Genomic DNA, 230,686 nt, shown 5'->3' on the forward strand with positions numbered 1-230,686 from the left:
GGAAGCTAAATTAGTTCCTTTTTCGAGATTTGCAGCTCCAATTCCGGGAACAGGAATTAAAGTCATTATCGCCCAATAACCTAATAGTAAAACAATTCCAGTTATGATTTGTGTTTTCTGAGTAGTTTTTAAATATAAAAGAGAAACAACAAAATAGACAATAGCAATTCGTTGTAAAACTCCCGGAAGACGGACATCCTTATAAGCTTCTATACCACTATAAGCCAAGAAGAGATAAATAACAAGAATGGAGAAAGCCAGAATATTTTTGACTTTAGAACTAAAATTACCCATTAAAGCATAACCAACAGCAATAGTAATAGCTAAACGGCCAACTAAAAGCGGTATTCCGTCAAGACCAAAAAGCTGTATTTTGCCAAAGAAATTAAAGAATATTCCCAGACACAACATTCGTAATGAGCGAACAAGTATTTTGTTGAAAGTGGTTTTGTCATAAATTTTATCCGGCATAGCCAAAGGAACGGCAACTCCCATAATAAAGATAAAAAATGGAAATACTAAATCGGTTGGTGTGCATCCGTGCCATTCGGCGTGTAAAAGTGGTGGAAAAACATGACCCCAATCTCCGGGGTTGTTTACAATGGTCATTAATAAAATGGTTAATCCTCTGAAGACATCTAATGAAATCAAGCGCTCTCTGGTCATAGTTTTTGGTAATAGGTTAATTTTTGTTTTTAAAAGTTACTATTTGGTTTAGAGAGGCAATAATTTCAGAAGAGGCGGTTATTTATTCTGATGATTATTACTTTATTGTTTTTTGCAACAAATTATGAATTTGTTGCCAACTTTTTAGATCGTTATAATATTAAAATTTGTTTCTAATGGTTTTAATTTTTGAATCAAAAGCGGAATCAATTGTTCGCCTTTTTCCAAATAAAATTCAGAAAAATTGGTTTGACGTTCCTGTAAACTTTGATTTGGAAAAAGTTCACATTGCAAATCAATTACACGTTGTAATTCGTTGTCCAGCTTTCGTTTTTGTGCTTTTAATAATCTTTTTTCAAGGTTTTCTAATCCTTTTTTCTGCTTAACTTCTTGCGCTTTTACAGCTCCGGTAAATGATTTATCGGTTTGTTGTGCAAGTTCATAAAGATATTCAAATTGTTTTTCTAATATTTCTTTTTGAGGAGTTAAATCAATTGGAAAAGCAGATAATTTGTGTGTAATTGCATTGACTAAATTAGCAGGTTTTGTAAATAAATCGGCCCAGCTTAAATCTAATTTGTCTGCTTTTTTAGCTTGTTTTTCAGTGTTTAGAAGCACTGAATTACGTACTAAAAGCATCGGAAAAGTAATGTTTACAGCATCAAAAAAAGATTTTAATTCTAACCAATACGCAATTTCTCCGCCTCCCCCAATGTAGCATAAATTTGGCAAAATAATTTCCTGATACAACGGACGCATGATTACATTTGGACTGAATTTCTCCGGATTGTTTTCTAATAATTTAAAAATTTCTTCTTTTGAAAATGAAATCTTAGTGTTGTTAACGGTGTATTTATTATTTTCAAAAATGATTCTTTCTCTTAAATCATCTTCAATATAAAACATATTGATTTCACGTGGATTTACCTGAACAGTATAATCACCAAATTTTGAAATGGTTTCCTGAACTGCTTTGAATGAAGTCTGTTTTTCCAGTTCTTCTTTTACAAAAGGAACAAAGGCACGTTTTAAATTGGCGTCATCAGCGTCTAAAATAACTAAGCCATAATTAGCAAATAAACTGTCAGCTAAAAAACGAGTTGCATCGGCCAGATTTTCATTTTTTAAATAAGCTTCTTCAAATAGCTTTTTAAGAAGATTGGCATTTGTACTTGAACCTAATTCAGCAGCATAAATTTCGAAAAATTCGGATAAACCTTCTGTTGAAAGTCTTCCAACAGGACCAGTACTTTCTTTGTTCCAACGGAATTTTTTTCCTTTAAAATTGAAATAATTAATTTCTTCAAAATCGTGGTCTTCTGTCGCCATCCAATAAATCGGGACAAAATTATGCGCTGGATATTTCGACTTTAATTCCCTGGTCAGATTAATTGTTGAAATAATTTTATATAAAAAATATAAAGGGCCACTAAATAAATTTAATTGGTGCCCTGTTGTAATTGTAAAAGTATTTTGATAGGCTAAAAGCTCAATATTTTGTTTGGTTGCATCTGAAATTTCGATATTTTGATATTGTTTTTTCAACGTTTCAACCAAAGGAATTCGGTTTGCGTTATCAAAATTTGCCTGTTTTTCAGTTATTTGTTTTTCAAAGTTTTCCAGTGTTGGAAAATGATTGTATAGAGAGTGTAATTCGGGTTTTTGATCTAAATAATCTTGTATCAATTTAGAGAAATATCCTGAGGTTTGGTAGCTGATACAGTCGGTGGGCATAATTTTAGATTTATTTTTGATAGCTGTAAATTTAATGAAAATATATACTTAAAAATGTTTTTAACGAATGCTTAAGATTTGATTTTTATTTTTCGCATTAAAATATTTATAATCAATGTTTTAAATTAAATATTGGGTTTGATTGAATAAGAATTCATTTGAAAAAGATTAAAGTAACAGATTTGATCTTTTTGTTAAAATTTTGAGAGTAATGTAAAACTGTTGTTTGTAAATGTGTGTTTTTAATAATGAAACTATATTTTTGCAGACAAATGTTTGTTGCGTTAAACGAGCCGATTCATTTTTGCAATATCATTTTTCAAAAAAAATCTATATCAACCACAATGAAAAATAACCCAAATCAGGAGAACTCTCTTCGACACGTTCTTTTTGGTTCGTTAATTGGAACCACAATTGAATTTTTTGATTTTTATATTTATGCCAATGCCGCAGTATTGGTTTTTCCACAACTATTTTTCCCTGGAGCAAGTAGTACAAATTCTACACTAGAATCTTTGGCTACATTTTCAATAGCATTTCTTGCCAGACCTTTAGGCTCTGCTGTTTTTGGACATTACGGAGATAAAATAGGACGTAAAGTCACTTTAGTAGTAGCCTTATTAACAATGGGATTATCGACAATTGCAATTGGTTTTTTGCCAGGATATGCCAGTATCGGGATCGCTGCACCAATTTTATTGATGTTGTGCCGATTTGGACAAGGAGTTGGTTTAGGAGGCGAATGGGGTGGAGCTGTTTTATTAGCAATCGAAAATGCACCGCCGCATAAACGTGCCTGGTACGGAATGTTTCCGCAATTGGGAGCGCCTATCGGATTATTACTTTCCGGAGGTACATTTTTAATTTTAACTGATAGCATGACCAGCGAAGCTTTTATGGATTATGGTTGGAGAATTCCATTCCTGGCCAGTTCCTTATTAGTAATTGTTGGATTTTATATTCGTTTAAAAATTAGTGAAACACCAGCTTTCGAAAATTCTAAATTGGAACAAAAAGAAGTTAGAATTCCATTTTTAACCTTATTGAAATCGTATAAAAATCAATTGATTTTCGGAACATTATCAGCTGTAACTACTTTTTTGGTTTTTTATTTAATGACCGTTTTTACATTGAGTTGGGCGACTTCTGACTTAGGTTTTACAAAAAGAGATGCATTGTTAATTCAGTTGCTTTCTGTATTGTTTTTTGCCTTTTTTATTCCAATCTCCGCTTTAGTAGCTGATAAAATTGGTCGTCGAAAAATATTAATTATTACTACCGCCGCTATTGCTGTTTTCGGATTTTTCTTTTCGTACTTCCTTAATTCAGGAAATCCGGTTTTAGTAGCCGCGTTTGTTTGTATGGGAATGTCTTTAATGGGTTTTACTTACGGACCATTGGGAACTTTTTTATCAGAGTTATTTCCGACCACTGTACGTTATTCAGGTGCGTCTTTGACATTTAATTTGGCCGGTATTTTAGGTGCTGCATTTGCTCCAATGATTGCAATTTGGCTGGCAAGTACTTATGGATTAAGTTATGTTGGTTTTTATTTGACTGCTGCTGCTTTTATTTCTTTGGTTTCATTTTTAGTGATTTCTAAGAAAGTACATCAGTTTTAAAATATATAATTCTAAAAAAGGAGTGGCTTTTATAAACCACTCCTTTTTTATTATCTCTTCAAACTAAAATGTCCTCGAAATTCTGTTCCGTTTAATCGCGTAACGGTAAACCAATAATCTGATGCGGGTTCATTACTGCCAATGTAAGTTCCATCCCATGCTCCGTTAACGTGAAGTTCTTTTATGAATTTCCCATAACGGTCAAATATTCGAATCCCTGTATTTGGAGCTAGATAAGCAAAATCGATTGTCCAGGTATCATTATAACCGTCATTGTTTGGCGTAAAGAATTTTGGATAAGGAAGTTCATCTACTAAATAAATACATTCGCGAGATGTTGCTTCAGATATATTTATAGTAACCGGTATTCTATTGCTTTCACAAGAATTTATGGTTTGAGAAGCATAATATGTTACCCCGTTTTCAAGTAGAGTTGTTTCAGGTAAATTTATATTTGAAGAAATACTTTGAAACCATTTGATATTTTGTCCTGTAATATCAATGTTGTTTATTGAAGCCTTTTTTTGTATGCAGAAAGTTTGTGGTGTATCAGCAATTGGGTTTTGAGTATCCTGAATTTTTACTGTAACGGCCAGTCGTTCGCTTTCGCAATTATTTAGTGTTTGTGTAGCGTAGTAAAGGCCAGTTTGCAATAAAGTTGTTTGAGGTAAAATATTTCCATTGGTTGCAGCATCATACCACTTAATATTTGTTCCGTTAATGCCAATAGAAGCAAGTGTTGCATTTTCATCAATGCAAAATTGTTTAGTCGTACTTCCCGTTGGCAATGCTGTGTTGTAAACTTGAACCAAAACGGGAGTTCTATCACTTTCGCATCCCACAGTTTGCGAAGCATAGTAAGTTTTATTGTTCTCTAATAAAGTGGTATTTGGTAAAACAGAAGCCGCAATATTAGTATCGTACCATTTTATGTTTTGTCCTGTAATTTGAAGGTTGTTTAGCGTCGCATTTTCACTTTTACAATACGCGCGACTATTAATTTCCACTGGAGCATTAGGAGTATTTCCTACCGAAACATTAATTGCTAATCTTTGACTTTCACAACCATTTATAGTTTGTGACGCGTAATAGGTTTTTCCGTTCTGTATATTGCTAGTAATTGGCAAAAGATTTCCATTTATAGAAGTATCATACCATTTTATTAAACTTCCCGTAATATCAATATTTGCTATTGTTGGATTTTGTCCTGAACAAAAAGATTGGTTTACATTTCCGGTTGGAGGCAATGTATTTTGAATATTTACTGCAATAGGAATTTTACTGCTTTCACAACCGTTAATAGTTTGTGATGCATAATACGTTATTCCGTTCTGAAGTATTGTAGTATTTGGCAGAATTGTTCCACCTGTTTGAGCGTTGTACCATTTTATATTTTGTCCTGTAATGCTAATATTATTTAAAACTGCATTTTGCTGGATACAAAAGGTTTGTGGACTATTCGCAGTTGGAAGAGGTTGATTTGCAATATTAATCGTTTGATTTTGATGCGAAATATTGCCATTTCCATCATCATAATTCCATATAACTGTATAAGTTCCGGGTAAATTATAAGATAATGGATTTGTAGTTGTTCCTGTAATTTGTCCTGCACAAGCATCCATAGCAGTTGGAATTGTATTTATTATTGTATTACAATCTCCAGTTATTGTTGGTAAAGTTACAATAGTAGGAACAGGAGCTTCTATATCTCCAATAAGAACATTGATTTTTTTAGTGTCATCGCAGCCGCCAGTTCCAGTTATTAAGCAGTTATATTCTCCGCTATTAGCAGTTGCTACATTTGGAATTGTTGGGTTTTGATCTGTTGATGTAAACCCGTTTGGACCTGTCCATAAATAATTAGTTCCTCCTGAAGCTTTTAGTTCTAAGGTTTTCCCAATACAGACAGGGGAATTACTGGTAGCTATCGGATTTGATAAACAGTCCTGAAATTTTGCCAAATAAACATTATATAATCCTCCTAGAGAATTTAAAGAATAGTGTTCTTGATGTGCTCCAGGGGTTGAAATACCTGACGAGCTATTTGTATTTCCAACCAGATAAATATTATTTAAATTATCTAAAGAAATTTTATTATTTACATCTGCTGCTGTGTTTGTACCTTCGCTGGCATTTCCACCATAATAAGTTCCCCATTCTCTTTGGCCATTCTCATCAAGTTTAATCATATAAGCATCGCCAGATCTAGGTACTGTCGAATAGGCATCAGGTGTTGCAATTCCATCTCTTACATCCGTACAACCTTCTATGATCACTTTATTTTTGGAGTTGACAGCAATATCCTGGATGATTTCTCCAAAATAAGTACCCCAAACTTGTTTTTGAGTAGTAAGATCTAATTTAATCACATAACTATTATAATTATATCCTAACCAAAAAGAGGAAGGTTGAAAAGTAGGGTTAAAAGTATTAGCACTTTTCAAGTTGGTATGTGAATCAGTTTTTCCAATTAGGTATAAAGAATTTTGCTTTATTGCTGATGTAGTTATGGTTGAAAATCTATCTCCATTGCAATAACTACCCCAAACCCTCATTCCGTCTAAAGTAAATTTGGCAAACATTGCAGAACTGTAGCCAATAAAAGTTGGTTCATATGAACCTGGGGTAGCTATGTCGCTGGTGCTGGTAGTATTTCCAGTTATATATAAAAAACCATCATCAGAAATATGACTTGAATTGATGTCATCATTTCCTGTTCCTCCAAAATAAGTCCCCCATATTCTTACTCCTTGAGTATTAAATTTTACAATATAGCCGTCACTATCCAAATTTCCCGCAGCATGTGTAGGCTTGTAGCTGCCAGCGGTCGAAATTTTGCTTAAACTTTGAGTGCTTCCTACCAAGTATATATTATTTGATCTGTCAAAGCACAAATCTTTGCCATAATCAAAATTACCAGCACCGTAATAAGTGCCCCATTCCCGAATTCCTGAAGAGTTTAATTTTACGAGATAAGCAGTGGAATAATAATTTATATCTTTTGTAGGTTGATGAGAATTGGTAGTTGTTACATTACTATCTTCCGTATTAGTAGATCCCGTAAAATATAAATTATTGTTTGCGTCTACTTTGATAGTGGAAGGAATTACAGAATAATAAGTTCCCCAGATTCGATTACCATTTTGATCAAACTTTGTCACATAACCAAATCCATTGTAATATGTACTATAAGTTGATTCCGGAAGTGTTCCTATTGTAGCAATATTTGTTGTACTTCGAGTATATCCTGAAAAATAAACATTATTATTGTTGTCATTACATACATCTGATGAATAATCGCCACCTGCTCCTCCATAATAAGTCCCCCAAAGTCTCGTTGGTACAGGATCAATAATTACAGTTTTATTTGAAGTTTCGTCTGAACTTGTAAACCCATAAAGATCTTTCTTAATCTTTCTATATTCAACAGAGATTTCTTTTTTACTTGATCCATCCTCAATCCAACTCGCCGGAAGTGTTTCTTCCATTTTTCCAAAACGAACATTCATCTGGATTTTATTATCAACTAAATCCGTTTCCGCGCCATTAAATTTTAATTGAATATCAGAAATTTTTCCATTCGGATGAATTACAAAATTATATTCAACCGTTTTTTGAGGGTCATTCGGAACTGAAAAGACAACATCAATATTTGGGTAAATATTTTTGTACGTAATTTGTTTATATTGATAAACACCGGTAATTCCTTCAGGTTTATTGGGAACATTATAATAATTATCAAAATCATTTGATTTTTGCTCTGTAATCAATTCGACTTTTGAATTAGAGTTTACAAAGTCAATATCAATTCTATGAAAAGTATATTCTAAACTAAAATTTTCTTGCTCTTCTTTTTTGTTATTTTGAAAGTGAGAAGAAAGTTCTCGTTCATTTCTCGGATCTTTTGATGGAGTCTTCTTTACTTCATAAACATCATACGAAAAACCATTTTTTTTAAGCTGTACATTTAATCCATTAGAATTTAATAGATATTTTACCGCTCTATTAGGCTTTCCTTTTTGATTGATAATCTGGTCTTTATTTTCTTTAAAACCAATGGTTTGATTTTTGTTTTGTGAAAATGTGTGATTGATAATGATTAAAAAAAATAAAAGTAATGTGTGCTTCATTTGAAAAAATTGGATTGCCGCAAATGTAATTAAATATCTATAAATCAAAACTAAAATCAACAATCGAATCTTTCCCTAAAAAGTCTCTAAATATCTCGTATTTTTGCAGAAAATATTTCTTTTGAAAACAAAGCTTTTTATAATCACACCACCTTTTACACAACTGAATACACCGTATCCGGCAACAGCTTATATAAAAGGATTTTTAAATACTAAAAATATCGAATCGGTTCAGGCTGATTTGGGTATTGATGTGATTTTGAAATTGTTTTCGAAGAAAGGATTGGTTAATTTGTTTCAAGTTTCAGGTTTCAAGTTTCAGGTTTCAGGTTTTGAAATCTCAGATAATTCTAAACGTATTTTTGCATTACAAGACGAATACATTAAAACAATCGATGCCGTAATTCAGTTTTTGCAGGGAAAAAATCCAACTTTGGCATTACAAATTTGTCAGGAAGATTTTCTACCTGAGGCTTCTCGTTTTGCACAGTTAGAAGAACTCGATTGGGCTTTTGGTACAATGGGAACGCAGGACAAAGCCAAGCATTTGGCGACTTTATATCTCGAAGATATTTCAGATTTTATTGTAGAATGTGTCGATGAAAATTTTGGTTTTAGCCGATATGCCGAGCGTTTAGGCCGAAGTGCGAATTCTTTTGATGAATTATACGGAGCTTTACAGCAACAACCAACTTATATCGATTCGATTTTAATTTCACTATTGAAAGCTAAAATTGAAGTCATAAAACCAACTTTATTTTTAATTTCTGTTCCCTTTCCAGGGAATTTATATAGCGCGTTTCGATGTGCACAATGGGTAAAACAAAATCATCCTGAAATTAAGGTTTCAATGGGTGGTGGTTTCCCGAATACCGAATTGCGTTCACTTTCAGACAAACGTGTTTTCGAGTTTTTCGATTTCATCACTTTGGATGATGGAGAAGTTCCAATTGAAGAATTAATTTTCAATCTTGAAAATCCAAATTACAATTCTTATAAAAGAACTTTTTTATTAGAAAATGAGGAAGTAGTTTATAAAAACAATTCTCTAAAACACGATTACAAACAAGCTCAAGTTGGAACTCCTGATTATTCTGATTTGCCTTTGGATAAATACATTTCGGTTATCGAAATCGTAAATCCGATGCACAGAATGTGGAGCGACGGCCGTTGGAACAAACTCACGATGGCGCACGGCTGTTATTGGGGAAAATGTACTTTTTGCGATATTTCTTTAGATTATATAAAGGTTTACGAACCTGTTGCAGCCAACTTGTTGTGTGACAGAATGGAAGAAATGATGCTGCAGACTGGTCAAAATGGTTTTCATTTTGTCGATGAAGCAGCGCCACCAGCTTTAATGCGTGCTTTGGCTTTAGAGATTTTACGCCGAAAATTAGCGGTAACCTGGTGGACAAACATTCGATTTGAAAAGAGTTTTTCTAAAGACTTATGTTTACTCTTAAAAGCTTCTGGCTGTATTGCCGTTTCTGGAGGTTTAGAAGTAGCTTCAGATCGATTATTGAAATTAATTGAAAAAGGAGTTACGGTTGAACAAGTGGCAAAAGTAACCCGAAATTTTACCGAAGCCGGAATCATGGTGCATGCTTATTTAATGTACGGATATCCAACACAGACCATTCAGGAAACAGTTGACAGTCTCGAAATGGTGCGTCAATTGTTTGAAGCCGGAATTCTGCAATCGGGTTTTTGGCATCAATTTGCGATGACAGCGCACAGTCCGGTTGGGTTGTATCCGGAGAAATTTGGCGTTACAAAAGCAACCGAAGCGATTGGGACTTTTGCCAATAACGATATCGATTATACAGATGCTACAGGAATCAACCACGATAAATTCAGTTTCGGATTGAAGAAATCGCTCTTTAATTTCATGCACGGAATTTGTTTCGACTACGAACTTCAAGATTGGTTCGATTTCAAAATTCCTAAAACTAAAATTGATCCCGATTTTATTTTCAATGCATTGGAAGAAGGAAATGATTTCAACACAAAACCAAATGCAAAAGTAGTTTGGCTTGGCGGAAAACCTTCAGTAGAACATTTTACAAAATCAAAAAAAGGAAATTCCTGGGAAATGATGAGTTTTACTTTTCACGATAAAAAGGAAAGTTTCAACCTTCAGACCAATAAAAATGAAGGCAAATGGTTGGTAGAAATTTTGAATAAAATTTCGATTTCAAATGCTAAGAATTATACTTTTCAGGAAGTGAAATCTGATTTTGAAACGCAATTGGATGATTTTGAATTGTTTTGGTATTCAAAGCCAGTTAACACTTTAAGAGAGTTTGGGTTGTTGGTTTTATAAATCAATACTCCACAAAAGTCCCATCAGCAGGAACCGCCGTTTTAGACAAAAGATCATTTTCAGATAAAGCATTTTTCAATTGCTCTCTCGTCGTAGGACAGTGGTTTAGAGCCTCCAAATGATTAGCGAAAACTTTTCCCGGTGCCAATGCCGTAAACTTCAAAATATCGTTCATTCGCATTAATAATGGCTGACCAATATCTAGTCTTGCAGTACCGCAGGCAACGGTTGCAATGTCTGGTTTGAATTCAACTAAAACTTTTTGCACGTGCTCTGTAAAAATGGTATCTGAACTGATGTAAATAGATTTTTCGTTGGCCAATTCAATAAAAAAGCCCATCACATTACCCATGAATTTAGAAATAAATCCATAACCATGAATGGCAGGAATTCCCGTTATTTTTCCATCCAGAAAAGGTTGAGGTTCCCAATAATTTAAGGTTTGAGTGATGTTTAAACCTCTTTTAGTTAATTCTTTTTCAATTTGTACACTGCAGATTACCGGAATGCTTTTTCTTCTTAAAAAAACCTCGCCAGCTTTATCAATATGATCCGGATGTAAATGTGTGATAAGACAATGTGTTACTTTGCTTAAAATTTCCCGACTGTTTTTTGGCAAAGAAACCAAAGGATTTCGATGAGGGTTATAACGAAAGATGGTAAAGGGCGGAATCGTTTTTCTTTTTCCTAGCATCGGGTCAACTAAAATCACATGTTGCTCCGTTTCAATAACTAAAGTCGCGTTACGTAAATGATGTAATTTCATATCGGAAAAATTAGAACTTAAAAATACAAAGATTTTTCAAATTTAATTTACAGATTTTTCTTTATTTTTAACAGAATTGTTATTATTCAAGATTGAAACTTTTACGACCTTCAAAATAATTAGGCAATAGAAAAGCGGAATCCAATTCCGTGTAGGTTTTCTATCGAAATTCCGTTTTCATTTGCCAGGATTTTACGCAAACGGGAAATAAAAACATCCAGACTTCTTCCCATAAAATAATCATCAGTTCCCCAAAGTGAAGTCAAAATCTGCTCTCTTTTTAAAACCGAATTTTTATTGTCGAGAAATAATTTCAGTAATTCGGCTTCGCGCTGTGTGAGACCAATTTTTTCATTTTCATTAAAAAGAATGAAGTTTTTGGTGTCAAACTGATATTTTCCAATTTCATAAACTGCTTTTTCAATCGGAATATTTTTCTGCGAACGCTTTAAAAAAATCTCAATTTTCAAAAGCAATTCTTCAATACTAAAAGGCTTAACCAAATAATCATCTGCACCCAAACGCAATCCTTTAATACGGTCTTCTTTTAAAGTTTTGGCAGAAAGAAAAATAATCGGAATATCAGTATTGGCTTTTCTGATTTCTGTTGCCAATTCAAAACCATCCATTTTTGGCATCATTATATCGAAAATACAAATGTCAAAATTTTCTTTTTTAAAGGTTTCCAGACCCAGTTTTCCATCGGGACAATGAATAACTTCGTAGTTATTTTGCTCCAGATTGTCCTTGGTTAAAAACGCTAAGGTTTCATCGTCTTCGGTATAAAGTATTCTGAATTGTTTCATTTTTTATAAGGAATTGACAAAGTTATAGTAATGCCTTTTTCTAAATTATTTTCGGCTTTTATTTTCCAGTTTTGAAGATTGCAAATTTCTTTGACGTAATATAATCCAAGTCCAAAACCATTTACTTCATTGCTTTTTTCGTTTTGAGCGCGATAAAACTTATCAAAGATAAGAGAAATGTTTTTAGGAGAAATTCCGATTCCGTTATCGATAAAAGCGAGTTTCAAAATTTGATTTTCTAATGAAATCCGAATCGTAATATCAGGTTTTTCATTGCAATATTTTACAGCATTGTCAAGCAAATTGTAAACTAAGTTGCTAAAATGAAAAACATCAGTTTCAACATAATATTCTGCTGAAGCACTGTCAATTCTAATTGTAGCTTCAGGATATTTCATCTGAATATTTTCGATCGTTTCTTCAAGAATCGGAACAATTAAAAGCGTTTCTTTTTTTAGTTCCAAAGGCGAATAATCTGCTTTCGAAATATTTAAAATCTGTTCAATATGATTGTTGAGTTTATTGCTCTGATTGATAATAATATCCGTGTAAGTATGTAGCTTTTTATCTTCCTTAATTGGATTTTGTTCAATCAAATATTTTGAAGCAATTAATATAGAAGACAAAGGTGTTTTGAATTCATGCGTCATATTATTAATGAAATCCCGTTGCAATTCAGAATATTTCTTTTGCTGTAAAAGCGTAAAAATCGAATAAACATAAATCAGCAAAATTAAAATCAGTGCAATCGAAAGGATAAACCAAAAGCGCATCGAACTGAATAAATAAGTCGTTTCATTAGGAAAACGAACCGCAAAATAATAAACCAAATCCTTATGTTTTGGGAAAGAAACTGCTTTCTTTTCTTTTCCTTTTTCAGAAGATGAAATGTATTTTCCGTAAACCATTTCGTCGCTTTGGCAATTGTAGACTGCATATTCAAAATCAGTTGTAATATGCATTTTCTTGAATTCAGATCTTAGATAAAATTCCAAAATATCAGGTTCAAAAGCATTTTCGATGTTTACGATATAATAATCGTTGGAGATTTTTCGAACAGGATTTTGACACGATGGTTCATGATCTTTTCCGTCGTATAATTTTCTGGCGACTTCAAGTAAAGCAATATTGGCTTTCTGACTAAGTTTTTTTTGTTCGAGTGTAAAAGCCTCTTTGGTCCAAAGCAGTTGCGCCACCAATATACTGATAATGGCGATCAATCCTAAAAGGATAATACTATTGAGTTTATTTATTTTCAAGAAAAGCGTGTTTTTTAGAATGTAATATTAATGAAAATTATAGTTAAAAACAGCGATTAACAAGTCGTTAACAAAGATTTGAAAGCGGTTAACAGCGATTTGATTTTGTCTGAAGTACTTTTGAAATACAAATTTCGAACTATAAACCATTAAATATAATAACTATGAAAATTATCAAAATCTCTATGTTGGCTTTGGCTTTAGGCCTAATGTCTTTTTCAGCAATTGTACCGGTAAAAGTAATTGCTTCTAAAATTGAGGTGACTGCTTCGACAATCGCTTGGAAAGCTGAAACAGTTGATGTTGGCGAAATTCCACAAGGAACACCAAAAGCAATTGTGTATGAGTTCAAAAACACAGGAAAAACAGCTGTAGTAATTACAAACGTGCAAGGATCTTGCGGTTGTACTGCAACAGATTATACTAAAGAACCAATTTTGCCTGGTAAAACAGCTAAAGTAACAGCTACATACAATGCAGCAAACAAAGGCGCTTTTACAAAAACAGTAACAGTTACAACAAGCGCTGAAACTACTCCAAAAATTCTTACCCTGAAAGGAACGGTAATCTAAATAAAGGTTGGTTATAAAAGCGAAAAACTCCAAATACGTCTTGTTTGGAGTTTTTTTTATGCCTTTTTTGAAGCCAAATTAAAATGAAATTTTACTTTGTAAAGGCAATATTATTTTTCTCGGAAAGCGCTTGTTTTCATTAAAACTTTTTTATTTTTATTAAAAATATTATTATGAAAATTTTCTATTCGCCTGTAGTTGTTGTTATTCTATTTTTAGTTTTTTCTTGTAATTCAAAATCAGAGAAAAAAGACGAAGACTTAAAAAAGACTTCAGAAAAAGTGATTCCGGAATTAAAACTTCATATTGACAGCGTTGCTGTTTCTAAATTTTACGAAACCTATCCAAAGTTGGTTACCTTTCAAAAGGAGGTTTTGGCTTTGTACAAAAAGAAAAATTCAACTCAATTGTGGCTGGACAATAAAGGTGTTGTTGAATTTGGAAATACGTTATTCAATAAATACAAAGGATTGGGAGAAGAAGGTTTGAAAGCCAATTTTCCGTATAACGAAAAGATCAGTCCTATTTTTGAAACTACTGCTGAAAATAAACTTTCGCAGGTTGATACCGATTTGATGATTTCAAACTTGTATTTTTATTATGCTGAGAAAGTGTATCGAGGCGTTGATGAAAAAACATCAACTTCATTAGAATGGCTTCTTCCACGTAAAAAATTAAATTATCAACTGTTTTCTGATTCTATTTATGAAAATCTGAAGGTAAATGACCGAAAAAGCAAAATGTTTAGTCAATATTACAAACTTCGTGATGCACTTCATCAATACAGAGAAATTGAGAAAAAAGGAGGCTGGAAAACGGTTGCAACTGACGAGGATTTTAAAAGTTTTAAACTGGGCGATTCCGTTGCTGCGATAGGTCAAATAAGAGAAAGACTTTTTATTACGAAAGATTTAAAAGAGAATTCTAAAAGTAATATTTGTGATACGACTTTGATAAAAGCAATTAAAAACTACGAACTGCATCACGGATTAACGCCAAAAAATATAATCTTACCAGAACATATTGCCGAGCTAAATGTTCCGGTTTCAGACCGAATCAAAACACTTATCGCTAATATGGAACGTTGCAGATGGATCGATCCTGAATTGGAAAAAGGAAAAGAATACATCGAAGTTAATATTCCTGAGTTTAGATTGTATTTGATTCGTGATCATGAAATTGCTTTTGTGTCGCCAGTTGTGGTTGGAAAAGCGATGACCAAAACCGTTATCTTCAGCGGAATGATGAATAATATTGTTTTTAGTCCGTATTGGAATGTTCCCACAAGTATTATCAACAAAGAGATCAAACCCGGAATGGCCAAAAACAAGAATTATTTGGCACAGAAAAATCTGGAATGGAACAATGGCGCCGTTCGTCAGTTGCCTGGAAAAAACAATTCGCTTGGTTTGGTGAAGTTTTTATTTCCGAATTCAAATAACATTTATCTACATGACACACCAGCAAAAAGTTTGTTCGAAAGAGAAAATAGAGCTTTTAGCCACGGATGTGTTCGTGTTGGAAAACCTAGAGAATTGGCGATTGAACTTTTAAAACAAGATCCAACGTGGACTCCGGCACGAATTGATAAAGCGATGCACGCCGGCAAAGAAAACTGGGTAAGTTTAAAAAAGAAAGTTCCTGTGTATATCGGTTATTTTACAGCCTGGGTTGATAGAAAAGGCGAACTTAATTTTTATAAAGACGTTTATCAAAGAGACGAAAGTCTGATCAAATTATTGACTGAAGAATAAAGATTAATTATTAATTTCTCACGCAGATTTGGCAGATTATGCAGATCTATTCATTATTATGGATAAGCAAAAAATCTGCATAATCTGCCAAATCTGCGTGAGAAAAAATTAAGCTGTTGTTAAAAAACTATTTACTCAAAACATCAATGCACTTATAAAAACGATTCGTGTAATGTTCTGTATCAAGAGAAGTAATCGTAACACTATTTACTTTTCCAGACGAAGCATGAATAAATTTCGATTGCATTCCGTTGGCTTCACAGATAATGCCGAGATGGCCAATCATTGTTTTGTCTTTGTATCCGTAAAAAACTAAAATATCTCCCACTTTAAAATCTTCCGGATTTAAAGCCTTGCCTAAATTTTTATAACTCCCGGAACTTCTTGGCAAGTCAACATCAAAATGATGGAAAACATAACTTATAAATCCCGAGCAGTCAAATCCTGTTTTCGGGTCATTTCCGGCATATAAATAGGGAGTTCCCAAATACTTTTTAGCGTAATTTATAATAGAATCCCGCTCAATATTAGTTTCCGTTTTTTGTAGTTGAGTTGTTTCTGTTTTATGTTCTTCTTTAGAAGTAAAGCAAGAACATAAAATGAATGTTGAGAATAGAGATATGTAAAAGAATGATTTCATTTTTTGAATGTTGTTTATATAAAGATAGCTTCTTTTTGATTAGCAAAGAAGCGTTTTAAGATGATTTGTAAGAATAAAGAATAAAAAATAGAAGTTTGATGTATTTATGTGGTGTTTTTTTATTGCATTTTGACGTTTTAGTATCTTTCTGTCTTCTTCATTTCAAATATATTTGTGAATACTATTTCTATTTAACCAATAAATTATGTTTATCAGAAAATTGCCGATTTTAATTTTGTTTTTGCTGATTTCGATCGTTTCGACTTCTCAAAACAAAATCAATACTTTTTTATATGCAGGCCGAATTGAAAAACTTCAAAATGACAATGTTGTTCTAATCGGAACGGCTTCTTCTGTTTCTTTTAATTTCACTGGAAATGAGTGTTCGATCAAACTTCAAAGTGTTGACTCTTATGAACATCATAATTACGTTGCTTTAGTTTTAGACGGACAATATCTTGGGAAAATTAAAATAGAAAAAGGCGATGTGCAATCTTTTCCAATAAAAGTTACTTCAAATAAAAAAGAACATCGTCTCGAAATTTATAAAAATACCGAAGCACGTACAGGAGGAATTTTATTTGCGGGAACAACAGCAAAACTGACTTCAATTTCCTCAAAAAAGAAAAAGAAAATTGAATTTATTGGTGATTCCATAACCTGTGCTGCAGCAAGTGATTCGGTTGATTGCGATAAAGGAGAATATATGGATCATCATAATGGTTATTATGCTTACGGGCCAGTACTTTCAAGAGCAATTGATGTGGATTATTTGACTAGTTCCGTTTCCGGAATTGGGATGTATCGAAACTGGAACGACGAGAATATAAATGAACCTATTATGCCTGAGGTTTATCAGAATTTATATTTGACGAAAGACAATTCAAAACCTAAATATGATTTTGCTTTTCAGCCGGATATTATAAGCATTGCTTTAGGAACTAATGATTTTTCTGTTGGAGATGGAAAGAAAGAACGCCTTCCTTTTAATGCCGAAAAATACGTTTCGAATTACATCAATTTTATAAAAATGCTCTACGAACACAACCCGAAAGCACAAATTGTGATTACAAATAGTCCAATGGTAAATGGAGAAAGAGCAATTGTTTTTGAAGATTGCCTGAATAAAGTAAAAAACGCTTTCGCGGAAGATGAAACACACAAACCGATTCAGATTTTCAAATTCAAACCAATGACACCAAAAGGTTGTTTAGGTCATCCTGATGTTGCGGATCAAAAAGTAATGGCTGAACAATATGCTCCGTTTTTAAAAAAGCTGTTAAATGAAAAATAATATATTTAAGTTTGTTTTCTTTCTGATGATCTCCACTACTATGATGGCAAACGTTTCCCTTCCGAATATTTTTGGCGACAATATGGTTTTGCAACGCAATTCTGAAGTGAAAATTTGGGGTTGGGCCAATCCAAAAGAAGAAATCAAATTGGTTTCAAGCTGGAATAATCAGGAATATAAAACGGTTGCCAATAATCAGGCGCAATGGGAACTTCATATTAAAACTCCAGAAGCGGGCGGACCTTTTACGGTTTCTATAAAAGGTTATAATGAAGTTATTCTAAAAAATATTTTAATTGGGGAAGTCTGGGTTTGCGCCGGACAATCCAACATGGAAATGTCTGTAAGCTGGGGAATTGACAACGGCGAAGAAGAAATGAAAAACGCAACGAATCCTAATATTCGTTTTTTTACTGTTCCAAAGTTAACTGCAACAACGCCACAAAATAATTTACTTGGAAACTGGGTCGAATCGACGCCAGAAACGATGAAATACTTCAGCGCGATTGGTTACTTTTTTGCCAAACGCTTGCGCGAAAATTTAAAAAATGTGCCAATCGGGTTAATTTCATCTAATTGGGGCGGAACTCCTGCAGAAATTTGGATGCCGGAAGAAGTAGTTAATAACGATGCAGTTTTATTAGAAAATGCCAAAAAACTAAACGAACAGGAATACGGACCAAGACAACCCGGACGCGCGTATAATGCGATGATTTATCCTTTTGTTGGATTTAAAATTGCCGGAACGCTTTGGTATCAGGGCGAATCGAATGTTGGTTCTTTGGTTTATAATAAAACTTTATCAGCTTTAATTTCCTCTTGGAGAAAGGCCTGGAATGATGAATTTCCTTTTTACTACGTTCAGATTGCACCTTATAAAACCGGAAGCAACAACTTCTCGAATGTTACGGTTAGAAATTCTCAAAGAAAAATATTAAATGAAGTTCCGAAAACCGGAATGGTTTTGACTTCAGATATTTCAGATACGATTGATATTCATCCGAAAAATAAAAAATCGGTTGGAATTCGTTTGGCTAATTTGGCTTTGGCTGAAACTTATAAAGTCAATTCAAGTTTAGTAAACGGACCACTTTTTAAAGACATTAAAATCGAGAAAAATAAAGTCACCGTTTCTTTTGATTATGCTGAGGGCTTGTATTTCAAAAACAAAATTTCGAATCAATTTGAATTGGCTGGAGCCGATGGAAATTTCTTTCCTGCTGAAGCTTCTATAAAAAATAATCAAGTGATTTTGATTTCTAAAAAAGTATCAAACCCTGCAAAAGTGAGATTTGCATGGGGAAATACAATTCAGTCGGATTTGTTTAATAAAGCGAATTTACCGGCTTCTTGTTTTATTACGGAGTAGGAGGAATTTTAGAGTTTAAGAAGAAAGAGTCAAGAAGAAAGATTTTAGATTTTAGTTTTTTGTCATTTCGACTGAAAGGAGAAATCACACTAGAAACTCCACAAAGAAGATTGACAATCTATGTCGAATTCCGAGTGTGATTTCTCCTTCGTCGAAATGACAAGACTATGGATATAACCGAAAACGTTCTCATGAAACTGTTCGCGTGAGGGATAGAAGTGGAAAGCCCACAGCCTGACGAAGGAAGTGCGAGGACTTGAAACGGATAGCCCGATTCGCCGCGGCGAACACGCCCAAAACAGAAAACTTAGAACCTTAGCACCTTTAAAAAACCTAACCATGAAAAATAAAAAAATAATAACTATTGGGGTTTTTGCCCTGTTGACTGTTGGAAATATGAATGCACAAAAAAAGCCGTATCTGGATAAAAACAAAACGATTGAGCAAAGAATTGACTTGCTTTTGCCTTTGATGACTTTGGAGGAAAAAGTAGGGCAGATGAACCAATATAACGGTTTTTGGGATGTTACGGGACCGGCTCCAAAAGGCGGAACTGCCGAATTAAAATATGAACATTTAAGAAAAGGATTAGTCGGTTCGATGCTGACAGTTCGCGGTGTGAAAGAAGTTCGTGCCGTACAGAAAATTGCGGTTGAAGAGACGCGTTTGGGAATTCCGTTAATTATTGGTTTTGATGTAATACATGGCTATAAAACGTTAAGTCCGATTCCGTTGGCAGAAGCAGCGAGTTGGGATTTGGAAGCGATTAAAAAGTCGGCGGCGATTGCGGCAGATGAAGCTTCAGCATCTGGGATTAATTGGACTTTTGGACCAAATGTTGATGTGGCAAACGATGCGCGTTGGGGACGTGTGATGGAAGGTGCCGGTGAAGATCCTTATTTGGGAAGCAAAGTGGGATACGCCAGAGTTAAAGGTTTTCAAGGAGAAACTGTTGCTGATTTGGCTAAAGTAAATACAATTGCAGCTTGTGCGAAACATTTTGCCGCTTATGGTTATGTTGAAGCGGGATTGGAATATAATATCGTTGATATTAGTAATTCTAAATTGTATAATTCGGTTTTGCCTCCTTTTGAAGCGACTGTAGAAGCCGGTGTTCGTACGTTTATGAATTCGTTTAATACTTTGAATGGCGTTCCGGCAACTGGAAATGCATTTTTGCAAAGAGATATTTTAAAAGGAAAATGGAAGTTTGATGGTTTTGTAATTTCGGATTATGCTTCGATTCGTGAAATGATTGCGCATGGATATGCAAAAGACGAAGCAGATGCAACGGCAAAAGCAGTAATTGCCGGTTCTGATATGGATATGGAATCGTATTTGTATGTCGCAAAATTGGTTGATCTGGTAAAATCAGGAAAAGTAAAAGAAGCTTTGGTTGATGATGCTGTTAGAAGAATTTTGCGCGTGAAATTTGAATTAGGATTATTTGACGATCCGTACAGATATTGTGATGAAAAACGCGAAAAGGAAGTTGTTGGAAGCAAAGCCAACAACGAAGGTGTTTTGGATATGGCGAAGAAATCTATCGTCTTATTGAAGAATGCTTGTCCGCCGGGGCGGAAAGAGAATTTGCTTCCGCTGAAAAAATCAGGGCAAAAAATCGCTTTGATTGGCGCTTTGGCAAATGATAAAAATAGTCCGCTTGGAAGTTGGAGAATTGCGGCGGATGATAATACAGCGGTTTCGGTTTTAGAAGGAATGCAGCAATACAAAGACAATCAATTGGTTTTTGAAAAAGGAGTTGATTTATTGAAACAAAAAGCAACTTTCTTAACAGAAACCGTTTTCAACACAACAGACAAAAGCGGATTTGAAGCAGCAAAAACAGCTGCGAAAAATGCTGATGTTGTAGTAATGGTTTTAGGTGAATACGGTTTCCAAAGCGGTGAGGGAAGAAGCAGAACGGATTTGAATTTGCCTGGTTTACAGCAAGAATTATTAGAGGAAATTTATAAGGTGAATCCAAATGTAGTTTTGGTTTTAAACAATGGACGTCCGTTGAGTATTCCGTGGGCTGCTGAAAATGTTCCGGCAATTGTAGAAGCTTGGCAATTAGGAACACAAACAGGAAATGCAGTTGCGCAGGTTCTTTATGGAGATTATAATCCGAGTGGAAAATTGCCAATGTCGTTTCCAAGAAATGTAGGTCAGGTGCCAATTTATTATAACAAATACAGCACAGGAAGACCAATTGACAGTGATAAAAACGTTTTCTGGTCGCATTATATGGACGTGGAAAAAACGCCTCAATTTCCTTTTGGTTTTGGATTGAGTTATACGACTTTCGATTATAAAAATCTGAAATTGAATAAAACATCTTTTGCAAAAGGAGAAAAAGTTCAGGTTAGCGTTGAGGTTACAAACTCAGGAAATTACGAAGGAAAAGAAGTGGTACAATTGTATATTCATGATGAATTCGCCAGTATTATTCGTCCGATAAAAGAATTGAAAGGTTTTGAATTGGTTAATCTTAAAAAAGGTGAAACTAAAACGGTAACTTTTACTTTAACGGATAAAGAACTTGGCTTTTATGATAACCAAGGAAAGTATTTAGTTGAACCGGGAACTTTTAAAATCATGGTTGGAGGAAGTTCTGATAAAGGTTTGCAAGACGGTTTTGAGATAAAAGAATAGAAGGCTTTGCCACGAAGGCACTAAGGCGCAAAGATTTTTAATTTATCTCCACGCTGAAATTATTAAAAAACTTTGTGACTTAGTGCCTTTGTGGCAAAACAAACGCGCAACTTAATTATTTTTTTTACCTTTAAAACCTATTAAACTTCCAACCTTAAACTAAAATAATGAAATATAACAGATGCGGAAAAAGCGGGTTATTATTGCCTGAAATTTCCTTGGGATTATGGCATAACTTCGGATCGGTAGATAATTTTGATAATGCCGAAAGTATTGCTGTTGAGGCTTTTGATAAAGGAATTACACACTTTGATTTAGCTAATAATTACGGACCTGTTCCGGGATCGGCAGAAACTAATTTTGGTAAAATTCTTTGGCATAATTTTCAGGGAAATCTTCGTGATGAAATTATTATTTCGACCAAAGCCGGTTATACAATGTGGGACGGACCTTATGGAGATTGGGGTTCAAGAAAATATTTGCTGTCAAGTTTAGATCAGAGTTTGAAGAGAATTAAAGTCGATTATGTCGATATTTTTTATTCGCATCGTCCGGATCCGGAAACACCGATTGAAGAAACGATGATGGCTTTGGATTACGCCGTTAGAAGTGGGAAAGCTCTTTATGTTGGAATCAGTAATTATTCGGCAGAGCAAACTCGTGTTGCGGTGGATGTTTTAAAACAATTGGGAACGCCTTGTTTAATTCATCAGGCAAAATATTCGATGTTACAGCGCTGGGTTGAAGATGGTTTGCTTGATGTTTTAGAAGAAAAAGGAGTGGGCTATATTGCGTTTTCACCTTTGGCACAAGGACTTTTGACAGATAAATATCTAAACGGAATTCCGGAAAACTCCAGAGCACACAATCCAAACGGACATTTGAAAGAAGATGAGGTGACGCAGGAAAGAATTCAGAAATTAATTCAGCTGAATGAAATTGCAAAGAATAGAAACCAGTCTTTGGCACAAATGGCTTTGGCCTGGTTGCAAAAAGACAAACGAATTACATCGGTTTTAATTGGAGCGAGTTCGGTAAAACAATTGTGTAATAATATTGATTGTCTGCAAAATACCGAGTTTACACATGATGAATTGAATGCGATTGAGAAGATATTATCTTAATTGTGAATTGTTAATTATAAATTGTGAATTGTAAAAACGAATAATCGTAGAGGCGCACAGCAGTGCGTCTACGTTACGCATAAGACGCACTGCTGTGCGCCTCTACGATAAAATGGCGTTATTTTTCCGACTGTATAATCATGGTCAATCCTCCACCGGATGCCAATCGATAAGTCAATTTCGTTGTCGAATCAACCCTAATAATTTCTCTTTTATAATCGACTGCAGCTTTATCAGCATTTAATCCGTCAGAGAAAATTTCCGCTTCAAATTTTTTGCCTTTTTCAAGGAAAGAAAAATCAATTGTAATTTCTCTTGAATCCCAGTTTGTGATTGCGCCTAAATACCAAGTATTTTCTTTTTTTCGCGCTATTGTTACAAACTTTCCAACTTCACTATTTAAAGCAACAGTTTCATCAAAAGTAGTTGGAATTTTAGCAATAAAACTAGTGCTTTCTTGTTCCTTCATATAAGCCGTCGGGCTGTCGGCCATCATTTGCAAAGGTGCTTCAAAAATCGTGTAAAGTGCTAATTGATGGCATCTTGTTCCCTGACTTACCGGATTAGAATGACTCGGTTTGAATTCGCTTTTCGTGGCATTTCGCATTGCGCCGGGCGTGTAATCCATTGGGCCGGCTATCATTCTGATAAACGGGATTGTACAATCATATAACGGAACATCATCATTTGGTGTCCATTTATTATTTTCCAAACCTTTAACGCCTTCAAAATTTAGGATATTTGGATAGGTTCTCTGAATTCCGGTTGGTTTATACATTCCATGAAAATCCAAAAGTAGTTTATGATTGCTAGCTTTTTGAGCAATATCATAAACGGAGTTTACCATTTTTGCATCGTCACGATCAATGAAATCAACTTTAAAACCTTTTATACCAAGTTTTGCATAATTTTCAAAAACGGCTTCTGTTTTATCGTTTATTGCCATCCAAGAAGCCCATAAAATTATGCCGACGTTTCGCTCCTTCGCGTAGGCGATTAAAGCTTCTAAATCGACATTTGGATTGTGTTTCATAATGTCGGTTTCGACACTCCAACCTTCATCTAAAACTACATATTCGACTTTGTTTTTGGATGCAAAATCAATGTAATATTTATAGGTTTGCGTGTTGATTCCGGCTTTGAAATCAACATTATAAATATTCCAGTCGTTCCACCAATCCCAAGCCACTTTTCCCGGTTTGATCCACGAAATGTCTTTTATTTTTGATGGTTCCGATAATTTCTGAACCATATCATTATTGGCTAAAGCCGAATCATTTTCAGAAATAACAATCGCTCTCCACGGAAAAGTTCTGGTTCCTTTTGTCTTTACTAAATAATCGGCTCTTTCGGTAATTAATTTGTTGAGGTAATTAAAGCCGCCGTTGGTTTCCTTTAAAGGATATTTTGAAAATCGAGATTCAAAACCCGTTTTCTGATTATTGTTCGTGACAAATAATCCAGGATAATTTTCCAAATTAGCTTCCAGGAAAACGGCTTTTTTATGGTTTTTATAATCAATTAAAAACGGTAAAAATGCTAGAGTATCTTTTGAAAATTCACTTATTTTCTTATTCTCATAATGCGATTCAAACGATGAAATAAATTGATCTTTCGGATTTCTTAAATCACGAACATAGGGCATTAAAGTATTATAATCGTGATCGAAATTCAAAGTGACTTCTTCTGATTTTACGGTAATGTCTTTTTTCTTTTTGGTGATAAATCGATACGCAACGCCGTCGTCAAAAGCACGATATTCAATGCTAAAATCATTTTTAAAATTTATAGTCAGCTGATTGTATTTGTTTTCGACTGATTTCTTTTTGTAAAACGGAGTTTCAAAGGAAGTAGCAACGCTTTCTTTTTTTGAATTTAAAACAACAGCATTTTTTCCTAGAATTTGATTTTCATCCAAAGTCATTGACATTGGAGAAGAAGCTAAAATCAAATCTTTTTCATGAAGAATCGTCCATGTAATTTTATCATTTACAGAAACCGTAATCTCGATTTTTCCATTTGGGGAATTGATGCTGAAATCCTGTTTCTTTTGAGCAAAGGAAAAATTTATACAAAGTATTACGCAAAAAAGGCAAAGTGATTTTTTCATTTTTTATTGTTTGAGCTGAAATTTGCTGGCAAAGTCGCAGAGTCGCAAAGTTTTTTCTAAAAGAGCTTTAAAAATTTGACTTTGCGACTCTGCGACTTTGCGAGATTAATTTTTAACGTTAACCATTTTCACAACCATCTTCTTATCTAAATTCAAGTCGGTTTTAGTTCCATTTTCTAATAAAATAGGAACTGCTGATTTATTGATTGGCGATCCGGTTCCCTTAAAATTAATAATTCTTACATCATTAAAATTATTGATTTCGATTCCGTTTGTAAAATACGGCATTCTAGGTTTTGTCCATGTCAATTTAAAATCTTCGATCGTAAGTCCGTCAACATATTGGCCGTAAATTCCGGGAATATCGCGCTGAAAAAGTTGTTGTTTTTCGTCCAAACATCCACGAAGATCAATATTTCCGCCAGCGACATCGTTTAGTTTGCTGTCGATAAAATCGAAAGTTACATTTTTGAAATTGATATTCTGTAAAACACTTTCTTCTGAACCGTAAACTAAAATTCCGTTTTCAGCTTTACAATTTATGTTGCTGAAAGTTACGTTTTTAATAACGCCCAAAGTTTCGGTTTCTGTACCTGCAACTTTTGCTTTTCCGCGAACTGCCGAAATATGAATTGGTTCTCCATTTCCCCACCAATCTCCTGTTCGAAGTTTAGTTTCAATATTGACATTCGATACATTTATGTTTTCCAATGAACCTTGATCTCTCAGAAAGATTCCAATTCCGCGTGTCGAATTCGTAATGTTACAATTTGAGATATTGATATTTCGAACTGAATTATGATCGAAATAACCAATTCTAATTGCACTCGAAGCGGACTGAAGATTACAATTCACAATATTGATATTTTCTGAAGAATGGCGTAAGTCTTTAAAGCCCGGAACTTCAAAATGCGAAGCATAACCCACAACAATAATGGCATCATCGCCCGCGCGAACATCGCAATTGCTGACCGTTATATTTCTTCCTGAAGTTATATCGATTCCGTCTGCATTTGGCGCCAGCATATTTGTCCAAAGACGAATTCCGTCAATTAAAACACTGTCGCAATCGGCTATTAAAATGGTCCAGAAAGTCGATTGTGTAATGAAAACATCCTTGATCGTAACTCTTTTGCAATTGCTAAAAATAATAGTTTGATACGGTCTTTCTTTCGGAACAATTGGTCCGTCGCCAATTCCGCCGTCAACTACTTTTCTGAAATTTTCTTTTTGACGCGTTCCCGAAGTTCCGCCCCATTCAATTTTTTTAGCTTTGGTTGTGTCGAAAAAGACATCGCCGTTTGCATCGATTGTTCCGCTTCCGGAAATGGTAATGTTTTCGGAATTTTCAGTAAAAAACATTCCGTAATGAACGCCGTTTACCGGAATATAATCGTTAATGTTTGCGCTTCCTTTTATAACGGCACCGCTTTCTAAATAAAGATTTACGTTGCTTTTTAAGTTTAATGTTCCCGTCATAAAAACGCCAGTTGGTACAAAAACAGTTCCTCCGCCATTTTTGAAACAAGCATCAATTGTGTTTTGAAGTGCTTTAGTATTTATCGTTTGTCCGTCACCAACTGCACCATATTTTGTAACGTCAAAAGTTTGGGCATTTGTTATTATAGAAAAGAGAATAAATAATATATAGATGTATTTTTTCATCAAATTTTGATTTGGTTATTCTGTAGAGGCGCACAGCAGTGCGTCTAACGTACAGTTTACATTCGGAATTTTCGTTGGGCATAAGGCGCACTGCTGTGCGCCTCTACGGAAATTAGGCATGAATAATTCTTATTTTCTTAATTGCAAATTGTATTTTTTCACAATATCCAAAGTCGATTTATCCGAAGAAAAAACAGAATTCAAACCTTGTGGTTCTTGTGGAGGATCTGTAGTTAACGGATCGCCGGGACTCCATTTCCCTGATTCATTTATGGCTTTTCCTTCGCCACCAAATCCCCAGAAATTAGCGCCTTGTAATGCTCCGTTGTTTTTAACGCTTTCAGCAACTCGGCCAAAAATATAATTGTAAAAAATATCTCTGTTTGCAACCGATGCCGTTGGCAATAAACTTTCATTTTCTCTTCCCAAACCAAATTCTTCAATAATAATTGGGCGTTTTAAATGGTTTGCCACGACCACATGTTTATCAATATATTTTCCAGCATTTTCCAGCGTTGGCGGTAAAGTTTTTTCAGCATTATCAGCTTTAAACCAACCCCAGTTTTTTGGCCAAATGTGCATGGTCAAATAATCAATATTCGGATTTTGATGTGTTCGCTCAAAAATTCCAATGTCATCATTCGAGCTGTTCAATCCTTCAGAACCCGTCGAAATCAAATGATTTTTGTCTAAACTGTCCATTAAATTGACAATATTATTTAGCCAAACTGTAAATTTTGTTTCATTTTCAACTGTAAAAAGTCGTGGTTCATTTCCAACCTGCCATGCCATAATGGTGTTGTCTTCGGTGTATTTTTTATGAGAATACGCATTCGTTCTTCCCATTATAAATTTCACGTGATTTTCTAAAGCCTGCATACAAGGCTCACAACTATGAAATTGCTCTGTATACGACATAAACTGAGGCCAAGTATTTGGAGCAATTCCCGGAACCGGAACCGGACCTTTGCCATTCCACTCTAAATATTGCGACATTCCGCCAGACCATTCCCAGTTGTTTGTTAGGTATAAAACGGCGTACATTTTACGTTTACGCATTTCATTCATAAGGAAATCCAATCCGTCCAATAAATCTTGGTCGTATTTACCTTGTTCATATTGTAACGCCGGACGAACAGTAAAATCGTATTTTCCACCGTCGCCTCCAACCAAAATTCGGAGATTATCAATACCGTTTTTCTGCATCAAATCAAGTTCGCGCAAAAGTCTTTTTCGGTCGCCGATTTTTTTTGATGCCAACAAACTTCCGTACCAATAATTGGTTCCAATGTATGCGTACGGTTTATTGCCTTTATAAAATTGCGTTCCTTTTACCGTAATTCGTTCCTGTGCTTGGCAAGCAATTGTGGTGAAAATTATGAAGAAAGAAAGGATTTTTAGAAATCTGTTTTTCATATGATATTTTTTAGGAGCTATTTCCTGCTATCCGTTTCAATCTTTTATTTTTTAAAGAAAAAAATAAAAGGATTTCCACTTCTATCAGGGCTAGGGTTTATGTTTCCATTAGATGTTTAAGTTTTTCCATTTTCCATGATCTTGTCATTTCGAGGAACGAGAAATCACACTCGTTGATCGACAAAGATTGCAGATATACTTAGCGGATTTCCGCGTGTGATTTCTCCTTCGTCGAAATGAAAAAAAAACGACTAATAATAACTAAATTATTTAGGCAATTCGTACATCTTAGGCAGAGAATTCACTAATGCCGATTTTGTTTTTAAACTATAATTTTTAAAATCGGTTGTGTTTGAAACAGAACCATTTGGGACATAATAACCGTCTTTATTGTTGTTCCAAAACATTACGTAACTTATTTGAATGTCATTTTTAGTTAACGCACTATACAATAAAGTTGAAAACCAATCAGTAATTGCAGGTGTTGTGCTTGTTACACGAAAACCAGTTTCGGTTAAAGCAGCTATTTTTACTTTGGTTTTAGCATAATCAGAAAAGATTTTCAGTTTACTGTTCGCTCTGTCAGCGCCAGTTTGTCCTTGATTATTAAAGTCACCGTAATTATCCATTCCGAGAATATCTACATAAGTATCGCCAGGATATCGGCTCAAATAATCGGCTTGTGTGGTGTATGAATTATCAGGAGAAAAAGCATATAAAATGTTGTGAACACCTTTCGTATTCTTCAAATAATCAACGGTGAATTGATATGCTTTTTTATATTCATCTGCAGTAGAAAAATTGGCTCCCCACCAAAACCAGTTTCCGTCAAATTCATGAAAAGGCCTAAAGATTATCGGAATCAATTCTCCGTTTGCACCTTTTAAGTTCGAAACAACGTTGGCAACTTTATCCAGTTTTTTCTTATACCATTCATTGTTTGCTCCGCCGGGTAAAATGCTTCTAAAAGCTGTGTTTTTTTGTTCCGATGTCATATCGGCAGAATAGAACGATTCTTCTTTATTAGGTTCTCTTAAATGCCAGCAGAAAGTATTGATCATGCCTTTCGCGTAAGCAGCTTTTGTGTCAGAAACAATTTTTTGTTCTTGCTGATAAAACCAATTGCTTGCTTGTCCGTCATTATTTTTATCAGTAATAAACATGAAATCAGAACCTAAAAGGGCAGGATCATAACCCGTGTTTTTTTTAATATCAGAATCTCCTCCTATATCTTGATAAAAACTATTAAAAGCATCTTGCTGGCCAATGGCAAATTTAGTTTTGGCCAGTCTTTTTAAATTATAAAATAAAGCTGCGGTTTCGTTGGTTGCATTGGCGTCGACCATAAAAGTTTTTACGTTTTGCGTGGTCAAAGGATCGCTTTGCGTTGGCGGATCAATGATTATTTCATCATCTGATTCTTTGTCTGAAGAACAACTTACAAATGCTAAAATCGATAAACTTATAAATGCTATTTTCAGAAATGTAGTTTTCATTTTTCAGGTTTTAATTCGGTTAATAAGTTCTAAACAAGCGCGGCTATTATGATAAGGACATTTCCAGAAACCGGCTTTGTCTTTTTCGATCAAAGAATAATCGCGGTAAATTCCCCAAAACCATTCTCCGTTTTGCTTATCTAAAATGTATTTTTTTGTAAAATCCCAGTTTTTTAAAACAATCTCTAAATACTTTTCATTACCGGTTAATTGGTAGACATTATAAAAACCAATTAAAGCTTCGGCCTGAACCCACCAATGCTTTTCGGAAATTAATTCGTTGTTTTTCGGATCGAGTTCGTACCATAAACCACCATCAGTATCCAAACCTTCCTGAGTAACTTCAGCCATTTGAATGGCATGTTTTTTATAATTGGCAATTAAAGTTTCATCTTCTGAAATTTCGGCACATCGTAGTAAAAGCCAGGCAGCTTCTATATCGTGTCCGTATGAAATTACGTCAGGTTTTTCAATCCATTCTTCGTTAAAAAACAATCTTAAATGCCCCGTTTCGGTATTAATGAAACGCTCTTCTATTGTGGCTAATAATTCAATAATCGCATTTTGAAGCTTTTTGTCTTCCCAAACCTTAAATAAATTTGCATAAGCTTCAACGATATGCAAATGGGTATTCATTGTTTTTTTTTCGTTGGCATCTTTTTCACTAAGACGCAAATCGGCAATAGGTTTCCACTCTCGGGTAAAAGCTTCTAAATAGCCTCCGTTTGATGAATCGTAACTGTGTCTTTCTATCTGTAAATATAAATTTATGGCTATCTCTAAAGCCTTTTCATCTTTAGAAATAATATAGTATTCTGATAGTCCATAAATCGCAAAGGCTAAAGCATAAATCTGATTTTTAGTATCTTTTGGCGTTTTATCAGGATTGATACTCCAAAATAAACCTCCAAATTCGGAGTCATAAAAATATTTTGAAAGAAACTCAAAAGCTCTAGTTGCTGTTTTTTTATGTTCTTCGTTTTTTGTAAACTGATAACTTGCTGAAAACGACCATAGAATTCGGGCATTTAAAACAGAACCTTTTTCTGCATTGGCGATAATATGATCGTTAAAATCAATCTGACCAATAAAACCTCCATTTTGATTGTCAATAGTATGTTTTGACCAATATTTTAAAATGGAATCAAGTTCAGTTGATAATTCAGATTTAAGTTGCTGTAGTTTTACTGACACGACGAATTATATTGCGTTATTTTTTTCGATTTGGCTGATGATTGTTTTTACGGAACCTGCAGAAATAAAAGTGTCTGCCGGTGTATTTGTAACATAGTCAACTAGTTTTGCAACTGATGAAACAGCAACATGCATTCTCGTATCTGATGAAGCATAATACACATAAACAGTTCCGTCAGCATCTTCAATCCATCCGTTTGAAAATAAAACATTCGATACATCACCAACTCTTTCAATACCTTCAGGCCCCATAAAATGCCCGGCAGGAACGTGTGTTACTTTTGCAATATCATTCAAATCGGTCATAAACATATAAAGGGTGTAACGCAAACCTGCGGCGGTGTTACGAACTCCGTGTGCCAGATGCAGCCAGCCTTTATCTGTTTTGATAGGAGCGGGGCCAAGGCCATTTTTCAATTCATAAATCGTATGGTATTGTTTGCCGAAAATAATTTTCTCTTCTTTAACAACTGGATTTGTCATGTCTTCAACATATCCTAAACCTATTCCGCCTCCAGCACCCACATCAATAAAACCATCTTGTGGACGTGTGTATAAAGCATATTTTCCGTTAACAAATTCGGGATGCAAAACGACATTTCGCTGTTGGCCTGTATTTGAAATTAAGTCAGGCAATCTTTCCCAGTTTACTAAATCCTTAGAGCGCACGATTCCTGCATTGGCTACAGCCGAACTCGTATCGCCTTTTGGCGCTTTTGGATCTTTTCTCTCGGTACAAAAAATACCGTAAACCCAACCGTCCTCGTGGTTGATTAAACGCATATCATAAACGTTAGTGTCTGGTTCTGCAGTTTGTGGAATCACGCATGGTTTCTCCCAAAACTTAAAATTATCCACACCGTTTGGACTTTCGGCAATAGCGAAAAAAGACTTTCTGTCAATTCCTTCAACACGAACAGCTAATACATATTTACCTTTCCATTTCATGGCACCTGCATTGAAAGCGGCGTTCATTCCAATTCTTTCCTGCAAAAAAGGATTTGTTTTTTCGTTTAAGTCAAAGCGCCAGTTCAATGGCACATGAGCCGCTGTAACGACAGGATTTTTATAGCGTTGGTATATGCCGTTTCCAGCATTTTCTTCAGGAGCATTTTTTTGCTCTATGAGTGTTTTATGTTCTTTCTCTAATGCTACTTTTCTATCCTGAAATGTAGTGGAAGTGGCTATTGTTGTCATATTAATCTGTTTCTGGTATCTGTATAATTTTAAATGGTCTGGTCTCTTTTTTCGTTTAAATCTTGTTCTATTATTTGCAATTTTTCTTCAGATAAAGGATAAAACAAAATAAAAGCGACTGATATAAAAGCTGCTATTGCAGGGAGTATGCTTAACATTAATTGAATTCCATTTTGAGCCACAGCAGTTTGTTCGACATTGGCCTGAAAGCCATAATATCCTAATAACCATCCGGCTCCGGCTCCACCAATTGTCCACCCAAATTTTTGCGACATTGAAGAAGCAGAGAAAACCAATCCAGTTGCTCTTCGGCCTTGTTTCCATTCTGAATAATCAGCGCTGTCAGCGTACATAGACCAGATTAACGGAAAGATACAGCCCGCGCAAATACTGATTAAAACCTGAAAACTTAAGATTAAGAAAATATCTTCTTTTCCAAAAAAATAGAAAATCAAACTCAAAATCGCTGCTAAAGCCATAGCACCAAAAAAGGTTTTCTTTTTTCCGATTTTATTAGCAATCGGCGTAGCGATAATAACTCCGATGATATTGGCAGCCTGACCCAAAACCAAATAGATAGAAGTTGGCGTCATGTGAAAATCGGTTCCGAAAAGTGAAAAATCAAAGTTTATACTGCTGCTGATGTAATATTTAAAATAATATACAGCGGCACCGTCACGAATAGAGTTGAAAACTAAGGCACCAATTCCGGCTCCTAGTAAAATCCACCAGGGTTTGTTTTTTAATAAATCTTTTAAATCTTCTTTTAAGTTGGATTGTTCATCAGAAATTGGTTTCACTCTTTCTTTAGTGAAGAAAAAACAAGCCCAGAAAAAAGCAGTTGTAATCACTCCAAAAACAGCAATTGTTGCCAACCAGCCTGATTTAGAGTTTAGGCTTCCGCCGAAATAATTTACAAGAGGTTCAATTAACCATAGTGCCAATAAACTTCCTCCAAAAGCAAAAACCATTCGGTAAGAAGACAAAGTATTTCTTTCTTTTCTGTCAGATGACATTACGCCAAGAAGTGAAGCATAGGGAACATTGATCAATGAATAAATCATCATCATTAAAGAATACGTAACGTAGGCATAAATTATTTTTCCTTTTGCATCAAAATCAGGCGTGTAAAAAGTTAAAACTCCAATTACGGCAAAAGGTATGGCAACCCAAAGTAAATAAGGCCTGAATTTTCCCCATTTGCTTTTGGTTCTGTCGGCAATGATTCCAACAATTGGATCAAAGCAGGAATCCCATATTCTGGTAATTAAAAACATGGTTCCTACGACGGCAGGTGCCAATCCGAAAACATCGGTATAGAAAAAGAGAAGGTACATACTGAAAATTTTCCAGAACATGGATGATGCGGCATCTCCAAGGCCGTAACCTACTTTTTCTTTTAAACTAATTTTGTCGTGCATTGGGTTCTTTTTAAAGGTTGTAGTTTGATTTGGGTTAATTATTTTAATGCTTTTTGGATGTCTTTTTCAAATAAAGTTTTGTCAAGCTTATAAAAATCAACAAAATCTTTTTCGCTTATTTGTCCCGTGTAAGGAACGTAATAGTGCATTTTTTTTTCTTTTTCCTGCCAGCCGTGGTTTCTCCATAGTAAAATATAAGATATTTTATAGTCACCAATGGCCTTTGATAAAGTTCCTGTCCACCATTTTGGATCGGGAATTGCTTCGTAACCGGCTTCCGCTACAGCGATTAATTTGTGTTTTTCGATGCCAATTTCATTTACCATTTTAAGCTGATTCTGAACTTCGTTAACGAATTTTGCACCTTCTTTATCGTCATTATTCTGATACGAATCAAAGCTCAAAACATCAGCATAATTATCGCCTGGATAATGCGCCAAAAAATCTTCTTTTGAATTGAAACTGCTGGTGTTGTAGACATAAATTAAATTATGAACGCCTTTTTTCTGAAGATATTCAAAAGTGAATTTCCATAAATTTTTAAATTCTTCGGGAGTACAATTTCCTTTTCCCCACCAAAACCAGCCTCCCGTAAGTTCATGATAAGGCCTGAAAAGAACAGGAATGTTTTTTCCTTTTTTATCTTTCAAGGATAAAAGATAATTGGCGGCTTTATCTAACCAAATGATGAATTTTTTATGGTTTTCTCCGCCTGGCAAAACTGTTTTAAGAGAGTTTGGAGTATTATCCCAGGCACTTTTTCCGGTTGCAGGATTATCAAAATGCCAGCTTATAGTTGTTATTCCGCCTCTTTCATGGCCTTCCTCTATATATTGTTTCATTTTTACAAATGGAATTCCGTCTATATTATCAGGACTGTCTTTTTCCAGACCGGCAAGATCCCAACCGTAAACTGCAGGATAATCTCCAACGACATCTTTTACATCACTTCGTCCATTTTCATATTTCCAATTTACGCCATAAGCAAGGTCATCCTGATGTCCAAAAAGATAACCTTTTTGGGCTAGTTGATTTAGTTTTTTGTAAAGAGAAACAGTTTCAGGTGTCGCTTTTTTATCTGAAAGTGACAAATTAGTATTACTAATAATAGCTTTAGAAGAGCATGAAGTTCCTATAAGTATTGTTATTATTAGCATTTGTATGTTTTTTTTCATTTGAAATGTAGTTGCGTTTCAGTTTATAAGTGTGAATGTAACAATTGATAAATGTATTATAATACTGTCACTTTTTCAATCTTTAAATCAATATTGTTTTTGAATTAAAATTATTAAAACTTTAAAAAGTTATTATATTAAAAATGATTAATGTTTATTATCAATATTCTTTTTGTAAAAATGATAATTCTATTTTTCAAAGATAATCGGATGTTAATCGTATAATTAATATTATTTTATCAATTATATATCATATTATTGCAAATAAAAAACCACATATTATTTACTATAATAGATTTAAAGATGAGTAGTACTAAAAATTTTTATAGAGAAATTGCTCCGCTTTCGGCGGGAGACAGTTTTTTAGTTTTTGACAGAGTTAAAGACAGTTTTGATTTTCCGGTACATTATCATCCGGAATTTGAAATTAATTTCATTTTAAATGGAAAAGGAGTGAAGCGTGTTGTTGGAGATAATATTGAAGAAATCGACAGTGTTGAATTGGTTTTGATTGGGCCGAATTTATATCATGGTTGGGAATTAAATAAATGTACGAGTAAAAAAATACACGAAATTACGATTCAGTTTCATAACGATTTATTTCATGAATCTTTATTGTCCAGGCGAATTATGAATCCGATTCGGGATATGTTCAATCGTTCGATTCACGGTATTTTATTTTCTAAAAAAGTAGCCGAAGAATTAACTCCAAGACTTGTAAGACTTTCTAAATTAGATGGTATGGACTATTTTTTAGAAATTACTTCTTTACTATATGATCTGGCGAATTCAAGAAATCAACGATTACTTTCTACTTATACAGTAGATTATGATACGTTTGATGATTATGATAAAATGAAACTGGTTTATGAATATGTGCAAAAACATTTTGCTGAAAAAATTACTTTAGAAGATGTTGCAAATGTTGCCAGTATGTCAATAATTTCGTTTAATAGATTTATTAAAAAGCGCACCGGAAAAACGTTTGTCAATTATATAAATGACATCCGAATTGGCTATGCTGCACGTTGGCTGGTTGAAAAAGATATGAGTGTTTCAGAAGTTGCTTTTAAGTCGGGCTTTAATAATATTGCGAACTTCAATCGTAGTTTTAAAGCGATTAAAAATTGTACTCCCAGTCAATACAGAGAAGATTTTTCTGGATTGAAGCGTATTTTATAGTGATACTTTTTTTACACAAACAAATATTATTTTTAACGAAATCGTTTGCTTTTTACCTTATTCGTTAATTTTTATTTATAATTTGTATTGATTTGAGGGATTGCTATTGCGAAAAACGCAATTTTTATTTGTTTTTATTTTCATATATGTTTTTTTAAGATGATATAGTAAAAATATTATCATTAAATGATATAATACTATCGATTTAATGTTTTGTTCTGTTATAGATTTGTTAAATAATTTAGAAAATAAATCACACCCTTTTTTTATTACTGAATTGTGAATAACAAATTTAAACTAACCAAACATTTATTATGAAAAAACTAATGACTAACTTTATTCATTGGAATGCGAACCACAGAGCAGTTCCTTTGATTTTATTCTTGTTACTGACTAGTAATTTTATTACTGCTCAGGTAAAAATATCAGGAGTAGTGTCTGACGATAAGGGAATGACCATCCCGGGTGCAAACATTACTGTTGTTGGATCTAAAGCTACAGCATCTTCTGATTTTGACGGTAAATATTCGATTGACGCTCCTGCAAATGGAACTTTAGTGGTATCATTTATTGGATTTGATTCTCAAAAAATAGCCATTGCAGGCAGAACAAAAATCAATATTTCTTTAAAACCAAGCGCTGAAGACTTAAAAGAAGTGGTTGTAATTGGATATGGAACTCAGAAAAAGAGAGACGTAAACGGAGCAATATCTTCAGTTAAATCAACAGATATAGAGAATTTAAAGCAAGTTTCTGTTGATCAAATGCTTCAGGGTAAAGCTGCCGGGGTTTCTGTAACTAATAATTCAGGGCAACCTGGTGGAGCGGCTTCTGTAAGAGTACGTGGAACAACTTCGATTACCGGAACAAATGAACCTTTATATGTAATTGATGGTGTGCCCATTTCCGGAGACGCAACAGGAAAAGCGACAAGTGGACAAACATTGGCAGGAAAAGATGGATTTTCGTCTTCAGGAGGAAGTGGAAATACAGCAATGAGTCCGCTTTCTATGATTAATCCAAATGACATCGAATCTTTGGATATCCTGAAAGACGCTTCGGCAACAGCAATTTACGGATCTCGTGGAGCTAATGGAGTAATCATCATTACGACGAAATCAGGTAAAAAAGGAACGGGTAAAATTGCCTATGAAAATTATACTTCTTTTGCTTCTGTAACCAATAAATTAGATGTTTTGACTTTGCCGGAATATGCAACTTTAAAAACAAATCTGGCTAAATTATGGGGCTATCAAACACGTCAGGAATTTTCTCATCCTGAATTGTTAGGACAAGGAACTAATTGGCAGGATGAGGTATACAGAACCGCACTTTCAAATAGTCATCAATTATCATTTTCTGGAGCTAAAGAAGGAACAAGCTATTATTTGTCAGGAAGTTATTTAGATAACGAAGGAACTATTATCAATTCCGGATTAAAAAGATATACGGTAAGATTGAATTTAGATTCAAAAATTAAAAGCTGGTTGAGAATTGGTGGAAATCTTACCGGAGGTATTACGAATGAAAAAATCACGGTAAATCAAAGTTATTCAGGATTAATTTCGAATACCTTATTGCAATCACCAGATATTCCGGTTCGAAATGCTGATGGTTCTTTTGCAGGACCTCCTTCATCTGAACAAAGTGTGACTTATTATAATCCCGTTGCTGAGGCTTTGACAAGGGAAAATAAGTTGGTTAGAAAGAATTTTTTAGGAAATGTTTATGCTGAAGCTGAAATTTTTAAAGGTTTTAAATATCGTCTTGAAATTGCGGCAAATACTGAATTTTCTGAAAATGATGATTTCAGACCTTCATATGCCTGGGGAAGCCAGACTAATTTATTAGCAGATCTTGATGTGAGAAGGCAAAACTGGTATTCAACAAACATCAAAAATTTATTGACTTACGATAAAACTATCGGAAAGCACAAATTTACAATCCTTGCAGGGCAGGAAGCAAATGATTCTCACTGGGAAGGTTTAATTGCGTCGGCTCAAGGATTTAAAACCAATTCAATTCACACGATTAATTTGGCTGATGTTGATAATAATACCATTACACAATATAAAGGTAGTGCGTCGCTTTCATCACTTTTTGCTCGTGTAATTTATGATTTCAATGATAAATACAGTATTACAGCTTCGATCAGACAAGACATTTCATCTAAATTTGATCCAACTACTGATAATCAAAAAGGTGTTTTTAATGCAATTTCAGGATCCTGGAGATTGTCTAGCGAATCTTTCATGGAAGGAACACGTAAATATGTAGACAATATCAAATTCAGAATTGGTTACGGAGAAACAGGAAATCAGCAAATTCCAAACAACAGCTATTCTGCTATGTTGGGAACTCAGAATTCAGGTTTAGGAAGTGGATTTCTTCCATCAAATTACCCAAATCCAGATTTAGTTTGGGAATCATTAAATCAAACCAACTTCGGTATTGATTTTACAATGTTCGATAATAAGTTTTCTGCCAGTTTTGATGTTTACGATAAAAAATCTGAAGGTTTCTTATTCCAGGTGCCATTGCCTCTTTATTTAACTGGAGGTGGAGGCCAATATGGAGGAGTTTCTGCGCCATATTCTAATTTAGGTACAATGAGTAACAAAGGTTTTGATCTTACATTGGGTTATGATATGAGATCAGCGGGCAATTTTAACTGGAATGCTTCTATGGTAATTTCTCAATATAAAAATAATTTAGATGAAATTGCTAACGGAATTGTATTAACTCAGGAAGTAAATACAAATGGATATCAGCCAGTTGTAGTTACTAATACAACAGTTGGAAATCCGATTGGTTTGTTTTACGGATACAAAACGGATGGAATATTCAAAGATCAGGCAACTTTAAATAGTGCACCAATTCAATTTGGCCAGCCAGTAGGAACCGGAGCCGGAGAAACAGCTTTGGGAGATGTGAAATATGTTGACGTAAATAATGATGGAAAAATTGATGCAAGTGATAAAACTTTCATCGGAAATCCGCATCCAAAATTCACTTATGGTTTTACGAATAACTTCAAATACAAAAATGTAGATCTTTCGATATTTCTTCAGGGATCTTATGGAAATGATGTCATGAACTTAACAAGAAGAGGTGGTACAACAAATGCGTCTTTATATGATAATCAGTTAGTTGATGCTCTGGATTATTATTCAACAACAAATACAGCAAGTAACAATCCGCGACCAATCGCAGATTCGGCAAACAATAACCTGCTTATTTCTGATCGATATGTTGAAGACGGTTCTTATTTAAGAATCCAGAATATTACTCTTGGGTACTCTTTACCTCAGGATGTTATTTCAAAATATAAAATGTCAAGATTAAGATTGTACGCATCAGCTCAGAACCTATATACGTTTACAGACTATTCAGGTTACGATCCGGAAATTGGTTCATTTAATCAAAATGTTCTTTTGTCAGGAATCGATAACGGAAGATATCCGGTAGCCAGAACATTTTTAGTTGGACTTAACGTAGAATTTTAAAAATTAAAGAAAAATGAAAAAGAAATCTTTTTTAAATAGATATAGTTTGCTATTTATGGCAACAGCACTTCTGACTTTTGGATCATGTCAGGACGATTTTACAGACCGACCTTCTGAAGACGGAATCAGTTTAGATTCTTATTATAGCACAAACGATCAGGTATCGTCTGCAACAAATGGTATGTACAGCAGAACCTGGTTTCAAATGTATAATAAATTTTGGTGGGCACTTGAAGTAGGTTCAGGAAATATGTATTCAGGTTCACCTGACGTTAGCGGATTGAGAACCTTTTCATTAAACGGAAGTGATCCTGAATTAGTAAACGGTTGGTCGTCATTATGGGCGAACGTACAACAATCGAATATGATTATCAACTTTTTGGCTGCAAGGGTAGGACCGGATGTTTCTAAAAATGTTTTAGATAATACAATGGGTGAAGCTTATTTTATGAGAGCAACCGCTTATTTTGATTTGGTTAGACTTTGGGGACCGGTGCCAATCATCGAAAATCCACTTGATTATACAAGCAACCCTTATGTAAACACTAATACAGTTGCAGATATTTATAAATTAATCACAATGGATTATTTAAAAGCAATTGATTTATTGGTTGATAAAAACAGAGGTGCAAATTATGCCAGCAATGGACATGTTTCTAAAGGTTCTGCGAAAGCAATGTTAGCAAAAGTGTACTTATATCAAAAAGATTATGCGAATGCCAAAGCAATGGCTGAAAGTGTAATTAATAGCGGTGAATTCAAACTTTTGGGCGGAGATCAGGTGCCGGGAAAAAGTTTTGCAGACCTGTTTACTTATCCTAACAATAATAACGAAGAATCAATTTTTGCTATTCAGTGGAAAGGCGATGGCGCTTACGGATCGGCTAATAACTGTAATACACAATTTGGTTTTCAGGATGGAACATTATCAACTTCAAACGCATCTTATGCAGGAGTTTTTGGTCCGAGTCAGGATGTAATGCTTACTTTATATGAAGATGGAGATAAAAGAAAACATGAAACGGTAATGGTTGCCGGAGATACTTATCCAAATATAAAAACTACACAAGGAATTGGATTAACAGTTCCGGCTGGTAAAGATTTGGCTCAGGCTTCAGGTGGTGCTATTAAAAAATATTGTATTGGTGTAGTAAACGGAAGTATTACCGGTTCAGCCGATGGATGGGCAATGATGGATAATAATACGTATGTAATGCGTTATGCAGAGTTATTGCTAATTCATGCTGAGGCAGTCCTGGGAGCAGGAGCGAGTACTTCTGATGCAGCTGCTTTGAGTTCGATAAATGCAGTAAGAAGAAGAGCTGGTTTAGCTAACTTAACTTCAATAACTTTTAATGATATCTTTTTAGAAAGAAGAAAAGAACTATGTTTTGAAGGTGATTACTGGTTTGATTTAGGACGTATTGATAAAGCAAAAGCAATTGATATTATGTCAAAACAAAACAGAGGAGACAGATATGCGGCACGTTATTATACTCCTATATATAGTCAGGATCATGCTGCAAATGATTTTTATATGGATTATCCGGATAATGAAGTGGCTAAAAATCCAAAATTACTGGATGCGCCGGTTCCGTATACTTTTAAATAATTACTAAAATTTGAACATTATGAAAAATATAAAAATAAAATTCCTTTTGCCTTTATTCGCAATGGTTGTGATGGTATTAGGTTTGTTTTCTTCCTGTGATAATGATGACGCTGCTTCTGGGGGAAGTGGTGGTGCACCATCGATCACAAGTGTAGCCAAATCGGTTGAAGGTGATTTAGTTCCGACGAAAGTTGGTGATCCTAAAAATTATTATATCATTAGTGGTACTGGTCTTTCAACAGTTAAGAAAATTTACTTCAATGATTTTGATACTTATTTCAATCCGACGTTAGTTACAGATACCGCCATCTTTGTTTTAATAGATGAAAAAACACCATATGCCAATGCAAGCAATAAATTAAAGGTTGTTACTGCTGGAGGAACTATTCTGTATGATTTTGTAGTAGCGCCGCCAACACCAAGATTTGGAAGTTATAATCCGGAAAATGCAGCAGAAGGTGAAGTAGTGACTATTTATGGAGATTATTTCTTAAATCCAGTGGTAAAAGTTGGCACGCAAGATGTCCCTTTGATTTCTTCTACATTAACTGAAATCAAATTTAAAATGCCAGCTAATGCAAAAGATAAATACATTACTGTAACCAATATTTCGGGTTCAACAGTTTCTAAAGCAGCGATTGGCTCAGCTATTTATGATGATGCCTCTTATTATGGATTAACTTTTCCTTCATGGAATAATCATACTTATCCTGTAGATGGTACAGCAGCTCAGGGATTGGTTTATATTAAATCAAAAATGGCTGCCTGGGGAAGTTTACAAGGAGACTGGTCGTGGTTTGACCAATTAGGTTCATACGGAGGTATTCGCGTTACAATAAAAGCAGCAGTTCCTGGCGCAGTAAAATTTTGTTTTAATGGAGATTGGGGCGATGCAACTTCTCCTGTATTGAATGTTACTACAGAATGGAAAACGTTCAATATTCCATGGTCTGCATTGTCTTCTTCAGATCGTGTACAGAATATTACTTTCCAAAATATGACTAAAAATGCAGCTGGAGATGGTATAGAAAATACCTTTTCTATTGATGATATTGGTTTGTTTTTAAAATAAGAAACATTAGTTTGTTTTGAGTTTTGTTTAAGTATTCCCTAATTCTTATCAATTAGGGAATCTTTTTTTAATATTAATTTGAATTTTTAAAAAATGAAAAGAATCATATTAGTAATTGTCCTGAGTTTGTCGGTTTTAGGTTTTGGCCAGGGAAATACACATATACAGGGAGCAGGTAAATTTGAAGGCTTAGCAATGACGCCTCCAATGGGATGGAATTCATGGAATACTTTTGAAACGAATATCGATGAAAAACTAGTAAAAGAAACAGCTGATATTATGGTTTCATCCGGAATGGCAGCAGCAGGCTATAATTATATAGTACTTGATGATGGATGGATGACCAAAGAACGCGATGAAAATGGAGATTTGGTTCCGGATCCCGTTAAATTTCCAAGCGGAATGAAAACCGTTATTGATTATGTACATAGTAAAGGTTTGAAATTTGGTTTGTACAATTGTGCAGGAACTCAAACTTGTGCCGGATATCCGGGAACACGGGGCTATGAATATCAGGACGGGCGTTTTTATGCCAAACTCGGAATTGATTTCTTAAAATACGATTGGTGTAACACACAGGGAATTACAGCCAAAGAAGCTTATACTACAATGAGTAATGCACTGAAAACAGCTGGTAAGCCAATTGTCTTCAGTCTTTGCGAATGGGGAGATAATCAACCTTGGGAATGGGGAAAACCAGTAGGAAATCTTTGGAGAATCTCCGGAGATATTTACCCATGTTTTGATTGTGAATACAAACATCAGGAAGGAAACTGGTCTTCTTGGGGATTTATGAAAATCATCGAAATGCGAAAAGATATCCGTAAATATTCAGGTCCGGATCATTGGAATGATTTTGATATGATGGAAGTGGGTAACGGAATGACAAATACCGAAGATAAATCTCATTTTGCGATGTGGTGCATGATGGCTTCACCTTTAATTGCAGGAAATGATTTCAGAAAAATGTCAAAAGAAACATTAGCAATTTTAACGAATAAGGAATTGATCGCTGTGAATCAGGATAAATTGGGAGTTCAGGGATTTAAGTATTCTGATGAAGACGGTTTAGAAGTTTGGGTAAAACCTTTATCAGATGGAAATTGGGCAGTTACTTTTTTGAATAGAAGTGATGTTGCCAAAAAGATTAATTTTGATTGGAAAAAACAGCTAATTAAAGATGTGGATTTTGGTTATGAAGCCGATTTTAATAAAACTGCCTTTAAGCTAAAAGATCTTTGGAAAAATAAGGGAATAGGAAATACAAAAAAGAATTTTCAGGCTAATATTCCTTCTCATGATGTAATTACATTAAGGTTAATTCCGTAAACTCGAATTAAAATGAAACCAAAAGCTAAATTTTGTATCCTTATAATGTTGTTTGTGTTTTGTGTTTCAAAAGCACAATTTGTAAAACATCATGGAAAACTTCATGTGCAGGGCACTCAATTGTCAGATCAAAACAATAACCCAATTGTGTTGCGAGGAATGAGTTTTGGCTGGCATAGTATGTGGCCGAGATTTTATAATGAAAAAGCAGTTAATTGGTTAAAAAAAGATTTTCATTGCAATGTGGTTCGCGCAGCAATGGGTGTAGAACTTGGTAAACAGTCTTATATGAAAGACCCTGAATTTTCAAAAGAGAAAATTGAGGCCGTTGTCAATGGAGCGATTGAATCGGATATTTATGTAATTATCGATTGGCACAGTCATAGTGTAAATCTAAAAGAAGCAAAAGTCTTTTTTGCTGAAATGTCTAAAAAGTATGCTAAATACCCCAATATAATATATGAGGTTTTCAACGAGCCAGATTATGAAAGTTGGCCAGAAGTTAAAGCTTACGCCGAAGAAGTAATTAAGATAATTAGAGAAAATGATCCGGACAATATCATTTTGGTTGGGTCTCCACATTGGGATCAGGATGTTAATCTTCCAGCAGCAGATCCTATTAAGGGTTATGCTAATATAATGTATACCATGCATTTTTATGCAGCTACACACGGTAAGGAATTGCGGGACAGGACAGATGATGCCCTGGAGAAAGGTCTGCCGATATTTATTTCAGAATCCGCAGGAATGGAGGCTTCTGGTGATGGGCCTTTAAATATGAAAGCATGGCAGGAATATATTGATTGGATGGAAAGCCGAAAGTTGAGTTGGATAACATGGTCAGTATCTGATAAAGATGAAACTTGTTCTATTCTTAAAAAATCGGCAAAATCAGAGGGAAATTGGAAAGATGAAGATTTAAAAGAATCAGGAATAAAGGTTCGTGAGTTTTTAAGAAAATATAATATGCAACAGTAGAAGTAGTTACTTTTATTTTAGAAAAAGCCTGTTCAGTTTTTTGAGCAGGCTTTTTTCGTTTTAATTGTAAAACTTTTTGTTTTTGATTTAAAAATTATATTGAATGTTTAAAGCTGTTACGGATGTTTTTATGTCTTTATTTTTGTAGGAATAATTGTTTTTTAAAAGGATGGTTGGTACAGGTGTTTAGTTTTTTCTATTTTCTATTTTATTTTTATATAAATTTAAAAATACCCCTCTTTTTAATAGGGGTGTTGTTTTTTTTATGGTGTTTATAGTTGTTTTTTGGTTGTTTATAGTTGTTATTTTTTAATTAACCCTAAAAATTTTCTGATTTTTACTAAAAATTCTTTAGGGATTTTTCAAAATTAATTCGGTATTAATGTCAAATAACGATTATTGTTAATTTAATTTTTGTAATCCATAATTCTGCTTGTAAAACATCAAAAAAATAGATTTCAATTCTTCTACTCATACAAAAGTTAATAAATTCGCTAATGAAAATGAAGAGGTTTTAAGGGGAGATTAAAGGATTTAGAAGAGACTTATAGTAGAATATACATATATAAAAGATTAACTAACCAGAATCAATTAATAACTAAAAACCAATTAAAACATGAAAAAAGTATTACACATTTTAGCCGCGATGTTGACGAGTTCTTTTGCATTTGCTCAAGAAGATGCTGAAACTCCAGTTGTACCAGCAACTACATGGGGGGGATCTGCAGATGCTTATTATAAATATGATTTTTCAAAACAAATGAATGGATTAACGAGCTTTACCAACTCTCAGGATTCATTTGAATTAGGAATGGCATCTATTAATGCAGGACATACTTTCGGAAAAGCTTCTGTATTTGTTGACTTAGGATTCGGAAAAAGAGCAGGCGAATTTTCATATAATGAAACAACAGACAAAGATATTACTGCAAAATTTTTGATAAAGCAATTATTCTTTACTTATCAGGTTACAGATAAATTCAAATTTGTAGCAGGTAGTTTTGGTACACATATAGGTTATGAGGTATTAGATGCCGTAGGAAATAAAAACTACAGTATGTCATACGCCTTCTCATATGGACCATTCTTTAATACCGGTTTAAAAGCACAGTATACTTCAGGGAAATTTACTGCTATGTTTGGTATAACTAATCCAACTGATTTTAAATCGGCTATGGATGCAGGTTCTTCTCAAAAAACATACATTGGACAAATAGGATACGTTGGAGAAACGGGTAGTGCTTATTTGAATTTCACATCAGGAAGTTCTAATCCTGCATCTGATGAAAACAAAACACAGTTTGACCTTGTAGCTTCTAAAACGATAAGTGATTCTTTTGCTTTAGGATTTAACGCTACTTATGCAAAAACAGCAAATGATTTTGATAGTACTTTAGATGGTGATTGGTTTTCATTAGTTGGATATGCTAATTATTCTTTTAGCCCATCTTTATTATTAGCTTACAGAATAGAATACTTTGATGCTAAAGATGCTGCTCCAAGTTTAGGAACCTTAACAGGATCTAATGTATTTGCAAATACAGTTTCATTAAACTATAAAGTTGGAAAACTAACTATTATTCCTGAGTTAAGATACGATGCTGCATCAGAGGACATCTTTTTAGATAGCGATGCAAACCCAACAGGTGGATCTTTCTTCGGATTAATTGCTACAACATACTCTTTCTAGAGATAAAGATTGATATTTTTTTTTTTTTTGGAGCTGTCAAAACATGTAAATGTTTTGGCAGCTTTTTTATTTATTTAGAAGAAAATAGAGTAAAGAACAAAGATGAAAGATGAACGATAGAAGAAAAAGGAGAAAAGAATTTGAGAATGTTAAGATGGAAAAAAGTGAATTTATCAGTGGAAGAAAGAAAGGATAGAGTGTTCCGCACAACTTTTCTATCATAAATGCTGTATTCTATTATAAGAAGCATTGGTTAAAAGATTACATACAGTCCTTTTTTCATCTCAATCTTTATTTTCAGTTCTTAAATCTTTCATCTTTGTTCTTTACTCTATTTTCTTTTCTGTTTACACAACAAAAAAAACGCGTTTCTAAATATTTAGAAACGCGTTTTATATTTTATCAATTACTTTTTACTGAAGTTGTTTTTTGTAAATCGAATAAATAGTATCTATTGTTTTTCGATCTAAAACAGATGTTGCATCAGTTTGAATATAATGTAATTTAAAAGCCTGAATTGCTGCTGAAAGATTCTTAGTATTGTAACCAATAATACGCAAAGCAGGTTCTATTTTAAAATCAAAAGGAGCTTCTTCTAACACTTCGTCAGGCCAGATTCCAAATCCCTTTTCTGCCAAAGTTTTCCATGGAAATAAAGCACTTGGATCTTGTTTTCTTCCTGGTGCAATGTCAGAATGTCCCAGAATATTTTGAGTCGGAATATTATAGTCTTTTTTAAGCTTTGTTAAAAGCGCTACTAAACTGCTAATTTGCGCTTCTGTAAAAGGTTTAAAGCCGTTATTATCAAGTTCAATACCAATAGAGCTTGAATTTAAATCGGTGTTTTTACCCCAGTTAGATGCGCCTGCGTGCCAAGCTCTTAAATAATCATTTAGCATTTGTACTACTTTTCCGTTTTCAGAAATTATGTAGTGGGCACTTACTTGTGTTTTTGTTTTGGTAAAAGTGCTTATGGTTTGTTGTACAGAATCTTGAGCAGTATGATGAATAATAATAAAACTAGGTTTTCTTAGATTGAAATTAACAGTACCAATCCATTCTGTATTAATGCCATTTAATAAGGCAGTTGAGCCAGTTTTTGATAAAGTATCTTTCACGATGCCTAATTGCGAGGCATAAGAAGTGTCAATAATTACAGGGCTAATAGCAGGAATTTGTTTTGCTTCTTTGCTTGTAATTTGATTTTCTAAAGTTTTAAGCTGTTGGTCGTAGACTTTTTCGGTTGCTTTATAAGGATTCGTTGAGCAAGAAGTTATTGTAATTGCTAAAATCAAATAATAAAAATGCTTTTTCGCCATGATTAGTTACATTTTAGGAGTAAGTTAAAACAATTATTCGTGAACTTTTATTGCTTCTGTTTCCTCTTTTACTTCTTTTGTGTCAGAATCTTTTTTCTTTTTGTTTTTCGGTTGTTTCTTGATCTCTTTAAAATTAGCCATGAAATTGGTGTATTTTTCTATTTGATCAGGGTTTAAGAAAGCAGTAATTTTTTTAGTTGTGCTTTCTCTTAGAGCAGTCATTTGTTCAATTTTTTGGTCCTGACTGCTATTTTCATTTTTTAAAAGAATTCCTTGTTCTCTCATGCTGTCAGCAATAACATTTGTAATTGCAATAGCTTGCAAATCATCAAGTTTTACTTCTGGCCTCATTTGTTCTACAATTTTTGCAGCCGTTTCTTCAGCAGGAATTTCTTTAGGTTTGCTAGGAGAACCTTGTGGTCCTGCCATCATGCTTCTATCCATTCCCATTCCGCCGCCTCTTCCATAACCTCCACCGCCATAGCCGTTGTTATAACCGTTTCCATATTGTGCCGAAGCAGAATTGAAACAGAATAAAGTGAAAACCAAAATGAAAAGTGTGTGTGTAGGTTTCATAAAAAATGTTTTTATCTAAAATTGATAATAGTTTAGCGTAAATTTAAGCAGGTTCTCCGTATAAATCAAATTCTGTTGCTTCTATTATTCTTATATTAACAAATTCTCCTGTTTTTACGTAATGCTTAGAGGCATCAATCAAAACTTCGTTGTCAACATCCGGACTATCAAACTCTGTTCTGCCTACAAAATGTGCACCTTCTTTTCTGTCAATAATACATTTGTAAACTTGTCCAACTTTCTCCTGGTTTAAATCCCATGAAATTTGCGATTGCAATTCCATAATTTCATTCGCTCGGGCTTGTTTTACATCATCCGGAACATCATCTTCTAATAAATAAGCGTGAGTGTTTTCTTCGTGAGAATAAGCAAAACATCCCATTCTGTCAAATTTCATTTCCTGAACAAAATCTTTTAAAATTTCAAAATCTTCCTGTGTTTCTCCTGGATAACCAACAATCAAAGTAGTTCTGATTGCCATTCCGGGAACTGCAGCGCGGAAATCTTTTAATAATTGAGTTGTTTTGGCCTGAGTTGTACCACGACGCATCGATTTTAAAATAGAATCCGAAATATGTTGTAACGGAATATCAATGTAATTACAAATTTTTGGTTCACGTTTCATAACTTCCAGAACATCCATTGGGAAACCAGTAGGGAAGGCATAGTGTAAACGAATCCATTCAATTCCTTCAACTTTTACCAATGCTTCTAAAAGTTCAGCAAGATTTCTTTTTTTATAAATATCAAGACCATAATAAGTTAAATCCTGTGCGATTAAGATTAATTCTTTTACACCATTTTTAGCTAAACCTTCGGCTTCTTTAACCAACTTTTCGATTGATTGCGAAACGTGTTTACCACGCATTAACGGAATTGCACAAAAACTACAAGGTCTGTCGCAACCTTCAGCAATTTTTAAATAGGCGTAGTTTTTAGGAGTAGTCGTTAAACGTTCTCCAAGTAATTCATGTTTATAATCAGCTCCTAAAGCTTTCAATAGTTGAGGTAATTCAGTTGTACCAAAATATTGATCTACATTCGGAATTTCTTTTTCTAAATCTGGTCTGTAACGTTCCGATAAACATCCGGTTACAAAAACTTTGTCAACTAACCCTTTGTCTTTTTTGTCAGCATATTCCAAAATCATATTTACTGATTCGGCTTTAGCGTTATCAATAAAACCACAAGTGTTGATTACGATAATGTTTCCCTCTTCGGATGCAGGTGCTTCATGTTGTACTTCTTTGCCGTTAGCACGAAGCTGTCCCATCAATACTTCACTGTCATATACATTTTTCGAACACCCAAGAGTGATTACGTTAATTTTGTTCTTTTTTAAAGACTTGGTTCTCATACTTTTATAAATTGGAGTGCAAAATTACACTTTTTTATTCAAACACCGCCTGTTTCAGTTTCTTTTAGGTGTTTTTTATGAAGCTAACGCTGTTGTCTTTTCTATCTTTTGTGGTTGGATCGTCACAAAAGTAGGCCTTCCAAAATTTCGGGACAATCAGGGTTAAAAAAAATCCGCCAAGTAATACCTGACGGAAATTTCAAATTAATCTATTTTAATTTAATTACAATTCAAATAATAAAGTCAAAGAAACATTATTTAGTTTCGATGAAATGTTGGCGCCATCAGTAAATCCGATTGCAAAAAATCCCTGATTTGATTTTCTCTCTAAATAAGAATAAGCTAAGTCTAATTTAGTGGCTCCAAAACTATAGCCTAAACCGCCTGAGTAGCTATTTAAGTCTCCAATTGTTGATCCGTTTTTATAAGGACTTCCTTCAAATCTATACCCTCCGCGTAAACTTAGTCGGTTTATTTTGTATTCACCACCAATTCTTAATTCACCATTACTAGTCAATTGATTACTGATATCTCCGTTTAATCCTCTAAAGCCTGGATCGCTTGTTGGTTTGTATTTTGTGTTTGAATAATCTTTAATCGCGTAATCAACACTGATTAAACCTGATTTTCCAAATACTATAGCGCCACTAAAAGTCCATTTTGCAGGGGTTTGTAAAGTATAAGATTCATATACATTTACGACATTTGGATTGATACTTTCGTGAATTGGTTGACCTCCATCTGCTTGTCTTGTTGTTTGCAAACTCTGTGTAACTTCGTCATAAAGTTCATACCAGGTATTCGATTCGTATGCTAAACCAAGTCTGAAAGCTTCGGTGACTTTGGCAATTGCACCAAGTTGAAAAGAGAAGCCATTTCCGTAAGTATAAAGATCGTTGTTAAAACGTAAATTAGATATAGTTTCAGTTGGTTCTAATGGATTACTGTTGTCTTCATAAAAACTACTTGATCTTCTATAATCTGTAACATGTACATTTAAGTTTGCTCCAAAATAGATTCTGTCCTTATATGATGTTGCAATATTGAAACTTACTTTACTATTATATCCACTAGTGTAAATTTCGTTTTCCTGATAATAATTTCCTCCAGCAGGAACGTTAGAAGTGTATTGTGTGTTATTTGGATCGTTAGTAACCGGATTTATTACATATCCTTTATATCCAAAATAAGCTTGTTGCTCATCATAAAATAAGTCGCGGTAAGGAACGTCAGCAATTACATTTAATGGAATTCCATTGGCATAAGTCAAAAAATATTGATCAACAGAATTTCTTGGATTCGTACCTGCTGAAAAAACCTGATTGTTAAAATTGTTGGTGTTTTCATATGTTGCGCCAATTGCAATTTTTCTCCAGTTGTTGTTTGGATTGTTAAAAACAAAAACGCCGCCAGCCTGATTTAGAATAAAAGAGTTTTCTTTCTCGCTGGTTTGGGTTCCAAAATAATTAGAATTGTTTTTAATATTTTGATTGCTAAAAGTTACTCCAACCTGATTGTTATTGAATATTGCAGAACCGGCAGGATTTACTGTTAAGGCTGATAGATCTCCTCCAACAGCTCCAAAGGCACCACCCATAGCTCTAAATCTTGCGGTTCCAGTTAAATTGTCTTGTGCGTAACGAACAGCATCTGATACTTCCTGAGAATGTGAGACGCTAAAAGTTAGTCCTGTAATAAAAAGGAAAAGTATTTTTTTCATGTGGTTAAGTTTTAATGTGAGTTATCTGATCTGATTAGTGAAGGAAGAATTATCTTCTTCCGCCGCCTCCACCGCCACCAGATCTTCCACCTCCGCCGCCTCCGCCGTATGATCCACCACCGCCAGATGATCTCATGCTTCCGCCACTGCTATTCATTGAGCGGGATGGGCTAGGAGAGTATGATCTCGAAGAGTTGCTGCTGTTACTGTTATTGTAATTGTAGCTTCTGTTTGTAGTTGTAGTTGTACCAGATCTTCTGTTAGAATAGTCGTAGCCGCTTTGACCCTGAGCTGTGCTTCTTCTATTTGTAAAAGTAGGACTTGAATAATTTCTTCCATTTACATTAGAACTTCTTCTGAAGTCAGAGTAGTCTGTACGTCTGTTTGTAGTATAACTGTTTCTGTTTGTAGTGTAGTTTCCTCTTCCGGCATAATTTCTGCCAGTGCTATTATATGAGCTTCTGGTAGAATATCCTCTTGATCCGTAATAAGCAGCAGATCCTCTTCTTCCGTAACTATATGAGTAATTGTTATATCCATAACCATAATAAGGTGGGTAATAACCCGGGTATCCCCATCCTGGGTAATATCCTGGATAACCCCATCCATAATAAGGATAGCCCCAGCCATAACCGTATCCGTATCCATAATATGGATATCCCCAACCAAATCCGATTCCCCATGACCACATTGGATCAGAGTAAACGGTTACAGATACATCTGAATTAGCGCTTCCCCATGCAGGGTAAGCTTTTGCATCAGTTTGCGTACTGTCATTTTCTGCATAATTACCATAACTGTCTACGTCTGTAAAAATTTCAGTTGGCTGACCGTCGTTTTGTAACGATTTAAAGTAATCTTTATATTGATTATTAACGTTTGATGTGTTATTTTGAGCATACGTTCTTTGTGAACCACCATATACTCCATCATTATCTTGATAGGATGAATTTTGGTAAGAACCACACGATGCAAGTAGAAAACTCAATAATCCAATTAAGTAAAAATGACTTGAGTTTTGGCGGAGAGTAGTAGAAGTTTTCATATCTGTGGTGTTTTTTATTGTTGCACATTACAAAAATAGTTAGTTTTGTCAAACTATTTAGTTAAAATTATTAAAACAAAATTTGTGCCAAACTATTCAATATGAGTAAGAACCTCACTACAAGATCAGAAGATTATTCGAAATGGTATAACGAACTGGTTGTTAAAGCAGATTTAGCTGAAAATTCAGGAGTTAGAGGATGTATGGTTATTAAACCGTACGGATATGCTATTTGGGAAAAAATGCAGGCGGAGTTAGATCGAATGTTTAAAGAGACAGGACATCAAAATGCATACTTTCCTTTATTCGTGCCGAAAAGCATGTTTGAAGCGGAAGAGAAAAATGCAGAAGGATTTGCAAAAGAATGTGCAATCGTAACACATTATAGATTAAAAAATGATCCCGATAAACCCGGAAAATTAATGGTAGATCCAAATGCTAAATTAGAGGAGGAGCTTATTGTTCGTCCAACCAGTGAAGCTATTATTTGGTCTACTTATAAAGGATGGGTGCAATCTTATAGAGATTTACCTTTATTGATTAATCAATGGGCCAATGTGGTTCGTTGGGAAATGCGTACGCGTTTGTTTTTGAGAACCGCTGAATTTTTGTGGCAGGAAGGTCATACAGCACACGCTACAAAAGCAGAAGCTTTAGAGGAATCTGAAAAAATGATGAATGTTTATGCTGATTTTGTGGAGAACTTTATGGCGATTCCGGTTGTAAAAGGTATAAAAACGGAGACAGAACGTTTCGCGGGTGCAGATGAGACTTATTGTATTGAAGCTTTAATGCAGGACGGAAAAGCATTGCAAGCCGGAACTTCTCACTTTTTAGGGCAAAATTTCGCAAAAGCTTTTGATGTTAAGTTTGCAAATGCTGAAGGGAAACAAGAACACGTTTGGGGAACTTCATGGGGAGTTTCGACTCGTTTAATGGGAGCTTTGGTTATGACGCACTCTGATGATCAGGGATTGGTTTTGCCTCCAAATTTAGCACCTATACAAGTTGTAATTGTTCCTATTTATAAAACAGATGAACAATTAGCTGAAATCACAGCTGCGGTTAATGATTTGACTGTGAAGTTGAGAAAATTGAAGATTTCAGTTAAATATGATGACAGAACAACTCAAAAACCAGGATTCAAGTTTGCTGAATGGGAATTGAAAGGTGTGCCAGTTAGAATTGCGGTTGGTCCAAAAGATTTAGAAAACGGGACTTTTGAGGTTGCAAGACGAGATACATTAACAAAAGAGGTGGTTTCTGCTGAAGGAATCGTTACTTATGTAAATGACCTGTTAGAGCAGATTCAGGCAGACTTATTTAATAAAGCATTAGACTATCGTAATACACATATTACGGAAGTAAATAGTTTTGAGGAGTTTAAGGAAGTATTAGAGGGTAAAGCAGGGTTTGTATCGGCTCATTGGGACGGTACGGCTGCTACTGAAGAAAAAATAAAAGACTTGACAAAGGCAACAATTCGTTGTATTCCTTTGGATAGTGTAGAAGAAGCGGGAACCTGCGTATTTACTGGGAATCCGTCTACAAAAAGAGTGTTATTTGCGAAGGCATATTAAATTTTTTTAATTTTTTTTGCATCAGGTATTGTACATCTTAAAAATAGTTGTATTTTTGCATCCGCATTAGAGAAGCAGGCCCGTTCGTCTATCGGTTAGGACGCATGGTTTTCATCCATGTAAGAGCGGTTCGATTCCGCTACGGGCTACTACTTTTACTGCGCATTTCTTGAAATATTGAGAATTAAATGGCCCGTTCGTCTATCGGTTAGGACGCATGGTTTTCATCCATGTAAGAGCGGTTCGATTCCGCTACGGGCTACAATTTCAATTTATAAAATTGAAGAAAACTTAGAAGGAACCTGGTCTGTTCGTCTAGGGGTTAGGACTCCAGGCTTTCGTCCTGGTAACAGGGGTTCGATTCCCTTACAGACTACAAAATTAGTTGTAAATAAGTTTTGTAAAATAAAAGTTGGTGTCTCGATTTTTATTTTATTAGTTAAAACCAAAGTGATTGTTTTATAATTGTGGGAGGTTTTTCTTTTTTAACTAGTATTTATAATAATTATTACATCTAAAATTAAAAGAAAATGGCAAATCATAAGTCAGCATTAAAAAGAATCAGAAGTAACGAAAAAAGAAGAGTTCTTAATAGATACCAACATAAAACTACTCGTAATGCAATTAAAGCATTAAGATTAGCTACTGAAAAATCTGATGCAGCTTCTAAATTATCAACTGTAATCTCTATGATTGATAAATTAGCTAAAAAGAACATCATTCATGATAATAAAGCTTCTAACTTGAAGTCTAAATTAACTAAACATGTTGCTAAATTGTAATTAATTGCAATTTCCTAAATATATAAAAAGCCCTCTTTTTTTTAGAGGGCTTTTTTTGTTTGGATAAAATTCAAGGATTTCAATTGAAAAATTCTAAATTTCAATACTCATTCTATTAACTAACAATAATAGTATTGGAATTTAGAATTTGTTTTTATTTGGTTTTTTTGTAAAAATAACTCGCTCAATTTGCTTCTAATTGCGTTAGGGGACTTTTGTGACGAATAATGAGTTCTGGTTACCCTAGACGACGATATGGAGCAAAATATTTAGTGGACAGCGAGGCCCGGAGGGAAACGCCATAATTGTTCTTATTGATAGATTGTGGGAATAATATAATCTTTAAATATCAATTTTCTTTTTAAGATATTCCAACATGGGCTGTGTAATTGGTTTTGAAAGGAAATCGATAATTATAGGATATTTTTTTGCTTTGGCTAAATCTTCAGGGTCAATTGTGGAGGATAATACAATTACACTTGCCGTGGTATTGAACTCAATATAATCTACAGATGTAAAATGATCCAGAAACTCCCAACCACCCATGACGGGCATGTTTAAATCTAAAAAAATTAATTCAGGTTTTTTATTTACTTTGTTTTTGTTGTTAGTGTATTTTAGGGTATTGAAGTGAAGTAGTGCTTCTTCACCATTTTGAGCGGTAATAATTTCATTCGAAAATTCGGATTTTGAAATTACTTTTTTGCATAGCATTAATGTGATTGGATCGTCATCAATGCATAAGATTTGCTCAAGCATAATAGGTTAATTTTTAAATGTTATTGTAAATGTGGTTCCTTTATTGACCTCGCTATCGATACTGATGGTGCCGCCCATGGTTTCGACTTGCGATTTTACCAGATATAATCCTAGTCCTTTGCTGTCAGGATAATTGTGGAATCTTTGATAAAGACCAAAAACCTTATCCCGGTTTCTTTCAAGATCTATGCCAATTCCGTTGTCTTTAAATGTTAATATGGCTTTGTGATCTATTTGTTCGGCCATGATTGATATTTTTAATTTTCTATTTTCTGATTTGTATTTTATGGAATTCGTTAATAAATTAAGTAAAATACTTTCTATATAAGCTTTGTTTGTATTTAGTAACGGAACTCTGTCAAATTTGAGTTTGATGATTGGTTTATGTAATTCTATTTGAAATGACAATTGACTAAATACGTTTTCGAATACTTCTTTTAATGACACTTCTTCTTTTTGCATAGAAGGGTTATCTTTAATAATAATGACTTTTACCAGGTCATTAATAGTTTCATTTAGTAGATGGGTTGATTTTGTAAATCCAGATATAATTTCTTCGAGTTCAATATTGTCGACAGGAATATCTTCAATAAGATTTAAAAGGCCAATTAAATTAGATAAGGGAGCTCTAAGATTGTGTGATGTAATGTATGAAAACTGTTTTAAATCCTTATTGTTTTGTGTTAGTTCGCGAATAAGATGTTCTTTTTCTGTTTCTAGTTTTTTCTCATCGGTGATGTCTCTTTGTATCGAAATCCAGTGTGAAATTACGCCTTCATTGTTAAAAATTGGAATCATTGAGAATCGAACCCAATACTCTTCTTTTTGTTTCGTGTAGGTAATGGTTTCGATTAGGCATTCTTCTTCATTTTTAATAGCTCTTAGAAGTTTTTTTAGTTCGTCAGAGTCTGATTTTGGTCCTTTGAAAATATTTGGAGATTTTCCTATTATTTCGTTGGATTGATATCCTGACATTTGAGAAAATGCCGGGTTTACATAGACGATTTTTGGTATTTTACGGGCTGCTGAATTTGCTTCTGTAATTAAAATTGAGTCTTTAGATTGTGTAATTACGGTTTCTAAAAGTTTTAATCGTTGTTCTTCTTCTTTTTGTTTGGTGATATCCTGTATAGCTCCAATCATTCTAATGGCTCTTCCTTTTTCGTCTTTGAGTAAAAAGCCTCTGTCTAATACGTATTTATAAGTTCCGTCGGCACATCTGAAACGGTATTGATCCTGCCATTTTTCGGTTTTTTGCTCAATGAACGAATATAATTTAATTGACATTCTAATGCTGTCTTCAGGATGAATCTTGTCAAACCACCATTTTGAAGTTTTACCTACATCTTCCTGCTTATATCCAAATACGCTTTCAATACCTCTGTTCCAGCTAATGCTGTCTTCTTGTATTTTCCAGTCCCAAATAGTGTCGCTTGTTGCTTTAGCTACAATATCGTATTTTTCATTAGATTCCTTAATTTCTTCATTTGTTTGTTTTAGTTTTTCAAAAACAGATTTATTTTTGACTTCATTTTTCGAGAGTATATATCTGAATACTAGTCCTGTGGTTAAAATGAAAAAAATATCTTTTGCAAGGAATAAATTATAGTTTTTTGCTGGTGAAAAGTAAATAGTGAGTATTTTATGACAGATTATTGCCATAAATAACGAAATGATAATATAAATTAGAGTAATTTGGAGAGTTTTACTTTTCATTACTCAAATATAGTTAAATTAACTATAATTCAGCAATTATTAGGTGTCAATTTGACAGTTAAATTTACATTGATCGGTAGACTAATTACTTGGATATACGCAAACTATCAAAGAAACGTTTTTTATATCAAAATAAAGTGTACCTTTGCACCCATTAAAAATCACAGATGGAATCTATTAGAAACATTGCAATTATTGCCCACGTCGATCACGGTAAAACCACTTTGGTTGATAAAATTATGTATCACTGTCAATTATTTCGTGACAACGAAAACACAGGTGATTTAATTCTTGATAATAACGATTTAGAGCGCGAGAGAGGTATTACTATTACTTCTAAGAACGTATCAGTTCAATATAAAGGAACAAAAATCAATATTATTGACACTCCAGGCCACGCCGATTTTGGAGGTGAAGTAGAACGTGTATTGAACATGGCCGATGGTGTATGTTTGCTAGTGGATGCTTTTGAAGGTCCAATGCCACAAACTCGTTTTGTATTACAAAAAGCTATTGACTTAGGTCTTAAGCCATGTGTAGTTATCAATAAAGTTGATAAAGAAAACTGTACTCCTGAAGAAGTTCACGAAAAAGTTTTTGACTTAATGTTTGAATTAGGTGCTGAAGAATGGCAGTTGGATTTTCCAACAGTTTATGGTTCAGCTAAAAATAACTGGATGTCTGATCATTGGGAAAACGTAACTGATAATGTTGAAGCATTATTGGATATGGTTGTTGAAAATGTACCAGCTCCTAAAGTTTCTGAAGGAACACCACAAATGTTGATTACATCTTTAGATTTCTCGGCATTTACAGGTCGTATCGCTATTGGTCGTCTTGAAAGAGGAGTTCTTAAAGAAGGTATGCCAATCTCATTAGTAAAAAGAGATGGTACTGTATCTAAATCTCGTATCAAAGAACTTCATACATTTGAAGGACTTGGTCGTAAAAAAGTACAAGAAGTTATTGCTGGAGATATTTGTGCAATCATTGGAGTTGAAGGTTTTGAAATTGGTGACACAATTGCTGATTTTGAAAATCCTGAAGGTCTAAAAACGATTGATATCGACGAGCCTACAATGAGTATGTTGTTTACAATTAATGACTCTCCTTTCTTTGGTAAAGAGGGTAAATTTGTAACTTCTCGTCATATTAGAGAAAGATTGACAAAAGAATTAGAGAAAAACTTAGCTATGAAGTTAGGTGAAACTGATTCTGCTGATAAATTCATGGTTTTTGGTCGTGGAGTACTTCACTTGTCTGTTCTTATTGAAACAATGAGAAGAGAAGGTTACGAATTGCAAATCGGTCAACCACAAGTTATCATCAAAGAAATTGATGGTAAAAAATGTGAGCCAATTGAAGAATTAACAATCGATTTACCAGAAAATCTTTCAGGTAGAGCGGTTGAGTTCGTTACTATGCGTAAAGGTGAAATGTTAAGTATGGAAACTAAAGGGGAGCGTATGATTGTGAAATTTAATATTCCATCACGTGGAATTATTGGATTGCGTAATCAATTACTTACTGCAACAGCTGGTGAGGCTATTATGGCACACCGTTTTATTGGATATGAGCCTTACAAAGGAGAAATTGCCGGACGTAACAAAGGTTCATTGATTTCTATGGAAAAAGGAAAAGCTATTCCTTATTCTATCGATAAATTACAAGATCGTGGTAAGTTTTTCGTTGAACCAAATGCTGAAATTTACGAAGGTCAGGTAATTGGAGAAAACTCTCGTGGAGATGATATGTGTGTAAACGTAACTAAAGAGAAAAAACAATCGAACGTTCGTTCTTCTGGAAATGATGAAAAAGCAAGAATCATCCCTCCAATCATTTTCTCTCTTGAAGAAGCTTTAGAGTACATTCAAAAAGATGAATATGTAGAGGTTACTCCAAAATCTATCCGTTTAAGAAAAATTTATTTGACAGAAACTGATAGAAAAAGATTTAAAATCTAATACGATTTAAATTTCAATATAGAAATCCCAAATTCCAATATGGAGTTTGGGATTTTTTTTTAGAGAATATTGTAATTTTGAATTTTTAAATTTGAGCTTTATTAGGTTTATCTTTTCAAACTAAAATGACCTTTTGCTTCACGTCCATCTTCAAGTTTTATGATATACCAATAATCATCTGCAGGCATTGGACTTTCTATATAAGTTCCATCCCAACCGTTTCCTGATGCGGTAATTTCCTTGATTAGTTTACCATATCGATCGAAAATAAGAATTTTTGCCCCCGAATTAAAACTCTCATTTGCTCCTTTTATATTCCAGTAGTCATTATAACCATCATTGTTGGGAGTAAAAAATTTAGGAATTCCCAGTACCGCAACAGTTTTGGAAATTGTTCCACAACCGTTTTTATCTTGAATGTATAGATCATGTATTCCTGGGCGAATATTTTCAAAGAAATTAGATTCTTGAAAAGAACCGTTGGGATCATCAATACTATATTCATAATTTCCAGTTCCTGAAACGTTTGCCTCGACGGTGTTGTAATCGGATAAGTCTGAGATAGAAAGAGAATCGAGATGTGCAATATCAGATGCAGTTACAGTAATGCTTCGGATTCTGCTACAGCTATTTTCGTCTTTTGTAAAAACTTCTACTGTATATTTACCTTCTTCATTTACATCTAAAGTTTCACTGATTTCACCGGGAATTATACTTCCGTCTTTTGACCACACAAATGTGTAGGTGCTAGCAGAAGTATTTCCTATGATTCCTGCATCGAGTTTGACAAAAAAGGATGGTAAATTAGAACAAACTAGTTTATCAGCGCTCTGATTACTGTTAATGTCAATATCTGGTTTTGGATTTACTTTAAGAGTAACATATGGTCCTAATGCAAAACAGGCATTGTCCAGATTGCTGTCGACACGTACCCAAATTTCTTGTTGGTTCGGACTTGTATTTCTATAATTTGAAGGATCTGGAATTGCATTTGTTTCTGCGAAAGCATCAGCTTCATCAGCATAATATTTTATGCGATAATTTGTATTCGAAGGAAGTAAAGCTTGAATGTCATTTGTTACACTGCTAAAATCAAAGGTTGTAATTCCGTCCTTATCGCTATTAGTTTCATCGATAAAATCATCACAAACGCTAAATGATCTTTTAAAACCCGAATTAATTTGTGTTGTTGAAACCACCAAATTTAATTGAGCAGTCGAAAAACATCCGTTTGAATTCTCAACTCTTGTCCAAATATTTTTATTACTGCTTGAAAATGCAATAGGATTTGAAATTAATGCAGCAGGATACTTTGTATTTGCTCCTTGTAAAGTAGTGTAATAAGAGAATGTTTCGTTGGTGAAATTGGCAGAAACAGAACTATTTTTCTCGGTTATATTAAAGTTTGAAATCCCATCAGTATCGTCGTCACATTGAACGATAGTTATTGGAGAATTTAAAATAGGCAAAGCAAGAAGAATGAGTTTGACAGAATTAGCAGAGGTTAAGCCACAGGCATTATTACTTCTATTTAATAAAACACGATACTGATAACCATTTATTGCAGGACTTGCTTTTTGAATTGTTAGAGAGGCAGTTTTAGTTCCGGAATAAGTTGTATTATCAGTTAAAACATTCCATGTATTACCACTATCAATGGAAAACTGCCATTGAAAACTGTCAGCATTAGATTCGATGCTGAAAGTCGCTTTTTGCCATTCACAAATTGTTTGATTTTCGGGTTGTTTGGTAATAAAAATAGGAGTTGCAATAATGTAATTGCCATTAGGACTTGTATAACCATCAATTTTGCTTGTTACAATTCCGCCAGGGTTTACTGTAACGGGGATATTTCCTAATTGACCGTCAAAATTTGGATCTGTAAATCCAGCTTCGATCACATCGTTGCATTCATCATTGTCACTGTCCATTTCTGTGTGGTTTTTTATGCCGTCACCATCAGAATCTAAAACAGTATAGCTTAAAATGCCACTATCAGGATTTGTTTCTAAAGAATTTGATAATCCATTGATTCCAAAATCGACTGTATCAATAATTCCGTTTTTGTTAAGATCTGGGGTATTACTTCCTGACTCAACCAAATCATATATACCATCATTGTCGCTGTCTAAATCAAGATAATTTGGAATACCATCATTATCTGTATCTATTGTTGTTGATGAGGGATTAAAAATTTCGTCCAATCCATCTAAATTAATATCAGTATTTGATAAAGCTATTGGTTTTGTTTGTGATTCAATGACATCTGGAATGCCATCATTGTCTGAATCTAAATCTAATTGGTCTGCAATTCCATCACCGTCGGTGTCTTTTGGAACGCAGGTTGCTATAAGTCTGAATGTTGCTTTGTTTCCAGCAGTATCTACCAGATTTTTATGTGTGATTTTAAATGATTGAGTTTGATAAGACTTGAATTTGAATGTGCCTGTTCCAGCCGGAAGAGGGACACTTCCGTTTAATCGGAAGCGAATTTCGAAAGAAGAGAATTGAGTAATGCCACTTTCGTAAATTCCATCATAATTTGTGTCGATTAATAATTGATTGGTTGGATTGAGGACAGTAACCGTTTTATCAATGTCTGAATTGATAATGTATTCGGAGTCAGAATTTAATAAATCGGCTGTATTTGCAGTTGTACTGTATTCTAAACTTAGATTTATCGGTTTTGCAAAATCCAATTTATAGCTTACAGAAAAACCTTTTCCAGCCATTACTTCAGTAATAAAACTGCCATCTGCGTTTCCAGAAAAAGGTGTTGTAGCGGAGGGTGTTGTGTTGGTAATTGTACCTAAAAACGAATTTGAATAAGTTTCTGTTTTTACTAAACCTGAATTTGGGTTTGAGAGATTTAAGGTCAGATCTCCATAAGATTCAGTGCAGTTTGTTAATCCATCATTGTCATAATCAATATCTATATTGTCGTTGGCTAAATCATTGTCAAGATTGATCGGACATTCGCTTACTGGAATTTTGTCTGAGAAAACATCACTTGCACAACCTGAAATACTTCCTCTTACTTGATAAAAACCAGGTTGGGCCGGACTAAAATTGTTTTTAGTTTCACCTGGAATAATGATGTCGTCTTTGTACCATTGAAAAGTGTCATAAGGTGACAATGAATTAATTTTTAAAGATACATTTGGGATACAAGATGAACTGGTTAATGCAATTTTGCTACTTACAATTTCAGGTTTTAGATCAAAACCTGAATAATAACCTCCATAAGTTGCGGCTCCATTGGTTCCAAAATAAGAAACATAAACTTGCTTAGTTGATTTGACAGTTATATTTCCAGATAAATTAGCCACATTGTAGCGCACAAATGCTGTTGTTCCTTCGATTGTGACAGGAAGAGCATCGATAGGGCTATTATTTAGTAAAACTGCAGCACCCGTTTCGGTTACTATATTTAGAAATCCGTTAAAAGTATTATTCCCAATTGATTGGATTTGAGGAATGTTGTCTACTGTATTTGGCGTCGCACAATTTATTGGAGGTACAAAAAACAAGTTTTGATTGGCAGGACTTATTGTCCCTCCAATACTTTGATACGCAAACACATTTGCAGATGTTTTTACATATAAACTTCCATTATCAAATTGGCTTCCATCAATGGCAATATACTCTCCGCTATTAAGTGTGGTGTAATTAGTGGGAGAACCATTGAGAAATATTTCTGTATTATCATAATGAGCTACTATTAAAACGCGTTCTAATTCATCTGTACCAAGACCTTTGATAAATATATATTCTTTTCCTGTTTTTTCTAACGAAACAATTTGGTCAAACCCCACATCTCTTCCCAAAGGAGAAAAACCGCCATTTTGAGTTGGTCCTAATGCTGTGCTGTTGCTTCCTCCAAACGACCCTGAATTGACTGCCACTGGTTTGTCTGAAGTAACCAATGCTCCAATTATTTTAGAACTATTCGATGCAACAGTACCACTTGATGTAACTGTACCTCCATTATAATTTTTTAAAGCCAGTATAAAACTTTCATTTTTGTTTAAGGTAGCGGTTATTGGCCCGGAAATAATTGTTCCGTCCAATAGCTGGGTGCCATTTTGAATATTTGAAATGGTGATTTTAGTTCCGTTTTCAGTTGCCATGATAGAAGCAAAGTTCAATAATGTTTCATCAAAAAGAGGATTTAACATTGCACCTAATCTAAAAGTCGTACCAAGGGCACTGTTTCCTTTAGAAACTAGTCCTCCCGCATGATTATAATTTCCGTTTTGAGCCAGTCCGGCATTGACTCTGGCACTTACATAAACCAGGTCCTCTGCTTCAATAATATACCCTCTGTTTGATATAATTCCAATATTAGTTAAGGGTGCAAATAATTGGGTTTCAGTACCTGTTCCGATATAATATCGGTAGGGATTACTGCTATTTACGGATCCGTTTACCACACTGCCTCCATTGGCTATAATTTTAAAATTTACATTAATAAGACTTGGAGTGGAGATGTATATATATTGATCGGATGCAAATCCTGCAACAGAAATTAATGGCGGGATATAGTGTGTTTTACTAAATTGTGAGAAGCAATTTAATGTGCAAAACAAAAACAACATAAAATATAATGCTTTCTTCATTGGCTTGGTTGATGTAATGAATCGAATCGCCCAAACCAAAAATAAGTTTTATTTTAGTCTCTTTGAAAAACAGAGTGTTTTTTTTCTTCTTAAATATTTGAAATTAAGATTTATCGAAATTTATTTTTTCAAAATTTATGAAAAGCCACAGATATAATAAGATAAATAACTATGGTTATTTATCGCGAAAAAAATTATCTTTTTAAACTAAAATGTCCCTTGACACTTCTTCCATCAGAAAAAATTAAATTAAACCAGTAATCATCTGCGGGCAATTGTTGTCCGTTAAATAATCCAGTCCATCCGCTGCTGTTTTGATTCATTTGCTTTAATAGTTTCCCATAACGGTCGAAAATAGAAATCGTATAGTCTGGGAGCTGATCAAGATTTTTAATGAACCACAAATCATTATAGCTGTCTCCATTAGGAGTAAAAAATCTAGGATAATTTAAAACAATTACCTGATAAGAATTAGAAAGTCCGCAGCCATTTTTATCTCGTGCAATGGCATTATAAATTCCGGGATTTACACCATCAAATAAAGGTTCATTCTGAAAAGATACACCATCTAATGAGAATTCATAGTTTCCAACACCTGTATATTCCAGTAAAACTGAATTTTCATTTGCAGAAAAATCCTTTATAACAGCTCCTGTTATAGTTGCTGGCTCAGATGCAACTATTTTGTATTTTTTAGTTTTTTCACAACCATTATTATTCGTAACAGTTAGGCTATAATCACCAATTGCATTTATTGTTATCGAGTTCGCCATACTTCCGGTATTCCATAGATAACTATTGAAACCAGTTGCGACACTTAAGGTAATTTCATCTCCATTGCACAAATATTGAGTTTCGTCTTTAAAATTTGGAGGATCAAAAGTATTTACAACAAGAGTAATTGGGACAATATCATAACAATCAGATCCATTAATGACTCTTGCGTAAATAGTCTGATTAAAAGCGGTTGTATTTTTAAATGGGTTTGGTAAAGGATTTGTTTCTGTTAATGCATCATTCGAATTTAAAAAATAATTAACAATCAATCCGTTTGGCAATCCTAAAGTGACCTGAGGCGTTACTTGTGAATTAAGATCAAATTGATATAAACCATCTTGATTGTCATCTTCATCACAAATTGCCACCGGGTTTTGATTTGCAATGTTATTATTTGAAATTTGCAGGGTCACTTCGGCGATTTTAAAACAGCCATATTTGTTTTCAATTCTGGCATAAACCACCTGATTTGTTGTTTTGTTAGTATATTTTTCAGGTGTTAAAATAGGATTTGTTTTGGCTTCAGCATTGGCTAATGTTTCATAAAATCCTTGGTTGATGTTTTCGGTAGTATTGTTTTTTACAATGTTATTGACTTTCGTCAGATTAAAAATTGAGATTCCATCTGTATTGTCATCACACTGATAAATAGAGGTATTGGTTGTTAATATTTCGGGTGCAAATTCAATTTTTATTTCTCCTGTCAACATACAAATAGAAGGTGTTAAAGTAGCTTCAACTTTATAAGTTCCTGACTCAGTTGGGCTATAAGATGGTTGGTTTGCTGAATTGATCACAACACCATCCTTATACCATTTATAGGAATAGGCAGCTGATAAATTTGTATTTAAAATTTTTGGAGTACCATAACAAATCGGATTATCGGTCAGGGAAGTCTGGTCTGGACCAAAATCAATTTTAGAAGCAAAACTACCGGCTTCTAAAAAGACTGCCGAGTCATAATATCTATTTTTATCATCGGCGATAACTAATTTTATATGGTATTTTTTTCCTGTTACAACACTGGTCTGTGCGTTCATCACCACAGTTTGACCGGCATAGTTTATCGGACTTCTATTATTATTTAAACCATTAAAATAGTTTTCATTTATAGCTGGGCATCCACTATATGGACTTCCGTTAGGTGCTGATCCAGGGTCTATTTTTGGGTGAACAATAGTTGAAGAAACTGGTGTAGTAGTATTTGGTAATACTGCTAAATTTTTATATGGATCATTTGTTCCTTCTTCCTTTATTAAAAATGCAAATCCATCTGAATATTCACAGGGAAAATAATATTGATATTCGTTTGAAGCAAAAATATAGTTGAAACTTAAAAAATCAGTCAGAGGAATATAGTCAAATTCCAGTACCGTCGCATTTATAGAATTGATTCCTAAAGCCTGATTCAAATCAGCGTCACCTAGCCATTGAGGATTTCCTTCGCCCAGGTAAGTAATATAAGGCCCAACCGCATTTCTGCTTGTAGAAGTTGTTAAAACAACACCTTCCTGAAAAGGAAATTTACTTGTGCTGGCATTAAAATAGGCAAAACTATTTTGTCCGGGAGTAAAATTATCTCCTTTTCCTGAAGCATTGCTAATCGAAACACAAGAACTGTTTACTAAAATATCTTCAACAAGTTGTTGTGGTGTTTTTTGATCGTTAATATTAATATATTGTGCATTTATCTTACCAGATAAACAACAGATAAATGCACCAATCAAAAGGCTTTTAATATAATTCATAGTAACAAATATACTACAAATCCCTATTTTTTAATAATTTGTATGAGAAGTAAATAAATAAAAATGTCCAGGCTAAAACGATTAAAATTGAAGAAAAATGTACGTCATAATCTTTTGTAATTTGCGTTCCCATTTGATTTCCGATACTTTTTATTAAGGACAATCTTGTTCCTGGTTCAATAAGAAGATTTGATATTGATTCTAAAGGAAGAAATCGCGTAAATAATTTATCTGTGTCGCTATCTGGGAAAATTTGAAACGCTAACAGTCCTTTTATGATTTGTTCAATAAAAAACCACACTAAAAGAAAACCTAATGCAAAAGCAGAGCGTTTTACTAAGATACCTATAAATAGACAGAAGGAAAAAAAGCCTAAAAGATTTACAAAAAAGGCCAATAAATAATCTAAATCACTAAAAACAATATCAAATTCGTTATAGGATGAGAAACTTAATCCTAAAATTAAAGTCATTATAAAAACAAAAATAGTAGAGAGGATAGCGTAAAGTAAAACAGTTAGAAATTTTGATAAAATGAATTCTTTTTTGCTTAAACCGTCAATTAAATTTTGTTTTAAGGTCCCATAAGTATATTCATTAGCCATCATAGAAACTATGACAATTGCCAGGAAAAGTTTAAACCATACTGCAACATAGGTATTAAAATGCCAAATGTAAGGGAAATTAAAAATGCCCATTTCAGCAGCCTGAAATTTAAATGGACCAATGTCAAATTTTATAGCCGCAATTAATGCGATAAATGAAAGTAAAATGAAATAGGTTAAAGTAAGAATACGACTGGCTTTATTTTTCCAGATTTTTTGAAGTTCTATAGAGATAAGTCTGTTCATGGTTTAGTTTTTTTGGATGGTAGCGTTTTTGGTTAATTCTAAAAATTGTGCTTCTAAACTATTTTTGCGTTTTACTAAATGACTTAAAGTGATGTTTTTAGAAAACAAAAACTGATTTAGTTCCGATGCTGATAATTCTGATTTTAAATACACCAAAACTTTTCCTTCTTCATCCGTAATTCGGTCTATAGCCGGATGCTGTTGTAAAGCTGTTTTCAAAACTAAATTATCATTGGCCTGAACTTCAAAAAAACCTTCATTTACAGACATTCCGTCAACTGAACCTGAATATAAAATTTCTCCTTTTCTTAATACAATTACATGTGAGCAGACTTTTTCTACTTCATCTAATAGATGCGAAGCCAATAAAATAGTAGTTCCCTGTGAGGCAATTTTTTTAATAATATCACGAATCTGATGAATTCCCTGTGGATCTAAACCATTTGTTGGTTCATCTAAAATTAAAATTTCAGGATCGTTTAAAAGCGCCGACGCAATAGCTAAACGTTGTTTCATTCCTAAAGAAAATGTACTGAACTTGCTGTCTTTTCTTTCGGTTAAACCAACTAGATCAAGTTTTTCATTGATTTTAGTATAATTGATACTTTTTATTTTACAAACCAGTTTCAGGTTTTCTTCAGCCGTCATATATGGGTAAAAGTTGGGCCTTTCTATAATTGCTCCCACTTTTTTTAAGGCTTCGTGTGTTTGCATCTGGCCATTAAACCAACGGTAATTTCCCGAAGTTCTGTTTACAACGCTAAGTACAATTCCTAAAGTAGTTGATTTTCCACTTCCGTTAGGACCCAAAATGCCATAAACGCGGCCTTTCTGTATTTCAAAAGATACATTTTTTAAGGCCTGAATGCGCCCGTATCTTTTACTAAGATTTTCAATGGTAAGAATGGTTTCCAAATTTATTTCGGTTTTAGTTTTTAGTATGACGATTCAACTTGTATATTGTTACGCTAAATTTATTTATATCACACGATTGATGTAAATTTGTAATAAAGATATTTAAAAAATGAGCGAACCTTTAATGGTTTTAAAAAAACCGTCTTATCCTTTAACACCCTCTCTTTTAAGTTATTTAGAACGCTATGAACGTATTTCGAAGGTATCAGTGTTCTATGACGATTTATTGCGGTTTGCCGGTTCTATAAATGTTTACGATAAAAACGAAACAGATACTTTATGGATTCGCGTTTATTACAGTGAGTTCGAAAGAAATGAAATTGACTTAAATCTGAAAAAAATCTACTCGCTTTTGCATTCTGATGGAAACAGCGAGATTATTCAGTTTCTAAATATTGATGCTATTGATTATTGTACTTTCGGAAATTCAAAACCTTTTCGAATCAAAGTCAGAAATATTCTCAATGACAATTATGTTCATTTTTATATTAAAAAAGCAGATGCTTCCAGGATCTATGGTTTGGAATTAGAAGATATTCTTTCGCCTGATAAAATCAACTTTTTAGTTTTTAAAGATACTTTAATCGAAGAACATATTATCGGAATTCCGGGCGATGTTTTCATGGATACTTTATTGGATAGTTGTACCGAAACCGAAAAATCTCAAATTGCAAAAGAGTTTGTTAAATTCAATGAACGTTGTATGATCAGGCTTTTAGGAGACATGCGCGCATACAATTATGTGATTGTCCCGATTCATGATTTTGATCAGGTGGTTTATAAAATACGACCAATTGATTTTGATCAGCAATGTTATGAAGGGAATTTCAAAGTATATCGCCCCCAGTTTTTCAAGGAAAATTATCCGATGATAAAACTCATAAAAGATAAATTAGAAGATCGTTCAATTATTCAATATAAAGATGAAGAAAGAGCGATTTTGGCCAAACGTATTCATTCTGCCGAAAATAGAATTAAAAAATTATTGAATATTATGTGTCATGATACCATTTCGACAGAAGAACATCTGAATCAACTAAAAATGGAATTGTATCGTTATACCAATGATATGAAATTTAAGAATGCCAAATCGATGGGACATATTATGTTCGCTGCATTTGAATTTATTACGCGTAACTTTAAGAACACAAATTTAATTTAATACATGATTTTGTGATCCTTCGTTTCTCAGGATGACAACATAAATAATAAAAACAATCTTATGAAAAAGTCTTTGTTAATTGTATCTTCTTTTGTTTTATTGGCTTGTCAGCAACAATCAGATAATGATTTAAAAACGCTGTATTCGTTGCCTAAAAAATTGAAAGAGGTTTCTGGTATTACCTATTTTCCTGAAAAAAACTTAATTTATACTTTAGAAGATAGTGGGAATAAAAATGCCATTTATGCTATAAATTCAGAAGGGAAATTAGATAAAACCATTACAATTTCAAATGCGAAAAACGTAGATTGGGAAGATATTACTAAAGATAAAAGCGGAAATATTTATATAGGTGATTTTGGAAATAATGATAATGAACGGAAAGATCTTTGCATTTATAAAGTAAATAAAAATCAACTTAATAAAGATCTGGCTTCCGCCGAATATAAAATCTCTTTTTCCTATCCGGAACAAACAGAATTTCCTCCAAAGAAAAAAGAATTATTTTATGATGTTGAAGGTTTCTTTGAATATCAAAACTACTTTTACTTATTTACAAAAAACCGAAGTAAAGGCTTTGACGGAACTGCTTTTATTTACAAAATATCAAATAAGGCAGGAACTCAAAAAGCAACTAAAATTGGCGAGTTTAAAACTTGTAACAACTACAATCATTGTGTTTTAACCAGTGCAACCATTAGTCCTGACGGGAAAAAAGTGGTGTTGTTAAGTCACGATAAAATTGTTTTGTTTAAAAATTTCAAAGGAGATTTATTCCACAAAGGCACTCAAACAGAAATAAAACTCAATCACTTTTCCCAAAAAGAAGCCATAGTTTTTAAAGACAACAACACCTTACTGATCGCCGATGAAAAAACAAATAAAGTAGGAGGTAAGGTCTACGAATTCAAATTAAAATAATCTAAGCTCCTGAGATGCTAAGTAGCTAAGATGCTAAGAAAAAAGTTAGCCACGAATTCACGAATTATTTGTAATAAAAATTCGTGAATTCGTGGCTAAAAAAAACCTTTGTTACTTTGAACCTTTGCAACTTTGAATCTAAGAAAAAACCTAAGAACCTTAGTATCTCAGAACCTTAGCAACTTTTTCTAAAAGCTATAAGCTGCTCCAAAAATAACTCGTCCTACTTCATCAGGAGATTTAAAATAGGAGATTCTTGCAGTTATGACATTAATGGCATTCAACCAAAGTCCGCCTCCGTAATCCTGATGCCATTTTTTAGAATCTTCGCCGTCAAGCCAAATTCTTCCATAATCAAAACCACCTAAAATTCCGTAAGTCAAAGGAGCAACAGTTCGTTGAATTTTACCAATACTAAATCTCAAATCAGAACTCTGAGAGAAATACGAATTTCCTAAAAAGCGTTCGTTTCTATAGCCTCTTAAATCAGTATCTCCACCTAAAGCAGCACCATGATAAAAGTCAAAATTATTATTTAAAACGGCTTTTCCTTTTATAAGCGTTGCTAAAACCAGTTTTCCGTTATGATCAAGTTTGTGTGTAAAACCTAAAATACTTTCCACTGTTGGAAAATTTTGTTTCGTATCATTTAAATTGGTTTGCCAGGTTGCTGAAGCCATAAAGGCAACTCCTAAAGTTGGTTTCGATGCAAAATCAGCATTTTTAAAGAGGTATTTCACTTTTAAACCACCATAATTCTGACTCTCAAAAACTGTTGGGTTAACTATATTAGGAATATCAATATATCTGTCTTCTGTTTCTTCAACTGTCATTCTCTGGAAAATAGGTTGCACGCTAAACTCACTTCCATAGCGCCCAACGTGTCTAATGGCGCCTGAAACATTAAATTTTCGAATACGTACACGATTATAATCTAAGCCTAGCTCGTCATCATTATTTTGCGTTTCATTTCCGAATCCAAAATAGTTCATTGCAAAATTTGGAGTTGTATATAATGATTCAACATCAATAACCCATTTACCTAATAATCCAGGAAAATGTGCAACATAATTAAATTCCAAACCACCAGTAGCAAAATAGTAGAAAGCATTTAAAACATGTCTTTGTGTATACGGATTTTGTTTGAAGTTATTTACAGTATAGTTTAAATTAATACCAACTTTTACTCCATCATCAGGGTTATATCCAATATTGGGTAATCCTGAAACTACGTTATATTTTGGTTTTTCGTAATTGTATAAGTTAACATCATAATCATCTGTCAATTGTGTTTTGGTTTTAGAATCTAGATTATAAGTGTTTTCTTTTGATTTAAAATCGTAAACAATAACTTTTCTACCATTTTCAATGTTATAACTATCATTGTTCTGGCCTCCAATTAAACGGATTTTAATATCAGATTTTTGTTCTCCGGTAACCTGAAAAACATCAGCATCATCTAATCCGTAAATCCATAGATTTTTAGTTTTGTCATCTTTTACTGTTTTAGTATAGATCAATTCATCACCTTCTTTCTTCATTCTGTAAACCTGAATCTCAATACTTTTTCGGGCATTATGATTCAAAACAAATTTGTCTTTTTTATCTGTTCCTGCGATCATCACAGTTTTATCAAGTACCTCTGAATATTCTGAAGCATATTTCTGAAGCTCTTTTTTTCTGTTTTTTAATTTTCGTTTAATGTCTTCAATTGTTCCGTCCTGAACTTCTTTAGGTAAATTTTTAAATGCGTTATCAATATCGCTGTCGGATAAATGTTCCTGAATATATTTAGCCTGTTCAATCCAGTCTTTTTCTTCAGCAGTTTTTAAGAAAGCCAAATCTAATGGATAAGGTTCTCTGTTAAGCCATTTTACATTATCAATTTTGTTTTTAAAAGTTCGCATATGACGAATAGCCGGAACATTCATTAAAATAGAAAGTAAAGTTCCGTCATATTTAGGAAAAGCCTGATCACGATCGCGTGGAATAGGAGTGTAGACTACTTTATCTCCAATTTTGTGTTCTGCCCAACGCCATTGATCGCTATGCCTGTCCCAATCGCCAATAAGCATATCAAATAAGCGGACTTTCATATATTCTTTTTCATCAACTGAATATTTCTCGTCTTTATGAAGATTGGCCATCATATCGTCTGTACTAATAATATTAGTCGGTTTCCCAAAGTTTTTTCCATCCAGATGATTATCAGCAGGTCTTTCTTCAACCATATACAATTGATCTCCAAAATTAGAGTTGAATTCTTTAAGTCCTTCTTGTTTCGGAATATAATATAAAACCGGATTAGTATGTAAAAGCCCCAATTGATCTGATAAACTAGCAATTGCAAAAGGAGTATAAGGATGCGTTGTAGTATAAAAATCTAAAAGAAAATCTTCAGCATAAGTTTGTTCAAAATCATTGACAACGTATTGATCTTTAAAAGCAACTGACTGTAAAAATACGGTAGCACTTTTTTTCATAGCACGCATTACATATTCTCTTCCTTTTGGATCAGACATTCTTAAAGAGACAGATTGATGTCCTCCACCTTCGCGAATAGGTTTTAAACCGCCCATCAAGGTGTCTAAAGTAGCGGTTCTGGCCTCAATAGGCATGCTGTAATACTTTCTGTAATGTTGCCCGAACAAGAATTTGTGAAACATACTTTTATCTGTCATTTTAGTTGAATAGATAGAAGTATTAACTGTTGACGGAAATTTATTCGAAACATTTGAAGCCCAGTTAATTTCTTTAGCCTTTATGATTTCACGTTCAAAAAGCATTTTTTCGTGATTATTTTCATTTCCAAAGAAAGTTACTTTTGCATCACCGCTTTTAAATAAAGTCAATGTTGCATATCCATTGCCACCATACGAAAAATCATTTGGATTGATTGCTCTTGCCGCTTCAGATTTAGATCCGGCACCGCTAATAACCTGCGTGATGTTTTCCTTGTTTACATATTGTAAATTATGGTCATGTCCGGAAACTACAATAACATTTTTCTGCCCTTGCAGCAACGTTTTAATTCGCTTAGCATAAATGGTATATTGCTTGTTTTGAAGATCCTGCGGACTTGCTCCGGAAGTCTTTCGAAGCAAATTAATAAAAGAACCAATTACAGGTAGCGGAATCTTTTTCTCCAAAGGAAATAATTGTTTTTCCCAGGAATATTGTCCTCCATGTGATCCATTACTTAATAATGGATGATGAATGGCCAGAATTACGGTTTTTTCCTGATTTTTATTTAAGATGCTTTCCAGTACATCAAAAAAATCTTCACGGGTTTTAATATCACAATTATCATTTATTGTTGGATGATTGTCCCAATCTTCCAGAAACCATTCACTGTCAATGGTAACTAATGTAGCGGTACTATCAATTTTTACATCTTCAATAGGACAGCTTTTTCTTGGCAAAAATGCTTTTTTATCATTAAGATATTTGGTAACAAAATCTGCCTGATTTTCTAAACCTTTTATGCCATTATACCAATCATGATTTCCAGGAATTACAATGGTTTTTCCTTTAAATCCTTTAGTTAATTTTAATTGATTGGTCAATTTGGTTTCAGCCAACGCTTTTTCAGAATCATTTTTATCCGCAGGAAAGCCTTTCGGATATATATTATCACCTAAAAATACCAAAGTCGATTTTTTATTCGCTTTTTTAAGTTTCTGGTGTAATAATTCGAGTGTTTGCTGTGCTTGCTCTTCATCCGCATTTCCGGCATCTCCAACTAAATAAAGAGTATGGGCAATTTTTATGGTATCTGTTGCGTTCTCCGTTTCGTTAGCACTTACATTTTTGCCATATTGCGCTTTATGTGTCGCACAGGAATTTAGTAAAAGCAGTAAGGTTATTACAAAAGAATAAGTTTTAATCTTCGTAATAAAATGGTTATCCAAAAACAATTTCATAATTTAGTGGTATAAAAACATTTTCAATGAATCTTATAGAACAATCCGAAGATTTCGTCAGTAATTTACTCAAAGATAAACTTTCTAATTTATATTCTTATCATAATCTCAATCATACTTTAACAGTTGTAAGTGCTGTAAAAGAGTTATGCAAAAAAGAAGAAGTTAAAGGAGAAGAAAAAGAGCTTCTTCTTGTGGCCGCCTGGTTTCATGATACCGGATATATTGTTGGTTTTGAAAACCATGAAAAGGAAAGTGTAAAAATTGCGACTGCTTTTTTGAGAGAGAAAGGGCAATCTGATGATTTTATCGAAAAAGTTTCTACCTTAATTCTGGCGACCGTTAAAGAATATATTCCGAAAACACATCTGGAAAAAATTATAAAAGATGCTGATTATGCACATCTTATGGGAACTGAATATGAGATTACATGTGAATTGTTACGCATGGAATTAAAAAATGCTTTTAATGTTTCTTATTCAAATACAGAATGGGCAAAAGAGAATATGAGTTTTTTAATGAATAAACATCGTTTTTATACCGATTTTGCATTGAAAAAATGGCAGCCTCTCAAAGAAAGAAACATACTTTTGGTACAGAAAAGAATAGAAAAACAAGAAAAGAAAGAAGCTGATAAAATCGAAGAAGAAAATAAAAAGAAAGATAAAGTAGAAAAACCGGATCGTGGTGTCGATACTTTGTTCAGGGTAACTTTAGGAAATCATACGCGATTAAGTGGCATTGCTGATAGTAAAGCCAATATTTTGTTGTCTGTAAATGCCATTATTATTTCGATTGCACTTTCATCTATTATCCCAAAATTAGACAGTCCCAAAAATGCACATTTGGTGATTCCAACTTTCATCATGCTGATGTCAAGTGTCGTTACCATTATTTTTGCTATTCTTTCTACACGCCCAAAAGTAACCACAGGTTTTTTTACCCGTGAAGATATCGAAGCAAAAAAAATAAATTTATTGTTTTTTGGAAATTTTTACAAAATGCCTTTAGAAGAATACGATTGGGCAATGAACGAAATGATGAAAGATCGTGATTATTTGTATTCGACCATGATCAAAGATTTATATTATCTCGGATTGGTTTTACAACGAAAATATAACTTACTTAGAATCGCTTACAATATTTTCATGGTCGGCATAATCGTAACTGTAATTGCGTTCGTAATTGCCTTTAAAGGAGTAGGAGCATAAAAATAAGCTCAACTAATTTAGTTGAGCTCATCTAATAAATCCTGATAAGTAATTTTTTTTGATGCTGGATTGGCAGTGTTATTAATCACTTTTACGCGAATCGCTCTTAATCCTGAAACACCCTGAAGATCTTCAACTTCGAACTGCTCGATAGCAGGTTCAAGTATTTTTTTGTGCTGTAGATATTTGATGTATTTCAAATATTCAGTCTCTTCATTGTTTTGAGAATAAACGATTGTGATTTTTTCTTTCTCAGTAATTCGGTCTTTAGTTCCTTTGATATTGGCTTTATCAATTCGTTTTTTTACAACTTCATATCTTGCATTGTAAGTTCCGTCAACATCAAAACGTTTTTCATCCATTCTAAAACGAATCGAAAGCGGCGCACTGAAAACCAAAATTAAAGAAGTCACATCTAATTCATACGGAAGCGATTCTTTAAGCTGATGATGCTCTAATTCCATTTCGCATAAAGTTTGTAATTGCCACAAACGCAAGTTGTGCAAATACATAATATCAAAAGGTTTTGTTGGCGAAATTGATGCCCCAATGTATAAATTATGTTCAACACCATCTGTTTTAAAACGCTCGTAATAATGAGGATAAATTTGTTGCGCTTCCAGTTGTTTTTTATCTAAGACAGAAGCAAGTTTTTTATTGATAATAGACATTGCATTATCAAATTTCTTTCTTTCCTGATAAAACAATCCTGTTTTTTCATCCAGATTTTCAAAGTACAGTTCCTCTAATTTCTCGTTTTTGGCATTGCCTTTGGTGTTTTTTAAAATTGGATGAATTTCGTCTTCAATATATCTCTGAATGTGTTGTTCGGTATCTGCTTTTAACGGAAAATCCAATTCATTTCGGAGCGATTCCAACTCAAATTTTCTTTGTTCCAAAAGAATCAGGTTTGAATTTGGTTTTTGGTTATCAAAAATTTCCAAAAGTGTATTAAGCTGACTTTTTAAATCTCTTTTTACGGTTTCATTTCGATGTTCAGATGAACCTTTAATATCAATTTGTCCATACAATGGATATACATTTTTAAAGACGATTTCTTTAAAAATATAATCCTTTGTATGATTGGTATTTTGGAAATAATTTTGAGATTCTTTTCTGAATTTCCAATAAACACTTGGGTGAATAGTGGTGTATTCGCGTTGAATGATCGCTTCGATCTGGTGCTGCATATCTGTATTATAACGATCGATCGTATCTGTTAAATACGGCAGAACCAATTCGAGTTTTGTTGCATTTACACTATTTAAATCTCTCGGATTTTCAGAAACTAATTCGACAACGCCCAATAAATGGCCTTCTTTTATAACTGGTGCAAAAACACAGCTTTGAATATTTTGTTTTAGCAAGTGCTCGCCCAATATTTTATTTGGAGATTCTTCTGTAAATTTCTTTACATTAGAAATTACAAAAGGTTCTTTTTTATCTAATAAATTTTCAAAAGAACATCCAAACAGCGCATTTTTGCAATCTACTTCCTGTTCTTGTGAAAGTAGAAAACTTGGCATTTGATTATCAAATTTAATGGGTCTGATGAATTTTTCTTCTTCAGGATTATAGATAATAAAACCAACTTGCAGATTCGGTAGTTTAAAGATCGATCTAAAAATATTTTCGATTATATCATTTGATGCAACTGTTTTAGTGTCTGGTTTTAACAAGTTGCTTTTTAAATTCGAAATAGCACTTTCTGTTGTAGCATCAAATAAGGAAACAATTCCAAAACCTTTTAAAGTCCAGCTTTTTGACGGAAACTTAGACTTCCATAATTCAATATCATTATAATTATCAATTAAAAGATCAATATCATCCTGAGAAAGTTCTACTGCTTTTTCATTGGGAGTAATTTCCATGAAATCAGCATTATATAAAATACGATAATGTTTTTCTACGCCTTCTTCATCTGGAATATCATAGAAAAAAGGTTTATTGAAATCTATCTTTTGTTTGTAATAACTGCTCAAAATCAAACAACAATTACTGATATAGAATTGATGATCATCAAAATCACGAATTTCCATATAAAATTCGTCCCCTGCATTTCTTAAAATTTTCTTGAAACGTTCGGTATAATTGAATGATAAATTTTGAAAAGGAATTGTGATTGCTTTTATTTCATTCTGAGTTAAAGCAGTAGGGAATAAATCAGCTACTAAGTTTTTGATTAGCGCTTCATTATTTTTGATCGTACTGTAATCCTTTATTCCAGTTCTAAATTCAGGATATTTTTCAACCTCTTTTAAAATAGCTTTGGCGTAATTAGATCTATAGTCAACATCTGATAAAGCAATTTGTTCAAAAGACTCAATTAATTTGTGAAAGGAAATTATCGTTTCGAAAGGGCTTTCGTTAAGTAAAAGACGTTCCATTTGTTTTTGTTTAGAATACAAAATTAAGCAAATATTAAGAATGTTTGTCATTTAATGATTTCTTTCGCCTATGGTACTATAGACGCAACGCCTTATAAATAGAGCGTTTAGAATAATTTAAATTATTTTAACTAAATATTAACATTAATAATAACGGAACGATCGTTCCGTTATTATATCTTTGTACCATAATATTTCAATAATCAATAATTTAAAACAATAAAAAAATGAAAAATTTAGAAAACAAAGTTGCAATTGTAACTGGAGGAAACAGCGGAATTGGGTATGCAGCAGCCGCCGAATTAATTGCAAAAGGAGCAAAAGTAATTGTAACAGGAAGAAACAAAGAAGCTTTAATAAAAGCCGAACAAGAATTGGGCGTAATCGGAATCGTTGCAGATCAATCAGATTTAAAATCAATTGATAATTTAGTTGATGAAGTTAAAGCAAAATTCGGAAAAGTTGATATCTTATTTTTAAATGCAGGAATTGCAGCTTTTGCTCCGGTAGATTTAGCTTCAGAAGAGCATTATGACAGTATTATGAATGTGAATGTAAAAGGGGTTTATTTTACCGTTCAAAAAGTATTGCCAATTTTAAACGATGGTGGATCTATTATTTTTAATACTTCAGTAAATGCTCAATTAGGAATGCCTGGTTCAAGTGTATATGGAGCAAGTAAAGCAGCAGTTTTATCTTTAAACAGAATATTTGCCGGAGAATTAGCACCAAGAAAAATTAGAGTAAATGCAGTTTCTCCTGGTCCAATTGAAACACCTTTGTATGGAAAAGTTGGTTTAGAAAAAGAAGAAGTAGAAGGTTTAGGTGCTGCGTTAGGACAAAAGATTTTATTAAAACGATTTGGACAAGCCTCTGAGGTTGCCAAAACAATTAGTTTCCTGGCTTCAGATGATGCTTCATTCATTACAGGAACAGAAATTGTTGTTGATGGAGGACTTACTGTAAACACAGTATTATAATTTTTTTACGAAAATTCAGGAATGATTGTTCCGTATTTTTTATATCTTTGTAAAATAATTCAATTTAAAAGTCATGGCAAGAACAAAAGAATTTAATGAAGAGCAAGCTTTAGACAAAGCAATTGAGATATTTTGGCACAAAGGGTATAACGGAACTTCGGCTCAGGATTTAGTTATATATTTAGGTTTAAGTCGCTCTAGTTTGTATGATACTTTTGGTGATAAACAAAAACTCTTTGCTCAATCCTTGCAACGTTATCAAAAAAATGCGCAGGATCAAATTGTAAAACTTTTTGATGAATCTGAGAACATAAAAGAAACTTTGCACGATATTTTCAAACAAGCTGTTCTAGAAAGCCTTGAAGACCGGATTACTAAAGGCTGCTTTATGGTAAACTCGTCTGTAGAACTTGCGATGCATGATGAAGAAATTGGAAAAATTGTAAAAAATAATAGCCAGGTTATGGAAGAAGTTTTTACAAATGCAGTTCAGAAAGGTCAGAATGCAGGACATATTTCTAAGAAGATAGATGCCAGAACTTTAGCTCGATTTATCTTTAATAATTATTCGGGAATTCGTGTTTTGGCCAGAACAGGTGAAAGAGACAAACAAGTTTACGACGATATTGTAAAAGCAATGTTTTCGGTATTATAATAGTAGAAAGCATTCAAAATAAAAAAGGCAGATCCATGGATCTGCCTTTTTTATTCCATAAATGAGAACCTATTTTGTTCTCATTATTACTTTTTCGATGACAGAAAATCGGTTACTTTCTCCCACTTTTGATTCAGTTTGTTTTTGAACAAAGTATTTATCAAGTTCGTAAGAAACAGCAGAAGAGTCCGAAAGCTCTTTTAAAATTCTTTCTTTTGGTATTTCAAAACGGCTTGTAATATTATTTTGATCATGCATATACATTAATACTCCATCAGTTGTGTTTAAAAAAATGGCTTCTTTTTTTAGCAGATTTACATAACTAATCCCAGGATTGTCGGTTTGATGTGGTTGCCATCCGCTGCTCAATTTATTTAGTTCTTTTTCTAATTTTGAAGGCTCTTTTAGAGCAATTAATTTCTCCAGGTCTTTAAATTCTATGTCCCGATTAGAAATATGTTTGTATTTTTTTATCGATTCGTCATCTACTATAACCCTGAAAATTTGTGGATTTTTAGGTAAATAAATAATATCAACATCAAGACCAACGCCTACTTTTGAATAAGCTTCTGCGGAGATATCCTCAGCTATAAGTTTATGTTCGACATTATCATCAGTAGTTAAAGTTAAGGCAAGTGTATGGTCTGTATAACTACTTCTGGAGGATTGTGTTGTCTCAGAAAAGCCGCTATCAATAGTTGCTTTCGCAATAATACCTTCTTTTCTAATTTTTTCTTCCAGACGTTTGCTGAAATTTATATTGATAAAAATAGATCCGAAAATAAAAACAGCAATCGGAATTAAAAAATTAGTCGCACTGTTTAAGTTTGGATCATCTGAATCAAAATAAAATAATTCACTGATCGAATCTGTTTTTGTAATTCCAAGAAAAACAAAAAATGCGATTAATAGCGAACTGATAACTCCAATTGACCAGCCTAAAGAATTGTAATCCGTTTCAGGGAACAAAAAGAAAGTTGAGACAAGAATTGTCAGAGCGACTAAATACCATTTTAGGGTTTTAATAATATTCATAATTTGGGGATTTAAGATGAGAAAATAAAATTTGAAGAACCACTACCTTTAATTAGAAATGAATGTTCAATATTATTAGAATCCAGAATTGTAACCTGAAAACTATAATCCTTATTATTATAGAAGCTAAAATTATCACTTTCAGTATTCTCCAGAATAAATTTTGTAGGTTTTGATTTTGTTCCGGCAGCTACTTCTAGAGGTAATTTTGTATTCCAGGGTATAGAATTGGTAACATTTTTAATGGATATAATCTTAAAAGCAGTACTACTGTTCGTGAGTTCAATCTGAATTACTTTATAGTCGCTATAGGTTTGTGCAATGTTTATTTTAGGCTGGAATTTTTTTTCTACTGAAGTCAATACATATAATCTATTTGATTTTAGAAGATTTTCGCCTTTGTAATTATATGTTTTAGAAGCATCATAATCTTTGTTTACAGCCTTTTTTAATGCTGTTTTTGATATTGAAATGGTGTCTAAGTTGTCTTTGTTAGCATTGTAACATTCTTCTAATTCTACTTGCGTTGAATTAAGAAAAAAGCCAGGAATCAGTGTAAATAAAATTCGATCAGAATATACTTTTTCTACTTTTAAATACATTTTAGATTCAGATGTATCTTCCTTGGTATCCTGGAGTGTAAAGAATTCGTTTACAGTAGGATTATCAATATAATTGTCCAATAACTGAACATTTTCATTGAAATATTTAATATCTTGTTTGTGATAATTATTTTCTTTTACCTGTTCAGCAAGGAAATAAATAAGAAATCCGAGGCAAATTAGAATTGGCCAGGTATAAGTGTACCAAGGGCTTCTAATTTTCTGCCTTTTTTTTATTTCGTAAATATAATGAGCAGGAAGCTCATATAGTTGTCCATCTTTTCTTACGGCCCATATTTTTCCTGTTCCAAAAAATGGAATCCAGTAAATATGAAAATAACTTTGCCGAATTTCTATATCGAAATGGTTATGTTGTTCCGTAGTAAAGCCAAATTCATGCGAATTAAGCTCTTTAATTTTAAAATTTCGTTGACCAAAAACTATTCTCATATTTGGGGAGGTATTGGTTTTATATAGGCTATCGTGTATTAATGTTAAAAATAAATTGTAAAATTATATTTGACGAATATAAAAATAAATGTATTATTAACAAGTAAATTTTTTATAAAGAGGAAAATCCAAATAAAAAAACGGCAATTACATATGTAATTGCCGTTTTCTGTTTTAGTAAGTAAGTAATAGAAAATGAATGACTTCTTAGCTTTTTTCTTCTTTATTGAAATATACTAAGTAGTAATACATTTGTTTTTCTTCATCCCAGCCTTTTTCAACAAATTTTTCTGCGCTTTCAGGGTTGATAAAATCCATTTTGATCTGAATGTGAGTATCCAGATTAATAACATTTTTAATCGATTTTCTGGCGTCAGAAACTGCTGCGTTGGCAATAGGGAATGAGGTTACATCTTCGATGCTGTATTTTTCTCCCTTATCAACTTTATAGTTTTTAAATTCAGGAATTAAGTCTGGATTGTCTAATACTTCATTCAGGAAATTTTGTTCTTCGAATTGATCATTTTTAGCGAAATAATTCACAGATCGGTTCATAAACATTACTTCCTCTTTCTTGTCTTCAGCTGGCAAAACAACATCTTTTGCGAAGTTTTGACAGAATTTTAAATATTTCTTTGTGATGAAATTTTCATCTTCAAAAGCATCAACAGATAAAAAGTGCTCTAACCAGTAACGCGCATCATAACGGTTACTATCAACGGTTAGAATTTTATATCCTTCTTCTTTTTTATAGTTGAAAATTAAACATCCTTTATCTAGTTTGCTCAGGTTAATACCTTGCTGTAAAATCATTTCAAGATTGCTGTCTTTTTCTTCAAATTGTAAAAAGTCGGCTTGTAACTCGCTTTTAAAAATTCCGATAGCATCAACAACATTGTTATCGATACTCAAATTGGTTAAGTAAGTCACGTAAACTTCTCCGTTTTTAATGTGCGGATGGTTCGACTGCTCAAATAAATGTGTAGTAATTTTTTTTGAGATCTCTTGCAAATTCCCCGGATTGGTGAAAATCTCAGTCGCATATTTAAACATGTCGTTGTAATCCAAATCGACTTCGTGCGCAAACTGATAGTAGTTTTCTTCTTTCTCTCTAAAAGGCTTAAAAAAGTACTCTTTTATCAAAGGCACGATTTCATCATTCAAATTAAAAGGCTGTTCCGATAAAAAAATCGCTTCGTTTCTGCTTTTGTTTCCTACGCGGTGTATCGCAAGCGTCTCGATGTGGGTGTTGAAAAGGTTGATCATATTTTTTAGGTTCAGAGTTGCAGAGGTTCAAAGGGACAAAGGTTATTTTCTATCTTTTATTTTTCTAATAAAAGCACTTAACATTCGCTCTATTTCTCTGCTTTCTCCATTTGTCTTATTAAATTGAATTTGATTAATATATTTTAGATTATATGAAATTTCAAGTTGTGTTTGTATTTCAAACAATGAAGAAATAGAGATGTTTAAAAATCGTAAATAATCACTATTTCCATCTCTTCCATAACCTTCCGCTATATTACTTGGTATTGATATTGCACTTCTTCTAATTTGTGAAGATAGTCCATAAATTTCTTCTTTCGGAAATGAATTTGTTAATTGGTAGATTTCAGTAACTAAGTTCATAGATTTTTGCCAGATCAAAAGGTCTCGAAAAGTTTTCATATTTTGTATTTAAAAAATTAAATACAAAAATAAAAATATTCCTACATTTTTAAATCAAAGATTTAAAGAAAAGCCTCTGAACCTTTGAGCCTCTGCAACTTTGTACCTTTCTCCTAATTCCAATTCTCCTCAAATCCATAATCTTCAAAGCTGTCATCGCCTTCGAACATATCAAGATCATCTTCGTCAAGATCATCTTCAAATTCGCCGTAGATATCATCGTGCATATCAGCTTCGAAAGTTTTTTCTGTGGCTTCATCCGGCATTTCTCCGTGAGAGAATAGTGTTTCAGGATAAATAGCTCCAACAGATTCTTCGTCAATAGCCGCTAATTCAACTAAGAAAGTCCACATACTGATGAAATCGTACACGTAGATGATTTTGGTATTTTCTTTATCTAAAATAGAAGATAGTGGATAATCGTTCATGGTTCTTTGTTCACCAGGAACGTCGCCAGTATCAAAAAGCGGAATTTCATCTTCCTGATTCCAAGTTTCATCGCAAGTATAAAATGAAGCAACTTCAGTTCCGTCAAAACCAAAAGCGTTGAAGATCGCATTGTGTAAATCTTCAAGAGTATCATCTTCAAGAATTGCAATGTCTCTAAAAATATCTTCTTCGGCGTCTAGAATTACTCTAAATTTATAAACCATAATCTTTGTTTTTATTGAGAGGTCAAAGGTAAAATATAAAAAACGAAATACGAATTCTGAATTACGATTTGTTGAAAAGATTTTTTATTTTGACAATTTACTTTCCAGTCTCAATAAATTGCAAAGCACGATCTAAAACCTCGTCTCTTCCTTCTTGAATCCCTTTAATTGTTTGTTTAATCTCAATATCTGGAACAATTCCAATACGTTGGGTTTCCTTTATATTTGGATAAAAAACACCATAACAGGTAAATGATGTTTGAAATCCTTTCATAACATGAAAACGAGCATTTGCACCATCAGCTCCTGCAGTTTGACTACCAATTATTGTTACATTAGGAGCTACTTTTAAACACATTGCTGTATATTCAGAATGACTAATCGATTTTTCATTTATTAAAAGAATTACTTTCCCTTTGTAATAATCCGGGTTAATTCTTCCACACGTTTCAATTCCATTTCTCCAAATATACCTGCCTGGAAAGCTTAAATCGGGGTCAATAAATTTAACAAATTCCTTAGGTTTTGGATTTAAGTATTCAGCTATTGCATAATTAGTGTTTTGGGGGTAATTTCTGATATCAAAAATAATAGCTTTGGTTGATTGTAAGGTTTCAATCATATCAGGAACATTTTTAATTTTTAAAATTCCCATATCAACATAACCTATGTTATTGTCTAAAACTTTAAACTTTTCTTTTTTAATTTTGGCACCTTTTTTATATTCATTTCTGTGAGAATCGTGTTCATTATACCAATTTATAGTTTTTGTTATATACTTTCCATCTTGAAGAAATTCTAACTTAACATTATCTGAATATCCAGATAATGCTGATTCCCTTAGTTTGTCTAGATAAATAGCTTCATTTGATGCAACAATTAAATCTCTATTTTCTGCAATAATTTCCTTTATCGTTTTGTTATTTACCTTAGTAATAACAGTACCTATTTTTATATTTTGAACTTCTGCTAGACTATCTGCCCGAATTTCTGTAACAACTATTTTTTCATCAATAATTTTACATTTGGCAGGAAAATAATTTAGGATTTTATTTGAATCTTGGCCTGAGTATCTATAAAACGTAACATGAGAGTCGTTAAGTTTAACAGTTAGTCGTTGCATTGCGTCGTAAAAATCGTCTTCATTTTTAGCTTCCATAAAAAGAGGAATCATTTTTTCTAAAGTGATATCCCATTTTTGATCCATTTGATATTTATATGGAAAAAAGTATTCTACGTAATTCCAATATCTAAAAAGCGTTAAAATGCGTAAATTTTTATCGGTCCATTTAAAATTTGGATATTTAATGTCATTGTTAAATTGTAGAATGTTATCAGATTCAGGATCATATTGCACATAATACTGTTTTCCTTGATATCTATTATCTTCAATAAAATTTAATTTCTTGGACAGGTCTTTAGAAAACACTTTAGAATCATCAATCCATTTTAGATTCAAATTTTTTGTAAAATATTCCACTTTTGGATCTACTTTATTGATTTTATAATTTTTAAGTTCTCCCAGTGAACCAATCCAGTTTTTTAGAACTAATGAAAATTCTTCTTGGGTTTGGGCTTTCTCAACTTGAGGTAAAATTAGGAATAGTTGCTCGTCCCAATTTTTACTTCCATCTGCAACATTAGGATGATAATATTTTAAAAAACCCCAAATTTTACAAGTAGCAACTAGTTTTTGAGTTTCGCTAAGTTTAGTGTTGGCAAATGTGGTCTGAGTAATAATTAAAAGAATGAGCAAGTACGTTTTTTTCATTTGGAGGCTTTTTGATAAAAGTAAGAATGCTTTTATCAAAAATAGAATTATAAATATAAAATAAAAATTCACTCACAAAAAAAAAACACCAAATTTCAATAATTAATTAGTGAAAATTGGTGCAATTCGTGTTAACTTTTTTAGTATTCTAAGATTATCCTTTAATAGCTTTTGTAATTCTCTTTCTAATTTTATGATAATGTTTATGATAAGTGCTATGACTCGGATAGGTTCTGCTTGAAGTCATATTGTTAAAAACTAAGGCAGTCAGAAATAAAATTAAACAACCAACCAGAACAGGTGAAAACACATACATATATCCTAAAGCTTTTATTTTATCAGAACCAATAACGGCGATAAGTGCTGTTGCGCCTCCTGGCGGATGGAGCGTTTTAGTAATCTGCATAAAAATAATAGCAAATGAAACGGCTAAAGGCGCCGCAATCCAAATAACATCAGGAGCCAATTTATGAACTGTAACACCAATAAATGCAGAAATGACATGACCTCCGATTAAATTTCGAGGCTGAGAAAACGGACTCTGAATGATTCCGTAAACCAAAACACTCGAAGCTCCGAAAGAACCAATTAGATAAACAGCATCATTGCCCGTAAAATGTATCGACTGAATATAAGCCAGAATTCCAATGCCGACAAAAGATCCTAAAAACGACCAAAAGTGCTCTTTATAATCAACTAAAGTTTCTTTGTAAAGAATGTAACGTGTTTTGCGATATCCTCTTTTTATTTTTTGAACAGGCATAAGTAACTAATATTCGTTGTGGTATTTTTTGCTACAGATTAAAATGATTTAGAATGATGAATCTAAGAAAATTTGGGATGTTTTTATTTAGATAAACTGGGAACATAGGTATAAACCGTGTGCGGATAAATCATTTTCGCCGTGTATTTCGAAATTAGACAAACTACTAAAATCGGTAAAAACAAAGTGTAATCGTTCGTCAAGCCGCAAACTAAAAATATTGCCGTAAACGGTGCATGAATGCTCGCGCTTAGAACAGCTGCCATACCGATAATCATAAAATTCACCGGAATTACATTTACATGGAAAAAGGTATTTAAGATTGAAGCCAATAATAATCCTAAAAAAGCTCCAATAAATAAGCTGGGAGCAAATACGCCACCATCACCTCCGGAAGCCAATGTAATTGAGGTTACAATTGGTTTTAAAAGTAAAATTCCAATAAAGGTAAAAGCTAAGGTAAGTGTCATTATTTGATTTGGAGCAATGAGACTTGTTTTAATGGCATGATATCCTTCTCCATATAATTGCGGAAAAATAAATAGCGAAATACTTAATACTGCTGATCCTAAAATAATTTTATAATAATGAGTGTCGATTTTTCCAAATTGAGATTTAAAAAACAATACACATCTTGTTAAGTAAACCGAGTTCATTCCGCCCAAAATTCCTAAAAGAATAAAATATGGAATTGCTTTTAAATGCCAGGTTGTAATCGAAACAGCAAATAATGGTTCTTCTTTTAAAATAGTAAGTAATCCAAAAGCTACTGAAACGGCGATAACATTTGAAATGATAAAAGCACGTGTCACTTTTCGTGAAATAACTTCTAAAGCAAATAAAATTCCGGCAATCGGACTACTGAATAAAGCTGTAACTCCGGCCGCAACACCCGCACAGATTAATTCGGTTTTGTATTGGCGAAAAACATTTTCTTTTTGTTGGGCTACAGATCCAATTGTGGCCGTGGCAACAACTGTAGAAACTTCGATTCCGGTTGATCCTCCAAAAATAACGGTTAACAATCCGTTTATAAAATGAGACGGGATTTTATAAGAAGGAAGGTTTTTTGAGGTTGATTGGGTACTTTCGAAAACTTCTTTGATTCCCTTGTTTTCTTTCTTTTTGAAAAGATATTGTCTGAGAAAATAAATTACAGATAATCCGAAAACAGGAAAAATGATGTAAAAAATCGGATTTACAGAGACTTCATGAAAGAAGATTTCTTCGTAATATTCAGTGATTTTTTTAAGTGAAATTCCGAGGAAGGCTGAAAGAAAGCCAATTAAAATAGAAACAATAACTAATTTTCGGAATTTAATAAATTGATGATTTTTTTTGATTTGCGCCGTTTTATTCATCAGAAGTAAATTTGTAAACCGCAATATTTTTATGCGGATTACAAAATTAGAGATCAAAATCGGTTTTTACTAAAAAATACTCAGTATAATATGTTAAAATTAAGAATATAGGAAAAATCTTTCAGTGTGTTTTTCGTTGAATATCGCTTATAGGTACAAAGTTACAAAGTTACAAAGTGGCAAAGTTTTTTCTTTGTCCCTATGAACCTCTGAGCCTTTGAACCTTCAAAAAATGTTATCTCTCATAAAACTCAATCGGCAATTCATCCGGATCAGCAATGAAAGTAAAACGTTTTTCAGTCGTTTCATCAATTCTGATCGGTTCTGATTCAATGTTTTTTGTATTCAAAAAAGCAATGGTTTCTTCTAAATTAATGACTTCAAAAGCCAAGTGTCTTAAGCCAACAGCTTCTGGTCGTGACGGACGTTTTGGTGGATTTGGAAAAGAAAACAATTCGACGATATAAGTGCCATTCAGGGCTAAATCGAGTTTGTAAGATTGACGTTCTTCACGATAAATTTCTCTAATAATTATTAATCCTAAAACTTCAGTATAAAAAGTTTTAGATTTTTGATAATCCGAGCATAAAATGGCAATGTGATGAACTTTGTTTAAGGTAAGCATTATGTATTCTGTTGAAGTTCTTGATTTAATTTTCTAATTATTTTTGCCGGATTTCCAACGGCTAATGAGTTGTCTGGAATATCTTTTGTAACGACAGATCCGGCGCCAATAACACAGCCTTTCCCGATGTTTACGCCTGGGCAAATTACCGAATTTCCGCCAATCCAGCAATCGTCTCCAATTGAAATGGGCAAAGCATTTTCTAATGATTTTCGTAATTCTGCGTCAAGCGGATGTGATGCTGTATAGATTTGAACATTTGGTGCAATAAAAACGTTGGATCCAATATTTACCGGAGCGCAATCTAAAACAACGCAATTAACATTGAAATAAACGTTTTCTCCACAAGTAATATTGTAACCATAATCACAGTGGAAAGGAGGCTCAATATAAAAACCTGGACCTGTATTTGGAATTAATTCTTTTAAAATTTCTTTGGCTCTTTTGGTCACTCTATATTCTTTGACATTCAAACTGTGCAAAAGATTTTTTGCTGTTCGGCGGCCTTTTACTAATTCAGGATCAAAAGCATTGTAGTATTCGCCAGAGATCATTTTTTCTTTTTCTGTTTTCATATCAAGCATTACATTTTCTTCTTCGAAATTTTCTCATGAATTTTTACAGTTTCCTGCAGCGCAGCAGTGGCGTACCAAGGCGTTAATTCGGCTTCGAGCAATTTTGCCTGAATTGCCGGATCCGTTGCAACAAGTGCTTCTGCTTCCTGAACAGTTTCAACATTAAAAATATAAATACCTCTGTAATTCCGATCATTTTTCATAAATGGTCCGGCAACAACTAATTTTCCTTCCTTGGCTAATTTGTTGATATTAGCCATATGACCTTCAAATAATTTCTTTGTTTCTTCTTTTGAAGCCGTGGTATTGGTGCCAGATTTTAAAAGACAGAAAACATATTTCTTCATTCCATATTCATCGGCATGTAATGATTTTGCCAGATTTTCATCGAATTTTGGTTCTGCTTCCTGCGAAAATCCAATTACATTTAGAAATAAAAATCCTAGTAATAATATTGATTTTTTCATAGCTAAATCTTTTTAAACCAATTTCTTCAAAATAACAATTTGACCCAAATGATAAACGTCATGCTGAATAATACCATGAATATCTTCATAAAAATTATGATTGTTATTAGGATCTATTTTATCAAAATCAGCATCATTGAAATCATTAAAAAAGGCAGTCCATAGTTCTTGAGATTTTGCGAGACTTTGCAAAGATTGCTCCCACGCAGCCTCAGACGAATCTAAAACAGGTACAAAATAATTATGACTCGGAGTTGTAATGATTTCTCCCTGAACTCTTTTTAAAATATTTCTTCTCCATTGTATAAGATGATTGACAATCTCCCAAATTGTATTTAAATTCGGGTTCGCTTTTTTATAAGCCTGTTCTGCAGTTACATTGCTTAAAGTATCTGCTAAAGTTACTTCCAGCCATGGATTTCCATTATAAATGGATTGATATAAATTCGAAACTCTTCTACTTTCTGACATAATTGATAGTTTTTAAAACACATTAGCTAAGATACAAATAAGTATTTTACAACTCATCCCCGAAATTCTACAATTGGGTTATTTTATATTTTTTAACAAGAAATGTTAAAATACATTTGCTTCATCAAAAACCAATACGATGAAAACCAAACTATTTTTTACGATTGCCTTTTTATTTTTTACCGCATTTATTTTCGCTCAAAATACCATTTCCGGAAAAGTGGTTGACGAAAAAGGAAAACCAGTTCCGGGCGCCAATATTTATATAGAAGGAACTTACGATGGTGCTACAAGTTCTGAAACGGGTGAGTTTTCTTTTGAAACAACTGCAACCGGAAATCAATTTTTAGTAGTGAGTTTTTTAATTTATGATACCTTCAAAAAAGAAATTGATGTTACCAATTTTAAAGATCAAACCGTAAAATTAAGAGAAAATGTAAATGCACTTGATGCGGTTGTAATCACTGCCGGAACCTTAGAATCTGGTGATAAAGCCAGAGTTTCTGTTTTGAAACCTTTAGATATTGTAACTACCGCAGGATCTGCCGGAAATATTATTGCGGCTTTACAAACTTTGCCAGGAACGCAAACTGTTGGAGAAGACGGGCGTTTGTTTGTCCGTGGGGGAGAAGCCAGTGAAACACAAACTTTTGTGGACGGAATTCGTGTCGCACAACCATACGGAGCAACAACCAATAATTTACCAACAAGAGGAAGATTTTCTCCATTTTTATTCAGCGGAATTGCTTTTTCAACTGGTGGGTATTCAGCTGAATATGGCGAAGCTTTGTCAAGTGTTTTATTGTTGAATACACAAGATGAACCAGATATGAACAAAACCGATATTGCTTTAATGACTGTGGGTTTAGGTTTGGGAAATACTCAAAAATGGGAAAAAAGTTCTTTGAGTGTCAATACAGCTTATATTAATTTGGCTCCTTATCAGGCTGTGATTCCTCAAAACGTAGATTGGAATAATCCGTATCAGTCTTTATCTGGTGAAACGGTTTATCGTTATCATTTTACGAACGGAATTTTTAAATTATATGCTGCTTTTGATTCGGAGAAATTCGATTTGAATCAGAAAAATATAAACTTCGAAGATAAAATCAGAACCGATTTAAACAATAATAATTTCTATTTGAATGCTTCTTACAAAGGAACTTTTGGAACAGGCTGGCAATTAACCTCTGGAATTAGTTACGGCTACAACAACAATAAAGTGAAATATGATATTAATGATGTTGATAGCAATGAAAATGCTGCTCAGCTGAAATTAAAATTGAGAAAAAATGTTTCTGATCATTTTAAATTGTCTTTTGGTGCCGATTATTTCATCACCAAATTCAATGAAAATTTTGACGATAATACTTCAATTCAGGTTGCAAATGGTTACAATTCGAATATTGCCGCTTTTTATACCGAAGGAGATATATTATTCTCTAAAAATCTGGCAGCAAAAGTAGGTTTCAGACTTTCGAATAATAGTTTGTTAAACGAAACAAATATTGCACCAAGATCTTCAATTGCTTATAAAGTTTCAAAAAATAGTCAATTTTCATTTGCTTACGGAGATTTCTCTCAAACACCAGTTGTTGATTATATTAAATTTTCAAAATACCATCAATTCGAAAGTGAAAAAGCAAGGCATTATATCTTAAACTATCAATTTACAAAACCAGGACAGACTTTTAGAGCTGAGGCTTATTATAAAGATTACAGTAATTTAGTTCAATATGACACCAGGGATATCGCTTATAATTCGGTTTTCAATAACAACGGTTCCGGATATGCAAAAGGCTTGGATATATTCTGGAGAGACAGCAATTTGTATAAAAACTTAGAATATTGGATTTCGTATTCTTATATCGATTCTGAAAGACAATACAAGAATTTCCCAACAATGGCGACACCAAGTTTTATTGCGAATCACAGTTTATCAATAGTAACCAAATATTTCATTACCGATTGGAAATCACAAATTGGTTTTACCAACAGTTACAGTTCAGGAAGACCATATAATGATCCAAACCAAACGCAGTTTATGAACGGAAAAACAAAATCATATAACAGTTTGAGTTTTAACTGGGCATATTTATTGACAACACAAAAAATCTTGTATTTCTCTGTTTCAAATGTATTAGGAAGTCAAAATGTTTTTGGATACGATTATGCAAAACTTCCAGATGCAAACGGAGTATATCAAAGACAAGCAGTAGTACCAACCGCAGATCGTTTTTTCTTCGTAGGCTTCTTCTGGACCATCAGTAAGAATAAAAATGAAAATCAGTTAAAAAACTTGTAGTTTTTTAGGTTCAAAGTTGCAAAGGTTCAAAGGTTCAGAGGTTTTCTTTTGATAGTTAAAATTTAAACATAAAAATCTTTGTCACTTTGTTCCTCTGAACCTAAAAAGAAAAACCTTTGAACCTTTGAACCTTTGCAACTCTGAACCTTTGTCCCTCAAAAAAAAAAAAACAATTCAGTCACCAAATTCAACAACTCAGTATCATTTAATTTTAAAACAGTAAAATCCAACATACTTTTGAAGTATAAATTAAAAGGAACATAGAAACAAAGTGACAAAGGTTCAAAGTTTTATAAATAATAATAAGAAAATCAAACCTTTGAACCTTTGCAACTCTGAACCTTTGAACCTAAAAAAAAGAGTTTTAATCATCAACAAAAAAACTTAGAACCTCAGTAAATTAGAATCTTAGAACCTTAAAAAAAAGAAATCATGACCAAAATTATTACAATTACCACGTTATTTATTTGCAGTTTATTATCTGCACAAACACAATTTGAACAAGGAATGGGAAAAGCTTTTGGGCTTTGGAAAGAAGGAAAAAATGCTGAAGCTTCGGCAATGTTTGAAAGAATTGCAGCAGCAGAAGAAACAAGTTATTTGCCAGATTATTATGTAGCTTTAATCAACACTACAGCGGCATTTTCAGAAAAAGATAAAACTAAAATCGATTTATTATTGACAAAAGCACAAGACGCTTTAGATGTCGAATTGATTAAAGATCAAAACAATGCAGAATTATATGCAATGCAGGCTTTGATTTATACTGCCTGGGTAGTTGCAGATCCAATGACAAACAGTATGAAATATTCATCTAAAGTTATGGAAGCTTACGCAAAAGGAAAAGCGATAGATCCTAATAACCCAAGAATTGTTTTTGGTGAAGCAGATTATCAGTTAGGAGGCGCAAAATGGACAGGTGTTGACACAAAACCCCTTTGTGCACAGGTTGATAAAGCTATCGAACTTTTTGCTACTTTTAAACCAGAAACGCCTTTTTCTCCAAAATGGGGATTGGAAAGAGCATTGGAAGCACAAAAGAATTGCAAAAAATAAAAACTAATTTAAGCTGATTATAATGAAAGAACATAGAAATACATTTTCAAATTTAAAAAGCGGAACAATTGTATGTTTAAAGATTTCTATGGTTTTTACGGTAATTTTCTGCGCTTTTTTAGGTGCTGATCTTACGGTCGAAAATGTATTAATAACGTTCTTTTTAAGCTGCCTTTATTCTTTTGGACTAGGTTTCGGAAACGGTTTCATCAACGTTCTTTTAGATAAAAAATGGGATTGGCTGGAGCAAACGAATTTAAGAGTCTATTTTGGAATTTTATTTACCGTTTTATATACAGTTCCGGCAGTTTTAGCAGTTAATTATATTGTTTTTGTAGTAATACAAGATATGCCTGTTACTAATTTTTTTAGTGAAAGAATGATTTGGGTAAATCTTTTTTACATCATTTTATCTCTTGGGGTCTCAACTTTCATGCAGGCCAGAAGTTTTATGGTAAAATGGAAACAGGCATCAAAATTTGAAATAACACAACAAAAGATTATCGCGGGAACGGCAAACGCCAAATTCGAAAGTTTAAAGAATCAAATCGATCCGCATTTTCTTTTTAATAGTCTAAATGTATTAAGTTCTTTGATTGAAGAAAATCCGGATAATGCACAACGATTCACTACTTCTTTGTCTAAAATCTATCGTTACGTTTTAGAGCAAAAAGACAAAGAATTAGTTTCAGTTGAAGATGAATTGTCATTCGCTAAAACCTACATGAACCTGCTGAAAATGCGTTTCGAAAATAGTTTGTTTTATGAATTGCCAACGACAGCAATTAATCCGGATGCTAAAGTTGTTCCGTTGTCTTTACAGCTTTTGCTGGAGAATACAGTAAAACATAATGTGGTAAGCGAACAAAAACCATTGCATATCCGAATTTTTATTGATGGAGATTATTTAGCAATTCAAAATGATTTTCAGAAAAAGGAAGTGTTGCAGGACAGACAGGGAGTTGGACTGCAAAATATCGTAAACCGATACGGTATTGTAACCAACAGAAAAGTATTGATCGAACAAAATGAAGAAACATTCACGGTTAAGATTCCGATTTTAACAAAACAAATAACAGTTATGGAAACAAATGCAGACTATAGCGATGAAAATAAAGCTTATTTCAGAGCTAAAAAAAGAGTAGAAGAATTGAAAGGATTTTACGGAAATATAATTTCGTATTGCTGTGTAATTCCGTTTTTAATTTTTATAAATTTGAGGTATTCTCCTGGATTTCAATGGTTTTGGTTTTCGGCTTTAGGCTGGGGATTTGGAGTTGTAATGCATGCTTTTAAAGTTTTTGGATACAGCTCAGATTGGGAAGAACGAAAAATCAGAGAGATTCTGGAAAAAGATAATAATAAACAAACCTGGAAATAATCATGGAAACAAATTATGCTGAAGCAGAACGTTATTATCAGGCTCAAAAAAGAGTAAAAGAACTAAGAGAATTTTACGAGCATTTGACTGTATTTCTAATTTGCAACCCGATTGTAATAGTAGTTAATCTTATGACTTCGCCTGGATATTTGTGGTTTTTATGGTGTGTTTTTGGATGGGGATTTGCTATTGTCATGCACGCATTGGCAGTTTTTAGAATTTCACCTGTTTTTAATAAAGAATGGGAAGAACGAAAAATTCGGGAGATTTTAGAAAAAGAAAACAAAAAGCAAACCTGGAAATAATCATGGAACCAGATTACACTGAAGAGAGACGCTATCATCAGGCGCTGAAAAAGGTAAAAGAGATTAAAGAATTTTACCAGCATTTAACGGTTTTTATTCTCGTAACTATAATGCTAATTGTTGTAAATCTAATGACTTCACCAGAATATTTATGGTTTATTTGGTGCATACTGGGCTGGGGAATAGGAATCGTTTTTCACGGATTGAAGGTTTTTGGAGTTTCACCATTTTTTAATAAAGAATGGGAAGAACGAAAAATTAAAGAAATTTTGGAAAAAGAAAAGAATAAACAAACCTGGAAATAGTCATGGAAACAAATTGTAATAATGACCACGAAAAATTGGAGTTTCAGGAAATCTTTAGCAAAAAGAGCTTTAAACTTAAATGGTTTTGTATACATGCGTTTATTTATGCTATCGGATTGATTGTATACATTTTAAAAGAATATTACGGACTTACGCTGAATTATTTTCCGTTAAAATATATAAACGGTGTGGTAATGGTAATCTGGACGACTGTATTTTTATTTTCTGCCATTGATTTATTTGCTTCTTATAAAATCTTTGACAAGGAATGGGAAGAACGTAAGCTGAAAAGTATCTTATATAAAAAAACAAAAACACAAAAATGGGAGTAATGGAAACAAACTTTAATAATATCGAGGAAAACGAATTGCAAAAATTGGCAAGCAGAAAAGTTCTTAAATTAAAGTCATTTTATAAATCCACCTTTCTTTATATCGTTGCTCTGACTCTTTTTATTTTAAAGGAATATACTGATTTACCGCTACATTCCCTTCCTTTAAATTGGCTCAATGATATTGTAATGATTATTTGGACAGTGGTATATGTTGGTACTGCGATTGATGCTTTTGTTTCTTTCAGAATTTTTGGAGACGAATGGGAGGAAAGAAAATTGAGAACTATATTGGGGAAAAAAAGTAAAACACAAAAATGGGAGTAATCATGGAAGTAAATTTGAACGACGAGGATAAATATTATCTTGCAAAAAAGAAAGTCGAAAATCTAAAAGGGTTTTATAGCAATTTAACGTCTTATATCGCTGTAAATATTCTGCTGATTTTCATTAACCTATATACCTCACCGAATCATTTGTGGTTTTACTGGCCTCTAATTTGGTGGGGAACTGGAGTTGTTTTTCACGGATTGAAGGTTTTTGAAGTATTTCCGGTTTTGGGAAAAGACTGGGAAGAAAGAAAAATCAAAGAACTGATGGAAAAGGAAGAAGAAAACAAAAAGAAATGGCAATAATTTTTTAAATAGAAAAAAAATGGGACGTTTTAGAAGACACATGTACGAAGATTACGCACAGGAATTTAAAAATAATGAAAGCTTTGAAATTGCTTACAGAAAAGTAAAAAGAATAAAAGGTTTTTACTCGCATCTGAAAGTTTATATTATTGTTAATATCATCATTATCATTTCCAACATCAATAGAGATTTTATTGGAACCAGGTTTTATGAAGATGGATTATTAGACTGGCATACGTATTCGACAGCATTTTATTGGGGAATTGCTTTATTGATTCACGCTTTTAGTGTATTTGGACCAGACATCTTTTTTGGTGGAGATTGGGAAAAAAGAACAATCCAGAAATACATGGACAAAGAATCTTCTAATTCCAGTAAATGGGAGTAATTTTAAATTATTTATTCATTTTTTTAACCAAGTAAATGACCACATTAATTATAGAAGACGAAAAACCGGCAGCAAGATTATTGCAGCGAAAACTTGAAAAGTTAGAGATTGCCGTAGAAACCATGTTGCATTCTGTCGAAGAATCTGTAGATTGGTTTTCCAACAACGAACATCCTGATTTGATATTTTTGGATATTCAATTATCTGACGGTTTGTCGTTTGAAATTTTTGAAAAAATAGATATTAAAAGTGCAATCATTTTTACAACAGCTTATGATGAATATGCTTTAAAAGCTTTCAAATTGAATAGTATAGATTATCTTTTAAAACCAATTGACGAAGATGATTTAGAAGTGGCTGTTACCAAATTTAAAGCACGTTTACCAAAATCCAATACGGAAAATCAAAATCTACAGCTTGATTTTGAACAAATACGCAGAATGCTTTCCAATCCTTTTGAAAAGAATTATAAAAAACGATTCACTGTTAAAATCGGCCAACATTTAAAAGTGATCACTACTGATGAAATTGAATGTTTTTTTAGCGAAAACAAAGGAACTTACATCCATACGTTCGATAACAGAAATTATTTAATCGATTCGACTTTAGAAATTCTGGAGCAGGAATTAGACATGAAAGATTTCTTCCGCGTAAGCAGAAAATTCATTGTGCCACTTCAGGCGATAAAAGAAATTCAGGTTTATACCAATTCTCGTTTAAAAGTAATTTTGCCTTCTTACAAAGAAGATGAGGTAATTGTAAGCCGTGAAAAAGTACAGGATTTTAAGAGTTGGCTGGGCTAGGTTTTTTAGCCTCCAAAATCATGTAAAACTGAATTCCGAATAAGATAGAAGCCAACACCAGATGTATGGCCTGACTTCCTATTGGAAAATCAAGATATGCCATTGCTATTCCTGTTAGAATTTCAACTCCAATTATAGCAAGTACCCAGTTTATTTTTGAATATCCTAGGCCAAATTTGGTGTTTTTAACATACAAATATAAATTAACCAAGAGTACTAAAATTGAGAACGAGCGGTGAACATAAAAAGTCACTGACGGATTTTGTAACCAAAGAATGCTTGCTGTCAATCCATTTTTAACTTGTTCATCTACAAACTGACGAACCTGTGTTCCAATAGCAACTTGAATTAAAGTCAGTAATAGCGAAAATAAAAGCACGTTTCTAAAAGTTGAATTGTATTTTACAGTGGCTAATTTTGGTCTGGCCAATTGAATGATGTATAAAATTACAGCAACAATTACCAAAGCCATAACCATATGAACCGTTATTTTAATTGGGTTTAATACCGAGTAAACTACTTTAGCACCTAACCAGGCCTGAAAGCCCATCATAAAGACAACTAACCAGGAAAGTAAAGTAATTTTTTTGTTTTGTTTCCAAAATCGGAAAGAAGCAATTGCCATGAAAAAGCACGCCATTCCGGCTAAAGCACCACAAAGTCTGTTTATGTATTCAATCCAGGTATGCAGCGGATTAAAAAGTGCGTAATCGTGTTTAGTATATTTTTCCCAATGCGAAGCATCAAAAGCAGTTTCAGTGGTAAAATTATCTTTTGCAACTAAAAGACTTTCATCTTTAATAATTACCTGTCCTTTTTCAAAAACACGATTTGGCTCCCAGGTTAATTCTTTCAAATCTGTTGGCGGAATGTAATATCCAAAACATTTCGGCCAATCTGGGCAACCCATTCCAGATCCTGTCATACGAACCAAAGCTCCTGCGACAATTACTAAATAAACTAAAACTAATGCTGTTTTTGCGATTGTAGGGAAATGTTTTTTCATTCTTTTTTTAAAGTTGCAAAGTTTCAAAGTAACAAAGGTTCAAAGAATTGGAACGTTTGATTTGAAACATTTTATATTTTAAATTTAAATAAACCTTTGTTGCTTTGTGCCTTTGTTACTATGCACCTTTTTTTAAACCCATTTTCTCGGCTCTCTTCTGCATAAACGCAAAAGCTGCATCATATTCATTTGGAATTTCTCCTTCTAAAATAGCTTCTTTAATTGCTTCTTTCAAAACTCCGATTTCTCGGGAAGGCTTTAAATTGTAATATTCCATAATTTCTTCACCAGAAATTGGGGGTTGAAAATTACGCACATGATCGCGTTCTTCAACTTCAACAATTTTTTTGCGAACGATTTCAAAATTCTTATGATATTTTTTGAATTTCGATGGATTTTTAGTGGTGATATCCGCTTCGCATAATGTCATTAAATTTTCTACATCTTCTCCGGCATCAAAAACCAAACGACGAACAGCACTGTCAGTCACAATATCTTGTGCCAAAACAATGGGACGAGAACTCATAATCACCATTTTTTGCACAAATTTCATTTTGTGATTTAAAGGCATGTGCAAACGTTCGAATATTTTTTTAGCCATTTTTCCGCCTAAAAATTCATGGCCGTGAAAAGTCCAGCCTTGTTTTTTATTGAAACGCTTCGTTGGTGCCTTTCCAATATCGTGCAACAAAGCCGACCAACGCAACCAAACATCATCTGTATTAGGACAAATATTATCTACAACTTCTAAAGTGTGATAAAAATTGTTTTTATGCGTATGACCTTCAATTTCTTCCACTTGATTCAAAGCAGTTAATTCAGGAAGAATAATATCTAAAAGTCCCGTTTGATATAAAAGTAAAAATCCAATTGAAGGTTTATCTGTCGAAAGAATTTTATTCAATTCATCGACGATTCTTTCTCCGGAAATGATTTTAATTCTCTCCGCATTTTTAGTAATCGCATTCAATGAATTTTCTTCAATTTCAAAATTTAATTGTGTTGCAAAACGGATGGCGCGCAACATTCGCAAAGGATCATCAGAATAGGTAATATCTGGATCCAAAGGCGTTTTAATCGTTTTATTTTCAAGATCGGCCAAACCATTAAAAGGATCAGACAGCTCTCCAAAAGTTTTTTCGTTTAATGATAAAGCCAAAGCATTAATGGTAAAATCACGACGATTTTGATCATCTTCCAAAGTTCCATTTTCAACAATCGGATTTCTGCTATCGAAATTATAAGACTCTTTTCTGGCGCCAACAAATTCAATATCAGTGCCGTCAAAATGAAGCATTGCCGTTCCGTACGTTTTAAAAACTTGTACTTTTGGTTTTTTTGGAAGTAATTCAGATACTTTCAAAGCCAATTCGATTCCGCTTCCAACGGCAACAACATCAATATCTTTTTTAGAACCCCGGTTTAAAAGCAAATCTCTCACAAAACCACCAATAACATAACTATCGACGTTAAGTTCCTGAGATGCCTGCGAAATAATCGCGAAGATTTTATGTTGTAAAGCTGTTTTATAGTTTGTTTGTATAGCCACGAATTCACGAATTTTTTAAATAATTGTTTCTAATCTTGAAGAGAATGAAACGTGTGCAAATTTACAACATAGATTACGCCTTTTATAATCTAATGTATACTTTTTTGAACAAATTGATAGTTTAGACTATCGATTTTTGCTAAAACAACACTTGTGCGATTTAAAGCTCCAGAGGAGCAGAATATTTATAGTAAAATTTTAGTTTCGGTTTTTATTAAAGCTCCAGCGGAGCGATATAAATTATTTTACGTTTATTTCACCCCGCTGGGGTTTTATCTAGCTTAACATTTTAGCTTTTCTATAAACATTTTGTCCCTCTGGGACTTTTTGTGATATTTCGCTTTTATAGAACTATCAAACAAATCAATTCTGATACCTCATTTTTAAAATTTCAATTTGTATTTTTGAATCATAGAAAAACGTACAAATGAAAATTGTTATATCGCCAGCGAAGTCACTGAATTTCGAAAAAGAACTACCAACTACTCAATATACTGAACCTTCATTTTTAAAAGAAGCGCGTCAGGTTCACAAAATTTTAAAAACTAAAAAGCCAGCAGAATTATCTCAATTAATGTCTATTTCAGACAAATTATCTGATCTGAACTGGGAGCGTAATCAAAAATGGAAAACACCTTTTTCACCCGAAAATGCGCGTCCTGCAGTTTTTACTTTTGATGGTGATGTTTATACAGGATTAGATGCCTATACAATTCCATTAGAAAAATTAGAAGTTTTACAAGATAAACTTAGAATTCTATCTGGACTTTATGGTGTTTTAAAACCATTGGATTTAATGCAGGCCTACCGTTTAGAAATGGGAACAAAAATGCCTGTTGGAGAGTACAAAAATCTACATGAATTTTGGAAACCTACCGTCACAAAAGCTTTAAATAAAGAATTAAAAAAAGGGGAGTTATTTGTAAATTTAGCCAGTAACGAATATTTTTCTGCTGTTGATGTAAAAGCCTTAAAAGTTCCTATAATCACTCCGGATTTTAAAGATTACAAAGACGGAAAATTAAAAATGATTAGTTTCTTTGCAAAAAAAGCAAGAGGTATGATGGTACGTTATATTATCGATACCAATGCTGAAACTATTGATGACTTAAAAGGTTTTAATTACGAAGGATATCAGTTTGATGCCAATCTTTCTAAGGGAAATCATTTGGTTTTTACAAGATAGGTTTGTTGAGGTTCAAAGGCTCAAAGTGACCAAGGTAAAGAGGTTAAAAAAAGGAGTCGGAGACTCCATTTATATTGTAGGCAGGGATTTCAATCCCTGTAATTTATGCAACGTGATTCATTCTAAAAATAAAAAAGCCGGGTTAAATGAATTACCCGGCTTTTTCGTATTATAAATTATAAATCAATTATTATATTAACACTATTAATGCATTGCATCAGCAGGATTAATCTTGTTTTTGCCTCTTTTAATAAAAAGGATAATTGGAATACAACATAAGAACATGATACCTAAATACATGAAAATGTCTATGTACGACATTACAGTACTTTGTTTCATGATTGAATAATCTATTGCCTGATAGGCTTTTTTAAGGGCAACATCGGCACTATAGCCTTTCGACATAAAAGCTCTTTGCATTCCTTGAATACGTTGTTGAACATCGTATTTTGCAGGATCTAAATTCGTTAATAAATTAACTCTGTGTTCCTGACTTAAACGGGTAATAAAAGTGGTAATAATTGCAATACCAAATGAACCTCCCAATTGTCTCATCATTCCGGTAAAAGCTGCCCCTTCACCAATATGTTTTCCTTTTAAGGTTGAAAGAGAAAGGGTTGTAATAGGTACAAAAAGCAATCCTAAACCAATTCCTCTTAAAATCAATGGCCAATACATATGTTCTACACCTGTATCTGGTGTCATGCGAGTTTGCATCATAAAGGTAAAGAAGAAGAAAACTAAAAATCCAACTCCAACCATATAACCTTGCGGAACTCCTTTTTGAATCATGTTACCCACAAATGGCATCATGATCGCAGTAGTAATAGAACCTGGAATCAATAATAATCCGGCATCAGTCGCGGTCCAACCTAAAATAGACTGAGTATAAATCGGAATGATTAAAGTTGATCCGTATAATCCGAAACCAAGAATAAAACACATTACAGTTCCTATTCTAAGATTCCCATCTTTTAAAACACTTAAATTTACAATTGGATGTTTGTAAGTTAGCTCTCTCCAAATAAAAAGAACTAAACCAAGAACTGTCACAACACTTAAGGTTACAATTGTTGAATCGTTAAACCAGTCGTCTTGCTGACCATGTTCCAAAACGAATTGTAATGATCCGATAAAAGCGGATAACAATATAATTCCCCACCAGTCAACCTGATTGGCTTTTAATTTTTCTCCATATTTCGGACTTCTAACAAAAGTTAATGCCAAAATAGTAGCAATAATTCCTAATGGAATATTGATGTAAAAGATATAAGGCCAGGAATAATTATCTACTAAATAACCTCCCAAAGGCGGTCCTAAAGTTGGTCCTACAATAACACCCATTCCATAAATAGCCTGTGCCATACCACGTTTTGCAACGGGATAACTTTCGGTAATAATGGTTTGAGCTGTTACAAGAAGGGCACCCCCACCCATACCTTGTACGAATCTAAAAGCTACTAGTTCCCATATATTGCTTGCATTACCACACAAAAAGGAGCAGACAGTAAATATTATAATGGAAGCCACAAAATAATTACGTCTTCCAAATTGCTGCGATAGCCAGCTCGTCATCGGAATTACAATTACATTCGCAATCGCGTATGCTGTAATTACCCACGCTACATCGGTCAAGGTAGCACCAAGACTTCCGCGCATGTCTGTTAGCGCTACGTTTACAATGGTCGTATCAACGATTTCCAGCAAAGCACAAAGTACCGCTGTAATCGTAATTATGACACGTCTGTAACCGTATTCTACTAAATCGTCGTCTGCTTGTACTGCTGTTGCCATTTATTTATTTTAAATGTACGTCTACGTCAACATTCATTCCCGGACGTAATAATTTTACTTTCTCAGGATCATTTGATGGGTCTAAACTAATTTTTACCGGTAATCTCTGAATTGTTTTTACGAAGTTTCCTGTTGCGTTGTCAGGAGGTAATAATGAAAAACGAGATCCTGTAGCAGGAGAGAATGAAGTTACAATTCCTTTAAACTCATAGTTAGGATAAGCATCAACTTTTAAGCTTACTTTTTGTCCGACAATCATTTTGTTTAATTGTGTTTCTTTAAAGTTAGCTACAACCCAAGCCTCAGTATTATTGATAATATAAAATAAAGATTGTCCTGGCTGAACCAATTGTCCTGGCTGAATATCAACTTTAGAAACCTGACCATCAATTGCAGCTGTTACAACTGTGTAAGTAAGATTTAAGTGAGCAACATCCAACATTGTTTTAGCTCTTTTAATGTTTGCTGCAGCAACTTCTGTTTGTTTGTCAGAAGCTTTAGACTTAGATTCAATTACCGATTTTTGGTAAGAACTAGCTCTTTGTTGTTGTTCTAAAACACGTACTTGATTTTCAGCTTCATCTTTTGCAGTCAAAGCTTGCTCGTATTGTTGTTTTGTAATGGTATGCGTTTTATACAAATTATTGTAACGGTTGTAATCGTTTGTAATTTGACGTAATCTGATTTTAGCGCTTTCGATAGAACCGCTTGCAGATCTCATTTGAGCATCAGAAACTGAAATGCTTGCATTAGCACTTCCAATATCTGCTTTTGCAGCTTCGTACTGACCTTCTGCACCTAATAAAGCAGCATTTGCTTCATCAATCTTCAATTGATAATCTCTTTTATCGATAGTAAATAAAGTATCTCCTTTTTTTACAAAGTCATTATCTTTTACATACACTTTACTAATGTAACCAGATACTCTCGGAATAATTGGATTCATTTTTTTCTCAATCTGAGCATCATCTGTTTCTTCGTGAGCTTGTCCGTGTAAGTATTTTGATATTCCGTAAGTTCCCCCCAATAAAACTAAAACGGTTAGTATAATGATGAATTTAGTATTTGTTTTTTTCTTTTCCATGAGAGCTATCGATTATATTTTAGAAAGATTGAATGATTGAGATAATTGGCCTGATACTGAAAGTAATTCGTAATATTTTTGAATAATGGTTGCTTTAGACAATGCAGTATTAATTTTGGCATTTAAATGTTCAACATCAGCTTCAACCAAATCATTGGTGTCTGACAATCCATTATCAAATTTATCTTTTACAAGTCTATAGTTTTCAGATGCTTGTTGAAGTGCTTCGTCATAAACCACACTTTGGTTAATGGCTAAATCGTAATCTTCAATAGATTTCTGAACTTCATTTTTAATACGATCTGTTAAAATTGCTTCTGAACTTTTTGCTTCTAAAGCCTGGCTTTCAGCAACTTTTACATGTGCACTGTTTTTATATAGTCCTGAAATATCGTAGGATAAACCAAGCCCAAAATTCATTGCATATTTTACAGTAATAAAATCTTTAAGATCCAATGCTGTATATCCTCCTAATAAGGCAAGTGAAGGATAATAACCTGCTTTTGCAATTTTGATATTAGCCTCGCTCGCTTTTTGTTGCAAACGAACAGCCTCTAAATCTTTTCTGTTTTCAAGCGCTACTACATCAGATGAAGGCGCGTTACTTGTTTTCAGGCTAAAGAAATCTCCTTCGTTAACAGTCAACTTTACACTTGGATCTAACTTAAGTAAAGTAGTCAGATAGAAGTTAATATTGTTGATGTTGTTATTGGCTTCATCGATTGATAATTGCGTTTTTGAAACCAACAATTGTGATTTCAATAAATCATTTCTTGGAATGATTCCGTTTTTCTCTAATTCGGTAAAATCAGTAACACGCTGTTTCGCTTGTTTTTGATTTTCGTTTAAAAGATCCAACGTTTTTTGAGCTTTGTATAAGGCAGTATAATAAGTTATCACACGCAAAGCAACATCTTCTTTTGTTTTGGCAGCATAAGCACTTTCGGCTTCATATAAATTATCATATGCTTTGATGCTGTTCTGAATTTTAAATCCAGAAAATATTGGCAAATTTAGCGTTGCCATTCCTAACAACGCCTGATCCGGAGATGGCATTGGCTCAGCACTTGCTTCATCATTATGCATGTCAATCGAAGCTTTTGTTAAGCGTTGATATTGTCCGGAAATTTTAATATCTGGATATTGATTGTTTTTAACTTCTTGTAACTCGTACTTTTTTGAGTTTACCTTAGTATTGGCAAGCGTAACTTCGTTACTTTTTTCCCAAGCCAGTTTAACGGCTTCGTCTAAGGTTAAACTTGTTTTTTCTTGTGCTTCTATTGATGAGATTCCGATGAAGAAAATACCAAAGAGCAATAATGGATTAATTTTCATAAACAAGTAGCGCTTTTATAGTTTGTTGAATGTGCTTTGTAAGACTGGTTTTAATGTAATTATTATACATTTCTTCTGTATTTAAATTCAGTAATTCCACAAAAAATGATTTATTCATGTGGAAGTGAAAAAAGGTACCGATTATGGTTGGTGTAAGAAGCGGAATGATAACATCTTTTCTGAATACGCCTTTTGATTGGCCTTGTGCTATAATACTTTCTACAGCTTTTAGATTTCCTTTTTTTAATTCGGTAAAGGCAATCATGCTTTTTTCTCTCTTCTCTGAATTGATTTCAAAATGTAAAACCCTAAAAATCCCTTTGTTACAACTAATTCTGTTAATGTAAATTTCGATTAATTTATTGACTTTTTCAATCGGTTCGAGATTTTCCTGTAATAAATTTTCGAGTTGTAATTTTAAATCAGAAGTTTTGTAAAGAATTAAGGCTTCCAGTAGTCTTTCTTTTGAACCAAAATAATACGAGACCATTGCAATATTAATTTTTGCATGTTTTGAGATATCCCGTATCGATGTTCCCTCAAATCCTTTTTCAGAAAACAGCTTTTCAGCAACTTCCAGGATCTGAATTTTTTTATCGTTTAATTCGATGTTTGACATGGTAGTGTTTCTAATCGGATACAAAATTAAACAAGTGTTTAAATTAAACGCTTGTTTAATTTTTGTTTAACAAAATATTAACATAAAACGGTGTAGTTGTTTTTTGTTAATTTTTGATAAAAAAGAAATAAAAAAGCTGGATTAATATCTTATGATATTAATCCAGCATAATGCAGTGTGTTTAAGTTTGCCATTCGATTGAAAGTAGAAATCACACTAGAGACTCCGCAACGATGGTCATCAAGCTTTGTCGAATTCCCTTTTTTATCTCTTCTTTCAATAGAAATAATAACTTATAACTTTCTAATATATTTAAAGATTCTCTTTTCTTTAATATTTAATAGTTCCATTTCGGAGTTGTTTAATTTTAAAATCTTGAAATCAGAATATTGATTTTTAAATTTTATAGTTATAATGTTATTTTTTAAGCTATAGCTAAAAACGTCCTTTTCTATAGTTTTGGCATGAGATATAAATTCACGAATCAATAAATTATCTTTAGTAAAAGTTGTTCTATCTTCGATGTTTTTATCTAGATCTTTCATTTTCCAACTTCCAATTAATTTATCAGTTTGAATTTCTTGACATGAACTTATTGAGATAAATAAAACCGCGGCGATTAAATATTTTACCACTTTTATTTGAATTTAATTAACGAATCTCTCCAACAAATTCCTCAATTTTCCCAGAACCACTTTCGCTCAAATGTTTAATAAAAGCACTTCCAATAATAGCGCCTTTTGCAAATTTTGTAGCCTGATTAAAAGTTTCTTTATTCGAAATTCCGAAACCAACAATTTGAGGATTTTTCAAATTCATGTTTCCAATTCTTTCGAAATACGTTTCCTGAGTATTTCCAAAGCCAGATTGAGAACCCGTAACACTTGCAGAACTTACCATATAAATAAATCCATTTGAAACACTGTCAATAAAACGAATACGTTCGTCTGAAGTTTGTGGTGTAATCAAAAAGACATTTATTAATCCATATTTTTCAAAAATGGCTTTGTATTCGTCTGCATAAACATCAACCGGTAAATCAGGAATAATTAAACCATCAATTCCAATTTCCGCACATTTTTTACAGAATGCTTCAACACCATATTGCAACATTGGGTTAAAATAGCCCATAATAATCAACGGAATTTTTACGCTTTCGCGGATGTTCTTCAGCTGATCAAAAAGAATTTGAGTGGTCATTCCGTTATGAAGAGCTGTCGTTGAACTCGCCTGAATTGTTGGTCCATCTGCCAAAGGATCACTGAAAGGCAAACCAATTTCAATTAAATCAACTCCGTTTTTTTCTAAATCCTGAATAATCTGAACGGTGTCATTTAAATTAGGATATCCTGCTGAAAAATAGATAGAAAGTATCTTTTTGTCCTCTTGTAATTTTTGAGTTATTCTGTTCATTTCTTTTATGTTTTTCTCCTGCAAGGTTTCCAAAACCTTGTAGGTATATTTAAGTTCTATTTAATTAATGATAACTCGACTCGTCCAATTATCATTTTTATTTTCGACCATTAATAATCCGGAATCTGAATCATTCATTTGTTCAACCAATTCTCCTTTATTATTCCAAAATGCGCTTTGACCTGCAGAAGGAGAACCCCAGGATTCTCCACTAAAATTAGACATTAAAACATTCATTTGATGTTTCTGAGCATAACTTTGTAAATCGCGATACGCATTCGGAATTCCATTTGGCGAAAAGAAAATACTGGCAATATAAATATCAGTTGCTCTTTTACGCGCATTTTCCGGATGAAGCGGATTATCAATATCGGCACAAATAGCAAATGAAATCTTTTGATTTTCAATTGTAATCATCGGATTATAATCGAAAGAAGGTTGAAAAAATTCGTCTTCACCTTCATGCAAAAACTGTTTCGTATAAATGGAAACCGAATTATCCGAAGCAATAACAAACTCTCCAATGAACATTTTATCTTCAATTTGAATGGGAGCACCCGCAATAATGATAATATTATTTTCAGAAGCCAATTGTTTCAAATGATCCAATCGCGAATCGTCTCTTTTGAAAACTAATTTTTGAGCCATTTCTCTTTCATAACCTGTTAGAGACATTTCTGGAAATGCGATTAATTGTGCTCCATTTTGCACCGCCAATTCAATTAGGCGATAATGATCTGCTAAATTAGCTTCGATATCTCCTCGGGTTGGTTTTGTTTGTGCTGCTGCTAAAATCATTTCTGTTTTTTTAACTCTCTATATAAATCCAGGCAACGATTCCTGACTTTAATGTGACTTCAACTCTTTTATAAGCATTAGACTCGAATATATCTACTTTTGCTAAATCCGAAGGAGAAATATTGTAAACAATACCATGTATTGGATCTGTAGGGTCTTCTGTTGGTACTGCTACAACATAATCAGCCATTCCAAATTCTTCTTCTATCTGAAGACTTTTTAGTTTATGATTCAAAAGTTGATCTTTAGTTCCAGTCAAAACTTTATTAAAAAGCTGCATCTGAATTTGCTTTGATCGTAATGTTCCGTAAGAGAATAACTTTTCCATAATTATCATTTTCTCGTTATTAGTTTTTGCGTTAGGGATAGGAGCGGTATCCTTTTTTATGGCTTTTTCTGCCATAAAAAAGATATAGCGGATAGCCCGGCCGAAGGGAACGCCCTAATTATTATTCTGTTATAATTTAAAATAATCAATATAATTGTCTAAATCTTTATCACCGCGACCAGAAAGACTGATTACGACAATATCTGTTGGTTTAAATTTCTTTTGATCTAAAACCGCAAAGGCATGCGCGCTTTCGATCGCCGGAATAATTCCTTCTAATTTAGTTAATTGCAAACCTGCGTTCATTGCATCGTCATCCGTAACTGAGAAAAATTCGCCACGTCCGGTTTGCGCCAAATGCGCGTGCATTGGGCCAACTCCAGGATAATCCAAACCCGCAGAAATTGAATAGGGTTCTGTAATCTGACCGTCTGGAGTTTGCATTAAAAGGGTTTTACAACCATGGATAACGCCTACTTTTCCTAATTTACTTGTCGCCGCACTATGACCGCTGTCAACACCTTTTCCGGCCGCTTCGACGGCTATAATTCCAACTTCCGGCTCGTGCAGAAAGTGGTAATACGTTCCAGCTGCGTTACTTCCTCCGCCAATGCAAGCTACAACATAATCAGGATTTTCACGCCCTTCTTTTTCTTTTAACTGCCATTTAATTTCTTCGGAAATTACACTTTGAAAACGTGTAACCATATCCGGATAAGGATGTGGACCAATGGCTGAACCAATAATATAATGTGTGTCAACCGGATTGTTGATCCAGTCACGAATTGCTTCGTTTGTAGCATCTTTCAACGTTCTTGAACCCGAAAGTGCCGGACGAACTTCTGCACCCAACATTTTCATACGGGCCACGTTTGGCGCCTGACGTGCGATGTCAATTTCGCCCATATAGACGATACATTCCAAGCCCATTAAAGCACAAACTGTTGCAGTCGCCACGCCATGTTGGCCAGCACCTGTTTCAGCAATAATTCTTTTTTTGCCTAAACGTTTGGCAACTAATATTTGTCCAATTGTATTGTTGACTTTATGTGCACCGGTATGATTTAAGTCTTCTCTTTTTAGATAAACTTTTGTATTGTATTTTTCAGATAAACGCTTGGCAAAATAAAGTGGACTAGGGCGTCCAACGTAATCTTTTAATAACTGATCGAACTCAGCTTTAAAATCGGGTTCGCTAGTGATTTTTAAATAATTCTGACGTAATTCTTCTACATTCGGATATAGCATTTCTGGAATGTAAGCTCCTCCAAATTCTCCGTAATATCCTTTTTCGTTAACGTTAAAGTTCATTTCGTTTATAGTTTAAAAGTTGGCAACATCAAATTTTCGTTTGAAATTGCTAAATAGATTTTTGTTTTTTAGCCCCGGTTCGATTTCAAATTTACTATTTACATCGATAGCATAAATAGGTAAATTGCTTTTTGAAATTTCTTCGATCGCTTTTAATTCGTTTATTCCGATTCCACCGCTTAAAAAGAAAGGTTTCTCAGATTTGTATTTTTTTAATATGGTCCAGTCAAATATGGTTCCGTTACCGCCTGGCAGTTTTCCTTTGGTATCAAAAAGGAAAAAATCAGAAACCGTTTCAAAAGGCTTTATAGTTTCAAAATCGAAATTTTCATCAGCCGAAAATGCTTTTATGATTTGAATTTTCTTTGGTAATTGTTTTTTTAATTCTGATACAAATTCAACAGTTTCATTTCCGTGTAATTGAACGGCTTGTAAATTATATTTTGCCACTTTCTCCAGAATTTCTTCCTGAGGCTGATCTACAAAAACGCCTACTTTTTTAACCGTTTCTATCAGTTCCGGAATTTCTCCGTTAAAGTATCTTGCGGATTTTTCCCAGAAAATAAATCCCATATAATCGGGTAGGAGCGCTCCTACTTCGAGTATGTTTTCAGGATATTTCATGCCGCATATTTTGAGTTTCATTTGTTTTTATTGCTTTAAGCTTTAGGCAATAGGCTTTAGGCTTTTTGCTTTGTGCTGATTCTTTTTTTGTGCTTTAAGCAATAAGCTTTAGGCTTTTTTACTTTGCGCTGATTTTTTTATTCGGTTTTTGCTAAAAGCTTATAGCCTATAGCTTACGGCTTACAGCTGACTAATAAAGTCAATAGCTGCTTGACCGGCGTTATCAGTTTTCATGAAGTTTTCTCCAATTAAGAATCCGTTGTAACCGTATGGTCTTAATTCTGAAATGGCTTCTATTGATGAAATACCGCTTTCAGAAACTTTTACAAAATCATTCGGGATTTGCGATGCCAGTTGTTTGCTGAAATCTAAACTTACTTCGAATGTTTTTAGATTTCTGTTGTTCACGCCAATCATGTCTAAACTTGGCATAATCGATTTTTCTAATTCTTCTTGATTGTGAACTTCTAAAAGAACCTCTAAACCTAATTTCTTCGCAAATTCAGATAATGATTTGATTTCTTCGCGGGTTAAAACCGCTGCAATCAATAAAATTAAATCGGCTCCATGTGCTTTTGCTTCTAAAATCTGGTATTCATCAACAATAAATTCTTTTCGCAAAAGCGGAATATTTACACTCGCTCTTGCCAAAAGTAAATCGTCTAAAGAACCTCCGAAATATTTTCCGTCGGTTAAAACCGAAATTCCACAAGCGCCTGCATTTTCATAGCCTTTTACAACTTCTTCAACCGAGAAATTATGATTGATAACTGATTTTGAAGGTGAACGACGTTTGTGTTCTGCAATAATTCCTGTTGAACTTGTTCTCAATTTTTGACTTAAAGAAATCGTTTCTCTTTCAAAAAATACTGAACTTTCCAATTGCGAAACTGGAATGATTGATTTTTTAAGAACGACTTCGCGTTGTTTATCGAAGATTATTTTATCTAAAATATTCATGATTGTTGTTTTGCCACAAAGACACAAAGGCGCAAATTTATTAGTGCAAATTCGTGAAATTTGTGTTTGTTTTTTTATTTACTTAATTCTTGTAATGTTTTTAAAGCTTGAAGTCCTTTTGCTGAAAAAAGACTTTCTTTAGCTAGTTCAAATCCTTCCAGTGGAGAACATTTTGTAACCGTTGCAATTGCCATTGCGGCGTTTGCCAATACTACATTATTTTGGGCTTCAGTTCCTTTTCCAGAAATGATATTTGTAAACATTTCTGCTGATTCTTCGATCGTTTTTCCGCCTTCAATTTCGGTTTGTGATAAAAGTCTAACACCAAAATCCTCAGGTTTCAACATTCCTTCCATATGTGATGTTATCGTTTTGGTTGGACCTGTTAAAGAGATTTCATCATATCCGTCAAGCGAATGTAAAATGGTGAAATTGATATCCGTATTTTGATATAAATATGCATACATTCTGGCCAATTCTAAATTGAAAACACCAACCAATTGATTCTGTGGGAACGACGGATTTACCATTGGTCCCAACATATTAAAAAAGGTTTTTACCGCTAATTCTTTACGGATTGGTCCAACATTTTTCATCGCTGGGTGAAATAGGGGAGCGTGCAAAACACAAATTCCAGCTTGGTCGATACACTTCTCTAAAAATGAAGGATCGTTACTAAATTTGATTCCCATTTTTTCCATCACGTTGCTTGAACCAGAAATGGATGAAACACCATAATTTCCGTGTTTGGCTACTTTTATTCCCGCTCCGGCAGAAATAAAGGATGCCAAAGTTGAGATATTGAAAGTGTCTTTTCCGTCACCACCCGTTCCGCATAAATCGATGGTGTTGTAAGCTGATAAGTCAACGCGAATACATAATTCCAATAAAGCTTCACGAAAACCCGAAAGCTCATCAATAGTAATGCTACGCATCATAAATACGGTCAAAAATGCCGAAATCTGACTTGGATTATAGTTTCCGCTTGAAATATTAATCAATACGTCTTTGGCTTCTTCTTTTGAAAGCACTTCGTGGTTGATTAATTTATTTAATATAGTTTTCATTTTTTTAAGTCTTAAAGTCTAAAGTCGAAGGTCTTAAAGTCCGAGACTCTACTATTTTATTTAATGTTATTTTTTGGTTGCGTTTTTTTAGCGTATTTGACTTTATGACTTTCGACATTAGACTTTACGACTAAAATGTTTAATGTTCATCTCCCTGATAAATCCACATGGGTTCTGTTTTTCCTGCTCTTTCGAATCCGTTCTTTTTATAAAAATCAACCGATTTTCCGTCAGCGGTTAACATCTGCATGTGAAAGTGACTGTATTTCTCCTGCATTTTATCCACAATCATTTTTCCAATTCCTTTTCCCTGATATTCCGGAAGCACCAACAAATGCGGATAATAAACAGTTAAAAATCCATCAGAAATTGCATTACCAAGTCCGACTAGTTTTTTTTCTTCCCAAGCCGTAATTAAAGTTTCAGAATTTAATAAACCATTATATAATTCGTTTGGTTTATTTGCCGAACTCCATTCATTTGCTTTGTATAAAATCAAAATTTCTTCGAGGTTGATTTCGCGGGTTTCTGAGATAGTTATTTCCATTTTTTAAGGTACTAAGTTGCTAAGATTCTAAGGTTCTGAGTTTTTAAACTGTGACTGAATACTATCCCGAAGTTTCGGGACTGAACACTGCTCACTAACTCTTTATCCAATTCTCCAATATCAATTTCCCTTTTGGTGTCAATACACTTTCAGGGTGAAACTGAACGCCTCTTACATCAAAAGTTTTGTGTCTTAATGACATAATTTGTCCGTTTTCGTCTATTGAAGTAGCCTCTAAAACATCAGGTAAATTAGCATCGACAACCCAGGAATGGTATCTTCCTACTTCGAATTCATTTCCTAAACCTTCAAATAAAATTTCATCAGAAACCACTGTTTTTACATTTGTTGCAACGCCGTGATACACTTTATCAAGGTTTGAAAGCGTTCCTCCAAAAACTTCTCCGATGGCTTGCTGTCCTAAACAAACACCTAAAATACTTTTTGTTGGTCCGTATTTCTGAATTACTTCTTTTAATAAACCTGCTTCATCCGGAATTCCAGGTCCCGGAGAAAGTAATATTTTGTCGAAAGTTGCAATCTCGTCGATATCAAATTCGTCGTTTCTGTAAACGGTAACTTCGCAGTTTAAATCTTCTAAATAGTGCACTAAATTGTAAGTGAAACTATCGTAATTGTCTATAACAAGTATTTTTTTCATTGTGTTTGTTTTTTTGTTTCAGGTTTCAAGTTTCACGTTCCAACAACTTGAAACTTGAAACAAAGAAAACTTGAAACTATTTTTTTTACTCTCGAACGTATTTTTCTGTAATGATTCGATTAATGCCTAATTTTTCTACTTTTTCAATTCCTTTTTGAGTTAGTGTATCATTTTTGACTTTTACTACGAACTCAAATTTGCCATTTTCCCATTGACGGTTATTGAAATATTCCAGGTTTTCGGTGTAAACACTATCTTTTAAAGTATATTTTCCGCCTCCGCCAAAGAATACTGCATTTGTTGAATCTTTTCCGTTATTCAAATCATGATTAAAAAAAGCAAAATGGGTATCATTTATAATTTTAATCATTTTTGTTTTTGGATTGAAAGTCGAGAAAGTCGAATCTTTTTCTGTTGTCTCTGCCGATATGAGTCGCCAGGTTCCTTTAATTGGATTCTCTTTTTTTTCCGAATTACAAGCGGTTATACTAATGATTAAAACTAAAATTGATACTGCTTTTTTCATAATTGTTTGTGGTTAATGGTTTGTGGTTAATTGTTTTGCCAATCTTTGTCTCCCAAGGTTTTAACCTAGGGAGACATATTGCTTATTATTATGTCACTGAACACTATCCCGAGTTTCAGGACTGAACACTGAACACTAGATTTTCTCCGCCATTTCAAGCGCTGTATTCAATGCTCTTAATTTATTATACACTTCCTGCATTTCGCTTTCTTCATCTGAACTCGCAACAATTCCGGCGCCGGCCTGACAATGCAATTGATGATTTTTGCTTAAGAAAGTTCGAATCATAATGGCATGATTAAAATTGCCTTCAAAATCCATGAAGCCAATGGCACCACCGTAGAAATTACGATTTGTTTTTTCGTAATCTTCTATTAATTGCATGGCTCTGTGTTTTGGTGCACCGCTTAAAGTTCCTGCTGGGAAAGTATCTGCAACTACTTGCATAGTTGTCGCTTTTTCATGTAAATGTCCCGTAACTTTTGAAACTAAGTGAATTACGTGCGAGAAAAACTGAACTTCTCTGTATTTCTCCACATTTACATCATGTCCATTTCTACTTAAATCGTTTCTTGCAAGATCAACCAACATTACGTGTTCGCTATTTTCTTTTTTATCTTCAGAAAGTTGTTTGGCTAAAACAGCATCGTGCTCGTCATTTCCGGTTCTTTTAAAAGTTCCTGCAATTGGGTGAATTTCTGCTTTTCTGTTTTTTACGATAATTTGTGCTTCGGGCGAAGACCCAAATATTTTGAAATCGCCATAATCAAAAAAGAATAAATACGGCGATGGATTTATACTGCGTAAAGCTCTGTAAACATTGAATTCATCTCCTTTGAAACCTTGTGTAAAACGACGGGATAATACCAATTGAAATACATCACCACGGAAACAATGTTTTTTAGCCAAAGCTACATTATGTTTGAATTCTTCATCGGTCAGGTTAGAGAAACCTTCGCCTTCTTTAGAGAATTTGTATGATGCTATATTTCTTGATTGTAGTAATTGTTCAATTTCTGAAATATTATTTCTTCCATCAACACTGTGGCAAAAAATATAAGCTTCATTTTTAAAGTGATTGATTGCAATAATGTTTTGATAAACGGCATAAAAAACATCCGGAATTAAAGTTGCACTGTCTTTTTTAGCAATTGAAACTTTTTCAAAATAGCGAACAGCATCGTAAGAAATGTATCCAAATAAACCATTATTGATAAATTTAAAATCATTTTTCTCCGATTTAAACTGGCTCGAAAATTCCTGAATTACTTCCGGAATATTGGTTGAAGCTTCAATAGAAATTTGCTCCGTAGTTCCGTCAGGGAAAGTTTTTGATATGATTTCGTTTTCGATTTTGATCGTAGCAATCGGGTTGCAGCAGATGTATGAGAAACTGTTGTCATTTCCGTGATAATCACTACTTTCTAATAATAGGCTATTTGGGAATTTATCTCTGATTTTAAAATAAATACTTACCGGCGTGATGGTATCTGCCAGAATTTGTTTGTAGTGTGTGTTGAGTATAAAAGGTTTCAATGTATGTTGTTTTTAGTTTTAATATATCTTCTAAAGTTTCGGCCAAAAAAAAAGGCTTGTCGTGATGACAAGCCTTTTATATTTATAGTTTTGAAAATACCATAGGAAGCTTAGTTCACGACGTTTGACGTAAATTGTTCCACCACCAAGTATTGTTCATTAATGTTTTCATTTTCTTATTTTGATATGACAAAGATATAAATGTAATTTGGAACTGAAGACATAAAAATTAAAAAAAATCTTTTCTTAATTTGAAATTTTGTTAAATTTTAAAAGAAACTATCGTTTTTAAAACCTTAATTTCCAATAGCAAGCGTGTTGTTTACATTCATTCTGAAGTCCGGATTCCCTTTGATATTAGGCAATGTGAACAGTTCACTGTTTTTAAGTGTGGTATAATCTAAGGAGAATATTGGATTTCCGTAAAATTTTTGAATTGATGGATTTCCACTTCCGGATTCACTTGTAATTCCACCATTACAATTGTTAATCACAAGATTTTTGAATGTTATTTTAGATAAATTAACTTCGCCGTCCCCAATATTTCCTTCTAATAAAGCAAAAGGAGTGAAGCCTGAAATAATACTATTAGATAAACTAAAATAAGTGTCTTCTCTAACATAAACAGATTCTCTAACCAATCCCTGATTGTTTTCTTCCAGATTTACCAAAGTGATATTTGTTGCATCAATTTTAGTCAATTTTTTAGACATATCCGTATTTCCTATTTTATCATAAGAGTCGACCTCAAAACATCTTGATCCCGAAACATCAGATGAAAATGGGTGACGAATAGCAATACTATTGCTTATGCTGCATTGTACGCCTTGTGTAAAATCAAAATCATCATCAGTAGTTCTATATGAAATTAAGTTATTCATAACTAAATCACCACCATAACTTTCAAAAGAATCATCATTTGAATAGCTAACCTGGATATTGCTTAAAATAGTTTTTCTTCCAACTCCGGCTAATGAAATTCCGTTAAGTTCCTTTAATGAGCTTAGCTTTCTACCGGCGTATTCAACTCTAACGTATTTTAAAATTCCAGAATTGTCTTCAGGATCCTGACCTCCATAATGATTTAACATAGGTTCTAAATCAAAAGGCAGCGTGTGTAGACCACCAAGCGTATTTATCGGTGCTTTTCCTAAAATAATAATTCCGCCCCAATCTCCGGGTTTTCTTTCTACTGTTTCCTTGTTTGAAGTAAAAACAATCGGATCAGTTTCCAGGCCTTCTGCCATAATCTTAGCTCCGTTTGTAATAACCAGTGTTCCACAAGTTTTATCGTCGCCACGAATTACAGTTCCGGGTTCAATGGTTAAAGTAGCATTATTTGTCACATAAACAACACCAACAAGTTGGTAAGTGTTACGTTTTGTTAGTGGGGTGTCTTTATCAATAGTTCCGGCAATAATGTTGGTAGCTTCACTATATTCGACATTGGCCGGTTTAAAATTGGTCCAGTTGTTCATCCAGTTACTGTTGCCAATAATTCCTTTTGGTTGTTGTTGTGCTTGTATAAAAAAGCTGCTCAGCAGCGTTAGAATTGCAATTTGTGTTTTTGTTTTCATAACTATGATTTAGATTCTAGTTTCTTTTTTTTTAGTTCCCCAAAATTAGAAGCCGAATGTTAATCAAAGTCCTGCCTGTTATTACGAAAGTGTTATCTCAATATTAAGAATGTTATCTTTTTAGAAATAATGTAAAAAAAACCTCAATAGTTTTGAGCTATTGAGGTTTTCCTTATAATATTAAGATTTAAAGTTCTAAAATATTAGAATTTTAAAGCTACTGTCAATTCGAAATCGTCATTGATAGTTTTGTCTCCTAAGTTTTCGAAGAAGTTACCAGAGTTGTATTTGATACCGTATTTAGTTCTGTCAACTTTGAAAGCAGTTGTAGCAGTGTTTCCAGCTACAGTAATGTCAAAAGTTACTGGTTTAGTGATTCCTTTGATAGTTAAATCAGCAGTTACAGTATAAACGTCAGTTGCTTTAGCTCCGATAGTTTTGAAAACTAATTTTGCAGTTGGGAATTTGTCAGTTCCAAAGAAATCGTCAGCTTTTAAGTGACCATTCAATTTTCCTTGGTATTCTCCAGTTAAATCTGTAGAAGTTAAAGAAGTCATATCAACAGTGAAAGATCCACCAGTTAATTTTTTTCCTTTAAAAACCAAAGCTCCGTCTTTAAAGTTTACAGTTCCAGAGTGCTCTCCAGTTACTTTTTTACCTACCCATTTGATAGTAGATGCTTTTACGTCGATTTTTTTAGTTTGAGCATTTACTGAAATACTAGCCGCTGCTACGAATAATGCTATTGCAATTGTTTTTAAATTTTTCATTTTGTTAAAATTGATTTTGGATTAATAATAATTATATAGTGATAAATAATTCCTCGTGAGATTTTCTAACTTTTTTGTAATGTTGAGCGTCGTCCTCACCATGTCTGTAACCAACAGTTGCAATAACTGAAGCATTTAAACCTAATTTATCGAAACCTAAGATTTCATTAAATTGAGCTGCATTGAAACCTTCCATTGGAGTTGCATCGATTTTTAATTCAGAAGCAGCACTTAATAAAGTTCCTAAAGCAATATAGGTTTGTTTTGCTGACCAAATGTTTTTAGCCTCTTCAGATAAGTTTGCGATAGTACCTTTCATCATATCACTGAAACCGCCTAAAGCTTCAACAGGAACACCTCTTGTTTCGCTAATGTTTTGTATGTAATTGTCTACAGAAACCGCGCCAAGATTTAAATCATTCGCAAAAATAAACAATTGCGAAGCGTCTGTAATTTGAGTTTGTCCGTAAGCTGCTGCTTTCAGTTTTTCTCTAATTTCAGGATTTTCTACAATTACAACTTTGTAAGGTTGTAATCCGTATGAAGAAGCACTTAGTCTAACAGCTTCTTTTAAAGTATTTAGATCTGAAGCAGAGATTTTTTTAGTTGCATCAAATTTTTTGGTTGCATATCTCCAATTTAGATTTTCTAATAATGTACTCATAAGTATTTAATTTTATTGGGTTCGGTATTTTTCTAATAACTGATTTAATAATTCTAATTCTTCCTGGCTTATATTCTTAGCAAATAAACGCTCGTGTTCATCTACTTTAGGATCTAATTCTTTTAAAACATCTAATCCCTTTTGGGTAATCGAAACTTCAATTTTTCTTCGATTGCCCGGACAAACATTTCTTGTTACATAATCTTTCAATAACAGTTTGTCAACTAATCGGGTTGTATTACTGGTTTTTGCCAACATACGTTCCTGTATGACACACATATTAGCAGGATTTCCTTTTTGTCCTCTTAATATACGTAGCACATTATATTGTTCTCCGGATAGATCATACGGTTTCATCAACTCGCTGAAATGATCCTGAATTACGTTCTGCGTGTACATGATATTCAGAATAACTTTTTTCGCATTATCCATCTTAACTGTACTTTTTATAACCTCTTCAATTGTCATAGTCGTAAGTGTATAATTTGTATATACAAATGTATAACTTTTAATAGTTGTATATACAAATGTTATGTTAATTTTTCGTTAATTCAATTAACGTCTATTTTATAACTATACTTGTCCTATATAATTAAAGTAAAAGTACTATAAAATTTTAATTTAAAACAGTGTTTTGATATAGTTTGATACTGAATTTGCGGAAATGTTCTAATTGAATACCATAATACATGATATGTTCTTAAGAGTTTTGGCCGCGTGAGGGATAGGAGGAATCCGCCGCAGCGGACTGGATAGCCCGACACTATTTAAGAAAAGGCCTAATGAGCGCAAACTGCATTAGGCCTTTTCTTAAATAGTGGCACGCCCTAATTAATATGTGTTTCAAGTTTCAGGTTTCAAGTTATGTTGAAACCTGAAACACAAACCTGATAGGTTTTTAAAACCAGTCGGATTTAGAAAATCTAAAATCAATAGGGGCGTGCCATCATCCCGATGAGAGGGCAAATTTACTTTGCGCGTATGCGCCCTCTCATCGGGATGCTGTCGGGCTATACGCGCTACTTCGGTAGACAGCTTCTATCCCTCACGCAAGCGCACGATACAAGAAACCCGACAGGTTTTTAAAAGCCTGTCGGGTTGATTCGTAATTTTGAATTCTTTTAATTTAATTGTTTCTCGTAAGCTCTTCGGGCTCCGCCTCTAAAATAGACTTCGCCGCAATAGGTATAATTTAATTTGTCTACTATTTTTAGCATCGGAATATTGTCAAAATTGGTATCTACTTTAATACTGTAGACATTTTGCTGGATTGCCAAATCTTCTATTTTCTCAAAAAGTTTTGTAGCAATACCTTTTCCTTTTGCCAATTTTGAAACTGCTACACGATGTACCACAACATAATCGCCATTTGTAAGCCATTTACCTTCGATCTCTTCGTAAGCAGGTTCAATGTCGAAAATAATGGCAGCGTAGCATAAAATGGTTTCGTTTTCTGTAAGCACGTAACCAAAACCATTATTGATATCGTTTGTAATTGAAAGTTCGTTAGGATAACCATCCTGCCATTGTTTGCTTCCTTCTAATCGTCTTTGTTCAATAGCATCTTGTATGATCTCCCAAATTTGAGGTACTTCTGAAAGAGTTGCTTTTCTTAATTGTAATTCTGTTAAGCTCATTTTTAATCTAACTATATAAGGTATTAGTGAGGTAGTTTGTCTTTGATTAAACCATAAAACCAGGTTCCGGCAATCGCACTTAATAGAGTAACCACAATTACAGTAACTCCGGTTCCGATTTGTGCGAACAAAGGTCCTGGACAAGCTCCGGTAATCGCCCATCCAAATCCAAATAGTAATCCGCCATAAATTTGTCCTTTGCTGAAAACCTTTGGTTGAATTTCGATTTTTTCGCCCTGAAGCGTTTTGATGTTGAATTTTTTTATCAGTTGAACAGATATAAGTCCAACAGCAACTGCGCTCCCAATTACACCATACATAAAGAAGGATTGCAAATGGAACATTTCCTGAATGCGAAACCAGCTGATAATTTCAGCCTTCACAAATACAATTCCGAAAAAGATTCCGATAATTAAATATTTAAGATTTGCGAGTCCATTTTCTTTTTTATGGCTTGCATTGATTCCTTCGCTGTCTGTGTTTTTATTTTCTAAATGAGTCATTTTTGAAATTTTAAAGTGAAAGAATATAAGGCAGAATCAAAAGTGACATTACAAAACCGCCAATCATAAAACAGATTGTAGCGACTAACGAAGGCCATTGTAAGTTTGATAATCCCATAATTGCATGTCCGCTGGTGCATCCGCCTGCGTAACGCGTCCCGAAACCAACTAAAAATCCGCCAACGACAATCATAATAAATCCGCGAAGCGTGAATAAACTTTCCCATGAAAAAAGTTCTTTTGGAAGTAATCCAGAATGATCTGTAATTCCGTATGACGCTAATTGTTCTGAAAGTTGTGGTGTAATTTCAACCGCATTTGGATTTGACAGAAAATAAGCAGCTATAGCGCCACCAAGAAAAATTCCGAAAACGAAAAATAAATTCCAGCTTTCTTTTTTCCAGTCGTATTTAAAAAAGGAAATATTTGCCGGAATACAAGCGGCACAAATATGACGAAGTGAAGAACTAATCCCGAAAGATTTATTTCCGATAATTAACAAAATTGGAACAGTTAATCCAATCAACGGACCCGCAACATACCAAGGCCAAGGTTCTTTTAAAATTTCTAGTAGGTTCATATTTATTTTAAAAATTAGATTTTTTGTTTTTTACCATTAAGATATTAAGGAAATTAAGATTTGGCAACTTAATAAACTTGACAAAGGAAAATTAAGAATTACTTGCTTAATAAGCTTAATGTCTTAATGGTTAAAATTTATGTTCAATACTTTTAAGACATAGTAATTAAAACTTAATGTCTTAATGGTAAAAAATTATGCTTTCAACACCTTACTTTGGCAAACGAAATCTGATTTTGGAATATTTGTTTTTGCAATGGCTCCAAAACCACCGTCAATTTCGGTAAAATTTCTGAAACCGCGCGCTTGTAAAATCGAAGCTGCAATCATACTTCTATATCCTCCGGCGCAATGCAAATAAAAATGTTCGTTTGGATTAATATCTTTTACCCAATCATTTATATAAGCCAAAGGTTTGCTGTAAGCGTCTTCGATATGTTCTGCTTCATATTCGGTTTCTTTGCGAATGTCGATTATTTTATCTTCCTCAATTTTAAATTCAGAAGCAAATTGTTCTGCTGAAATTCGGTTAACGGTATCAACTTCAAAACCCGCTTTTTCCCAGGCTTCAAAACCGCCTTCCAAATGTCCGATGATCGAATCAAAACCTACACGGCTTAAACGTGTTACAGTTTCTTCTTCTAAACCATTTTCGGTTACTAATATAATAGGTTGTTTTACATTGGCAATTAGAGTTCCAACCCACGGCGCAAAATCGCCATTGATACCTATATTAATAGATTGCGGAATAAATCCTTTATAAAAATCGCCACTTTTTCTGGTGTCTAAAATTAGAGCGCCGGTTTCTTCGGCAACAGCCTCAAAATCTTCTGCTTTTATCGCTTTCATTCCGTTATTTAAAACCGATTCGAAGCTTTCGTAACCGCCTTTGTTCATGGCAACGTTCATGCTGAAATAAGCTGGAGGAGGTAATAATCCATCAGTAACTTCAGTAATAAATTCGGCTTCCGTCATATCGGCTCGCAAAGCATAATTGGTTGCTTTCTGATTCCCGATAGTTGAAACGGTTTCTTTACTCATGTTTTTTCCGCAGGCACTTCCCGCACCATGCGCAGGATAAACAATGACGTCATCGGCCAAAGTCATGATTTTATCTCTCAAAGAATGAAATAAAATTCCCGCCAATTGATCCTGAGTCATTCCGGCTGCTTTTTGCGCTAAATCCGGACGACCAACATCGCCGATAAATAAGGTATCTCCAGAAAAAATTGCGTGATCTTTTCCGTTTTCATCAATTAACAGATAAGTCGTGCTTTCCATCGTATGTCCAGGAGTATGCAACGCTTTTATAGTAATTTTTCCGATTTTGAATTCTTGTCCGTCTTTTGCAGAAATGCAATCAAATTCACAAGCCGCATTTGGTCCGTAAACAATTGGCGCTCCGGTTTCTTTACTTAAATCAATATGACCTGAAACAAAATCAGCGTGGAAATGCGTTTCAAAAATATATTTCAATTTTACATTGTCACGTTCTAAACGATCCAGGTAAGGCTGAATTTCTCTAAGCGGATCAATAATCGCCGCTTCGCCGTTTGAAGTAATATAATAAGCACCTTGTGCGAGGCATCCGGTGTAAATTTGTTCAATTTTCATGATATGAATTCTAAAAATATGGGAACACAAAGATAACTTTGTTTTCTATTAAAATAGGTGACTAATGTTACAGAAATTTGATTTTTGTGTAAAAAGAAGAAATTTTACCATATAAGTAATATAAGTAAATTTAAAGCGTCGCTTAATCTATGTTTTGCTAAAATGAACTTATACTGCTTACATGGCAGAATAAAAAATCTATGTAATTTTACAACTGACGAAAAATTATTGATATGAACACACAAGATTTATTGGATCAAATTGCTTTTATAAAAGAAATCGATAAAGTAAAATACATTCAGCGAAAAACAAAACTCTTTAACAGCGACCGATGTGAAAACGATGCGGAACACAGTTGGCATTTGGCTTTAATGGCGATAGTTTTGGCAGAACATTCAAATGAGCCAATTGATGTTTTGAAAGTAGTAAAAATGGTTTTGATTCATGATATTGTAGAGATTGATGCGGGAGATGTTTTCTTATACGATACCCAAAAAGATCATTTAAATACGGACGAAGAACGTTTGGCTGCTGATCGTATTTTTGGTTTGCTCCCGAAAAAACAAGCCGATGAATTGATTGCCATTTGGGAAGAATTTGAAGCCGGTGAAACCAACGAAGCCAAATTCGCAAAATCGATGGACAGGTTAGAACCTTTATTGCAAAATACATCTAACGACGGAGGAACCTGGAAAGAGTTTGATGTACCTTATAAAAAGGTTTACGAAAAAAAGAGCGTTATAAAAGAAGGCTCAACAACATTATGGAATTACGCTGAAGGATTAATTAATGAAAGCGTTGAAAAAGGGATTTTGAAAAAAGAGTAGAGGCAATCTTGTCATTTCGACGAAGGAGAAATCACACACGATGATCGACAAAGATTGGCGATTTTGTTTGCGGAGTTTCTAGTGTGATTTCTCCTTCGTCGAAATGACAAATCTTGACGAAGTTGCTACAATGCATAAGTGTATTTTCTACTTTTCAAAATTGTTGAAAAGTTTAACAAATATGCGTTTATAAACTTCTTTTTAAGGGCAATATTTCGGGTTTTAATGGGTAAATTTGTGGAACTTCATAAAACCAAATACCACTATAATGGAAGAAATGCTTTTTTATGACCGAATGCAATTCGCCTTCACAATTACCTTTCACTATCTTTTTCCGCAACTTACAATGGGTCTTTCTTTGATCATTGTTTATTTCAAATGGAAATATTTAAAAACTCAAAACGAACAATACAATCACGCTACGCACTTTTGGATGAAAATTTTCGCCCTGAATTTTGCGATGGGCGTAGTAACCGGAATTCCAATGGAGTTTCAATTCGGAACCAATTGGGCTAAATTTTCCGAATTAACAGGCGGAATTATAGGCCAGACTTTGGCAATGGAAGGTATGTTTTCGTTCTTTTTAGAATCATCTTTTCTGGGAATCTTTTTATTTGGAGAAAAACTCCTCGGACATAAATGGCATTTTGTAACCGGAGTGCTTATCATGATTGGTTCCTGGGCCAGCGGCTATTTAATTATTGCTACACATTCGTGGATGCAGAATCCGGTGGGATATGAAATTTTGGAGAACGGAAAATTTGTATTAACCAACTTCAAGGCTTTATTTTTAAATCCGTGGCTTTGGCCTTCTTATTTGCACAATCAGGCGGCTTCTTTGGTTACAAGTTCTTTTGTCGTAGCTGGAATTGGTGCTTTTTATATTTTGAGCCAGAAGAATGTTTCTTTCGGAAGGTTATTCTTGAAAACAGGCGTTATTTTCGGATTGATTTCGAGTATAATTGTGGCCGTTCCAACTGGAGATTTATTGGCAAAAAATGTTGTCAAATACCAACCCGTAACTTTTGCCGGAATGGAAGGAATTTTTCATACTGAGAAAAAAGGTTCTGAAATTGTTTTAATTGGTCAGCCTGACGTAAAAGATAAAAAACTAGACAATAAAATCGCGGTTCCTAATATTTTAAGTTTTCTTACTTACGGAAATTGGGATCAGGAAATTAAAGGTTTAGATCAGTTTGAAGAAGATTTGCATCCAACCAATATTTCAGGTTTGTATTATGCGTATCATATTATGGTGGGACTCGGAACCGTATTTATTGGTTTGATGGTTCTTTCTCTGTTCCAATTAATCAGAGGGAAATTATTCGAAACCAAATGGATTTTATGGTCGCTAATGTTTATGATGCCATTTCCGTATATCGCCAATACGACCGGCTGGTACACTGCCGAATTAGGAAGACAGCCATGGCTAGTTTATAATTTAATGCGAACTGCAGCCGGCGCGTCACCAACGGTTTCGTCCGGAAACACCTTGTTTACTTTATTAGGTTTTATAGGATTGTATCTTTTACTCGGAATGCTGTTTTTGCTTTTGATTGGAAAAATTATCAATAAAGGACCTCATCATGTGGAACTTTCAACAGAAAAAATATAAGTATGGAATTTTTTTGGTACGTAGTTTTAATGGGAATTTTGGCTGTTTATCTGGTTTTAGACGGCTATGATTTTGGCGCAGGAATTATTCATTTATTTTTTGCCGATACGGAAAGAGATAAAAAAGTAATCACAAATTCAATTGGTCCGTTTTGGGATGCCAATGAAGTTTGGTTGATTGCAGCCGGAGGTGTTTTGTTTTTTGCTTTTCCAACTTTATATGCGTCTTCTTTCAGCGGATTTTATTTGCCTTTGATTATGATTTTGTGGCTTTTGATTTTCCGTGCCATCGGATTAGAAATGCGCGGACAAGTACATAATCATATGTGGGAAGCAATTTGGGATAAGGCTTTCGGAATTGCTAGTTTGCTTTTGGCGCTTTTCTTCGGAATTGCTTTAGGAAATATTGTTCGTGGAGTCAATCTCGGGATGGTTCAAAATGGCGTTTCGACTCAGGAACCGCATTTTTTCTTTTTGCCATTGTGGAATCCAACTTTTAGTCCGCAAGCAAATGAGTTGGGAATTATTGACTGGTTTACGCTTTTCTTAGGAATTGTGAGCACGGTTGCTTTAACTATTCACGGTGCTAACTGGATTATTTATAAAACCAATTCGTCTTTGAATCCGAAACTTAAAAATGTGGTTTTCAAATTGAACTTTGTTTTGCTTGTTTTGGTTTTTATTTCCTTGGGAATCTGGCATTTTATAGAACCTCAACCGTTCCATAATTTTATTGAAAATCCAATTCTTTGGTTTTTTCCTTTAATGACTTTTGTTGGAATTGCTGGATTATTCAAAGTCCGTTCGTTTAAAAAAGACGGCCACGGATTTGTATTTTCGACTTTATTTTTAGTTGGAGGATTTGCTTCAACAGCCGTTTCAATTTTCCCGAATGTTTTGCCTTCAACTAATAATGTAAATCCATCGTTGACAATTTACAATACTGCAGCAGGAGAGTACGGTTTGAATGCTGGTTTGAGCTGGTTTTTTGTTGCTTTGTTTTTGGTGATAGTTTATTTTATTATCCAATATCGTGTTTTTAGCGGGAAAATGGATGATGTTGGATATGGGGAGCATTAAGGTTTTTTTGATTAGGATGAAAATTTCAAGTAACTATAACCTCTTTTTAGGTTAAAACATGAAGTTTTTAAGTCTCGAATCTAAACTTTTAGGTTCGAGACTTAAAAGTTTAAGTAAAAAGGCGAAAGTTTTACCTCTTATTGCCTAAACTTTTAGGTTGGAGACCTAAAATTTTAACCTACAAACTGAAACGTTTAGGCATACAACTCAAACGCTTCATTATTTAACCTAAACATTCCTTGATAACGCCTAAACGTTTCTCTAAAAAGTCGTAAAACGAACTAAGTGAGTTCTAAAGATCGAAGTAACATCTCGTGATTTACAAAAAAAAACAAGGCTTTTTAACCGTAGTTTTTGTTAATCGGGAATATTGTGGATAGTTCGTTCGCAGCAGCGAAAACACCCTAAACATATCAATTCAATTCTGCGTTCTTGATACCAATTTTTAGAATAACTTTGCAAAATTACTTACATCTGTTCAAAATTCTATCTTAAAATCCATGGAAGACCTGACATCCTTTATCGAAAACATTAATCAAAAAGTCGTCTTGTTGCCAGACGAAATGGATGCTTTGTTGTCTGAGTTTAAAGTCCGAAAAATAAAAAAAAGACAGTTTATTGTACAGCCGGAATTTGTAAACAAACATAGAACTTATGTGCTTGAAGGAGCTTTTCGCGCCTATGTCGTAGATGAAAAAGGAAATGAACATACCATTCAGTTTGCGATTGAAGATTGGTGGATAGCGGATTATAATAGTTATATATATCAGACTCCGGCAACTATGTTTATTGTAGCATTGGAAGATAGCGTGATACTGCAAATAAATTATGAAGCCGAACAGAAACTAAAAGCTTCTGCTCATAATCTTGAAACATTATTTCGTTTAATGGCTGAAAAATCTGCCGCATTCTTTGCGCGTCGTATTGTTGCAACGTTAACACAAAATGCAGAAGAACGTTATACTGAATTTCTTGAAAAGTTTCCAAAAGTTGCACAACGATTGCCACAATATGCCCTTGCTTCATACCTTAATATGACTACAGAGTTTTTATCAAAAATACGTAATGAAAAAGTGAAGAAGAAAAGTTGAAGTAGTTCAACCTTTTTTCCTAAGATAGTTCAACTTTTCATCCTGCCTTAATACCCAACTTTGCTTTATCAATTAACAGAATTTAATTAATAAAAAAAGATGGAAAATTTAGGAAAATTAAAAGGTAAAATAGCCTTAATAACTGGTGCATCAAAAGGTATAGGTGCAGGAATCGCTAAAGCATATGCAAATCAGGGCGCAACAGTTGTAATTAATTACGCAAGCAGCAAGGACGACGCTGATAAAGTTGTTACAGAAATTACGAGTAGTGGCGGAAAAGCTATTGCAATACAAGGTAATGTTGAAAAGGCAGCTGATGTAAAACGTATTTTTGAAGAGATTGTTAAAACATTTGGCAAACTTGATATATTGGTTAACAATGCCGGTGTTTATCGTTTTGCGGGGATTGACGATATTACGGAAGAGTCTTTTCATAGTATGTTCAACATTAATGTGTTGGGTAGTATACTCTCAATTCAGCAAGCTTTGAAATTATTTGGAGATAAGGGCGGCGCTATTATCAATATAGGTTCGATTGTATCAACGCTCGATATGCCAACCTCATTGGTTTACACACAAACTAAATATGCAATTGATGCAATGACGCGTATTCTTGCTAAAGAACTTGGGCCTAAAAAAATACGTATCAACTCTATTAACCCTGGCTTAATAGAAACTGAAGGATCTCACAGTTCTGGTGTTATGAATGGAGATGCAGAAAAATGGCATGTTTCAGAAACGCCGCTTGGTCGTGTAGGTAAACCTGAAGATATTGCAAAAGTTGCCGTATTTCTTGCTTCTGATGATTCTTACTGGATTACTGGTGAGACTATTGCTGTTGGCGGCGGACAACGTTAATTAAGCTTTTATTCGTACAAAAAACAGTTATTAAATTCAATGATGGGATTATTCCTGTCATTGAATTTTTGACATTTCTGCCCTTTAAAATAAAACCTCTTTTGTAATAATATAAAATCCCATAACTAAAACAAACCATCCAAAAATAGGTTTTAATTTAGTTCCGTCAATTTTTTTAGAAAGCTGACTTCCTAATAACATTCCGAGAAGCGCCATGGCAGAAACACCTAATAAAAAGGAATAATTGATGGGAGTCCCGATGTATAAATCGCCTCCAAAACCTATTGAAGAATTGATACTGATAATTAATAAGGAAGTTCCAACAGCTTGTTTCATGGGTAATTTGGCAAAAAAAAGCAAGGCAGGAATAATTAAGAATCCGCCGCCAGCACCAAGAAATCCGGTTATGATTCCGACAACGAAACCTATTAAGCTTAATTGTATGTAATTTGTTTCGGCGCCCTTTATTTCAGGTTGATTTTTTCGAATCATCGAAATCGCCGCGGTTATCATTAAAACGGAGAAAACAATCATGATCAAAAAATCTTTTGAAACCGAATAAGAAGCAATTGAAAAAAGGGTAGAAGCAATCTGCGGAAAAATAACTTCGCGAATAATCAAAATCGAAATCACAGATGGAATCGCAAAATACAAAGCTGATTTGAGTTTTAGATTTCCCATTTTATAATGACTGTAACTGCCAAACATAGCAGTCAGTCCAACAATAAATAAAGAGTAAGAGGTTGCCTGCTCCGGATTTACTTTAAACAAATACACTAAAATAGGAATAGTCAATATCGATCCGCCGCCGCCAATTAAGCCCAGTGAGATTCCGATAATGATCGAAGCAAAATAACCCAGATATTCCATTGCATTTGTTTTGATGCAAAGGTGGTTTGATAAAAAGAAATCTACAGTAACATTTATCACAGAAGAGAATTATTAAACACGAATTGATACTAATTTTTTGTCCGCAGAAAAATTAAACACATAGAAACATAGATTTTTTTTCTTAGTAAGAGGGGAAATAAATAATTCATTATTTACACATAGCTATGTTTGTTGATAAAAGTGAAACGCCTTTATTCAGGTCCTAATATCTATGTCACTATGTGTTTAAATTTTTCGTGCTAATTCGTGAAATTTGTGTTTAATAATTCAATCTGGTTTCGGTTGAGTTTGACCAAACCTCTTTGTTCCATTTTTTTGAGTAATCTGGAAACGACTTCTCTTGAGGTGTTTAATTCGGTTGCGATTTCTTGGTGCGAAAGTTTAACTTCAGAACAGCCACAGGCATCAGAATGTCTTTTAAGGTAAAATTCCAAACGCTCATCCATCGAACGGAAAGCGATATTATCAACAACTTCGAGGACTTCTTCAAAACGGCTTCGGTACGTTTCAATTACAAATTCGTACCAGGAACGATGTTCCATCATCCATTTGTCCATTAGCGGAAGCGGAATCATTATTACCGAAACATCTTCGACGACTTTTGCCATGATTTGGCTTTTCTCGCTTTTAGCTGTACAAATCATCGAAATGGCACAGGCTTGTCCGGGTTGGAGATAATACATTAAAAACTCGCCTCCATCTTCGCCTTCGCGATAGATTTTGATTTTTCCTTTAGTAATTAAAACGGTATTTTTAATGTATTGTCCGGTGCGCATTAAAATGGTTCCGGCTTTAAAATCTTGTGCGCTTCCGTTTTCTTCAATTGTTGAAATAAGTTCGGTGGAGAAATTAGGGAATATATTTTGTAATGAGTTTTGCATTGGTTATTTTTTTAAACACATAGAATCATAGTTTTTCATGACTTAAAAAGAGGCGTTTCACTTGCTTCAAGACACATAGCTATGTGTGGAAACTAGTTTCTTCCATTTCCTTTTTTTTACAAGTAAATCTAAGTTTCTATGTGTTGAAATTTAATTTTTTTTAGAAACTAATTAGTGAAAACTAGTGCAATTCGGGGCAACAATTTTTATCAAAATGAAATTAAAACATCTCATTTAATACAAAGATAGCAGATTGAAATGGTATAAATTATCAGAAAATTATATTTAGCTGTATTTTATGCAAATGAAAAAATCCTATTTTCTATCGATTTTATAGGGTGTATTTTTAAAAATAGTAAGTAAATTTGTGTTTCACTGATTATAATACTTTCTCTAAAACGTTTTCTGAGAATAATAATCGAAATCGCATTTGGCACGTTTTTAATTAATAGAAACGTCGTAATTTTACAAAAAGACATTTATTATGAATTTATCACAAGAAGATTGGGTTAATCAGCTTGCTGCTGACGAGAATGCAGTTATACTGGACGTAAGAACTGAAGACGAATTTAATGACGGATATATCGAGAATGCCGTAAACATTGATATCAATAAAGGTCAGGGCTTTATTTATGAAATCGAAGAGTTAGATAAAAACAAAAATTATTATGTGTATTGCCGTTCTGGAGCAAGAAGCGCCAAAGCATGTCAGATTATGAACGAGTTAGGTATAAATAATGCCTATAATCTGCTTGGTGGAATTCTGGACTGGGAAGGGGAAACCATAAATCCATAAGATAGAAGAAGAGGCACGAAAAGCCTCTTTTTTCGTTTAAAATACTATTAATAACCAAACTATAAATTACCAGACTATGAGTTTAATACCCGAAGAATATCAGATTACAAACCTGATAAATCAAGATACCTATCTTGTAAATGGAGAATTAAAAAAATGGACAGGGCAAACCACACCTGTATTTTCGACTATTTCTTCTACAGAAAAATACACGCCAACATTATTAGGATCAATTCCGTTCATGGCAGAAAAAGAAGCTGCCGAAGTGGTTGAAGCTGCTAATGCCGCTTATAATAAAGGACAAGGATTATGGCCAACTATGAAAGTGGTTGACCGTATTAAATGCATGGAAAATTTCGTAAGACAGATGAAGGAAACCCGCGAAGAAGTGGTGAAACTTTTGATGTGGGAAATTGGAAAAAACCTTGGCGACTCTCAAAAAGAATTTGACAGAACTGTTGAATATATTCAGGATACGATTGCCAGTTATAAAGAACTAAACGGACGCAGTTCGCATTTTGAAAAAGTACAAGGTGTAAATGCTATGATTCGTCGTGGACCTCTTGGAGTTGTTTTATGTCTTGGACCTTATAATTATCCACTTAACGAAACTTTCTCTTTGTTGATTCCGGCTTTGATTATGGGTAATACTGTAATCTTTAAACCGGCTAAACATGGTGTTTTATGTATTTCTCCTTTGTTGGAAGCTTTTAGAAGTAGTTTTCCAAAAGGGGTTATCAATATTGTATACGGAAGAGGGCGCGAAGTGGCTTCTCCGATCATGAAATCGGGCAAAATTGATGTTTTGGCATTAATCGGAAATAGTAAATCGGCAATTGCTTTGCAGGATCAGCATCCAAATAAAAACAGATTGCGTTTGATTTTAGGTTTAGAAGCTAAAAATCCTGCGATTATTTTACCAGACGCCGACTTAGATTTGGCGATTCAGGAATGTATTGCAGGAAGTTTATCTTTCAACGGTCAGCGTTGTACAGCTTTGAAAGTACTGTATGTTCATGAATCTATAGCAGAAGAATTTAACAGACGTTTCTCTGAAAAAGTAGACGCATTAGGATTCGGAAATCCATGGGATAAAAATGCTTCTCTAACACCACTTCCAGAAACAGATAAACCAGCTTATATTCAGGGATTAATTGATGATGCTTTACACAAAGGAGCAAAAATCCTGAACGAAAAAGGAGGAAAACACACGGATAATTTTATTTTCCCTGCCGTTTTATATCCAGTAAATAAAGAAATGAGAGTATATCATGAGGAGCAATTTGGACCAGTTGTGCCAATTATTTCTTTTAAAGATATTAACGAACCTCTTGAAGACATGGCCGAATCAAATTATGGCCAACAAGTAAGTTTGTTTGGAAAAGATATTAAAACTTTGGCACCGCTTATCGATGCTTTAGTAAATTTAGTTTGCAGAGTAAACCTCAACAGTTCTTGCCAAAGAGGTCCGGATGCGTTCCCATTTACAGGTCGTAAAGATTCTGCTGTAGGAACTTTAAGTATTCCTGATGCTTTGCGTTCTTTCTCAATCCGTACGTTCGTGGCTTCAAAAGATATCGCTTATAATAATGAAATTTTGCAGGAATTGCTAAACAGTAAAGAATCGAATTTCATTAATACCGATTATATTTTGTAGTTATTAAGGTTATATATTAATTGTAGATACCGTCTTTTTTCGCCAGAAAAAGACGGTTTTTTTTTGAAAGTTGCTAAGATACTAAGATTCTGAGATGCTAAGGTTTTGCCACAAAGGCACTAAGACACTAAGTTTTTTTAACTTTGAGGCTTTGCTTGCAATTCTAGCTAGTGAGTAAAGAAAAATGAACTTTGCGACCCTTGCGTAAATTCTTAGCGCACTTCGCGGTTAAGGAAAATCAACATAACAAAAAGCATAATTTTAAAAAGAAGTGTAACATAAAGTTAAAAAAATCCACTAATATTATAATCGAAATTAAATCATCAAAAATCTTAAAACTAGTTATGAGAAAAAATTTACTTCTATTAGCGGTAATTGCAGTTGCTTTTCTTGCACAAAATGGCTTTGCACAAGAACTTTATATGCCTAGAAACATAAAAGAAGCTTATGCAAAAGGCACTCGCTCTATGGACGGAAAGCCTGGAAAAAATTATTGGCAAAATCATGGTAAATACACCATGGAAATTGCAGTAGATCCTAAAACTAAAATTGTTACCGGAACAGAATCTATCGTTTATGAAAATAATAGTAACGATACACTTAGAAATCTTAAAATTAGATTTGTCAATAATCTTCACAAACCTTCTTCTCCACGAGGAGGAAGTGTAAGTGACGATTTTTTGAGTAACGGATTGACAATTACATCTCTAAAAATTGAAGGAGAAGTTTACAAAGAAGATGCGAGAAGTTGGGGAACTGTTGGTAGTGTTAAAATGAAAAAAGAACTTTTACCTCATTCAAAAATCACAATTGATATCGCTTGGAATTATCCATTGTCTAAAGAGAGTGGAAGAGAAGGGCAAATAGACGAAACTACTTTTTTTGTTGCCTATAGTTATCCAAGGGTTTCTGTTTTTGATGACTATAACAAATGGGATATGCTTTCTCATACAGACCGTCAGGAATTTTATAATGACTTTAATGATTATACTTATTCGGTAAAAGCGCCGAAAAATTATGTTGTTTATGCAACCGGAGATTTATTAAACCCGGATGAAGTTCTGCAACCTGAATTTTCAGCTCGTTTGAAAAAATCTTACATTGCTGATGAAGTTATGCATATCGCCAATGAACAGGAAATGAAAAGCGGTGTTGTAACGAAACAAAACGATTGGAACACCTGGAAATTTGAAGCAAAACATATTTCTGACGTTTGTTTTGGATTAAGTGATCATTATCTATGGGATGCAAGCAGTGTTGTAGTCGACAAAAAAGCGAATCGTCGTGCAAGTGTTCAGGCAGCCTATGATGTAAAAGGAACTGATTTTGTAGCTTCAGTTAAAAATAATCAATATGCTTTGGATTATTTTTCAACGAACTGGCCGGGAATTCCTTATCCGTTTTCTAAAATGACAGCTTTCCAGGGATTTGCTGATATGGAATATCCAATGATGTGTAACGATTCTCAAATGGGCGATCCTGTTTTTGCTCAATTGGTTCAGGATCATGAAGTAGCACATACTTATTTTCCTTTTTATATGGGAATCAATGAAACACGTTATGCTTTTATGGATGAAGGTTGGGCGACTACTTTTGAATATTTAATTGGAATTGCAGAACACGGTAAAGAAGCGGCAGATAAATTTTATAAAAGTTTCAGAGTTCAGCAATATATCAAGGATTCGTCTACTGAAGAAGATCAGCCTATTATATCTATGTCATCTCAGCTTTCAGGAGCGGGTTACGGAAATAATTCATACGGAAAAGCTTCCCTATCGTATATTGCGTTAAAAGACATGCTGGGAGATGATTTGTTCAAAAAGTCATTACATGCTTACATGGAAAATTGGAATGGAAAACATCCAATTCCTTGGGATTATTTCAATTCTATAAATACAGCTTCAGGAAAAAATCTGAATTGGTTTTTTAATAACTGGTTTTTTACCAATAATTATATTGATCTTTCAGTTAAAAGTGTGTCAAAAAACACCATTTCTATAGAAAATACAGGAGGATTTGCTATTCCGTTTGATGTAAATATTGTTTACTCAGACGACTCAAAGGAAACCGTTCATCAAACACCATCAATTTGGGAAAGCAATCAAAAAGCGGCAACAATCACTTTGAAAAGCAAAAAGCAAATTAAACAGGTTTCACTTGACGGTGGTATTTTTATGGATGCCACGCCAGCAAATAATAATTTTATAATAAAATAACTAAATTCTAAGCCGCCTTTCTCACTGAGAAAGGCGCTTTTTTATAAAGTAACTTTGTTTTTTAAATTAGAACTTAATAAAATTTAAAATGTCAGGAGAAAAAGATTTGCAGATACTTCTAAAAAGTATGAAACCAGAACATAATTCTGGAGATTATGTTTTTTGTAAAGTTGAAAAATTAGGAAGTCTTAATTTGGATGAAGTTGAGATGCTCTTTAAAGAAAAGGAAGCAATAACCTTAATCCTTAAAAAAGAAATTGCAGAAAAACTGAATTTAGAATACCCGATGGTAATGTCATGGATAACACTTACGGTTCATTCTTCTCTGGAGGCTGTTGGATTAACCGCGGCTTTTTCAAAAGCACTTTCAGATAACGGGATTAGCTGCAATGTTGTGGCGGCATTTTACCACGATCATATTTTTGTCGGTAAAAAAGATACGGAAAAAGCAATGGAAATTTTGAAAGCATTAAATGTAAATTAACATGCCGCCATTTGACAAATCTTTTAATTCTATTAATTTATTTAGGAGAGATAATGTAATTTTTTAAGAAGGATTGTGAATAATTCATTAAAACAATCAGCTATAAGCTGATTTTTCTTATTTTAATATGTTAAAAATCAAGTATTCGCAATATAAATGAGGAAAGACGTAAAATAGTTGGATGCCAACTATGTATTTTTGCAAAAAACAAAATAACCACAAATGAAAAAGTCCCTAATTTTTCTTGTCCTACTATTCACATGTACAATTATTGCTCAAAATGATCCGAAAGTTGCATTTCAGAAAACGAGGTACGAATTGGCAGTTTCTTGTTATAAGAAAGCTGATTTTGTAAAAGCATTAGATTTGTTTTCTATTGCTTCTAAGATTAAACCTGAAAATGAGTTAGGAAAAGAATCAATCAAAAAGGTAGATAGCCTAAAAACCATGTTAAGAAAAAGTATCATGGAAAAAGTTGTCGGGACCTGGAAAATGAATGGAGATAAACCGCTTTGGGCTGTAAATGATGCTGATAACGCGAATTCTAAAAAGATAGAAGAATTGGTAGAAATTAATCAGAAACAGATTTTGTTTTATGAATTGGATATTAAAACGAAAGCGAAAAAGCTTATAAAGTCTGAAGATTTAGCTTATTACAACAAAGAGCAATCTGATGCTTTATTTTCGGCTATTATTCTATCTGATGGAACGATTTGGAATTGTTCATTAAACGAAGATTCAGATATATTACATGTAATCAATATCGCCAAACATACTGAAAACGGCGTTGAAAAAATAAAAGCAGATAATTTGGAAAGATTTTATAGCAAAGTAAAATAAAAAAAGGGAATCAAATGATTCCCTTTTTTATGCTCTATTAGTTTTTTACAAGAATTTAAATCCTACCGAAAAATTAGAAATTCCGGTTTTGATACTTCGTCCGGAAGGATCGAGATCTGTTACTCCTGCCAGATAGCGATAATCGACTGTAAATTTCCATAAATCGACTCCCACACCTCCAAGAAAACTGCTGTTATTTTTCTCAAATGCAATATAATTAAGGCTATTGCTCGCTTTTATATCTGAATAATTTTTCCAATTATAACCTACAAAAAGGCGGATGTTTCCCAGTTTTCCTAATGGCACAATTTTAAAACCTGCAATCAGGGTAGCATCTGTTCCTCCTAATGTATATTCGGTTTCTCCAATTCCGGTCTGTGAAACGCTAAATTTTGAAGAGGCGTAACCAAATTCTCCCTGACCGTAAAAAAGTAATAAATTCACTCTTACAAAACCAGCAAAACCAACATCGGTGCCAGAGCTTTTGGAGCTGAAATCATCTGTAACGACCGAAGTTATATTATAAGAAAATTGAGGTCCAAATTGTATCAATTGCGCAAAGCCATTTACACTAATACATAATAATGCTGCTAAAATGAATTTTTTCATAACTGGATTTATTTGTATTTACATACTATAAAAATAATTATTATTAATCAGAATAGTATCATAATTTTGAAATTTATTTTTTGTATTTATTTGAATATGAGTTGACTGCGATGTTTTTAATTTGCTAAATAAACTACTGTCGAATTCCCTTAAATTTGTTTTGAACAAAAAATGACTATAACCGAATGAAAATTGCAGCAATCAAAGCGTCAGAAACCTGGGAAATTAGACATACAGTCATGTGGCCGGATCAGCCTTTTGAATTTGTGCAATTGGAAGAAGATAATTCGGGACTACATTTTGGTGTGTTTGATCAGGAAAAATTAGTTTCAATTGTTTCTTGTTTTATTGTTGAAGATGAAATGCAGTTTCGGAAATTAGCAACACTAGAAGAATATCAGGGAAAAGGAATCGCCTCATTGTTATTAAATCATATATTGAAGCTTGCAAGAGATAAAGGTTTACAAAAAGTATGGTGCAATGCGAGAAGTAATAAAAAGTCATTTTATAAGAAATTTGGAATGACCGATGCCGGAAAAATTTTTGTTAAGTCAGGTCAGGAATTTACAATAATGGAAATTTTGCTTTCGTAGCTAAATTGTTTTTACAGAATAAAATATTAGAAGTCAAATATTTGCGATTTTGATTTTATTTAGCAAAAAGCCCTTTTTTATTAGTACGATTTTGTTTACGAATTACTTTATTTATGATATTTTGCTATAAATCATTAAGCTTTTATTATAATTTCTGAGTAAAAAAACAATGAAAACGTTTTCGTGTTTTTTTAATGTTAAAGCTTATGAAATTTTCTTTTTTTGTATAAATACTTTGCTTACTTTCGCAGCCAAATGAGAAAGTTAATAGTATTTTTAGTGTTTATGAATTTCCTTCTGTTAGGCGGAGGGCAATATCTTAATGCTGAAACGCACCAAAGTTCTCATCACTATCTGGAGAAAAGACACCGTGTAAAATTTACCACTCAGGATCAGGGCAGCTCAATTATTGAAGACGCCGATGTAGATCTTGACGAAGAATGTCTTGGTAATGATCTTAAAGATGGTTTAAGTAATAAGTTTTTTGCAACAACTTACAGCTTATTAGATAGCTGGTATCTGACAATCTCACGTCAGATCGTTGTGAATTCGTTTAATCGTTTTGAAATTTTCGGCTCATCTTGTGGCCAATCAAATCCTATTTATATTACTCAACGAGTATTAAGAATTTGATATACAATATACATCAGTCACCTTTGTTGTGATCGTGCATATCTTTTGATGTATATTTTTCTACTTCTTCTTATATGAAATTTAAGATCTGACTTAGGCTTTCTGATGCATTTTTTCATCTAAAGGAATCACTGCATTCCAAGCATTCAATAGCTTAAATTTCCATTAAAATCATGAAAAGAATTATCGTGTTAACGGGCATGCTTGCCTTGTTGTGCCTAACCAGTTGTACATCAAAAAAAGAAGAAAAAGAAGAAGTTGAAAAATTTACAGTAACGAGCCCTGTAAAAATTGACACTTCATTTACCAAAGAGTATGTTTCGCAGATTAAATCTGTTCGAAATATCGAAATCCGCGCCCAGGAAAAAGGGTTTTTACAAAACATTTATGTTGACGAAGGCCAGTTTGTAAAAAAAGGTCAGTTGTTGTTCAGAATTATGCCAAACATGTATGAGGCAGAGTTACTTAAAGCTCAGGCTGAACAAAAATCGTCAGAAATTGAATTGCAAAATGCTAAATTATTAGCAGACAAAAATATCGTTTCTAAAAACGAACAAGCTGTAGCGCAATCAAAACTACAATCGGCAAAAGCTGAGGTTGCATTGGCAAGACTTCATTTATCATTTACAGAAATCAGAGCTCCGTTTGACGGAACAATTGACCGTATTCCATTAAAATTAGGAAGTCTTATTGATGAAGGTGAATTGCTGACAAGCCTTTCAGACAATAGTCAAATGTTTGCTTATTTCAACGTATCTGAACCAGAATATCTTCAATATCAAACGAATGTAAAAGATCGTGCAGAAAATAAAGTGAATTTGCTTTTAGCTAATGGAGAATCTTTCAAATACAAAGGAAACGTTGAAGTTATCGAAAGTGAATTTAATAATGAAACTGGAAATATTGCTTTCAGAGCCAGATTCGCCAATTCAGAAAAATTACTTAGAAACGGAGAAACCGGAAAAATTCAAATGCTGGTTCCTCTTAAAAATGCTATTGTGATTCCACAAAAAGCTACTTACGAAATTCAGGATAAAAAATATGTTTTTGTTGTAGATAAAAGCAATAAAGTAAGTTCAAGAGAAATCACTATTACAGGTGAAGTACCTGATTTATATGTGGTGAAAAGCGGACTTGCTGAAAATGATAAAATTTTACTTGAAGGAGTTCAGAAAGTAAAAGAGAACGACAAAATACAATATGAATTCCAATCTCCTCAAACGGTAATTAATCATTTACGCGTAAAAGCAGAATAGGTTTAATCATTAAAAAAATATAAAAATGTTTAATAAATTTATTCAAAGACCTGTATTGTCGATAGTAATATCGCTTATAATTGTCTTTTTAGGAGTATTGTCGGTGATGAATTTACCTATCACCCAGTTTCCTTCCATCTCTCCACCGATGGTAAACGTTACGGCAGATTACCCTGGATCGAATGGTGAGTTGATGATCAAATCGGTTGTTATTCCGTTAGAAAGAGCCTTGAATGGAGTTCCCGGAATGAAATATATGACTTCTGATGCCGGAAATGATGGTGAAGCAAGTATTCAGGTTGTATTTAATTTAGGAACAGATCCTAACCAGGCTGCTATTAACGTACAGAACCGTGTGGCTTCGGTTACTAATAAACTTCCTCCATTAGTAGTAAGAGAGGGTGTGAAAATTACGCGTGAAGTACCAAGTATGTTGATGTATGTGAATCTTTACAGTACGGATAAAAATACCGACATGAAGTTCCTTTATAACTATGCAGATATCAACGTATTATCAGAATTAAAAAGGGTAAATGGTGTTGGATCCGGAGATATCTTAGGAACACGTGAATATGCTATGCGTATTTGGTTAAAACCTGATCGTATGCTGGCGTACAAAATTTCTGCTGATGAAGTAATGGAAGCATTATCAAGTCAGAGTTTGGAAGCATCTCCAGGTAAAACAGGTGAAAGTTCTGGTAAACGTTCTCAGGCATTTGAATATGTATTGAAATATTCAGGACGTTTTACAACAAAAGAACAATATGAGAACATCGTAGTAAAATCAAATAGTAACGGAGAACTTTTACGTTTGAAAGATATTGCCAAAATTGAATTTGGTAGCTCGATGTATGATATTTATTCTAATTTGAATGGAAGACCATCTGCGGCTATTGTATTGAAACAATCTTTTGGTAGTAATGCGAATCAGGTTATTGAAGACGTAAAAGCAAAACTGGAAAAAATCAAACAAAAATTCCCAAAAGGAATGGATTATGAAATCTCATATGACGTTTCTAAATTCTTAGATGCTTCTATTGAGAAAGTAATTCACACTTTGATCGAAGCTTTTATTTTGGTTGGTTTGGTTGTGTTTCTTTTCTTAGGAGACTGGCGTTCGACGGTTATTCCGGCAATTGCTGTACCCGTTTCATTGGTAGGAACTTTTGTGTTCATGACTTTCTTCGATATTTCATTGAACTTAATTACGTTGTTTGCTTTGGTTTTAGCGATTGGAGTCGTCGTCGATGACGCGATTGTGGTTATTGAGGCCGTTCACGCGAAAATGGAGGAAGAGCATCTTTCGCCACTTAAAGCAACTAAAAAAGCAATGCACGAGATTGCAGGAGCTATTGTGGCTATTACATTCTTAATGGCAGCGGTATTTATTCCGGTTGCGTTTATGTCTGGTCCGGTTGGGGTATTTTACAGACAGTTCTCGATTACGATGGCAACAGCGATTATCCTTTCAGGTATTGTGGCTTTGACATTAACGCCGGCACTTTGTGCGATGATGTTGAAAAACAATCACGGTACACCTAAAAAGAAAACACCTGTAAACCGATTTATAGATGGTTTTAATAACAAGTTTAATCTTGCTCAGGGGAAATACCAAAATGTATTGGCTAAGATCGTTAACAGAAGAGCCGTTACGATTATCGCGCTTCTTGGATTTTGTGCCGGAACATGGTTGATTAGTAGCACTGTTCCTTCAGGGTTTATCCCAAATGAGGATCAGGGAATGTTTTATGCCATTATTCAGACACCTCCGGGTTCATCATTAGAAAGAACGAATAATATTGCTGAGAAATTGCAAAAAATAGCCGAAACGGTAGAAGGAGTAAAATCTGTTTCTTCATTGGCAGGTTATGAAATTTTGACCGAAGGTACCGGATCTAACGCCGGAACTTGTTTGATCAACTTAAAAGACTGGAACGATCGTAAACAATCTGTTCAGGAAATTATGATCGAATTGGAAGAAAAATCAAAAGATATACCGGGTGCTAATATTGAATTCTTCCAGCCGCCAGCTGTACCAGGATATGGAGCAGCAGGAGGATTTGAACTTCGTTTGCTGGACAAAACAGGTGCAGGTGATTTCAAAAAAGTAGAAGAAGTTAATAAAGAGTTTGTTGAAGAATTGAACAAACGTCCAGAGTTATCTAACGTATTTAGTTTCTTTAGTGCGAGTTTCCCTCAGTATATGATGAAAGTCGACAATGATTTGGCACAACAAAAAGGAGTTTCTATCGAAAATGCGATGAACACTTTGTCAACTCTTGTGGGAAGTAACTACGAAATCAGTTTTATTAAATACGGAATTAACTATAAAGTAATCGTTCAGGCTGCACCGGAATATCGTGCGCAACCAGATGACATTTTAAAACTTTATGTAAAAAATGATCGTGATGAAATGGTTCCTTTTTCAGCCTTTATGAAATTAGAAAAAGTATACGGTCTTTCAGAAATTACAAGACATAATATGTATACCTCAACTGAGATTAGTGGTGGTCCGGCTCCGGGATATAGTTCTGGAACAGCTATTAAAGTAATCCAGGAAGTTGCGGCTAAAAAATTACCTAGAGGATTTGATATTGACTGGGCAGGTATTTCTGCTGATGAGGTAGCACAAGGAAATCAGGCAATTTGGGTATTCCTGATATGTTTAGGATTTGTTTACCTGGTTTTGGCTGCTCAATACGAAAGTTTTATTCTGCCATTATCTGTAATTCTTTCTTTACCAGCGGGTATTTTTGGAGCTTTCCTTTTATTGAAAGTGACGGGATTAGAAAACAACATTTATGCGCAGGTTGCGATGGTAATGCTTATTGGTTTATTGGGTAAAAATGCCGTGTTGATTGTAGAGTTTGCGATACAGCGACATGCAGCCGGCAAAACGGTTCTTGAAGCTGCAATGGAAGGAGCTAAAGCGAGGTTCCGTCCTATTTTGATGACTTCATTTGCATTTATTGCGGGATTATTGCCGCTTGCTTTTGCTTCTGGTCCGGGTAAAATTGGTAATAGAACCATTGGTACAGCAGCTGCCGGAGGTATGCTTATCGGAACTATTTGTGGGGTATTTGTAATTCCTGGATTGTATTACATTTTCGGAAGAATTGCAGAGAAACACAAACTGGTTAAAAATGAAGAAGAAAATCCATTAACTGAAGAAATTGATAACAATCATGTCTAAATTCAAATTATATCAATATGGTGTTGCGGTAGGTTTATGCCTTGCTGTTGCAAGCTGTAAAGCTCCTGCAGCAGAGACGGCAACAACCAGCACACCAGTTCCTGAAGCATTTGGTAGTACAAAAGCTCAGGATACAACGAATACGTCTACTGTAAAATGGAATGAGTTCTTTAAAGATCAAAACCTTGTTGATTTGATTGATGTGGCCCTGAAAAACAATCAGGAGTTAAACATGACGCTACAGGAAATCGAAATAGCAAAAAATGATATTAGGGTTCGCAAAGGCCTTTTATTACCAACTGTCGGAGTACGCGCCGGAGCCGGAGTAGAGAAAGTAGGAAGGTACACCAGCCAAGGGGCTGGTGATGCCACTACAGAGATAAAACCAGGTATAGAAACGCCAGATCCGCTTGGGGATTTTACTATTGCAGCTTATGCAAACTGGGAAGTAGATATCTGGAAAAAACTGCGTAATTTTAAAAAAGCAGCTGTAAACAGATATTTGGCTACTGTGGAAGGTAAGAACTTTGTAGTGACTAATCTTATTGCTGAAATAGCCGATTCTTATTATGAATTATTGGCTTTAGACAGTCAGCTTGATATTGTTAAACAAACCATTACTTTGCAATCAAATGCTTTGGAAATTGTAAAAATTCAAAAGCAGGCGGCTAGAGCAACAGAACTTGGTGTTAAGAAATTTGAGGCTGAGGTTTTAACTTCAAAAAGTCTGGAGTTTGATATTTTACAGCAAATCAAAGAAAATGAGAACAAAATTAATTTCTTGCTAGGACGTTATCCGCAGGAAATTAAAAGAACAAACAACAACTTTTTAACATTGTTGCCAGCTTCAGTTAGTGCCGGTATGCCATCGCAATTGTTGATGAACCGCCCTGATGTCAAACAAGCAGAATTAGAATTGGTTGCTGCCAAATTAGATGTAAAAGTAGCTCGTGCCGAATTCTATCCGTCACTTGATATTTCTGCTGCTTTTGGGGTTCAGGCTTTCAAACCTTCTTACTTGTTCACTTTCCCGGAATCAATTTTGTATTCTTTGGCAGGTGATTTGGCCGCGCCTTTGATTAACAGAAATGCAATTAAAGCAGAGTTTTCAAGTGCTAATGCAAGACAGCTTCAGGCTTTATATAATTATGATAAAACTATTTTAAACGCTTATTTAGAAGTATCTAATCAGCTTTCTAAAATCGATAACCTGCAAAAGAGTTATGATCTAAAATCACAACAAGTTGATGCATTAAACACTTCGATTGATGTCTCTAATGATTTATTTAAATCGGCCAGAGTTGATTATTTTGAAGTTTTAATGACGCAACGTGACGCATTAGAATCGAAATTAGAACTGATCGATACTAAAAAAGAACAACTCAATGCCGCAGTTCATGTTTACAGAGACTTAGGCGGGGGTTGGAAGTAGAATGCCTATTTTAATTAGTTATTAGTAGGAGGCCTCTCAGAAGTAAAATTCTGGGAGGTTTTTTTTTGGGAAAGTTATGAGTTGTAAAATTGTGAGATGTAAAAATGTAAAATTTTGGATTTCAGATTTGGTTTTTCCTTATTTCGGCATAGCTATTTTTGCTTTAAATCCATTGCCGGGTTCTGTATCAAAATCAAAAGTTCCTTTAACTGCCTGAATACGGTTTTCCATGTTTTGAAGACCATTTTTTAAAACCTTACTTTTATCGAAACCTTTACCATTATCAATATAATTTATTAAGATTGATTTTGGATCACTTTCAAATTTTACAATAACAAGATTTGCCTCGCTATGTTTCTTCATATTGACCATTAATTCCTGTAAAATTCGACTAATGATGATCTTTTTTGTATCATCAATAATTTCCCAGTTTATATCTTCTAAATTAGTAATTAGGATATTTCTTTCAGTAGTATTGTAAGTCGAAAGCATTTCTTTTATGCTGTGAATAAAATCAATACCAGTATCAATTGTATTGTTTTCTCTTGAAATTCCTCTCACACGTCCGTAAATATCATCTAATTTCTGAAGTAGATTCTCTTTGGTGCTTTCCGTAGATAGAGGCTGAGATTCAGCAAAAGCAATTACATGAAAAACATCGTTAGCCAATTCATCGTGGATTTTTTTAGCAATTCGGGTTTCGGTATTATAGGAAGTTTTAAATTCTATTGCTTTGTTTTTATTTTTATAATAACGAATTAAAATTGCTATTAAAATGACTAAAAAAACAAAAACAATTGCAAAAACAATTCGTAGATATTTGTCTTTTTGAAGAGATAACAGGTTTTCTGCTTTTTCTAAGCGAAGTTTTACGTTTTCATCTTTTTCTATTTTAGCATCGTATTTCATCTTCGCAAACTTATTTTTAAAGTTATTTCTAACTTTAATAATGCTGTCGTTTAGTGTAAAATACTGTTGTACATATTTGTTGTGATGCATGCTGTGATTATTTGAGATTAAAATTTGCAGCGCTTCTAATCTTTCATCAACACTATTTAGTTTTGTGGCAATATTGTATGCCGCAAAAGCATTTTCATCTGATTTTTGAAGGTCCTTTTTAGCATAATAATCAGCAAGGTGAAGATAACTTTCAATACTTCCATAAGTGTCCTTGATTTCGCTTCTTCTAAGAAAGGCTTCATTCATTAAAGAGAATCCTTTTTCATCGATTCCCTTTTTAAAATAGGCATAACCTAAATTGTCTTGTATTCTTGCTTTAGCATACGCTCTGGCTTTATCTTCAAGAAGTTTCTTTCTTAAAATTGATTCCAGAAGTATAATGGCTTTATCGTATTTTTTTTGCTGGATATAAACTGGTCCAATATTACTTAAGGGAATTTGTTTTTCTACAGGATCTGTCAATTGATTTGCTGATTCCTTATAATAAAGAATGGCGTCGTTGTAAAGAGAAAGTTCCTTGTCAGCAATGCCTAATCTATTATTTATAATACCTAAATATTCTCTGTCTTTTTTTACATAAAGTAATGCTTCGGTCACTGTTTCCTTACTGCCATAATAGTCACCATTGACTTGTTGTATTTTTGACATTTGAACAAGTATATAGCCAATATTGGCACTGTCTTTTAAAGTTTCATATAGTTGTTTCGATTTATTAAACTCGTAAAAAGCAATATTAAAGTTTTGTTTATCATTATTTTCAATTCCTTTATTTCGCAAGCTAAGTGCTTCTTTTTTTAAAGATTCTGTATTTGGATTTATGATCTTTTTTTCTTTGCAGGAAAAAAGAAAAAGAAAAAGAATAGAATAAAAAAACGGGGACCGTAACATATAGATTTACTTTCCCCGAAAATAGTAATTAATTAGATACTAAAATATAAATTATTCATCAGTTGGTGGAGGTGGAGGTGGTCCCTTAGGGTCACCATCACCAGGCCCATCAGCCTGAGTTGATTTTGAGTGATCAATAATCTTTTCTGTTTTCTTTTTTGGCTGAGTTTCGTATTCGTCAGCAGTACAAGAAAATATAGTAAACAATAAAGCGAAAGCGCTTAAAAGTATTAGTTTTTTCATTTTAATTTAATTTAGAAATTAGACATGAGTATGGCCGTCCGGAGTATATCCGGAACTTGTTAATGGCAATACCAAATTGATTTTTGGGAAGTAAACTGTGTAGAACTGTAAGACGTTATTTATACTTCCCGAACAAACTCGGTCTTACGGTTTTTACACTGTTTATTTGAACTAGTTTTATATTTTGTTAAATCTGCAGATAAAACGTGAACTAATTTCTATGGCAAAGTAAAGGCGCTTTTAGGCCTTTGTTTATAGGGGATTCCCAGAATTCCTGCGTTTTCCTGAGATTCCTAAGAATTCCTTAAAACAAAATAGAATGCACAATAAATTTAGGTTTGTTAGAACATTTTACTTGAATGTAAAACCAATCTGACCTTATTATAATAGAGGCAAAAAATCCTAGAAAGGTTGTCTTGAACTATTAAAAAAAAAATAAAATTGCTGTCCATAGTTTATTTATGGCAATGCCAAATTGATTTTTGGGGAAGTATAGCGTGTAGAACCGTAAGACTTTATTTATACTTCCCGAATAAACTCGGTCTTACGGTTTTCCTCACTGTTAATTTGAACTAGTTTTATATATTTGTTTTAATCTGGAGATAAAACGGGAACTAATTCTTTATCAAAGTAAAGGCACTTTCAAGCCTTTGTAGATAAGGAATTCACGGAAATTCCACGTTTTTCTGAGATCCCAAGAAATCCTAAAAAATACCATGCATCATACATTAGAAGAATATAAAAAAGCGATTAAAATTAAATATGAGATAGAAAAAGAAGGAGAGTACTTTGATTATTTGTACAATCCTTCTCGCGGTAAACTCCGCGATTTGTGTTGGCTTATTTTCGAGAATAACCCAACGCAGGACGATTTAAATGTTTTTAAGAATTTATTGTGTTTGGATTTTGATCATACTAAAAAGAATAAGTTTAAGGAACAAAAAGATAAGTTCAGGCCTATTGAAACCTTTTTTAAAGGCGAAACAGATCCATCAAATATTGATGCAATAAATCTTGCCGCAATTATGGTTGATTTTCAACCGCGACCTTTTAAAAAGTTTAACGAAAAGTGTAGAATTGAAGAAGCAAAACAGATTGAAGGTGCCGAAAAAATTGACACAGTTGTTGAAATAGAGAAAGAGGTCATAGTAATAGAGGGTTTTGTGAAAAATGAAAATGAAGAGTTAAAAGAACATCCTAAAAAAGGAAATCTTTTTTTTAATTTTAAGGATATATTTTCTAAAAAAATGGCTCAGAAGATGTATCCAAGAAAAATAATTACGATAGCAATTGGAGCGGTCGCTCTGGTGTCTTCTGCATGTTTATACTTTGTGCAGAGAAAAGATTAGATTGAATACTTTCTAAATGAAAGTCGGAAGCATTTTGAAAAATAAAATGCAGGAAGAGGTAAAATGAATGTTTTTTTAAGGAGTAATTTAGGGCTGTGAAAAGTTTGTTTTTTGGCATATATTGACTGTTATTTATACTATAAAGATAAGTAAAATAAATCGATAAACCTAATAAAATCAATGAAATAACGGATTTTTTTCTTAAAAAAAAAGGACTTTTCCCTATAATTTATTCGTTCAGGATTACTACTTTTAAAAACAATAAAAATTGCTTTTTTAGGATAATTTTGATTGTAATAAAATTATTTATATTTATAAAACATTGCAATAGATTTTGATTTCTACTAACGATCAGTTTAAAAATACCTTTTATGAAAAAGCTTGTAATACTATTAATTGTTTTATGCACTTTCGGTTGTAAAAAATACGTTGTCTCATTTGAGCAACCAACAAATATGAAACTTGATAACTTAAAACTGGAAGTACTTTTGGATAAAGAGAAAGTTAAAGATATCACCTTGAAAGCGGCTGACGCAATGCCTACTTATGAAACAGTAGCATTGTCAATATCAGATGAAGGAAAACATCAGCTTCAGATTAAAGTAAAAGATACCACCTTTAGTTATGAAATAAAATATCCCGAAGAAAGATATATTCTTTTGACAGCCCACTTAAAAGAGAATGGCAAGGTTCATATTGGAATTTTAAAACAACAATATAAATTTAGATTTCATTGATAGAAAATAGGTTCTGTATTTAGGAACTTTTGATAGATTCAAGTAATGTTTAATGTAGTTCCAAAGTCGCTATAGTCTCATAATGTTGAAACCTTCCTAAAAAACAAAAAATGAACAGGAACTTGCAAATTTTCCCGATATTGATTTCTGAAAGGTTGACGCTTCGTAAACTTTCAAAAAATGATTCTGAAGAAATATTACAATTACGCTCGAATACAGAAATAAATAAATTCCTTGACAGAAAACCAAGTAAAACATTAGAAGATGCCTTAAACTTCATTAACAATGTAATTGAAAATGAAAGTGAAGAACTTTTTTATTGGGCAATTACAAAAACTGGTAAAGACAAATTAATGGGTACGATTTGTCTATTTGATTTCTTAGGTGATCTAAACAAATGTGAAATTGGATATGAGCTTCTAACCGAATACCAAGGTCAGGGAATTATGATAGAAGCTGCGAAGAAGGTTATAGAATACGCAAGTAAAACACTTGAAATAAAAACGATAGATGCGTTAACACATAAAGACAATCAAACCTCAACCAAACTTCTTCAAAAATTAAATTTTAAAAAATTGAATATAGTTGAAGATAATCCAAATCTTGTTTTATTTAGATTGACAACATAAAGATATTACAGCTCTCAAAAAACTCCTTATAAATTAAGATCATTATTTATTTCTACATCCTCAGATTCTTTAGTGTAGTTCAATTCTTCTTCAATCTTTTTGCGGTCTTTTTTATTTTGTTTGATTAGAAAATAAACTAATAAAGCAACTCCAATTACTATTCCTGAAAGTATAAGCCAATTGATTTCCATAAGATTGCTATTTATTTATCAGAATTTTTATTTAAGATAAGAAATCTTTAAACCAAAATCCGGATTGTTTGATGGTTCTTTTTTGAGTTTCAAAATCAACATGAATTAATCCGAATCGGGCGTTGTAACCTTCAGCCCATTCAAAGTTATCGGTAAGGCTCCAGACAAAATAACCATCGACATTGAGGCCTTCTTCTTTAGCCTTCAGAATTTGTTCAAGATGATCCTGAATAAAGTGTGTTCGTTTGATATCGTAAACTTTTCCATTGGTAACGATGTCAGGAAAAGCGGCTCCGTTCTCCGTAATTATAATTTTTCGGATGCCTTCGTATCCATTAAATCTTTTCAGAATATGATAAAGAGCGGGAGGATAGACTTCCCAACCCATATCGGTTGCAATTACATTTCTTTTTTCGGCACTAATTAATTCGGCACCAATATAAGGAGTCAATAAAGAAGCTTTTACAACTTCACGCGTGTAACATTGAAGTCCGATAAAATCAAAATCAAAGACGAGATTGTTTAAATCATCTTCTTTAATATAATTATTGAGTTTTTTGAGAACAGGCAAATCTTCCTGCGGATATCCTAATCCTAAAAGCGGTTCTATAAAAGTACGGTTCAGCAAAGTATCAACACGTTTTGCGGCTTCGATATCTTTTTGATTTTGAGAAAAAGGTTCAATATGCGTACAGGAAAAAGTAGTTCCAATATTAGCATCTGGAAAATTATTTCGAAGAATCTTTGCTCCGGCAACCGTAGCCAATGTTACATGATGCATGGCTTTTAGATAATTGGTAATTCCTTTTTTTCCGGGAGCGTGAATACCTAAAAAATAACCGGCTCCGGTAAAAACAGAAGGTTCATTAATAACCATCCAGTTTTTGACGCGATCACCAAAATATTTTGCACAAACGGCAACATAATCTGAAAACCAGGAAACCGATTCGCGATTGGTCCATCCGCCTTTGACTTCCAGCGCATGCGGCAAATCCCAATGATAAAGCGTTACCCAGGGTTCAATACCTTGTTCGAGCAATGAATCGATAATTTTATTGTAGTAGTCAATTCCGGCCTGATTTACAGGATGAGTTCCTGTAGGCATAATACGTGGCCAACTAATCGAAAACCTGAAATTCGGAATATTTAATTCGCGGATTAGGTTAATATCGTTTTGGTACGAATTATAAAAATCACAAGCCGTTATGGCATGATGTCCGTTTTTTACTTTCCCCTTTTGAGATGTAAAAACATCCCAGATTGAAGAACCTTTTCCATCGGCATCATGAGCCCCTTCAATTTGGAAAGCGGCGGTAGAAACACCCCACAAGAAATCGTCTCCAAATTGGTTTTTGTGCAAAAATGAGTTCTCAACTTTATTCATTCAATTAACTTTCCTTTTTTAAATATTGATTTATTAATGAAGGAAAGTAGAATGCATAGCTCTTAGAAAAAGCCATTCTCTGAATGAAACCAAAAAATTTAGATTAAAGAATTTCATGACGTTTAGTTTTATTCAAATTAATAAAACTAATATGAATTGAGTGTAATGTTAAGATTATGAAAACGTTAAGAGATTTAAATGTAAGTTTAAAAGGCGTCAGTCTTCCCAGCCGCAGAGTGTTAATCCATAACCTTTCGCTTGAGAAAGAGAGACCTTGGTTAATACGTGGCGGCATGCAGTTAGCCCGCGGCAATTTTCGTTATAATGGTACTTTTTTGCGCCCGTTGGACCACAGATATATACTTTGGTTTCAACAGGATGAAAAGAGGTCAGGAAAATAAATAAAAAGAGCAGGTTGTATTTCATTGGGGCGAATTATTTATTTGACAATTAATTGGTATTCATTTCCTTTTTTATCAGTTGCTTTTAGTTTTCCGTTTGCGATCCATTCGGTTTTAATTTCGAGATCTTTTATAGAATCCGAAATCAGGATTCCGGCACCAAATTTTCCTTCGACATTAATATTTCCAAAAACCGAATCACCCATGTTGTTTATTCCTTTTACATCGTAATTGTATTCATAATGGCCACATTTTCCGGTTCTATATTTGTATTGATAAAGATTATCTACATGATAAGTTTTGGCTTCTTCTGGCGTAATAATTTTGCGGTCATCTGCAGTAATTAGCTCTTTATAAAAGGTATTGATTTGTGATGGAGGCGGAGCAGAAGATTTTTCGCAGGAAACTATAACGAATAGCAAAAATGTAATTAAGTAGTTTTTTAGCATAGGCGTTGTGTATAAAATTCGATTTCGATAAAAGTAAGTCGAACAGGTGTTGTTTAAAAGCGTATTTATACGGGATTAATTACTTTATTCGGTTTCATACAAAGCAACAGTATCTAATAATTCTTTTTCAAATTGATAGATATCATCAATAGATGAAATAGAGGTTTTTGTTTCGTTTTTATTATCGTTAAAAAGACTAATGTATTTTTTACCTCCATTCAGATGAAGCCTGCAAAGAGGTTTTCGGTTATTATCGTCTAATAAAACTCCAAAATACGATTGGGTATCACGATGTACGATTCTGTTTGTTGGTAATTTTCTTCTCAAAATTGCAACGACAATACGATAGCCATCTAATTCTTCTTCAGTAGTATTAATTTTATTGTCATCTTCAACCGTTATAACTTCCTCATCTTGCTGTTTGATTGTTTCTTTGGTAAGAGCGGCATTCAATCTATCGTTAATTTTATCATTAATAAATTGATTTACTGATTTTTGAACTAAGTCTTTAAATTCGTCTACAACTTTTTCAGTAAGTCTGCCCGCATATACTTTATTAGCAAAAAGTTTTGTAAAATCATTCGTAGGATTTTCTAACTCAGCACTTATGAGTTTTTTAATTTCCTTAATGTATTTTAAAGAACTCGCATTGCTTACAATATTGTCAACATTAAAATTTGCTTTATGAAATTTTGCAATTTCACTGATCGTATTTTCTTTAAGACTTGTTATATCAAATTCCAGAAATGGTTTTTGATCCATTTTGTTTTGATCATCCAAATCAGTAAAAAACTGATAATGAATACCATTTGTTAAAAGGGCAAAACGAGTTTTGGTAACATGAAAATATCTGAATAATTGTGAATTATGCACTGTAAGTTTTTCTTTCCAGCTTTTGCACTCTACAATTATAATTGGTTCTCCATTCTGAAAGATTGCATAATCTACTTTTTCTCCTTTTTTTAAGCCAAGATCTGCCGTAAATTCAGGAACTACTTCAAGCGGATTAAAAGCATCATATCCTAAAACATGTATAAATGGTAATACAAAGGCATGTTTTGTAGATTCTTCTGTTTCAATTTTACTTTTTAGCTGATTAATTTTATCTGCTAATGATTTAAGTTGAATATTAATTTCCATTGGTTTTTAGTTTAAATTAATTATTCAAAAGTAAAACCAATCAAAATCAGTATTTTATGGAAATCCGTAATCCGAAGAAAAGATTTTAAAGAAATGCATTGATTTAAATAAAAAAAGAGGACATTATAATTCCTCTTTAAACGGGTTGCTTAGGCGTTATTATTTTTCTAAAATAAAATCCTTAATAATCTGATCCATATTAGATGGTAAATCAGCATTTTTGATTTCAAAATGTTTTATTTTCATTTCAGTAAACCACTTGGTCCAGTAAGCTTTAATAACCTTTTCTTCATAAGGATTCGTTTTGCTTGGATTTATTCCGATAACTAAAACTTCAAGATTTGATAAGTCATCATTCGCTTTTATAAAACCAAAATCCTGGTCGTGTATTTTTTTCTCCCAATCTTGGGTGTTTAAACCGTTTTTTCTAATTAATTCCGGAGTAATATAAGTTGTTCGATTTCCTTCTTTCATGATTGTACTTTCGTAGAACATATACCCATCAGTTAGTATAATAAGAATGTTTCGGTATTTATTTTCAATACATTGATCTTTAACTTTACTGTCAAAAAAACGCCATATATCTGATCCAACATATTTATTATCTTTTATAGCAGATTCATATATTTTTGATGTCTGCGAAGCATAATTTGCATTGATAGAATTTAGAAGATTCTTTGAAGCATTATTTTTATCGATATTGATTCTTAAATTTTTAGCAATAGTATTAATTTCAGGATCAAGTGGCTCCGGATTAAAAAACAACTGCATTTTATCGTCAACTTGTCTTATTCTTTTTGATTTTAAATGTTGCGTAAAAGCTTCAGAAACCGATTTTATGTAACCCAAATCTCTTTTAAAATATTCCATTGTTGGATTAGGATTTTTTTCAAGACTTATTCGATCTGATAAATCAAGCAATATGCTGAGGTTATAATTTTCTGAAATAGAACTTTTAGTTGAGTTTTCCTTTTTTTCATTCTTGGTTTCTTCTTTGCATGAAAAAAATAAAACCAACAACAATGACATTGAAATTTTAAGTAAAGTATTTCTCATCTTAATTAATTTTAGAATATATTAATTGTTGAAAATCAGGATCAACTAAATTTAATTTCACCAAATGTTCTTCGGATAAATTTTCGCAGCCCTCTAACAATTCTACCTTTTCTTTGTGTGGCAACGCTATCTCGGTATTAATTGCCTGAAACCAACCTTCTTTATATTGATGGTGGTAGTGTAGATATTCCTTAACAGGAAAAACAAAACCATCAATTTTGGATTGCAATTCTGAATTTTTTCCATTTAGCGTAATTACTTGTTGTTTAAATTCATTGATTTTAGCAATAATGTCAACTTTTACTTTATCTAAATCGATTAGTTTTTCTTTTTTGCCTCTTATAAAAGCCCTGATTTTATCAATGTTTTCAAATTCTTTCATTACAAAATCAAAAACAAGTCCCCAAATAATATAAACTACAAAACCTGCAAAGATGATCATCCAGAACTCTGCTTCGCCTAATGCAATATTTAAGTTATAAGGAGCAGAATCAGTCGTTTTATTAAACTCATATATTTTCTTTTCAATTTGATAAGCCAAAAGGGCATCAAATAAAAATGTTGTAATAAATAAGCCAATCATTCTAAAAATGTTTTTGAGCCCTTTTTCTTTTTGAACCATATGAATTACATATCCCAATCCCATAAATACAAACGGAATAGTGATTACTAAAACACCTTCAAGCCAGCTTGCCTTAAAAGAATTGGTTAACGCATCTGCATCAAAAATCGCTGCTGTTAAACTATCATTAGCAAACTCTTTAAAGAATGCCGAATAAGATGCAGAAACATAAAAAACTAATAAATACAACGTTATGGGCAGCAATAAAAACAAACCAATATAAAATTGAGCTTTTAATCCTTTTCCATCTTCAATTCCGTATTTGTCAGGATTGCGTTTTACTTCGATGATATCGCTTTTTATCTGATCAACTTCATCGTTAATATCTTGCTCTTTCTTTTCAAAAATTCCAATTGCGGCTTCAGATTTTTTGAGTTCAGTTCTGTTTTTTTCCTGCTCTTCTCTGTAAGGTTGTTTTAATCGGTCTTGTTCTAATTTTTGTTTTCGGCATTGATCTTCAAAACTCATATATAAATTTTGCAGACAGGCTTTAAGAACAATAGGCTTTCCGGTGGCTTTTACAGAAGCTGCAAAGCCGCTTTGATAGTAAGTAATTCTGATTTGCTCTCTGTCTTCTTCATTTTCTTCTAAAATTTTGAAGGGAGAATCTTCAGCTTTTTTTATGCTAAATAATTGTGTAAGTGATTTCATAACTTAAGAATTTAATTGACTAATAATTTCTTCCTTCTGTATATTTTTTTGAACACAATCAATGAGATAAGAAGAAAGTTCATTAATGTTTTCGTCCAAAAAATTAAATTTCCTGCAATACTTTTTAAGCATATTTAATTCGTCGTCGGTAATTTTTCCGTCGGCCCAAATGATTCTGGTAAAATCATATAAATACTCTATTCGAGTCGTTAATTCTTCAGGAATAATTAGCTCTGTAATAATTGGATTTAATAAAAGTTTATCCAGTTCTTCTCTTGGAATTCCTCTTTCGTCAGCGAAATGATACATCATTTGAAGTTCTAAAACATCAAATTGATCATCGGATAAGGCCATTTGATACAATCTTAAAAAATGGCTTTTTAGTTCTAGTGTTATCATGTTTTTATATTTTTATTTTAAAGATTCGCATGCGATTCCATCTCCATCAGAATCTAAGTTTTTATAACATTTTTTATTGCTGTTATAAGTTGATTGTGCTGCAGATTGTGATGAAAAGTCACCACAAGTTTTTGTTGGGCAGTTTGTGTTTGATGTATTCGATGAATTATTTGATACACCTGAAACCTCTGATGATTCTGATGACTCTGAACAAGAGATTGCTAATCCAAATGTCATTGAAATAAGCAGTAGTATCAAACATCCATTATTTTTATTTGAATAAGATCTGGATCTTGTGTTGGTGTAATGCCCCTGAACATAAGTTCCATCTTTTTTATAATATCCTTTTCTGTATCCCATGATTATAAATGTTTTAGTGTGAAAATTAAAAATGTTATGATTCCTGTAAATACAAATAATACCATGCATCCGCTATTTTGATATCGTACTCCTGGTAAACCTGTTTTTACGGAATAACCATTTTTGCTAAATGTTCCCATTTTTGTTCTTAAACTTGGAGAAATTCCAGATTTACTTAAATTTATTCCAAGTCCTCCTCCAAGTTTAATTCTTTTTTGAAATCGAAAGCCCATGATTTTTAGGTTGAGTTAATTAAAGTTTTTAATTGTTTAGAAACTTCTATTGACGCTGCCATTTCTTCCATGTCAATCGAAGTCAGGAATGTTATTTTCTTTTTTTATAGTGGTTGTTGGTACTTGAATTTTTATATTTTCCTCCTTTATGAGAGCTACCTTTTCCACTTTTGTAATGACCACTTTGGGCTTCAATACTGCCTCCCAAAACCAGGAAGAATAAACTAAACAAAACGACTAATTTTTTCATAATTTTAATTTTAAATTGATTTAACAATTCAAACTTAAACCTATTTGAAACCAGTATTTTACGGAAATCCATAATCTGTTTTTTTTACTTTCCGGAAATAAAAAAAGCCCCCGAAGGAGCTTTAAAATTGTACTGTAGTTGAGGTTAAATAATACCCATATCTTTTACGATAGAAACCAGATGAATGGTATTATTGGCCTTGAAAAAGTCTTTTAACTTTGAAAGTCTTTTTTCCATTGCGCTTTTGCTATTGGGTTTTACGCCTAAGTCTTTTAAAATTTGTATAATATCATCTTGCGGTGTACCAGAAGCCAAATGTTTTAAAACCAAAATATCAAAATCGTCTATTTCGTAGTTGTTTTTTTCCTGCAATGCAGAAGAGACTTCAGGCGAAATGAATCTTTGATCAGAAGTTGAAATAATATTGATTGCTTTTTTTAGTTCTTCGATACTGTTTAAGCCTTTAAGCACAAAAGCGTCTATTTCTGCATTATCAAAAAGCGATTTAATGCGATAACTTTTATCTTCTACAGAGTAGGCAATAATTTTAATGTCAGGTTGTAATTCACGTACTTTTTGAACCAGTTCGTCACCATTTGCAATAGTTACTTTACGATGATCTGTTTTAAAGGAAAGATCACTAATTAATAAATCGTAGGGTTCATTTTGATTAATTGCGGCACGTATTTTTAAAAACGCTTCATCGCAAAATTTAGAATGCTGAAAATTGACAATATTTAAATCTTTTAAGACTTGTTGAATTCCTAAATTCATTGCATCAAGATCTTCGGCTATTATTACTTTTTTAAACATAGGCTTTTATTTAGGCAACGTTATTTTTACTTTAAAACCTTTTTCTGGTTCAGTGTCAAAAATAATAGATCCTTTTATGGCCAGAATACGGTTTTCCATATTTTGCAGACCATTCTTATTAATTTTTTCTTTTGTACTGCCTTTACCGTCATCAACATAGTCAATAATTATCGTTTTTTGATTGCTGCCAAATTTTACAACGACTCTAGATGCATCACTATGCTTTTTCATGTTTACCATCAATTCCTGTAATATTCTGTAAACGGTGATTTTTTTTATTTCATCTACTGTTTCCCATGCCACTTTTTCGATACTATTAATAATAACATTAGTATTGCTGCTATTATATGTAGAGAGCATTTCTTTTAAATTTTGAAGATAACTAGTGCCGGTTTCAATATCATTATTTTCTCTCGAAATACCCCGAACCCGAATGTAAATTTGATTCAGTTTCTGAACCAAAGTTTCTTTTGTCGTGTCGTTTGTCAGCGGTTGTGTTTGTGTAAAAGTGATGGCATGAAAAACATCATTTGCCAGTTCATCATGAATATCTTTGGCAATTCGGGTTTCAGTATCGTAAGCTGTTTTTATTTTCTCAATCCGATTTCGGTTCCGATAATACTTTCTTGAATAAATTAAAACCAAAACAAGGCCAATGATTCCAAATACAAATAATATTCTTTGATATTTCGCTTCTTGCAGAGACAATAAATTTTCGGCTTTTTCTAAACGAAGTTTTTGATTCTCGTCTTTTTCTTTTTTAGAATCGTATTTAATCTTTGCAAATTTGTTTTTATAATTGTTCCTGATTTTAGTAATACTATCATTTAGTGTGATGTATTTTTTAGCATATTTGGTGCTTTGACTCTTAAAATTATTGGAAATCAAAAGTGATAATGCATCAAGACGTTCGTCGACAGTATTTAATTTTGTTGCCTCATTATAAGCATTCAAAGCGTATTGATTTGTTTTTTCTGCATTTGTATTGATAAAATATTCTGCTAAATGAAGATTACTCTGAAGACTGCCATAAGAGTCATCAATTTCTTTTCTTAAATCAAAACCTTCATTTATTAATAAAAGCCCTTTGTCAATTACGCCCTTTTTAAAATAAGCATAACCCAGATTATCGGTAACTCTGGCTTTAGTACTTTTTAAGGTAGGATCATCTAATATTTTTTTATTTAAAATAGATTCTAAAATGTGGATTGCCTTATCATATTTTTTCTGCTGAATATAAACGACAGCAATATTATTTAAGGGAGATTGTTTCGATATTGAATCGGTACAATCTTTAATGGCTTCTTTATAATAATAGATAGCATCATCATAAATTGCAAGTTCTTTATCAGCTATACCGAAAAAATTGTTGATAGAAGCACTGTAAACATCTTTTTTTGTAATAAAAGGCAATGCTTCAGTTAGTGTTTCTTTACTTCCATAATAATCACCATTGATTTGCTGAATAGAAGCCATTTGAATAAGATTGTAAACGACATTAGCACTATCTTTTAGAGTTTCAAATGCTATTTTCGATTTATTGAAATTATAAAAAGCACTATTAAAATTTTCTTTTTCCAGGTTTGTTATTCCTTGTTTTCGAAAACTTTTGGCTGCTTTATTTAGAGAGTTTGTACCAATGGAAGATGTTGTTTTTTCTTGGCAGGAAAAAAGAAAAAGGAAAAAAATAAAATATAAAAACGGGGATCGTAACATGAACTTTACTTTCCCCGAAATTACTAATTAAATTTATACTAAAAATAATTTAATCTATACTATAACTAATTTTATTTAGTCTTTAGTTGGTGGTGGCGGAACTTTAATTGGATCATCATCCGGGCCATCAGCATAGGATGGAGTTGCGGGATTCATTTCCTTTTTTACCTCAGTTGCAGACTTGTTATCTGATGTTTCTTCATCAGCTGTGCAAGAAAATAATGTAGTTGACAATAGCGCGCACGCTCCCAATAAATATAATGTTTTCATTTTTTTATAATTTAAATGTTGGACATGGGTATTGCTGTCCGGAACTTTTCCAGATCTTGTTAAATGGCAATACCAAATTTTGTTTGGGAAGTGAAGTGCGTAGAACAGTAAGATTTTCATCTATACTTCCCGGATAAATTCCGTCTTACGGTTTTCCGCACTTTTAATAGAACTAGTTTTGTAATTTTGTTCTAATCGCGAATCGAACAACAATTAATTCTGAGACAAAGGAAGTGTGTTTATAAGCCTGTATTGATACGGAATTCCGTGAATTCCGATATACTTTTTTTCCATCCGTCCAATTCCTGAGAGTTCCTGGAAATACCAAAAAAATAAAAAAGCCTATGTGTAACATTACCTTAGAAGATGCCTATAAAGAAGCTGTTAAAAAGAGATATGAAGAAGTAAAAGAAGGTGCAAACTCAAATTATTTAAGTTCTCCTACAAGGGCAAAACTTAGCAATTTATGTTGGGAAATATTTGCAGAACAAGATCGGCATCAGGATGACCTCAATGCATTTAACTCTTTATTAGAGTTGCCTTTTGATCTTAATACAAGGAATAAGTTTAGAACAAAGATTGATAAATTTCGACCTATTGAAACATTTTTTAAAGGAGAAACAAATCCTGCTAATATTGATTTTGTCAATGTTGCAGCAATTTTGGTAGATTTTCACCCTAGACCTTTTAATAAATTCAGGGTTAAGGCTGAAAATTTGAATGAAAAAGAAATTGACAATCCTGAGAATTTTGATCAAAAAGATAAAGGAGACAATAGCAAAGTAACATTAGGAAATGATAAAATAGAAGCTAAAGCCGAACTAATAAGTTTTTTTGTAAATACTAAGGAAAAGTCTATTCAAGGACAAAATGCAAAACTATGGTGGACTGGACTTATAATTGCATTTGTTTTTGTTTCCGGATTTGTAATCAACCATTACGTTTTTCCTAAAAATCAATGCATGCAATGGTCGCATGATCATTATGAAAAAGTAGACTGTAATTTGAAAGTAGACGGACTTTTATCAGTTAGTGGAGTAGAAGCATATGATGAAAATAAATTTTGCCTTAAAAAAATTATAGTTTACGATACTACAACCTGTTTTAAAAATGGCAAAGCAATTATTTGGTATGCTAAAACAAGTAGTGACAAAGCCGATTTTTTTAACACACACGGAAGACATCCTGAAAACGATAAGCCACTCAGACCTGTAACCCGATATATTTTAGATAAATACGCAGAAAAAAGTAATTCTAAAAAATAAAAAAACCTCCAAATTTAGTTTTGGAGGTTCTCTTAATTTACTTTTCAGATATTTTAGCTGGGCTACAGGGTAAATCAATTATGGTCTTGGTGGTGGAATAGGTGTTTGTCCGCTTTGTCCTCCGCCTGAATCTGGTGCATCAGCATATGATGGGGTAATTTCTTTTTTTACCTCAGTTGCCGATTTATCTGATGAATCATCATCAGTTGTACAAGAAAATGTAGTGATACTTAATAATATAAATACACTCAATAAAAAGAATTTTTTCATTTTGTTTTAAGGTTAAATTATTTAATGAATAAGAACTGTACTAGTGGTTTTTAACATCTTATGCTTAAAACGAAAATAGTACTTAATATGGATAATAAAGATTAATACCTCACTTTTGTAAAAAAAATATTCTTAATTATTATTTGTGTGAAAATAAAAAACCTCCAAAAAATTAATTTTGAAGGTTTCTTTATTCTATACTCTTTATTCTATTTTCTAAAAAAAATCAATTATTCGCTGTCTTATAACCAGTATCCTGTGGAAAAAGCAAACCATTCAATCGAACATCTCGCTCATAAACATCAGGGAAAAACCCGATGGCTCCTTCTTTGCTAACCCAGGCGGTGAAATACCCAATATAGATGGGAACCTTCTTTTTTAGCATACAAGGCGTTTCTTTTACTCCGCTCATAGCCGAATTAATTCTGTCAACAGGCCAGTCGGGGTAGTTTCTTAGCATTGCAATAGCGAGTTCTTTGGCTTTTTCGACATTAATACAGCCATGACTGAAAATACGTTTTTCAAAACCGAATAAGGTTTTAGAAGGTGTGTCGTGCATATAAATGTCATTTGGATTCGGAAACATAAATTTCACTAAACCTAAAGCATTCTCCGGACCCGGTTTTTGTCTTACGTTTCCGCCATTCCATTCCATGTTATGATCAGCCAGATAGTTTTTATCTTCGGCTATTTTCAATTGTAATTCATTTTTAATGATACTGCTAGGTACATACCAATACGGACTGAAAACGATACGATCAATCTGACCACTAAAGATAACTGTTTTAGTTAAGGGCGTTCCGATAAAAACATTAGAAACAACAGCATAATTTCCGTCTATCACATAATACAACCTAAAAGATGGAATATTAACCATAACATATTCACTTTGGTTTTCCAAAGTTGGAGGAATCCATCTGCAACGTTCCATATTCAGCATTATTGTTTTGATACGATCGCTTACCGGTTCGTTCATTTGATCAATAAAATCTTTTGTAATAATATAATTGGGTTTAAGCACATAACGGGCTTTGTATCTCATAATTCCGTCCATTAATTCCTGATCATAAAAATTACTTTTAGAATCTGTGGCTAAATCTCCAACTACTGCCAAACGCTGTCTTATATCTGCAATGGTTTGTGAGGTAGCATCAGGGCGCAAATCCTGAAACGGCGTATCCATTGAGATTTGGTTCCATGTTCCGTTTTTTTCAATTTCACGGTATTTTTTTAAAACCTCCTGAAGTTTATAATATTGACTAAAAAGTACATGACTATTTTCATCTAATAAATTAGGATTACTTGAAATAGAGTCCAATAAAGTCTGATACGATATTTTTTTCTTTGGTAAGTACCATTCAATTTTATCTTGCTCAGCTGCATTCATACCCTGATAAACATGTTTGGCATACAAAATATAGAGTGAACTCAATAAAATCTCAGTGTCTGATTCTGAAATCTTTTTAGTTGCCTCTTCATTAAAAACTTCGTCGATTTTATCTTTATACGGAATTCTAATCTGAACGCCTTCTTCATAAGTCGAATTTAATTTTTGATACATAAGATGCCCAAATTCATTTATATCGTTTCCGTCATACCAAATTGATTTATATGCTCTGTCTTTATAAAGGGTTGCAACATCATTTTGATAATCTTTTAATTGCGAATACTTTTTAAAAAAGGCCAGCAAAGTTGCATTGTCAATTGTAGGTCCCGCATATTTATCAAAAGAAATATTGGGAATAATAAAAGTTGTTTTCTTATTGTCAGAAAGAAGATTATCCTTTGAAAATCCGAAAGAAGAACCAATAAAGCAACAAATTAAAAAGATTGTGAGAGTAAAATTTTTCATTTTTTTTCATTTTACGTTACTACTATTTACCAAAGTCAGTGTAAAAGTGTAGGCATATAAAAAAAATGATTTGGGGAATCATATTGAATGCTATTTGCACACTCAAATTTAGACAAAAAATCTTATTATTTTTGTTTTTCTTTCACAATATTATGTGATTTAAAAGTTATTAATTGTCAAAAATAATGACGGTAATAAATTGATAATCAATTGGTTTTTTGTTTGTGGAATAAAGATTATATTTGGTTAGCCGGATTTATTAACCTAAATAAGAAAGAACAATGATTCATGTAAGTTTTTTTGAGATTTTAGGAATGTTTATTATTCCTTTCTGCAGTATTTTGATCCCTATTCTTATTGGTCAGTCTTATGGTTTATTTATAAAGAATAAATCCGGAAAAATAAGTGATTCTCCCATAGGATCAGTAGTTGGAGCAGCACTTGGACTTTTGGCTTTTATGCTGGCTTTCACGTTTCAAATTGTAGACAACAGATACAATAGCAGAAAAGAACTTTTGCTGGATGAGGTTACTGAAATAAGAACCACTTACTTGCAATCTGGTTTAATACCAGAACCTTATCGGTCTTCTTCCAGAAAACTTTTAATAGAATATACTGATTTACGAGCCACTTTAGTAAATGATACTTCACTTGAAAATGTCCAAAGATTGAAAGTTAGGTCACAATCGATTCTCGATTCACTTTGGAATTATTCCGAAGCACTGGCTGCACAGGATCGTAGTTCTGAGGCCTATTCTTTGTACATAACCTCTGTAAATAGCCTGTTTGACACCTATAATAAACGGGTAACGCTAACATTTGAGTATAGGATACCCGTTGCAATTTTATGGGTGCTGTTTATAATCTCTTGGTTTTCAATGTTGCTATTGGGCTATCAATTCGGAATTACCGGAAAAAAGAACAATAGGCTGGCCGTTTTTATCTCTATTATTTTTGCTTCGGTCATGTTTTTAATTTTAGCATTAGACCGTCCGGAAACCAGAATTATGCAATTAAACCAAGCGCCTTTGCTTACACTACAAAAGCAGCTTCATAACAAAAAATAATTTTATATTTATTGAATCAAAAGGGTTTTAGTCAAAATAGTGCTGCTCGATTTATTAGGTTCATCAGGTTGATGGCCGCCAATCGCAATTTTAATTTCACCATTGTATTGTTGGGAAATACCTTCCTCAGTAATATGCGATAAATCTTCTGGAGAAAGTGTAAAAGTTATCGTTTTGCTTTCTCCTGCTTTAAGACTGATGCGTTCAAATCCTTTTAGGGTTTTCAAAGGTGCTTTTATAGATGAATTTTGATTGATAACATACAATTGCGCTACTTCTTCTCCAGCCATTTTACCAGTATTGGTGATGCGTACAGAAACTGAAACGTTTTTTCCTTTATTAATTTTTGATGGCATTTTTAGTTCATCATATTTAAACGAAGTATAACTCAGACCATATCCAAAACCATAAAGTGGCGTTCCTTGAAAATAACGGTAGGTTCTGTTATTCATTTTATAATCTACAAATTCAGGTAAATCTGAATCGCCTTTGTAAAATGTAATAGGTAATCTTCCAGCCGGATTATAATCTCCAAAAAGAATATCCGCAACTGCAGTTCCGGCTGCTTGTCCTCCGTACCACGCATTTACAATTGCAGGAATATTTTGAGCTTCCCACGGAATAGCAATTGCGCTTCCTGTCATCATCACGAAAACAACTGGTTTTCCACTCGTTTTTAGCGCTTTCATTAAATCGGTTTGTACGGCTGGCAATAAAATCGAAGTACGATCTCCGCCTTTAAAACCCGGAAAATTCACTTTCATTTCTTCGCCTTCCAATTGTGGAGAAATTCCGCCTGCGAAAACAAAGGCATCAACATCTTTTAAGCGATTAACAAGAGCTGTAAAATCGGTTTTTTTATAATTTCCTGTGTTCAGGGCAACATTACCTTTTCCTTCGCCTTGCCAATATTCCACAATTAAATTATAAACCGTTCCTTTTATTGTTTTCAATTCAAAAGTTTGTCCGCCCCATCTGTTTTTTGTCCAGGCGTTTAGTTCCTCTTTACCGTTTACAATAAAACGGTAACCATCGTCTGCAGTAAGTTCAAAAGTAATGCTTCCGTTTTCAGTTGCCGTAAAGTTTGTTGTGTATCGGGCAGAAAAATTATTGGCTTTAATATTTTGAACAACAGCTTGTCCTTCCTGCCAAAAATGATTTAATTCGGTTTCGGTTTGTGTAATTTCCGGTTTCCCCGAAAGGTCCTTGTTGTTGTAATATTCAGCCTTGAAACCTTGTTTTCCTTCAAAATTATATTGATTTTTTACATCAGTATACACTAATAAAGTGTCATTTGTAAAATTGATGGCTTTCTCATAAATCACTTCGGTATTGGCACCTAATTTGTCTTTAATTCCTTGTAAAACGGTTGTTAGTTTTGATGGTGTTCCGTTGTAATTGCCCAAAATAGAAATCGAATTATCAGCGTTTGGACCCAAAACAGCTATCTTTTTTATCTTTTTGTTCAGTGGCAAAGTATTGTTTTCATTTTTAAGTAAAACCATCGATTGATGCGCCATTTTTAAAGCATGTTCCTGATGTGCTGTACTTTCTAATACAGAAGCTGGTGTTTGAGCATATTTCACCATTTCGACAGGATCAAACATTCCTAATCTGAAACGGATCATATAAAGACGTTTTACCGAAATATCAATTTGTGATTCAGGTATTTTACCTGTTTTTACTGCTTGTACCAAAGCTTTGTAGGCGTCTGTTCCACAATCAATATCTGTTCCGTGAAAAACAGCGTCGGCCGAAGCAGATGCTGCATCAGGATGTGTTTTATGGTTTTTGAAGAAATCGTCAATTGCCCAACAATCTGAAGTTACGTAACCATCAAATTTCCATTGATTGCGCAAAATATCGGTCATCAAAATATCGCTGGCACAACAAGGCTGTGTCCTGAAAGCATTGTAGGCACACATTACGCCCGCAACTTTAGATTCGGTTACCAATTTTTTAAACGCAGGCAAGTAAGTATCCCAAAGTTCATAAGGTGTTACATCAACATCAAAAGTATGACGCAATGGTTCAGGGCCGCTGTGAACAGCATAATGTTTTGCACAAGCAGCCGCTTTTAGGTATTTTGGATCATCTCCCTGAAGTCCCTTAACAAAGAAGTCTCCTAAAGTGGCAGTCAAAAACGGATCTTCGCCATAGGTTTCCTGTCCGCGTCCCCAGCGAGGATCACGAAAAATATTAATATTTGGTGTCCAATAGGTGAGTCCAAGATAACGTTCGTTTGTTCGGCCTGATTCAACGGCTTTATTGTAAATCGCTCTTCCTTCTAAAGCCGAATAATCAGCCATTTTAAAAAGCGAATTTTTATCAAAAGTAGCTGCCATGGCAATAGCCTGCGGATATACAGTGGTTTTAAAAGGAGTTCTTGCAACGCCATGAAGCGTTTCATTCCACCAGTCATAAGCCGGAATGTCTAATCTTGAAATTGCCGGAGATGAATTCAGCATTTGCGAAACTTTTTCTTCCAAAGTCAAGCGGCTTACAAGATCGTTTACCCTTGTTTCAAAACTTAAAGTTGTATTCTGAAAAGGAAATTTTTCTTTTTTATCCTGTGCATTAGAATAAATAGAAAGAAATGAAAATAGTATGATTTGATAAAGAGCGATTGATTTTTTCATAGGACATTTTTTTTAGATCCATTTTAGGGTACTTTTTAAAGCGTATAGATACTTAGTTAAGCTACTGAAAAATGAAGTGCATTTTTATTGTAAAACTTTATTGCAACCGATTGTGTAAAGAAAGAAAAAATAATTTAATTTTACCGAAAAATTATCAGGAATTTATTTTTCAGAAATACGGTGCATATGTATTTATGCAAATTTTAGTATTGATTTAAAATGAAAAATTCCCATTGTTTTATTTATTATATTTTTATGGAAGAAAGTAAAGATGTTACCATTTATGATATTGCTGAGAGAATGAATCTTGCAACTTCGACCATTTCACGCGCTTTAAAAGATCATCATACAATTAGTGATAAAACTATAAAAAAAGTAAAAAAAGTGGCTGAAGAAATGGGTTTTCGTCCCAATATTTTAGCGGCTGGATTACGTGGCAATTCGACCAGGATAATTGGCGTTTTAGTATCGAGAATTAACCGACCTTTTATTTCCTCGCTTATCAGCGGTATTGAAGAAATTGCCCAAAAAGCAGGTTATAGCGTTATGATTACGCAAAGTCATGATTCTTATGAAGATGAGGTCAATTTATCAAAAGCACTTTATGACAGCCGCGTTTGTGGTATTATTTGTTCATTGGCAATGGCTACAAGGGATACCGATCATTTTCAGAAGTTTATAGATAAAAATATTCCGTTGGTGTTTGTAGACAGGGTGCCTAAAGATTTTAATACGTATCGTGTTATGATCGACAATTATTCTGCCGGTTATAAAGCAACAAAACATTTGATCGAGCAGGGTTGTACAAGAATTGCACATATTACGGGTTCGCAATACCGAAATACCTATAGCGAACGAAAAAGAGGTTATGTAGATGCTTTGCTGGAAGCTAATCTAACTATTGATGAGGATCTTATTATTGAAACAACTTTAACTTATGAAGAAGGAGAAATGGCAAGTACGACTTTATATGATTTGCCAAATCCGCCGGATGGGATTTTTGTGGTGAATGATACGGCAGCGGTTGGCGCTATTCAAATTGCTAAAAAACGAGGTTTGAAAATCCCTGAAGATATTGCGATAATTGGTTTTAATGACGATCCAATTGCTTCTATTATTGATCCTGGTTTAACTACTATTTCGCATCCTGCAGTCAAGATGGGACAGACATCGGCTAAGAAAATATTGAACCATTTAAAGTCGGCCAAAAAGAGTCCGGAAGCTCCCAAAAAAGATAATATTACGGAGGTCACTTTTTTAAATACCGAAGTTTTAGTTCGTGCTTCTTCTAACAGAGGAAAATAATTTCTTTTACTATAATTGAGAATTTTCCTGTCAGTCATTGCCTTTTTTTAACAAAACAATTGGTGTTGTGTGAAAAATTTTGCGCCAAAATTTTTTTCTTAAAACACAATACTATATTTTTACGCAACCGATTGCAACGTTTTAAATTTAATCAATCAAAAAATAGCTGATGCGACATTCAAAGAAACATTTATTTATACTTCCCATTTTTCTGCTTTTGTTTTCATTTAAAACAATGGCCCAGAAAGATTATAAATTATGGCTTCAATATGATAAGAAAACAAATGCTGAATTGGTTTCAAAATATTTGTCTGATGTTCAGGGAATCGTTTCTTTAGGGAATTCAGAAACTTCAAAAATTGCTTCAAAAGAATTAGAAGTTGGATTAAGTGAAATGTTTGGAAAAACAATCAGCATTGAATCCAAAATTGAGGGAGATAAAAATATCATTATTGGTTCTAAAGAATTACTAAGTTCAGAAATTCAAAAAGAAATAGGAAATTTTGATCAGATCAATGATGAAGGTTTTATCATTAAATCGATTTCAATAAAAAATAAAAATCAGATTGTCATTACCGGTAAAAAAGATGTTGGCGTTTTATATGGTGTTTATAGTTTTTTACGATTGATTCAAACTAATAAAACCATTAAAAGTCTTACTATAATTGATTCGCCAAAAACAAATATCAGAATTTTAAATCATTGGGATAATTTAGACCGCACTGTAGAACGTGGTTATGCAGGTTTCTCTTTATGGAACTGGCAAAAACTGCCTGATTTTATCGATCAGCGTTACATTGATTATGCCAGAGCAAATGCGTCAATCGGAATTAACGGAACGGTTTTGACTAATGTAAATGCGAACGCGTTAATCTTAACACCTCAATATTTAGAAAAAGTCGAAGCTTTGGCTAATGTGTTCAGACCTTACGGAATAAAAGTTTATTTAACAGCGCGTTTTTCGGCTCCAATTGAAATTGGAGGCTTAAAAACAGCTGATCCAAAAGATGCAGATGTATCCAATTGGTGGAAAAATAAAGCCAAAGAAATTTATAAAAGAATCCCGGATTTTGGAGGATTTCTGGTAAAAGCAAATTCAGAAGGTCAGCCTGGTCCTCAAAATTATGGAAGAGATCATGTCGACGGAGCTAATATGCTGGCTGATGCTGTTGCACCTTTTGGAGGTGTAATTATGTGGCGTGCTTTTGTATATTCAGAACATGATGCCAATGACAGAGCAAAACAAGCTTACGCCGAATTTGTGCCTTATGATGGAAAATTCAAAGACAATGTAATCGTTCAGGTAAAAAACGGTGCAATTGATTTTCAGCCTCGTGAACCTTTTCATCCGATGTTTGGTGCAATGCCAAAAACACCTTTAATGATGGAATTTCAAATCACACAGGAATACTTAGGCTTTAGTACACATTTGGTTTTTCTCCCAAAATTATTTCAGGAAGTTTTAGAATCGGATACGTATCAAAAAGGAAAAGGTACAACGGTTGCAAAAGTTATTGATGGTAGTTTAACTAAAACAAAACTAACTGGAATTGCCGGAGTTTCGAACATAGGGAATGATTTAAACTGGACCGGACATCCTTTTGCGCAGGCGAATTGGTACGGCTTTGGAAGACTGGCATGGAATCCGGATTTAGATTCAGAAGTTATTGCCGATGAATGGCTGAAATGTACTTTTTCTAACGATGAAAATTTCATCAATCCCGTTAAAAAGATGATGATAGAATCGCGTGAAGCAGTTGTGAATTATATGACGCCACTTGGTTTGCATCATATTATGGATACCGGCCATCATTACGGTCCGGGTCCGTGGGTTTCTAATTTATCGCGACCAGAATGGAATCCGGTATATTATCATAAAGCAGATAAAAACGGAATTGGTTTTGACCGTTCGAAAACCGGAACAAATGCCACAGCACAATATGCTGCTGAAGTGGAGAAAATTTTTGATAATTTAGAAACCTGTCCGGAGAAAGATTTATTATGGTTTCATCATGTTTCCTGGGATTATAAATTGAAAAATGGACAAACACTTTGGAATGGTTTGGCGTTAAAATATCAGGAAGGCGTAAATCAGGTAAAAGACATGCAGAATATTTGGAATAAAACAGAGAAATTTGTTGATGCAGAACGTTTCAAAGAAGTACAAATGTTATTAGAAATTCAATATAAAGAAGCAAAATGGTGGAGAGATGCGTGTTTACTTTATTTTCAACAATATTCGGGTAAAGAATTACCAGTTGGAGTAGAGAAACCAACACAGTCTTTAGACTATTTTCAATCATTAAAATTCCCTTTTGCACCGGGAAATTAAATATTCAAATTAAAAAATATGAGCACAAAGACAGCAATTGTAACCGGAGGAAATTCGGGTTTAGGTTTTGCAACAGCAAAGAAATTATGTGATAACGGAATCAAAACCTATATAATTGGAAGATCAAAAGAGAAAACAGAAGAAGCGTGTAAAGAAATCGGATCCAATGCAATTCCGGTTATTTATGATCTAAATGATCTTGCAGGAATTCCGGCTATGATTGAGAATTTAATCAAAGAAAATCCGATTGATATTTTAGTAAATAACGCGGGAATCAATCTTAAAAAAGAGTTTTTAGACGTTACAGATGAAGATTTTTTATCTGTAATTCATACCAATCTTTTAAGTGTTTTTGCAGTAAGCAAAGCTGTTGTAAAAAACATGAAAGAAAATGGAACAGGAAGCATTATCAACATCAGTTCGATGGCATCGCAATATGGTATTCCGAAGGTAATTGCGTATTCAGCTAGTAAAGGCGCGATTGAATCGATGACCAGAGCAATGGCAGTAGAATTGGCTCCGTTCGGAGTTCGTGTAAATTGCATCGCTCCGGGATTTATTAAAACAAAAATGTCTTCGACGGCGCTTGATAATGATCCGGAAAGAAAAAATAAAGTACTCGGAAGAACACCAATGGGATTCTTAGGAGAACCTTCGGACATTGCAGATGCCGTTTATTATTTCGCTTTAAGCGAATCAAAATATACAACCGGAACCGTTTTGCCAGTTGATGGCGGAAACAGTATTGGTTTTTAATTGTGAAAAATGCCACGAAGGCGCTAAGTCACAAAGTTTCATTTTAAAAACTTTGAAGAGAAAAACTTTGTGACTTAGCGCCTTCGCGGCAAAAAAAAAAGAAGTATGATAAAAATGCAACAAACCATGCGTTGGTTTGGCCCTCAGGATAATGTTACTTTAAGAGATATTAAACAGGCCGGAGCAACCGGAATTGTAACGGCTTTGCATCAAATTCCGGTGGGAGAAGTCTGGACAATTGAAGAGATTAAAGAAAGACAACAAATCATCAGAGAAGCCGGATTAGAATGGTCTGTTGTCGAAAGTTTACCGGTTCATGAAGAAATAAAACGTGCTTCGGGAAATTATTTGCAATACATTGAAAATTATAAAATCAGTTTAAAAAATCTGGCTGATTGTGGGATTAAAACCATCACCTATAATTTTATGCCGATTCTGGACTGGGTTCGAACAAACCATAATTTTATCAATGAAGACGGAAGTAAAGCCTTGTTATACAATCAGCTTGCTTTTACTTATTTTGATGTTTTTTTATTGAAAAGACCCAATGCTGAAAATGATTATTCGGAGGAAGAAAAAACAAATGCACTGGAATTCGGAGATAAACTTTCTGAAGACGAAAAAGCATTACTTTTTAAAAATGTTTTGTTAGGATTACCGGGCAGTAAAATCAATTTTACGGCAGAACAAATTCTTTCACTTTTAGACAATTATGCTGAAATTGACAACAATAAATTAAGAGAAAACCTGATTTATTTTTTATCAGAAGTAATTCCGGTTGCAGATGAATGTGGTTCAAAATTAGCAATACATCCTGACGATCCGCCATTTTCGGTTTTAGGTTTGCCCCGAATTGTTTCCACTGAAAAAGATATCAAAACCATTTTTGAAGCCGTTCCTTCCAATGCAAACGGATTGTGTTATTGCACAGGTTCATTGGGAGCCGATCCAAAAAATAATCTGGAGCAAATTATCGATGATTTCGGAGATAGAATTCACTTTTTACATCTTCGAAACACCTTCCGCGAAAGCGAAACTATTTTTAGGGAATCGGCCCATTTAGAAGGCGATACAAAAATGGAAGTCATAGTTGAAAAACTACTTTTATTAATGAATAAAAGAAAAGTGAGTTTACCAATGCGACCAGATCATGGTTTTTTGCATGATGTGGATGAAAAAACAGAAACCTATCCGGGTTATTCTTTAGTAGGAAGATTAAAAGGTCTTGCTGAATTAAGAGGTTTGGAAATTGGAATTGCTTATAAGCTGAGTCAATCTATAAACTAATGCGTTGAAGAGTTTAACACATAGAAACATAGATTTGAAATTTAAAAAAAAGATTATTTTAAGATAATATATTATCAACACATAGCTATGTGTATTAATGCAGAGTGAAACGCTCTTTTTTGAGCTTCATTGGCTATGTTTCTATGTGTTTGATATTAATAATTAATTTACCATGCGTTTACTAAAATCTCATTTATTGCCCATAATCTCAATGCTTTTTCTTTTCGGAATTAGCACAAAATCGTTTGCAATAAACGGAGAAAAATATGTAGTAAACAAAGCTTCTACTCAAAATTTTCCATTAACATCAAAAGGAAAAATTGCTTCGATTTTAACTAGTCAAAATGATTTTCCAGGAGTTTTAAGAGTTGCTGGACATTTAGAAAATGATCTTTTTAAAGTTACAGATTTGCATCCAAAAAAAATCAATAATATTTCAGAAGCTACTGATTATGTTGTTATTATTGGTACAATCGGAAAAAGCGAAATCATAGATCAATTGGTTCGTGATGGAAAAATTGATGCAAGTCAATTGAAAGGAAAATGGGAAAAATTCACCACACAAATTATCGACAATCCTTCAGGCGGCATTAAAAAAGCGTTGGTTATTGCGGGTTCAGATAAAAGAGGAACGATTTACGGAATGTATGATTTATCCAATCAAATTGGAATTTCACCCTGGTATTTTTGGGCGGATGTTCCGGTGAAAAAGCAAACTGAATTGCATATTTTATCCGGAATTCATTCTAACGGAGAACCAAAAGTAAAATACCGTGGAATCTTTATAAATGATGAAGCTCCGGCTTTATCCGGCTGGGCATTTGATACTTATGGCGGATTTAATGCGAAATTTTACGACAAGGTTTTTGAATTAATTCTGAGAATGAAAGGCAATTATTTGTGGCCGTCGATGTGGGGAAGAATGTTTTATGTAAATGATCCTCAAAACGCTGTTTTAGCCGATGAATACGGAATTGTGATGGGAACTTCGCATCATGAACCGTTAACAAGAGCGCATGCTGAATGGGCTAATTTAGGGAAAGGAAAATGGGATTTTAGTACGAACTCTGAAAACCTGATTTCGTTTTGGAAAGAAGGAATGAAAAGGATGGGAAATGCAGAAACCATTGTAACAGTAGGAATGAGAGGCGATGGTGATGAACCAATGACCCAGGGAACGGCGATTGATCTTCTTGAAAATATTGTAAAAACGCAGAGAGAAATCATTGCAGAAACAACTAAAAAACCAATTGAAGAAACGCCTCAAATGTGGGCACTTTATAAAGAAGTTCAGGATTATTACGACAAAGGAATGCGTGTTCCGGATGATATTACGCTTTTACTGTGTGATGACAATTGGGGAAATATCAGGAAATTACCGGAGTTAAACGCCAAACCAAGAAAAGGTGGTTACGGTATTTATTACCATTTTGATTACGTAGGCGGACCCCGAAATTACAAATGGATTAACACGAATCAAATAGAGAGAACCTGGGAACAAATGGATTTAGCGTACCAATATGGCGTTGATAAAATTTGGATTGTCAATGTGGGCGATATCAAACCAATGGAATTTCCAACGGAATTTTTCCTTGATTTAGCATGGAATCCGGAGAAATGGAATGCTGGGGATTTAGATCAATATTATGTGCAGTGGGCGAAGAAAAATTTTGGTGATCAAAATTCGAATGAAATTGCTGAAATCATAAAATTGTACACCAAATACAATTCAAGAAGAAAACCAGAATTGCTAAATGAGAAAACCTATAGCATTACAAATTATAATGAGGCAGATACCGTTTTATCTGATTATAAAAAACTGGTTGATAAAGCCAATGCAATCAATATAAAATTAAAACCGGAATACAAAGATGCTTTTTATCAGTTGGTTTTATTTCCTGTTTTGGCAAGTTCAAATCTAAATGAATTGTACGTTGCAACGGCTAAAAATCAGTTGTATGCCAGTCAGGGAAGAGGTTCTGCAAATCGATATGCTGATGAAGTGAAAAAATTATTCGGGAAAGATAGTTTGCTGACGAATTATTATCATACCAAAATGGCAAATGGCAAATGGAATCATATGATGGCGCAAACACATATAGGTTATACTTCGTGGCAAGAGCCGAAAAACAATATAATTCCGAAAACGAAAATTATTGAATTGTTAAATAAACCAGAAGCAGGAATTGCTATTGAAGGTTCTGAAAATTGGTGGCCGAATAGTAATGCAGAAATTGTTTTGCCGACATATAATTCGGCTGAAAACCAATCTTATTTTGTAGATATATTCAACAGAGGAAATATTCCTTTTGAATTCAAAATAACATCTAAAGATAATTGGATTAAGATTTCAAAATCCAAAGGAAAAATCAATTCTGAAGAAAGAATATTGGTGAGTATTGACTGGAAAAAAGCTCCGAAAGGCGATACAAAAAGTCAGTTTACAATTTCGGCAAATAATCAAAATTTCACTGTAATTATAAACACTAAAAACATTGATTTAAAGGAAATAAAAGGTTTTGTTGAAAATAATGGTTTTGTATCGATTGAAGCTGAAAATTATTCGAACGCCATTAATTCAGAGATGAAATGGACGACTATTCCGAATATTGGGAAAACCGAATCCGGAGTTACTTTAAAACCTTCAAATGTTCAGCTAATTGAAATTTCTGAAAAGTCGCCAAGATTAGAATATGATGTGTATTTTTTTAGTAAAGGAGAAATAAAAGTACACACTTATTTTTCGCCAACCATAAATTTTTCTACTCGTGATGGCTTAAAATATGGAATTGCTATTGATGATGAAAAAACGCAAATCATCAATTTTAATGAAAAAGATTCGGATAAAACATGGAATAAGGCTGTAGCTGATAATATTAAAATCATAACCTCATCGCATACGATCGAAAAAACCGGAAATCATACTTTGAAATTTTACGGAATTGATCCTGCTTTAGTGCTTCAAAAAATTGTAATTGAAACGGAGTCCGGAAAGATTTTAGAATCGTATTTAGGTCCGCCGGAGAGTTTTAGAAAGAAGTAATGCGCAAAGTTTGTCATTCCGAGGAACGAGGAATCACACTTGGGATTCGGCAAAGATTGGTGACATTCTGTATGGGCTTCTAGTGTGATTTCTCCTTACGTCGAAATGACAAAACGAAACGAATAAAAAACGATTAACTATTTAAACCAAAAAAAATGAAACTAATTAAACCCTGTTTACTCGCAATAACCACATTGCTGTTTGTAAATTGTACGGCGCAAAAAAAAGTCAGTTCACTGAAAGACGCATATAAAAAAGATTTTTATATCGGAACCGCTTTAAGTGCCAGTCAAATTGAAACGAAAGATGCAAAACAAGATGCATTGATTCGTAAAGAATTTAATGCGATTACGGCTGAGAATATTATGAAATCAATGTTTGTTCATCCGCAAAAAGACAAATATGATTTTGCAATGTCAGATAAGTTTGTAGCATATGGCGAAAAGAACAAAATGTTTATTCACGGCCATACGTTGATTTGGCATAGTCAGTTAGCGCCCTGGATGGAGAAAATCAAAGACAGCACAGAAATGAAAGCTTTCATGAAAGATCATATTACGACGATTGTTTCAAAATACAAAGGAAGAATTGGTTCCTGGGATGTTGTGAATGAAGCGCTAAACGAAGATGGAACATTAAGAAAGTCCGTTTTTTTGAATACGCTTGGAGAACAATATCTTACTGACGCTTTTAAATTAGCTGCCGCTGCAGATCCGAAAGTCGATTTGTATTATAATGATTATAATAATGAAGCACCTGCCAAAAGACAAGGTACAATTGAGTTAATCAAAAAAATAAAAGCGAATGGCGGTAAGGTTGACGGAGTGGGAATTCAGGCGCATTGGCGATTAGAAAGTCCTTCGTTACAAGAAATTGAAGAAAGTATTTTGGCTTATTCTGCTTTGGGTTTAAAAGTTGCTTTTACAGAATTAGACATAACTGTGTTGCCAAATCCTTGGGACTTGCAGGGAGCAGATGTAAATCAGAATTTTGAAGGAAGTGCTAAAATGAATCCGTATCCTGAAAAACTTCCGGATGCCATTCAGACTCAACTGGCAAAACGTTATGAAGACATCTTTAAATTATTTTTAAAACATAAAGACAAAATTAGTCGTGTAACTTTCTGGGGAGTTTACGATGGACAATCGTGGTTAAATGACTGGCCAATAAAAGGGCGTACGAATTATCCATTATTATTTGATGCACAGCTTCAGCCGAAAAAAGCATATGATAATGTAATGCAACTAAAGAATCAAAAGAATAAGGGCATTGACAAAGGATTTAAGGATTAGTGCAACAGGTTGTTTTTGAAAAATAATTGCAATAAAGTAAAGTAAATTTGCATGGTATGTTTTTTTTGCTAATTTTACACAACCGATTGCTTAAGTAAAAGCCTTTTGAAATCAGTACAAGAGCTAACTAAATAATCAAATTTAATTCAACTTTGATTATAAAATTAACCAAAATAACCACAAACAAATAATGAATTTTAATTCTCAAAAACTATCCATAAAAGAAAAAATTGGATACAGCTTAGGCGATCTTGCGGCAAATCTAGTCTTTCAGACTCTGATGACTTATCTGGCTTATTTTTATACTGACATCTACGGATTATCGCCTACAGATTCTTCTATTATAATGTTGGTTGTCGGTTTGATTGCAGCGTTTATTTTTAATCCTATTATTGGAGTTCTGGCCGACAGAACCAGTACTAAATGGGGGAAATTCAGACCCTGGATTTTATGGACAGCGGTACCATTGGGAGTTATTGCTTTGTTAGCTTTTACCACACCTAATTTTGCCTATCACGGTAAAGTAATTTACGCCGTTGTTACCTATACTTTTTTGTTATTGTTTTATGCCAGTAACAATCTGCCATATTCTGCCTTAAGTGGTGTAATTACAGGAGATATGGGCGAACGCAACAGTTTGTCTTCTTATCGTTTTGTTGCGGTAATGTTTGCGCAGTTTTTTGTGCAGGTTTTTATGCTCGGAATTATAAAGAGTGCAGGAAATGGTGATAAAGCAATTGGTATTGAAAAAGTAATGACCGTTTTGGCTATTATCGGTACTATAATGCTTTTGATTACTTTTTTCACGACTAAAGAACGTATCGTTCCAAAACCGGAACAAAAATCAAGCGTTAAAGAAGATTTAACTGATTTAATGAAAAATAAACCCTGGGTCATCATGTTAGCGTTGACGACTTTAGTCTTTATTACATTAGCGATGAAAGGCGGTTCGTATGTTTATTATTTTGAAAATTATGTAGACAAACAACAGCTGGCTATTTTTATTCAGCCAATATTAGATGGTTTAGCCGGAATTGGATTGAATCAGTTTGGGAATGATCCTATTGCGGCCGGTTTTGGATTGTTTAATGCCGGAGGTATTATTTTCATGATCGTCGGAATCACTTTATCAAAAAGATTAGCAGATAAATATGGTAAACGAAACATTTTTGCTTCCTTTTTGTTTGTTTCAACCTTATTTATTTTGGCTTTTTACTTCTTTTCTTCAAAATCAATCAGTCTGATTTTTGTCTCTCAAATTCTGCACGGATTTTTCTACGGGATTACAATTCCGATTCTGTGGGCTATGATTGCAGATGTGGCTGATTACTCAGAATGGTTAAATAACCGTCGTGCAACTGCAATTATATTTTCAGCTATGATGGTGGGTTTAAAAGCCGGTTTGAGTATTGGAGGAGCTTTAACGACTTCGTTATTAGGACACTTTGATTACGTTCCAAATGCAGCGGCACAGAGCGAAGTAGCGATAAACGGAATAAAACTTTTGGTTAGCGTCTTTCCTGCAATTCCTTTTCTGATTGGTGTTGGATTATTGTTTTTCTACAAAATCGACAAGAAAATGGAAATCCAGATTGAATCGGATTTAAAAGAAAGAAGAGCCTAGCTTATTTAAAAATTAAAAAAAAACTTGAAAAAACATGCCTGAAGATAGTATTGAAAATATTGACTTTTTAGAGTTAGATAAACGAGCAATCTCGAATCCATTAGTAAATCACATGTATACTGCTGATCCATCAGCACACGTTTTTAACGGAAAAATATATATTTATCCTTCGCATGATATTGATGCCGGAATTCCTTTTAATGATAATGGAGATCATTTTGGAATGGAAGATTATCACGTCATTTCGATGGAAAATGTAAATGCTGAAGCGGTAGATAATGGTCTTGCTTTACACGTAGATGAAGTACCATGGGCAGAAAGACAAATGTGGGCGCCTGATGCTGCGTGCAAAAACGGAAAATACTATTTATACTTTCCGGCCAAACGTGCCAACGGAATTTTCCAGATTGGAGTTGCGATCAGCGATTCGCCAACTGGTCCTTTTAAACCGGAACCGGAAGCGATTAAAGGAAGTTATACTATTGATCCTGCTGTTTTTGAAGACAAAGACGGAAAATATTATATGTATTTTGGTGGTATTTGGGGAGGCCAGCTTCAAAAATATCGAAACAATAAATACGATGAATCAAATGAAGAGCCTTCTTCAAACGAATCGGCATTAGGACCAATTGTGGCTTTATTGTCTGATGACATGAAAGAATTTGCTGAAGAGCCAAAAGAAATCAAAATTCTGGATGAAAATGGCGCAGTTTTATTAGCGGGCGATAATGATCGTCGTTTTTTTGAAGCTTCGTGGGTACATAAATACAACGAAAAATATTATTTCTCGTATTCAACCGGAGATACACATTTTATTTGTTATGCAATAGGAGATAACCCATATGGTCCTTTTACTTATAAAGGAAGAATTCTGAACCCGGTAATTGGATGGACTTCGCATCATTCTATTTGTGAGATTGAAAACGAATGGTATTTGTTTTATCATGATTCTAGTTTGTCAAAAGGGGTAACGCATTTGAGATCGATCAAAGTGACTAAAATTGAATACAATGCTGACGGTTCGATTGTTACGATTGATCCTTATGATAGAAAAGAAAAATAAACCTTAAAAAAATTTTCAGAAAACCACAACCGGTTGTTTATGGAAATTTTTTAATAAAACCATATTAAAGAGAGAAAATCGGATTTATAAAAAAATAACAATTTCAATGTTAAAATATTTTTTTTATAAAATCCGATTATCTACTTTAGCATACCAGAACAGAACGGAACAGTATGTTAAACGAAGAACAGGAAAAATTTGTATTTGTAATTAATCACGACAGTGATATTCCGAAATACCAACAATTGGTAAACGGAATAAACAATGCTATTGCAGAGAATATTTTGCAAAAAGGAGATTTGCTTCCGTCTGTAAATGCGATCTGTAAAGAAAATCAGTTGTCGCGAGATACTGTTTTTAAGGCGTATTCAATTTTAAAAGAGCAGAATGTAATTGATTCTGTGCCAAATAAAGGATATTATGTTTCGGGTGAAACCAGAAAAGTGCTTTTGGTATTAGACACTTTCAAGGCATATAAAGAAGTTTTATATCATTCGTTTGTGAATAATTTACCTGACAATGTGATTACCGATGTACAATTTCACCATTATAATATTGATGTTTTTAAAACGATCATAAATAATAGTGTTGGGAAGTATTACAAATATGTGGTGATGAATTTTGACGACAAGGAAGTGGCGTCAACATTATCAGCAATTTCGAATGATAAATTGCTTTTGATTGATTGGAATATTCATTCAAAAAAAGAGAATAATTATATTTTTCAGGATTTTGGAAAATCATTTTATAACGCACTGAAAGAGGCCGTTGATTTGTTTAAAAAGTATAAAAGCATTCATTTTATTTATCCGGATTATACGAATCATCCCAAAGAAACCGTAGCATTTTTCAAGAAATTTTGTGCTGATTTTGACTTTAAAAATGAAATCATTACAGATGCAAAAAAGTTCAACATTGAAAAAGGAATTGCTTACATCAGTATAAGTGACAGGATATTAGGGCATTTTTTGGAACAATGCAAAGAGAAGGATTTAGAACCTGGAGAAGATGTTGGTTTTTTATCTTACAATGAAACGCCAATGAAGAAATTTATATACAAAGGAATTTCAGTTGTATCGACTGATTTTAAAGAACTAGGAACCAAAGCTGCGGCATTTATCACGCATGATGAAGTTGTGCAGTGTTATATACCAACAAATTTAATTTTAAGAGAATCATTATAAGTTATGTATTATATAGGATATGATATCGGAAGCTCGTCTGTAAAAGTTGCTATTGTAGAAGCTGAAACAGGCAAAAAAATAATTGTTTTGAATGAGCCGCAAAACGAAATGGAGATTGTTTCGCTACACTCTGATTGGGCTGAGCAGAACCCTGAGATTTGGTGGCAACACATTTGTACAGCTACTAAAAGAGCTATTCGCGAAGCTAATATTGAGGCTTCAAAAATTCAGGGCGTTGGTATTTCCTATCAAATGCACGGATTGGTTATTTTGGATGCTGAATGCAACCCGTTGCGTAATGCTATTATTTGGTGCGACAGCCGCGCAGTTGAAATTGGAAATAAGGCTTACGCCGAAATAGGTCCTGAAAAATGTTCAGAACATTTATTGAATTCTCCCGGAAATTTCACCGCTTCAAAATTAAAATGGGTTAAAGAAAATGAACCTGAAATTTATAGTAAGGTTTATAAATACATGTTGCCTGGCGATTATATTGCTTACAAACTGACCGGAAAAGTAACGACTACCAAAAATGGTTTGTCTGAAGGAATGCTTTGGGATTATAAAGAAAATAAGGTAGCTAACTGGTTATTGGATTATTACGGAATCGATCAGTCTTTGACTCCGGATATTGTTGAAAATTTTACCAATCAGGGAACTTTAAACGAAAAAGCATCAAAAGAATCAGGACTTCCTGTTGGAATTCCGGTGGTGTACAGAGCAGGAGATCAGCCTAATAATGCTTTGGCATTAAATGTTTTAAATCCGGGTGAAGTGGCAGCTACAGGTGGAACTTCAGGAGTTTTTTATGCTGTAAGCGAAATGTCTGCAGGAAATAAAACGAACAGGGTTAACAATTTTGTACACGTTAATTATGAAGTGCAAACGCCTCGAATTGGTAAATTATTGAACATAAATGGCGCGGGAATTCAGTACCGCTGGCTGCGTAATAATATGGGCGATGAAACCTACGAATCGATGAATAGAAAAGCTTCGAAAATCGCTATAGGTTCTGATGGCGTTGTGGTAATTCCGTTTGGAAATGGCGCTGAGCGTATGTTTAACAATAAAAACATCGGAACTCACTTTTTAAACCTCAATTTAAATATTCACCATAGTGCCCATTTATTCAGAGCCTCTCTTGAAGGAATTGCTTTTTCATTTGTCTACGGAATGGAATGTTTAAAAGAGGACAATGCTACAATTAATGTTATTAGAGCTGGAAATGATAATTTATTCCGTTCTGAAATTTTCTCAAATACAGTGGCTACGTTAATTGGACACGAAATTGAAATTTACAATACAACTGGAGCCGTTGGTGCAGCGAGAGCGGTGGGTTTAAAAGATGGTGATTACAGCAAATTTGGAGCTAATGTTAGTGACAATGATCATGTAATGACGTTTTTACCACTGCACAACAAAGAGCCTTATGAAAAGGCGTATCAAAAATGGAAACAAGAATTAGAATTAATATTAACAAATAAATAAAAGAACAAATGATAGTTTTAGGAAATAAAGAATACTATAAAGGTATTGGTCAAATTAAATTCGAAGGCAAAGAATCAGATAATCCTTTAGCCTTTAAATATTACAATCCAGACCAGGTTGTAGCGGGAAAAACAATGCGTGAGCACTTTAGATTTGCGATCGCTTACTGGCATACTTTCTGTGGTCAGGGTTCAGATCCATTCGGACCAGGAACGCAACATTTTCCTTGGGATCAGCCTACAGATGCTATCGCTGCCGCAAAAGAAAAAGCAGATGCAGCATTCGAATTCATTACCAAAATGGGATTTGACTATTACTGTTTTCACGATTATGACTTGGTTAATGAAGGAGCTACTTTTGCAGAATCAGAAAGCAGATTGGCTACCATTACAGAATATTTGAAAGAAAAACAAGCCGCTTCCGGAGTGAAATTACTTTGGGGAACTGCAAACTGTTTTTCTAATCCAAGATATATGAACGGTGCCGCTACTAATCCAGATTTTAATGTATTAGCAAGAGCCGGAGGTCAAATAAAATTGGCATTGGATGCTACGATTGCTTTAGGAGGAGAAAACTATGTATTCTGGGGAGGTCGTGAAGGTTATATGACTTTGCTGAACACAGATATGGGAAGAGAACTGGATCATATGGGACAATTCCTGGCTCAGGCAAGAGATTATGCAAGAGCACAAGGATTCAAAGGAAATTTCTTCATTGAGCCAAAACCTATGGAACCAATGAAACATCAATATGATTTTGACTCGGCTACAGCTATTGGATTTTTGCATAAATACGGTTTAGAGAAAGATTTCAAGATGAACATCGAGGTGAATCACGCTACCTTAGCTCAACACACTTTTCAACACGAAATGGAAGTAGCTGCCAAAGCTGGAATGTTAGGAAGTTTAGATGCCAATAGAGGTGATTACCAAAACGGATGGGATACCGATCAATTCCCAAATAACATCCAGGAAGTTACAGAAGCAATGTTGGTTTTCTTAAAAGCTGGCGGATTACAAGGTGGAGGAGTTAATTTTGATGCCAAAATTAGAAGAAACTCTACCGATATGGAAGATGTATTCTTAGCTCACATTGGTGGAGCCGATACTTTTGCCAGAGCATTATTGACGGCTGACAAAATTATTACATCTTCTCCTTATGATAAACTAAGAACAGAACGTTATAGTTCTTTCGATTCTGGAAACGGAAAAGCTTTTGAAGAAGGAAAATTAAGTTTGACTGATTTGTATAAAATTGCCCAGGAAAATGGTGAATTGAATTTACAAAGCGGTAAACAGGAATTGTTCGAAAATATCATCAATCAATATATTTAATTGATTGAAGAGAGAAAATAATTTTCGGCTATAAAATTAAAGCCGAAATCAAGATTGTTTTTTGTAGTTTTTTTATCTCTGGCAAATATTTAGGTTAGTGTATTTGCCGGGGAGAATTCAGTGAATTATTTAGTAATTATGGTCGTTGATGTTGAAGAGGTCAACGGCCATATCATTAATTTCTTATTCAAAACAGATAGTTTTTCAAATTGTCTTCGCAGTGATTTTCTTTCACTGTTTTATTCAAATTTCAAATCATGTTACTTGGTTCTAATTCATTTTTATTGGGTTGGAATACAGGACTATTACTTAATCAAAAATAAACTTAAACCAAAAACCAATGAAATTTTTTATTGACACAGCAAATTTAGAAGATATTAAAGAAGCCCAGGCACTTGGTGTTTTAGACGGTGTTACTACAAATCCGTCCTTAATGGCTAAAGAAGGAATTACAGGAAAAGACAATATTTTGAAGCATTATCTTGCGATCTGTAATATTGTAGATGGCGATGTTTCTGCAGAAGTTATTTCAACAGACTTTGACGGAATGATCAGAGAAGGAGAGGAGCTTGCTGCCTTGCACGAGCAAATCGTAGTAAAACTGCCAATGATTGCTGACGGAATCAAAGCATGTAAATATTTTTCAGATAAAGGAATCAGAACGAATGTTACTTTAGTTTTCTCGCCGGGACAAGCTTTATTAGCTGCAAAAGCAGGAGCAACTTACGTTTCTCCATTTTTAGGAAGACTGGACGATATTTCAACAGACGGAATGCATTTGATTTCAGAAATCAGAGAAATTTATGATAATTATGCTTTCAATACTCAGATACTTTCAGCTTCGATAAGACATACAATGCACGTAGTGAATTGTGCCAAAGTAGGATCTGATGTAATGACCGGACCATTATCTTCTATTAAAGGATTATTGAAACATCCTTTGACAGATATTGGCTTGAATCAATTTATTGAAGATGCTAAAAAGATGCAACTTTAATTAGAAAATGTACAAGTAGTTAATTGAGACTATTTTAGAATAAACCACTTTTGTTTTTTAAGAACTCCTTAACTTTTAGTGAGGAGTTTTTTTATTTTAAAACAAGCGATTGTGTAATAATATATTTCAAAACAGAAATGAATCAAAATACTTTATTGCTTCAATCTTAATTCGTAAAAAATGAGTGTGTTAGCAATAAGAAATGTATTATAAATACTATATAAGAAAATTATATCTAGTTACTTTTAGACATAAATTCTTTTAAATATGCAGTTCTACGCTTATTTATCATTTTCTTACCTATTTTTTTAAATCGATTAATTTACAATCAAAATTTTGCTTTTATCAGTCTGTTTATTGTCGTTTAAGCAAACTTTTAATTATAAAATTATAGTAATCTTATTTTAATTCTATATTTTTTTAGATATAAATAAAAAAATATTACGCAACCGATTGTGTGTTTTAGATTTTTATTTATATTTGTTAAATGAATATTAAAAAAGTGATCCAACATGCCTAAATAATGGAGTCCAAATACCTTCAGTATTTATGTAATAAAAAAACTAACTCAACCAATTACTATTAATTATCTAAATCAATTTTTATGACCAATTTTTTTACAATTAAAAGCAAATCAAAGCTCCTAAAGTGCTTGGGGTTTTTATCCCTGATGTTTCTGTTTTCTTTGAGTGCAAACGCTCAGACAACAGTTACTGGAGTTGTTTCTGACGCCCTTGGACCTATTCCGGGAGCAAATGTTACTATTAAAGGTACCAAAACTAGTGTTGCTACAGGTTTTGATGGGAATTATACAATATCAAATGTTCCTTCTAATGGAGTTTTGGTATTCAGTTTTTTAGGTTTAACAACAAAAGAAGTACCTGTTGCAGGTAAAAATAAATTAAACGTAGTATTAGAAGAAAATTCTAATGCACTGCAAGAAGTTGTGGTTATTGGTTACGGTACACAACGAAAAGAAGCAGTGACAGGTTCTGTTGCTTCCATTAAAGGAGATGTAGTACGCGAAGTGCCATCAGCTAATATCACGCAGGCTTTACAAGGACGTTTAGCGGGAGTTCAGATGACACAAACCTCATCCAAGCCAGGTGCTGAAATGCAAATTCGTATCAGAGGTACGCGTTCGTTAACAGCAGATAACAATCCGTTAGTAGTATTAGATGGAATTCCTTTTGCAGGATCTATTGGTGATATTAGTCCGGACAATATCAAAAGTATTGAAATCTTAAAAGATGCTTCGGCAACTGCAATCTACGGATCTCGTGGTGCCAATGGTGTCATTTTGATCTCAACCAATAAAGGTCAAAAAGGACAGAAAGCTACCTTTACTTACAATACTTATAGCGGTTTGAAAAATATTTTTGCCAAATTCCCAATGATGGATGGAGCAGAATTTGTGGCTTTACGTAAAATAGCGACTCTTCCGGGTACAACTGCTCCACTTTATTCAAATGGTGTAGATGAATCTAATAACGTAAATACTGATTGGCAAAACTTAATGTTTAGATCTGGTATAGTAACCAATCATGATATAGGTGTAACAAATGGTACTGAAAGCGGTAACTATAATTTCGGTGCAAGTTATTACAAAGAAGAAGCAGTAGTACCTGGACAGGATTACAGCCGATTAACTTTGCGAGGAGCTGTAGATCAGGCAGTAGGGAAATATTTCAAATTTGGTTTTACTACAAATAATAATTACTCTGTTACAAACGGCGGTAATTTAAGTTTATACAATACTTTAAGTACGACGCCAATTGCTAATCCATATAATCCAGATGGCTCTTTGAAAAGAACAGTTAAAATGCCATTAGATGAAAACTGGGTGTATACAAGAGAAACGGTAGAAAATTTAGGAGATAAATGGATCGACCAGACAAAGGCCTATAGTTCTTATAACACTTTATATGCTGAGTTAAAAATACCTGGTGTACAAGGTTTAAAATATCATATCGATTTAGGTGGAAATTTCCGTTCTACTAGTGGAGGTCAATATACAGGAGAGGGAGTATTTAGTATCAACCCAACAACAGTTTCAACGGCTCAAATCGTTAACACTCTTAATACAAACTGGGCAATTCAAAACTTACTTTCTTACGATCGCAATTTTGGAAAACATCAGGTAAATGCGGTTGCTATGTTCTCTTCAGAACAAACCAGTTATAACAGATCACAAGTTAATGCAAAGGACGTTCCTTCAGATTCTTTTCAATTTTATAACTTAGGTAGAGCAGCAGGTGAAATTTCGATTAATCCGGACAATCAGGATTATTATAAAAGCGGATTGATCTCTTACATGGCACGTGCAATGTATTCTTATGACAATCGCTATATGATTACAGCAACTGTTCGATCAGATGCCTCTTCAAGACTTGCAGAAGGACATCAATGGCATACTTATCCTGCTGTATCAGCTGGATGGAATGTTAAAAATGAATCTTTCATGCAAAACGTTAATTGGCTGGATCAATTAAAATTACGTGCAGGTTATGGAGAAACTTCTAACCAGGCAGTTGCCCCTTATTCTACACTTGGACTTTTAGCTTCAAGACCATACAATTTTGGAGATACGAATACAACAGGATACTATGTGTCTAAATTACCTAATCCTGAATTAGGTTGGGAATATTCTACGACAATGAACTACGGAGTTGATTTTGCCTTATTTAGAAATCGTTTAACGGGTACAGCGGAATATTATGTAACAGATACAAAAGATATTCTTCTGGATGTAGGCTTACCTCCAACAGCTGGTGTTGGTAGCTATACGGCAAACATTGGACAAACTCAAAATAAAGGGTATGAATTAACGCTTAACGGAACAATATTCGACAATCCAAATGGTTGGTCCTGGGATGTTGGTGTAAATTATTACTCTAATAAAAACAAATTGGTTGCACTTTCTTCAGGACAAAGCAGAGATGAAAACAACTGGTGGTTTGTAGGGCACCCAATTGATGTAATCTTTGATTATGAGAAAATAGGACTTTGGCAAGAAGGAGATGCTAATCTTACTAAATATGAGCCAGGAGGAAATGTAGGTATGATTAAAGTTAAATATACCGGAGATTTCAATCCAGATGGATCACCAACAAGACAAATAGGACCTGCAGACAGACAAATAATAGATGTAAATCCAGATTTTCAAGGTGGTTTCAACACTCGTGTTGCCTATAAAAATTTAGATCTTAGTGTGGTAGGTGCTTTCCAGAGTGGTGGAGTTTTGATCAGTACGCTTTACTCTTCATCAGGTTACCTTAATATGTTAAGCGGACGTAGAGGAAACGTAAAAGTGGACTACTGGACACCAGAAAATACAGATGCAAAATATCCAAGACCTGGTGGAGTTATGAGTAATGACAATCCAAAATACGGATCTACTTTAGGATATTTCGATGCCTCTTATGTTAAAATTCGTACGATCACTCTTGGGTATAACATTACCGAAAAGTTTATTAAAGATTTAGGGGTTGACAGATTTCGTCTTTACTGCACAATACAAAATCCATTCGTAATCTATTCACCTTACCATAAAGAAACTGGTATGGATCCGGAAACTAACTCCTATGGTAACGAAAATGCAGCAGTAACTGATTTTTATAAAAGACGTTTGCTGACATTAGGAACTAACTCGCCTTCAACGCGTACTGTCTTGCTTGGCCTTAATTTAACATTTTAAAAAAAGATAACGATGAAACCTATACAAATAAAAACTTTTATGGTAACAGCATTGATAACGCTGTTCCTGGGAGCCTGTTCTAATGTTTTAGAAGAAGAGCCTCGCAGTATTTACACCCCCGAATATTTTAAAACTGAAAAAGGGGTTGTGGGAGGATTAACATCAATGTATGCGCACTTGCGCTATATTTATGGACAAGGTTATTATTACAATACAACCGAAACCGGAACTGATGAGGCAACGTATGCGCAAAGTGCAGATGCCAACTTCAAAGATATGGATCTTTCAGGAGTGGGATCAATTACTCCTTCTTCAAGCCGTACTGACGCTTTGTGGCAACCGGCATTTATCAACATTAATACGGCAAGTGGTATTATTGAAAATGCTCAGGCAATTGGAACTATTTCAAATGCAATGATTGCAGAAGCCAGATTCTTTCGTGCATTTGATTATTTCTTATTAGTTCAAACTTTTGGTGGAGTGCCATTGGATTTGGGTGCTGGAGAACTTAAATTCAACACAAGTCCGTCAAGATTTTCAGTTAGAAATACAGTGCCACAAGTTTATACCAAGGCTGTTTTTCCTGATTTAGTAACAGCGGTAAATGATTTGCCAGATGTTGGAAGAGTTAAAGGTGGAGTAACTAAAACTGCTGCCAGACTTTTTTTAGCAAAAGCGTATTTAACTTATGCATGGTGGTTAAAAAATCCAAACAATATTCCAACTTATCCTGAAAGTACTCGTGTTGACCCAGACGGACATGACGCTGCATGGTATTTTCAAAAAGCTTATGACGTAGCAGCAGCCGGAATTGATTCTCACGGTTCATTTGCACTACAACCTACTTATTATGACGTAAACTTAGGAAGTAACGATCGCAACAGTGAAATTTTATTATATGCAGATCATACTGAAAAAAGCGAATTTTATAATGCGAGCAGCTTGACATTTTCGAATGGTGCTGCACCTGAAAATTTTGCAGTTTGGATGATGACTCCAAATTATACTGTTCTTAGAAGTTCAGGTATAAGTTCTGTGCAACGTGAAGCAGAGCAACATTTAGGACGTCCATTTATTCGTATGTGCCCAACTATTGGTGCAATCGTAAATACATTTGCAGATAAAACAAACGATTCTCGTTACGATGGTACATTTACAACAGTATATCGTGGAAACTGGAATAAAGCTGGTATTACAACCCCAACATTAAATAATGCAAATAATTTACCAGTTGCTCCGGGAGGTGCAATACTTTCTTTCTTAAACAATGAAAATCCATCGATTGTTTATGCGGCAGGAAACGGACCTGAAGGAGGAGCTGTTGGTGCCGGAGTATTAACTGGAAGATCTGATTTTGTTATTGCTCCAAGTGGTATAAGCAGAATTATATATCCAGGTTTATGGAAATTGGGTACTTATCGTACAGACAATGGAACCGGACTTGGATCTCCAAACGGAGCCAGCACGCGTCCTTATAATATTGCAAAATTATCAGAATTATATTTAATTGCTGCTGAAGCGGCAGTAATGGGAGCAGCTCCTCAAGGCGGAAAAAGTGCAAGAGAATTGGTAAATGTTTTACGTGCCCGTGCTGGAAAATGGAGATTTGACAATAATGGGAATGTAGCAAAATCAGCAGATAATAGTGCCGCAATGACTGCAGCAACACCTGCAATTATTGATATTAATTATATTCTGGCAGAACGCTCTCGTGAATATTATGGTGAAGGATATCGTTGGTACGATTTACTACGTACTCAAAAATGGACAGAACTTTCAAGTTCATACCAAATTTGCGGTCCGGCATACGGAAATCACACGCCACTTACTGTAGCCAGAGATATTAAACCATATCACTATCTACGCCCGATTCCTCAAGTTCAATTTGATGCCATGATCATGACTGCTGAAGAAAAAGCAGTTTATCAAAATCCGGGTTATTAATTAATTAAATATGGAAACAAACTTATTAAGCTTAAAAGTTTAGTTAGTTAGTAAAGTGTAAGCAGTAGTTATAAGTGTTATTTTTACAGAATGAGTATAACAGAAATATAAGTTTGTTTCTAAAAAAAGCCGAGAGTGTTAGTCCTTTCGGCTTTTTGCCATAAATTGATCGTTGATTCTTAAAAATAAAAAAGTAAAAATGAAGAGAATAGTAATCATTATTGCCTTGTTTGTTTACAGTAGCATTTTTGCTCAGATAAAACTTCCACGCTTAATTAGCGATGGAATGGTTTTGCAGCGTGATATTCCACTGAAAATTTGGGGTTGGGCATCGGCAGGTGAAAAGATCGAAATTAACTTCAATCAAAAAAAGTTTAAAACGACAGCTGCAAAAGATGGAAACTGGACGATTGTGTTACCATCTCAAAAAGCCGGCGGACCATATGAAATGACTTTGTCTGCCAGCAATACAATTGTCCTGAAAAATATTCTGATTGGTGATGTGTGGCTTTGTTCCGGACAATCCAATATGGAACTTCCAATGGAACGCGTTAAGGATAAATACAAAGAGGTAATTGCAAAGGCTGATAATGCAAACATCAGACAATTTTTAGTGCCCGATCAATACGATTTTGCAAAAGAAAACACAGATCTTTCTGCAGGAGAATGGCTTTTGGCAAATCCCGAAAATGTTTTAAAATTCTCGGCTATTGCTTATGTTTTTGCTGATGAAATATATCAAAAATATAAAATTCCGATTGGTTTAATTAATAGCGCATTAGGTGGTTCGCCTGCAGAATGCTGGATCAGTGCCGAAGCAGTTAAAAAGTTTCCGGAATATGATAAGGAATACCAGAAATTTAAAGACGGAACTTTAGGTATTCAAATTGAAGAAAGTGACAAAAAAATCAGTTCAACCTGGTATTCGACGATAAATAAAGACGATGAAGGTTTAAAGAATAAATGGTCAAATCCTGAATTAGAAGATACTGATTGGAAAAGCATGAATATTCCGGGATATTGGGCCGATAATGAATTAGGAAATATGAATGGTGTAGTTTGGTTCCGAAAAGAATTTACAGTTTCAAATTTAAAAGAAAGCACGGCAAAACTTATTTTAGGAAGAATTGTTGATGCTGATTCGGTTTATGTAAACGGACATTTTGTAGGTACAACATCTTATATGTATCCACCAAGAATTTATCCTTTTGATGCAAAGTTTTTAAAAGAAGGGAAAAATGAAATTGCCATTCGTGTTATTAATAATTCAGGAAGAGGCGGATTTGTGGAAGATAAACCATACGAATTGATTTTGGGTAATGAAGTTATTGATCTGAAAGGTGCATGGAAATATAAATTAGGAGTAAAAATGTTACCATTGCCGCCACAGACTTTTATCAGATGGAAACCTGTCGGCTTGTATAATGCGATGATTGCGCCGTTGAAAAATTATGGCATAAAAGGGGTACTTTGGTATCAGGGCGAATCGAGTACTAAAAAACCGGAAGAATATTCGGCTTTAATGGAAACTTTAATTACGAATTGGAGAACAGAGTGGAAGCAAGGTGCTTTTCCGTTTTTATATGTGCAGCTTACTAATTTTATGATGCCAAAAACAGAACCGGGTGAAAGTAACTGGGCTGCTTTAAGACAACAACAAAAAAATATATTAGCTGTTGAGAATACGGGAATGGCAGTAACAATCGATGTTGGAGAATGGAATGATATTCATCCATTAAACAAATATGATGTTGGAAAAAGGCTTTCTTTATTGGCAAGAAAAATGGTTTATGGAGAAAAAAATCTTGTTGCTTCGGGACCACTTTTTAAATCGATGGAACAAAAAGGAGATAAACTTGTTTTAAGTTTTACAGATATCGGAACAGGTTTAATAGCTAAAAATAATCAGCCTCTTAAAGCATTTGAAATTGCAGGAAAAGATGGGAAATTTGTTTGGGCCAATGCCGTAATTGAAGGTGATAAAATTATCGTTTCAAATGAAACTGTTATAAACCCAATCAAGGTTCGATATGCATGGGCAGATAATCCGGATCAGGCTAATTTATATAATAAAGAAAATTTGCCGGCTTCTCCTTTTGAAGGAAGTTTATAAGAAACTAATAATCAATTAGAAGCAAAAAAAAGCGGAAGTTCAACTTAGAACTTCCGCTTTTTATATTTTAAATCTTATCGAACCGGAATGTAAATATCAAAAGCAGCACCTTTATTTTTTTCGCCGGTTGCCGTAATAATTCCGTTATGGTTGTCTACAATTTTTTTCACAATAGCCAGTCCAATTCCGGTTCCTGTATATTCCAGTTTTCCATGCAAACGCTGAAAGACTTCAAAAATTTTCGAACTGTATTGTTGTTCAAAACCAATTCCGTTATCTTCAATTCTAATATGACAGTAAGTAGTTTCTTTTTCTAATTTTTTATTTTCTAAAGTTGTGCCTTTCACAATTTTGCTACTAACTTTTATTACTATTGGCGTCTCAGGTTTAGAAAATTTAAGCGAGTTGCTTACTAAATTGTATAAAAGCTGCCTAAACTGAAACGGAATAATAGTAGCTTCGCAATTCTCACAGTTTTCAATTGTTGCGTGTTTTTGTTCAATTTCTTCCTTTAAATCTTCTTTTACTTCCTCAACAATTTTAGAAAGATCTGTTTTTTCAAATACACGTTCCTGAATATTAGTTCTCGAATAAGAAAGTAAATCATTAATTAATGTCTGCATGCGTTGCGCAGCATTTTGCATGCGTTGAAATTTATCTTTTCCTCCGTTTGATAAGTTTTCAAACTCTTTCTCTAAAATAAGCGAAGCAAAAGTTTGAATTTTTCTAAGCGGTTCCTGTAAATCATGACTTGAGATATAAGCAAAAGACTGCAGTTCCTGATTCATTTTTTCCAGTTCTTCGTTTTTCTGTTCAAGCTCTAAGGCATTTAGTTTTAATTTATCGTCCGCTTTCTTTTTTTCTGATAAATCATGCGTCATTTTTGAAAAACCAATAACCTGACCTTTTTTGTTGTGAATGGCAGTAATAACGACGCTTGCCCAAAAATAGGTTCCATCTTTACGAACGCGCCATCCTTCCTGAGTTGCTTTTCCTTTTTCGATTGCTATATTTAGCAGTTTTTGAGGAAGATTGCTTTTTCTGTCTTCTTCTGTATAAAATTTAGAGAAATTTTGTCCAATAATTTCTTCAGCTTTATATCCTTTAATCTTTTCAGCTCCTAAATTCCAGTTTTCTACAGTTCCTTGATGATCAAGGTATAAAATAGCATAATCTTGTACTTCCTCAACCATTAAATGATAACGCTCTTCACTTTTTTGAAGTGATTCATTCATTAAATTTAATTCTTTGGTTCTTGCCGCTACTTGTTGTTCGAGCTCATGTGTAAATGCTTTTTCAGTATGAATATCGGTAAAGGCACCAACCCATTTTAAAATTTTACCTTGCATATCTAAAACAGGTTCACCAATTACAGCATGCCATCTGTAATTCCCATCTTTTCTTCTAACACGAACATCACAGCGATAGACTTCTCCAGTAGCTAAACTATGGCTCCATATTCTGGCGTTTTCGTCAAAATCATCGGGATGAATCATAGCTCTCCATTCGGCTTCACCAACAGGATGAATTCCGGTGTAATCAAACCATTTTCCGGAAGCGAATAATGCATTTCCTTTTTCATCGGTTTCCCAAATTAATTGCGGAATACTTTCGGTTAAAGAGCGAAATCTTTTCTCGCTTTCTTCGAGTTCGTGCTGATGTTTTTTTTCATCTGTAATATCTCTGATGGTACCAATTAATTTTTCAGGTTTATTGTCTTTATCGTAGAAAAGTTTTCCTTTGCCTTCCATCCAATGAATTGAGCCGTCAATCCAGATTGTTCGGGCTTCATAATTGAGATATCCTGAAGCAAGGGCTTCTTTAAAAGCTTTATTTCGGATATGCATATCATCCGGATGAAGGTGTGTAAGTAATTGTTCGTGGGTTAATTTTAGATTCTCTTTGTAACCTCCAACAATTTCAAGATATCTTTGAGAATAAATAGGTTCTCTGGTTTTTATATTTAATTCCCAGGTTCCTAATTCACTGGCTTCTACAATGATTTTTAGTCTTTCTTCGTTTTGTTCTATTTCTTTTCGGGCTTCGACTTTTTCGCTAACTTCTGTAACAGTTACAATAATTCCTGATATAGTCCCGTCTTCTTCTTTTAACGGAGAATATAAGAAATCGAAATACGAAATTCCCAGTTTTCCATAACGCTTTAATGGAATTGGAACTTCATATCCATGAAAAGGAATTCCTGTTGTTAAAACATTTTTTAATAACGAACTCACACTTTCTTCAACTTCTGGTAACGAATCAAATAAGGGTTTGCCAACAAAAGTATTTTCTTCTCTGTCAACCAATTTCAAATAAGCTTCATTGGCCATTTCGACCATATATACAGAACCACGTAAAATTGTAATTCCAACCGGAGCCTGTTTTACGGTATTTCGGAAACGTTTATCAGCTTCTTCAATTTCTTTTCTTGCTTTTACTTGTGGCGTATTGTCAAGTACCCAAATGGCAACTTTTGTTACTTTTCCTTCAATGTTTTTTAGCGGTGCATAAACAAAAGTGACATAAATAATTTCTTCTTTGCCATGTCTGACAAGCATCATTTCTACTTCATTAGCATAAAACGGAAGTCCTCCATCTATTACTTTTTGCAGCGCTTCTTCATAATAAGGCCTAACTTCCGCAAAGGCGTCCCAATATTGTTTTCCAGCGATTTGATCGTAAGATTTTCCCGCAACTTCAATAAAACTTTCATTGACGATTTCACTTACCAAAGTATTAGCATCTAAAACACAGATACCAATTGGAGCGTCCAAAACCATACTTCGCAGATTATTCTCGTTTTCTTCTATTCTTTTCTTTGCGAGGTTTAGATTAGTCGTTTCTGCAGCCGTATTCATGACGCCATAAATATTGCCATTTATATCATATAATGGTGTAAAGCTGTAGTCAAAATAAAAGGTTTCTAATACACCATTTATAGTAATATCAATACGGGTATTTTTACTGTGAAAAGATTCACCCGTTTCATAAACACGACTAATTTGATCAAAAACCAATTGATTATCAAGCTCGGGTAAAATTTCTGTGTATAATTTTCCAACAACATCATTTCCTTTTCCCCAAACGTCCATAATGGATTGATTGGCTAGTTCAATGCGTTTCTCTGTTCCAACATAAACACCAATCGGAAAGGGAGCATTTTCTACCAATTGCCTTATTTTTTGCTCACTTTCTACAACCTTAAAACGCGCTGAAACTTGTTGAGTTACTTCAATTGCAACTGCTGCAACACCAGAAATTGTACCATCTGTATCTCTTAGGGCTTCATAAACAAAATTGATGTAAGTATCTTCGACTCTGCCATTTCGTGGCAGCTGAACCAGACGTTCATTGGCAACGAATTTTTCGCCGGTTTTATAAACGTTATCCAGCAGAATTTCCAAATTCTGATTTTGTGCTTCAGGCAGCGCTTCAAAAATGGGTTTATTAATTACTTTATCAAGTGAAGTTCCCCATAACTGAACCATTTGATCGTTGGCAATTTCTACAATATGTTTTTCTCCTCTAAACACACACATGGCAACCGGTGCCTGCATGATATTGTTTATAAATCTTGCATTACTTTCTTTTAATGCTTCGGTTGCTTTTTTCTTTTCTGTAGTTTCAATTACGGTTACCAAAATGCCGCCAATTTCTCCATTTTCTTTTTTGATCGGACTGTAAGAGAAATCAAAATAGCATTCTTCATCAAATCCGTTTCTGTTTAAAACTACCATGAAATCCGGAATACTGACTGCTTTTCCTTTCATGACCTCATCAAACATGGGGCCTATGGTAGTCCAGATTTCTGAAAATGTTGCTGCAGAACTAATTCCGAGTGCCTGAGGATGTTTGGTTGCACCTAAAATAGGGCGAAATGCATCGTTATATATTTGTGTAAAATCGTCTCCCCACGCAATGTACATGCCAAACGGATTATTAAGCATTACTGCTGTAATTGTGCGTAGACTTTGCGGCCAGGTTTCAGGATCGCCTAAAGATGTTTTGCTCCAGTCTTTGGTACGAATTAATTCGCCCATTTTTCCACCATCAGCTAGAAAATAATGTTCCTTGTTTGTACGACTCATTCCAAAACTATTTTAAGGTTGAAGAACAAAATGCTCTCGTACAGGTTGTTTTAATTTATTTTCGGAAACTACATCCAGAGCATTGCCAATCACTTTTTTTAATTTAGAAAATTCGCCAGGTTTACGAATATAGTAAGTTGCTCCTTTTTTGTACATCAAATCAACTATTTCTGTATCCAGAGAAGTTGAGAAAATAATTACTGGCAGCGAATCAAGTTCGACAATTTCTTTTATTTCTTTTAAGCATTCGTGACCATTTTTGCGAGGCATATTAAGATCAAGAAATAGCATATCAGGTAATTTCCCGGAAGAATTAGCTGCTAAATAATCCATAAGCTGAACGCCATCATTAACAACAACAAGAGATACCGGAAGCGATAATTCGTCAAGTGCCTCTTGAAAGAAAGCACAATCGTCTTCATCATCGTCCGCTAGTAAAAGATTGTAATGCTGTTTATTCATTTTATTGTAGGATATATATCGGGATTAAATAATTTTTATTAAATGATCTCATTCTGTTTAAGTTAGATGAGATTGTAAATGTTTTGTTTCTGCTAAGATAGTATTAATTGCACTCTTAGGAAGCAACAATATCGCAATAAATTTAACGATTTAAAGTAGAATTTCACAATCTTTTTTTTGATTTCACTTTTTTTAGCTGCGTTAACAAAGAACTTTTCCAGCTTATTAAAATAGTAATTTCAAAAAAATAAAAGCCTCCAGTATCAATTGATTTGGAGGCTTTTATGGGATTTATCTTTTATAAGAAAATATAAAAAAGGAAAAAAAGTTTGAAATTAAACAAGCGACGATCCAGGAACGTATCCAAAAAAATAAAAAATTAGATTTGTCTGTACAATTAATACTTGCTAATGTCAACGTAATAAAAAATGTTGTTATAAAATTTTTTAAGAATTGGGCTACGTTTTTTTTCCTGTAAAATAGAATGACTTTCACTTTAATTTAAATTAATCAATTGCGGTCCAAATTCTTCATAAAAGATATTTTCCTGATTGATATTTAATTTGATTAAGGCTTCATATTGTGTTTTAATGAACATTTCAGGGCCACAGATATAAAACTTAGCTTCTTCTAATAAAATAACTTCTTTGCATTTATGAAGATCGACCCGACCCTGAATTATTTCATTTGAAAAATCTTCATCATTTTCTATTGAATCATAAAAAGTGAAAGTTTCAAGCCATTCAGCTTCCTCTTTTAAAGTTGAAATCTGTTCTTTAAAAGCATGAACCGATTCATTTCGGCAGCCATGAATCCAGACTGTTTTTTTATTTTGAATAGCATTTAAATTGGTTTCTAGCATGCTTAACATCGGCGTAAGCCCAACGCCGCCACTAATTAAAACCAATGGATTTTTAGAATCTTTTTCTAAATGAAATAATCCGGCTGGAGCCGAAATTGAAATAACATCACCTTCTGATTTTGAATGTAAAGTTTGAGAAACCATCCCTGAAGGATTTGGTGCAATTCCGCTATCTTTTTTAACTGAAATTCGATAATATTCTGGATTGAAAGCACTCGATAAGCTATATTGTCTTGGTTGTAAAAGATTTAATTCAGGAACCAAAACCTGAACGCTGATGAATTGTCCTGCATGAAAATCAGCAATTTCTTTTCCATCTTCAGGATAAAGATAAAACGATTTGATTTCTGTAGATTCTTCAATAATCTTTTTAATTACAAATTTTCTCCAGCCATTCCAGCTTCCGGGTTTGGCTGCGTTTTCTTCGTATAAATCTTTTTCAAGATCGATCATAATTTTTGCTAATTGATAAAAGGCGACCGTCCAGGCTTCTAATATTTCTGGTGTTGCTCCATCTCCCACAACCTCAGCAATAGAAGCAATTAATTGTGTCCCCACAATTTTATATTGTTCCGGCTGAATATTAAGACTTCTGTGTTTGGTTCCGATTCCTTTCAGTACGCCAATTAAAACACTTGGGTCTTCTATATTTTCGGCGTAAGCCAAAACGGCATTAGCTAAAGCTGACTTTTGTCTTCCGTTGGCCTGATTTCCCATATTGAACATATTACGTAGTTCCGGATGTTCTCTAAACATTCTGGCATAAAAATAATTGGTAAGGTCTTCGCCACTGGCTCTTAAAATTGGAATAGTTGCTTTGATCAGTTCTTTTTGATTTGAATTCATTATTGTGATATTTAAAATTTGATTTTATGGTAACAAATTTAAATACCGACTTATACTTCGTTTTATGACTCAAATCATAAGTATTGAAAAATGAATGTTTTTCTGGTTTATATTTTATAACATCATTTTTACGGAAAGAATTTTAAATAAATCTTATTATGTTGTTTTTCAGTCTTTTGATGGGTATTTGTGTGGAAGTTAGGATAGTAAATTTGCGCGTTCTAATTTTTAATTCACTTATATTTAAATACCACTTTTATGAAAATTTTCAATTTGACTCTATTTCTTGTAACGTCTCTTTTTAATATTTCGAAACCTTTTTATAAAGAAGAAAGTTTGACAGCCCCCGAAATAGAACGATTTAATAACCAACTATCAGAAGTAAAGGAAATGCTTCATTCCAATCACGCTTATAATTCTAAAATTGCTTTTTTTGTTGATATGAAGATAAAGTCAGGCAAAAACCGCTTTTTTGTTTACGATTTAGTCAATGACAAAATTTTAGATGAAGGATTGGTAGCGCATGGTTCTGGTTCAGAAACCGGAATTAGAGGAGATTTAAAATTTAGCAATGAACCCAATTCTAACTGCACTTCACTTGGTCATTACAGCATTGGAAAAGCGTATACAGGAATGTTTGGAAAATCATATAAATTATCTGGTTTAGACGCAACGAATAATAATGCTATGAAACGCGCTGTTGTGTTGCATTCGTACTCGGCGGTGCCAGAAGAAGAACAGGATTATTACATCACAAATAGTCACGGATGCCCAATGGTTAGTGAAAATTTCTTTAAAAGACTTCAAAAAATCATTGATAGTTCTAAATCACCTATAATCTTAAATGTTTATTATTAATCGCTACTGTTTTGGATTTTAATCTCAAAGAATTGATCTGATATTCTAGTGAATATTCTCAAAAACAACGAGACAAACAGAAAGAAAGAATCCTAAAACGGTAAAAACTCCGGCCAATTTCCCTCCGTGTTCATAAGCTTCCGGAATCATGGAGTTGGCTAGCATCATTAAAATTGCTCCGCCGGCAAAAGCCTGAATAAAGGAAAGCCATTCTTGTGAGGCGCTACTGAAAACGGAAAAACCCGCAAGAGTTGCTAATGCACAAAGTACAGCTATACCCGTCCAGAGTAATATGATTTTTTTAGAACTCCAGCCACTTGATTTCATTCCGGAAGATCCTGCGATAGCTTCTGGTAAATTAGAAATGAAAACCGCTACTAACATCGTAAGATTTCCTGAAGTTGCTTTAAAAAGACCTAATCCAATGATGATTGATTCGGGAATACCATCTAATATAATGGCCAACACCATCGGGATTATTAAATTGGAGTTTTTGCTTTTTCCTAACTTCATCGGATTATTAGTTCCAAAATTAGCAATAAGTTTATCGGAGAAATAAAATATTGCTGCGCCTGCAAAAAAGCCAAAAGCCGGATACATAGTACCTCTGCCAAGTTTTACAGCTTCAAAGATTAACTCATACGATATGGCTGAGATTAATGTCCCGGCACCAAATCCCATAATCACACCGATAGCACGATTACTCAGGGAATACCCAATTGCTAATATCCCACCAATAATAAGGGATGAAGTCGCTAATAAACCTGTGATAAAAGCTTGTAGCATAACAATTATGTTTTATTGCATGACCTTACTTTTGAATTGCTGATTTTAAATCTAACTTTCTTTTAGAAATATCCGATAAGTCGCATCCATAATCCGCCAATTACCATGTAAATAAGCAACATGACAAGTCCAGTTACCAAGCCTTTAACCCACCAGCTTTTTAAGTCAACATAACCGCTACCGAAGAAAACGGGTGCTGGTCCGTGACCGTAATGGGTTAGAGTTCCGTATAAAGAGCCTACAAATCCAAGCATGAAAGCAAGTAGTAAACCCGGAACTCCAATAGAAATTCCAACACCTAATAATGCAGCATACATGGCAGCCACATGCGCAGTTGCACTGGCAAAAAGATAATGACTAAAGAAATATACCAAAATAATAATAGGAAAAGCCATTTGCCAGCTTAAACCGCCAATCTCAGCTTTTACCTGATCGCTAAACCAGCCGATAAAGCCTAATTCGTTGAGCGAGCTTGCCATCATTACTAAAACAGAAAACCAAACTATCGTATCCCAGGCGCCTTTTTCGGCTTTAACATCTTCCCATGTTAATACTGAAGTTAATAACAAAACAACCAGACCAATAAAGGCAGTTGTTGTTGCATCAATCGAGAATAAATCACCGGTTATCCAAAGAAATAATAAAATGAAAAAAGTTAATAACATTAGCCATTCATTTCGGGAAATTGGTCCCATTTCTTTTAGTTTCTGACTGGCAATTTGTGGTGCATCTCCGGTACTTTTTAGCTCAGGCGGATAAATTTTGTACAATACAAAAGGAATTACAAAAAAGGAAACAATACCGGGAACAATGGCTGCCGTTGCCCACGACATCCACGAAATTTTGATACCTAAATTGAGTGCAAATTTTTGACACATTGGGTTGCTGGCCGTGCCCGTTAAAAACATTGAGGACGCAATCAGGTTCATGTTATAGCTATTCAATGTTAAAAACGCACCTAATTTTCGATGTGTTTCCGGCTGATCCGGCATTGAACCGAAACTCATAGACATTGATTTCATGATGGGATATATAATTCCGCCACCTCTTGCTGTATTACTTGGTACAGCTGGTGCCAAAACAACATCGGCAAGTCCTAAACCGTATGCTAAACCAAGCGAACTTTTGCCAAATACTCTAATGAATAGAAAAGCAATTCTGTTTCCCAATCCGGTTTTAATAAAGCCTCTCGCAATGAAAAACGAGATTCCGATTAACCAGATTACTTTATCTCCAAAACCTTTCAGCGCCAGAGTAATAGATTTTCCTGCATCTCCTGGTGCCAAAACTTGTGTAAAAGCTGTCAAAGCAATGGCAATCATACACATGGTTCCCATTGGAGCTGCTTTCAGAATGATTCCAAGAATAGTAGCAACAAAAATGGCAAACAAATGCCAGGCTTCAATTACAACACCTTGTGGAGCCGGAATAAACCAAATGATTAGTCCAACTGCTAGTGTAATAATGGTTTGAGTAATTTTTACTTCTTTCATGAGAACGAGAATTAAGTTAAACTAAAGTCGGCATTGCAACTGAATTAAAAATAAATTGCTGCTGTATGTCGACGTATCCGGAATGTCTTTTTCATAATTGTCAAGTGTAAAACCTAACTCGATGCGGCCAGTATAGGCTTTGCCAAATTCGAGACTTACCATTGGCGTATAAGTTTGTCTTACGTTTGAGTCGATTTTATAACTGGAATTAAAAGTCTCATAACGGCAGGATACTTCTATAGATGACAGTCTTTTGTAGGCTATTGCATATCTCAAATTTGGTAAAATATAAACGCCCCGCATTTGATAATCGGCTACGCTTGCAGTTCTGCCATCGACAGGCAGAGAAAAATATAAATTATGATTCGTACCTTGTTTGTATTCTATTTGTACATCTAAATGAAGCTTATCTGCAATTTTAAAATTACTTGTGATATCAGCACCAACAGCAAAAACTTCTTGTGTAAAAACTCTTCCAATTCCGCCGTTTAAACCCAGATTTATTTTATTTTTTTTTGATAAACCGAAAACCCATCTTGTAAAATATTGTTTTCCGTTATCTTTATCCTTTTCCTGATCTTTTCCATTTCCGTTTACAATAGTAACAGCATAATCTACAGGAATTTTTCCAATATCAACAGATCCCAAAACTGCAGCTCCGATTTGAAAACTAGTCCATCCATTTTTTCCGAATTCATAGTATTGATTGGAGAAATCAAAAGATTTTATGATGTCTACAGAAACCTGATCCTCTATACCAAATGGCGCTCTAAACTGTCCGCCAACTAATGCTGCATATTTATTAAATGTATATTTTGCATAAGCATTCTCTAAAACTTTTCCTTTTGGATCCGATTTAAAATCGGCTAAGTTTACTAAAATTACAACTTCGGTTTCCGGGCTAATTTTAGTGTTTACACCAACACGCATTCTTTTAATATCGAATGAAGTTTGGGTAACTTCTCCGGTAGTATGCTGAACTCCAAGTACGTCAACGTCGTTTGTCATGGCCGCGAGAAATCTTCCCTGAAAGAGTCCTTTAAATTGAAATTGAGGATATTTTACTGTACTTTCTGGTGTGGAGGTTTCGGTTGTTGTGGTAGTTTGGGCATTTATGATAACCGGAAATAACAAAAAAATAAAACTGATAATCGATGCTAAAGGCGTACTGATACATTTCATAAATAAAAATTAAGTTTTTTATTATTGATCTTAAATTCAATGATTAAGAAAGGAAAAGTAATGTAACTATCTGCTTATCAGTATTGATAAAGCTGTACTAAAGTAATGAAAAAAATAATGTCTTGTAAAAAAAATAGCATTAAAATAGTGTTATCGTTTTGATCAGAAAAGATATCTATTCATGACTATCATTTAAAAACCGTGAGAAATTCTCTGGAAATGAAAAATGAAACCTTCGGATTAAGTATATTTAATATGCCCTGATTTATTTCAAAAGAAATTTTAAATCAAATATTCATAATTGTTTTCAATTTTTACGCATAAAGTCAAATGCACCTTTGCGAAGTTGTATTCCGTATTCGAGATAGGCTTTCATACAAGCCAGAAAATTTGCCCAGCCTTCTGTATTTCCGATAGCCCATTTCAGATTCTTTTCATTGTATGTTTTTCCATCTTCAATTACTTTTACTACCGTGCTTTTGTCTGGTTGTGCTTCCAGTTCAATTTTTACTACGGTTTCCGGATCCCAAACATAGGATATCGAACGATTCATCTCAATCTGAATATCTTTTATAGGAACTTCATCTTCAAATTCGGGAAATTTCCAAATCAATTCTTTTCCGGCTTCCATTCGTCCATTGCTTTCTGAGATGAAATAGTTTATCATCTTTTCGGGATTTACAATTCCTTCAAAAACTTCTTCAACTGATTTCTGAATTTGTATTGTTGCTTTGGCAATTAGCTCCATAATTATTTCTTTTTTAATTTCAATTTAAAAAAATCAATAGTTCTTGTCCAGGATAAAGTTGCTGCTGCTTCATCGTACCTTGGCGTTGTATTATTATGAAAACCATGGTTAACTCCCGGATAGAAATAGGCTGTATTTTCAACTTTATTTTTTTTCAGTACTTCTTCAAAAGCTGGCCAGCCCTCGTTAACGCGAGTATCTAAACCTGCATAATGCAGCATTAACGGAGTTGTAATTTTTTCAGCTTCTTCTTTTGTTGGTTGTCCACCGTAATAAGGAACAGCGGCTGCTAATGTTGGTATTTTTACCGCCATCATATTAGAAATCCATCCACCAAAACAAAATCCGACAACACCTACATAACCATTACAATCTTTGTGTGCCTTTAAATATTCATAAGCAGCGATAAAATCTTCCAGCATCTCTTCGCGTGTACGTTTTTTTTGTAGTTCTCGACCAGCATCGTCATTTCCGGGATAACCGCCTAATGGTGATAAAGCATCAGGAGCAAGTGTAATAAAACCTTCTACGGCAGCTCGTCGGCCTACATCTTCAATGTATGGGTTTAGGCCTCGGTTTTCATGAACGACAATAATTCCGGGTAATTTTTTTTTGGTTTCAACAGATTGCGATAAAAGGCCTTTAATAGATCCGCCACCTTTTGGGGATTGATAAGTAATATAATCTGATTTTATTCTTGGCTCTCCCGGTTTAATTAAGATACTGTCTTCATAATTGGGCATCATAAAACTTAAAAGAGATGGAAGTGTCAAAGTGCCAACAGCGAAAATAGAAAGTTTTTCGATAAACTGTCTTCTTTCGATTTTGTTGTGGGCGTAGTCATCATATAAATCGAATACTTCTTGCGAAATATCTTCTTTGGTTAATTTTTGCATGGCGTTAAATTTTTGAAACTAATTTAGAAAATAAAAATGATTCGTGTTTGATAATAATACAATGGATTGATTTTTAGAAAAAAAATTAAGTATTTTGAACCAATCCAATTCTTTTTGCAGCTTCAACTATTTCTGTTACTAAATCTTTTGAAAGAATTAGGCTTGAAAGCATCATATTGATTTTTTTTGGTGTTTCAGGCTCTGTTTTTAAAAGTTTTGAAAGATATTTTTTTGCTTTATCATCTTCATTGATCAGGGATAATGTAGCACATTTAAGAAGCGGATCCCAAAAAGTTTCTTCAGTATCCGTTTTTTCAGCCCACTGAAAAGCATTTTTATATTCTTTTTTGGATAAATAATAACAGCAAAAACCAATATTAATCCACCATGGATAATATGGATTTTTTTGAATAGCATCTTGCATGATATTGAAACCTTTATCAAAATATCCTGCAAAAATAAGCATGCATCCAACTCCCGACACCAATCCGGAAGCATTTGGATTTATTTTAATGCATTGTTCAGCCGAATAAAGACAAGCTTCAGGATCTTTTTTAAATAGATTAATCCAGGTCAAAGTGTGCCAGGCATGTTGACAGTGTGGATCTATTTTTAAAGATTTCATTACACATCGATAGCCTTCTTCAATTGTGTTTTCGTCATTGTCAATGCCAAATGCAGCTCCGTTAAGATAAAATTCACCTAACATAGCCCAGGTAGCAGCATGATTTGGATGTAATTTGGATGCTTCATCAAGATTTCTGAAAGCAGACCAATAATTCTCAAATGAACATTCGCATTGATATTTGTAATAACTGTAAAAGCCCTTCCAAATACTCAAATTGTTTGCAATTCTGGATGGGGAAGTTTTGATAATTTCTTTAAAAATGCTTCCGTAATAGCCACCTATCTCACTGACAATGGTATGTACAATTTCGTTTTGAATTTGGTAAATGTCTTTGATATCAATATGATCAAAAGATTTTGTCAGTATAAATTCTCCTGTTTTAGAGTTTAAAAGGTTAATCCTTATCTGGAGTTTTTTATCATTGCATTGCAAATTTCCTGTAATGATAAAATCGGCACCCATTAATCTGGCTGCCTCCAGAATATTTTGATTGATTTTTGAAATCATTTCAGATGAAAAATGCCCAACTACAGAAATGTCTTTAAACAATGAAAGTTCTGCACTTAACTCTTCGCAGAGCATTAACGAAAAAATATCTAAATTTTGTTTGGTGTTGATTGATTTAAATGGGAATATGGCAATGATTGGATTTGTATCGTCATGGGGAGGCACAATGGGTCGCATATTTTCTATTTGCTTATTCTCCTTCTGAATAAATCTCGGAATATAACAGCCTTTAGGAATGTCTATTATCAAAGAATTGTTTTGGCCGAGTGTCAGGTAATATTCATTCAAAATTCGCCGTAACCTGCCTGCATGAATACGCACAACGGCATCATCGTTAGAATTAAAATTAGCTGATCTGTTAAGTACATTTATAGCAATAGAATATTCTTTGATAAAATGTTGGTTTTCATTAAGTGTTTCCTCCACAATATATCTTAAAAATTTACTTAAGATGGGAGAGTTTTTTAATGATGTAAAGCTTAAAACAGATTCTAGTTCGGTAAAAATTTCTTCATGTGTGTTTCTTTTTAGAGCCTCCATATAAGTTGCATTAAATGAGAACAATAGGGCAAAAAAATAATGACTATAAAGTTAAAAATATTCTTTTCAAATTATGATAAAATTTAATTTTTTGTAAGAAAAAAGATATAATTATAAGTTTTTTCCTGCATTTAACGGTTAAATTTAACGGTTTTTAACTCTTTTACGATGTTATGGTTTTTTATATTTGACTGAATATCAGTGTTTAATGATCGTAAAAATGTCGATTCCAGATAAATTATATAGCGAAAAACTCTCCAATTATCAGGAATCAATCAAAGTTTTGTATTTGGTTGATGATGATTTCAAAAGTATGTGTGATGATTATTGTTGCAGTAAAATCTTTGTTGAAAAATACAGACAAAAAATGCAACAGAATTTTCATATGAAGGTAGAATATGCAAATCTCACTAAGGAACTCGAAGAAGAAATAATACAATATATAGCAAAATACACGGAATAAATTTTTAGCCACAAATTCGAAAACCCATCAGAGTAAATGGCCAGGCATATTAAATAAACAAACAATTTTAAACCAAAAGAATTATGAAACAAAAAAAAATACAAATGGCGATGATCCGGTATCTCGCTATTTTAATTTGTTTTCTTGTAGTCAATATAATGCAGGCGCAAGAAGATGAAGCTAAAAAAAGTATGGAAATTTATGGGTTTATCATGACCGATATCGGCTATAATTTTAATCAGATTCAGCCAGATTGGTATGATGCTGTTCGCCCAACCAAATTGCCATCTTATGAAAACGAATATGGAGTAGACGGCAGTTATTATGCATCAGTACGCCAAACAAGATTGGGTTTCAAAAATTATTTTGATACAGGAATTGGAGAATTGAAAACACAATTTGAATTTGAATTGTACGGAACCGGTGTCGATGCTGGCCAGACCACTTTTCGTTTAAGACATGCTTACGCCGAATTAGGAAAATTTGGAGCCGGTCAGACCTGGAGCCCGTTTATGGATATTGATGTTTTTCCGAATACATTAGAATATTGGGGACCAACCGGAATGGTTTTCTTCCGAAACATACAAATTCGTTATATGCCCATACAGGGAGATACGCGTTTAACCATTGCATTGGAAAGACCCGGAGCGAGTGCAGATCAGGGAATGTATGCCAATCGTATAGAACTTCAGGGCGTTAATGCCCGATTTCCGCTGCCTGATCTTTCGGCAGAATATCATTATGGAGCTAACTGGGGTTATGTTGAGTTAGCAGGTATATTGCGAAAAATTGAATGGGAAGATCAAAATAATGATCAATATGATTTATCGGGAGATGCGCTTGGCTGGGGATTGAATTTAAGTACCAATATTAAATTTGGGCAAAGTACTGTTTTCAAAGGTCAGGTTGTCTATGGAGAAGGAATACAAAACTACATGAATGATGCTCCTGTAGATATCGGAATCGAAAATAATCCCGGAAATATAGTAACCCCGGTAAAAGGTGTTGCGCTTCCTCTTGTTGGAGTTGTGGCTTTCATTGATCACACATGGAGTGAAAAATTCACTAGTTCGTTGGGATATTCTATGATTGATATTGATAATTCTGATGGTCAAACAGATAATGCCTTCAAAAAAGGACAATATATCATAGGAAATGTTCTGTATTCACCAGCAAAAAATTGTTTGGTCGGAGCCGAATTTCAATGGGGTAATCGTGAAAATTTTAGAGACGGTTGGAGTACTTCAATCAATAAAATACAATTCTCTTTTAAGTATAACTTCTCACAAGCATTCTACAGAAAGAATTAATAAAATCATCTTTTTTTAAAGGTACCAAAAACTAAAAAACAAAACATCATGTGTAAAAAAATACATTATCTAATCCTCTTCGGATTATACATTAGCTTTCTTAGTGCTCAAACCCGAACTGAAAAAGATCTTTTGGGAGAGAAGCAAATTCCCAACAATGCTTACTACGGAGTTCAGACTGCCCGTGCTCTCGAAAATTTTCAGATCAGCGGAATGACGACACAATTTTACCCTGATTATGTAAAAGCTTTTGCCATGGTAAAATTAGCAGCAGCCCGCGCCAATGCAGAAGATGGCCGGCTTAAAAAAGACAGACTCGCTGCTATAGAAAAAGCTTGTCAGGCTGTAATAGATGGAAAATACCACGATCAGTTTCTGGTAGATCTTTATCAGGGTGGTGCAGGGACTTCTGCTAATATGAATGTCAATGAAGTTCTCGCCAATATCGCGTTGGAAATGAGCGGTCATAAAAAAGGAGAATATCAATTTATAGAACCTCATGACGATCTTAATATGGGGCAATCTACAAATGATGTTTACCCGACAGCGATTAAAGTAGCGCTATTGCTTCATAATGATAAACTGATAAAAGAGGCAGATTTACTTGCCAAAGCATTCCATAAAAAAGGAGACGAATTTAAGGATATTCTTAAAATGGGGCGTACCGAAGGACAGGATGCAGTACCAATGACTTTAGGTCAGGAATTTCACGCTTTCGGAAATCAACTTGACGCAGAAATTGCCGCTTTACGCAAGTCAGAAGTTTTTTTATGTGAACAAAATATGGGAGCGACGGCAATAGGAACCGGAATTACCGCATCGCCAGGTTATGCTGAAAAGGTGGCCACGCATCTTGCTAAAATTACAGGAAAACCTATTGTGATGAGTAAAGATCTTATTGCTGCCACTTCTAGTCAACAAGGATTTGTAATTTATTCATCGGCATTGAAAAGTATGGCTGTCGCCATGTCAAAAATAAGTAGCGATCTTATTTTTCTGGCTTCAGGACCACGTGCCGGAATTTTTGAGATCAATCTGCCTGCATTGCAACCGGGCTCATCCATTATGCCGGGAAAAGTAAATCCGGTAATGCCGGAGTTAATGAATGAAGTTTGTTTCAAAGTGATAGGAAATGACCTTACTGTGACGCTTGCCGCTCATTCAGGTTTGCTGCAATTAAATGCTTTTGAACCTGTAGAGGCCATTGCCATGATGGAATCACAAGGTTTGTTTTTTAAAGTGATGCCGCTTTTCAGAAAAAATTGTATCGAAGGTATTACGGCAAATAAATCGGTTTTAGATCATTATATGGAAAGAAGCGTTGGTATTGTTACGGCACTTAATCCGGTGCTGGGTTATGAAAAAACAACAGAATTGGCCAAAGAAGCCCTTGAAACCAACAAAGGAATTCTGGAGCTTATACGCGAAAAGAAATTGCTTACAGAAGATCAAATTAAAAAATTGCTTGACCCTGCAAGCTTAACAGGACAAAAATAAAACCATCAACTAAAAAATCTATATCATGAAAGTATATACAATCTTTTATAAAAAACTGTTTCTTATAATTCTATTATCCGTAAGTACAGGTATAATTGCACAATCGAAACCTAAAGTTCTAATTTTAGCAACGGGAGGAACCATTGCAGGATCTGCTGCCACTGGTGTTCAGTCTGGTTATACTTCGGGACAAGTAACTATTGATGCGATGGTAAATGCCGTTCCGGACGCCATGAAACTTGCCGATATTAAAGGCGAACAAATTGCGAATGTAGGATCTCAGGATATGTCATTTGAAATAATGCTGAAAGTTGCCAACAGAATTAATGAACTGGCTGGCAGCAAAGATGTTGACGGTTTTGTGATCACACATGGAACTGATACTATGGAAGAAACGGCTTATTTTCTAAATCTGGTTGTAAAAACAGATAAACCGGTAGTACTCGTTGGTTCGATGCGTCCATCAACTGCAATTAGTGCTGACGGACCTTTAAATCTTTATAATGGTATTGCCGTTGCTGCTGATCCTAAAGCAAAAGGACACGGCGTATTGTTGGTAATGAATGACTGGATTCATTCGGCACAATCCTTAACCAAAGTGAGTACAACCGCAGTTCAGACTTTTATGTCTCCTATACGCGGACTAATCGGTACGACTTCTTATGGAGTAAATGATTTTTACCATTATCCTGATCAAAAATTCGGAAAAGATTCTCAATTTGATGTGAAAGGTGTTACCACTTTTCCACGTGTAGATATTATTTATGCTGATGCCGATATGAAACCGGATTTAATTGATGCTTCAATTGAAAGAGGTGCCAAAGGAATTGTAATCGCCGGCGTTGGAAACGGAAATATGAATAAAGCTTCCCTTGATGCTTGTGCGAGAGCAAGTAAAAAAGGAATTATTGTAGTAAGAAGCACGCGTGTTGCTACCGGTATTGTAGGACGTAATGTGGAGTGCAATGATGATGAACTGGGACTTATAGCTTCTTATGGACTTAATCCGCAAAAATCAAGAGTTCTGCTAACTGTAGCATTATTAAAACCAAGAAAATTGGATGAATTACAAAAAATATTCCTGGAATATTAATATTTAAATAAAATATTTTGAAAGCAAAAAAAGCAATATTGAACTTTTCATACCTGCAATTATTGCGAGTTGGTTTAATTGTTTTTATTCTGCTGATTGTACCTTATTGTTCGTATGGGCAGGAACTACCAAAAACAGTACCTGACGGAACAGAAGGTGATGTATTGCAGGCTGCAGATAGTACTAAAACTGAAAAATTACCATGGAACATGTTTGATACCCGTTTTACAACAATCAAATTAGGGGCTGGTTTTTTATATGAATATGCAGGATACACTCAGAATGCAACCGGTAAAAGACAAATGGATTCGATTGGCAGTGAACTTAAATATGATTTTGATGTTCGTGATTTCAGGGTTTTAATTGGTGGTCAGCTTAAAACAAAAAGAACCATAACCTGGAAAGCCGGTTTTATGTATGATGGCGATGAAAGGGCATGGTACGTGCGCGAATCCGGAGTTATGATTGCCACGCCAGAAATATGGGGAAGTATTTTTATAGGTCGTACCAAAGAAGGTTTTTCACTCAGTAAAGTCATGAACGGTTACTCAGGAGAATCTTTGGAGCGACATATGGCAATTGATGCGATACCAATTTTGGGTGATGGTATAAAATGGCTCGGCTATCTTCCAAAACAAAAAATTGTCTGGAATATGGGGATTTTCGCAGACTGGCTTTCTAAAGATCAGGGATTTAGTACTTACAGTTGGCAATTTATAACAAGAGTGGGCTGGCTACCGATTCATTCTGAAGAAAAACAAACTACGCTTCACATTGGAGGTAATTTCAGAATAGGACAGCCGGAAGACAATAAAATCAGACTTAAATCGAGACCCGAATCAAACACGGCCCCAATCTTTATAGATACAGGTACTTTTTCATCAAATCAGGGAACTTTTGTAGGTTGGGAGATCTATTATAACAAAGGACCGTTGTTATTTGGAACTGAATATAGTTGGGAAATGTTTAATTCAAATGAAAAAAATAATCCGGTTTTTCATGGGGGAGAAGTAATGATGAGTTACATTTTTACAGGAGCCAGCAGACCTTATACAACAACAAGTGGTATTTACACTTTTATCCCAGTTAAAAAATCGGTTTTTGAGGGAGGATTAGGAGAAATCGAAGCAGTTTTAAGGTATTCTACCAACGAATTGAATGGCGGATTAATTGAGGGTGGACGCTTCTGGAGAATAACACCAACGGTAAACTGGTATCTTTCTAAAAATTTTCGATTTGAATTTGCTTATGGTTACGGAATATTAGACCGATTTAATTTAAAAGGAGCAACTCAATTTTTTCAATCCCGAATTCAGATTCTGCTATAAATTGGACAAGTACTATTTAAAAATAAAGAAGGTTTAAATTGTTTCATTTTTAAAATTGTTTTTTAGTTGATATAGCGAAATGGGTCTTATAATGATGATAATAAAGCCCGTTCGTTATATGTTTATTCGTGGTATTTGGGGATACCCTAAAACCTGTAAAGCAAAAACTTTACAGGTTTTTTATGAAATTTGAAAATCAATAATAAGCTTAGTTCCCTGATTCAAAAAAACATATTTAAAACAATGGCAGTCGATAAAATAGCAACTTTTTCTTCGTTATTGCAATAGGTGGTAGCGATACTTACATTATAACTATTCTCTGATCTAATAACATTTTTCATAGATCCTTTCCATTGATTATCAATTGAACCTATTTGCTTTTCTGACGGATCATTAATAATAAAATTAGATTTTTTCCAGACATCACCTATTTCAGCAATAACCTGATTAGCGCTATTTAAAATTTTGAATTCAGGTTTAAAACGATTTGACTTTTTATTAATGATTCCCACTTTTTTACCGGAAGCATCCTGTACAATAATTTCAGATTTTGAGAAGAATCCTTTTTTTAATATGGAAGCTTCTAAACCACCATTGGCACTTCTAATTTCGACAGAGAAAGGAAGTAATGTTTTACTTATTGTTAATCGTAATACTTTTTGTAGCACGGTTAGTTTTTGTTTAATTCTGCCAATGCGTTCGCGCTTGTCATTATAAACATTGTAGTGCTCCTGAAAACTATTTTTTTTGTCTACGAAATAGTTATTTGTTTCAAAGAAATCTGAGGTCATAATTTTATTTCAAATGAATTAATTAAAAAATGTTTTAGGGGCTATCAAAAGTATCAATTAAGTTGAAAGAACAACTAAGTATTTATACCTGATTATTAAGAAATATGCAGTATTGAACAGAAAAACAATTGTCATATTTATCTTATTTACAGTTAGATAATTAATTTGGAGACACATGATATTCATATAAAGAGATACTTTAAATAGATTATAAAGCGTTATTTTAGAAATATTTGAAAGTAAAACTACAAAGCGTTTTCTTTTAACTGAATTGACGCCATTAAATTTTTAGGCAAAGAATTTATTTGAAATTATTTATATTTATACAATGAATAATACAGAAGAACCTATACCACACAACGAATTAGCGCGTTTGGCAGCATTAAAACGCTATAATATTCTGGACAGCTTACCCGAACATGCTTTTGATGATGCAACCAAATTAGTTTCTTATATCTGCGGCGTGCCAATCGCCCATATTTCTTTCATAGATGATAACCGGCAATGGTTTAAATCTGAAATAGGAATAGGCGTATCAGAGGTGCCAAGAGAAATTAGCTTTTGCAGGTATACTATTATGGATTCACAAATGGTTGAAATTCCGGATACTCATTTAAACGAAAGATTTAAGGATGATCCCAATGTTGTTGGTGGTTTTAAAGTAAGATTCTATGCAGGAGTTCCGCTAACAACACCCGATGGTTATAATGTAGGGACTATTTGTGCCATAGATCATGTTTGCAAAGAACTTAATGAAAACCAGCGTAATGCACTTTCTATAGTTGCAAAACACGTTATGAATCAATTGGAATTAAGAACAAAAAACATTGAACTCGACGCACAGAAAAAAATTGCCGAACGTGCAGTGTTGGCAAAAGATAGTTTTTTGGCCAATATGAGTCATGAAATCAGGACACCGTTAAATGCTGTAATTGGTTTTACAGATCTTTTGGCTCAAACTAAACTCGATACTGTTCAGCAGGATTATATTTCTAGTGTACAAATTGCAGGAGAAAATCTGCTTTTGATAATTAATGATATTTTGGATCTTTCGAAGATTGAATCGGGTAATTTGATCATTGAAGCTCAGCCGTTCAACTTAAAAAAGACACTTAAGCATATTTATAAACTGCTAAAAGTAAAAGTTCCGAAAGGAATTGAATTCAATCTTTTTCTCGATGCCGATATGCCTGACCTTGTAATTGGAGATCAGGGAAGATTAAATCAGATATTAGTTAATCTTACAGGAAACGCCCTGAAATTTACGGAAGAAGGAGAAGTAACGGTTTCTGTAAAATTAGTTGATGAAACTGAGGATTATTATTCGCTACGATTTTCAGTTAAAGATACCGGTATAGGAATACCTGAGGATAAGCTTTTAACTATTTTTGAACGATTTAAACAAGCAGAAGAGAGTACTACGCGAAGATTTGGCGGCACAGGGCTAGGTCTCAATATTGTGAAGCAATTAGTTGAATTACATGGCGCCGAAATTAAGGTGAAAAGCAAGCAGGATAGAGGTTCAGAATTTTTCTTTGTATTTCATTATAAAAAAGCAAAACATACCGAAACAATTGCAAAATCAAGTTCAGCAGAAAAACTGGGGAAACTTAAAATTCTTCTTTGCGAGGACAATCTTTTAAATCAGAAACTGGTAAGGAGCGTTATTCAAAATTTTGGTTTTGAATTGGATATTGCCGAAAATGGTGAAGCAGGTATAGAATTTTTGTCAAAAAACAATTATGATTTGGTATTGATGGATCTTCAGATGCCTGTCAAAGATGGTTATCAAACTACAGAATATATCAGGAATGAAATGAATTTAGCGATTCCCATTATTGCTATGACAGCTCACTCTCTTGTGGGTGAACAAGAACGTTGTTATGATGTAGGAATGGATGCTTATGTTCCAAAACCGTTTAAGCAGGCAGCACTTTTGGAGGCTATAAAAAAAGTAATGAAGAAAGATGTCAACGCTATAAAAAAGAGAAGAATAGATTTTTCTTATTTGGATGAAATGGGAAGCGGCGATCCAGATTTTAAAAAAGAGATGATAACGCTTTTCATAGAAAAAATCCCGGCTGAAATCACACAACTGGAAGAAGCATTTAATAGTAATAACCCTGACAAAGTAAGGAAACTGTCGCATAATATGAAATCTAGTTTAGATATGTTTATGCTTAAAGATCTTAGTAATTGTTTGTCTGTTATTGAAGAAGAAGCTACAATAGGACAGCTTACTGCTGAAGCTGCAGATCAGATGAATATCTTAAACTGCGGAATTGATGAAGTAGTTAAAATTCTAAATGAGCTATGATAAAAGAGAAATATACTCTAGCTTTACGTTAATTCCAAAAATCATAAAATTAAATTTGCCTCAAAATTAAATAACCTATGAGAATCATTTTATCTGAAGATAATGATATTCTACGTAAATCATTATCCTTTTTCTTAGAGTCTAAGGGATTTACTGTTGATCAGTTTTCTGATGGAAAAGAAGCATTAGACGCAATCGAAGCAAATAATTATGACTTAATCCTCACTGATATTAATATGCCGGGCATAAGCGGAATGGAAATTACGCAATATGTAAGGGAAAGTATTGGGTCTGATATTCCGATAATTATATTTACCTCATCAGGTATAGAACAAACTGAACTGGATTCATTTGATATTGGTGCCAATGAATTTATTGCCAAACCAATCAGTCCGGCTGTGCTTTTAGTGAGAATTAATAAATTACTAAAAACACGCGCTTAATGAAGTTTCTATATTATACAATTCTCTTACTATTTATTTGTCCTGTTGTATTAGCACAGGAAATTAATATTGATGAGGTAATGGCTCACGCAAAGCGTGAAGTAGAGAAAGGCAATTACGATACTGCATTGTCGCTAATTGAGCCTTTGGTTGCAAAGTTTCCGGAAAACGAAGAAATAAAAATTTATACCGGACGTATTTACAGCTGGAAAAAAGAGTACAATACCTCTATAAAGATATTAACACCAATGGCAGACAGGACCAATCCTAGTCCTGATGCTTTATTGGCAATCATTAATACTTACTTTTGGTCGGAACAATTTGATAAATGTATTTCTTATTGCGATAGATACTTATCCATTGACCCTAATTCGCTTGATGTTATAAGAATTAAAGTAAGTTCTCTTGAAAAACTAAATCTTGATGAAGAAGCATTGGCAATTATAGACAAAGTAGCTATTACGGATAACAGCACCCAGGCTTTTAGAGGAGTCCGAACACTTATTGGGCGTAAAGCAAAAAATGCAATATCTGCTTCTTATTTAAACATCTCTACATCTAATCCGGGACAGTCGCCATTACATTATGGATATGTCGAATACTCTCATAAGTTTAGCAAATCAGCACTTGTTGGTCGTGCCAATGTAGGTCATGTAAATAACGATACACAAATGTTGTTTGAAGCAGATTATTATCAAACTTTCTCAAAAAGAAACTATTTGTATGTAAATGGTGGTATTTCAACAGGAGAGACCGTATTTCCGGTGGCAAAAGCTGGTGTTGAATATTATTTTGTTCCGCAGAAAAGATTTGATTATGCACTGGGTGTTCGATTTATGCATTTTGAAACGGAGGATGTGACTTTACTGACAGGTCAGTTGGCCTATCATAACGGTGCTTATACCCTTGCATACAGACCCTATTATGATACGACAAACGAATTATTTTCTCATGTTTTAAGCCTGCAGCATACAAATGAAGAAAAGGAAAGGATAATAAGGTTTGAATTACAATATGGAAATGTTCCCTATTTATATCTCTATAATAGTCTGACTCAGCCTTTGAGGTCCTACAGGGCTGGTATACAATATCAGCACCGTTTTGGTGATTCCTTTTTTGTCAGACCCATTTTTCTTTATGAATATGAAGAATACTTGCCTGATGCTTACAGAAATAGATTTAATGTTCAGGTAATTATCACTAAACGCTTTTAATATGGCGAAATTATGGGAACTTTATAAGAGCGGAATCTGGGTAGAACCTTTTTTGATTCTATCAATATGCGTGTTTATAGTAACATCAATTATTCTCTACTTATTAATTATTAATAGCCGAAACAAGAATATAAAAAGAAACATACTCCTTGTTGAATACAATAAAGTTATTGAGAATTTAATGTTTTCGGTAGTTTTTCAGGATATGCCTTTTTCAGAAGTTAAGAAGGATGAAAATTTCAGCAAGCTTTTTAATAATGCCTTTTTTAGAGGAGCTATGACCGAATCTATTATGAATCTTCATAAAAATTACGAAGGAGATTATTCAAAAAAGCTAGAGCAATTTTATAAAGATTCAGGATTAATAAAAGACTCTTTTAAAAAACTTAAAAGCCTGAAATGGGAAGTAAAATGCAAGGGAATCACAGAGCTTGCAGAAATAAATTGTATTGAAGCTTTTGACAAAATAATAAAAGCTTCTAAAGCCCGAAATAAAATTTTAAAAATCACAGCCATAAATGCCTCTATTAAACTTGCAGGTACAAAAGGCATGGCCTATCTGACCTCGCATCCTTATCCTATTGATGATTGGACTCAGATAAATATCATAAGCGCTTTTAAAAAGCATGATATTGGTGATACAAAAGGTATTGAATTATTACTCGAATCTCAAAACACAACTGTCATCACACTTGGACTAAAGCTTATTAAAGAACTTAAATTAACACAAAAAATTCCGTATGTAACCAAGTTAGTTGCCAATGCGCCAAATACATTAATAAAGTACGAAGCTCAAAACGTAATACAAATACTAACAGTTTAAAAGTATAAACAAATGACTTTTTTTGCTACTGAACTATCATCGTTTTTTGAGGGATATTTATTCCTTATAATTGGTTATGCGATACTGATTATGTCTTCTTATCTTGTATTGGCACATCTTTCTACGAGAGAGCTTAGTAAATATCTTAAAAAGAATAGTTTTGTTGATTATGATGTGCTTCTTACCAGTGAATTTGCGCCAAGCCTTTCCCTGATAGCTCCTGCTTACAATGAAGGTTTTACCATTCAAGAAAATGTAAAATCGTTGCTTTCTCTTAATTATAATAATTATCAGGTAATTGTAGTCAACGATGGAAGTAAGGACAATTCTATGGAAATCCTTATTAAAACCTATGATCTTGTATTGAAAGAACTTGATGTTAATTCAAAAATTGAAACGAAAAAGATTAAAGGCATTTATGTTTCCAGAAATGCTGCTTTCAAAAAGCTAATCGTAGTGGATAAGGAAAATGGAGGTAAAGCGGATGCACTAAATGTTGGACTTAATATCGCTCAATACCCTTATGTCGTATGTATTGATGTTGATTGTATTTTGGATAAAGACTCATTGCTCAAGCTGGCAAAACCTTTTCTTGAATCGTATGGCAAACGTATTATAGCTACGGGTGGTGTAGTAAGGATAGCAAACCAGTGCGTTATTAAAAACGGAAGATTAGTTGAAGTAAATGTTCCGGATGTTATGCTCTCAAGAATTCAGGTTTTAGAATATTTAAGAGCGTTTCTTCTGGGCAGAATGGCCTGGAGCAGGCTCGACGGACTATTGCTTATCAGCGGTGCTTTTGGTGCATTTGATAAGGAGATTGCTCTATTAGCTGGCGGTTATAATACAAAAACAGTCGGCGAAGATATGGAACTGGTCGTAAGAATGCGACGTTATATGCTCGAAAATAAAATACCGTACGGAGTTAGTTACATACCTGATCCGCTTTGTTGGACAGAAGCACCTGAAGATTTTAAGATATTTAAGAAACAACGTAGTCGCTGGATGAGAGGGACAATTGAAACACTTGGTTTTCATAAAAAAATGTTTCTAAATCCGAAATACAAATTACTCGGTATGGTTAGCGTACCCTATTGGACATTGTTTGAATTTCTGGCCCCCGGAATAGAGTTTGTTGGCCTTGTAATAACAATCATATTTATTCTATTGGGTTTACTTCAGTGGCATCATTTCCTGTTGCTGGTACTTTTTGTTTACTTTTTTGCCGTATTGTTTTCTGTTATTGCTCTTTATAGTGAAGAGCGCACCTATCATAAGTACCCAAAACAAGCTGATTTTTTTAAACTCCTGATTGCCGCTTTCATAGAGCCATTGTATTTTCATCCTTTAACAGTATACGCAGCTCTAATTGGTTATAAAGAAAAAATTATGGGAACAAAAGGATGGGGTGAAATGACCAGGAAAGGTTTTACCAAGAAATAAAAAACGAATTTCTTAAACAATGAAAGATGAGATTGGAAAGTTTTCTTTAAGTTAAGTTTAACTATAATCACGCTGAAAATTATCAAAAAAGCATTCTCAAATTAATTTTATTTCTGTTCTTTGTACTGTTGTTCAAAACCAAAACAAATACACCTGAAATTTTTTTAGTACATCCTATAACTAAGAATGCAATATTATTTTGGACAGTGAGTTAAGATTAATTATCGTATTACGTTATGGACAACAGAAAGTTTATATTAGGTTTAAAAAAAGGGAATGAAGCCTCTTTCAAGGAAGCCTATCTAACTTACTACGATAAACTGATAAGCATTGCCAAACGATTTAATTTTACAGTTCTTACCCCACAAGACTTTGTTCAGGAGACCTTTTTAAGAGTATATAATAAAAGAGAATTACTTAATGAAGATGTTTTATTTGAAAAACAACTGTTTACCATTTGCAAAAATATTATCATCAATCACGTTAATCGGGAGAATAAAATAATACAACTTGATCCTTCGCAGGTTGAAATCCAAAATGAGGATACAGAAACTGGAATTTTTGAAGAAAGAAGAGAACAGTTACATACTTTTATAAATCAGCTTCCGGAACAACAACAAAAAATATTTACTTTACATAAACTGGAAAACCTTAGCTATAAGGAGATTGCAGCGATTACGGATCTTTCTGAAAAGACCATAGCCAATCATATTTATCTTGCCAGTAAATTTATTAGAAAAAAAATCGAAAATCATTAGGAACTTTTATGTTCTCGTTTGTTATATATAAAAACGGAAATATAAAAATGAATATTGAGGCTTATAAAACGGATGTTACAACCAAGGAAGATGCAAGGTTTATTGTAGCCCTTCTTCAATTTGTCATTTCTGATTGTATAATGAATTTTGATTTAGAAGATTCTAATCATATTCTAAGAATCGAAACCAACAGAGAAATTAAAGAAATGGTTTATGGTGTTTTTAATAAGCAGGGATTTTATTGTCAGAAACTTTAACGCACCAAAGTCATGGAAGAAAAAAATATAGAAGAAGAATTAAAAAAAATCTGGGATGAAACTCCCATTTCACATTCAGATGATGTGAAAGAGGCTTCGTGGAATGATTTTCAATCCAAAACCTTTCCTCCAAAAAAGAAGAAATTTAAAGTTTGGCGTTATGCAGCAGCGGCAGCCGTTTTAATTTTTATGCTTATTGGAACAGGGATTTATTTTAATAGAAGTTCGCTACAGAACAATAGCATTCAACTCGCTTCAAATGTAATTGAAAATACAACGATAAAAGTAAAAACGGTTTTCTTACCAGATAGTTCTCGGGTAGAATTAAGTCCACATTCTAAAATTGTGTACGACAATAATTTCGAAACCAACCGAAAGATTGAAGTGAACGGCGAGGCTTATTTTAAAGTGAAAAAAGATAAAAAACACCCTTTTCAGGTTTTTTGTAATGAGACGACAACAACGGTATTAGGAACCTCTTTTACTGTAACCGGACAAGATGAAGATGGTGTAATAGTGCAACTTTATGAAGGAAGCGTTCAGATGAATGTAAAAGACCAAACCCAAAAATGGATACTGAAACCGGGTGAAAAATTCACTTACGGAAACAAAACAGCTTTGGTAGCAGAATTCAACAGATTTACTGATTTTGACAACGTAAAACTAATTGATGTAAGTGACTATGTAAAGGAAAATTATGGTTATAAAATGATACTTCCGCAGGAATATTATAATCAGCGAATTACAGTACGAATCAATAAAAAAGAAGATTTAAAAATAATTGTGCAATTACTATCAGAAATGTATAACCTAAACTTTGAAATAAATGAAGAATTAAAAGTAATCACTTTTCAATAGAAAAGAAAAGGATGCACTAGCCGCGAAACTAAACATCCTTCCTCATCGTCAGGGTAGTATAAAACTATCCCATTTAATAATATTCAAAAATACGAAATTTCATGAAGCATATAATTTCAGCATGCTTTTTTTTATTCAGTTGGACAGTGTTTTCTCAAAATATTACGATAACTGTTGATAATACTGTAACGCTAAAAGAATTATTTAAACAAATTGAGAATCAGACGGATTTTAAATTCGCTTTCACGGACCAGATCGATACAAGTCAAAAGTATTTTACTAAAAAAAAGACCTATAGTCGTATCGAAATAAAGGAACTTGTTAATGAATTAAACAAGAGTACACCAATTCAGTTTTCAATCGTGGGCAATAATATTTTTGTCAAACAAAAAACTACAAAAGCAACTAAAAAAAAAATAAAGCTAACAGGACAGGTTTTTGATGACAACAGACAACCTGTTATTGGTGCTAATGTTTTTATTAAAGAACTTGCTACCGGTGCAACTACAGATAGCGAGGGAAAGTTTTCAATAGAATTGAATAAAGGAAGTTATACCGTTCAGATCAGTTATGTTGGTTTAAAAGATAAAGAAACACAAATTACGGTTTCTGATGATGCCAGGATAAATTTCACCATGGACGCAGATAGTCAGGAATTGGAACAGGTGATCATAACCACTAATAAAGCTGTTGATGTGAGGAACACTCAAATGAGTGTAAATAAACTTACTATGGAAGATATCAAGAGGATTCCGGTTGCAATGGGGGAACCGGATCCCTTAAAATCACTATTGACATTGCCAGGTGTTACAAATGCCGGAGAAGCTTCTTCCGGTTTTAATGTTAGAGGAGGTGCAGCAGATCAGAATTTGATTCTTTTGGATGGAGCCCCAATATATGGTGATTCACATATGTTTGGATTTTTCTCTATTTTTAATGCAGATATTGTAAACGGATTAGATTTATACAAAGGCGGAATTCCTTCTAAATTTGGCGGACGAGTTTCCTCTGTTCTCGATGTAACGCAACAAACTGGAGATTTTGAAAATTACAAAGTAAATGGTGGTATTGGTTTGATATCTAGTCGATTGTTAGTACAGGGACCTATCCAAAAAGAAAAAGGCTCGTTCATCATTGCAGGACGTACTTCGTATGCCCATTTATTTTTAAAGCTGGCAGATAACAGTAATTCGGCTATGTTTTATGATTTGAATGCTAAGTTAAATTATCGTTTTGATGCTAATAACTCTCTTGCTTTTTCCGGATATTTTGGAAATGACGTTTTTGATATAGACAAACGTTTTACAAGTACTTTTGGAAATGCAATGGGAATTTTAAGCTGGAAACATAAATTTTCAGATCAGCTGAATACGAATTTATCGATTTTCTACAGTGATTATAAATTTAATCTTGGTTTAGTAACAGAAAACTTTGACTGGAATAACAATATTCAGACTTATGGTCTTAAGTATGCATGGAATCACTCTTTATCAGAAAAACTAAAACTTAATTATGGAATTGACGGTCAATATTATAATTTTAATCCAGGTACCGTAAAGCCTACAAGTTCAGATTCACAATTTAATTATAAACAGCTTGATAAAAAATATGCTTTTGAATCTTCTGTTTATTTGGATTTTGAACATCAGATTACAGAGAAGCTGAATCTTCGCTACGGACTTCGTTATAGTATGTTTTACCGTTTAGGAGGAGAAGAAATAAGTACGTATCAAGATGGTAAAGCAGTAGTATATAATCCTCTATATAATATTTATGAAGAAGGAACTCCAACCGGAAGTATTTCTTATAAAAGTGGAGAAACCATAAGCAAATTTGATAATTTGGAACCGCGTGCTGCATTATCATATGCTTTTAACGATGATAACTCAGTAAAGGCAAGTTATAACAGAATGGCGCAATACATTCATATGTTGTCTAATACTCAGTCTCCATTACCCATGACTATTTGGACTCCAAGCGGGCCTTTTACAAAACCACAGATATTGGACCAGTTTGCTGTTGGATATTTTAAGAATTTAAAAGACAATGATTATTCTTTTGAAGGAGAATTGTTTTATAAAAAGATCCAAAATCGTATTGATTATATTGATGGTGCCGATATATTGGCAAATAACAATATAGAACAAGTTATTTTGAATGGTAAAGCCAGATCCTATGGAATGGAGTTATTATTTAGAAAAAACACCGGGAATTTTACAGGATGGGTTTCTTATACCTTATCAAGAGCAGAACAAAAAACGCCTGGAAGAACAGCCGAAGAACCTGGGGTTGCAAATGGAAATTGGTATTTGTCAGGATATGACAAATTGCATAATTTAAGTATTGTAGGTAGTTACGAGTATAGTCGTAAATGGTCGTATAATGCTAATTTCACCTTACAGTCAGGCCAGCCTGTAACCTACGCAAATGGATATTATGAGTTTGGAGGTATCAATATTCCGAATTTTTCGCTGAGAAATGAAAACAGACTTCCACTTTTCCATCACCTGGATCTGGCGGCAACTTACACACCAAAACCAGACAAAAAGAAAGGATGGCAAAGCTATTGGGTATTTAGTATTTATAATGTCTACAACAGAAAAAATGCAGCTTCTATAACATTTGCAACAAATGATGATACAGGAGCAAATGAAACCAGAAGACTGTCTATTTTCGGAATAGTACCTGGTATTTCTTATAATTTTAAATTTTAATGAATATGCAAAAGATTAAAAAATATAATTTTAAAAGTAAGGCACTGACTTTTTTTAGTCTTCTTTTTGTAATGGTATTATCATCTTGTGAAGATGTCGTACAACTTGATTTAGAAAATGATCAAACAAGAATAGTTATCGACGCAGAAATTATTTGGCAAAAAGGAACTTCTGGTAATGAACAGATTATAAAGATTAGCAAAACAGCGCCATATTATAATAACGTCACACCAAAAGTTTCCGGAGCGCAGGTAAAAGTTGTAAACAGTAATGGAGATGTTTTTACTTTTAATGAAACGGCTCCCGGTTCTTATGTGTGTACTAATTTTGTTCCTGTTGTAAATATGGATTATACACTTTCTGTAGTGGCAGAAGGGCAAAGTTTTACAGCAGTAGAAAAATTAACTTCGGTAACATCTATTGATAAAGTGGAGCAAAGCATTGTTAAAGATGCTGTGGGAGACGATATTATAGAGCTAACATTTTATTATAAAGACCCTGCTGATCAGGTCAATTTTTATCTTACCGATTATAAAAGTGAATTTCTGTTGTATCCGCAATATGAACTGACAGATGATGATTTATTTAATGGTAATCAAATCAGTACAAGATTCTCAGACGATGATAAAATGAAACCAGGAAACACAGTTACTATTACACATCGCGGTATTTCTAAAAATTTCTATAATTATATGAATCTAATTTTAGAAATATATGGTGGAAGCCCTTTTTCTATTCCTCCGGGAAATATCAGAGGTAATATTATAAATACAAATGATGCCAATAATTTTGCCTTTGGTTATTTCAGGCTTTGCGAGGCAGATAAAGTTTCGTATTTGGTAAAATAAATAATTAAAAAATTGACGAAGAAAAACGTATACGGATTTTCTAATCACTGTTAAAAACCGAAGTATATTTTACTTCGGTTTTTTTTATTTTTTCTGTGCTGTAATTGTTGTTTTGGAAAGATTTGATATCGATGCTGTTGAAATTTGATTACGAAGGTCTGTTTTTGCATTCTCATCTTTAAAATGCTTCTTACTATATATCACAAAAAACACTAGTAATTAGCGAAATTTAGTTATCAATAAAAATAATAATTATTATTTAATCAATTGATAGTTAGTTATTTGTAAATTAGGCGTAATGATTGCTTCGATTTTTTTGGGATTATAAATTTTTATATACAAAGCCAAATTTGGATAAAGAAAAGAAGCATAAATTATAATTCATCAGAGATAATACGCTATTAATCATTAAATATTAATCTTATGACAAAATCGAAAACCATAATTCTTATACACGGAAACTTTGTAAATGATGTTAGCTGGATTAAGTGGAAAAGCCATTATCAACAAAAAGGGTATACAGTTTATACACCAGCCAATCCAGGTCATGATGGAAATCCTGCAGAATTGAGAGATAAAGTTCATCCGGCACTTACTCAAACAGGATTTATTGATGTGGTAGAAAACATTGTGAAGTTGATTAATACTTTGCCTGAAAAGCCATTAATTATTGGACACTCAATGGCAGGAATGGCTGCGATGAAGTTGTTAGAAATGGATAAAGCAATTGCTGCGGTAAGTATAGACGGTGCACCGCCAAAGAATGTATTTCCTCCCTTTCAAACATTAAAATCTGTATTGCCTGCATTTGGATTTTTTTCTGGTAAAGATTATTTTATGGGCAGTCGTGAATGGTATAATAAATGTTTTTTTAATACGCTGCCAGAAAATGAAAGAGCCAATGCATTTGAAACTTTTGCAGTGCCTGAAAGTTTTAAAGTTAGCCGTGAATTAGTGTTGAATTCATTTTCTAACATTGATTTTGGAAAACCACACGAACCGATTTTATTTATTGGAGGTGGTAGTGACAATATTTTTCCTCCCTCTCTTACCTCAACTTTAGCAAAAAAGTACAAAGACAAAAGCAGTCGTGTCGATCTGAAAATTTTTCAGGGAAAAAGTCATTTCATCTGTGGAGAAAAAGGATGGGAAATAGTAGCAGATTATATTTTAGACTGGTATGAGAAACTATAATTTTTTTTCATGAGACAGTTTAATTGCAACAGCATTCAACTCATAACTGATTTTATAGAAGTTCAAAAATAAATGAAAAACGAAATTCAATTTAAAACATTAACCATTAAAAGAAAATAAAATGAGCAAGTTTACAGTAAAAGACGGAACAGAAATTTATTATAAAGATTTAGGAACAGGGCAACCTATTTTTTTTCATCATGGCTGGCCACTATCTGCAGATGATTGGGATGCCCAAATGCTGTTTTTCTTAGAACAGGGATTTAGAGTAATTGCACATGACAGACGTGGGCATGGCAGATCTACACAGACTTATTTAGGAAATGAAATGGATACTTATGCAGCTGATGTAGATGAACTAACAACATTTTTAGATTTAAAAGATGCCATACATATCGGACATTCAACAGGAGGTGGGGAAGCTATTCGATATGCTGCAAAATTTGGAAAAAATAAAGTATCAAAAGTTGTGCTTATAAGTGCAGTAACACCTTATATGATCCTGGATGACAACAACCCAGATGGAGTTCCCTTAGCTGTATTTGATGACATTCGTTTTAATACGGCTAACAACAGACAACAATTTTATCATGATATTACTTTTCCGTTTTACGGATACAATAGGGAAGGAGCCAATGTAAAAAAAGGAATTCAGGATAACTGGTGGCGCCAGGGAATGATGGGAGGTATTAAGGCTCATTATGACTGTATAAAAGCATTTTCGGAAACTGATTTTACAGAAGACTTAAAAAGTGTAGAGAAACCAGTACTTGTGTTGCACGGAGAAGATGATCAAATTGTACCTTATGTACCTACTGCCTTAAGAGCCGCTAAACTTTTGAAAAATGGAAAGTTGATTACATACCCGGGTTTATGTCATGGAATACCAACAACAGATGCTGAAACTGTTAATGCAGATATTTTAGCTTTTATTAAATCCTGATTGTATGGGGTATAATTTTGGCAGATTTTTTTGTTATTGAAACATTCAAAATGTTATACAGGTTTAAAATTTAAATTGCTATTTAGGATGGAAGATAATAGTTGTTGATGTGCAATGTAAATTTGAATAGCATTTCTTACCTCAACAATATTATTTCTTATGTTAAATAATTGGAATGATAAAAGTAAAGCCACCATAAGAAGATTTTGTTCTTTTTAATGGTGGCTTTGGTTTGAATTATCTGAGAAGTATTTATACTGTTATTGAGTTATTATTGTCCAGCCTTTAGCTCGAAGGAGAGTTTCAGTATTTGTACCTATAATTGAATACATAGAGCCTATAAAAGTAAGAGTTCCATTATCAGCTATGTCATTTATCCAATCAATATCATTGTTTAAACTATTTATTGTAATCTGATTATAATTAAAATAAAGACCTTTGAAATTACTTGTCAATTTACCTACTGGATTAAATGACGATGAAAAAGCACTATTGTTATTAATATTTAAATAGCTAAGATTAGGCAATTGATTCGTCGGATTAAAATCAACGAAATTAAGACAGCTAGATAAAGCTAAATAATTTAGATTAGGTAATAAGGAATTAAACGGGTCAAATCGGGTTATTAAATTGTATTGTAAAAACAAAAGTTCTAAACTATCAGGTAATGCAATAGTAGGGTTAAAAATAATAATTTGATTATTGTCTAAATATAAAAAATTCAAATTACTTGGTAGTGCAATAGTAGGATCAAAAGTTATAATTTTATTTTGTCCTAACAATAAATATCTGAGACCAGTAGGTAATGCGTAATTTACTGGATCAAAAATACTAATATTATTACCGCTTAATCCCAATGTTTCTAAAGAATTAGGTAAAGCAATATCTGGATCAAAAGTAACTATCTTGTTTTGATTTAAATTTAGCGATTGTAAACTATTAGGCAATGCAATTGAAGGGTTAAAAGAAATTATTTGATTGTCATTTAAGTCTATATTAATCAAATTTGAAGGCAAAGCAATTAAAGGATCAAAAGTAACTATTTGATTATTGTTTAAATTTAATGTTAACATTGATTTAGGCAAACTTACCAATGGATTAAATGTGGTGATTCTGTTATTACTTAAATTTAAAAGTCTTAGGTTAGACATTTTAATATTTATAGTAAATTCGGTTAATAAATTAGAAACCAGAGACAATTCGTCTAAATTAGGTGACGATAGGATATTGTCATTTATCGACGTTAACAAATTATAGTCTAATATAAGACTAGTAAATAGGGGAATAAAATTAAATTTTATATCCTTAATCGTCATTTGTGACAAATTAACCTGGGATAAATTCGCATCTTGTAGATATAGTGATATATTATTATCCCCTAAAGTCAAAAAAGATATTTGTATCAAAGAGCCACCTGAAGACGTTTGTTTTGCTGCAAAAAAAGTATTCCAGTCGCTAATATTTTCTTTGTCTGAAATACCTAACGCCGTTGTACTTGCTTCAATATCATCAAAAAATAATTTTATAATTGGCGGTATATCAACAACAACAGCTAAAACGGAAGATTCAGAATTGCTAAAGATTGGTTTTCTATAATAGTCGTCAGCAACTAAGCCATTTGCTTTTGCTTCGCCATTGTTGTTATAAGTACCTTTTATTTCAATCGAAAAACTACTTTGAGGAATTCGTTTAACTTCTTTGTCTGAGCTATAAACTAAAATACTGTCCACGTTTTCAGCAATATTTACATTTTCTAATCGAAGCTCTTTGCTAATTATATGTTTTTTTGGGTCCATGTTTCTTCAATTTTGATTAATGATTACGGCAAATATTTTTCTTTAATCACAACAATTTAAGTTCTTATTGTCCATCCTTTAGCTAATAAAATCGTTTCTGTAATTGTTCCTGTAATTGTGTTTAATGGCGCTACAGCTTCTAAAAAGCCGTTGCTGGCAATGTCTCCGATCCACGCTGTTTCATTGTCCCAGTTTGCTTTCGTTATTGGATTAAGGGAAAGGGTTATCTCATTTAAAGTTGAAGGCAATGGATGAATGGCAGGGTTAAATCTAGTCAATCCGTTTCCAGAAAGTTGAATATTCAACAATCCTGAAGGTAAAGCAATAGAAGGATCAAAAACCGATAATCCATTACTTGAAAGTTTCAAATAAAGAAGGCTTGAAGGCAAAGCAATACCTGGATTAAAGGTGGTTAATCCTGTTAACGTTAAGTTAAGGCTGATTAAAGTATCAGGCAATGGCAAAGTGGGGTCAAAAATTGTTAAGTTATTTTGTGAAATATCTAAATCCTGCAAACCGTAAGGAAGCTGTAAAGTAGGATTAAAAGAAGTCATAGAGTTGCCGTACAATGCCAGTGTTTTCAGACCTGAAGGCAATGATAAGGTGGGATCAAAAGTAACTATATTGTTACTATATAATGTTAGATAATTTAAACTGTCAGGTAACGGTAAGGTAGGATCAAAGGTAATTATATTATTAAAATTTAAAAACAGATAATATAACCCGCCAGGCAACGGCAAAGCAGGATCAAAAGTAACTATTGAATTACTTTGCAAGTCCAATAAAAACAATGCATTTGGTAATTTGATAGTAGGGTCAAAATTGACTAAATCACAATGACCCAAAGATAAATATTGTAAATTATCAGGGAGTTCAATGACAGGATCAAAACCAGTTAAAGGATTGTTATTCAAATCCAGATTAATAAGTGAATTTGGCAGTTTTTCAGTTGGGTTGAAAAAAGTTATTTCGTTTGATTGTAAGTGTATTTCTCTTATTTCATTGGTGAAACCTGTTAAATCAATGTCTTTTATTTGACAAGAATTCAAGTTTATTTGTCCTGAAAAGGAATCTAATCTTGTAAAAATAACATTATTGCCTTCAATTCTAACTGCGGTAAATGTTAAAGAACTTTTAGCGATAAAAAGATTATTCCAGTCTTCAATATTTTCTTTGTCTGCTATACCTAAAAAAGAAGCAGTTACGTCAATATCGTTAAAAACTAATTTCATTGATGGTAGATTATCAACAACAAGAGCCAAGACAGAAGATTCAGAATCGCTAACAATTGGTTTTCTATAATAGTCACCAACGACTAAACCATTTGCTTTCGCTTCGCCGTTGTTGTTATAAACACCTTTTATTTCAATTGACAGGCTACTTTGAGGAATTCGTTTAACTTCTTTGTCTGAGTTATAAACTAATATCTCATCTGTGTTTGCACCCTCGTTTACAGTTCCTAAAGCTAATGCTTTACTAATTATATATTTTTGTGGAATCATATTTTTTAAATTACTTGATGAATAATATTTGTTTTTATTAAAATGTTGTTCCAGCTGCTCTTACCCATGTATTAGGAGCAACACACCAGTATATATAGCCAGCAACTACTCTAATTTCACCAACCTTTCCAGGAGCTGTAGCTGATGCAGGAGCAGCGATTCCGATGATACTACTAAGATATTCTTTAGTCAAAATAGCTTTGCCTGTTGTGTCTCCAGTAATCAATGCAATTGTTTGAACTGGTAGTGTGGTTAAATTTGTTGCATTGGAGATTAATCTTTGTGTTCCCACACCATCAGATACTACTACAGTATTTTCTAAGGCAGCTGCTAAACCACTTACTTTACCCACAATAGTATTGCCTGATCCGGTAGTGATGCCTGTAGTGTTGCCATTATTTTGGGCAATGATTAAATTATTTGACCCTGTAGTTATACCACCTCCTAATGCTATAAATCCTGTACCAGCAACAATTGTATTATTACTACCTGTGCTTATACCACTTCCGGATTGTAAACCTATTGCGATATTATGTGTACCTGTAGTATTGTTATTTAAAGCACTATTACCTATTCCTATACCATGCCCAGTTGTATTGTTATACATTGCACTTGATCCAATAGCTACAGACCTGTGTCCAAATATATTTGAACCTGCAGTTCCTATGTTTTTAGCTAAAGCATTTGCTCCAATAGCAACATTTTGGCTACCATATTGATTAGCAAGTAAAGCATTAGTTCCCATAGCAACATTATAAGAACCAGTAATATTAGCTAAAGAAGCTCCATCACCAAAAGCACTATTTTGATTACCTGTTGTATTCATTTGTAGTGCCCCCCAACCCATAGCGGTATTGTAATTACCTGTTGTAACATCTCTTAGCGCTTCAAATCCAAACGAATGATTTTCGACTGCAGTTGTTGCTGAGTTTTGTGAATTGATTCCGAATACTACATTATCAATCCCGGTACTATTACCTCGACCAATTCTTACACCTCTGATGGTTTTATCTACACCTCCTAATTCCTGCAAAGGTGTATTATTAACAATACCAGCAGTAGAATCTGATACCGAAGTAAATGGAACGTCTCCAGAACCCAATAAAGAAATGCCATTTACAGTTTTAAGTCCGGATGAACCAACAAACCCACTTCGAGAAACAAACTTTACAATTTTATCAGCACCACGTACAAGCACGCTGTCAGACTTCTGGCCCTCACTTACAGTTTCTAGACGTAATGGTTTTTGTATTAAATAAGTTGATTGTGCCGTTGAGAAAAGCGTAACGGACAACGCTAATAATAAGATTATCTTTTTCATTTTGATTAATTTTGTTTAGTTATATATCTTTTTTGATAGTTATATCAGTTATAATTTGGAGTAGAAAAACAACCTATTTCCTGAAACGTATTAAACCATTTTCTACCTCATCAGTTGTTATAAAAGAGCTGTTTTCCTGATCAAACTGAATAGTGAAATCTGTTTTATAATCAAGAATTTCAAATTGTGATCCGTCACCGGTAATGATTATGCCCAAAGACTTTTTTAAGTTTTCTATTTCTTCGTCACAGATCAATTCGTTGTAAGACATGAACAAGTCGTAACTTTTTGTGTTTCCCTGTTTTTTTGTGCTAAATGTTACTTTGTAAATTTCTGCCTCAAACAATGCCGGGAATTCTTCTTTATTTACAACAGAAAAAGAATTACTTAAATCGATTATGTTTTTTATTCTTCTGATCTTAAATATTCGTTCTAATAAATAAGGTGCATTTTTGGTTTTTATTTTCAATTTGGTTAATTGGTTATACGCTAGAATTCAGATTCAGAAGAAAAAAGAAAGCAGTTTATCTGGCGGTATTTGTGATGAATAATATTTGAGGAATAAATTTCTCTTTCCAATGTATAATCAAATTTGTATAGCAGAATTCATATCTTTTCTACCTTTTTTATAAAGGAATAGAAACAACTGTTTTCTTAGTTGTTTTTATTCCTCTACTTATTTAGATATATTAGGATGAAGTATTTGTTTATTTTTCGATATGATATTTAGGATCGATCGTGATTAAAAGTCTTTTGAATAATTGTATTAAACGATCTCTTATAGATTTAAGAATCAAAGTCATCGCATCAAAATTTTCGACTTCTTTTTTTGTTTTTATGGCAATAATATTGCTGATTATTGAAATTCCGTCGCTAACAATAAGTAAATCCATTACTATAGTTACAAACCATTTAAAGTTGTAATTAAGTCCTTTACTCATTAATGCCAAAGCTGTTGGTATTAGCAATACGGCTAACTTAGATACAAATCCCAAAGCTAATTTTTTAAAGCTAAAAGGATTGTTTAACACAACGGTTTTGATAATGCCTAAAAAAGTATCCATTACCATTAAGTAAAATAATACCTTAACAATTTCGGCATCCATTTCTAAGTAAATAAAAATTCCGTAAAGCAATAATTTTAGTTCATTTGAATATTCTGAGATTTTATGTATCATTGGTTTTATATTTTAGTCTTTTACTATAGATTTTTGGGCGTGATCTAAATCAATTACTGCCAATAAGTTTGTAAATCTTTTCCCGAAAAC

At 33.6% G+C, this 230,686-nt stretch carries 190 protein-coding genes and 3 tRNA genes (2 of these 193 cut by a window edge); 90 read left to right on the forward strand and 103 right to left on the reverse strand.

Going from position 1 to position 230,686, the window contains the following annotated elements:
• Nucleotides 1-666 carry the 5' portion of an acyltransferase family protein gene (locus AC1RRN_RS04345; RefSeq protein WP_492966128.1) on the reverse strand. The gene continues 606 nt to the left of window position 1, outside the view, so the window shows 666 of its 1,272 coding nt (coding positions 1-666); it begins with the start codon at nt 664-666; its stop codon lies beyond the left edge, outside the window.
• A gap of 144 nt (nt 667-810) precedes the next feature.
• Entirely contained in the window at nt 811-2,400 is a 1,590-nt protein-coding gene (bshC, locus tag AC1RRN_RS04350) for a bacillithiol biosynthesis cysteine-adding enzyme BshC (protein ID WP_492966129.1), read from the reverse strand.
• A gap of 344 nt (nt 2,401-2,744) precedes the next feature.
• On the opposite strand from bshC, the gene AC1RRN_RS04355 reads away from it, so the two are divergent.
• Nucleotides 2,745-4,022, forward strand: coding sequence for an MFS transporter (locus AC1RRN_RS04355; protein WP_492966130.1), 1,278 nt, complete (start codon nt 2,745-2,747; stop codon nt 4,020-4,022).
• 50 nt (nt 4,023-4,072) lie between these two features.
• Here AC1RRN_RS04355 and AC1RRN_RS04360 read toward each other — a convergent pair whose 3' ends face one another.
• A complete protein-coding gene (locus tag AC1RRN_RS04360) occupies nt 4,073-8,152 on the reverse strand; it encodes a DUF7948 domain-containing protein (RefSeq protein ID WP_492966131.1) in 4,080 nt (1,359 codons plus the stop codon).
• Between the two features lie 121 nt (nt 8,153-8,273).
• On the opposite strand from AC1RRN_RS04360, the gene AC1RRN_RS04365 reads away from it, so the two are divergent.
• On the forward strand, nt 8,274-10,478 hold the full coding sequence (locus AC1RRN_RS04365; RefSeq protein ID WP_492966132.1) for a B12-binding domain-containing radical SAM protein: 2,205 nt from the start codon (nt 8,274-8,276) through the stop codon (nt 10,476-10,478).
• Nucleotide 10,479: 1 nt separating this feature from the next.
• On the opposite strand, the gene AC1RRN_RS04370 is transcribed toward AC1RRN_RS04365, so the two are convergent.
• The 3 genes from AC1RRN_RS04370 to AC1RRN_RS04380 form a co-directional block, all read right to left on the reverse strand.
• The gene (locus AC1RRN_RS04370; RefSeq protein WP_492966133.1) at nt 10,480-11,244 is read right to left on the reverse strand and encodes an MBL fold metallo-hydrolase; all 765 of its coding nucleotides are present in this window, start codon (nt 11,242-11,244) and stop codon (nt 10,480-10,482) included.
• Nucleotides 11,245-11,363: 119 nt separating this feature from the next.
• Nucleotides 11,364-12,050 (reverse strand): response regulator transcription factor, encoded by a 687-nt coding sequence (locus AC1RRN_RS04375; protein ID WP_492966134.1) that lies wholly within the window; start codon nt 12,048-12,050, stop codon nt 11,364-11,366.
• The gene (locus AC1RRN_RS04380; RefSeq protein ID WP_492966135.1) at nt 12,047-13,309 is read right to left on the reverse strand and encodes a sensor histidine kinase; all 1,263 of its coding nucleotides are present in this window, start codon (nt 13,307-13,309) and stop codon (nt 12,047-12,049) included. Before AC1RRN_RS04380 ends, AC1RRN_RS04375 begins: the two co-directional genes overlap by 4 nt.
• A 164-nt stretch (nt 13,310-13,473) precedes the next feature.
• Here AC1RRN_RS04380 and AC1RRN_RS04385 point away from each other — a divergent pair, with 164 nt between their 5' ends.
• Together AC1RRN_RS04385 and AC1RRN_RS04390 are read left to right on the forward strand one after the other, a co-directional pair.
• Nucleotides 13,474-13,881: a DUF1573 domain-containing protein gene (locus tag AC1RRN_RS04385; protein ID WP_492966136.1), complete on the forward strand. Its 408-nt coding sequence runs from the start codon at nt 13,474-13,476 to the stop codon at nt 13,879-13,881.
• Nucleotides 13,882-14,054: 173 nt separating this feature from the next.
• The gene (locus AC1RRN_RS04390; protein WP_492966137.1) at nt 14,055-15,635 is read left to right on the forward strand and encodes a L,D-transpeptidase family protein; all 1,581 of its coding nucleotides are present in this window, start codon (nt 14,055-14,057) and stop codon (nt 15,633-15,635) included.
• Between the two features lie 127 nt (nt 15,636-15,762).
• Here the strand turns inward: AC1RRN_RS04390 and AC1RRN_RS04395 are convergent, their stop codons facing one another.
• Complete coding sequence (locus tag AC1RRN_RS04395; RefSeq protein WP_492966138.1) at nt 15,763-16,275, reverse strand: C40 family peptidase; 513 nt, start codon at nt 16,273-16,275, stop codon at nt 15,763-15,765.
• 205 nt (nt 16,276-16,480) lie between these two features.
• Between AC1RRN_RS04395 and AC1RRN_RS04400 the strand changes: the two genes are divergently transcribed.
• From AC1RRN_RS04400 to AC1RRN_RS04415, 4 genes are all read left to right on the forward strand, one after another.
• Entirely contained in the window at nt 16,481-17,569 is a 1,089-nt protein-coding gene (locus tag AC1RRN_RS04400; protein WP_492966139.1) for an SGNH/GDSL hydrolase family protein, read from the forward strand.
• Nucleotides 17,559-18,938, forward strand: a complete 1,380-nt coding sequence (locus AC1RRN_RS04405; RefSeq protein WP_492966140.1) for a sialate O-acetylesterase — start codon at nt 17,559-17,561, stop codon at nt 18,936-18,938. The genes AC1RRN_RS04400 and AC1RRN_RS04405 overlap by 11 nt, the downstream gene beginning before the upstream one ends.
• A gap of 339 nt (nt 18,939-19,277) precedes the next feature.
• On the forward strand, nt 19,278-21,593 hold the full coding sequence (gene bglX / locus AC1RRN_RS04410) for a beta-glucosidase BglX (RefSeq protein WP_492966141.1): 2,316 nt from the start codon (nt 19,278-19,280) through the stop codon (nt 21,591-21,593).
• 167 nt (nt 21,594-21,760) lie between these two features.
• Nucleotides 21,761-22,717 (forward strand): aldo/keto reductase, encoded by a 957-nt coding sequence (locus AC1RRN_RS04415; protein WP_492966142.1) that lies wholly within the window; start codon nt 21,761-21,763, stop codon nt 22,715-22,717.
• Nucleotides 22,718-22,835: 118 nt separating this feature from the next.
• Here the strand turns inward: AC1RRN_RS04415 and AC1RRN_RS04420 are convergent, their stop codons facing one another.
• The 8 genes from AC1RRN_RS04420 to AC1RRN_RS04455 form a co-directional block, all read right to left on the reverse strand.
• Nucleotides 22,836-24,827 (reverse strand): retaining alpha-galactosidase, encoded by a 1,992-nt coding sequence (locus AC1RRN_RS04420; protein WP_492966143.1) that lies wholly within the window; start codon nt 24,825-24,827, stop codon nt 22,836-22,838.
• 105 nt (nt 24,828-24,932) lie between these two features.
• Nucleotides 24,933-26,492 carry a glycoside hydrolase family 28 protein gene (locus AC1RRN_RS04425; protein ID WP_492966144.1) on the reverse strand — a complete coding sequence of 520 codons (1,560 nt, stop codon included), beginning with the start codon at nt 26,490-26,492 and terminating at the stop codon, nt 24,933-24,935.
• 129 nt (nt 26,493-26,621) lie between these two features.
• Complete coding sequence (locus tag AC1RRN_RS04430) at nt 26,622-27,908, reverse strand: glycoside hydrolase 5 family protein (protein WP_492966145.1); 1,287 nt, start codon at nt 27,906-27,908, stop codon at nt 26,622-26,624.
• A gap of 266 nt (nt 27,909-28,174) precedes the next feature.
• Nucleotides 28,175-29,404, reverse strand: a complete 1,230-nt coding sequence (locus AC1RRN_RS04435) for a glycoside hydrolase family 26 protein (protein WP_492966146.1) — start codon at nt 29,402-29,404, stop codon at nt 28,175-28,177.
• 3 nt (nt 29,405-29,407) lie between these two features.
• Nucleotides 29,408-30,598, reverse strand: coding sequence for an AGE family epimerase/isomerase (locus AC1RRN_RS04440; protein ID WP_492966147.1), 1,191 nt, complete (start codon nt 30,596-30,598; stop codon nt 29,408-29,410).
• Nucleotides 30,599-30,604: 6 nt separating this feature from the next.
• Complete coding sequence (locus tag AC1RRN_RS04445) at nt 30,605-31,795, reverse strand: glycoside hydrolase family 130 protein (protein WP_492966148.1); 1,191 nt, start codon at nt 31,793-31,795, stop codon at nt 30,605-30,607.
• A 29-nt stretch (nt 31,796-31,824) separates the two neighbouring features.
• A complete protein-coding gene (locus tag AC1RRN_RS04450; RefSeq protein WP_492966149.1) occupies nt 31,825-33,216 on the reverse strand; it encodes an MFS transporter in 1,392 nt (463 codons plus the stop codon).
• A gap of 38 nt (nt 33,217-33,254) precedes the next feature.
• Nucleotides 33,255-34,373 carry a glycoside hydrolase family 26 protein gene (locus tag AC1RRN_RS04455; protein WP_492966150.1) on the reverse strand — a complete coding sequence of 373 codons (1,119 nt, stop codon included), beginning with the start codon at nt 34,371-34,373 and terminating at the stop codon, nt 33,255-33,257.
• Between the two features lie 321 nt (nt 34,374-34,694).
• Here AC1RRN_RS04455 and AC1RRN_RS04460 point away from each other — a divergent pair, with 321 nt between their 5' ends.
• The 7 genes from AC1RRN_RS04460 to AC1RRN_RS04490 all read left to right on the forward strand — a co-directional run bounded on the left by AC1RRN_RS04460 (nt 34,695) and on the right by AC1RRN_RS04490 (nt 45,760).
• Nucleotides 34,695-35,573 (forward strand): AraC family transcriptional regulator, encoded by an 879-nt coding sequence (locus AC1RRN_RS04460; protein WP_492966151.1) that lies wholly within the window; start codon nt 34,695-34,697, stop codon nt 35,571-35,573.
• Between the two features lie 314 nt (nt 35,574-35,887).
• Nucleotides 35,888-39,079, forward strand: a complete 3,192-nt coding sequence (locus tag AC1RRN_RS04465; RefSeq protein WP_492966152.1) for a SusC/RagA family TonB-linked outer membrane protein — start codon at nt 35,888-35,890, stop codon at nt 39,077-39,079.
• Between the two features lie 13 nt (nt 39,080-39,092).
• Nucleotides 39,093-40,691, forward strand: coding sequence for a RagB/SusD family nutrient uptake outer membrane protein (locus AC1RRN_RS04470; protein WP_492966153.1), 1,599 nt, complete (start codon nt 39,093-39,095; stop codon nt 40,689-40,691).
• 19 nt (nt 40,692-40,710) lie between these two features.
• Nucleotides 40,711-41,763 (forward strand): IPT/TIG domain-containing protein, encoded by a 1,053-nt coding sequence (locus AC1RRN_RS04475; RefSeq protein WP_492966154.1) that lies wholly within the window; start codon nt 40,711-40,713, stop codon nt 41,761-41,763.
• Nucleotides 41,764-41,856: 93 nt separating this feature from the next.
• Nucleotides 41,857-43,092: a glycoside hydrolase family 27 protein gene (locus tag AC1RRN_RS04480; protein ID WP_492966155.1), complete on the forward strand. Its 1,236-nt coding sequence runs from the start codon at nt 41,857-41,859 to the stop codon at nt 43,090-43,092.
• A 12-nt stretch (nt 43,093-43,104) separates the two neighbouring features.
• Complete coding sequence (locus tag AC1RRN_RS04485) at nt 43,105-44,070, forward strand: glycoside hydrolase family 5 protein (RefSeq protein ID WP_492966156.1); 966 nt, start codon at nt 43,105-43,107, stop codon at nt 44,068-44,070.
• Nucleotides 44,071-44,686: 616 nt separating this feature from the next.
• On the forward strand, nt 44,687-45,760 hold the full coding sequence (locus tag AC1RRN_RS04490; RefSeq protein WP_492966157.1) for an outer membrane beta-barrel protein: 1,074 nt from the start codon (nt 44,687-44,689) through the stop codon (nt 45,758-45,760).
• A 413-nt stretch (nt 45,761-46,173) separates the two neighbouring features.
• Here the strand turns inward: AC1RRN_RS04490 and AC1RRN_RS04495 are convergent, their stop codons facing one another.
• From AC1RRN_RS04495 to AC1RRN_RS04515, 5 genes are all read right to left on the reverse strand, one after another.
• Entirely contained in the window at nt 46,174-47,079 is a 906-nt protein-coding gene (locus AC1RRN_RS04495) for an N-acetylmuramoyl-L-alanine amidase (RefSeq protein WP_492966158.1), read from the reverse strand.
• Between the two features lie 33 nt (nt 47,080-47,112).
• Nucleotides 47,113-47,655 carry a hypothetical protein gene (locus AC1RRN_RS04500; RefSeq protein ID WP_492966159.1) on the reverse strand — a complete coding sequence of 181 codons (543 nt, stop codon included), beginning with the start codon at nt 47,653-47,655 and terminating at the stop codon, nt 47,113-47,115.
• Between the two features lie 43 nt (nt 47,656-47,698).
• A complete protein-coding gene (gene rimO / locus AC1RRN_RS04505; protein WP_492966160.1) occupies nt 47,699-49,012 on the reverse strand; it encodes a 30S ribosomal protein S12 methylthiotransferase RimO in 1,314 nt (437 codons plus the stop codon).
• 223 nt (nt 49,013-49,235) lie between these two features.
• The gene (locus AC1RRN_RS04510) at nt 49,236-50,732 is read right to left on the reverse strand and encodes an OmpP1/FadL family transporter (RefSeq protein WP_492966161.1); all 1,497 of its coding nucleotides are present in this window, start codon (nt 50,730-50,732) and stop codon (nt 49,236-49,238) included.
• A gap of 49 nt (nt 50,733-50,781) precedes the next feature.
• A complete protein-coding gene (locus tag AC1RRN_RS04515) occupies nt 50,782-51,777 on the reverse strand; it encodes a hypothetical protein (RefSeq protein ID WP_492966162.1) in 996 nt (331 codons plus the stop codon).
• A gap of 101 nt (nt 51,778-51,878) precedes the next feature.
• On the opposite strand from AC1RRN_RS04515, the gene proS reads away from it, so the two are divergent.
• The 5 genes from proS (at nt 51,879) to rpsT (ending at nt 54,139) form a co-directional block, all read left to right on the forward strand.
• Nucleotides 51,879-53,357 carry a proline--tRNA ligase gene (gene proS / locus AC1RRN_RS04520; protein WP_492966163.1) on the forward strand — a complete coding sequence of 493 codons (1,479 nt, stop codon included), beginning with the start codon at nt 51,879-51,881 and terminating at the stop codon, nt 53,355-53,357.
• A 77-nt stretch (nt 53,358-53,434) separates the two neighbouring features.
• Nucleotides 53,435-53,506, forward strand: a tRNA-Glu gene (locus AC1RRN_RS04525).
• A gap of 41 nt (nt 53,507-53,547) precedes the next feature.
• Nucleotides 53,548-53,619 (forward strand) — tRNA-Glu (locus tag AC1RRN_RS04530).
• Nucleotides 53,620-53,661: 42 nt separating this feature from the next.
• A tRNA-Glu gene (locus AC1RRN_RS04535) sits at nt 53,662-53,733 on the forward strand.
• 154 nt (nt 53,734-53,887) lie between these two features.
• Nucleotides 53,888-54,139, forward strand: coding sequence for a 30S ribosomal protein S20 (rpsT, locus tag AC1RRN_RS04540; RefSeq protein ID WP_007803459.1), 252 nt, complete (start codon nt 53,888-53,890; stop codon nt 54,137-54,139).
• 342 nt (nt 54,140-54,481) lie between these two features.
• On the opposite strand, the gene AC1RRN_RS04545 is transcribed toward rpsT, so the two are convergent.
• Together AC1RRN_RS04545 and AC1RRN_RS04550 are read right to left on the reverse strand one after the other, a co-directional pair.
• Nucleotides 54,482-54,898, reverse strand: coding sequence for a response regulator (locus tag AC1RRN_RS04545; protein WP_492966164.1), 417 nt, complete (start codon nt 54,896-54,898; stop codon nt 54,482-54,484).
• Between the two features lie 6 nt (nt 54,899-54,904).
• Nucleotides 54,905-56,614, reverse strand: a complete 1,710-nt coding sequence (locus AC1RRN_RS04550; protein WP_492966165.1) for a PAS domain-containing sensor histidine kinase — start codon at nt 56,612-56,614, stop codon at nt 54,905-54,907.
• 167 nt (nt 56,615-56,781) lie between these two features.
• On the opposite strand from AC1RRN_RS04550, the gene typA reads away from it, so the two are divergent.
• The gene (typA, locus tag AC1RRN_RS04555; RefSeq protein WP_029272769.1) at nt 56,782-58,578 is read left to right on the forward strand and encodes a translational GTPase TypA; all 1,797 of its coding nucleotides are present in this window, start codon (nt 56,782-56,784) and stop codon (nt 58,576-58,578) included.
• Between the two features lie 107 nt (nt 58,579-58,685).
• Here typA and AC1RRN_RS04560 read toward each other — a convergent pair whose 3' ends face one another.
• From AC1RRN_RS04560 to AC1RRN_RS04575, 4 genes are all read right to left on the reverse strand, one after another.
• Nucleotides 58,686-63,197: an FIDD domain-containing protein gene (locus AC1RRN_RS04560; RefSeq protein ID WP_492966166.1), complete on the reverse strand. Its 4,512-nt coding sequence runs from the start codon at nt 63,195-63,197 to the stop codon at nt 58,686-58,688.
• A gap of 194 nt (nt 63,198-63,391) precedes the next feature.
• A complete protein-coding gene (locus AC1RRN_RS04565) occupies nt 63,392-65,722 on the reverse strand; it encodes a T9SS type B sorting domain-containing protein (RefSeq protein WP_492966167.1) in 2,331 nt (776 codons plus the stop codon).
• 13 nt (nt 65,723-65,735) lie between these two features.
• Nucleotides 65,736-66,572: an ABC transporter permease gene (locus AC1RRN_RS04570; protein WP_492966168.1), complete on the reverse strand. Its 837-nt coding sequence runs from the start codon at nt 66,570-66,572 to the stop codon at nt 65,736-65,738.
• A gap of 3 nt (nt 66,573-66,575) precedes the next feature.
• The gene (locus tag AC1RRN_RS04575) at nt 66,576-67,487 is read right to left on the reverse strand and encodes an ABC transporter ATP-binding protein (RefSeq protein WP_492966169.1); all 912 of its coding nucleotides are present in this window, start codon (nt 67,485-67,487) and stop codon (nt 66,576-66,578) included.
• 109 nt (nt 67,488-67,596) lie between these two features.
• Between AC1RRN_RS04575 and AC1RRN_RS04580 the strand changes: the two genes are divergently transcribed.
• Both AC1RRN_RS04580 and AC1RRN_RS04585 read left to right on the forward strand, forming a co-directional pair.
• The gene (locus tag AC1RRN_RS04580) at nt 67,597-68,649 is read left to right on the forward strand and encodes a hypothetical protein (protein WP_492966170.1); all 1,053 of its coding nucleotides are present in this window, start codon (nt 67,597-67,599) and stop codon (nt 68,647-68,649) included.
• Between the two features lie 60 nt (nt 68,650-68,709).
• Nucleotides 68,710-69,570: a hypothetical protein gene (locus tag AC1RRN_RS04585; RefSeq protein ID WP_492966171.1), complete on the forward strand. Its 861-nt coding sequence runs from the start codon at nt 68,710-68,712 to the stop codon at nt 69,568-69,570.
• A 188-nt stretch (nt 69,571-69,758) separates the two neighbouring features.
• Here the strand turns inward: AC1RRN_RS04585 and AC1RRN_RS04590 are convergent, their stop codons facing one another.
• The gene (locus tag AC1RRN_RS04590; protein ID WP_492966172.1) at nt 69,759-73,493 is read right to left on the reverse strand and encodes a metallophosphoesterase; all 3,735 of its coding nucleotides are present in this window, start codon (nt 73,491-73,493) and stop codon (nt 69,759-69,761) included.
• Between the two features lie 26 nt (nt 73,494-73,519).
• On the opposite strand from AC1RRN_RS04590, the gene AC1RRN_RS04595 reads away from it, so the two are divergent.
• A complete protein-coding gene (locus tag AC1RRN_RS04595) occupies nt 73,520-74,704 on the forward strand; it encodes a Pycsar system effector family protein (protein WP_492966173.1) in 1,185 nt (394 codons plus the stop codon).
• A gap of 17 nt (nt 74,705-74,721) precedes the next feature.
• On the opposite strand, the gene AC1RRN_RS04600 is transcribed toward AC1RRN_RS04595, so the two are convergent.
• Nucleotides 74,722-77,091 carry a GAF domain-containing protein gene (locus AC1RRN_RS04600; protein WP_492966174.1) on the reverse strand — a complete coding sequence of 790 codons (2,370 nt, stop codon included), beginning with the start codon at nt 77,089-77,091 and terminating at the stop codon, nt 74,722-74,724.
• Nucleotides 77,092-77,318: 227 nt separating this feature from the next.
• Here AC1RRN_RS04600 and AC1RRN_RS04605 point away from each other — a divergent pair, with 227 nt between their 5' ends.
• Both AC1RRN_RS04605 and AC1RRN_RS04610 read left to right on the forward strand, forming a co-directional pair.
• Complete coding sequence (locus AC1RRN_RS04605; protein ID WP_492966175.1) at nt 77,319-78,071, forward strand: glucose 1-dehydrogenase; 753 nt, start codon at nt 77,319-77,321, stop codon at nt 78,069-78,071.
• A gap of 73 nt (nt 78,072-78,144) precedes the next feature.
• A complete protein-coding gene (locus tag AC1RRN_RS04610) occupies nt 78,145-78,726 on the forward strand; it encodes a TetR/AcrR family transcriptional regulator (RefSeq protein WP_492966176.1) in 582 nt (193 codons plus the stop codon).
• Nucleotides 78,727-78,795: 69 nt separating this feature from the next.
• Here AC1RRN_RS04610 and AC1RRN_RS04615 read toward each other — a convergent pair whose 3' ends face one another.
• From AC1RRN_RS04615 to AC1RRN_RS04670, 12 genes are all read right to left on the reverse strand, one after another.
• Entirely contained in the window at nt 78,796-79,761 is a 966-nt protein-coding gene (locus AC1RRN_RS04615) for a hypothetical protein (protein WP_492966177.1), read from the reverse strand.
• Nucleotides 79,762-79,772: 11 nt separating this feature from the next.
• Nucleotides 79,773-80,813, reverse strand: a complete 1,041-nt coding sequence (locus tag AC1RRN_RS04620; RefSeq protein WP_492966178.1) for a hypothetical protein — start codon at nt 80,811-80,813, stop codon at nt 79,773-79,775.
• Between the two features lie 207 nt (nt 80,814-81,020).
• Complete coding sequence (locus AC1RRN_RS04625; protein WP_026984812.1) at nt 81,021-82,079, reverse strand: nucleoid-associated protein; 1,059 nt, start codon at nt 82,077-82,079, stop codon at nt 81,021-81,023.
• A 42-nt stretch (nt 82,080-82,121) separates the two neighbouring features.
• Nucleotides 82,122-82,481 carry a four helix bundle protein gene (locus AC1RRN_RS04630; RefSeq protein ID WP_492966179.1) on the reverse strand — a complete coding sequence of 120 codons (360 nt, stop codon included), beginning with the start codon at nt 82,479-82,481 and terminating at the stop codon, nt 82,122-82,124.
• A 113-nt stretch (nt 82,482-82,594) separates the two neighbouring features.
• Entirely contained in the window at nt 82,595-83,134 is a 540-nt protein-coding gene (locus AC1RRN_RS04635; RefSeq protein ID WP_072972949.1) for an IS1096 element passenger TnpR family protein, read from the reverse strand.
• A gap of 97 nt (nt 83,135-83,231) precedes the next feature.
• Nucleotides 83,232-84,905 carry a S41 family peptidase gene (locus AC1RRN_RS04640; RefSeq protein ID WP_492966180.1) on the reverse strand — a complete coding sequence of 558 codons (1,674 nt, stop codon included), beginning with the start codon at nt 84,903-84,905 and terminating at the stop codon, nt 83,232-83,234.
• 154 nt (nt 84,906-85,059) lie between these two features.
• A complete protein-coding gene (locus AC1RRN_RS04645) occupies nt 85,060-85,668 on the reverse strand; it encodes an HPP family protein (protein WP_492966181.1) in 609 nt (202 codons plus the stop codon).
• Between the two features lie 83 nt (nt 85,669-85,751).
• On the reverse strand, nt 85,752-87,029 hold the full coding sequence (locus AC1RRN_RS04650) for a chloride channel protein (protein WP_492966182.1): 1,278 nt from the start codon (nt 87,027-87,029) through the stop codon (nt 85,752-85,754).
• A gap of 235 nt (nt 87,030-87,264) precedes the next feature.
• Nucleotides 87,265-87,654: an SMU1112c/YaeR family gloxylase I-like metalloprotein gene (gene gloA2 / locus AC1RRN_RS04655; protein WP_492966183.1), complete on the reverse strand. Its 390-nt coding sequence runs from the start codon at nt 87,652-87,654 to the stop codon at nt 87,265-87,267.
• Complete coding sequence (locus AC1RRN_RS04660) at nt 87,654-88,229, reverse strand: sugar O-acetyltransferase (RefSeq protein ID WP_492966184.1); 576 nt, start codon at nt 88,227-88,229, stop codon at nt 87,654-87,656. The genes gloA2 and AC1RRN_RS04660 overlap by 1 nt, the downstream gene beginning before the upstream one ends.
• Before the next feature lie 8 nt (nt 88,230-88,237).
• The gene (locus AC1RRN_RS04665) at nt 88,238-88,696 is read right to left on the reverse strand and encodes a YciI family protein (RefSeq protein WP_492966185.1); all 459 of its coding nucleotides are present in this window, start codon (nt 88,694-88,696) and stop codon (nt 88,238-88,240) included.
• Nucleotides 88,697-88,708: 12 nt separating this feature from the next.
• Nucleotides 88,709-89,167 (reverse strand): DinB family protein, encoded by a 459-nt coding sequence (locus AC1RRN_RS04670; RefSeq protein ID WP_492966186.1) that lies wholly within the window; start codon nt 89,165-89,167, stop codon nt 88,709-88,711.
• A 139-nt stretch (nt 89,168-89,306) separates the two neighbouring features.
• Between AC1RRN_RS04670 and AC1RRN_RS04675 the strand changes: the two genes are divergently transcribed.
• From AC1RRN_RS04675 to AC1RRN_RS04720, 10 genes are all read left to right on the forward strand, one after another.
• Nucleotides 89,307-91,472, forward strand: a complete 2,166-nt coding sequence (locus AC1RRN_RS04675; protein WP_492966187.1) for a TonB-dependent receptor — start codon at nt 89,307-89,309, stop codon at nt 91,470-91,472.
• Nucleotides 91,473-91,904: 432 nt separating this feature from the next.
• Nucleotides 91,905-92,528 (forward strand): hypothetical protein, encoded by a 624-nt coding sequence (locus tag AC1RRN_RS04680; protein WP_492966188.1) that lies wholly within the window; start codon nt 91,905-91,907, stop codon nt 92,526-92,528.
• A gap of 22 nt (nt 92,529-92,550) precedes the next feature.
• On the forward strand, nt 92,551-93,909 hold the full coding sequence (locus AC1RRN_RS04685; RefSeq protein WP_492966189.1) for a 2TM domain-containing protein: 1,359 nt from the start codon (nt 92,551-92,553) through the stop codon (nt 93,907-93,909).
• Between the two features lie 2 nt (nt 93,910-93,911).
• Entirely contained in the window at nt 93,912-94,214 is a 303-nt protein-coding gene (locus AC1RRN_RS04690) for a 2TM domain-containing protein (RefSeq protein WP_492966190.1), read from the forward strand.
• A gap of 2 nt (nt 94,215-94,216) precedes the next feature.
• Nucleotides 94,217-94,519: a 2TM domain-containing protein gene (locus AC1RRN_RS04695; RefSeq protein ID WP_492966191.1), complete on the forward strand. Its 303-nt coding sequence runs from the start codon at nt 94,217-94,219 to the stop codon at nt 94,517-94,519.
• 2 nt (nt 94,520-94,521) lie between these two features.
• Nucleotides 94,522-94,851, forward strand: coding sequence for a 2TM domain-containing protein (locus AC1RRN_RS04700; protein WP_492966192.1), 330 nt, complete (start codon nt 94,522-94,524; stop codon nt 94,849-94,851).
• The gene (locus AC1RRN_RS04705) at nt 94,851-95,177 is read left to right on the forward strand and encodes a 2TM domain-containing protein (protein WP_492966193.1); all 327 of its coding nucleotides are present in this window, start codon (nt 94,851-94,853) and stop codon (nt 95,175-95,177) included. The genes AC1RRN_RS04700 and AC1RRN_RS04705 overlap by 1 nt, the downstream gene beginning before the upstream one ends.
• Before the next feature lie 2 nt (nt 95,178-95,179).
• Complete coding sequence (locus AC1RRN_RS04710; protein WP_492966194.1) at nt 95,180-95,485, forward strand: 2TM domain-containing protein; 306 nt, start codon at nt 95,180-95,182, stop codon at nt 95,483-95,485.
• A gap of 19 nt (nt 95,486-95,504) precedes the next feature.
• Entirely contained in the window at nt 95,505-95,873 is a 369-nt protein-coding gene (locus tag AC1RRN_RS04715; protein ID WP_492966195.1) for a 2TM domain-containing protein, read from the forward strand.
• A 35-nt stretch (nt 95,874-95,908) separates the two neighbouring features.
• Nucleotides 95,909-96,676: a LytR/AlgR family response regulator transcription factor gene (locus tag AC1RRN_RS04720; protein ID WP_492966196.1), complete on the forward strand. Its 768-nt coding sequence runs from the start codon at nt 95,909-95,911 to the stop codon at nt 96,674-96,676.
• On the opposite strand, the gene AC1RRN_RS04725 is transcribed toward AC1RRN_RS04720, so the two are convergent.
• Both AC1RRN_RS04725 and AC1RRN_RS04730 read right to left on the reverse strand, forming a co-directional pair.
• Nucleotides 96,657-97,682: a COX15/CtaA family protein gene (locus tag AC1RRN_RS04725; RefSeq protein WP_492966197.1), complete on the reverse strand. Its 1,026-nt coding sequence runs from the start codon at nt 97,680-97,682 to the stop codon at nt 96,657-96,659. The genes AC1RRN_RS04720 and AC1RRN_RS04725 overlap by 20 nt on opposite strands.
• 118 nt (nt 97,683-97,800) lie before the next feature.
• Nucleotides 97,801-99,231 (reverse strand): CCA tRNA nucleotidyltransferase, encoded by a 1,431-nt coding sequence (locus AC1RRN_RS04730; RefSeq protein ID WP_492966198.1) that lies wholly within the window; start codon nt 99,229-99,231, stop codon nt 97,801-97,803.
• 427 nt (nt 99,232-99,658) lie between these two features.
• On the opposite strand from AC1RRN_RS04730, the gene yaaA reads away from it, so the two are divergent.
• The gene (gene yaaA, locus AC1RRN_RS04735) at nt 99,659-100,417 is read left to right on the forward strand and encodes a peroxide stress protein YaaA (protein ID WP_492966199.1); all 759 of its coding nucleotides are present in this window, start codon (nt 99,659-99,661) and stop codon (nt 100,415-100,417) included.
• Nucleotides 100,418-100,621: 204 nt separating this feature from the next.
• Here yaaA and AC1RRN_RS04740 read toward each other — a convergent pair whose 3' ends face one another.
• From AC1RRN_RS04740 to AC1RRN_RS04855, 24 genes are all read right to left on the reverse strand, one after another.
• Nucleotides 100,622-102,211 (reverse strand): MDR family MFS transporter, encoded by a 1,590-nt coding sequence (locus tag AC1RRN_RS04740; RefSeq protein WP_492966200.1) that lies wholly within the window; start codon nt 102,209-102,211, stop codon nt 100,622-100,624.
• A 4-nt stretch (nt 102,212-102,215) separates the two neighbouring features.
• A complete protein-coding gene (locus AC1RRN_RS04745) occupies nt 102,216-103,295 on the reverse strand; it encodes an HlyD family secretion protein (protein ID WP_492966201.1) in 1,080 nt (359 codons plus the stop codon).
• 12 nt (nt 103,296-103,307) lie between these two features.
• Nucleotides 103,308-104,630, reverse strand: a complete 1,323-nt coding sequence (locus AC1RRN_RS04750; RefSeq protein WP_492966202.1) for a TolC family protein — start codon at nt 104,628-104,630, stop codon at nt 103,308-103,310.
• A complete protein-coding gene (locus AC1RRN_RS04755) occupies nt 104,620-105,249 on the reverse strand; it encodes a TetR/AcrR family transcriptional regulator (RefSeq protein WP_492966203.1) in 630 nt (209 codons plus the stop codon). Before AC1RRN_RS04755 ends, AC1RRN_RS04750 begins: the two co-directional genes overlap by 11 nt.
• A 293-nt stretch (nt 105,250-105,542) precedes the next feature.
• Entirely contained in the window at nt 105,543-105,884 is a 342-nt protein-coding gene (locus AC1RRN_RS04760; protein ID WP_492966204.1) for a lipocalin family protein, read from the reverse strand.
• 16 nt (nt 105,885-105,900) lie between these two features.
• Nucleotides 105,901-106,662 (reverse strand): tryptophan synthase subunit alpha, encoded by a 762-nt coding sequence (gene trpA / locus AC1RRN_RS04765; RefSeq protein ID WP_492966205.1) that lies wholly within the window; start codon nt 106,660-106,662, stop codon nt 105,901-105,903.
• Nucleotides 106,663-106,722: 60 nt separating this feature from the next.
• Nucleotides 106,723-107,460: a carbon-nitrogen hydrolase family protein gene (locus AC1RRN_RS04770; RefSeq protein WP_492966206.1), complete on the reverse strand. Its 738-nt coding sequence runs from the start codon at nt 107,458-107,460 to the stop codon at nt 106,723-106,725.
• A gap of 10 nt (nt 107,461-107,470) precedes the next feature.
• Nucleotides 107,471-107,863 carry a gamma-glutamylcyclotransferase family protein gene (locus AC1RRN_RS04775; RefSeq protein ID WP_492966207.1) on the reverse strand — a complete coding sequence of 131 codons (393 nt, stop codon included), beginning with the start codon at nt 107,861-107,863 and terminating at the stop codon, nt 107,471-107,473.
• 54 nt (nt 107,864-107,917) lie between these two features.
• Nucleotides 107,918-109,099, reverse strand: a complete 1,182-nt coding sequence (trpB, locus tag AC1RRN_RS04780) for a tryptophan synthase subunit beta (protein WP_056195987.1) — start codon at nt 109,097-109,099, stop codon at nt 107,918-107,920.
• A 12-nt stretch (nt 109,100-109,111) separates the two neighbouring features.
• On the reverse strand, nt 109,112-109,744 hold the full coding sequence (locus AC1RRN_RS04785) for a phosphoribosylanthranilate isomerase (protein WP_492966208.1): 633 nt from the start codon (nt 109,742-109,744) through the stop codon (nt 109,112-109,114).
• Nucleotides 109,745-109,903: 159 nt separating this feature from the next.
• Nucleotides 109,904-110,683, reverse strand: coding sequence for an indole-3-glycerol phosphate synthase TrpC (gene trpC, locus AC1RRN_RS04790; protein WP_492966209.1), 780 nt, complete (start codon nt 110,681-110,683; stop codon nt 109,904-109,906).
• Between the two features lie 74 nt (nt 110,684-110,757).
• Nucleotides 110,758-111,750 carry an anthranilate phosphoribosyltransferase gene (trpD, locus tag AC1RRN_RS04795; RefSeq protein WP_492966210.1) on the reverse strand — a complete coding sequence of 331 codons (993 nt, stop codon included), beginning with the start codon at nt 111,748-111,750 and terminating at the stop codon, nt 110,758-110,760.
• A 139-nt stretch (nt 111,751-111,889) separates the two neighbouring features.
• Nucleotides 111,890-112,297, reverse strand: a complete 408-nt coding sequence (locus AC1RRN_RS04800) for a GNAT family N-acetyltransferase (protein WP_492966211.1) — start codon at nt 112,295-112,297, stop codon at nt 111,890-111,892.
• 94 nt (nt 112,298-112,391) lie between these two features.
• On the reverse strand, nt 112,392-112,958 hold the full coding sequence (locus tag AC1RRN_RS04805) for an anthranilate synthase component II (protein ID WP_056195974.1): 567 nt from the start codon (nt 112,956-112,958) through the stop codon (nt 112,392-112,394).
• A gap of 85 nt (nt 112,959-113,043) precedes the next feature.
• On the reverse strand, nt 113,044-113,484 hold the full coding sequence (locus AC1RRN_RS04810) for a hypothetical protein (RefSeq protein WP_492966212.1): 441 nt from the start codon (nt 113,482-113,484) through the stop codon (nt 113,044-113,046).
• Between the two features lie 135 nt (nt 113,485-113,619).
• Complete coding sequence (locus AC1RRN_RS04815; RefSeq protein ID WP_492966213.1) at nt 113,620-115,020, reverse strand: anthranilate synthase component I family protein; 1,401 nt, start codon at nt 115,018-115,020, stop codon at nt 113,620-113,622.
• Between the two features lie 296 nt (nt 115,021-115,316).
• Complete coding sequence (locus tag AC1RRN_RS04820; protein ID WP_492966214.1) at nt 115,317-116,597, reverse strand: beta-helix domain-containing protein; 1,281 nt, start codon at nt 116,595-116,597, stop codon at nt 115,317-115,319.
• Between the two features lie 203 nt (nt 116,598-116,800).
• Nucleotides 116,801-117,367: a YceI family protein gene (locus tag AC1RRN_RS04825; RefSeq protein ID WP_492966215.1), complete on the reverse strand. Its 567-nt coding sequence runs from the start codon at nt 117,365-117,367 to the stop codon at nt 116,801-116,803.
• Nucleotides 117,368-117,398: 31 nt separating this feature from the next.
• Complete coding sequence (locus AC1RRN_RS04830; RefSeq protein WP_492966216.1) at nt 117,399-118,031, reverse strand: NAD(P)H-dependent oxidoreductase; 633 nt, start codon at nt 118,029-118,031, stop codon at nt 117,399-117,401.
• A 12-nt stretch (nt 118,032-118,043) separates the two neighbouring features.
• Entirely contained in the window at nt 118,044-118,499 is a 456-nt protein-coding gene (locus tag AC1RRN_RS04835; RefSeq protein WP_492966217.1) for a MarR family winged helix-turn-helix transcriptional regulator, read from the reverse strand.
• Between the two features lie 653 nt (nt 118,500-119,152).
• Complete coding sequence (locus tag AC1RRN_RS04840; RefSeq protein WP_492966218.1) at nt 119,153-119,668, reverse strand: GNAT family N-acetyltransferase; 516 nt, start codon at nt 119,666-119,668, stop codon at nt 119,153-119,155.
• A gap of 23 nt (nt 119,669-119,691) precedes the next feature.
• Nucleotides 119,692-120,171 carry a DUF6691 family protein gene (locus AC1RRN_RS04845; protein ID WP_492966219.1) on the reverse strand — a complete coding sequence of 160 codons (480 nt, stop codon included), beginning with the start codon at nt 120,169-120,171 and terminating at the stop codon, nt 119,692-119,694.
• A gap of 10 nt (nt 120,172-120,181) precedes the next feature.
• Nucleotides 120,182-120,751, reverse strand: coding sequence for a YeeE/YedE family protein (locus AC1RRN_RS04850; protein ID WP_492966220.1), 570 nt, complete (start codon nt 120,749-120,751; stop codon nt 120,182-120,184).
• 195 nt (nt 120,752-120,946) lie between these two features.
• Entirely contained in the window at nt 120,947-122,365 is a 1,419-nt protein-coding gene (locus tag AC1RRN_RS04855) for an MBL fold metallo-hydrolase (RefSeq protein WP_492966221.1), read from the reverse strand.
• Nucleotides 122,366-122,598: 233 nt separating this feature from the next.
• Between AC1RRN_RS04855 and AC1RRN_RS04860 the strand changes: the two genes are divergently transcribed.
• The 5 genes from AC1RRN_RS04860 to AC1RRN_RS04880 all read left to right on the forward strand — a co-directional run bounded on the left by AC1RRN_RS04860 (nt 122,599) and on the right by AC1RRN_RS04880 (nt 127,835).
• Entirely contained in the window at nt 122,599-123,192 is a 594-nt protein-coding gene (locus tag AC1RRN_RS04860) for an HD domain-containing protein (RefSeq protein WP_492966222.1), read from the forward strand.
• 268 nt (nt 123,193-123,460) lie between these two features.
• Entirely contained in the window at nt 123,461-124,807 is a 1,347-nt protein-coding gene (locus tag AC1RRN_RS04865; protein WP_492966223.1) for a cytochrome ubiquinol oxidase subunit I, read from the forward strand.
• A gap of 2 nt (nt 124,808-124,809) precedes the next feature.
• Nucleotides 124,810-125,886 (forward strand): cytochrome d ubiquinol oxidase subunit II, encoded by a 1,077-nt coding sequence (gene cydB, locus AC1RRN_RS04870; protein WP_492966224.1) that lies wholly within the window; start codon nt 124,810-124,812, stop codon nt 125,884-125,886.
• 500 nt (nt 125,887-126,386) lie between these two features.
• On the forward strand, nt 126,387-126,977 hold the full coding sequence (locus AC1RRN_RS04875; RefSeq protein ID WP_492966225.1) for a Crp/Fnr family transcriptional regulator: 591 nt from the start codon (nt 126,387-126,389) through the stop codon (nt 126,975-126,977).
• Nucleotides 126,978-127,076: 99 nt separating this feature from the next.
• Nucleotides 127,077-127,835 carry an SDR family NAD(P)-dependent oxidoreductase gene (locus AC1RRN_RS04880; RefSeq protein WP_492966226.1) on the forward strand — a complete coding sequence of 253 codons (759 nt, stop codon included), beginning with the start codon at nt 127,077-127,079 and terminating at the stop codon, nt 127,833-127,835.
• An 84-nt stretch (nt 127,836-127,919) separates the two neighbouring features.
• Here AC1RRN_RS04880 and AC1RRN_RS04885 read toward each other — a convergent pair whose 3' ends face one another.
• Together AC1RRN_RS04885 and AC1RRN_RS04890 are read right to left on the reverse strand one after the other, a co-directional pair.
• Nucleotides 127,920-128,705 carry a sulfite exporter TauE/SafE family protein gene (locus AC1RRN_RS04885; protein WP_492966628.1) on the reverse strand — a complete coding sequence of 262 codons (786 nt, stop codon included), beginning with the start codon at nt 128,703-128,705 and terminating at the stop codon, nt 127,920-127,922.
• 260 nt (nt 128,706-128,965) lie between these two features.
• Nucleotides 128,966-129,607 (reverse strand): Crp/Fnr family transcriptional regulator, encoded by a 642-nt coding sequence (locus tag AC1RRN_RS04890; protein ID WP_492966227.1) that lies wholly within the window; start codon nt 129,605-129,607, stop codon nt 128,966-128,968.
• Between the two features lie 484 nt (nt 129,608-130,091).
• On the opposite strand from AC1RRN_RS04890, the gene AC1RRN_RS04895 reads away from it, so the two are divergent.
• From AC1RRN_RS04895 to AC1RRN_RS04915, 5 genes are all read left to right on the forward strand, one after another.
• A complete protein-coding gene (locus AC1RRN_RS04895) occupies nt 130,092-130,403 on the forward strand; it encodes a rhodanese-like domain-containing protein (RefSeq protein ID WP_072963814.1) in 312 nt (103 codons plus the stop codon).
• A 76-nt stretch (nt 130,404-130,479) separates the two neighbouring features.
• Entirely contained in the window at nt 130,480-132,060 is a 1,581-nt protein-coding gene (locus tag AC1RRN_RS04900; RefSeq protein WP_492966228.1) for an NADP-dependent glyceraldehyde-3-phosphate dehydrogenase, read from the forward strand.
• A gap of 344 nt (nt 132,061-132,404) precedes the next feature.
• A complete protein-coding gene (locus tag AC1RRN_RS04905; protein WP_492966229.1) occupies nt 132,405-134,276 on the forward strand; it encodes a M1 family metallopeptidase in 1,872 nt (623 codons plus the stop codon).
• 88 nt (nt 134,277-134,364) lie between these two features.
• Nucleotides 134,365-134,760 (forward strand): ACT domain-containing protein, encoded by a 396-nt coding sequence (locus AC1RRN_RS04910; RefSeq protein WP_492966230.1) that lies wholly within the window; start codon nt 134,365-134,367, stop codon nt 134,758-134,760.
• A 222-nt stretch (nt 134,761-134,982) separates the two neighbouring features.
• The gene (locus AC1RRN_RS04915) at nt 134,983-135,600 is read left to right on the forward strand and encodes a hypothetical protein (protein WP_492966231.1); all 618 of its coding nucleotides are present in this window, start codon (nt 134,983-134,985) and stop codon (nt 135,598-135,600) included.
• A 45-nt stretch (nt 135,601-135,645) separates the two neighbouring features.
• Here AC1RRN_RS04915 and AC1RRN_RS04920 read toward each other — a convergent pair whose 3' ends face one another.
• On the reverse strand, nt 135,646-136,209 hold the full coding sequence (locus AC1RRN_RS04920; RefSeq protein WP_492966232.1) for a putative outer membrane beta-barrel protein: 564 nt from the start codon (nt 136,207-136,209) through the stop codon (nt 135,646-135,648).
• A gap of 185 nt (nt 136,210-136,394) precedes the next feature.
• Between AC1RRN_RS04920 and AC1RRN_RS04925 the strand changes: the two genes are divergently transcribed.
• The 5 genes from AC1RRN_RS04925 to AC1RRN_RS04945 all read left to right on the forward strand — a co-directional run bounded on the left by AC1RRN_RS04925 (nt 136,395) and on the right by AC1RRN_RS04945 (nt 143,316).
• Complete coding sequence (locus AC1RRN_RS04925) at nt 136,395-136,802, forward strand: GNAT family N-acetyltransferase (protein WP_492966233.1); 408 nt, start codon at nt 136,395-136,397, stop codon at nt 136,800-136,802.
• A gap of 255 nt (nt 136,803-137,057) precedes the next feature.
• Nucleotides 137,058-137,435, forward strand: coding sequence for a hypothetical protein (locus AC1RRN_RS04930; protein ID WP_492966234.1), 378 nt, complete (start codon nt 137,058-137,060; stop codon nt 137,433-137,435).
• A gap of 173 nt (nt 137,436-137,608) precedes the next feature.
• Nucleotides 137,609-138,691: an efflux RND transporter periplasmic adaptor subunit gene (locus AC1RRN_RS04935; RefSeq protein WP_492966235.1), complete on the forward strand. Its 1,083-nt coding sequence runs from the start codon at nt 137,609-137,611 to the stop codon at nt 138,689-138,691.
• Between the two features lie 25 nt (nt 138,692-138,716).
• Nucleotides 138,717-141,884: an efflux RND transporter permease subunit gene (locus AC1RRN_RS04940; RefSeq protein ID WP_492966236.1), complete on the forward strand. Its 3,168-nt coding sequence runs from the start codon at nt 138,717-138,719 to the stop codon at nt 141,882-141,884.
• Entirely contained in the window at nt 141,877-143,316 is a 1,440-nt protein-coding gene (locus AC1RRN_RS04945) for a TolC family protein (RefSeq protein WP_492966237.1), read from the forward strand. Before AC1RRN_RS04940 ends, AC1RRN_RS04945 begins: the two co-directional genes overlap by 8 nt.
• 138 nt (nt 143,317-143,454) lie before the next feature.
• On the opposite strand, the gene AC1RRN_RS04950 is transcribed toward AC1RRN_RS04945, so the two are convergent.
• Both AC1RRN_RS04950 and AC1RRN_RS04955 read right to left on the reverse strand, forming a co-directional pair.
• Entirely contained in the window at nt 143,455-145,053 is a 1,599-nt protein-coding gene (locus AC1RRN_RS04950) for a tetratricopeptide repeat-containing sensor histidine kinase (RefSeq protein WP_492966238.1), read from the reverse strand.
• A gap of 162 nt (nt 145,054-145,215) precedes the next feature.
• Nucleotides 145,216-145,407: a hypothetical protein gene (locus tag AC1RRN_RS04955; RefSeq protein ID WP_492966239.1), complete on the reverse strand. Its 192-nt coding sequence runs from the start codon at nt 145,405-145,407 to the stop codon at nt 145,216-145,218.
• Between the two features lie 716 nt (nt 145,408-146,123).
• Between AC1RRN_RS04955 and AC1RRN_RS04960 the strand changes: the two genes are divergently transcribed.
• The 3 genes from AC1RRN_RS04960 (at nt 146,124) to AC1RRN_RS04970 (ending at nt 148,122) form a co-directional block, all read left to right on the forward strand.
• A complete protein-coding gene (locus AC1RRN_RS04960; protein WP_492966240.1) occupies nt 146,124-146,756 on the forward strand; it encodes a hypothetical protein in 633 nt (210 codons plus the stop codon).
• A 371-nt stretch (nt 146,757-147,127) separates the two neighbouring features.
• Entirely contained in the window at nt 147,128-147,493 is a 366-nt protein-coding gene (locus AC1RRN_RS04965) for a hypothetical protein (RefSeq protein WP_492966241.1), read from the forward strand.
• Nucleotides 147,494-147,603: 110 nt separating this feature from the next.
• Entirely contained in the window at nt 147,604-148,122 is a 519-nt protein-coding gene (locus AC1RRN_RS04970) for a GNAT family N-acetyltransferase (protein ID WP_492966242.1), read from the forward strand.
• Nucleotides 148,123-148,148: 26 nt separating this feature from the next.
• Here the strand turns inward: AC1RRN_RS04970 and AC1RRN_RS04975 are convergent, their stop codons facing one another.
• The 13 genes from AC1RRN_RS04975 to AC1RRN_RS05035 form a co-directional block, all read right to left on the reverse strand.
• The gene (locus tag AC1RRN_RS04975; protein ID WP_492966243.1) at nt 148,149-148,313 is read right to left on the reverse strand and encodes a hypothetical protein; all 165 of its coding nucleotides are present in this window, start codon (nt 148,311-148,313) and stop codon (nt 148,149-148,151) included.
• 31 nt (nt 148,314-148,344) lie between these two features.
• A complete protein-coding gene (locus AC1RRN_RS04980) occupies nt 148,345-149,697 on the reverse strand; it encodes a GH1 family beta-glucosidase (RefSeq protein ID WP_492966244.1) in 1,353 nt (450 codons plus the stop codon).
• A gap of 439 nt (nt 149,698-150,136) precedes the next feature.
• Nucleotides 150,137-150,547 carry a hypothetical protein gene (locus AC1RRN_RS04985; protein WP_492966245.1) on the reverse strand — a complete coding sequence of 137 codons (411 nt, stop codon included), beginning with the start codon at nt 150,545-150,547 and terminating at the stop codon, nt 150,137-150,139.
• Between the two features lie 84 nt (nt 150,548-150,631).
• Complete coding sequence (locus AC1RRN_RS04990) at nt 150,632-151,687, reverse strand: type I restriction endonuclease (protein WP_492966246.1); 1,056 nt, start codon at nt 151,685-151,687, stop codon at nt 150,632-150,634.
• A gap of 159 nt (nt 151,688-151,846) precedes the next feature.
• Entirely contained in the window at nt 151,847-152,743 is an 897-nt protein-coding gene (locus AC1RRN_RS04995) for a hypothetical protein (RefSeq protein WP_492966247.1), read from the reverse strand.
• A gap of 1 nt (nt 152,744) precedes the next feature.
• A complete protein-coding gene (locus AC1RRN_RS05000; protein WP_492966248.1) occupies nt 152,745-154,016 on the reverse strand; it encodes an ABC transporter permease in 1,272 nt (423 codons plus the stop codon).
• A gap of 3 nt (nt 154,017-154,019) precedes the next feature.
• A complete protein-coding gene (locus AC1RRN_RS05005; protein WP_492966249.1) occupies nt 154,020-154,415 on the reverse strand; it encodes a hypothetical protein in 396 nt (131 codons plus the stop codon).
• A 12-nt stretch (nt 154,416-154,427) separates the two neighbouring features.
• Nucleotides 154,428-154,775, reverse strand: a complete 348-nt coding sequence (locus AC1RRN_RS05010) for an excalibur calcium-binding domain-containing protein (RefSeq protein ID WP_492966250.1) — start codon at nt 154,773-154,775, stop codon at nt 154,428-154,430.
• A 2-nt stretch (nt 154,776-154,777) separates the two neighbouring features.
• Nucleotides 154,778-155,008, reverse strand: coding sequence for a DUF4236 domain-containing protein (locus AC1RRN_RS05015; protein WP_492966251.1), 231 nt, complete (start codon nt 155,006-155,008; stop codon nt 154,778-154,780).
• Nucleotides 155,009-155,099: 91 nt separating this feature from the next.
• The gene (locus tag AC1RRN_RS05020) at nt 155,100-155,258 is read right to left on the reverse strand and encodes a hypothetical protein (protein ID WP_156062672.1); all 159 of its coding nucleotides are present in this window, start codon (nt 155,256-155,258) and stop codon (nt 155,100-155,102) included.
• A gap of 144 nt (nt 155,259-155,402) precedes the next feature.
• Nucleotides 155,403-156,071 carry a response regulator transcription factor gene (locus tag AC1RRN_RS05025; RefSeq protein ID WP_492966252.1) on the reverse strand — a complete coding sequence of 223 codons (669 nt, stop codon included), beginning with the start codon at nt 156,069-156,071 and terminating at the stop codon, nt 155,403-155,405.
• 6 nt (nt 156,072-156,077) lie between these two features.
• Nucleotides 156,078-157,547, reverse strand: coding sequence for a tetratricopeptide repeat-containing sensor histidine kinase (locus AC1RRN_RS05030; RefSeq protein ID WP_492966253.1), 1,470 nt, complete (start codon nt 157,545-157,547; stop codon nt 156,078-156,080).
• Nucleotides 157,548-157,862: 315 nt separating this feature from the next.
• Nucleotides 157,863-158,057, reverse strand: coding sequence for a hypothetical protein (locus AC1RRN_RS05035; protein WP_492966254.1), 195 nt, complete (start codon nt 158,055-158,057; stop codon nt 157,863-157,865).
• Nucleotides 158,058-158,401: 344 nt separating this feature from the next.
• Between AC1RRN_RS05035 and AC1RRN_RS05040 the strand changes: the two genes are divergently transcribed.
• Nucleotides 158,402-159,322 carry a hypothetical protein gene (locus tag AC1RRN_RS05040; protein ID WP_492966255.1) on the forward strand — a complete coding sequence of 307 codons (921 nt, stop codon included), beginning with the start codon at nt 158,402-158,404 and terminating at the stop codon, nt 159,320-159,322.
• Nucleotides 159,323-159,400: 78 nt separating this feature from the next.
• Here the strand turns inward: AC1RRN_RS05040 and AC1RRN_RS05045 are convergent, their stop codons facing one another.
• Together AC1RRN_RS05045 and AC1RRN_RS05050 are read right to left on the reverse strand one after the other, a co-directional pair.
• A complete protein-coding gene (locus tag AC1RRN_RS05045) occupies nt 159,401-159,592 on the reverse strand; it encodes a hypothetical protein (RefSeq protein ID WP_492966256.1) in 192 nt (63 codons plus the stop codon).
• A 226-nt stretch (nt 159,593-159,818) separates the two neighbouring features.
• Nucleotides 159,819-161,444, reverse strand: a complete 1,626-nt coding sequence (locus AC1RRN_RS05050) for a L,D-transpeptidase family protein (protein ID WP_492966257.1) — start codon at nt 161,442-161,444, stop codon at nt 159,819-159,821.
• A gap of 281 nt (nt 161,445-161,725) precedes the next feature.
• On the opposite strand from AC1RRN_RS05050, the gene AC1RRN_RS05055 reads away from it, so the two are divergent.
• On the forward strand, nt 161,726-162,511 hold the full coding sequence (locus tag AC1RRN_RS05055; RefSeq protein ID WP_492966258.1) for a bestrophin-like domain: 786 nt from the start codon (nt 161,726-161,728) through the stop codon (nt 162,509-162,511).
• 8 nt (nt 162,512-162,519) lie between these two features.
• On the opposite strand, the gene AC1RRN_RS05060 is transcribed toward AC1RRN_RS05055, so the two are convergent.
• A complete protein-coding gene (locus tag AC1RRN_RS05060; protein WP_492966259.1) occupies nt 162,520-165,150 on the reverse strand; it encodes a glycoside hydrolase family 3 C-terminal domain-containing protein in 2,631 nt (876 codons plus the stop codon).
• A gap of 219 nt (nt 165,151-165,369) precedes the next feature.
• On the opposite strand from AC1RRN_RS05060, the gene AC1RRN_RS05065 reads away from it, so the two are divergent.
• From AC1RRN_RS05065 to AC1RRN_RS05135, 15 genes are all read left to right on the forward strand, one after another.
• Entirely contained in the window at nt 165,370-166,455 is a 1,086-nt protein-coding gene (locus tag AC1RRN_RS05065; protein WP_492966260.1) for a LacI family DNA-binding transcriptional regulator, read from the forward strand.
• Between the two features lie 235 nt (nt 166,456-166,690).
• Nucleotides 166,691-168,787 (forward strand): alpha-glucuronidase family glycosyl hydrolase, encoded by a 2,097-nt coding sequence (locus tag AC1RRN_RS05070; protein ID WP_492966261.1) that lies wholly within the window; start codon nt 166,691-166,693, stop codon nt 168,785-168,787.
• A gap of 18 nt (nt 168,788-168,805) precedes the next feature.
• On the forward strand, nt 168,806-169,543 hold the full coding sequence (locus tag AC1RRN_RS05075; RefSeq protein ID WP_492966262.1) for an SDR family NAD(P)-dependent oxidoreductase: 738 nt from the start codon (nt 168,806-168,808) through the stop codon (nt 169,541-169,543).
• Nucleotides 169,544-169,657: 114 nt separating this feature from the next.
• Nucleotides 169,658-170,830 (forward strand): mannonate dehydratase, encoded by a 1,173-nt coding sequence (gene uxuA / locus AC1RRN_RS05080; protein ID WP_492966629.1) that lies wholly within the window; start codon nt 169,658-169,660, stop codon nt 170,828-170,830.
• Between the two features lie 172 nt (nt 170,831-171,002).
• Nucleotides 171,003-173,873 (forward strand): glycosyl hydrolase 115 family protein, encoded by a 2,871-nt coding sequence (locus tag AC1RRN_RS05085; protein ID WP_492966263.1) that lies wholly within the window; start codon nt 171,003-171,005, stop codon nt 173,871-173,873.
• 155 nt (nt 173,874-174,028) lie between these two features.
• The gene (locus tag AC1RRN_RS05090) at nt 174,029-175,165 is read left to right on the forward strand and encodes an endo-1,4-beta-xylanase (RefSeq protein WP_492966264.1); all 1,137 of its coding nucleotides are present in this window, start codon (nt 174,029-174,031) and stop codon (nt 175,163-175,165) included.
• 190 nt (nt 175,166-175,355) lie between these two features.
• Nucleotides 175,356-176,789 (forward strand): MFS transporter, encoded by a 1,434-nt coding sequence (locus AC1RRN_RS05095; protein ID WP_492966265.1) that lies wholly within the window; start codon nt 175,356-175,358, stop codon nt 176,787-176,789.
• A gap of 34 nt (nt 176,790-176,823) precedes the next feature.
• Entirely contained in the window at nt 176,824-177,852 is a 1,029-nt protein-coding gene (locus AC1RRN_RS05100; RefSeq protein ID WP_492966266.1) for a glycoside hydrolase family 43 protein, read from the forward strand.
• A gap of 173 nt (nt 177,853-178,025) precedes the next feature.
• Nucleotides 178,026-179,036: a GntR family transcriptional regulator gene (locus AC1RRN_RS05105; protein WP_492966267.1), complete on the forward strand. Its 1,011-nt coding sequence runs from the start codon at nt 178,026-178,028 to the stop codon at nt 179,034-179,036.
• Between the two features lie 3 nt (nt 179,037-179,039).
• Nucleotides 179,040-180,524: a xylulokinase gene (locus AC1RRN_RS05110; protein ID WP_492966268.1), complete on the forward strand. Its 1,485-nt coding sequence runs from the start codon at nt 179,040-179,042 to the stop codon at nt 180,522-180,524.
• A gap of 8 nt (nt 180,525-180,532) precedes the next feature.
• Nucleotides 180,533-181,858 carry a xylose isomerase gene (gene xylA, locus AC1RRN_RS05115; RefSeq protein ID WP_492966269.1) on the forward strand — a complete coding sequence of 442 codons (1,326 nt, stop codon included), beginning with the start codon at nt 180,533-180,535 and terminating at the stop codon, nt 181,856-181,858.
• Nucleotides 181,859-182,198: 340 nt separating this feature from the next.
• On the forward strand, nt 182,199-182,855 hold the full coding sequence (gene fsa, locus AC1RRN_RS05120) for a fructose-6-phosphate aldolase (RefSeq protein ID WP_194656965.1): 657 nt from the start codon (nt 182,199-182,201) through the stop codon (nt 182,853-182,855).
• A 604-nt stretch (nt 182,856-183,459) separates the two neighbouring features.
• Complete coding sequence (locus AC1RRN_RS05125) at nt 183,460-186,552, forward strand: SusC/RagA family TonB-linked outer membrane protein (protein WP_492966270.1); 3,093 nt, start codon at nt 183,460-183,462, stop codon at nt 186,550-186,552.
• Between the two features lie 12 nt (nt 186,553-186,564).
• Nucleotides 186,565-188,496 carry a RagB/SusD family nutrient uptake outer membrane protein gene (locus tag AC1RRN_RS05130; protein WP_492966271.1) on the forward strand — a complete coding sequence of 644 codons (1,932 nt, stop codon included), beginning with the start codon at nt 186,565-186,567 and terminating at the stop codon, nt 188,494-188,496.
• Nucleotides 188,497-188,695: 199 nt separating this feature from the next.
• A complete protein-coding gene (locus AC1RRN_RS05135) occupies nt 188,696-190,609 on the forward strand; it encodes a sialate O-acetylesterase (protein ID WP_492966272.1) in 1,914 nt (637 codons plus the stop codon).
• A gap of 74 nt (nt 190,610-190,683) precedes the next feature.
• On the opposite strand, the gene AC1RRN_RS05140 is transcribed toward AC1RRN_RS05135, so the two are convergent.
• The 3 genes from AC1RRN_RS05140 to hmpA form a co-directional block, all read right to left on the reverse strand.
• Nucleotides 190,684-194,697, reverse strand: coding sequence for a PAS domain S-box protein (locus AC1RRN_RS05140; protein WP_492966273.1), 4,014 nt, complete (start codon nt 194,695-194,697; stop codon nt 190,684-190,686).
• A 12-nt stretch (nt 194,698-194,709) separates the two neighbouring features.
• Complete coding sequence (locus AC1RRN_RS05145; RefSeq protein ID WP_492966274.1) at nt 194,710-195,159, reverse strand: response regulator; 450 nt, start codon at nt 195,157-195,159, stop codon at nt 194,710-194,712.
• Nucleotides 195,160-195,655: 496 nt separating this feature from the next.
• A complete protein-coding gene (gene hmpA / locus AC1RRN_RS05150; RefSeq protein WP_492966275.1) occupies nt 195,656-196,867 on the reverse strand; it encodes an NO-inducible flavohemoprotein in 1,212 nt (403 codons plus the stop codon).
• Between the two features lie 258 nt (nt 196,868-197,125).
• Between hmpA and AC1RRN_RS05155 the strand changes: the two genes are divergently transcribed.
• On the forward strand, nt 197,126-197,725 hold the full coding sequence (locus AC1RRN_RS05155) for a murein L,D-transpeptidase catalytic domain-containing protein (protein WP_492966276.1): 600 nt from the start codon (nt 197,126-197,128) through the stop codon (nt 197,723-197,725).
• A gap of 45 nt (nt 197,726-197,770) precedes the next feature.
• Here AC1RRN_RS05155 and AC1RRN_RS05160 read toward each other — a convergent pair whose 3' ends face one another.
• From AC1RRN_RS05160 to AC1RRN_RS05185, 6 genes are all read right to left on the reverse strand, one after another.
• Nucleotides 197,771-198,511 carry a ZIP family metal transporter gene (locus tag AC1RRN_RS05160; protein WP_492966277.1) on the reverse strand — a complete coding sequence of 247 codons (741 nt, stop codon included), beginning with the start codon at nt 198,509-198,511 and terminating at the stop codon, nt 197,771-197,773.
• 62 nt (nt 198,512-198,573) lie between these two features.
• Nucleotides 198,574-200,004 (reverse strand): anion permease, encoded by a 1,431-nt coding sequence (locus AC1RRN_RS05165; RefSeq protein ID WP_492966278.1) that lies wholly within the window; start codon nt 200,002-200,004, stop codon nt 198,574-198,576.
• Between the two features lie 21 nt (nt 200,005-200,025).
• A complete protein-coding gene (locus AC1RRN_RS05170; RefSeq protein ID WP_492966279.1) occupies nt 200,026-201,186 on the reverse strand; it encodes a porin in 1,161 nt (386 codons plus the stop codon).
• A 307-nt stretch (nt 201,187-201,493) separates the two neighbouring features.
• The gene (locus AC1RRN_RS05175) at nt 201,494-201,934 is read right to left on the reverse strand and encodes an SRPBCC domain-containing protein (protein WP_492966280.1); all 441 of its coding nucleotides are present in this window, start codon (nt 201,932-201,934) and stop codon (nt 201,494-201,496) included.
• 2 nt (nt 201,935-201,936) lie between these two features.
• On the reverse strand, nt 201,937-202,830 hold the full coding sequence (locus AC1RRN_RS05180) for a dienelactone hydrolase family protein (RefSeq protein ID WP_492966281.1): 894 nt from the start codon (nt 202,828-202,830) through the stop codon (nt 201,937-201,939).
• A gap of 85 nt (nt 202,831-202,915) precedes the next feature.
• Nucleotides 202,916-204,505, reverse strand: a complete 1,590-nt coding sequence (locus AC1RRN_RS05185) for a tetratricopeptide repeat protein (protein WP_492966282.1) — start codon at nt 204,503-204,505, stop codon at nt 202,916-202,918.
• Nucleotides 204,506-204,725: 220 nt separating this feature from the next.
• Here AC1RRN_RS05185 and AC1RRN_RS05190 point away from each other — a divergent pair, with 220 nt between their 5' ends.
• The 5 genes from AC1RRN_RS05190 to AC1RRN_RS05210 all read left to right on the forward strand — a co-directional run bounded on the left by AC1RRN_RS05190 (nt 204,726) and on the right by AC1RRN_RS05210 (nt 210,196).
• Entirely contained in the window at nt 204,726-204,968 is a 243-nt protein-coding gene (locus tag AC1RRN_RS05190) for a hypothetical protein (protein ID WP_492966283.1), read from the forward strand.
• A gap of 83 nt (nt 204,969-205,051) precedes the next feature.
• Nucleotides 205,052-206,278, forward strand: a complete 1,227-nt coding sequence (locus AC1RRN_RS05195; RefSeq protein ID WP_492966284.1) for a DcaP family trimeric outer membrane transporter — start codon at nt 205,052-205,054, stop codon at nt 206,276-206,278.
• 48 nt (nt 206,279-206,326) lie between these two features.
• Nucleotides 206,327-207,775 (forward strand): aspartate ammonia-lyase, encoded by a 1,449-nt coding sequence (locus AC1RRN_RS05200; protein ID WP_492966285.1) that lies wholly within the window; start codon nt 206,327-206,329, stop codon nt 207,773-207,775.
• Between the two features lie 25 nt (nt 207,776-207,800).
• Nucleotides 207,801-208,868 carry a type II asparaginase gene (locus AC1RRN_RS05205; protein WP_492966286.1) on the forward strand — a complete coding sequence of 356 codons (1,068 nt, stop codon included), beginning with the start codon at nt 207,801-207,803 and terminating at the stop codon, nt 208,866-208,868.
• Nucleotides 208,869-208,885: 17 nt separating this feature from the next.
• Nucleotides 208,886-210,196, forward strand: a complete 1,311-nt coding sequence (locus tag AC1RRN_RS05210) for an OprO/OprP family phosphate-selective porin (protein ID WP_492966287.1) — start codon at nt 208,886-208,888, stop codon at nt 210,194-210,196.
• Between the two features lie 221 nt (nt 210,197-210,417).
• Here AC1RRN_RS05210 and AC1RRN_RS05215 read toward each other — a convergent pair whose 3' ends face one another.
• Complete coding sequence (locus tag AC1RRN_RS05215; RefSeq protein WP_492966288.1) at nt 210,418-210,987, reverse strand: phospholipid scramblase-related protein; 570 nt, start codon at nt 210,985-210,987, stop codon at nt 210,418-210,420.
• A gap of 328 nt (nt 210,988-211,315) precedes the next feature.
• On the opposite strand from AC1RRN_RS05215, the gene AC1RRN_RS05220 reads away from it, so the two are divergent.
• From AC1RRN_RS05220 to AC1RRN_RS05275, 12 genes are all read left to right on the forward strand, one after another.
• Nucleotides 211,316-213,304 carry an ATP-binding protein gene (locus AC1RRN_RS05220; protein WP_492966289.1) on the forward strand — a complete coding sequence of 663 codons (1,989 nt, stop codon included), beginning with the start codon at nt 211,316-211,318 and terminating at the stop codon, nt 213,302-213,304.
• 77 nt (nt 213,305-213,381) lie between these two features.
• Complete coding sequence (locus tag AC1RRN_RS05225; protein ID WP_492966290.1) at nt 213,382-213,747, forward strand: response regulator transcription factor; 366 nt, start codon at nt 213,382-213,384, stop codon at nt 213,745-213,747.
• Nucleotides 213,747-214,961: a YaiO family outer membrane beta-barrel protein gene (locus AC1RRN_RS05230; protein ID WP_492966291.1), complete on the forward strand. Its 1,215-nt coding sequence runs from the start codon at nt 213,747-213,749 to the stop codon at nt 214,959-214,961. The genes AC1RRN_RS05225 and AC1RRN_RS05230 overlap by 1 nt, the downstream gene beginning before the upstream one ends.
• Nucleotide 214,962: 1 nt before the next feature.
• Nucleotides 214,963-215,784 carry a hypothetical protein gene (locus tag AC1RRN_RS05235; protein WP_492966292.1) on the forward strand — a complete coding sequence of 274 codons (822 nt, stop codon included), beginning with the start codon at nt 214,963-214,965 and terminating at the stop codon, nt 215,782-215,784.
• Between the two features lie 12 nt (nt 215,785-215,796).
• Nucleotides 215,797-217,227 carry a glycosyltransferase family 2 protein gene (locus AC1RRN_RS05240; protein ID WP_492966293.1) on the forward strand — a complete coding sequence of 477 codons (1,431 nt, stop codon included), beginning with the start codon at nt 215,797-215,799 and terminating at the stop codon, nt 217,225-217,227.
• A gap of 236 nt (nt 217,228-217,463) precedes the next feature.
• Complete coding sequence (locus AC1RRN_RS05245; protein ID WP_492966294.1) at nt 217,464-217,985, forward strand: RNA polymerase sigma factor; 522 nt, start codon at nt 217,464-217,466, stop codon at nt 217,983-217,985.
• A 47-nt stretch (nt 217,986-218,032) separates the two neighbouring features.
• Nucleotides 218,033-218,242 carry a hypothetical protein gene (locus AC1RRN_RS05250; protein ID WP_492966295.1) on the forward strand — a complete coding sequence of 70 codons (210 nt, stop codon included), beginning with the start codon at nt 218,033-218,035 and terminating at the stop codon, nt 218,240-218,242.
• A 12-nt stretch (nt 218,243-218,254) separates the two neighbouring features.
• Nucleotides 218,255-219,100: a FecR family protein gene (locus AC1RRN_RS05255; protein WP_492966296.1), complete on the forward strand. Its 846-nt coding sequence runs from the start codon at nt 218,255-218,257 to the stop codon at nt 219,098-219,100.
• A gap of 101 nt (nt 219,101-219,201) precedes the next feature.
• Entirely contained in the window at nt 219,202-221,814 is a 2,613-nt protein-coding gene (locus AC1RRN_RS05260; RefSeq protein ID WP_492966297.1) for a TonB-dependent receptor, read from the forward strand.
• 5 nt (nt 221,815-221,819) lie between these two features.
• On the forward strand, nt 221,820-222,662 hold the full coding sequence (locus tag AC1RRN_RS05265) for a DUF4249 domain-containing protein (protein WP_492966298.1): 843 nt from the start codon (nt 221,820-221,822) through the stop codon (nt 222,660-222,662).
• Nucleotides 222,663-223,085: 423 nt separating this feature from the next.
• Nucleotides 223,086-223,856, forward strand: a complete 771-nt coding sequence (locus tag AC1RRN_RS05270; RefSeq protein ID WP_492966299.1) for an alpha/beta hydrolase — start codon at nt 223,086-223,088, stop codon at nt 223,854-223,856.
• Nucleotides 223,857-223,977: 121 nt separating this feature from the next.
• Nucleotides 223,978-224,799, forward strand: coding sequence for an alpha/beta fold hydrolase (locus AC1RRN_RS05275; protein WP_492966300.1), 822 nt, complete (start codon nt 223,978-223,980; stop codon nt 224,797-224,799).
• A gap of 260 nt (nt 224,800-225,059) precedes the next feature.
• Here the strand turns inward: AC1RRN_RS05275 and AC1RRN_RS05280 are convergent, their stop codons facing one another.
• The 6 genes from AC1RRN_RS05280 to AC1RRN_RS05305 all read right to left on the reverse strand — a co-directional run.
• Nucleotides 225,060-226,595: a leucine-rich repeat domain-containing protein gene (locus AC1RRN_RS05280; RefSeq protein ID WP_492966301.1), complete on the reverse strand. Its 1,536-nt coding sequence runs from the start codon at nt 226,593-226,595 to the stop codon at nt 225,060-225,062.
• Between the two features lie 56 nt (nt 226,596-226,651).
• Complete coding sequence (locus AC1RRN_RS05285; RefSeq protein ID WP_492966302.1) at nt 226,652-228,097, reverse strand: hypothetical protein; 1,446 nt, start codon at nt 228,095-228,097, stop codon at nt 226,652-226,654.
• 37 nt (nt 228,098-228,134) lie between these two features.
• Nucleotides 228,135-229,418, reverse strand: a complete 1,284-nt coding sequence (locus AC1RRN_RS05290) for a hypothetical protein (protein WP_492966303.1) — start codon at nt 229,416-229,418, stop codon at nt 228,135-228,137.
• 73 nt (nt 229,419-229,491) lie between these two features.
• Nucleotides 229,492-229,887 carry a hypothetical protein gene (locus tag AC1RRN_RS05295; protein WP_492966304.1) on the reverse strand — a complete coding sequence of 132 codons (396 nt, stop codon included), beginning with the start codon at nt 229,885-229,887 and terminating at the stop codon, nt 229,492-229,494.
• Nucleotides 229,888-230,125: 238 nt separating this feature from the next.
• Nucleotides 230,126-230,596: a phage holin family protein gene (locus AC1RRN_RS05300; protein ID WP_492966305.1), complete on the reverse strand. Its 471-nt coding sequence runs from the start codon at nt 230,594-230,596 to the stop codon at nt 230,126-230,128.
• Nucleotides 230,597-230,608: 12 nt separating this feature from the next.
• Nucleotides 230,609-230,686, reverse strand: partial view of a hypothetical protein gene (locus AC1RRN_RS05305; RefSeq protein ID WP_492966306.1) — the final stretch only. The gene runs 387 nt beyond the window's last position; only the last 78 of its 465 coding nucleotides appear in the window; its start codon lies beyond the right edge, outside the window; the stop codon is at nt 230,609-230,611.

The sequence above is a fragment of the Flavobacterium sp. GW821-FHT11G01 genome, from assembly GCF_058808175.1.

What these genes read in the sequence shown, in the direction of transcription:
- AC1RRN_RS05005 (WP_492966249.1), bottom strand. Translation starts at nt 154,415, where the DNA reads ATGATAACACTAGAACTAAAAAGCCATTTTTTAAGATTGTATCAAATG.
- AC1RRN_RS04700 (WP_492966192.1), top strand. Translation starts at nt 94,522, where the DNA reads ATGGAAACAAATTGTAATAATGACCACGAAAAATTGGAGTTTCAGGAA.
- AC1RRN_RS04965 (WP_492966241.1), top strand. Translation starts at nt 147,128, where the DNA reads ATGAAAAAGCTTGTAATACTATTAATTGTTTTATGCACTTTCGGTTGT.
- fsa (WP_194656965.1), top strand. Translation starts at nt 182,199, where the DNA reads ATGAAATTTTTTATTGACACAGCAAATTTAGAAGATATTAAAGAAGCC.
- trpA (WP_492966205.1), bottom strand. Translation starts at nt 106,662, where the DNA reads ATGAACAGAATAACTCAAAAATTACAAGAGGACAAAAAGATACTTTCT.
- AC1RRN_RS05240 (WP_492966293.1), top strand. Translation starts at nt 215,797, where the DNA reads ATGACTTTTTTTGCTACTGAACTATCATCGTTTTTTGAGGGATATTTA.
- AC1RRN_RS04395 (WP_492966138.1), bottom strand. Translation starts at nt 16,275, where the DNA reads ATGAAATCATTCTTTTACATATCTCTATTCTCAACATTCATTTTATGT.
- rpsT (WP_007803459.1), top strand. Translation starts at nt 53,888, where the DNA reads ATGGCAAATCATAAGTCAGCATTAAAAAGAATCAGAAGTAACGAAAAA.
- AC1RRN_RS04805 (WP_056195974.1), bottom strand. Translation starts at nt 112,958, where the DNA reads ATGAAAAAAATACTTGTTATAGACAATTACGATAGTTTCACTTACAAT.
- AC1RRN_RS05040 (WP_492966255.1), top strand. Translation starts at nt 158,402, where the DNA reads ATGTGTAACATTACCTTAGAAGATGCCTATAAAGAAGCTGTTAAAAAG.
- AC1RRN_RS04955 (WP_492966239.1), bottom strand. Translation starts at nt 145,407, where the DNA reads ATGAAAAAACTAATACTTTTAAGCGCTTTCGCTTTATTGTTTACTATA.
- AC1RRN_RS04580 (WP_492966170.1), top strand. Translation starts at nt 67,597, where the DNA reads ATGAGCGAACCTTTAATGGTTTTAAAAAAACCGTCTTATCCTTTAACA.
- AC1RRN_RS04725 (WP_492966197.1), bottom strand. Translation starts at nt 97,682, where the DNA reads ATGAAAAAACATTTCCCTACAATCGCAAAAACAGCATTAGTTTTAGTT.
- AC1RRN_RS04665 (WP_492966185.1), bottom strand. Translation starts at nt 88,696, where the DNA reads ATGAAAAAATCAATATTATTACTAGGATTTTTATTTCTAAATGTAATT.
- AC1RRN_RS04810 (WP_492966212.1), bottom strand. Translation starts at nt 113,484, where the DNA reads ATGAAAAAAGCAGTATCAATTTTAGTTTTAATCATTAGTATAACCGCT.
- AC1RRN_RS04620 (WP_492966178.1), bottom strand. Translation starts at nt 80,813, where the DNA reads ATGAGAATAGTTTTTGGTCAACGAAATTTTAAAATTAAAGAGCTTAAT.
- AC1RRN_RS05145 (WP_492966274.1), bottom strand. Translation starts at nt 195,159, where the DNA reads ATGAATAAACAGCATTACAATCTTTTACTAGCGGACGATGATGAAGAC.
- AC1RRN_RS04840 (WP_492966218.1), bottom strand. Translation starts at nt 119,668, where the DNA reads ATGAGCTTAACAGAATTACAATTAAGAAAAGCAACTCTTTCAGAAGTA.
- AC1RRN_RS04970 (WP_492966242.1), top strand. Translation starts at nt 147,604, where the DNA reads ATGAACAGGAACTTGCAAATTTTCCCGATATTGATTTCTGAAAGGTTG.
- AC1RRN_RS04605 (WP_492966175.1), top strand. Translation starts at nt 77,319, where the DNA reads ATGAAAAATTTAGAAAACAAAGTTGCAATTGTAACTGGAGGAAACAGC.
- AC1RRN_RS04915 (WP_492966231.1), top strand. Translation starts at nt 134,983, where the DNA reads ATGAAAAAGTCCCTAATTTTTCTTGTCCTACTATTCACATGTACAATT.
- AC1RRN_RS04635 (WP_072972949.1), bottom strand. Translation starts at nt 83,134, where the DNA reads ATGGTTTATAAATTTAGAGTAATTCTAGACGCCGAAGAAGATATTTTT.
- AC1RRN_RS05220 (WP_492966289.1), top strand. Translation starts at nt 211,316, where the DNA reads ATGAATAATACAGAAGAACCTATACCACACAACGAATTAGCGCGTTTG.
- AC1RRN_RS05070 (WP_492966261.1), top strand. Translation starts at nt 166,691, where the DNA reads ATGGCCCAGAAAGATTATAAATTATGGCTTCAATATGATAAGAAAACA.
- AC1RRN_RS04875 (WP_492966225.1), top strand. Translation starts at nt 126,387, where the DNA reads ATGGAAGACCTGACATCCTTTATCGAAAACATTAATCAAAAAGTCGTC.
- AC1RRN_RS05105 (WP_492966267.1), top strand. Translation starts at nt 178,026, where the DNA reads ATGTTAAACGAAGAACAGGAAAAATTTGTATTTGTAATTAATCACGAC.
- AC1RRN_RS04845 (WP_492966219.1), bottom strand. Translation starts at nt 120,171, where the DNA reads ATGACTCATTTAGAAAATAAAAACACAGACAGCGAAGGAATCAATGCA.
- AC1RRN_RS04585 (WP_492966171.1), top strand. Translation starts at nt 68,710, where the DNA reads ATGAAAAAGTCTTTGTTAATTGTATCTTCTTTTGTTTTATTGGCTTGT.
- AC1RRN_RS05195 (WP_492966284.1), top strand. Translation starts at nt 205,052, where the DNA reads ATGAAACAAAAAAAAATACAAATGGCGATGATCCGGTATCTCGCTATT.
- AC1RRN_RS04460 (WP_492966151.1), top strand. Translation starts at nt 34,695, where the DNA reads ATGAGTAGTACTAAAAATTTTTATAGAGAAATTGCTCCGCTTTCGGCG.
- trpD (WP_492966210.1), bottom strand. Translation starts at nt 111,750, where the DNA reads ATGAAAACTATATTAAATAAATTAATCAACCACGAAGTGCTTTCAAAA.
- AC1RRN_RS04890 (WP_492966227.1), bottom strand. Translation starts at nt 129,607, where the DNA reads ATGCAAAACTCATTACAAAATATATTCCCTAATTTCTCCACCGAACTT.
- cydB (WP_492966224.1), top strand. Translation starts at nt 124,810, where the DNA reads ATGGAATTTTTTTGGTACGTAGTTTTAATGGGAATTTTGGCTGTTTAT.
- AC1RRN_RS04425 (WP_492966144.1), bottom strand. Translation starts at nt 26,492, where the DNA reads ATGAAAAAATACATCTATATATTATTTATTCTCTTTTCTATAATAACA.
- AC1RRN_RS05275 (WP_492966300.1), top strand. Translation starts at nt 223,978, where the DNA reads ATGAGCAAGTTTACAGTAAAAGACGGAACAGAAATTTATTATAAAGAT.
- AC1RRN_RS04625 (WP_026984812.1), bottom strand. Translation starts at nt 82,079, where the DNA reads ATGATCAACCTTTTCAACACCCACATCGAGACGCTTGCGATACACCGC.
- AC1RRN_RS04415 (WP_492966142.1), top strand. Translation starts at nt 21,761, where the DNA reads ATGAAATATAACAGATGCGGAAAAAGCGGGTTATTATTGCCTGAAATT.
- AC1RRN_RS05045 (WP_492966256.1), bottom strand. Translation starts at nt 159,592, where the DNA reads ATGAAAAAATTCTTTTTATTGAGTGTATTTATATTATTAAGTATCACT.
- AC1RRN_RS04905 (WP_492966229.1), top strand. Translation starts at nt 132,405, where the DNA reads ATGAGAAAAAATTTACTTCTATTAGCGGTAATTGCAGTTGCTTTTCTT.
- bglX (WP_492966141.1), top strand. Translation starts at nt 19,278, where the DNA reads ATGAAAAATAAAAAAATAATAACTATTGGGGTTTTTGCCCTGTTGACT.
- hmpA (WP_492966275.1), bottom strand. Translation starts at nt 196,867, where the DNA reads ATGAATTCAAATCAAAAAGAACTGATCAAAGCAACTATTCCAATTTTA.
- AC1RRN_RS05050 (WP_492966257.1), bottom strand. Translation starts at nt 161,444, where the DNA reads ATGAAAAATTTTACTCTCACAATCTTTTTAATTTGTTGCTTTATTGGT.
- bshC (WP_492966129.1), bottom strand. Translation starts at nt 2,400, where the DNA reads ATGCCCACCGACTGTATCAGCTACCAAACCTCAGGATATTTCTCTAAA.
- AC1RRN_RS04660 (WP_492966184.1), bottom strand. Translation starts at nt 88,229, where the DNA reads ATGAAAACAGAAAAAGAAAAAATGATCTCTGGCGAATACTACAATGCT.
- AC1RRN_RS05130 (WP_492966271.1), top strand. Translation starts at nt 186,565, where the DNA reads ATGAAACCTATACAAATAAAAACTTTTATGGTAACAGCATTGATAACG.
- AC1RRN_RS04855 (WP_492966221.1), bottom strand. Translation starts at nt 122,365, where the DNA reads ATGAAAATTGAACAAATTTACACCGGATGCCTCGCACAAGGTGCTTAT.
- AC1RRN_RS04385 (WP_492966136.1), top strand. Translation starts at nt 13,474, where the DNA reads ATGAAAATTATCAAAATCTCTATGTTGGCTTTGGCTTTAGGCCTAATG.
- AC1RRN_RS05025 (WP_492966252.1), bottom strand. Translation starts at nt 156,071, where the DNA reads ATGTTTAAAAAAGTAATAATAGCCGAAGATCTTGATGCAATGAATTTA.
- AC1RRN_RS04545 (WP_492966164.1), bottom strand. Translation starts at nt 54,898, where the DNA reads ATGCTTGAGCAAATCTTATGCATTGATGACGATCCAATCACATTAATG.
- AC1RRN_RS04900 (WP_492966228.1), top strand. Translation starts at nt 130,480, where the DNA reads ATGAGTTTAATACCCGAAGAATATCAGATTACAAACCTGATAAATCAA.
- AC1RRN_RS04940 (WP_492966236.1), top strand. Translation starts at nt 138,717, where the DNA reads ATGTTTAATAAATTTATTCAAAGACCTGTATTGTCGATAGTAATATCG.
- AC1RRN_RS05255 (WP_492966296.1), top strand. Translation starts at nt 218,255, where the DNA reads ATGGAAGAAAAAAATATAGAAGAAGAATTAAAAAAAATCTGGGATGAA.
- AC1RRN_RS04930 (WP_492966234.1), top strand. Translation starts at nt 137,058, where the DNA reads ATGAGAAAGTTAATAGTATTTTTAGTGTTTATGAATTTCCTTCTGTTA.
- AC1RRN_RS05170 (WP_492966279.1), bottom strand. Translation starts at nt 201,186, where the DNA reads ATGAAATGTATCAGTACGCCTTTAGCATCGATTATCAGTTTTATTTTT.
- AC1RRN_RS04590 (WP_492966172.1), bottom strand. Translation starts at nt 73,493, where the DNA reads ATGAAATTGTTTTTGGATAACCATTTTATTACGAAGATTAAAACTTAT.
- uxuA (WP_492966629.1), top strand. Translation starts at nt 169,658, where the DNA reads ATGCAACAAACCATGCGTTGGTTTGGCCCTCAGGATAATGTTACTTTA.
- AC1RRN_RS05290 (WP_492966303.1), bottom strand. Translation starts at nt 229,418, where the DNA reads ATGAAAAAGATAATCTTATTATTAGCGTTGTCCGTTACGCTTTTCTCA.
- AC1RRN_RS04420 (WP_492966143.1), bottom strand. Translation starts at nt 24,827, where the DNA reads ATGAAAAAATCACTTTGCCTTTTTTGCGTAATACTTTGTATAAATTTT.
- AC1RRN_RS04435 (WP_492966146.1), bottom strand. Translation starts at nt 29,404, where the DNA reads ATGAAAACTACATTTCTGAAAATAGCATTTATAAGTTTATCGATTTTA.
- AC1RRN_RS04515 (WP_492966162.1), bottom strand. Translation starts at nt 51,777, where the DNA reads ATGAAAACTTCTACTACTCTCCGCCAAAACTCAAGTCATTTTTACTTA.
- AC1RRN_RS05100 (WP_492966266.1), top strand. Translation starts at nt 176,824, where the DNA reads ATGCCTGAAGATAGTATTGAAAATATTGACTTTTTAGAGTTAGATAAA.
- AC1RRN_RS04885 (WP_492966628.1), bottom strand. Translation starts at nt 128,705, where the DNA reads ATGGAATATCTGGGTTATTTTGCTTCGATCATTATCGGAATCTCACTG.
- AC1RRN_RS04925 (WP_492966233.1), top strand. Translation starts at nt 136,395, where the DNA reads ATGAAAATTGCAGCAATCAAAGCGTCAGAAACCTGGGAAATTAGACAT.
- AC1RRN_RS04835 (WP_492966217.1), bottom strand. Translation starts at nt 118,499, where the DNA reads ATGACAATTGAAGAGGTTATAAAAAGTACAGTTAAGATGGATAATGCG.
- AC1RRN_RS04445 (WP_492966148.1), bottom strand. Translation starts at nt 31,795, where the DNA reads ATGACAACAATAGCCACTTCCACTACATTTCAGGATAGAAAAGTAGCA.
- AC1RRN_RS04920 (WP_492966232.1), bottom strand. Translation starts at nt 136,209, where the DNA reads ATGAAAAAATTCATTTTAGCAGCATTATTATGTATTAGTGTAAATGGC.
- yaaA (WP_492966199.1), top strand. Translation starts at nt 99,659, where the DNA reads ATGAAAATTGTTATATCGCCAGCGAAGTCACTGAATTTCGAAAAAGAA.
- AC1RRN_RS04830 (WP_492966216.1), bottom strand. Translation starts at nt 118,031, where the DNA reads ATGAGTACATTATTAGAAAATCTAAATTGGAGATATGCAACCAAAAAA.
- AC1RRN_RS05180 (WP_492966281.1), bottom strand. Translation starts at nt 202,830, where the DNA reads ATGCAAAAATTAACCAAAGAAGATATTTCGCAAGAAGTATTCGATTTA.
- AC1RRN_RS04480 (WP_492966155.1), top strand. Translation starts at nt 41,857, where the DNA reads ATGAAAAGAATCATATTAGTAATTGTCCTGAGTTTGTCGGTTTTAGGT.
- AC1RRN_RS04800 (WP_492966211.1), bottom strand. Translation starts at nt 112,297, where the DNA reads ATGGAAATAACTATCTCAGAAACCCGCGAAATCAACCTCGAAGAAATT.
- AC1RRN_RS04640 (WP_492966180.1), bottom strand. Translation starts at nt 84,905, where the DNA reads ATGAAAAAAACGTACTTGCTCATTCTTTTAATTATTACTCAGACCACA.
- AC1RRN_RS04715 (WP_492966195.1), top strand. Translation starts at nt 95,505, where the DNA reads ATGGGACGTTTTAGAAGACACATGTACGAAGATTACGCACAGGAATTT.
- typA (WP_029272769.1), top strand. Translation starts at nt 56,782, where the DNA reads ATGGAATCTATTAGAAACATTGCAATTATTGCCCACGTCGATCACGGT.
- AC1RRN_RS05185 (WP_492966282.1), bottom strand. Translation starts at nt 204,505, where the DNA reads ATGGAGGCTCTAAAAAGAAACACACATGAAGAAATTTTTACCGAACTA.
- AC1RRN_RS04645 (WP_492966181.1), bottom strand. Translation starts at nt 85,668, where the DNA reads ATGCCTGTTCAAAAAATAAAAAGAGGATATCGCAAAACACGTTACATT.
- AC1RRN_RS05110 (WP_492966268.1), top strand. Translation starts at nt 179,040, where the DNA reads ATGTATTATATAGGATATGATATCGGAAGCTCGTCTGTAAAAGTTGCT.
- AC1RRN_RS04355 (WP_492966130.1), top strand. Translation starts at nt 2,745, where the DNA reads ATGAAAAATAACCCAAATCAGGAGAACTCTCTTCGACACGTTCTTTTT.
- AC1RRN_RS04740 (WP_492966200.1), bottom strand. Translation starts at nt 102,211, where the DNA reads ATGGCAACAGCAGTACAAGCAGACGACGATTTAGTAGAATACGGTTAC.
- AC1RRN_RS04455 (WP_492966150.1), bottom strand. Translation starts at nt 34,373, where the DNA reads ATGCTAATAATAACAATACTTATAGGAACTTCATGCTCTTCTAAAGCT.
- AC1RRN_RS05065 (WP_492966260.1), top strand. Translation starts at nt 165,370, where the DNA reads ATGAAAAATTCCCATTGTTTTATTTATTATATTTTTATGGAAGAAAGT.
- AC1RRN_RS05135 (WP_492966272.1), top strand. Translation starts at nt 188,696, where the DNA reads ATGAAGAGAATAGTAATCATTATTGCCTTGTTTGTTTACAGTAGCATT.
- AC1RRN_RS04985 (WP_492966245.1), bottom strand. Translation starts at nt 150,547, where the DNA reads ATGCTAAAAAACTACTTAATTACATTTTTGCTATTCGTTATAGTTTCC.
- AC1RRN_RS05090 (WP_492966264.1), top strand. Translation starts at nt 174,029, where the DNA reads ATGAAACTAATTAAACCCTGTTTACTCGCAATAACCACATTGCTGTTT.
- AC1RRN_RS05250 (WP_492966295.1), top strand. Translation starts at nt 218,033, where the DNA reads ATGAATATTGAGGCTTATAAAACGGATGTTACAACCAAGGAAGATGCA.
- AC1RRN_RS04375 (WP_492966134.1), bottom strand. Translation starts at nt 12,050, where the DNA reads ATGAAACAATTCAGAATACTTTATACCGAAGACGATGAAACCTTAGCG.
- AC1RRN_RS04690 (WP_492966190.1), top strand. Translation starts at nt 93,912, where the DNA reads ATGGAAACAAATTATGCTGAAGCAGAACGTTATTATCAGGCTCAAAAA.
- AC1RRN_RS04910 (WP_492966230.1), top strand. Translation starts at nt 134,365, where the DNA reads ATGTCAGGAGAAAAAGATTTGCAGATACTTCTAAAAAGTATGAAACCA.
- AC1RRN_RS05075 (WP_492966262.1), top strand. Translation starts at nt 168,806, where the DNA reads ATGAGCACAAAGACAGCAATTGTAACCGGAGGAAATTCGGGTTTAGGT.
- AC1RRN_RS04510 (WP_492966161.1), bottom strand. Translation starts at nt 50,732, where the DNA reads ATGAAAAAAATACTTTTCCTTTTTATTACAGGACTAACTTTTAGCGTC.
- AC1RRN_RS05215 (WP_492966288.1), bottom strand. Translation starts at nt 210,987, where the DNA reads ATGACCTCAGATTTCTTTGAAACAAATAACTATTTCGTAGACAAAAAA.
- AC1RRN_RS05020 (WP_156062672.1), bottom strand. Translation starts at nt 155,258, where the DNA reads ATGAAAAAATTAGTCGTTTTGTTTAGTTTATTCTTCCTGGTTTTGGGA.
- AC1RRN_RS05280 (WP_492966301.1), bottom strand. Translation starts at nt 226,595, where the DNA reads ATGGACCCAAAAAAACATATAATTAGCAAAGAGCTTCGATTAGAAAAT.
- trpC (WP_492966209.1), bottom strand. Translation starts at nt 110,683, where the DNA reads ATGAATATTTTAGATAAAATAATCTTCGATAAACAACGCGAAGTCGTT.
- AC1RRN_RS04980 (WP_492966244.1), bottom strand. Translation starts at nt 149,697, where the DNA reads ATGAATAAAGTTGAGAACTCATTTTTGCACAAAAACCAATTTGGAGAC.
- AC1RRN_RS04675 (WP_492966187.1), top strand. Translation starts at nt 89,307, where the DNA reads ATGAAAACCAAACTATTTTTTACGATTGCCTTTTTATTTTTTACCGCA.
- AC1RRN_RS04865 (WP_492966223.1), top strand. Translation starts at nt 123,461, where the DNA reads ATGGAAGAAATGCTTTTTTATGACCGAATGCAATTCGCCTTCACAATT.
- AC1RRN_RS04610 (WP_492966176.1), top strand. Translation starts at nt 78,145, where the DNA reads ATGGCAAGAACAAAAGAATTTAATGAAGAGCAAGCTTTAGACAAAGCA.
- AC1RRN_RS04485 (WP_492966156.1), top strand. Translation starts at nt 43,105, where the DNA reads ATGAAACCAAAAGCTAAATTTTGTATCCTTATAATGTTGTTTGTGTTT.
- AC1RRN_RS04570 (WP_492966168.1), bottom strand. Translation starts at nt 66,572, where the DNA reads ATGAACAGACTTATCTCTATAGAACTTCAAAAAATCTGGAAAAATAAA.
- AC1RRN_RS04670 (WP_492966186.1), bottom strand. Translation starts at nt 89,167, where the DNA reads ATGTCAGAAAGTAGAAGAGTTTCGAATTTATATCAATCCATTTATAAT.
- AC1RRN_RS04560 (WP_492966166.1), bottom strand. Translation starts at nt 63,197, where the DNA reads ATGAAGAAAGCATTATATTTTATGTTGTTTTTGTTTTGCACATTAAAT.
- AC1RRN_RS04360 (WP_492966131.1), bottom strand. Translation starts at nt 8,152, where the DNA reads ATGAAGCACACATTACTTTTATTTTTTTTAATCATTATCAATCACACA.
- AC1RRN_RS04775 (WP_492966207.1), bottom strand. Translation starts at nt 107,863, where the DNA reads ATGGCAGAAAAAGCCATAAAAAAGGATACCGCTCCTATCCCTAACGCA.
- AC1RRN_RS04895 (WP_072963814.1), top strand. Translation starts at nt 130,092, where the DNA reads ATGAATTTATCACAAGAAGATTGGGTTAATCAGCTTGCTGCTGACGAG.
- AC1RRN_RS05225 (WP_492966290.1), top strand. Translation starts at nt 213,382, where the DNA reads ATGAGAATCATTTTATCTGAAGATAATGATATTCTACGTAAATCATTA.
- AC1RRN_RS04475 (WP_492966154.1), top strand. Translation starts at nt 40,711, where the DNA reads ATGAAAAATATAAAAATAAAATTCCTTTTGCCTTTATTCGCAATGGTT.
- AC1RRN_RS05285 (WP_492966302.1), bottom strand. Translation starts at nt 228,097, where the DNA reads ATGATTCCACAAAAATATATAATTAGTAAAGCATTAGCTTTAGGAACT.
- AC1RRN_RS04650 (WP_492966182.1), bottom strand. Translation starts at nt 87,029, where the DNA reads ATGAATAAAACGGCGCAAATCAAAAAAAATCATCAATTTATTAAATTC.
- AC1RRN_RS04995 (WP_492966247.1), bottom strand. Translation starts at nt 152,743, where the DNA reads ATGAGAAATACTTTACTTAAAATTTCAATGTCATTGTTGTTGGTTTTA.
- AC1RRN_RS05140 (WP_492966273.1), bottom strand. Translation starts at nt 194,697, where the DNA reads ATGAGTCGTACAAACAAGGAACATTATTTTCTAGCTGATGGTGGAAAA.
- AC1RRN_RS04860 (WP_492966222.1), top strand. Translation starts at nt 122,599, where the DNA reads ATGAACACACAAGATTTATTGGATCAAATTGCTTTTATAAAAGAAATC.
- AC1RRN_RS04975 (WP_492966243.1), bottom strand. Translation starts at nt 148,313, where the DNA reads ATGGAAATCAATTGGCTTATACTTTCAGGAATAGTAATTGGAGTTGCT.
- AC1RRN_RS05260 (WP_492966297.1), top strand. Translation starts at nt 219,202, where the DNA reads ATGAAGCATATAATTTCAGCATGCTTTTTTTTATTCAGTTGGACAGTG.
- AC1RRN_RS04630 (WP_492966179.1), bottom strand. Translation starts at nt 82,481, where the DNA reads ATGAAAACTTTTCGAGACCTTTTGATCTGGCAAAAATCTATGAACTTA.
- AC1RRN_RS04720 (WP_492966196.1), top strand. Translation starts at nt 95,909, where the DNA reads ATGACCACATTAATTATAGAAGACGAAAAACCGGCAGCAAGATTATTG.
- AC1RRN_RS05265 (WP_492966298.1), top strand. Translation starts at nt 221,820, where the DNA reads ATGCAAAAGATTAAAAAATATAATTTTAAAAGTAAGGCACTGACTTTT.
- trpB (WP_056195987.1), bottom strand. Translation starts at nt 109,099, where the DNA reads ATGAACTTTAACGTTAACGAAAAAGGATATTACGGAGAATTTGGAGGA.
- AC1RRN_RS04600 (WP_492966174.1), bottom strand. Translation starts at nt 77,091, where the DNA reads ATGGAACGTCTTTTACTTAACGAAAGCCCTTTCGAAACGATAATTTCC.
- AC1RRN_RS05165 (WP_492966278.1), bottom strand. Translation starts at nt 200,004, where the DNA reads ATGAAAGAAGTAAAAATTACTCAAACCATTATTACACTAGCAGTTGGA.
- AC1RRN_RS04370 (WP_492966133.1), bottom strand. Translation starts at nt 11,244, where the DNA reads ATGAAATTACATCATTTACGTAACGCGACTTTAGTTATTGAAACGGAG.
- AC1RRN_RS04495 (WP_492966158.1), bottom strand. Translation starts at nt 47,079, where the DNA reads ATGGCGAAAAAGCATTTTTATTATTTGATTTTAGCAATTACAATAACT.
- gloA2 (WP_492966183.1), bottom strand. Translation starts at nt 87,654, where the DNA reads ATGCTTACCTTAAACAAAGTTCATCACATTGCCATTTTATGCTCGGAT.
- AC1RRN_RS04465 (WP_492966152.1), top strand. Translation starts at nt 35,888, where the DNA reads ATGAAAAAACTAATGACTAACTTTATTCATTGGAATGCGAACCACAGA.
- AC1RRN_RS05030 (WP_492966253.1), bottom strand. Translation starts at nt 157,547, where the DNA reads ATGGCTTCTATTCAGCAAATCAATGGTGATTATTATGGAAGTAAAGAA.
- AC1RRN_RS05175 (WP_492966280.1), bottom strand. Translation starts at nt 201,934, where the DNA reads ATGGAGCTAATTGCCAAAGCAACAATACAAATTCAGAAATCAGTTGAA.
- AC1RRN_RS04680 (WP_492966188.1), top strand. Translation starts at nt 91,905, where the DNA reads ATGACCAAAATTATTACAATTACCACGTTATTTATTTGCAGTTTATTA.
- AC1RRN_RS04595 (WP_492966173.1), top strand. Translation starts at nt 73,520, where the DNA reads ATGAATCTTATAGAACAATCCGAAGATTTCGTCAGTAATTTACTCAAA.
- AC1RRN_RS04550 (WP_492966165.1), bottom strand. Translation starts at nt 56,614, where the DNA reads ATGAAAAGTAAAACTCTCCAAATTACTCTAATTTATATTATCATTTCG.
- AC1RRN_RS04880 (WP_492966226.1), top strand. Translation starts at nt 127,077, where the DNA reads ATGGAAAATTTAGGAAAATTAAAAGGTAAAATAGCCTTAATAACTGGT.
- xylA (WP_492966269.1), top strand. Translation starts at nt 180,533, where the DNA reads ATGATAGTTTTAGGAAATAAAGAATACTATAAAGGTATTGGTCAAATT.
- AC1RRN_RS04615 (WP_492966177.1), bottom strand. Translation starts at nt 79,761, where the DNA reads ATGAATATTATTAAAACCCTAAAATGGTATTTAGTCGCTCTGACAATT.
- AC1RRN_RS05000 (WP_492966248.1), bottom strand. Translation starts at nt 154,016, where the DNA reads ATGAAATCACTTACACAATTATTTAGCATAAAAAAAGCTGAAGATTCT.
- AC1RRN_RS04405 (WP_492966140.1), top strand. Translation starts at nt 17,559, where the DNA reads ATGAAAAATAATATATTTAAGTTTGTTTTCTTTCTGATGATCTCCACT.
- AC1RRN_RS04990 (WP_492966246.1), bottom strand. Translation starts at nt 151,687, where the DNA reads ATGGAAATTAATATTCAACTTAAATCATTAGCAGATAAAATTAATCAG.
- AC1RRN_RS05235 (WP_492966292.1), top strand. Translation starts at nt 214,963, where the DNA reads ATGGCGAAATTATGGGAACTTTATAAGAGCGGAATCTGGGTAGAACCT.
- AC1RRN_RS05010 (WP_492966250.1), bottom strand. Translation starts at nt 154,775, where the DNA reads ATGGGATACAGAAAAGGATATTATAAAAAAGATGGAACTTATGTTCAG.
- AC1RRN_RS04695 (WP_492966191.1), top strand. Translation starts at nt 94,217, where the DNA reads ATGGAACCAGATTACACTGAAGAGAGACGCTATCATCAGGCGCTGAAA.
- AC1RRN_RS04490 (WP_492966157.1), top strand. Translation starts at nt 44,687, where the DNA reads ATGAAAAAAGTATTACACATTTTAGCCGCGATGTTGACGAGTTCTTTT.
- AC1RRN_RS05055 (WP_492966258.1), top strand. Translation starts at nt 161,726, where the DNA reads ATGATTCATGTAAGTTTTTTTGAGATTTTAGGAATGTTTATTATTCCT.
- AC1RRN_RS05035 (WP_492966254.1), bottom strand. Translation starts at nt 158,057, where the DNA reads ATGAAAACATTATATTTATTGGGAGCGTGCGCGCTATTGTCAACTACA.
- AC1RRN_RS04960 (WP_492966240.1), top strand. Translation starts at nt 146,124, where the DNA reads ATGCATCATACATTAGAAGAATATAAAAAAGCGATTAAAATTAAATAT.
- AC1RRN_RS04755 (WP_492966203.1), bottom strand. Translation starts at nt 105,249, where the DNA reads ATGTCAAACATCGAATTAAACGATAAAAAAATTCAGATCCTGGAAGTT.
- AC1RRN_RS04500 (WP_492966159.1), bottom strand. Translation starts at nt 47,655, where the DNA reads ATGAAACCTACACACACACTTTTCATTTTGGTTTTCACTTTATTCTGT.
- AC1RRN_RS04785 (WP_492966208.1), bottom strand. Translation starts at nt 109,744, where the DNA reads ATGAAACTCAAAATATGCGGCATGAAATATCCTGAAAACATACTCGAA.
- rimO (WP_492966160.1), bottom strand. Translation starts at nt 49,012, where the DNA reads ATGAGAACCAAGTCTTTAAAAAAGAACAAAATTAACGTAATCACTCTT.
- AC1RRN_RS05155 (WP_492966276.1), top strand. Translation starts at nt 197,126, where the DNA reads ATGAAAATTTTCAATTTGACTCTATTTCTTGTAACGTCTCTTTTTAAT.
- AC1RRN_RS05190 (WP_492966283.1), top strand. Translation starts at nt 204,726, where the DNA reads ATGTCGATTCCAGATAAATTATATAGCGAAAAACTCTCCAATTATCAG.
- AC1RRN_RS05015 (WP_492966251.1), bottom strand. Translation starts at nt 155,008, where the DNA reads ATGGGCTTTCGATTTCAAAAAAGAATTAAACTTGGAGGAGGACTTGGA.
- AC1RRN_RS04565 (WP_492966167.1), bottom strand. Translation starts at nt 65,722, where the DNA reads ATGAATTATATTAAAAGCCTTTTGATTGGTGCATTTATCTGTTGTTTA.
- AC1RRN_RS05245 (WP_492966294.1), top strand. Translation starts at nt 217,464, where the DNA reads ATGGACAACAGAAAGTTTATATTAGGTTTAAAAAAAGGGAATGAAGCC.
- AC1RRN_RS04400 (WP_492966139.1), top strand. Translation starts at nt 16,481, where the DNA reads ATGTTTATCAGAAAATTGCCGATTTTAATTTTGTTTTTGCTGATTTCG.
- AC1RRN_RS04705 (WP_492966193.1), top strand. Translation starts at nt 94,851, where the DNA reads ATGGAAACAAACTTTAATAATATCGAGGAAAACGAATTGCAAAAATTG.
- AC1RRN_RS05205 (WP_492966286.1), top strand. Translation starts at nt 207,801, where the DNA reads ATGAAAGTATATACAATCTTTTATAAAAAACTGTTTCTTATAATTCTA.
- AC1RRN_RS04770 (WP_492966206.1), bottom strand. Translation starts at nt 107,460, where the DNA reads ATGATTTTAGCAGCAGCACAAACAAAACCAACCCGAGGAGATATCGAA.
- AC1RRN_RS05060 (WP_492966259.1), bottom strand. Translation starts at nt 165,150, where the DNA reads ATGAAAAAATCAATCGCTCTTTATCAAATCATACTATTTTCATTTCTT.
- AC1RRN_RS05085 (WP_492966263.1), top strand. Translation starts at nt 171,003, where the DNA reads ATGCGTTTACTAAAATCTCATTTATTGCCCATAATCTCAATGCTTTTT.
- AC1RRN_RS04430 (WP_492966145.1), bottom strand. Translation starts at nt 27,908, where the DNA reads ATGAAAAACAGATTTCTAAAAATCCTTTCTTTCTTCATAATTTTCACC.
- AC1RRN_RS05200 (WP_492966285.1), top strand. Translation starts at nt 206,327, where the DNA reads ATGTGTAAAAAAATACATTATCTAATCCTCTTCGGATTATACATTAGC.
- AC1RRN_RS04390 (WP_492966137.1), top strand. Translation starts at nt 14,055, where the DNA reads ATGAAAATTTTCTATTCGCCTGTAGTTGTTGTTATTCTATTTTTAGTT.
- AC1RRN_RS04745 (WP_492966201.1), bottom strand. Translation starts at nt 103,295, where the DNA reads ATGGAAAAGAAAAAAACAAATACTAAATTCATCATTATACTAACCGTT.
- AC1RRN_RS05270 (WP_492966299.1), top strand. Translation starts at nt 223,086, where the DNA reads ATGACAAAATCGAAAACCATAATTCTTATACACGGAAACTTTGTAAAT.
- AC1RRN_RS05125 (WP_492966270.1), top strand. Translation starts at nt 183,460, where the DNA reads ATGACCAATTTTTTTACAATTAAAAGCAAATCAAAGCTCCTAAAGTGC.
- AC1RRN_RS04825 (WP_492966215.1), bottom strand. Translation starts at nt 117,367, where the DNA reads ATGAAAAATTTAAAAACAATTGCAATAGCATTATTCGTAGCAGCGGCT.
- AC1RRN_RS04820 (WP_492966214.1), bottom strand. Translation starts at nt 116,597, where the DNA reads ATGAAAACAAAAACACAAATTGCAATTCTAACGCTGCTGAGCAGCTTT.
- AC1RRN_RS05230 (WP_492966291.1), top strand. Translation starts at nt 213,747, where the DNA reads ATGAAGTTTCTATATTATACAATTCTCTTACTATTTATTTGTCCTGTT.
- AC1RRN_RS05160 (WP_492966277.1), bottom strand. Translation starts at nt 198,511, where the DNA reads ATGCTACAAGCTTTTATCACAGGTTTATTAGCGACTTCATCCCTTATT.
- AC1RRN_RS04945 (WP_492966237.1), top strand. Translation starts at nt 141,877, where the DNA reads ATGTCTAAATTCAAATTATATCAATATGGTGTTGCGGTAGGTTTATGC.
- AC1RRN_RS04450 (WP_492966149.1), bottom strand. Translation starts at nt 33,216, where the DNA reads ATGCACGACAAAATTAGTTTAAAAGAAAAAGTAGGTTACGGCCTTGGA.
- AC1RRN_RS04710 (WP_492966194.1), top strand. Translation starts at nt 95,180, where the DNA reads ATGGAAGTAAATTTGAACGACGAGGATAAATATTATCTTGCAAAAAAG.
- AC1RRN_RS04470 (WP_492966153.1), top strand. Translation starts at nt 39,093, where the DNA reads ATGAAAAAGAAATCTTTTTTAAATAGATATAGTTTGCTATTTATGGCA.
- AC1RRN_RS05300 (WP_492966305.1), bottom strand. Translation starts at nt 230,596, where the DNA reads ATGATACATAAAATCTCAGAATATTCAAATGAACTAAAATTATTGCTT.
- AC1RRN_RS04685 (WP_492966189.1), top strand. Translation starts at nt 92,551, where the DNA reads ATGAAAGAACATAGAAATACATTTTCAAATTTAAAAAGCGGAACAATT.
- AC1RRN_RS04850 (WP_492966220.1), bottom strand. Translation starts at nt 120,751, where the DNA reads ATGAACCTACTAGAAATTTTAAAAGAACCTTGGCCTTGGTATGTTGCG.
- AC1RRN_RS04935 (WP_492966235.1), top strand. Translation starts at nt 137,609, where the DNA reads ATGAAAAGAATTATCGTGTTAACGGGCATGCTTGCCTTGTTGTGCCTA.
- AC1RRN_RS04750 (WP_492966202.1), bottom strand. Translation starts at nt 104,630, where the DNA reads ATGAAAATTAATCCATTATTGCTCTTTGGTATTTTCTTCATCGGAATC.
- proS (WP_492966163.1), top strand. Translation starts at nt 51,879, where the DNA reads ATGAGTAAGAACCTCACTACAAGATCAGAAGATTATTCGAAATGGTAT.
- AC1RRN_RS05095 (WP_492966265.1), top strand. Translation starts at nt 175,356, where the DNA reads ATGAATTTTAATTCTCAAAAACTATCCATAAAAGAAAAAATTGGATAC.